At 72.4% G+C, this 228,294-nt stretch carries 199 protein-coding genes, 1 tRNA gene and 2 pseudogenes (1 of these 202 only partly in view); 91 read left to right on the top strand and 111 right to left on the bottom strand.

Going from position 1 to position 228,294, the window contains the following annotated elements:
* The 6 genes from ABTY62_RS09480 to ABTY62_RS09505 all read left to right on the top strand — a co-directional run.
* Positions 1-101, top strand: partial view of an ATP-binding cassette domain-containing protein gene (locus ABTY62_RS09480; RefSeq protein ID WP_352128828.1) — the final stretch only. 748 nt of this gene lie to the left of the window's left edge; 101 of the gene's 849 nt are visible here — the last part of the coding sequence; the start codon falls outside the window, past its left edge; its stop codon occupies positions 99-101.
* A 303-nt stretch (positions 102-404) separates the two neighbouring features.
* Positions 405-1,556, top strand: a complete 1,152-nt coding sequence (locus ABTY62_RS09485) for an ROK family glucokinase (RefSeq protein WP_352128829.1) — start codon at positions 405-407, stop codon at positions 1,554-1,556.
* A complete protein-coding gene (locus tag ABTY62_RS09490; protein WP_352128830.1) occupies positions 1,553-2,263 on the top strand; it encodes a hypothetical protein in 711 nt (236 codons plus the stop codon). The genes ABTY62_RS09485 and ABTY62_RS09490 overlap by 4 nt, the downstream gene beginning before the upstream one ends.
* A 95-nt stretch (positions 2,264-2,358) precedes the next feature.
* Positions 2,359-3,654: a bifunctional 3-oxoadipate enol-lactonase/4-carboxymuconolactone decarboxylase PcaDC gene (pcaDC, locus tag ABTY62_RS09495; RefSeq protein ID WP_352128831.1), complete on the top strand. Its 1,296-nt coding sequence runs from the start codon at positions 2,359-2,361 to the stop codon at positions 3,652-3,654.
* A gap of 58 nt (positions 3,655-3,712) precedes the next feature.
* The gene (locus tag ABTY62_RS09500) at positions 3,713-4,357 is read left to right on the top strand and encodes an MBL fold metallo-hydrolase (protein WP_352128832.1); all 645 of its coding nucleotides are present in this window, start codon (positions 3,713-3,715) and stop codon (positions 4,355-4,357) included.
* 79 nt (positions 4,358-4,436) lie between these two features.
* Positions 4,437-5,216 (top strand): exodeoxyribonuclease III, encoded by a 780-nt coding sequence (locus ABTY62_RS09505; protein WP_352128833.1) that lies wholly within the window; start codon positions 4,437-4,439, stop codon positions 5,214-5,216.
* A gap of 54 nt (positions 5,217-5,270) precedes the next feature.
* Here ABTY62_RS09505 and ABTY62_RS09510 read toward each other — a convergent pair whose 3' ends face one another.
* Positions 5,271-7,085, bottom strand: a complete 1,815-nt coding sequence (locus tag ABTY62_RS09510; protein ID WP_352128835.1) for an SGNH/GDSL hydrolase family protein — start codon at positions 7,083-7,085, stop codon at positions 5,271-5,273.
* Between the two features lie 153 nt (positions 7,086-7,238).
* On the opposite strand from ABTY62_RS09510, the gene ABTY62_RS09515 reads away from it, so the two are divergent.
* The 5 genes from ABTY62_RS09515 (at position 7,239) to ABTY62_RS09535 (ending at position 11,076) form a co-directional block, all read left to right on the top strand.
* Positions 7,239-7,679, top strand: a complete 441-nt coding sequence (locus ABTY62_RS09515; protein ID WP_311723425.1) for a DUF6278 family protein — start codon at positions 7,239-7,241, stop codon at positions 7,677-7,679.
* A 167-nt stretch (positions 7,680-7,846) separates the two neighbouring features.
* Positions 7,847-8,593: an amino acid ABC transporter ATP-binding protein gene (locus ABTY62_RS09520; protein WP_352128836.1), complete on the top strand. Its 747-nt coding sequence runs from the start codon at positions 7,847-7,849 to the stop codon at positions 8,591-8,593.
* A gap of 14 nt (positions 8,594-8,607) precedes the next feature.
* Positions 8,608-9,525, top strand: a complete 918-nt coding sequence (locus tag ABTY62_RS09525) for a glutamate ABC transporter substrate-binding protein (protein WP_352128837.1) — start codon at positions 8,608-8,610, stop codon at positions 9,523-9,525.
* A 46-nt stretch (positions 9,526-9,571) separates the two neighbouring features.
* Positions 9,572-10,216, top strand: a complete 645-nt coding sequence (locus ABTY62_RS09530; protein WP_352128838.1) for an amino acid ABC transporter permease — start codon at positions 9,572-9,574, stop codon at positions 10,214-10,216.
* Positions 10,213-11,076, top strand: coding sequence for an amino acid ABC transporter permease (locus ABTY62_RS09535; protein WP_352128839.1), 864 nt, complete (start codon positions 10,213-10,215; stop codon positions 11,074-11,076). The genes ABTY62_RS09530 and ABTY62_RS09535 overlap by 4 nt, the downstream gene beginning before the upstream one ends.
* A 34-nt stretch (positions 11,077-11,110) precedes the next feature.
* On the opposite strand, the gene ABTY62_RS09540 is transcribed toward ABTY62_RS09535, so the two are convergent.
* The 3 genes from ABTY62_RS09540 to ABTY62_RS09550 form a co-directional block, all read right to left on the bottom strand.
* Positions 11,111-12,715, bottom strand: a complete 1,605-nt coding sequence (locus ABTY62_RS09540; protein ID WP_352128840.1) for an alpha/beta fold hydrolase — start codon at positions 12,713-12,715, stop codon at positions 11,111-11,113.
* 112 nt (positions 12,716-12,827) lie between these two features.
* Positions 12,828-14,306 (bottom strand): sensor histidine kinase, encoded by a 1,479-nt coding sequence (locus tag ABTY62_RS09545; protein ID WP_352129027.1) that lies wholly within the window; start codon positions 14,304-14,306, stop codon positions 12,828-12,830.
* Between the two features lie 23 nt (positions 14,307-14,329).
* Positions 14,330-15,094, bottom strand: a complete 765-nt coding sequence (locus ABTY62_RS09550) for a response regulator transcription factor (protein ID WP_352128841.1) — start codon at positions 15,092-15,094, stop codon at positions 14,330-14,332.
* Between the two features lie 205 nt (positions 15,095-15,299).
* Between ABTY62_RS09550 and ABTY62_RS09555 the strand changes: the two genes are divergently transcribed.
* The 3 genes from ABTY62_RS09555 to ABTY62_RS09565 are packed head-to-tail and all read left to right on the top strand — an operon-like array spanning position 15,300 to position 17,993.
* Entirely contained in the window at positions 15,300-16,673 is a 1,374-nt protein-coding gene (locus ABTY62_RS09555; RefSeq protein WP_352128842.1) for a ferredoxin reductase family protein, read from the top strand.
* A gap of 59 nt (positions 16,674-16,732) precedes the next feature.
* Positions 16,733-17,242 (top strand): FMN-binding protein, encoded by a 510-nt coding sequence (locus ABTY62_RS09560; RefSeq protein ID WP_352128843.1) that lies wholly within the window; start codon positions 16,733-16,735, stop codon positions 17,240-17,242.
* Between the two features lie 34 nt (positions 17,243-17,276).
* Positions 17,277-17,993, top strand: a complete 717-nt coding sequence (locus ABTY62_RS09565; protein ID WP_502997438.1) for an FAD:protein FMN transferase — start codon at positions 17,277-17,279, stop codon at positions 17,991-17,993.
* 74 nt (positions 17,994-18,067) lie between these two features.
* On the opposite strand, the gene ABTY62_RS09570 is transcribed toward ABTY62_RS09565, so the two are convergent.
* Positions 18,068-18,811, bottom strand: a complete 744-nt coding sequence (locus ABTY62_RS09570) for a hypothetical protein (protein ID WP_352128845.1) — start codon at positions 18,809-18,811, stop codon at positions 18,068-18,070.
* A gap of 131 nt (positions 18,812-18,942) precedes the next feature.
* On the opposite strand from ABTY62_RS09570, the gene ggt reads away from it, so the two are divergent.
* The 7 genes from ggt (at position 18,943) to ABTY62_RS09605 (ending at position 29,563) form a co-directional block, all read left to right on the top strand.
* Positions 18,943-20,823 (top strand): gamma-glutamyltransferase, encoded by a 1,881-nt coding sequence (gene ggt / locus ABTY62_RS09575; RefSeq protein ID WP_352128846.1) that lies wholly within the window; start codon positions 18,943-18,945, stop codon positions 20,821-20,823.
* 214 nt (positions 20,824-21,037) lie between these two features.
* On the top strand, positions 21,038-23,158 hold the full coding sequence (locus ABTY62_RS09580; RefSeq protein WP_352128847.1) for a hypothetical protein: 2,121 nt from the start codon (positions 21,038-21,040) through the stop codon (positions 23,156-23,158).
* Between the two features lie 131 nt (positions 23,159-23,289).
* Complete coding sequence (locus tag ABTY62_RS09585) at positions 23,290-24,132, top strand: nitrilase-related carbon-nitrogen hydrolase (RefSeq protein ID WP_352128848.1); 843 nt, start codon at positions 23,290-23,292, stop codon at positions 24,130-24,132.
* The gene (locus ABTY62_RS09590; protein WP_352128849.1) at positions 24,129-25,472 is read left to right on the top strand and encodes an aspartate aminotransferase family protein; all 1,344 of its coding nucleotides are present in this window, start codon (positions 24,129-24,131) and stop codon (positions 25,470-25,472) included. Before ABTY62_RS09585 ends, ABTY62_RS09590 begins: the two co-directional genes overlap by 4 nt.
* Entirely contained in the window at positions 25,469-26,872 is a 1,404-nt protein-coding gene (gene hydA, locus ABTY62_RS09595) for a dihydropyrimidinase (RefSeq protein ID WP_352129028.1), read from the top strand. The genes ABTY62_RS09590 and hydA overlap by 4 nt, the downstream gene beginning before the upstream one ends.
* Positions 26,873-26,917: 45 nt before the next feature.
* On the top strand, positions 26,918-27,919 hold the full coding sequence (locus tag ABTY62_RS09600; RefSeq protein ID WP_352128850.1) for a TIGR03842 family LLM class F420-dependent oxidoreductase: 1,002 nt from the start codon (positions 26,918-26,920) through the stop codon (positions 27,917-27,919).
* Positions 27,920-28,045: 126 nt separating this feature from the next.
* Positions 28,046-29,563: an NCS1 family nucleobase:cation symporter-1 gene (locus ABTY62_RS09605; RefSeq protein ID WP_352128851.1), complete on the top strand. Its 1,518-nt coding sequence runs from the start codon at positions 28,046-28,048 to the stop codon at positions 29,561-29,563.
* A gap of 32 nt (positions 29,564-29,595) precedes the next feature.
* On the opposite strand, the gene lplAB is transcribed toward ABTY62_RS09605, so the two are convergent.
* On the bottom strand, positions 29,596-30,651 hold the full coding sequence (gene lplAB / locus ABTY62_RS09610; RefSeq protein WP_352128852.1) for a lipoate-protein ligase LplAB: 1,056 nt from the start codon (positions 30,649-30,651) through the stop codon (positions 29,596-29,598).
* An 81-nt stretch (positions 30,652-30,732) separates the two neighbouring features.
* Positions 30,733-31,680 (bottom strand): SDR family NAD(P)-dependent oxidoreductase, encoded by a 948-nt coding sequence (locus ABTY62_RS09615; RefSeq protein WP_352128853.1) that lies wholly within the window; start codon positions 31,678-31,680, stop codon positions 30,733-30,735.
* Positions 31,681-31,830: 150 nt separating this feature from the next.
* Between ABTY62_RS09615 and ABTY62_RS09620 the strand changes: the two genes are divergently transcribed.
* Both ABTY62_RS09620 and ABTY62_RS09625 read left to right on the top strand, forming a co-directional pair.
* Complete coding sequence (locus ABTY62_RS09620; protein ID WP_352128854.1) at positions 31,831-32,385, top strand: hypothetical protein; 555 nt, start codon at positions 31,831-31,833, stop codon at positions 32,383-32,385.
* A gap of 105 nt (positions 32,386-32,490) precedes the next feature.
* Entirely contained in the window at positions 32,491-33,786 is a 1,296-nt protein-coding gene (locus ABTY62_RS09625; protein WP_352129029.1) for a phosphatase PAP2 family protein, read from the top strand.
* Position 33,787: 1 nt separating this feature from the next.
* Here the strand turns inward: ABTY62_RS09625 and ABTY62_RS09630 are convergent, their stop codons facing one another.
* A complete protein-coding gene (locus ABTY62_RS09630; protein WP_352128855.1) occupies positions 33,788-34,645 on the bottom strand; it encodes a helix-turn-helix transcriptional regulator in 858 nt (285 codons plus the stop codon).
* A gap of 148 nt (positions 34,646-34,793) precedes the next feature.
* On the opposite strand from ABTY62_RS09630, the gene ABTY62_RS09635 reads away from it, so the two are divergent.
* On the top strand, positions 34,794-35,393 hold the full coding sequence (locus ABTY62_RS09635) for an NADPH-dependent FMN reductase (protein ID WP_352128856.1): 600 nt from the start codon (positions 34,794-34,796) through the stop codon (positions 35,391-35,393).
* Positions 35,394-35,438: 45 nt separating this feature from the next.
* Here the strand turns inward: ABTY62_RS09635 and ABTY62_RS09640 are convergent, their stop codons facing one another.
* Positions 35,439-36,635: an MFS transporter gene (locus ABTY62_RS09640; protein WP_352129030.1), complete on the bottom strand. Its 1,197-nt coding sequence runs from the start codon at positions 36,633-36,635 to the stop codon at positions 35,439-35,441.
* 106 nt (positions 36,636-36,741) lie between these two features.
* Here ABTY62_RS09640 and ABTY62_RS09645 point away from each other — a divergent pair, with 106 nt between their 5' ends.
* Positions 36,742-37,515: an AraC family transcriptional regulator gene (locus ABTY62_RS09645; RefSeq protein ID WP_352128857.1), complete on the top strand. Its 774-nt coding sequence runs from the start codon at positions 36,742-36,744 to the stop codon at positions 37,513-37,515.
* A 35-nt stretch (positions 37,516-37,550) separates the two neighbouring features.
* Here ABTY62_RS09645 and ABTY62_RS09650 read toward each other — a convergent pair whose 3' ends face one another.
* A complete protein-coding gene (locus tag ABTY62_RS09650) occupies positions 37,551-38,399 on the bottom strand; it encodes a polysaccharide lyase family protein (RefSeq protein ID WP_352128858.1) in 849 nt (282 codons plus the stop codon).
* A 244-nt stretch (positions 38,400-38,643) separates the two neighbouring features.
* Between ABTY62_RS09650 and ABTY62_RS09655 the strand changes: the two genes are divergently transcribed.
* The gene (locus ABTY62_RS09655) at positions 38,644-40,752 is read left to right on the top strand and encodes an alkaline phosphatase family protein (protein WP_352128859.1); all 2,109 of its coding nucleotides are present in this window, start codon (positions 38,644-38,646) and stop codon (positions 40,750-40,752) included.
* Between the two features lie 5 nt (positions 40,753-40,757).
* Here the strand turns inward: ABTY62_RS09655 and ABTY62_RS09660 are convergent, their stop codons facing one another.
* Complete coding sequence (locus ABTY62_RS09660; RefSeq protein WP_352128860.1) at positions 40,758-41,675, bottom strand: zinc-binding dehydrogenase; 918 nt, start codon at positions 41,673-41,675, stop codon at positions 40,758-40,760.
* 370 nt (positions 41,676-42,045) lie between these two features.
* Between ABTY62_RS09660 and ABTY62_RS09665 the strand changes: the two genes are divergently transcribed.
* The 4 genes from ABTY62_RS09665 (at position 42,046) to ABTY62_RS09680 (ending at position 48,257) form a co-directional block, all read left to right on the top strand.
* Positions 42,046-45,345: an amidohydrolase family protein gene (locus tag ABTY62_RS09665; protein WP_352128861.1), complete on the top strand. Its 3,300-nt coding sequence runs from the start codon at positions 42,046-42,048 to the stop codon at positions 45,343-45,345.
* A 75-nt stretch (positions 45,346-45,420) separates the two neighbouring features.
* A complete protein-coding gene (locus tag ABTY62_RS09670; RefSeq protein ID WP_352128862.1) occupies positions 45,421-46,263 on the top strand; it encodes an inositol monophosphatase family protein in 843 nt (280 codons plus the stop codon).
* Positions 46,264-46,312: 49 nt separating this feature from the next.
* A complete protein-coding gene (locus ABTY62_RS09675) occupies positions 46,313-47,722 on the top strand; it encodes a phytoene desaturase family protein (protein WP_352129031.1) in 1,410 nt (469 codons plus the stop codon).
* An 88-nt stretch (positions 47,723-47,810) separates the two neighbouring features.
* The gene (locus tag ABTY62_RS09680; protein WP_352129032.1) at positions 47,811-48,257 is read left to right on the top strand and encodes a nitroreductase family deazaflavin-dependent oxidoreductase; all 447 of its coding nucleotides are present in this window, start codon (positions 47,811-47,813) and stop codon (positions 48,255-48,257) included.
* Between the two features lie 7 nt (positions 48,258-48,264).
* Here ABTY62_RS09680 and ABTY62_RS09685 read toward each other — a convergent pair whose 3' ends face one another.
* On the bottom strand, positions 48,265-49,185 hold the full coding sequence (locus tag ABTY62_RS09685; protein WP_352128863.1) for a LysR family transcriptional regulator: 921 nt from the start codon (positions 49,183-49,185) through the stop codon (positions 48,265-48,267).
* A gap of 97 nt (positions 49,186-49,282) precedes the next feature.
* Between ABTY62_RS09685 and ABTY62_RS09690 the strand changes: the two genes are divergently transcribed.
* Entirely contained in the window at positions 49,283-50,209 is a 927-nt protein-coding gene (locus ABTY62_RS09690) for a PhzF family phenazine biosynthesis protein (RefSeq protein ID WP_352128864.1), read from the top strand.
* Between the two features lie 472 nt (positions 50,210-50,681).
* Here the strand turns inward: ABTY62_RS09690 and hemC are convergent, their stop codons facing one another.
* Positions 50,682-51,617, bottom strand: coding sequence for a hydroxymethylbilane synthase (gene hemC, locus ABTY62_RS09695; protein WP_352128865.1), 936 nt, complete (start codon positions 51,615-51,617; stop codon positions 50,682-50,684).
* A gap of 132 nt (positions 51,618-51,749) precedes the next feature.
* On the opposite strand from hemC, the gene ABTY62_RS09700 reads away from it, so the two are divergent.
* Complete coding sequence (locus ABTY62_RS09700) at positions 51,750-52,841, top strand: hypothetical protein (protein ID WP_352128867.1); 1,092 nt, start codon at positions 51,750-51,752, stop codon at positions 52,839-52,841.
* Here ABTY62_RS09700 and ABTY62_RS09705 read toward each other — a convergent pair.
* Genes ABTY62_RS09705 through ABTY62_RS09720 form a run of 4 tightly spaced genes read right to left on the bottom strand, consistent with a single transcriptional unit; the run spans position 52,810 to position 60,929 of the window.
* Positions 52,810-56,961, bottom strand: coding sequence for an SAV_2336 N-terminal domain-related protein (locus ABTY62_RS09705; protein ID WP_352128868.1), 4,152 nt, complete (start codon positions 56,959-56,961; stop codon positions 52,810-52,812). The two genes, ABTY62_RS09700 and ABTY62_RS09705, sit on opposite strands and share 32 nt — an antisense overlap.
* Positions 56,962-56,964: 3 nt before the next feature.
* The gene (locus ABTY62_RS09710; protein WP_352128869.1) at positions 56,965-57,933 is read right to left on the bottom strand and encodes an AAA family ATPase; all 969 of its coding nucleotides are present in this window, start codon (positions 57,931-57,933) and stop codon (positions 56,965-56,967) included.
* Positions 57,927-60,422 (bottom strand): VMAP-C domain-containing protein, encoded by a 2,496-nt coding sequence (locus tag ABTY62_RS09715; RefSeq protein WP_352128870.1) that lies wholly within the window; start codon positions 60,420-60,422, stop codon positions 57,927-57,929. The genes ABTY62_RS09710 and ABTY62_RS09715 overlap by 7 nt, the downstream gene beginning before the upstream one ends.
* 3 nt (positions 60,423-60,425) lie before the next feature.
* On the bottom strand, positions 60,426-60,929 hold the full coding sequence (locus tag ABTY62_RS09720) for a CU044_2847 family protein (protein WP_352128871.1): 504 nt from the start codon (positions 60,927-60,929) through the stop codon (positions 60,426-60,428).
* Positions 60,930-61,079: 150 nt separating this feature from the next.
* Here ABTY62_RS09720 and ABTY62_RS09725 point away from each other — a divergent pair, with 150 nt between their 5' ends.
* The 4 genes from ABTY62_RS09725 to ABTY62_RS09740 all read left to right on the top strand — a co-directional run bounded on the left by ABTY62_RS09725 (position 61,080) and on the right by ABTY62_RS09740 (position 64,936).
* The gene (locus ABTY62_RS09725; protein WP_352128872.1) at positions 61,080-62,552 is read left to right on the top strand and encodes an AlkA N-terminal domain-containing protein; all 1,473 of its coding nucleotides are present in this window, start codon (positions 61,080-61,082) and stop codon (positions 62,550-62,552) included.
* A gap of 61 nt (positions 62,553-62,613) precedes the next feature.
* Entirely contained in the window at positions 62,614-63,123 is a 510-nt protein-coding gene (locus tag ABTY62_RS09730; protein ID WP_352128873.1) for a methylated-DNA--[protein]-cysteine S-methyltransferase, read from the top strand.
* An 86-nt stretch (positions 63,124-63,209) separates the two neighbouring features.
* Positions 63,210-63,761: a SigE family RNA polymerase sigma factor gene (locus tag ABTY62_RS09735; RefSeq protein ID WP_352128875.1), complete on the top strand. Its 552-nt coding sequence runs from the start codon at positions 63,210-63,212 to the stop codon at positions 63,759-63,761.
* Positions 63,758-64,936, top strand: a complete 1,179-nt coding sequence (locus ABTY62_RS09740; protein WP_352128876.1) for a TolB family protein — start codon at positions 63,758-63,760, stop codon at positions 64,934-64,936. Before ABTY62_RS09735 ends, ABTY62_RS09740 begins: the two co-directional genes overlap by 4 nt.
* Before the next feature lie 49 nt (positions 64,937-64,985).
* Here ABTY62_RS09740 and ABTY62_RS09745 read toward each other — a convergent pair whose 3' ends face one another.
* Positions 64,986-65,732, bottom strand: coding sequence for an SIR2 family NAD-dependent protein deacylase (locus ABTY62_RS09745; RefSeq protein ID WP_352128877.1), 747 nt, complete (start codon positions 65,730-65,732; stop codon positions 64,986-64,988).
* Positions 65,733-65,846: 114 nt separating this feature from the next.
* Here ABTY62_RS09745 and ABTY62_RS09750 point away from each other — a divergent pair, with 114 nt between their 5' ends.
* Entirely contained in the window at positions 65,847-66,572 is a 726-nt protein-coding gene (locus ABTY62_RS09750) for a hypothetical protein (RefSeq protein WP_352128878.1), read from the top strand.
* Positions 66,573-66,593: 21 nt separating this feature from the next.
* On the opposite strand, the pseudogene ABTY62_RS47485 reads toward ABTY62_RS09750, so the two are convergent.
* The 3 genes and pseudogenes from ABTY62_RS47485 to ABTY62_RS09760 all read right to left on the bottom strand — a co-directional run.
* A pseudogene (locus ABTY62_RS47485) lies at positions 66,594-66,838 on the bottom strand (DEAD/DEAH box helicase); the annotation flags it as partial.
* Positions 66,839-66,843: 5 nt separating this feature from the next.
* Positions 66,844-67,164, bottom strand: a complete 321-nt coding sequence (locus ABTY62_RS09755; RefSeq protein ID WP_352128879.1) for a helix-turn-helix domain-containing protein — start codon at positions 67,162-67,164, stop codon at positions 66,844-66,846.
* Entirely contained in the window at positions 67,161-67,520 is a 360-nt protein-coding gene (locus ABTY62_RS09760; protein ID WP_352128880.1) for a type II toxin-antitoxin system RelE/ParE family toxin, read from the bottom strand. The genes ABTY62_RS09755 and ABTY62_RS09760 overlap by 4 nt, the downstream gene beginning before the upstream one ends.
* A gap of 267 nt (positions 67,521-67,787) precedes the next feature.
* On the opposite strand from ABTY62_RS09760, the gene ABTY62_RS09765 reads away from it, so the two are divergent.
* Positions 67,788-67,985 carry a DUF4926 domain-containing protein gene (locus tag ABTY62_RS09765; protein WP_352128881.1) on the top strand — a complete coding sequence of 66 codons (198 nt, stop codon included), beginning with the start codon at positions 67,788-67,790 and terminating at the stop codon, positions 67,983-67,985.
* A gap of 204 nt (positions 67,986-68,189) precedes the next feature.
* On the opposite strand, the gene ABTY62_RS09770 is transcribed toward ABTY62_RS09765, so the two are convergent.
* Together ABTY62_RS09770 and ABTY62_RS09775 are read right to left on the bottom strand one after the other, a co-directional pair.
* Positions 68,190-69,329 (bottom strand): Fic family protein, encoded by a 1,140-nt coding sequence (locus tag ABTY62_RS09770; RefSeq protein WP_352128882.1) that lies wholly within the window; start codon positions 69,327-69,329, stop codon positions 68,190-68,192.
* Positions 69,330-69,633: 304 nt separating this feature from the next.
* Positions 69,634-70,737: an ADP-ribosylglycohydrolase family protein gene (locus ABTY62_RS09775; protein WP_352128883.1), complete on the bottom strand. Its 1,104-nt coding sequence runs from the start codon at positions 70,735-70,737 to the stop codon at positions 69,634-69,636.
* Between the two features lie 193 nt (positions 70,738-70,930).
* Between ABTY62_RS09775 and ABTY62_RS09780 the strand changes: the two genes are divergently transcribed.
* Positions 70,931-72,064 (top strand): glycerate kinase, encoded by a 1,134-nt coding sequence (locus ABTY62_RS09780; RefSeq protein ID WP_352128884.1) that lies wholly within the window; start codon positions 70,931-70,933, stop codon positions 72,062-72,064.
* Positions 72,065-72,362: 298 nt separating this feature from the next.
* On the opposite strand, the gene pssA is transcribed toward ABTY62_RS09780, so the two are convergent.
* From pssA to ABTY62_RS09820, 8 genes are all read right to left on the bottom strand, one after another.
* On the bottom strand, positions 72,363-73,229 hold the full coding sequence (gene pssA, locus ABTY62_RS09785) for a CDP-diacylglycerol--serine O-phosphatidyltransferase (RefSeq protein WP_311730829.1): 867 nt from the start codon (positions 73,227-73,229) through the stop codon (positions 72,363-72,365).
* A complete protein-coding gene (locus tag ABTY62_RS09790; RefSeq protein ID WP_352128885.1) occupies positions 73,216-73,863 on the bottom strand; it encodes a phosphatidylserine decarboxylase in 648 nt (215 codons plus the stop codon). The genes pssA and ABTY62_RS09790 overlap by 14 nt, the downstream gene beginning before the upstream one ends.
* A gap of 182 nt (positions 73,864-74,045) precedes the next feature.
* Positions 74,046-75,266 carry an acyl-CoA dehydrogenase family protein gene (locus tag ABTY62_RS09795; protein ID WP_352128886.1) on the bottom strand — a complete coding sequence of 407 codons (1,221 nt, stop codon included), beginning with the start codon at positions 75,264-75,266 and terminating at the stop codon, positions 74,046-74,048.
* A 1-nt stretch (position 75,267) separates the two neighbouring features.
* Positions 75,268-75,783 (bottom strand): MaoC family dehydratase, encoded by a 516-nt coding sequence (locus ABTY62_RS09800; RefSeq protein ID WP_311730826.1) that lies wholly within the window; start codon positions 75,781-75,783, stop codon positions 75,268-75,270.
* Positions 75,784-75,787: 4 nt separating this feature from the next.
* Positions 75,788-76,762, bottom strand: a complete 975-nt coding sequence (locus ABTY62_RS09805; RefSeq protein WP_311730825.1) for an HpcH/HpaI aldolase/citrate lyase family protein — start codon at positions 76,760-76,762, stop codon at positions 75,788-75,790.
* Positions 76,759-78,798, bottom strand: coding sequence for an ethylmalonyl-CoA mutase (locus ABTY62_RS09810; protein ID WP_352128887.1), 2,040 nt, complete (start codon positions 78,796-78,798; stop codon positions 76,759-76,761). The genes ABTY62_RS09805 and ABTY62_RS09810 overlap by 4 nt, the downstream gene beginning before the upstream one ends.
* Complete coding sequence (gene ccrA / locus ABTY62_RS09815) at positions 78,795-80,159, bottom strand: crotonyl-CoA carboxylase/reductase (RefSeq protein ID WP_352128888.1); 1,365 nt, start codon at positions 80,157-80,159, stop codon at positions 78,795-78,797. Before ccrA ends, ABTY62_RS09810 begins: the two co-directional genes overlap by 4 nt.
* Before the next feature lie 357 nt (positions 80,160-80,516).
* Entirely contained in the window at positions 80,517-83,378 is a 2,862-nt protein-coding gene (locus tag ABTY62_RS09820; RefSeq protein WP_352128889.1) for a glycosyl hydrolase family 95 catalytic domain-containing protein, read from the bottom strand.
* Between the two features lie 151 nt (positions 83,379-83,529).
* Between ABTY62_RS09820 and ABTY62_RS09825 the strand changes: the two genes are divergently transcribed.
* Entirely contained in the window at positions 83,530-85,386 is a 1,857-nt protein-coding gene (locus ABTY62_RS09825) for a glycoside hydrolase family 97 protein (RefSeq protein WP_352128890.1), read from the top strand.
* A 447-nt stretch (positions 85,387-85,833) separates the two neighbouring features.
* Here ABTY62_RS09825 and ABTY62_RS09830 read toward each other — a convergent pair whose 3' ends face one another.
* On the bottom strand, positions 85,834-86,655 hold the full coding sequence (locus ABTY62_RS09830) for a TetR family transcriptional regulator (RefSeq protein ID WP_352128891.1): 822 nt from the start codon (positions 86,653-86,655) through the stop codon (positions 85,834-85,836).
* Positions 86,656-86,761: 106 nt separating this feature from the next.
* The gene (locus tag ABTY62_RS09835) at positions 86,762-88,642 is read right to left on the bottom strand and encodes a 3-hydroxyacyl-CoA dehydrogenase family protein (protein ID WP_352128892.1); all 1,881 of its coding nucleotides are present in this window, start codon (positions 88,640-88,642) and stop codon (positions 86,762-86,764) included.
* 361 nt (positions 88,643-89,003) lie between these two features.
* On the opposite strand from ABTY62_RS09835, the gene ABTY62_RS09840 reads away from it, so the two are divergent.
* Entirely contained in the window at positions 89,004-89,663 is a 660-nt protein-coding gene (locus ABTY62_RS09840; protein WP_311730818.1) for a HEAT repeat domain-containing protein, read from the top strand.
* 58 nt (positions 89,664-89,721) lie between these two features.
* Here ABTY62_RS09840 and ABTY62_RS09845 read toward each other — a convergent pair whose 3' ends face one another.
* Positions 89,722-90,258, bottom strand: coding sequence for a GNAT family N-acetyltransferase (locus ABTY62_RS09845; protein WP_352128893.1), 537 nt, complete (start codon positions 90,256-90,258; stop codon positions 89,722-89,724).
* 58 nt (positions 90,259-90,316) lie between these two features.
* On the opposite strand from ABTY62_RS09845, the gene ABTY62_RS09850 reads away from it, so the two are divergent.
* Entirely contained in the window at positions 90,317-91,087 is a 771-nt protein-coding gene (locus ABTY62_RS09850) for an SDR family NAD(P)-dependent oxidoreductase (protein ID WP_352128894.1), read from the top strand.
* Positions 91,088-91,134: 47 nt separating this feature from the next.
* The gene (locus tag ABTY62_RS09855) at positions 91,135-91,491 is read left to right on the top strand and encodes a MerR family transcriptional regulator (RefSeq protein ID WP_352128896.1); all 357 of its coding nucleotides are present in this window, start codon (positions 91,135-91,137) and stop codon (positions 91,489-91,491) included.
* Positions 91,492-91,922: 431 nt separating this feature from the next.
* On the opposite strand, the gene ABTY62_RS09860 is transcribed toward ABTY62_RS09855, so the two are convergent.
* Together ABTY62_RS09860 and ABTY62_RS09865 are read right to left on the bottom strand one after the other, a co-directional pair.
* Complete coding sequence (locus tag ABTY62_RS09860; RefSeq protein ID WP_352128897.1) at positions 91,923-92,957, bottom strand: Rv2578c family radical SAM protein; 1,035 nt, start codon at positions 92,955-92,957, stop codon at positions 91,923-91,925.
* Positions 92,958-93,062: 105 nt separating this feature from the next.
* On the bottom strand, positions 93,063-94,514 hold the full coding sequence (locus ABTY62_RS09865; protein ID WP_352128899.1) for an MFS transporter: 1,452 nt from the start codon (positions 94,512-94,514) through the stop codon (positions 93,063-93,065).
* A 214-nt stretch (positions 94,515-94,728) separates the two neighbouring features.
* Here ABTY62_RS09865 and ABTY62_RS09870 point away from each other — a divergent pair, with 214 nt between their 5' ends.
* From ABTY62_RS09870 to ABTY62_RS09905, 8 genes are all read left to right on the top strand, one after another.
* Positions 94,729-95,307 carry a TetR/AcrR family transcriptional regulator gene (locus ABTY62_RS09870; protein WP_311728311.1) on the top strand — a complete coding sequence of 193 codons (579 nt, stop codon included), beginning with the start codon at positions 94,729-94,731 and terminating at the stop codon, positions 95,305-95,307.
* 123 nt (positions 95,308-95,430) lie between these two features.
* Complete coding sequence (locus tag ABTY62_RS09875) at positions 95,431-95,874, top strand: SRPBCC family protein (protein ID WP_352128900.1); 444 nt, start codon at positions 95,431-95,433, stop codon at positions 95,872-95,874.
* Between the two features lie 198 nt (positions 95,875-96,072).
* Entirely contained in the window at positions 96,073-98,670 is a 2,598-nt protein-coding gene (locus ABTY62_RS09880; protein WP_502997433.1) for an MFS transporter, read from the top strand.
* Positions 98,671-98,767: 97 nt separating this feature from the next.
* Positions 98,768-99,721 carry a hypothetical protein gene (locus tag ABTY62_RS09885; protein ID WP_352128902.1) on the top strand — a complete coding sequence of 318 codons (954 nt, stop codon included), beginning with the start codon at positions 98,768-98,770 and terminating at the stop codon, positions 99,719-99,721.
* A 101-nt stretch (positions 99,722-99,822) separates the two neighbouring features.
* A complete protein-coding gene (locus ABTY62_RS09890) occupies positions 99,823-102,363 on the top strand; it encodes an ATP-binding SpoIIE family protein phosphatase (RefSeq protein WP_352128903.1) in 2,541 nt (846 codons plus the stop codon).
* Positions 102,364-102,450: 87 nt separating this feature from the next.
* Positions 102,451-103,170: a class I SAM-dependent methyltransferase gene (locus ABTY62_RS09895; protein WP_352129033.1), complete on the top strand. Its 720-nt coding sequence runs from the start codon at positions 102,451-102,453 to the stop codon at positions 103,168-103,170.
* A 166-nt stretch (positions 103,171-103,336) separates the two neighbouring features.
* Positions 103,337-103,537 carry a hypothetical protein gene (locus ABTY62_RS09900; RefSeq protein ID WP_352128904.1) on the top strand — a complete coding sequence of 67 codons (201 nt, stop codon included), beginning with the start codon at positions 103,337-103,339 and terminating at the stop codon, positions 103,535-103,537.
* Between the two features lie 229 nt (positions 103,538-103,766).
* Complete coding sequence (locus ABTY62_RS09905) at positions 103,767-104,834, top strand: sodium:calcium antiporter (RefSeq protein ID WP_352128905.1); 1,068 nt, start codon at positions 103,767-103,769, stop codon at positions 104,832-104,834.
* Between the two features lie 78 nt (positions 104,835-104,912).
* Here the strand turns inward: ABTY62_RS09905 and ABTY62_RS09910 are convergent, their stop codons facing one another.
* The gene (locus ABTY62_RS09910; protein WP_352128906.1) at positions 104,913-106,598 is read right to left on the bottom strand and encodes a glycosyltransferase family 39 protein; all 1,686 of its coding nucleotides are present in this window, start codon (positions 106,596-106,598) and stop codon (positions 104,913-104,915) included.
* 130 nt (positions 106,599-106,728) lie between these two features.
* Here ABTY62_RS09910 and ABTY62_RS09915 point away from each other — a divergent pair, with 130 nt between their 5' ends.
* On the top strand, positions 106,729-107,406 hold the full coding sequence (locus tag ABTY62_RS09915; protein ID WP_352128907.1) for a response regulator transcription factor: 678 nt from the start codon (positions 106,729-106,731) through the stop codon (positions 107,404-107,406).
* A complete protein-coding gene (locus ABTY62_RS09920; protein WP_352128909.1) occupies positions 107,396-108,688 on the top strand; it encodes a sensor histidine kinase in 1,293 nt (430 codons plus the stop codon). Before ABTY62_RS09915 ends, ABTY62_RS09920 begins: the two co-directional genes overlap by 11 nt.
* On the opposite strand, the gene ABTY62_RS09925 is transcribed toward ABTY62_RS09920, so the two are convergent.
* Together ABTY62_RS09925 and ABTY62_RS09930 are read right to left on the bottom strand one after the other, a co-directional pair.
* Positions 108,611-108,907, bottom strand: a complete 297-nt coding sequence (locus ABTY62_RS09925; RefSeq protein WP_352128910.1) for a DUF397 domain-containing protein — start codon at positions 108,905-108,907, stop codon at positions 108,611-108,613. The two genes, ABTY62_RS09920 and ABTY62_RS09925, sit on opposite strands and share 78 nt — an antisense overlap.
* On the bottom strand, positions 108,904-109,725 hold the full coding sequence (locus ABTY62_RS09930; RefSeq protein WP_352128911.1) for a helix-turn-helix domain-containing protein: 822 nt from the start codon (positions 109,723-109,725) through the stop codon (positions 108,904-108,906). Before ABTY62_RS09930 ends, ABTY62_RS09925 begins: the two co-directional genes overlap by 4 nt.
* A 240-nt stretch (positions 109,726-109,965) precedes the next feature.
* Here ABTY62_RS09930 and ABTY62_RS09935 point away from each other — a divergent pair, with 240 nt between their 5' ends.
* Positions 109,966-110,259: an ATP-binding protein gene (locus ABTY62_RS09935; protein ID WP_385350133.1), complete on the top strand. Its 294-nt coding sequence runs from the start codon at positions 109,966-109,968 to the stop codon at positions 110,257-110,259.
* Between the two features lie 11 nt (positions 110,260-110,270).
* On the opposite strand, the gene ABTY62_RS09940 is transcribed toward ABTY62_RS09935, so the two are convergent.
* From ABTY62_RS09940 to ABTY62_RS09950, 3 genes are all read right to left on the bottom strand, one after another.
* Positions 110,271-113,342, bottom strand: a complete 3,072-nt coding sequence (locus tag ABTY62_RS09940) for a helix-turn-helix transcriptional regulator (RefSeq protein ID WP_352128913.1) — start codon at positions 113,340-113,342, stop codon at positions 110,271-110,273.
* Complete coding sequence (locus tag ABTY62_RS09945) at positions 113,339-113,497, bottom strand: hypothetical protein (RefSeq protein WP_352128914.1); 159 nt, start codon at positions 113,495-113,497, stop codon at positions 113,339-113,341. The genes ABTY62_RS09940 and ABTY62_RS09945 overlap by 4 nt, the downstream gene beginning before the upstream one ends.
* 156 nt (positions 113,498-113,653) lie before the next feature.
* Complete coding sequence (locus ABTY62_RS09950; RefSeq protein WP_352129034.1) at positions 113,654-114,019, bottom strand: DUF4333 domain-containing protein; 366 nt, start codon at positions 114,017-114,019, stop codon at positions 113,654-113,656.
* A gap of 127 nt (positions 114,020-114,146) precedes the next feature.
* Here ABTY62_RS09950 and ABTY62_RS09955 point away from each other — a divergent pair, with 127 nt between their 5' ends.
* The 6 genes from ABTY62_RS09955 (at position 114,147) to ABTY62_RS09980 (ending at position 122,110) form a co-directional block, all read left to right on the top strand.
* Positions 114,147-114,980: a M55 family metallopeptidase gene (locus tag ABTY62_RS09955; protein WP_352128915.1), complete on the top strand. Its 834-nt coding sequence runs from the start codon at positions 114,147-114,149 to the stop codon at positions 114,978-114,980.
* On the top strand, positions 114,973-116,313 hold the full coding sequence (locus ABTY62_RS09960; protein WP_352128916.1) for a M20/M25/M40 family metallo-hydrolase: 1,341 nt from the start codon (positions 114,973-114,975) through the stop codon (positions 116,311-116,313). Before ABTY62_RS09955 ends, ABTY62_RS09960 begins: the two co-directional genes overlap by 8 nt.
* Before the next feature lie 2 nt (positions 116,314-116,315).
* Entirely contained in the window at positions 116,316-118,361 is a 2,046-nt protein-coding gene (locus ABTY62_RS09965) for a prolyl oligopeptidase family serine peptidase (protein WP_352128917.1), read from the top strand.
* A 57-nt stretch (positions 118,362-118,418) separates the two neighbouring features.
* Positions 118,419-119,180 (top strand): 4'-phosphopantetheinyl transferase family protein, encoded by a 762-nt coding sequence (locus tag ABTY62_RS09970; protein WP_352128918.1) that lies wholly within the window; start codon positions 118,419-118,421, stop codon positions 119,178-119,180.
* Positions 119,181-119,415: 235 nt separating this feature from the next.
* The gene (locus ABTY62_RS09975; protein ID WP_352128919.1) at positions 119,416-119,955 is read left to right on the top strand and encodes a GNAT family N-acetyltransferase; all 540 of its coding nucleotides are present in this window, start codon (positions 119,416-119,418) and stop codon (positions 119,953-119,955) included.
* Positions 119,956-120,085: 130 nt separating this feature from the next.
* Entirely contained in the window at positions 120,086-122,110 is a 2,025-nt protein-coding gene (locus tag ABTY62_RS09980) for a DUF5107 domain-containing protein (RefSeq protein ID WP_352128920.1), read from the top strand.
* A 195-nt stretch (positions 122,111-122,305) separates the two neighbouring features.
* Here ABTY62_RS09980 and ABTY62_RS09985 read toward each other — a convergent pair whose 3' ends face one another.
* The 3 genes from ABTY62_RS09985 to ABTY62_RS09995 form a co-directional block, all read right to left on the bottom strand.
* Complete coding sequence (locus ABTY62_RS09985) at positions 122,306-122,656, bottom strand: VOC family protein (protein ID WP_352128922.1); 351 nt, start codon at positions 122,654-122,656, stop codon at positions 122,306-122,308.
* 33 nt (positions 122,657-122,689) lie between these two features.
* Positions 122,690-123,505, bottom strand: coding sequence for a class I SAM-dependent methyltransferase (locus tag ABTY62_RS09990; protein ID WP_352128923.1), 816 nt, complete (start codon positions 123,503-123,505; stop codon positions 122,690-122,692).
* 107 nt (positions 123,506-123,612) lie between these two features.
* The gene (locus ABTY62_RS09995; protein ID WP_352128924.1) at positions 123,613-123,996 is read right to left on the bottom strand and encodes a DUF2795 domain-containing protein; all 384 of its coding nucleotides are present in this window, start codon (positions 123,994-123,996) and stop codon (positions 123,613-123,615) included.
* Positions 123,997-124,223: 227 nt separating this feature from the next.
* Between ABTY62_RS09995 and ABTY62_RS10000 the strand changes: the two genes are divergently transcribed.
* On the top strand, positions 124,224-124,814 hold the full coding sequence (locus ABTY62_RS10000; protein ID WP_352128925.1) for a TIGR03086 family metal-binding protein: 591 nt from the start codon (positions 124,224-124,226) through the stop codon (positions 124,812-124,814).
* A gap of 510 nt (positions 124,815-125,324) precedes the next feature.
* Here the strand turns inward: ABTY62_RS10000 and ABTY62_RS10005 are convergent.
* The 4 genes from ABTY62_RS10005 to ABTY62_RS10020 form a co-directional block, all read right to left on the bottom strand.
* The gene (locus tag ABTY62_RS10005) at positions 125,325-127,421 is read right to left on the bottom strand and encodes a catalase (protein WP_352128927.1); all 2,097 of its coding nucleotides are present in this window, start codon (positions 127,419-127,421) and stop codon (positions 125,325-125,327) included.
* Positions 127,418-129,235, bottom strand: coding sequence for a thiamine pyrophosphate-requiring protein (locus ABTY62_RS10010; RefSeq protein WP_352128928.1), 1,818 nt, complete (start codon positions 129,233-129,235; stop codon positions 127,418-127,420). The genes ABTY62_RS10005 and ABTY62_RS10010 overlap by 4 nt, the downstream gene beginning before the upstream one ends.
* 23 nt (positions 129,236-129,258) lie before the next feature.
* A complete protein-coding gene (locus ABTY62_RS10015; RefSeq protein ID WP_352128929.1) occupies positions 129,259-130,224 on the bottom strand; it encodes a TIGR03557 family F420-dependent LLM class oxidoreductase in 966 nt (321 codons plus the stop codon).
* Positions 130,225-130,351: 127 nt separating this feature from the next.
* The gene (locus ABTY62_RS10020; protein WP_352128930.1) at positions 130,352-131,506 is read right to left on the bottom strand and encodes a PAS domain-containing protein; all 1,155 of its coding nucleotides are present in this window, start codon (positions 131,504-131,506) and stop codon (positions 130,352-130,354) included.
* Positions 131,507-131,613: 107 nt separating this feature from the next.
* Here ABTY62_RS10020 and ABTY62_RS10025 point away from each other — a divergent pair, with 107 nt between their 5' ends.
* Positions 131,614-132,300, top strand: a complete 687-nt coding sequence (locus ABTY62_RS10025) for an ANTAR domain-containing response regulator (RefSeq protein WP_352128931.1) — start codon at positions 131,614-131,616, stop codon at positions 132,298-132,300.
* A 9-nt stretch (positions 132,301-132,309) separates the two neighbouring features.
* Here ABTY62_RS10025 and ABTY62_RS10030 read toward each other — a convergent pair whose 3' ends face one another.
* A complete protein-coding gene (locus ABTY62_RS10030; RefSeq protein WP_352128932.1) occupies positions 132,310-132,882 on the bottom strand; it encodes a hemerythrin domain-containing protein in 573 nt (190 codons plus the stop codon).
* 146 nt (positions 132,883-133,028) lie between these two features.
* Between ABTY62_RS10030 and ABTY62_RS10035 the strand changes: the two genes are divergently transcribed.
* From ABTY62_RS10035 to ABTY62_RS10050, 4 genes are all read left to right on the top strand, one after another.
* Positions 133,029-134,276, top strand: coding sequence for an aminotransferase class I/II-fold pyridoxal phosphate-dependent enzyme (locus ABTY62_RS10035; protein WP_352128933.1), 1,248 nt, complete (start codon positions 133,029-133,031; stop codon positions 134,274-134,276).
* Complete coding sequence (locus tag ABTY62_RS10040; RefSeq protein ID WP_352128934.1) at positions 134,273-135,361, top strand: MBL fold metallo-hydrolase; 1,089 nt, start codon at positions 134,273-134,275, stop codon at positions 135,359-135,361. Before ABTY62_RS10035 ends, ABTY62_RS10040 begins: the two co-directional genes overlap by 4 nt.
* A gap of 115 nt (positions 135,362-135,476) precedes the next feature.
* Complete coding sequence (locus tag ABTY62_RS10045) at positions 135,477-136,550, top strand: right-handed parallel beta-helix repeat-containing protein (RefSeq protein WP_352128935.1); 1,074 nt, start codon at positions 135,477-135,479, stop codon at positions 136,548-136,550.
* Positions 136,547-137,617 carry a methyltransferase gene (locus ABTY62_RS10050; protein ID WP_352128936.1) on the top strand — a complete coding sequence of 357 codons (1,071 nt, stop codon included), beginning with the start codon at positions 136,547-136,549 and terminating at the stop codon, positions 137,615-137,617. The genes ABTY62_RS10045 and ABTY62_RS10050 overlap by 4 nt, the downstream gene beginning before the upstream one ends.
* A gap of 82 nt (positions 137,618-137,699) precedes the next feature.
* On the opposite strand, the gene ABTY62_RS10055 is transcribed toward ABTY62_RS10050, so the two are convergent.
* The 12 genes from ABTY62_RS10055 to ABTY62_RS10110 form a co-directional block, all read right to left on the bottom strand.
* Positions 137,700-138,377 (bottom strand): class F sortase, encoded by a 678-nt coding sequence (locus tag ABTY62_RS10055; protein ID WP_352128937.1) that lies wholly within the window; start codon positions 138,375-138,377, stop codon positions 137,700-137,702.
* A gap of 105 nt (positions 138,378-138,482) precedes the next feature.
* A complete protein-coding gene (locus ABTY62_RS10060; RefSeq protein ID WP_352128938.1) occupies positions 138,483-139,061 on the bottom strand; it encodes a hypothetical protein in 579 nt (192 codons plus the stop codon).
* A gap of 69 nt (positions 139,062-139,130) precedes the next feature.
* Positions 139,131-140,609 (bottom strand): acetyl-CoA carboxylase biotin carboxylase subunit, encoded by a 1,479-nt coding sequence (gene accC / locus ABTY62_RS10065; RefSeq protein ID WP_352128939.1) that lies wholly within the window; start codon positions 140,607-140,609, stop codon positions 139,131-139,133.
* Between the two features lie 5 nt (positions 140,610-140,614).
* Entirely contained in the window at positions 140,615-141,232 is a 618-nt protein-coding gene (locus ABTY62_RS10070; RefSeq protein WP_352128940.1) for an acetyl-CoA carboxylase biotin carboxyl carrier protein, read from the bottom strand.
* Positions 141,229-143,010: an acetyl-CoA carboxylase, carboxyltransferase subunit beta gene (accD, locus tag ABTY62_RS10075; RefSeq protein ID WP_352128941.1), complete on the bottom strand. Its 1,782-nt coding sequence runs from the start codon at positions 143,008-143,010 to the stop codon at positions 141,229-141,231. The genes ABTY62_RS10070 and accD overlap by 4 nt, the downstream gene beginning before the upstream one ends.
* Positions 143,011-143,046: 36 nt before the next feature.
* A complete protein-coding gene (locus ABTY62_RS10080) occupies positions 143,047-143,376 on the bottom strand; it encodes a TcmI family type II polyketide cyclase (RefSeq protein WP_352128942.1) in 330 nt (109 codons plus the stop codon).
* Between the two features lie 2 nt (positions 143,377-143,378).
* Entirely contained in the window at positions 143,379-143,843 is a 465-nt protein-coding gene (locus tag ABTY62_RS10085) for an SRPBCC family protein (protein WP_311728355.1), read from the bottom strand.
* Between the two features lies 1 nt (position 143,844).
* On the bottom strand, positions 143,845-144,102 hold the full coding sequence (locus ABTY62_RS10090; RefSeq protein ID WP_311728356.1) for an acyl carrier protein: 258 nt from the start codon (positions 144,100-144,102) through the stop codon (positions 143,845-143,847).
* Entirely contained in the window at positions 144,102-145,409 is a 1,308-nt protein-coding gene (locus ABTY62_RS10095; protein WP_352128943.1) for a beta-ketoacyl synthase N-terminal-like domain-containing protein, read from the bottom strand. The genes ABTY62_RS10090 and ABTY62_RS10095 overlap by 1 nt, the downstream gene beginning before the upstream one ends.
* Positions 145,406-146,680 (bottom strand): beta-ketoacyl-[acyl-carrier-protein] synthase family protein, encoded by a 1,275-nt coding sequence (locus tag ABTY62_RS10100; RefSeq protein WP_352128944.1) that lies wholly within the window; start codon positions 146,678-146,680, stop codon positions 145,406-145,408. The genes ABTY62_RS10095 and ABTY62_RS10100 overlap by 4 nt, the downstream gene beginning before the upstream one ends.
* Entirely contained in the window at positions 146,677-147,084 is a 408-nt protein-coding gene (locus tag ABTY62_RS10105; RefSeq protein WP_352128945.1) for a cupin domain-containing protein, read from the bottom strand. Before ABTY62_RS10105 ends, ABTY62_RS10100 begins: the two co-directional genes overlap by 4 nt.
* 122 nt (positions 147,085-147,206) lie before the next feature.
* Positions 147,207-148,400: a SchA/CurD-like domain-containing protein gene (locus tag ABTY62_RS10110; protein WP_502997434.1), complete on the bottom strand. Its 1,194-nt coding sequence runs from the start codon at positions 148,398-148,400 to the stop codon at positions 147,207-147,209.
* A 158-nt stretch (positions 148,401-148,558) separates the two neighbouring features.
* Between ABTY62_RS10110 and ABTY62_RS10115 the strand changes: the two genes are divergently transcribed.
* On the top strand, positions 148,559-150,184 hold the full coding sequence (locus tag ABTY62_RS10115) for an FAD-dependent oxidoreductase (RefSeq protein ID WP_352128946.1): 1,626 nt from the start codon (positions 148,559-148,561) through the stop codon (positions 150,182-150,184).
* 130 nt (positions 150,185-150,314) lie between these two features.
* On the opposite strand, the gene ABTY62_RS10120 is transcribed toward ABTY62_RS10115, so the two are convergent.
* From ABTY62_RS10120 to ABTY62_RS10130, 3 genes are all read right to left on the bottom strand, one after another.
* Positions 150,315-150,977: a DedA family protein gene (locus ABTY62_RS10120; protein ID WP_352128947.1), complete on the bottom strand. Its 663-nt coding sequence runs from the start codon at positions 150,975-150,977 to the stop codon at positions 150,315-150,317.
* Entirely contained in the window at positions 150,974-151,756 is a 783-nt protein-coding gene (locus ABTY62_RS10125; protein ID WP_352128948.1) for an MBL fold metallo-hydrolase, read from the bottom strand. The genes ABTY62_RS10120 and ABTY62_RS10125 overlap by 4 nt, the downstream gene beginning before the upstream one ends.
* A gap of 122 nt (positions 151,757-151,878) precedes the next feature.
* Positions 151,879-152,049 carry a hypothetical protein gene (locus ABTY62_RS10130; RefSeq protein ID WP_352128949.1) on the bottom strand — a complete coding sequence of 57 codons (171 nt, stop codon included), beginning with the start codon at positions 152,047-152,049 and terminating at the stop codon, positions 151,879-151,881.
* A 154-nt stretch (positions 152,050-152,203) separates the two neighbouring features.
* On the opposite strand from ABTY62_RS10130, the gene ABTY62_RS10135 reads away from it, so the two are divergent.
* Complete coding sequence (locus ABTY62_RS10135) at positions 152,204-153,244, top strand: dipeptidase (RefSeq protein WP_352128950.1); 1,041 nt, start codon at positions 152,204-152,206, stop codon at positions 153,242-153,244.
* Positions 153,245-153,282: 38 nt separating this feature from the next.
* Here ABTY62_RS10135 and ABTY62_RS10140 read toward each other — a convergent pair whose 3' ends face one another.
* From ABTY62_RS10140 to ABTY62_RS10150, 3 genes are read right to left on the bottom strand one after another with little or no spacing between them, the layout of a single operon-like run.
* Entirely contained in the window at positions 153,283-154,050 is a 768-nt protein-coding gene (locus ABTY62_RS10140) for a fibronectin type III domain-containing protein (RefSeq protein ID WP_352128951.1), read from the bottom strand.
* On the bottom strand, positions 154,047-154,655 hold the full coding sequence (locus ABTY62_RS10145; RefSeq protein ID WP_352128952.1) for a hypothetical protein: 609 nt from the start codon (positions 154,653-154,655) through the stop codon (positions 154,047-154,049). Before ABTY62_RS10145 ends, ABTY62_RS10140 begins: the two co-directional genes overlap by 4 nt.
* Positions 154,656-154,666: 11 nt before the next feature.
* A complete protein-coding gene (locus ABTY62_RS10150) occupies positions 154,667-155,341 on the bottom strand; it encodes a polysaccharide lyase family protein (RefSeq protein WP_352128953.1) in 675 nt (224 codons plus the stop codon).
* Positions 155,342-155,558: 217 nt separating this feature from the next.
* Here ABTY62_RS10150 and ABTY62_RS10155 point away from each other — a divergent pair, with 217 nt between their 5' ends.
* Positions 155,559-157,679: a phage holin family protein gene (locus tag ABTY62_RS10155; protein ID WP_352128954.1), complete on the top strand. Its 2,121-nt coding sequence runs from the start codon at positions 155,559-155,561 to the stop codon at positions 157,677-157,679.
* A 36-nt stretch (positions 157,680-157,715) separates the two neighbouring features.
* Positions 157,716-159,116 (top strand): amino acid permease, encoded by a 1,401-nt coding sequence (locus ABTY62_RS10160; protein WP_352128955.1) that lies wholly within the window; start codon positions 157,716-157,718, stop codon positions 159,114-159,116.
* Here the strand turns inward: ABTY62_RS10160 and ABTY62_RS10165 are convergent.
* A pseudogene (locus ABTY62_RS10165) lies at positions 159,090-160,454 on the bottom strand (MFS transporter); the annotation flags it as partial. The gene ABTY62_RS10160 and the pseudogene ABTY62_RS10165 overlap by 27 nt on opposite strands.
* Positions 160,451-161,035 carry a TetR/AcrR family transcriptional regulator gene (locus ABTY62_RS10170; protein ID WP_352128957.1) on the bottom strand — a complete coding sequence of 195 codons (585 nt, stop codon included), beginning with the start codon at positions 161,033-161,035 and terminating at the stop codon, positions 160,451-160,453. The pseudogene ABTY62_RS10165 and the gene ABTY62_RS10170, both read right to left, overlap by 4 nt.
* Before the next feature lie 116 nt (positions 161,036-161,151).
* On the opposite strand from ABTY62_RS10170, the gene ABTY62_RS10175 reads away from it, so the two are divergent.
* Together ABTY62_RS10175 and ABTY62_RS10180 are read left to right on the top strand one after the other, a co-directional pair.
* Positions 161,152-161,934 (top strand): hypothetical protein, encoded by a 783-nt coding sequence (locus ABTY62_RS10175; RefSeq protein ID WP_352128958.1) that lies wholly within the window; start codon positions 161,152-161,154, stop codon positions 161,932-161,934.
* Between the two features lie 142 nt (positions 161,935-162,076).
* Positions 162,077-162,463: a nuclear transport factor 2 family protein gene (locus ABTY62_RS10180; RefSeq protein WP_352128959.1), complete on the top strand. Its 387-nt coding sequence runs from the start codon at positions 162,077-162,079 to the stop codon at positions 162,461-162,463.
* Here ABTY62_RS10180 and ABTY62_RS10185 read toward each other — a convergent pair.
* A complete protein-coding gene (locus ABTY62_RS10185) occupies positions 162,453-163,256 on the bottom strand; it encodes a helix-turn-helix transcriptional regulator (RefSeq protein ID WP_352128960.1) in 804 nt (267 codons plus the stop codon). The genes ABTY62_RS10180 and ABTY62_RS10185 overlap by 11 nt on opposite strands.
* Before the next feature lie 94 nt (positions 163,257-163,350).
* Between ABTY62_RS10185 and ABTY62_RS10190 the strand changes: the two genes are divergently transcribed.
* Positions 163,351-163,656 carry a 4a-hydroxytetrahydrobiopterin dehydratase gene (locus ABTY62_RS10190; protein WP_311728376.1) on the top strand — a complete coding sequence of 102 codons (306 nt, stop codon included), beginning with the start codon at positions 163,351-163,353 and terminating at the stop codon, positions 163,654-163,656.
* A 77-nt stretch (positions 163,657-163,733) separates the two neighbouring features.
* The gene (locus ABTY62_RS10195; protein ID WP_352128961.1) at positions 163,734-164,651 is read left to right on the top strand and encodes a class I SAM-dependent methyltransferase; all 918 of its coding nucleotides are present in this window, start codon (positions 163,734-163,736) and stop codon (positions 164,649-164,651) included.
* Between the two features lie 75 nt (positions 164,652-164,726).
* Here ABTY62_RS10195 and ABTY62_RS10200 read toward each other — a convergent pair whose 3' ends face one another.
* The 5 genes from ABTY62_RS10200 to ABTY62_RS10220 all read right to left on the bottom strand — a co-directional run bounded on the left by ABTY62_RS10200 (position 164,727) and on the right by ABTY62_RS10220 (position 170,886).
* A complete protein-coding gene (locus ABTY62_RS10200; RefSeq protein WP_352128962.1) occupies positions 164,727-165,896 on the bottom strand; it encodes a S1 family peptidase in 1,170 nt (389 codons plus the stop codon).
* A gap of 300 nt (positions 165,897-166,196) precedes the next feature.
* Entirely contained in the window at positions 166,197-167,030 is an 834-nt protein-coding gene (locus tag ABTY62_RS10205) for an aldo/keto reductase (protein WP_352128963.1), read from the bottom strand.
* 304 nt (positions 167,031-167,334) lie between these two features.
* The gene (locus tag ABTY62_RS10210; protein ID WP_352128964.1) at positions 167,335-168,048 is read right to left on the bottom strand and encodes a hypothetical protein; all 714 of its coding nucleotides are present in this window, start codon (positions 168,046-168,048) and stop codon (positions 167,335-167,337) included.
* A 20-nt stretch (positions 168,049-168,068) separates the two neighbouring features.
* On the bottom strand, positions 168,069-169,895 hold the full coding sequence (locus ABTY62_RS10215; RefSeq protein ID WP_352128965.1) for an AMP-dependent synthetase/ligase: 1,827 nt from the start codon (positions 169,893-169,895) through the stop codon (positions 168,069-168,071).
* 133 nt (positions 169,896-170,028) lie between these two features.
* Positions 170,029-170,886, bottom strand: coding sequence for a LysR substrate-binding domain-containing protein (locus tag ABTY62_RS10220; protein WP_352128966.1), 858 nt, complete (start codon positions 170,884-170,886; stop codon positions 170,029-170,031).
* Positions 170,887-171,004: 118 nt separating this feature from the next.
* Between ABTY62_RS10220 and ABTY62_RS10225 the strand changes: the two genes are divergently transcribed.
* The gene (locus ABTY62_RS10225) at positions 171,005-172,069 is read left to right on the top strand and encodes a bile acid:sodium symporter family protein (protein WP_352128967.1); all 1,065 of its coding nucleotides are present in this window, start codon (positions 171,005-171,007) and stop codon (positions 172,067-172,069) included.
* 58 nt (positions 172,070-172,127) lie between these two features.
* On the opposite strand, the gene ABTY62_RS10230 is transcribed toward ABTY62_RS10225, so the two are convergent.
* From ABTY62_RS10230 to ABTY62_RS10295, 14 genes are all read right to left on the bottom strand, one after another.
* The gene (locus ABTY62_RS10230; protein ID WP_352128968.1) at positions 172,128-172,769 is read right to left on the bottom strand and encodes a response regulator; all 642 of its coding nucleotides are present in this window, start codon (positions 172,767-172,769) and stop codon (positions 172,128-172,130) included.
* Entirely contained in the window at positions 172,762-174,102 is a 1,341-nt protein-coding gene (locus ABTY62_RS10235; RefSeq protein WP_352128969.1) for a sensor histidine kinase, read from the bottom strand. The genes ABTY62_RS10230 and ABTY62_RS10235 overlap by 8 nt, the downstream gene beginning before the upstream one ends.
* A gap of 10 nt (positions 174,103-174,112) precedes the next feature.
* Positions 174,113-174,889 (bottom strand): ABC transporter permease, encoded by a 777-nt coding sequence (locus ABTY62_RS10240; RefSeq protein ID WP_352128970.1) that lies wholly within the window; start codon positions 174,887-174,889, stop codon positions 174,113-174,115.
* Positions 174,886-175,788: an ABC transporter ATP-binding protein gene (locus ABTY62_RS10245; protein ID WP_352128971.1), complete on the bottom strand. Its 903-nt coding sequence runs from the start codon at positions 175,786-175,788 to the stop codon at positions 174,886-174,888. The genes ABTY62_RS10240 and ABTY62_RS10245 overlap by 4 nt, the downstream gene beginning before the upstream one ends.
* 158 nt (positions 175,789-175,946) lie before the next feature.
* Positions 175,947-177,890 carry an exo-alpha-sialidase gene (locus ABTY62_RS10250; RefSeq protein WP_352128972.1) on the bottom strand — a complete coding sequence of 648 codons (1,944 nt, stop codon included), beginning with the start codon at positions 177,888-177,890 and terminating at the stop codon, positions 175,947-175,949.
* A gap of 187 nt (positions 177,891-178,077) precedes the next feature.
* Positions 178,078-179,244 carry a serine hydrolase domain-containing protein gene (locus ABTY62_RS10255; protein WP_352128973.1) on the bottom strand — a complete coding sequence of 389 codons (1,167 nt, stop codon included), beginning with the start codon at positions 179,242-179,244 and terminating at the stop codon, positions 178,078-178,080.
* On the bottom strand, positions 179,241-180,494 hold the full coding sequence (locus tag ABTY62_RS10260) for a serine hydrolase domain-containing protein (RefSeq protein WP_502997435.1): 1,254 nt from the start codon (positions 180,492-180,494) through the stop codon (positions 179,241-179,243). The genes ABTY62_RS10255 and ABTY62_RS10260 overlap by 4 nt, the downstream gene beginning before the upstream one ends.
* A 143-nt stretch (positions 180,495-180,637) precedes the next feature.
* Complete coding sequence (locus ABTY62_RS10265) at positions 180,638-181,396, bottom strand: SDR family NAD(P)-dependent oxidoreductase (RefSeq protein WP_352128974.1); 759 nt, start codon at positions 181,394-181,396, stop codon at positions 180,638-180,640.
* A gap of 43 nt (positions 181,397-181,439) precedes the next feature.
* Entirely contained in the window at positions 181,440-182,801 is a 1,362-nt protein-coding gene (locus tag ABTY62_RS10270) for an MFS transporter (RefSeq protein WP_352128975.1), read from the bottom strand.
* Positions 182,802-182,921: 120 nt separating this feature from the next.
* Positions 182,922-183,506, bottom strand: a complete 585-nt coding sequence (locus ABTY62_RS10275; RefSeq protein ID WP_352128976.1) for a TetR/AcrR family transcriptional regulator — start codon at positions 183,504-183,506, stop codon at positions 182,922-182,924.
* A gap of 143 nt (positions 183,507-183,649) precedes the next feature.
* The gene (fdhD, locus tag ABTY62_RS10280) at positions 183,650-184,504 is read right to left on the bottom strand and encodes a formate dehydrogenase accessory sulfurtransferase FdhD (RefSeq protein WP_352128977.1); all 855 of its coding nucleotides are present in this window, start codon (positions 184,502-184,504) and stop codon (positions 183,650-183,652) included.
* Positions 184,505-184,518: 14 nt separating this feature from the next.
* Positions 184,519-185,379, bottom strand: a complete 861-nt coding sequence (locus ABTY62_RS10285; protein ID WP_352128978.1) for a 2Fe-2S iron-sulfur cluster-binding protein — start codon at positions 185,377-185,379, stop codon at positions 184,519-184,521.
* Positions 185,376-187,502, bottom strand: a complete 2,127-nt coding sequence (locus ABTY62_RS10290; RefSeq protein ID WP_352128979.1) for an NADH-ubiquinone oxidoreductase-F iron-sulfur binding region domain-containing protein — start codon at positions 187,500-187,502, stop codon at positions 185,376-185,378. The genes ABTY62_RS10285 and ABTY62_RS10290 overlap by 4 nt, the downstream gene beginning before the upstream one ends.
* A 2-nt stretch (positions 187,503-187,504) precedes the next feature.
* A complete protein-coding gene (locus ABTY62_RS10295) occupies positions 187,505-189,451 on the bottom strand; it encodes a molybdopterin oxidoreductase family protein (protein WP_352128980.1) in 1,947 nt (648 codons plus the stop codon).
* 258 nt (positions 189,452-189,709) lie between these two features.
* Here ABTY62_RS10295 and ABTY62_RS10300 point away from each other — a divergent pair, with 258 nt between their 5' ends.
* Positions 189,710-190,126, top strand: a complete 417-nt coding sequence (locus ABTY62_RS10300) for a hypothetical protein (protein ID WP_352128981.1) — start codon at positions 189,710-189,712, stop codon at positions 190,124-190,126.
* 81 nt (positions 190,127-190,207) lie between these two features.
* Here the strand turns inward: ABTY62_RS10300 and ABTY62_RS47490 are convergent, their stop codons facing one another.
* Positions 190,208-190,318 carry an MFS transporter small subunit gene (locus ABTY62_RS47490; protein WP_435861605.1) on the bottom strand — a complete coding sequence of 37 codons (111 nt, stop codon included), beginning with the start codon at positions 190,316-190,318 and terminating at the stop codon, positions 190,208-190,210.
* Positions 190,315-191,706, bottom strand: a complete 1,392-nt coding sequence (locus ABTY62_RS10305) for an L-lactate MFS transporter (RefSeq protein WP_352128982.1) — start codon at positions 191,704-191,706, stop codon at positions 190,315-190,317. The genes ABTY62_RS47490 and ABTY62_RS10305 overlap by 4 nt, the downstream gene beginning before the upstream one ends.
* A 164-nt stretch (positions 191,707-191,870) precedes the next feature.
* Between ABTY62_RS10305 and ABTY62_RS10310 the strand changes: the two genes are divergently transcribed.
* Positions 191,871-192,548, top strand: coding sequence for a GntR family transcriptional regulator (locus tag ABTY62_RS10310; RefSeq protein WP_352128983.1), 678 nt, complete (start codon positions 191,871-191,873; stop codon positions 192,546-192,548).
* A 33-nt stretch (positions 192,549-192,581) separates the two neighbouring features.
* Here the strand turns inward: ABTY62_RS10310 and ABTY62_RS10315 are convergent, their stop codons facing one another.
* Both ABTY62_RS10315 and ABTY62_RS10320 read right to left on the bottom strand, forming a co-directional pair.
* Positions 192,582-192,860 (bottom strand): ribosomal protein L7/L12, encoded by a 279-nt coding sequence (locus tag ABTY62_RS10315; protein WP_352128984.1) that lies wholly within the window; start codon positions 192,858-192,860, stop codon positions 192,582-192,584.
* Positions 192,861-192,871: 11 nt separating this feature from the next.
* Positions 192,872-193,723, bottom strand: coding sequence for a helix-turn-helix transcriptional regulator (locus ABTY62_RS10320; RefSeq protein ID WP_352128985.1), 852 nt, complete (start codon positions 193,721-193,723; stop codon positions 192,872-192,874).
* A gap of 140 nt (positions 193,724-193,863) precedes the next feature.
* Here ABTY62_RS10320 and ABTY62_RS10325 point away from each other — a divergent pair, with 140 nt between their 5' ends.
* Positions 193,864-194,610, top strand: coding sequence for an SDR family oxidoreductase (locus ABTY62_RS10325; RefSeq protein ID WP_352128986.1), 747 nt, complete (start codon positions 193,864-193,866; stop codon positions 194,608-194,610).
* Positions 194,611-194,706: 96 nt separating this feature from the next.
* Here the strand turns inward: ABTY62_RS10325 and ABTY62_RS10330 are convergent, their stop codons facing one another.
* From ABTY62_RS10330 to ABTY62_RS10345, 4 genes are all read right to left on the bottom strand, one after another.
* On the bottom strand, positions 194,707-196,098 hold the full coding sequence (locus ABTY62_RS10330) for an OFA family MFS transporter (RefSeq protein ID WP_352128987.1): 1,392 nt from the start codon (positions 196,096-196,098) through the stop codon (positions 194,707-194,709).
* Positions 196,099-196,174: 76 nt separating this feature from the next.
* Positions 196,175-198,334: an acetate--CoA ligase family protein gene (locus tag ABTY62_RS10335; RefSeq protein WP_352128988.1), complete on the bottom strand. Its 2,160-nt coding sequence runs from the start codon at positions 198,332-198,334 to the stop codon at positions 196,175-196,177.
* 2 nt (positions 198,335-198,336) lie between these two features.
* Complete coding sequence (gene frc, locus ABTY62_RS10340) at positions 198,337-199,566, bottom strand: formyl-CoA transferase (protein ID WP_352128989.1); 1,230 nt, start codon at positions 199,564-199,566, stop codon at positions 198,337-198,339.
* A gap of 12 nt (positions 199,567-199,578) precedes the next feature.
* Positions 199,579-201,261 carry a thiamine pyrophosphate-binding protein gene (locus ABTY62_RS10345; RefSeq protein WP_352128990.1) on the bottom strand — a complete coding sequence of 561 codons (1,683 nt, stop codon included), beginning with the start codon at positions 201,259-201,261 and terminating at the stop codon, positions 199,579-199,581.
* Positions 201,262-201,437: 176 nt separating this feature from the next.
* Between ABTY62_RS10345 and sucC the strand changes: the two genes are divergently transcribed.
* The 4 genes from sucC (at position 201,438) to ABTY62_RS10365 (ending at position 205,325) form a co-directional block, all read left to right on the top strand.
* Positions 201,438-202,568 (top strand): ADP-forming succinate--CoA ligase subunit beta, encoded by a 1,131-nt coding sequence (gene sucC / locus ABTY62_RS10350; RefSeq protein ID WP_352129037.1) that lies wholly within the window; start codon positions 201,438-201,440, stop codon positions 202,566-202,568.
* A gap of 14 nt (positions 202,569-202,582) precedes the next feature.
* Positions 202,583-203,500 carry a succinate--CoA ligase subunit alpha gene (gene sucD, locus ABTY62_RS10355; protein WP_352128991.1) on the top strand — a complete coding sequence of 306 codons (918 nt, stop codon included), beginning with the start codon at positions 202,583-202,585 and terminating at the stop codon, positions 203,498-203,500.
* A gap of 39 nt (positions 203,501-203,539) precedes the next feature.
* The gene (locus ABTY62_RS10360; protein ID WP_352128992.1) at positions 203,540-205,084 is read left to right on the top strand and encodes an aldehyde dehydrogenase family protein; all 1,545 of its coding nucleotides are present in this window, start codon (positions 203,540-203,542) and stop codon (positions 205,082-205,084) included.
* Positions 205,085-205,240: 156 nt separating this feature from the next.
* Positions 205,241-205,325: transfer RNA gene (locus ABTY62_RS10365), tRNA-Leu, on the top strand.
* Here ABTY62_RS10365 and ABTY62_RS10370 read toward each other — a convergent pair.
* Positions 205,307-205,813: a hypothetical protein gene (locus ABTY62_RS10370; protein ID WP_352128993.1), complete on the bottom strand. Its 507-nt coding sequence runs from the start codon at positions 205,811-205,813 to the stop codon at positions 205,307-205,309. The two genes, ABTY62_RS10365 and ABTY62_RS10370, sit on opposite strands and share 19 nt — an antisense overlap.
* 18 nt (positions 205,814-205,831) lie before the next feature.
* The gene (locus ABTY62_RS10375; RefSeq protein ID WP_352128994.1) at positions 205,832-206,275 is read right to left on the bottom strand and encodes a hypothetical protein; all 444 of its coding nucleotides are present in this window, start codon (positions 206,273-206,275) and stop codon (positions 205,832-205,834) included.
* Positions 206,276-206,602: 327 nt separating this feature from the next.
* On the opposite strand from ABTY62_RS10375, the gene ABTY62_RS10380 reads away from it, so the two are divergent.
* Positions 206,603-206,740 (top strand): hypothetical protein, encoded by a 138-nt coding sequence (locus ABTY62_RS10380; protein WP_352128995.1) that lies wholly within the window; start codon positions 206,603-206,605, stop codon positions 206,738-206,740.
* A 193-nt stretch (positions 206,741-206,933) separates the two neighbouring features.
* Here ABTY62_RS10380 and ABTY62_RS10385 read toward each other — a convergent pair whose 3' ends face one another.
* From ABTY62_RS10385 to ABTY62_RS10395, 3 genes are all read right to left on the bottom strand, one after another.
* A complete protein-coding gene (locus tag ABTY62_RS10385) occupies positions 206,934-207,425 on the bottom strand; it encodes a S26 family signal peptidase (protein ID WP_352128996.1) in 492 nt (163 codons plus the stop codon).
* A gap of 2 nt (positions 207,426-207,427) precedes the next feature.
* Positions 207,428-209,287, bottom strand: a complete 1,860-nt coding sequence (locus tag ABTY62_RS10390) for an ABC transporter ATP-binding protein (protein ID WP_352128997.1) — start codon at positions 209,285-209,287, stop codon at positions 207,428-207,430.
* 84 nt (positions 209,288-209,371) lie between these two features.
* Positions 209,372-209,533, bottom strand: a complete 162-nt coding sequence (locus ABTY62_RS10395) for a hypothetical protein (RefSeq protein ID WP_352128998.1) — start codon at positions 209,531-209,533, stop codon at positions 209,372-209,374.
* Positions 209,534-209,754: 221 nt separating this feature from the next.
* Here ABTY62_RS10395 and ABTY62_RS10400 point away from each other — a divergent pair, with 221 nt between their 5' ends.
* From ABTY62_RS10400 to ABTY62_RS10420, 5 genes are all read left to right on the top strand, one after another.
* Positions 209,755-210,402: a MauE/DoxX family redox-associated membrane protein gene (locus ABTY62_RS10400; protein ID WP_352129038.1), complete on the top strand. Its 648-nt coding sequence runs from the start codon at positions 209,755-209,757 to the stop codon at positions 210,400-210,402.
* Positions 210,299-210,835 carry a TlpA family protein disulfide reductase gene (locus tag ABTY62_RS10405; protein WP_352128999.1) on the top strand — a complete coding sequence of 179 codons (537 nt, stop codon included), beginning with the start codon at positions 210,299-210,301 and terminating at the stop codon, positions 210,833-210,835. The genes ABTY62_RS10400 and ABTY62_RS10405 overlap by 104 nt, the downstream gene beginning before the upstream one ends.
* A 1,573-nt stretch (positions 210,836-212,408) precedes the next feature.
* Positions 212,409-214,778 (top strand): glycoside hydrolase domain-containing protein, encoded by a 2,370-nt coding sequence (locus tag ABTY62_RS10410; RefSeq protein WP_352129000.1) that lies wholly within the window; start codon positions 212,409-212,411, stop codon positions 214,776-214,778.
* Positions 214,775-215,203 (top strand): hypothetical protein, encoded by a 429-nt coding sequence (locus tag ABTY62_RS10415; RefSeq protein WP_352129001.1) that lies wholly within the window; start codon positions 214,775-214,777, stop codon positions 215,201-215,203. Before ABTY62_RS10410 ends, ABTY62_RS10415 begins: the two co-directional genes overlap by 4 nt.
* The gene (locus ABTY62_RS10420) at positions 215,200-215,892 is read left to right on the top strand and encodes a hypothetical protein (protein WP_352129002.1); all 693 of its coding nucleotides are present in this window, start codon (positions 215,200-215,202) and stop codon (positions 215,890-215,892) included. The genes ABTY62_RS10415 and ABTY62_RS10420 overlap by 4 nt, the downstream gene beginning before the upstream one ends.
* 47 nt (positions 215,893-215,939) lie before the next feature.
* Here the strand turns inward: ABTY62_RS10420 and ABTY62_RS10425 are convergent, their stop codons facing one another.
* Positions 215,940-218,618, bottom strand: a complete 2,679-nt coding sequence (locus ABTY62_RS10425; protein ID WP_352129003.1) for an ABC transporter substrate-binding protein — start codon at positions 218,616-218,618, stop codon at positions 215,940-215,942.
* Positions 218,619-218,837: 219 nt separating this feature from the next.
* Between ABTY62_RS10425 and ABTY62_RS10430 the strand changes: the two genes are divergently transcribed.
* The gene (locus ABTY62_RS10430) at positions 218,838-219,467 is read left to right on the top strand and encodes a GntR family transcriptional regulator (RefSeq protein ID WP_311728411.1); all 630 of its coding nucleotides are present in this window, start codon (positions 218,838-218,840) and stop codon (positions 219,465-219,467) included.
* Here ABTY62_RS10430 and ABTY62_RS10435 read toward each other — a convergent pair.
* From ABTY62_RS10435 to ABTY62_RS10445, 3 genes are read right to left on the bottom strand one after another with little or no spacing between them, the layout of a single operon-like run.
* Positions 219,442-219,822: a cupin domain-containing protein gene (locus tag ABTY62_RS10435; RefSeq protein WP_352129004.1), complete on the bottom strand. Its 381-nt coding sequence runs from the start codon at positions 219,820-219,822 to the stop codon at positions 219,442-219,444. The two genes, ABTY62_RS10430 and ABTY62_RS10435, sit on opposite strands and share 26 nt — an antisense overlap.
* Positions 219,819-220,610, bottom strand: a complete 792-nt coding sequence (locus tag ABTY62_RS10440; protein ID WP_352129005.1) for a carbon-nitrogen hydrolase family protein — start codon at positions 220,608-220,610, stop codon at positions 219,819-219,821. The genes ABTY62_RS10435 and ABTY62_RS10440 overlap by 4 nt, the downstream gene beginning before the upstream one ends.
* Before the next feature lie 32 nt (positions 220,611-220,642).
* On the bottom strand, positions 220,643-221,998 hold the full coding sequence (locus ABTY62_RS10445) for an MFS transporter (RefSeq protein WP_352129007.1): 1,356 nt from the start codon (positions 221,996-221,998) through the stop codon (positions 220,643-220,645).
* A 139-nt stretch (positions 221,999-222,137) separates the two neighbouring features.
* Between ABTY62_RS10445 and ABTY62_RS10450 the strand changes: the two genes are divergently transcribed.
* On the top strand, positions 222,138-222,824 hold the full coding sequence (locus ABTY62_RS10450) for a DUF2848 domain-containing protein (protein WP_352129008.1): 687 nt from the start codon (positions 222,138-222,140) through the stop codon (positions 222,822-222,824).
* 68 nt (positions 222,825-222,892) lie between these two features.
* On the opposite strand, the gene ABTY62_RS10455 is transcribed toward ABTY62_RS10450, so the two are convergent.
* The 4 genes from ABTY62_RS10455 to ABTY62_RS10470 form a co-directional block, all read right to left on the bottom strand.
* A complete protein-coding gene (locus ABTY62_RS10455) occupies positions 222,893-224,068 on the bottom strand; it encodes a damage-control phosphatase ARMT1 family protein (protein WP_352129009.1) in 1,176 nt (391 codons plus the stop codon).
* 92 nt (positions 224,069-224,160) lie between these two features.
* Positions 224,161-224,853: a lasso peptide biosynthesis PqqD family chaperone gene (locus ABTY62_RS10460; protein ID WP_352129010.1), complete on the bottom strand. Its 693-nt coding sequence runs from the start codon at positions 224,851-224,853 to the stop codon at positions 224,161-224,163.
* Positions 224,850-226,688 carry an asparagine synthase-related protein gene (locus ABTY62_RS10465; protein ID WP_352129011.1) on the bottom strand — a complete coding sequence of 613 codons (1,839 nt, stop codon included), beginning with the start codon at positions 226,686-226,688 and terminating at the stop codon, positions 224,850-224,852. The genes ABTY62_RS10460 and ABTY62_RS10465 overlap by 4 nt, the downstream gene beginning before the upstream one ends.
* A 73-nt stretch (positions 226,689-226,761) precedes the next feature.
* Complete coding sequence (locus ABTY62_RS10470; protein ID WP_311728424.1) at positions 226,762-226,896, bottom strand: lasso RiPP family leader peptide-containing protein; 135 nt, start codon at positions 226,894-226,896, stop codon at positions 226,762-226,764.
* Between the two features lie 310 nt (positions 226,897-227,206).
* Between ABTY62_RS10470 and ABTY62_RS10475 the strand changes: the two genes are divergently transcribed.
* Complete coding sequence (locus ABTY62_RS10475) at positions 227,207-228,130, top strand: MBL fold metallo-hydrolase (protein ID WP_352129013.1); 924 nt, start codon at positions 227,207-227,209, stop codon at positions 228,128-228,130.
* Positions 228,131-228,294: the final 164 nt, after the last annotated feature.

Consider the following 228,294-nt stretch of genomic DNA (forward strand, 5'->3'; position numbering starts at 1 on the left):
TCGACGAGCTCACCCGCCAGATGGCGGGCGGCAGCGAGCTGGAACAGCTCAGCCACGAGCTCGCCCGCCCGACGGAGAAGGACACGGCGAGCGACGTCTGAGGCGGTCCGAGAACGCGCGGCGCACGCCGGGCACCGCATGGCGCGATCACCCGCCCCCGGGCGGGGCTCACCATGCGGCGCCCGGGGCGGGTGAGGCACAATCGCACGGCGGGCCCCACCCGCCACGACCACGCACGCCGAGGCCCCGGCCTCCCGAGACCCCCGCAGGGACGACGAACTCTTGCGAGCACGCACCCGCAGCGACCGCATCCCCCACGCCTGCGCAGCCGCCCTGGCGGGCCCGCCCGGTCCGGCCCGCGCGGCCCTCGGCCGCGGCCTCGGCCTGGGTGAAGGGGTGAGCCGATGAGCATCTACCGCGAAAGGGTGCACCGGGGGTCGGCCCGGGCGACCGTGCTGCGCACCGTCGGCACCCGCGAGCGCCGCTCGCACCTCACCGCGCCCCGGGTCCCCACGGTCGGCATCGACATCGGCGGCACCAAGGTGATGGCCGGGGTCGTCGACGCCGACGGCAACATCCTGGAGAAGCTGCGCACCGAGACGCCCGACAAGTCCAAGAGCCCCAAGGTCGTCGAGGACACCATCACCGAGCTGGTGCTGGACCTCTCCGACCGGCATGACGTGCACGCGGTCGGCATCGGCGCCGCGGGCTGGGTCGACGCCGACCGCAACCGCGTCCTGTTCGCCCCCCACCTGTCCTGGCGCAACGAGCCGCTGCGCGACCGCCTCGCCGAGCGGCTCGCGGTCCCGGTGATGGTCGACAACGACGCCAACGCCGCCGCGTGGGCCGAGTGGCGCTTCGGCGCCGGGCGCGGCGAGGACCACCTCGTCATGATCACCCTCGGCACCGGCATCGGCGGCGCGATCCTGGAGGACGGCCAGGTCAAGCGCGGCAAGTACGGGGTCGCGGGCGAGTTCGGCCATATGCAGGTGGTGCCCGGCGGCCACCGCTGCCCCTGCGGCAACCGCGGCTGCTGGGAGCAGTACAGCTCCGGCAACGCGCTGGTCAGGGAGGCGCGCGAGCTGGCCGCCGCCGAGTCCCCGGTGGCGTACGGGATCATCGACCGGGTCGGCGGCAACATCGCCGAGATCACCGGGCCCCTGATCACCGAGCTGGCCCGCGAGGGCGACGCCATGTGCATCGAGCTGCTTCAGGACATCGGCCAGTGGCTCGGCGTCGGCATCGCCAACCTGGCCGCGGCCCTGGACCCCTCCTGCTTCGTCATCGGCGGCGGCGTCAGCGCGGCCGACGACCTGCTGATCGGCCCGGCCCGGGACGCCTTCCGGCGCACCCTGACCGGCCGCGGATACCGGCCGGAGGCCCGTATCGTCAAGGCGCAGCTGGGCCCCGAGGCGGGCATGGTCGGCGCCGCCGACCTGGCCCGGCTGGTCGCCCGCCGCTTCCGCCGCGCCAACCGGCGCCGGGTGGAGCGCTACGAGCGCGCCGGGACCAGCCCCCTGCGGCTGGCGTCGCGCGGCCAGGCGGAGCGGCAGTGACCGCCGCCGAGCAGCGGTCCGCCGCGTCCGCCAACGGTGCTGCCCCCAACGGCCCCGCCGCCAACGGATCCTCCGCCCATGGGGTCTCCGCGAACGGCTCCTCCGCCCATGGCACCTCCGCCCATGGCACCTCCGCCAACGGGGCCTCGCCGCCGGGCCGGGGGACCGCCGGGGAGCGGTCCGGTGACGGTGGCCGCCGTCCGCGGCGCCGCTGGCTCAAGGCGGTGGTGGTCTTCCTGCTGATCACGATCCCCGCGGGCTATCTGGTCATCTCCGCCCTCCAGAGCCGCGACAGCGGCGAGGAGAAGCAGGAGAACGCCTCGGCGAACGGCCTCACCACGGGCTGGCCCAGCAAGGTGCAGCGGCGCATCTACGACGTGTGGATCCCGTCCTACTCCGCGGACGTGGCGTTCTACGAGACGAACTCCTGGAAGACGAGCGCGCTGTACGTGCAGTTCGTCACGTCCGTCCAGGGCCTGGACCGGTTCCTGGTCGGGCTCGGCACCGACCGCGCGGAGCTGAAGGGCGGCCGGATCACCATCGACGCCGACGACGCCAGGAAGGTCGGCTGGAAGCTCGGCGGCGACGAGGACTGGGCCGGCATGGTGGTCAAGCAGAAGGAACCCCAGCCGGAGTTGGAGATCACCGTCGACCTCGACAACCGGCGCCACCCCAAGGTGTACGTCGTCTCCACCGTCACGCCGTAGCCGTCCCGGAGGGCCGTCGCGGCGGCCCTCCCGGGCCCCGGAAGACCGGCCGGAAGGGCCTGATCGCCGACAGGGCCGTCGGATACCGTGACCCGGTGAGCGAGACGCAGACTCTTCAGTACCGGTTCGACGGTCCCGAGGACGGGCCCGTACTCATCCTCGGCCCGTCGCTGGGCACGACCTGGCACATGTGGGACCGCCAGATACCCGAGCTGTCCCGCCACTGGCGCGTGCTGCGCTTCGACCTGCCCGGCCACGGAGGCGCGCCCGCCCACCCCGCCGTCTCGGTCTCCGACCTCGCCGAGCGCCTGCTGGCCACGATCGACGGGCTCGGCATCGACCGCTTCGGCTACGCGGGTTGCTCGATCGGCGGGGCCATCGGCGCGGAGCTGGCGCTGCGACATCCGCTCAGAGTGGGCTCCCTCGCGCTCGTCTCCGCCTCACCGCGCTTCGGCACCGCCGACTCGTACCGCCAGCGCGGCGTGGTGGTCCGCACCAACGGCCTCGACCCGATCGCCCGCGCCACCCCCGAGCGCTGGTTCACCCCCGCCTTCGCGGCCGGCCAGCCCGCCATCGTCGAGTGGTCCGTGCAGATGGTCCGCACCACCGACCCCGGCTGCTACATCGCGGCCTGTGAGGCCCTGGCCGCCTTCGACATGAACGCCGAACTCGGCCGCATCGGCGTGCCCACCCTGGTCGTGGTGGGCGCCGACGACCACGTGACCCCGCCGGCCGACGCCCGGGTGCTCGTCGCCGGGATCCCCGACGCGCGGCTCGCGGTCGTCCCCGGCGCCTCCCACCTGGCGCCCGTCGAACAGCCCACCGCCGTCACCGACCTCCTGGTGCGCCACTTCTCCACCGCCTGGCAGTCCACGGACCAGCCGACCGGCATGACCATGATCCCCGCCCCCGCGCACCGGGCGATGCTGGCCACCGCGCCGCCCACCGGCATCCCGGTCGCCGAGATCGGCTACGCCGCCGACCCCGTCCCCGCCGTGCCCGACACCCGCTCGGACGCGTACGACAAGGGGATCAGGGTGCGCCGGGAAGTGCTCGGCGACGCCCATGTGGACCGCGCCCAGTCCAACGCCGACGAGTTCACCGGCGACTTCCAGGACTTCATCACCCGCTACGCCTGGGGCGAGGTGTGGACCCGGCCCGGCCTCGACCGGCGCACCCGCAGCGTGATCACCCTCACCGCGCTCGCCTCCCGCGGCCACCTCGACGAGCTCGCCTTCCACACCCGCGCCGCGCTGCGCAACGGGCTGACCCCCGCCGAGATCAAGGAAGTGCTGCTGCACACCGCCGTCTACTGCGGCGTGCCCACCGCGAACTCGGCCTTCTCCGTGGCCCAGCGCGTCATCCGCGAGGAGACCACGCCCGAGGGGTGAGGCCTCCCGGGAGGGGCACGGAGCGCCCGGCGCGTCCGCCGGGAGCACAATGATCCCCATGAAGCTCACCAAGAAGGGCCACGCCTGCGTCCGGCTGGAGAAGGACGGGCGGTCGCTCGTCATCGACCCCGGCGCGTTCAGCGAGGGGGACGCCGCGGTCGGCGCCGAGGCGATCCTGGTCACCCACGAGCACATGGACCACTTCGACGAGCAGCGGCTGCACGCGGCGCTCGACGCCAACCCCGCCGCGCGGATCTGGACGCTCGCCTCCGTCGCCGAGCAGATCGCGGACGCCTTCCCGGGGCGCGTGCACACCGTCGGGGACGGCGACACCTTCACCGCCGCGGGCTTCGACATCGAGGTCCACGGGCAGCTGCACGCCGTCATCCACCCGGACATCCCGCGGATCACCAATGTGGGATACGTGGTGGACGGCTCGGTCTTCCACCCCGGCGACGCGCTCACCGTGCCCGGGCGGCCGGTCGAGACCCTGCTGCTGCCGGTCCACGCGCCGTGGAACAAGCTCGCCGAGATCGTCGACTACGTCCGCGAGGTCGGGCCGAGCCGCTCGGTGGACGTCCACGACGCCCTGCTGTCCGACATCGCGCCGCTGGTCTACGGCCGGATGCTCGGCCCCGACGGCCCCGGGATCGGCGGCGCGGAGCATGTGCGCCTGGTGCCGGGGGAGAGCGTGACGGTCTGAGCCGGCGGCCTGAGCCGACGGTCCGAGCGGCACGGCCGCCCGGTGAGCGTTGTCGGACCCGCGAGGTAGGTTGTCCCCTATGCGCATCGCGACCTGGAACGTCAATTCGATCACCGCGCGGCTGCCCCGCCTGCTCGCCTGGCTGGAGAGCAGCGGCACGGACGTGCTGTGCATACAGGAGATCAAGAGCGCCGAGAGCGCCTTCCCGTACGAGCCGCTGCGCGAGCTGGGCTACGAGGCCGCGGTCAACGCCACGGGCCGGTGGAACGGGGTGGGCGTGATCTCCCGGGTCGGCCTGGCCGAGGTGACCTCGGGCCTGCCCGGCGGCCCGGCCTACGAGGGCGAGCAGGAGCCCCGCGCCATCGCCGCCACCTGCGGCGCCGTCCGCGTCCAGTCGGTGTATGTGCCCAACGGCCGGGAGATCGGGCATCCGCACTACGACTACAAGCTGCGCTGGTTCGAGGCGCTGCGGGACTCCGCCGCGGCCGACGCGGCGGGCGGCCGCCCCTTCGCCGTCCTCGGCGACTTCAATGTGGCGCCCACCGACGAGGACGTGTGGGACCGCGCCGTCTTCGAGGGCTCGACACACGTCACCACCAAGGAGCGCGAGGCGCTGGCCGCCCTGCGCGAGGTGGGCCTGTCCGACGTGATGCCGCGCCCCCTGAAGTACGACCACCCCTTCACCTACTGGGACTACCGGGAGCTGGGCTTCCCGAAGAACAAGGGCATGCGCATCGACCTGGTGTACGGGAACGAGGCCTTCGCCAAGGCCGTCGGCGACGCGTATGTGGACCGCGAGGAGCGCAAGGGCAAGGGCGCCTCGGACCACGCGCCGGTCGTCGTCGACCTCGACGTCTGACGCTCCCGGGCCGGTCGGCCGACCCGCGGTCAGGCCGCGGGCCGGCCGGAAGCCTCAGCCGGTCAGCTGCCGCAGATCGATCGCGTCGGCCATCGCCTGGAGCCCCGCGTCGCCGGGGTGCAGATGGTCGCCGCTGTCGTACGCGGGCGCGATCCGCTGTGGCCGCAGCGGATCGCGCACCGCCGCGTCGAAGTCCAGCACCGCGTCGAACGCCCCGCCGCTGTCACGGATGAAGGCGTTGACGGCGCTGCGCCGGGCGTCCACGTCCGCGGTGCACAGGGACTCGCCCTCGCAGGGCGCGATCGTCGCCACCGCCACCCGCAGCCCGCGCTCATGCGCCCGCTGCGCGAGGGCGCGCAGCCCGGCGGTCAGCTGCTCGGCCGAGGTGCCCCAGCGCAGATCGTTGATGCCCTCGAAGACCACGACCGTGCGGACGTTCGTCTGCGCGAACACATCGCGCTCCAGCCGGTGCAGAGCGCTGACCCCGCCGGTGTCCGTGCTCACCCCCTCGCCCGGGTAGCGGTCGGTCACCACGCGGTTGGCGGAGATGCCCTGGTTGAGCACCCCGTACGCGGGGACGTCGGACTGGCCGAGCAGCCGCCGGGCCAGCACGTCCGGCCAGCGCCGGTTGGCGCCGGTGGTCGACTTGGTGCCTTCGGTGATCGAGTCCCCGAGGGTCACCACCGACCCCGGCCCGCCCCCGACGTCCACACCGGTCAGGAACGGCCAGGTGGTCAGGGTCCCGGTGTACGCCCCGCCGTCCGCGTCGGCCGTGTGGTCGCCGCTGCCCGGCGGGCTCAGATAGGAGCGCTGGGTGGCCTGGCTGTGTACCGGCACCGCCTGGACCGTGTCCGGCAGATGGATGGACACCAGCAGATTGGCGTCCGGCGGGACGTCGAAGCCCACCGGGTCGCTGAACTCCTGCGCCCCCGCCGCGATCTCGATGCCCTCCCGGCCGCCGAAGGTGAGCGCCACCGGGTCGCCGTCCGCCGCCGCGCCCTCCGCTTGCAGGGAGACGCTGGCGCGGCCGATCCGCACCGGGGCGGCGGCGAAGGTGTTGGCCAGCCGGATCCGGGCCCGGGGCCCGCCCGCGCTGGTGTGCACCACGAGCCGCAGCGTCTGGTCGGTCCAGGGACCGACCGCCGTGTATCCGCTGCTGCTCGCCGACCAGCTGCCCGTCCAGCCCGCGGCGGCCCGGCGCACCGAGGCGGCGAACACATGCAGATCCGCCGAGCCCGGGTCGCGGGGCAGCACCACCGAGGCGATGTCCCGGCCGCGCTCCACCGGCACCGTCACCGCGTACAGCCGCGCGGTCTCCACCCGCTGCCCCGCGCCGCTGTTGATGTGGGGGACGGCGACGGCCCGGGTGCCCGTCGGGCCGGAGCCCCAGTCCGGCGCGGTGAGCGTGTACGTACTGCTCGACCCGTCCCGGTAGCGGACGACGCCGGTGCCGCTCGCCTCGCCGCCGGTGCTCGCGACCAGGAACGACAGCCCGTCGCCGCGCCCGTGCAGCCGCACTGTCTGACCGTCGGCGCGTACGTTGTCCGGGCGCGCGTGGCCGGCCGCCCGGGGCCAGGTGAGCCGGGCGGAGTCGATGGTGAGGGTGCGGCCCGGGGTCCAGCCGGCGGCCCGCAGATCCTGCGCGGACAGCGAGTTGCCCGCGCCGTCGAAGTCCGCGCCGCCGGGGCCGCCGTCGTCGCTGACCGCCGTGTTGTCGAAAAGCCGCTCCAAGGGGAGCGGCTTTCGGGGGTCTTGGCCGGGTGACCCGGGCGTGGCGGCGCCCGCGGGCGCCGCCGCCGTCCAGGCGAAGGAGAGGGCGACACCTCCCGTGACGAACGCGGTCGCTGTCCACCGTCTGCCCAGGAGCATGTGTGTCCCCTCTCGCAACCAACCCAACCGGCGATCCGACAGGTGCGGGACGAACGTAGGGAGACGGAAGGGTGTCGTCAAGACAATGATCGGATCACGGGCTTTCCGCGCGCCCTGTGGTGTGGCGGGCGTGGGGGTGCCACGCTGACTGGTATGAACATCCCGTTCTTGGGCAACTGGCGCAAGCGACACGACCAGGCGCGAGGTACGGCTGTCATGACCGCCCGGGAGGCGGATCAGCAGGGCGTGGCGCAGCTGTTGTCGGAGTGTGAGCTGCTGCGCGCCCGGGCCGCGTCCGCGGGGGTCGGGCTCGACGACTCCGCGGCCTCGCTCGAAGCGCTGGACCAGCTGCTGCCGCGCTGGCGCGACGACCCCGACGAGCTGCCGTGGCTCGGCAACGACGCCGGGCTGTATCTGGGCACCGTGATCATCCGTACCGTGCCGGGCGCCCTGTGGCAGGTGTGGCCGAACGGCCGGCCGATCGTCCGGCTCGCCTCAGGGCGGGAGATCGACGTGGTGGGGGCGGGCCATGAGTGGGCGGCCGACGGCGCGCCCGAGCTGTCGTATGTGTACGCCGAGGTCGCAGAGGTCTGAGCCGAGGTCTGTGAGCCGCGGTCCGTGGACCGCGGCCTGGGCCGCAATCCCCCACTCGGCCCCTTTCAGGGGTTAAATATCCATTGATGCGTGTCGCCGCTAAAGCGCCCCTTATGTGTGGATAGTTTGCGCTGAGCGCGACACAGCTGAAAGTGGGTGTGGCCGGTATGGCCTTCGGCGAAGCGTTGATCGAGTTGCGCGAGGTCAACAAGTACTTCGGCGCGCTGCACGTCCTGCGGGACATCGACCTCTCCGTCGGCCGCGGCGAGGTGGTGGTCGTCATCGGACCGTCCGGCTCCGGCAAGTCGACCCTCTGCCGGACGATCAACCGCCTCGAGACGATCGACTCCGGCACCATCACCATCGACAGCGTCCCCCTCCCCGAGGAGGGCAAGGAACTCGCCCGGCTGCGCGCCGACGTCGGGATGGTCTTCCAGTCGTTCAACCTCTTCGCGCACAAGACCGTGCTGGCCAATGTGATGCTCGCCCAGCTCAAGGTGCGCGGCCGGACCAAACAGGAAGCCGAGCGGCGCGCCCGCGAGCTGCTGGACCGGGTCGGGCTCGTCACGCAGGCGGAGAAGTACCCGGCCCAGATGTCGGGCGGTCAGCAGCAGCGCGTGGCGATCGCCCGCGCGCTGGCCATGGACCCCAAGGCGATGCTCTTCGACGAGCCGACCTCCGCGCTCGACCCGGAGATGATCAACGAGGTGCTGGAGGTCATGCGCCAGCTGGCCCGCGACGGCATGACGATGGTCGTGGTCACCCACGAGATGGGGTTCGCGCGCTACGCCGCCAACCGAGTGGTGTTCATGGACGGCGGGCGGATCGTCGAGGACCGCCCGCCGGACGAGTTCTTCGCCGCGCCCAGCACCGAGCGCGCCAAGGACTTCCTCTCCAAGATCCTCAAGCACTGAGCCCGGGGGACCACATGACGCGCACCCGCCGCGCGCTCGCCGCCCTGGCCCTCGCGCTGACGCTGCCGGCCGCGGTCTTCGGCTGCGGCAAGGAGGGCAGCCCGCCGGTCAAGGGGCCCAAGCCCGGGGCGCTGCCCACCTACAAGGTGAACACCGGCTTCCGGCTGCCCTCCTCTCCCACCTGGCGGAAGGCCAAGCGCCGCGGCTATCTGGTGGTCGGCGCCAAGGAGGACCAGCCGTACCTGGGCGAGCGGGACCCGGCCACCGGCCGCTACTCCGGCTTCGACATCGAGATCGCCAAGATGATGTCGGCTTCCCTCGGCTTCGACCCGAAGACGATCAGGTTCAAGACCATCGCCTCCGCCAACCGCGAGACCGCCCTCCAGAACGGCCAGATCGACTACTACGTCGGCACCTACACCATCAACCCCCTCCGCAAGCGCCTGGTCGGCTTCGCCGGCCCCTACTTCATCGCCGGCCAGTCGCTGCTGGTCCGCAAGGACGAGAAGGACATCCACGGCCCGCAGGACCTGGCCGGCAAGACCGTGTGCTCGGTGGCCGGCTCCACCCCGCTGATGCGCCTCCAGACCGACTACCCCAAGGCCCGCACCGTCGCGTACGACACCTACTCGGTCTGCGTCGACAACCTGATCAGCCTCCAGGTGGACGCGGTCTCCACCGACAACACCATCCTGCTGGGGTACGCGGCCAAGGCCCCGGGCGAGCTGAAGGTCGTCGGCAGGCCGTTCTCCAAGGAGCCGTACGGCATCGGCGTGCCGAAGAAGGACAACGCGCTGCGGTTTGCCCTCAACGACGCCATCGAGGCCCATGAGCGCAACGGCGACTGGCTGAAGGCGTACAACGCGACCCTCGGCCTGTCCGGGGTGCCCGCCCCCAAGCCACCGCCCGTCGACCGCTACCCGCCGCGCTGAGAAACCCGCTCCGCCTTTCCCGGACCGACCCCAGGACCGCCCTCCCATGTACGTTCTCACGCACAACTTCTCCCTCTACGGCGAGGGCTTCCTCGGCACCGTGCAGCTCACCGTCTACGCCTCGCTGCTCGCGCTCGCGCTCGGCGTGCTGATGGCCGGCTTCCGCGTGGCGCCCGTCGCCCCGCTGCGGGCCTTCGGCACCGCGTGGGTGACGGTGCTCCGCAACACGCCCCTGACCCTGCTCTTCTTCGCGGTGATGCTCGGCCTGCCCCGCTTCGGACTCGTCCTGCCGTTCTTCACCTTCGCGGTGCTCGCGCTCGGCTGCTACACCTCGGCGTTCATCTGCGAGGCGGTGCGCTCCGGCATCAACACCGTGCCGGTCGGGCAGGGCGAGGCGGCCCGGAGCCTCGGCATGAACTTCCCGCAGACCCTCGGCACGGTGGTGCTGCCGCAGGCGTTCCGCACGGTGATCCCGCCGATCGGCTCGACCCTGATCGCGCTCGCCAAGAACTCCGCCATCGCGGGTTCGTTCAGCGTGACCGAGCTGCTCGGCACGTACAAACCGCTCAACGAGCTCGGCTACAACATCATCTGGACCTTCGTCTGGATCGCCCTCGGCTATCTGATCATCACGCTCGCCATCAGCGCGCTCTTCCATGTGCTGGAGCGCCGCTGGGGGGTGCCCCGATGACCACCGCCAGCGCTCTCTACGACGTCCCCGGCCCGCACGCCCGGGCCCGTCACCGCGCCTACGGGCTGCTGGCCGCGGTCGTGCTGCTGCTCCTGCTCGCCTGGATCGTCTATCTGCTCATCCACACGGGCCAGTTCGCGGCCGAGAAGTGGCGGCCCTTTGAGTACAAGGGCATCCAGCTCCTGCTGCTGCGCGGGCTCGGCAACACGCTCAAGGCCTTCGCCCTCGCCGCGGTCTTCTCCCTCGTCCTCGGCGGGGTCCTGGCCGCCGGGCGGCTGTCCGAGCACCGCCAGGTGCGGTGGGTGGCCACGCTGGTCGTGGAGTTCTTCCGGGCCATGCCCGTGCTGGTGATGATCTTCTTCGTGTTCGTGGCGCTCAAGGTGCAGCCGCTGCCCGCGCTCGTCGCCGGACTGACCCTCTACAACGGCTCGGTGCTCGCCGAGGTGTTCCGTACGGGCGTCAATTCCGTCGAGCGCGGGCAGCGCGAGGCGGCGTACTCACTCGGCATGCGCAAGACGCAGGTCATGGCGCATGTGCTGGTGCCGCAGGGGGTGCGGGCGATGCTGCCGGCCATCATCAGCCAGCTGGTGGTGGCCCTGAAGGACACCTCGCTCGGCTTTCTCATCACGTACGAGGAGTTTCTGCACGCGGGCAAGCTCATCGCCGGCAACCTCGACTACGGCCTTCCGTTCATCCCCGTCGTCATGGTCATCTCCCCGGTCTACATCGGGATGTGCATGCTGCTGTCGTGGTTCGCCAACTGGGTCGCCAAGCGGGAGCGGCGCAGCGTGAAGACCGAGGCGGTGAAGGTGGCCCCGCCCGAGCCCGCCACGATGCTCCCGGGCGACACGATGCCGTGACGGGCGCGCGCGTTGTCCTGGCGCTCGCGCCTCCTCAGTCCCGGACCGGGAGCGACAGATACGACGGGTCGGTCTTCGGGGAGGAGAAGGTGAGGTGCGCGCCGTCGGGGTTGTGCTCGATGTACAGCGGGTCGACCGTGTCGACGACCAGCGCGAGGCGGTGTCCGGCCGGGACGTCGTACGCCGTCGAGAACAGGTCCAGGTCGACGGCGAAGGGCGTGCCGGGCGTGCGGTCGTGGAAGGTGACCGGCGCGTTGGTGATCAGCTTCCCGACGCCGAGCGCGTCCACGTCATAGAGGTAGGCCACCGCGGTGCCGCTGGACTTGTCGCTGGTCACGGTGGTGTGCAGCGACACCGTGCCGCGGATGCGCTGCGCCGCGTCGTAGCGCCCGGTCTGCCAGACCGCGGCGCGCTCGCGCGACAGCAGCGGGACCGAGACCAGCGGCGGGATCTTCAGGAACTGGTCCAGCGCCCCGGTCAGCAGCACGGTCCCGGCGTTGGCGCCGGAGTCGGCGTTCGCGGCGATCTGCCGGGTCTCGCCGAGGTCGATCCGGCGCTCGCCCGACGGCACGGCCGACCAGCTCGGATAGCCCTCGTAGCCGCCCCCCGTACGGGACTTGAGCTGCACCGGCCGCTCCTGGTCGATGCCGTTGCGCTCGCCCTTGACGTAGCGGTCGAGCCAGCACCTGGCGTCGTCCCAGGTGTCGTTGGGCAGGCCGAGCAGCCCGGTGAGCTCGCCGGTCGCGTGGTCGCCCGGCCGGAACTCCAGGCGCTTGGGGCCGGTCAGCTTCTCGTAGAAGTCGGCGTAGGTGTTGGGCGGGAAGATGGAGTCGCCCCAGGCGTTGGCGAGCATGACCGCCGTGCCGTTGGCGTTGATCCGGTCGAGGTAGGTGGCGGCGGAGCGTTTCCTGCCCCACTCGACGATCTCCTGCTCCTTGGTGAGGTCGGAGCCGAGGAAGTCCTGGAAGATCTGCCGGAGTTCGGCGCTGGGGCGGCCGAGCAGCTCCCCGGAGCCGCTGAGCAGGGCGGCGGCCTGGGCGTGCTGGGTGCGGCCGCTGTAGATGGAGCCGACCAGATCCGCCCAGCCGCTCAGCGCGGCCACGGCCTTGATCCGCTTGTCGAAGCCGGAGGCGAGCAGGCTGATCCCGGCGCCGTACGACACCCCGGCCATGCCGATCCGGCCGGGGTCGGCGGGGGTGTTGGCCAGCGCCCAGTCGATGACCTTGGAGGCGTCGGCGACATCGGGCGGTCCGGCGGTCTCGATCTCCCCGCCGGACTGCCAGAAGCCGCGGACGTTGTAGCTGAGCACGACATAGCCGGAGTCGGCCAGCTTCTGGGCCTGGGCGAGATATTCGGCCTGGGGCAGGGCCCAGCTGGTGGGCAGGACGACGAGCGGGAGGCGCTGCGAGCCGTCCGCGCCGCGGGGGGTGACGACGTTGGCGGCCAGGGTGACGCCGCCGTCGCCGGGGATGTCGACGAACCGTACGGACGAGGCCGCCGACTGGGCGGCGGCCCGCGGCGGGGGCGGGGGAGCCGCCGCCTGCGCGGCGGGGGCGAGGCCGAGGGCGGCACCGGCCAGCACGGTCGCCGAGACGGCGGCTGCGGCGGTGGCGCGCAGCGGTTTGCGGGCGTGGGTCACTGTCGCTCCTGGAGGGGGAGTGGACCGGCAGAAGGGCGTGTCCGGCGCCTGACAGCCCCTAAGTGACCCGACGGTAACCGCGCTGGCTTACCGGTGGTAATAGGCCGGTAAGTTACGCGTGGGTAACGATCGGCGGCTCCGCCCCCGCCGTCCGCCCGCCCGGCAGCGTGACCCGGAAGACCGTCTTCCCCGGCCTGCTCGTCACCTCGATCGCCCCGCCGTGCGCCGACACCACGGCGCGCACGATGGCCAGCCCCAGACCGGTGCCGCCCGCGGCCCGCGCGCGGCCGGGGTCGGCGCGCGCGAAGCGCTCGAACACCTCCGGCAGCAGCGCCTCGGGGATGCCAGGCCCGTCGTCCGTCACCGTCAGCTCCGCCGGTTCCGCTCCCCCCGCGCGCGCCGCCAGGCGGATCGCGACCTCGGTGCCCGGCGGTGTGTGCGTACGGGCGTTGGCCAGCAGATTGGCCACCACCTGCTGAAGCCGGTGCTCATCACCCACGACGGTCACCGGCTCCTCGGACAGCTCCAGCGTCCAGCGGTGTTCCGGCCCCGCCGCCCGCGCGTCGCCCGCCGCGTCCAGCACCAGCCGCGTCAGGTCGACGGGGTCGCGGGCCAGCGGCCGGCCCGCGTCGAGCCGCGCGAGCAGCAGCAGATCGTCGACGAGCGTGCTCATCCGCTCCGACTCCGACTGGATCCGCTCCAGCGCGTGGCGCACCTCGCCGGGCACCGGCCCGGGGTGGCGCAGCGCCAGCTCGGCGTGGCCGCGCACCGAGGCCACCGGGGTGCGCAGCTCATGGCTGGCGTCCGCGGCGAACTGGCGCAGCCGCTCCTCGCTGGCGTGGCGGCTGGCCAGCGCGTCGCCGACATGCCCGAGCATCCGGTTCAGCGCGGCGCCCACCTGGCCGACCTCGGTGCGCGGATCGGTGTCCGGCACCGGCGCCGGCATCGCCACCTCGCCGCTGGCCAGCGGCAGCCGCGCCACCCCGGCCGCGGTGGCGGTCACCCGCCGCAGCGGGCGCAGCGACAGCCGCACCCACAGCGCCCCCGCCACGCCCGTCACCGCGAGCGCTGACCCGAAGACCACTGTCTCCACCAGCTCCACCCGGTGCACGGTCTCGTCCACCGGGCGCAGCGGCAGGCCGGTGATCAGGACGTCGCCGTCGTCCCCGTGCACCGCCAGCACCCGGTACTCGCCGATCGCCGACAGCCGGATGCCATGCCCGCGGCCGTCGGCCGGCACCCCGGCCAGGGTGCGCCGATCGGCGCCGGTGAGCGGCACCGTGACATCCGTGTCGTCCCGCACCACCGCCGCCTGCGTGGCCTCGCCGCCCTTCAGCCGGGCGCCGAACGTGTACGCGGACTGGCCGCGCGTATCGGGGCGGTTGTCGGCGTCCGGCCGCCGCTCGCCGTGCTCCAGGCTCGCCGGGAAGCGCCCGCCCGCCGCGATGAGCTGCTGGTCCAGGCGGCGCACCAGAAAGCCCTCCAGGGCCAGCACCGTGGTCAGGCCCACGGCCACGGACGCGACCGCGAGCAGCACCACGAGGCCGGTGGTCAGCCGGGCCCGCAGGGTGCGGGGGAGCGCGGCGCGCAGCGCGCGCGGAAGCGACGGGCGGCTCAAGGCGTCTCCGATGCGCCGGGTTCGTTCGGCTTGAGCACATACCCGACCCCGCGCACGGTGTGGATCAGCGGGGTCCGCCCCGCGTCGATCTTCTTCCGCAGATAGCTGATGTAGAGCTCCACCACATGGGCCTGGCCGCCGAAGTCGTACGACCACACCCGGTCCAGGATCTGCGCCTTCGACAGCACCCGGCGCGGATTGCGCATCAGGAACCGCAGCAGCTCGAACTCGGTGCGGGACAGCTCGACCACCACCCCGCCGCGGGTGACCTCCCGAGCCTTCTCGTCCATCACCAGATCGCCCACCACCAGGCGGTCGGCCTGGTGGACGTCCCGCCCGCGCGCCATCCCGGCCCGGCGCAGCACCCCGCGCAGCCTGGCCAGGACCTCCTCCAGGCTGAACGGCTTGGTCACATAGTCGTCGCCGCCCGCCGTGATCCCCGCGATCCGGTCCTCCACGGAGTCGCGCGCGGTGAGAAACAGCACACACACGCCCTCCAGCTCGGCCCGCAGCCCGCGCAGCACGCTCAGCCCGTCGGTGTCCGGCAGCATCCAGTCGAGCACGACCGCGTCGGGGCGGAACGCGCGCGCCTCGGCCAGCGCGGACGCGCCGTCGGCCGCCGTACGGACCCGCCAGCCCTCGCCGCGCAGGGCGCCCGACAGCACCTCCGTCAGGTCGGGCTCGTCGTCGACGACGAGCACGCGGACGGGGGTGCCGTCCGGCCGAAGGAGGAGGAAGGGGTCCGTGGTGTGGTTTTCCATGACACATCCAGCATCCCCCGGCGCGCGACGCGGCGGGCCCCGGGGTCCCTCTGAGTTCGCTCTGAGTTTCCTCTGAATCGTGTCCGGAACCTCCCGTTCAAAGACTTTTCAGAGGGTCTTCAGAAGTTGGCCTGTGAGGCTGAGCGCCCTGACCGCACCGTAACCCGGCTGTGCCTCGCACGCCCCGCCGCGAAAGGACGACCCCGTGGCCACCACCGTCCACGACCGCCGCGCCACCGCGCCGCGCGCCCGGCCGCCCGCCCCGGGGGCGCCCCCGCACCTCCTCGTCCCGGCCCTCGCGCAGCTCGCGATCTGGGCGGGCGCCGCCGCCGTCCTGGCCCTGTGGTGGAGCGACACCACCTCCGTCGTCGGCACGGCGGGCTGGCTGACCGGCGGCGGGCGTATCACCGGGCTGCTCGCCGGATACGCGTGCGCCGTCCTGCTGCTGCTCATGGCCCGGGTGCCGGTGCTGGACCGCACCATCGGCAGCGACCGGCTGGCCCGCTGGCACGCGATGGGCGGCCGGTACGTCGTCTCCCTCGCCCTCGCGCACACCCTGCTGATCATCTGGGGCTATGCGCTGACCTCGCACACCGGCGTCGTGGACCAGACCACCACCCTGGTCTTCCACTACCCCGACCTCCTCAAGGGCACCATCGGCTTCCTGCTCTTCCTGGCCACCGCCGTCCTGTCCGCGCGCGCCGCCCGCCGCCGCCTCTCGTACGAGACCTGGCACCTGCTGCACTTCGCCACCTACCTGGCGGTCTTCCTGGTCTTCGGCCACCAGCTGTCCAACGGCGCCGACTTCGTCGGCAACCGCCCGGCCCAGCTGGCCTGGTACGCGCTGTACGGCGGGGTCGCAGCGCTGCTGCTGTGGTTCCGGTTCGCCGTGCCCGCGCGGCGGGCGCTGCGCCACCGGCTGTGGGTCTCGGAGATCCGGCCCGAGGCGCCCGGCGTCGTCTCGGTGTACGTGACCGGGGACCGGCTGGACGAGCTGCGCGCCGAGCCCGGCCAGTTCTTCCGCTGGCGCTTTCTGGCGCCGGGCCTGTGGTGGGCCGCCAACCCGTACTCCCTCTCGGCCGCCGCCCACCCCTCCTTCCTGCGGATCACGGTGAAGGCGGCCGGCGGGCACAGCGAGGCGCTGGCCCGGCTCAGGCCCGGCACCCGGGTGCTCGCCGAGGGGCCGTACGGGGCGCTCACCGCCCGCCGCCGGCGCGCGGAGAAGGTGCTGCTGCTGGGCGGCGGGGTCGGCATCACCCCGCTGCGGGCGCTGTTCGAGACCCTGCCCGGCGAGGTGACGCTCATCTACCGCGCCCGGCGGCCCGAGGACCTGGCGCTGCGCGCGGAGCTCGACCAGCTGGCGGCGGCGCGCGGGGCGATCGTCCACTACGTCGTCGACGAGCCGGTCGAGTACTCCTCCCCGCTGACCACGCGCGCCCTGCGCCGGCTGGTCCCGGACCTCGCCGAGCGCGATGTGTACCTGTGCGGCCCGCCGGGGATGGCGGAGGCCGCCCAGCGGGCCCTGCGGGGGGCGGGGGTGCCGCGCCGCCGCATCCACCACGAGTCGTTCGCCTTCTGACCCGAGCCCCGTCCCAGCCTCACCCCAGCCTGAACCGAGCCCGCAAAGGAGCCCCGGCCGTGCGCAAGGCCGTCCTCACCACCGCCTCGACCGTCGCGGGCGTGGTCCTGCTGCTGTCCCTCAAACCGCACCACACCCCCACGGTGGCGGTCGCGGCCCAGCCGCCGCCCCCGTCCCCCTCCTCGTCGTCCCCTTCTCCGTCTTCTTCGTCCTCCTCAAGTTCGTCCTCCTCAAGCGGCTCGGCGGCACCGTCGAAGTCGCCGTCCGCCTCGCACACCACCTCGGCCGGACCCACCGGCACCTACACCGGCTCCACGATCAACACCCGCTACGGCCCGGTGCAGCTCGCCGTCACCTTCTCCAAGGGGAAGATCACCGCCGTCAAGGCGGTCCAGACCCCGTCCGGCGACGGCCGCTCCCAGCAGATCGCCTCCTACGCCGTGCCGCAGCTCACCAGCGAGACGCTCAGCGCCCAGAGCGCGCAGATAGACGCGGTGTCCGGCGCCACCTACACCAGCGAGGGCTACGTCCAGTCCTTGCAGAGCGCCCTGGACAAGGCCGGTGTCTGAGCCGCGGCGCGGTGTGCGTCACGCCGAGCACGCCATGGGCACCGTCTTCTCCTTCGACATCCGCGACCCGGCCACGCCCGCCATCGGCCGGGCCCTGGAGGAGGCCGTGGCGTGGCTGCACCACGTGGACGAGGTCTTCTCCACCTACCGCCCGGCCAGCGCCATCAGCCGGCTCGGCCGCGGCGAGCTCGTCCCGGAGCGGTGCGGGCCCGAGGTGGCGGAGGTGCTGGGCCTGTGCGAGGCGGCGGCGCGCGCCACCGACGGCTGGTTCAGCCACACGCCGGGCGGCCGGCTCGACCCGTCCGGGATGGTCAAGGGCTGGGCGGTGGAACGGGCCTCGGAGATCCTTTACGCGGCGGGGGCGCACAACACCTGTGTGAACGGCGGCGGGGACATCCAACTGCGGGGCGAGGCGGCCCCGGGCGTCCCCTGGCGCATCGGCATCGCCCACCCGCTGCGCCCCGGGGCCCTGTGCGCCGTCGTCACCGGCCGCGACCACCTGGCCGTCGCCACCTCCGGCACGGCCGAGCGCGGGTCCCATGTCCTCGACCCGCACACCGGCGAACCCGCCACCGCCCTGGCCTCCCTCACCCTGACCGGCCACGGCCTCACCTGGACCGACGCCCTGGCCACGGCCGCCTTCGCCATGGGCGCGGGCGCCCGCGCCTGGACCGAGGCCCTCGACGGGCACGAGGCCCTGGCGGTCACCGCGGCCGGCGAGATCTGGCGGACCCCCGGCTTCCCCGTCTGAGTTTGTGGTGATTATGGGACAGCGACACGCCGAAGCCACGGTGTGTCGCTGTCCCATAATCACCGCAAACGCGGTCAGTCCGCCTTGTGCGCGGCGCGCGAGCGCGAGGGCGGCGAGGTGGCGGCCTTGGTGACGTCCGCGACGACCTCGACCACGTCCGGGCCGTACGCCTGCGAGTTGACGATCTTCAGCAGCAGGCAGAAGGAGCCCTGCGTGCCGTACTTGCGGGCCAGCCGGGTGCGGTTGCGTACGAGGTGGCGGATCGCGGCGCGATGGGTGACCGGGCGCTGGCCCGCGGCCAGGAAGACGGGGCGGCCGCCCTCGGCCGCCGTGAGCCGCGCCAGCAGTACGTACTCCACCTCGCCGGGCTCCGGCCGGTATTCGGTGCCGCCTATCGTGAACGAGCCCCGCTCCTGGGTCTCGTCTCCCTGGTGGACCGCGACCCCCGGCAGCAGATTCGTCATATGGGCGGCGAGGCGGCGGTGCGCGGTCGGGTCGCCGACGCAGAACTCGGTGCGCGCGCCGAAGCCCTGGAGCCCGGTGTCGTGCGGGGCCACCTCCGCGTGCGCCCCGCAGTTCTCCACGACGGCGGCGAGCCCGAGCAGCGCGAGCGCGTCATGGCGCGGGATGCTCCAGTGAGCGGAGGTGCTGTCCCGGTGCGTGACCAGGACGCACTCCGAGCCGTCGGGCAGCCCGAAGAAGAGTTGTTCGCGGGCGCGCTTGCGGCGCGTCTGGGCTGAGTGCACGGCCCATCCGAGGGCCAGGCCCACGACCAGGGCCGCGCCGGCGGCGATCAGGTCCTGCACTGTGTCATTCATGGCCGCGCATCGTAGCCCCGATGCGGGTGTTTGTTCGAGCTTGTGGGCGTGTTCGCCTTCTGTGCGCCCCCTGTCGTTTCCCGGACGCTCACCGGTAGGCTCCGGCCCCTGCCGCACGCTTGGAGGACCGGATGGCGCACCCCGCAAGACCAGCCGTAACGCCCGCAACGTCAGCCACGACACCAGCTCTTACCACCGCGCTGCGCCGACTCCCGGCCCTCGCCGCGACAGCCGGTCTCGTCTTGGCGCTCGGCGTCGCCCCGGCGGGGGCGCGAGGCGGCGCACCGGCCGGGGAGGCCCCGGCCGCGACGCCCGCCAAGACCCCTGTGGCCGAGGGCTACGGCGGCGCGGTCGCCAGCGTGGACGCCGACGCCTCGGCGGCCGGAATCGAGGTGCTGCGGCGCGGCGGCAACGCGGTGGACGCGGCCGTGGCCACCGCGGCCGCGCTCGGCGTCACCGAGCCGTACTCGGCGGGCGTCGGCGGTGGCGGATACTTCGTCTACTACAACGCCAAGCAGCACAAGGTGTTCACCCTCGACGGGCGCGAGACCGCGCCGCGCAGCGCGGACGAGAAGCTCTTCCTCGACAAGGACGGCAAGCCGATCCCCTTCGCCGACGCCGTCACCAGCGGCCTCAGCATCGGCACCCCCGGCACCCCCGGCACCTGGGACACCGCGCTCGACACCTGGGGCACCCGCTCGCTGGCCCAGGTGCTGAAGCCCGCCGAGCGCATCGCCCGCGACGGCTTCACCGTCGACGCGACGTTCCGTCAGCAGACCGCCGACAACCAGGCCCGCTTCAAGGACTTCCCGGCCACCGCCGAACTGTTCCTGCCCGGTGGCGAACTGCCGGTCGTCGGCTCCACCTTCACCAACCCCGACCTGGCCCGCACCTACGCCCTGCTGGCCAAGAAGGGCGTAGGCGCGGTCTACAAGGGCGAGCTGGGCCGCGACATCGTCCGTACGGTGCGCAAGCCGCCCGTGGACCCCGCCGCGCAGCGCACCGTACGGCCCGGCGATCTGACCGAGCAGGACCTGCGGGCGTACAAGGTCAGGCGCCAGGCCCCGACCAGGACCTCGTACCGCGGCCTCGACGTGTACGGCATGGCCCCGTCCTCCTCCGGCGGCACCTCGGTGGCCGAGGCGCTCAACATCCTGGAGAAGACCGACCTCAGCAAGCTCGGCGACCGCGACTATCTGCACCGCTACATCGAGGCGAGCCGGATAGCGTTCGCCGACCGCGGGCGCTGGGTCGGCGACCCGGCCTTCGAGGACGTGCCGACCAAGGGCCTCACCTCGCAGCGGTTCGCCGACTCGCGGGCCTGCCTGATCAAGGCCGACGCGGTGCTGAGCAGCCCGCTCGCGCCCGGTGACCCCAGCCGGCCCACCGGCTGCGACACCGGCGGAACCGCGGCCCCCACCACGTACGAGGGCGAGAACACCACCCACCTGACGGTCGCCGACAAGTGGGGCAACGTCGTCGCCTACACCCTGACGATCGAGCAGACCGGCGGCAGCGGCATCACCGTGCCCGGCCGTGGCTTCCTGCTCAACAACGAGCTGACCGACTTCTCCTTCGCGCCCGCCAACCCCGCCGTCCACGACCCGAACCTGCCCGGCCCCGGCAAGCGGCCGCGCTCGTCCATGTCGCCGACGATCGTGACGGACAAGGGCCGCCCGGTGCTCGCGCTCGGCTCGCCCGGCGGCGCCACCATCATCACCACCGTGCTCCAGACCCTGCTGAATCACCTGGACCGCGGCATGCCACTGGTCGACGCGATCGCCGCGCCCCGCGCAAGCCAGCGCAACGCCGCGCAGACCGAGCTGGAGCCGGGGCTGTGGAACAGCCCGCTGCGCGGACAGCTCACGGCGCTGGGCCACTCCTTCAAGCAGAACCCGGAGATCGGGGCGGCGACCGGCGTGCAGCGGCTGCCCGACGGGCGCTGGCTGGCCGCGGCGGAGACCGTACGGCGCGGCGGCGGCTCGGCGATGGTGGTGCGCCCGGCGAAGTGACGCCCCGCGGCGGCCGACTGTGATTCGGTCACGGTCGGCCGCCGTCGGCCGTGATCGGCCGTGATCGGCCGTGATCGGACGTGGTCGGGCGGTGTGTGCGGAGCCGGAAAAACTCCCGTAGCACGTTCGTAACCGTTCCCGTAACACAAAGGGTGTCGAATGCGTGCCCACTGGTGGGGGAATCGTCCACGGGTCCACGGGGAGAGGGATGACCATGTCCGGCGGTCAACTCCCGGCTGAGGTTGCGGAGTTCGCGCGCTATCTGCGTGCGCTGACGAGGCGTCTGGACGCGGAGAAGGGCTGGTACGGCGTCTTCGCGCAGCGCGACCCGGAGGGCATACGGGCCTGTCTGGACGGGCGGGAGGTGCCGCCCTGGGACGTGGTCCAGGCCCTGCTCCAGGACCTCTCCGCCCAGCGCGGCCCCGAGGTGGCCCAGGAGGCCGCCGCCCGCGCCGCGGGCCTCTACCGCGCGTCCGTCACCGCGTACGACACCACGGTCGGCGGCCGCCCCGCCCTCCGCGACCGGCTCGAGGCGATGCTCCGCGAGCAGCGGCAGGCGGCGCAGCGCGAACGCGAACTGCATGCCGCCGTACGCGACGCCACTGCCGAGGACAACGGTGATGCGGGCGCCCGGGAGCGGCTCTCGACGGACCTCGCGTGGGCCCGCGACGACTGGGAGCGGGCCACCGCCCGCTGCGAGGAGCTCCGCGCCCGCCTGGCCGCCCTGGACGCGCTGTCGCCGTCCATGGGTGAGCGGGGTGGTCTCGCCGTGCCCGAGGGGTGGTTCCGGGACGAGGCGGCGGCAACGGGCTCCGGGCTCGGTGGGGCGGAGGCCCCGTCGGCGCGGGACGGCGGACCGGCGGGCGGAGCCGCCGCACGGATGCGGCGGCCGCGCGGGTCGCGGTTCGCCGCGGCGTACGAGGAGACGGGCGGCGAGGCGGGCGGCGGGCAGGAGCCCGCCGAGCCCGGCGCCGGACCCGCCCCGTCGGCCGGGCACGGGCGGGTCCCGCGCGCGGACGGCGCCTGGGCGGCCGGCAGCGGTTCCGGGGTCACGGCGGCGGCCGGGCCCGTGGGCCCGGCTGACGCGCCGGGTAGTCCTGGGCGCGGGGGGCCCGGCCAGGTCGGGGCGGCGGGAGCCGGACGGGACGAGTGGGCCGCCGGGGCGGCGGAGCCGGGGCGGACCTCGCGCATGGGCGGCCGCTGGGCGACTGGCGGCGGCCCGGGAGGCGCGGCGGCTGAGGGATGGGGCGATGGCGGTGGCGCCGGAGGGCCGAGCAGCCCTGGCGGCAGGAGCGGCCCTGGCGCACCTGCGACCGGGGCGGGCACGGAGTCCGGTGGCATGAGGGCCGCCGCAGGACCCGGGGGCGGCCCGGCCGGACCGGCTGCGGCGGCGGCAGGTGGGGGGCCCGGCGGCGTGGACGCCTCCCGGCCCGGCGACGCCGGACCCGCCCCGGTGGCGGGCGTCAGCGGCGCGGGCGGTGGCGCCCCGGGCGGGCGGGCCCGGCCGCGCGGGGCGCGGTTCGCGGGACTGGAGGAGTCCGCGCCCGTGTCGCGGCCGCGCGGGGCCCGGTTCGCAGGGGCCGCGCCGGTCGAGGCCACCGCAGCCGAGGCCGCAGAAGTCGCTGAGGCCGGGGAGGCCGGGGAGGCCGCCGAGCCGGGAGACAGGGCCACGCCCCGGGGCGCCCGGTTCGCCGGGGCGTACGAGGGCGGGGACGGCGCGAAGCGCCGCAGGCGCCTCAAGGCGCAGGAGGAGGACGCGCGGCGCGCCGCGCAGGAGGCGGCGCGGACCGCCGAGGCGCGGCAGGCCGCCGCCGAGGCCGTGGCCCGGCTGGCGCGGCTGCGCGCGACGGGCCGGGGCGGGGAGGCGCATGTCCTGCTGTGCGAGGCCGCCGCCTGGCCCGCACCCTGGCTCCCTTTACTGGCCGCCGAGCTGGAGCGCGCCGGACTCGAGGCGGATGTGGCCACCCTGCTGTGGGAGGTGGCCTGTCTGCCGCCCACCGCCCTGGCCGCGGCCGCCGACGCGCTGGTCACCTCGGGGCGCGGCGCGGACGGCGCGCGGCTGCTGCGGCAGAGCGTCGCCCGCCCCGTCACCGAGGTGGCGCAGACGGTGCTCGCGCTGCTGGCCGCGGGCAGCAGCGCGGAGGCCGCGTTTCTGCTGGAGGCCCTGGTGAGGGCCCGTAAGCCCGACGAGGCCGCGCAGGCCGCGGTGAACGCTCCGGCCGAGCTGGTGCCGCTGCTGCTGGACGCCGCGAGCGGCGTGTCGTCCAGCAGCCACCACGACCTGGCGCACGCGCTGCGCGTCGCGGGGCTGCCGGGAGTGCCCGGCCTTGCCTGACATAACACGAAACGTGAACGTCTTCGTTGAGTAACGGCCGCGGTATTGCCAGAGTGGTCGGTGCGCTTTTACGTTCTTTCCACAGCCGGAATCTACGTGCGTAGACGCCTGTGAAGGCGAAGGAGCTGACCATGCCCAACGTCGTACGTGCCGCGCTCGTCCAGTGCACCTGGACCGGCGATACCGAATCGATGATCGCGAAGCATGAGGAGTACGCCCGGGAGGCGGCCGCCCAGGGCGCGAAGGTGATCGGCTTCCAGGAGGTGTTCAACGCGCCGTACTTCTGCCAGGTGCAGGAGGCCGAGCACTACCGCTGGGCGGAGCCGGTCCCGGACGGGCCGACGGTCCGGCGCATGCGGGAGCTGGCCCGGGAGACCGGCATGGTGATGGTGGTGCCGGTCTTCGAGGAGGAGCAGTCCGGCTTCTACTTCAACACCGCGGCGGTGATCGACGCGGACGGCAGCTTCCTCGGCAAGTACCGCAAGCACCACATCCCGCAGGTCAAGGGGTTCTGGGAGAAGTACTACTTCAAACCGGGGAACCTGGGCTGGCCGGTGTTCGACACGGCCGTCGGCAAGGTCGGCGTGTACATCTGCTACGACCGCCACTTCCCCGAGGGCTGGCGGGAGCTGGGCCTGGCCGGCGCCCAGCTGGTCTACAACCCCTCGGCCACCTCGCGCGGCCTCTCGGCGTATCTGTGGCAGCTGGAACAGCCCGCGGCCGCCGTCGCCAACGAGTACTTCATCGCCGCGATCAACCGCGTGGGCGTGGAGGAGTACGGCGACAACGACTTCTACGGCACCAGCTACTTCGTGGACCCGCGCGGCCAGTTGGTCGGCGAGGCGGCCAGCGACAAGGAAGAGGCGCTGGTCGTCCGGGACCTGGACTTCGGCCTGATCGACGAGGTGCGGCAGCAGTGGGCGTTCTACCGGGATCGGCGGCCTGACGCGTACGAGGGGCTGGTGAAGCCGTGAGTGACGATCTGTACGCCCGGCACAAGGCCGTGCTGCCCGACTGGCTCGCGCTCTACTACGAGCGGCCGATCGAGCTCACGCACGGCGAGGGCCGCCACGTCTGGGACGCCGAGGGCCACCGCTACCTCGACTTCTTCGGCGGCATCCTCACCACCATGACCGCCCACGCGCTCCCCGAGGTCACCAAGGCGGTGGGCGAGCAGGCGGCGCGGATCATCCACAGCTCCACGCTCTATCTCGACCGCCCCATGGTGGAGCTCGCCGAGCGCGTCGCCGAGCTGTCCGGCATCCCCGACCCGCGCGTCTTCTTCACCACCTCCGGCACCGAGGCCAATGACACGGCCCTGCTCCTGGCCACCACGCTCCGGCGCTCCAACCAGATCCTGGCGATGCGCAACAGCTACCACGGCCGGTCGTTCTCGACCGTCGGCATCACCGGCAACCGCTCGTGGTCGCCGACCAGCCTGTCCCCGCTTCAGACGCTGTACGTGCACGGCGGGGTGCGCGGCCGCGGCCCGTACGCCGGGCTGTCGGACGCCGAGTTCATCAAGGCGTGCGTCGCGGACCTGGAGGACGTGCTGGGCCAGGCGTACGGCCAGGTGGCGGCGCTGATCGCGGAGCCCGTGCAGGGCGTCGGCGGCTTCACCTCCCCACCGGACGGGCTGTTCGCCGCCTTCCGCGAGGTCCTGGACCGGCACGGCATCCTGTGGATCAGCGACGAGGTGCAGACCGGCTGGGGGCGCACCGGCGACCACTTCTGGGGCTGGCAGGCGCACGCCGCCTCCGGCCCGCCCGACATCCTCACCTTCGCCAAGGGCATCGGCAACGGCATGTCCATCGGCGGGGTCGTCGCCCGCGCCGAGGTCATGAACTGCCTGGACGCCAACTCCATCTCCACCTTCGGCGGCAGCCCGGTCACCATGGCCGCCGGCCTCGCCAACCTCACCTACCTCCTCGAACACGACCTCCAGGGCAACGCGCGCCGTGTCGGCGGGCTGCTCATGGACCGGCTGCGCGCCGCGGCCGCCGGGCTCGACGTCGTACGCGAGGTGCGCGGCCGGGGGCTGATGATCGGCATCGAGATGGTCGAGCCGGGCAGCGGCCGGCCGTCGCCCGAGGCGGCCTCGGCCGTCCTGGAGGTGGCCCGCGAGGAGGGGCTGCTGCTCGGCAAGGGCGGCGGCCACAACAGCAGCGTGCTGCGCGTCGCCCCGCCGCTGAGCCTGACCGCCGCCGAGGCGGAGGAGGGCGCGGAGATCCTCGCGACGGCGCTCCGCGCGGCACAGGCCATGGCGGACGGATCGGCGGAAGTGGCCGGCGATGTCGGAAGGAGCGCACGCTGATGTCCCGCACCGTGATCCGTGGGGGCCTGGTCGTCACCGCGGCCGAGGAGACCCGGGCCGACGTCCTCGTCGAGGACGGCCGCGTCGCCGCCCTCGCCGCGCCCGACAGCGCGTACGCCCAGGGCTGGACGGCCGACCGTACGATCGACGCGACCGACAAGTACGTCATCCCGGGCGGGGTCGACGCGCACACCCACATGGAGCTGCCGTTCGGCGGCACGTCCGCCTCCGACACCTTCGAGACGGGCACCCGCGCCGCCGCCTGGGGCGGCACGACGACCATCGTGGACTTCGCGGTCCAGTCCGTGGGTCACTCGCTGCGCGAGGGCCTCGACGCCTGGCACGCCAAGGCGGCCGACCGGTGCGCGATCGACTACGCCTTCCACATGATCCTCTCCGACGTCAACGAGGGCTCGCTGAAGGAGATGGACCTCCTCGTCGGGGAGGGCGTCACGTCCTTCAAGCTCTTCATGGCCTACCCGGGCGTCTTCTACAGCGACGACGGGCAGATCCTGCGGGCCATGCAGCGCTCCGCCGCCAACGGCGGGCTGATCATGATGCACGCCGAGAACGGCATCGCCATCGACGTCCTGGTCGAGCAGGCCCTCGCCGAGGGCAGGACCGACCCCCGCTACCACGGCGAGGTCCGCAAGGCGCTGCTGGAGGCGGAGGCCACCCACCGTGCGATCCAGCTGGCCCGGGTGGCCGGGGCCCCGCTGTATGTCGTCCACGTCTCGGCCGAGGAGGCCGTCGCGGAGCTGACCCAGGCCCGCGACAAGGGGCTTCCCGTCTTCGGCGAGACCTGTCCCCAGTACCTCTTCCTGTCCACGGACAACCTCGCCGAGCCGGACTTCGAGGGCGCCAAGTACGTCTGCTCCACCCCGCTGCGGCCCCGCGAGCACCAGGCCGCGTTGTGGCGGGGCCTGCGCACCAACGACCTTCAGGTCGTCTCCACCGACCACTGCCCCTTCTGCTTCGCGGGCCAGAAGGAGCTGGGCCGCGGCGACTTCTCCAAGATCCCCAACGGGCTGCCGGGCGTGGAGAACCGGATGGACCTCCTCCATCAGGCGGTCGTGGACGGTCATATCTCGCGCCGCCGCTGGATCGAGATCGCCTGTGCCGCCCCGGCCCGGATGTTCGGCCTCTACCCGAAGAAGGGCACCATCGCCCCCGGTGCGGACGCGGACATCGTCGTCTACGACCCGCGGGCCGAGCAGACGCTGTCCGCCGAGACCCACCACATGAACGTCGACTACTCGGCGTACGAGGGGAAGCGGATCACCGGACAGGTGGAGACCGTGCTCTCGCGCGGCGAAACCGTCATCGACCGGCGGCGGTTCACGGGGCGCGCGGGGCACGGCCAGTACATCGCGCGCGACACCTGCCAGTACCTGGACTGACCCGTATCCGGGCTGACTCTTACCTGGACTGACCTGGGAGCGAGTATGGACTTCGGACTCGTCCTTCAGACCGATCCGCCGGCGTCGGGGGTCGTCGATCTGATGAGGCGCGCGGAGGGCGCCGGCTTCACCTACGGCTGGACGTTCGACTCGGCCGTGCTGTGGCAGGAGCCGTTCGTCATCTACAGCCGCATCCTGGAACACACCGAGCGGCTGATCGTCGGCCCCATGGTGACCAACCCCGGGACCCGCACCTGGGAGGTCACCGCCTCCACCTTCGCCACCCTCAACGAGATGTACGGCAACCGCACCGTGTGCGGCATCGGCCGCGGCGACTCCGCCATGCGGGTGGCGGGCCGCAAGCCGAACACCCTCGCCCGCCTCGGCGAGGCCATCGACGCCATCCGCGACCTGGCCGAGGGGCGGGAGGCGGTCGTCGACGGCACCCCCGTGCAGCTCCCCTGGGTCGAGGACGGCAGGCTGCCCGTCTGGATGGCCGCCTACGGACCCAAGGCGCTCGCCCTCACCGGCCGCAAGGCCGACGGCTTCATCCTCCAGCTCGCCGACCCGTATCTGACGGGGTGGATGGTCAAGGCGGTGCGGGACGCCGCCGCGGACGCGGGGCGCGACCCGAACTCCCTCACCATCTGCGTCGCCGCCCCCGCGTACATCGGGGACGACCTGGACCACGCGCGTGAGCAGTGCCGCTGGTTCGGCGGCATGGTCGGCAACCACGTCGCCGACCTGGTGAGCCGCTACGGCGAACACTCCGACGCCGTCCCCGAGGCCCTGACCGCGTACATCAAGGGCCGCGCCGGCTACGACTACACCCACCACGGCCGCACCGGGCACCCCAGCACGGGCTTCGTCCCCGACGAGATCGTCGACCACTTCTGTCTGCTCGGCCCGGCCGAGGCCCATATCGACAAACTGCGCGTGCTGCGCGGGCTGGGGGTCGACCAGTTCGCGATCTACGCCATGCACGACGCGAAGGAGGCGACCATCGACGCGTACGGCGAACGCGTCATCCCGGCGCTGACCGGCTGACCGGCTGACCGGCTGACCGTCTGACCGGCCGACCGGCTGACCCTCCTCCTTCCCCCTCCCGACACCCGCACATGGTTCCCGTCCTCCCCACCGCCGTCGAAACCGCTGTCGAACGAAGAGGGGCCCATGACCGCTGCCCAGATGACCCACCCGGACGGCCGCGTCGAGCTGCCCGTGGGCGCCGCCGCGCCCACCGGGCCGTACGCCAACGCGGACCTGCTGCCCGTCCCCGTCGCCGGACGTACCTGGAACACCTACAACTTCACCGCCCTATGGGTCGGCATGGCCCACAACGCGGCCACCTGGACGCTCGCCTCCGGCCTCATCCAGCTCGGCATGGACTGGAAGCAGGCGGTACTGACCATCGCCGTGGCCAATGTGATCGTGCTGGTGCCGATGCTGCTCACCGGCCATGCCGGCCCGCGCTACGGCATCCCGTTCCCCGTCTTCGCCCGCGCCTCCTTCGGCGTGCGGGGCGCGAACTTCCCGGCGCTGATCCGCGCGGCCGTCGCGTGCGCGTGGTTCGGCATCCAGACGTGGATCGGCGGGGCGGCCATCTTCCTCCTCGCGGGGAAGCTGTTCGGCGACGGGTGGACCGGCGCCGCCTCCTTCGGCGGCTATCCATGGACCCATTGGCTGTCCTTCGCGCTCTTCTGGGCCCTCCAGATCGCGATCATCGTGCGCGGCATGGAGACCCTGCGGCGCTTCGAGAACTGGGCCGCGCCGTTCGTCATCGTCGGCGCGATCGCCCTGCTGATCTGGATAGCGAACAAGGCCGGGGGCCTGGGCCCGCTGCTGGACCAGCCGTCCCGGCTCGGCTGGGGCGGCGACTTCTGGTCGGTGTTCTTCCCCGCCTTGATGCCGATGATCGGTTTCTGGTCGACCCTGTCGCTCAACATCCCCGACTTCACGCGCTACGGGGCCAACCAGCGCTCCCAGTTCTGGGGCCAGTCGCTGGGCCTGCCCACCACCATGACGCTCTTCACCCTGCTCTCGGTCCTGGTGACCTCCGGCACACAGGCGGTCTACGGCGCCCCCATCTGGCAGCCGGAGCAGGTGGCCGCCAAGATCGACAACGGGGCGGGCGTCCTGTTTGCGCTGATCACGATCCTGATCGCCACCGTGTCCGTGAACATCGCGGCGAATGTCGTCTCGCCCGCCTTCGACCTGTCCAACATGGCCCCCGGAAAGATCACCTTCCGGGTGGGCGCGATCATCGCCGCGGTCGTCGGGGTCGTCATCTTCCCCTGGAAGCTGTACTCCAGCCCCGATGTGTACATCTTCACCTGGCTCGACACGGTCGGCGCGCTCCTCGGCACCGTCGCGGGCATCCTGATCGCCGACTACTGGATCATCCGCCGCACCTTCCTCCACCTCCCCGACCTCTACCGCGAGGGCGGCCGCTACTGGTACTCGGGCGGCTGGAACTGGCGGGCGCTCGCCGCCTTCACGGCGGGCGGGCTGCTCGCGATCGGCGGCGCGCACACCGACCCCGGCACGGCGGGCCCGTTCCCGGCGGACGGGCTGATCCCGCTTCTGAAGCCGCTGGGCGACTACGGCTGGGCGGTCGGGCTCGGGACCTCCCTCGTCCTCTACACGCTGCTGATGCTGGGGCGGCGGGAGAGGACGGCCTCCGAGGCGTAATCCTCGGGCCTCCCCTCCTCAGCCCGCCGCCGTCACGGCACCCGGGTGGTCCACTCGCGCGAGCCGAACTTGTCCTCCGCCAGCCGCCGCGCCCGCGCCGCCTCATCCTCCGTCACCGCGCCCTCCGCGAGCCCGTACCGCTCACGGAACGAGGCGATCATCCGGTCGATGACGGCGGCGCGCGGCAGCCCGGTCTGCCGGCGCAGCGGGTCCACGCGCTTCTTCGCGCTCCTGGTCCCCTTGTCGGACAGCTTCTCCCGGCCGATGCGCAGCACCTCCACCATCTTGTCCGCGTCGATGTCGTACGACATCGTCACGTGGTGCAGCACCGCCCCTGACCCGGTCACCACCCGCTTCTGCGCGGCGCCGCCGATCTTCCCGGCGTCGGTCGCGATGTCGTTGAGCGGCTGGTACCAGGCCGCGATGCCCATGTCGCCGAGCGCGCCCAGCACCCAGTCGTCGAGGTACGCGTACGAGTCGGCGAAGGACAGGCCGGACACCAGCGACTCGGGCACATACAGCGAGTACGTGATCGTGTTGCCGGGCTCCACGAACATCGCCCCGCCGCCGCTGATCCGCCGCACCACCTCGACGCCGTGGCGCTCCGCGCCCTCGGGGTCCACCTCGTTGCGCAGCGACTGGAAGCTGCCGATGATCACGGCGGGGGAGGCCCACTCCCACACCCGCAGCGTCGGCGGCCGCCGCCCCAGCGCGACCTCCTCGGTCAGCACCTCGTCCAGCGCCATGTGCAGGGCGGGCGACTGCGGGCCCTCGTGGATCAGCTGCCAGTCGTAGTCCGTCCAGTCGGTGGCATGCGCCAGCGCCCGCCGCACCGCGACGCCCACGGCGTCGGCGGTGAACCCGAACATGACCGTGCCCTCCGGCAGCGCCGCCTCGACCCGGGCCGCGAGCCCGCGCGCGTCGGTGTCCGCGGGCGCGCCCTCCAGCGCGCGGTTCATGGCGAGCAGCGCCTCGTCGGGCTCCAGGAAGAAGTCACCGGCGACCCGGACGTCCCGCAGCCTCCCGTCCTCGACCTCGAGGTCCACGACCACGAGCTTTCCGCCCGGCACCTTGTACTCACCGTGCATTCGCGCACCCTCGTTCCTGTTGCTGCCTCTGTGTCCCCAGCTCCGGCGGCACCGAGGATTATTCCGCCACGGTGGCCTCCCTTACGCGAGGCCGGAACTCGGGTCGACGCCGGTCAGCCCCCGGCTCGCGTCCCACAGGCGTGCCGCGACCGTGGTGTCGGCCAGGTGGTCCCAGAGGGGTTCGACCCGGGGCAGGCCACGCAGCCCGAACACGCGGGGAGCCCACAGCTGCCCGCCGGTCACGGACGGGTCGAGCACGGCGCGCACCGCGGGCCACGCGGCGGCCTCCTTGCCCTGGACGAGCAGGCCGGCGGGCAGGCCGCGCAGCCGGGCGGCGGTGGTGCGGAGGTGGACGGGTGGGCGCGAGGGGGTGAGGGAGTCCAGCGCGCCGCCGGGGTGGGTGACCACGCTCAGCGCCGTGCCGCCCGCCGCCCGCAGGCGGCGGTCGAGCTCCAGGCCGAAGAGCATCTGCGCCAGCTTGGACCGTCCGTAGGCGCGTTTGGGCCGGTAGTCCCGGGTGCTCTGGAGGTCGTCGAGGTCCAGCCGCTCGGACTTCGCCGCGAAGCTGCCGGTGGTGACGATACGGGCCGCGGGGGCGGCCGCGAGCAGCGGCGCGAGCCACCACGTCAGCGCGAAGTGCCCGAGGTGGTTGGTCGCGAACATCAGCTCATGGCCGTCCTGGCTCTCGCGGCGCGGCGGGTGGTCGAACATCCCCCCGGCGTTGTGGACGACCGCGTCGAGACGGTCCAGCGGCAGTGCGGCCACGGCGGCCTTGAGCGAGGAGAGATCGGCGAGGTCCAGCCGCAGGGAGCGCACCCGCGCGCCGGGGACCCGCGACCGGATCGAGGCCATCGCGGTCTCCGCCTTCGCCAGGTCCCGGCTGCCGAGCACGACGGTGGCCCCCGCGCCGGCGAGCTGTTCGGCCACGAAGTAGCCGATCCCCGCGTTGCCGCCGGTGACCAGGACATTCCGGTCCCGGGCTGACGGCAGTCGATGAACGTCCCACGGCTGGGTCTGGGCGGAGGGCATACGGGCTCCTTGCGCTCGGGATGATGCCGGACGTGTCCAGCGTCACGGCCGTCACCGATACGCCGCCGACAGATCGCCGATCGCCCTCTGCGTACACCCGAACAGTAGGGTCACCTCATCTGTCTGCTCTTCTTCTTCCGAGGCGGCCCGATGAGTGACACATACTCACCGATACCCGAGCTGAATCTGCTCAAGGAGTTCGACGATCAATGCGCGGACTTCTACTCACCAGGGTTCGAACTGCGGGAGTACAACAACGACTCATCCTGGCTGGAATCGGAGAATCCGGAGTTCGACGACCGTGTGATCCCCTTCGCCAAGGCCACCACATCCGGTTCCTTCTACGCGCTGTGGCGCTGCGACGACCGGGCGGACCTCGCCACCCTGCCCGTGCTCTTCTTCGGTGACGAGGGCGATCTCTACATCGCCGCGCACGATCTGCGGGATCTGTTCTGGGACCTCCTCGACGAGGAGTTCGACGGCCCGCCTCCCACGCGCCGGACGTACCTCGACGCGCGCCAGGCGTACCTCACCTGGCTGAAGCGGCACTTCGGTCCCGCATACCCCACCTACGACCGGAGCCCCATGGAGGAGCACGGCCGGCGGTTCGCCGACTGGCTGCTGAGCGTGGGAGAAGAGGACGCCGCCGACGTCGTGACCGAGAATCTTGAGCCGATCAGAGGTGCGGCTGAACGCCCTCTTTAACCAGAAGCTGGCAAATCGGTCAAGTAATTGATGCATATAGTATCTCGGGTGTTGTCGCGAATAAAATGCAGAATCAACTTCGCCGCGTGGCGCCATCCGCGGGCGATGCTGTGGGTCACGGCGGGTGTGGTGACCCTTGGATTCCTCATCGCGCTGGAGATCGTCGCGCGTCACTACGGCCTGCCGGGGCCGATGACCAGCCAGGCGCGAGAGGTGATATTTCCGCCCAAACCGGGGCCGCTGTATGCCGGGCTGGCGTTGATGATGGTGGTGCTCACCTGGCGGCAGCGGTTTATCGCGGCCGGCGCCGCGATCGGTATCGACGTCGTCTTCGTGCTGGTGCGGTGGGCGGCCGGCGTCGAGGTGCCTGCTGATCATTTCTTCGGCAATGGCGCGCTGTGGGTGATGCTGGGCTGTGCGGTGATCGCTGTCACACGCCGCACCGGCCGGGAGCGTGTCCTGCTGCTGAAGGGGGTCGGCCTTGGCCTGCTGCTGGTGGCCGGCCGCAAGACCGGCGACACCTGGCTGCTCATCACGTCGAAGGCCCGCCCGGAGGTGCTCGACCAGTACGTGGCAACCGCCGATCACGCGCTGGGCAACCCGTCGTGGGTGGCGGGCCGGATCCTCAGGGCCACCGACCCGATCGGCACCCATCTTCTCGACTGGGTCTACGGCGAGCTCGCGGTGGCCGCGGTCGTCGTCGCGCTGTACCAGCTGCGCAACGTGGCGGCAGAGCGCCGCTTCCCGACCCACCACCTGGTGCGCACCTTTCTGGTGATCGGCCTCCTCGGGCCGGCCTTCTACATGATCTTCCCGGTGGTCGGACCGATCTTCGCCTACGGCCCGGGCACCTCCGGAACCGGCGGCCTTCAGTGGGCGGTGGCCGACCTGTGGCCGCACACGCTGCCGACGATCAGTACCCCGCACCCGTTCACCTACGACGGGATCACCCCGCGCAACTGCATGCCCAGCCTGCACACGGCATGGGCCACCGCGATCTTCATCCATACCCGCAAGGGCCCCCGGATGCTGCGCTACGCGGGCACCTTCTGGCTGATCGCCACGCTCGGCGCGACGCTGGGCTTCGGCTACCACTACGGCGTGGATCTCCTCGCCGGCGTGGTGTTCGCGCTCACGATCGAGGCAGGGCTGCGCACGTTCGACCGCGGCTGGGACCGGTCGGGAATCCAGCTGGTCGCCTACGGCACCGTGGTCTTCGCCGCGCTCCTGGTGTCGTATCGCTATCTGCCGATGCGGATGGCCGCACATCCGTGGGTGTTCGGACCACTGCTCATGCTGGCGATGATCTCCGTGATCTACGGCTACGTACGGACCACCAGACTGTGGGAACCGAAGGCCGCACCGGCGCGGCAACCGGAACCGCAACCCGAACCGGCGTGAGTCACCCGGACAACACCGCCCGCAGCGCCCCCGGGCGGCGGCCCGTGAGGAGGTCGAGGGCGGCGGAGGTGGCGTCGTCGGCGGGGAGGTGGACGATGAGGCGCTGGTCGTCGTCTGCGGGCAGTTCGAGGGTCTCGTACGCCAGGCGCAGGTCGCCCACCTCGGGGTGGCGCAGCCGGGTGACCCCGCTGGACCTGGGGAGGCCGGGCAGGGTGGCCACCCGGCCGGTGAAGGCGTCTCCGGTCGTGACGGTCAACTCGTCGGCGAGCTGGGCGATATGGGGGTCGGCGCGGAACGGGCCCTGCTTGAGCGCGGCGACCTGTTCGTCGGCGACGGCGGCCCAGTCGGGGTAGGCGGTGCGGGCGCGCGGGTCGGTGAAGACGAAGCGGGCGACGTTCGGCGGGCTGCCGTCCAGCAGGCCGATGGGGCCCGCCAGCCGCTCGTAGCCCGCCGTGTGGGCGAGGATCTCGCTGAGGCGGTTGAGGAGTACGGCCGGAGCGGGCTCCAGGCGGTCGAGCAGGGCCCGTACGGTGGGGCGCACCGTACGGCCCGGGAGCGCGTCGCCCATGCAGCTGTAGCCGGGCTCGGCGCCCTTGGTCAGGCGGTGCAGATGGATGCGTTCGGCGGGGGTGAGGCGGAGCGTGTCGGCCAGCGCGGAGATCACCTGCGCGGAGGGGCGGCGGTCCCGGCCCTGCTCCAGCCGGGTCACATACTCGACGCTGACCCCGGCCAGCGTGGCCAGCTCGGCCCGGCGCAGCCCGGGCGTACGGCGCCGGGGGCCGGTGGGCAGCCCCACCTCGGCGGGGGAGACCGCTTCCCGGCGGAGGCGCAGGAACATGCCCAGCTCGTTGTCGCTCACGCTCCGAACGTAACAGCCGCGCCGAGCGGGATCGTGGCCCTGCCACTACCAGTCTCGGCCCGGCCTTCCTGGCACCGGCGCGGCCCGGCAGGTTGGACGTCGTGGCCCTCACGGCCACTTCGTCACTTCACAAGGAGCGATCCCAGCCATGTCCAGCCAGACCCTCAAGCTCGCGGTGATCCTCGGCAGCGTCCGGGAAGGGCGGTTCGGCCCGACGGTCGCCAAGTGGTTCGTAGAACAGGCCGAGGCGCACGGCCGGTTCGCCGTGGACCTCATCGACCTGGCCGACACGCCACTGCCGCTCGCCCTGCCGCCCATGCCGCCCGCGATCGACCCGAACCTGCCCCGCCCCGCCGAGATGGCGGACCTCACCGGACGGCTCGCGGCCGCCGACGCGTTCGTCGTCGTGACGCCGGACTACAACCGCTCCTACCCGGCCGCGCTGAAGGCCGCGATCGACTGGCACTACCTCGAGTGGCAGACCAAGCCGATCGGCTTCGTCGGCTACAGCGGGGCCAGCGGCGGCCTGCTGGCCATCGAGGGCCTGCGGCAGGTGTTCAACGAGCTTCAGGCCCACACGGTCCGCGACTACGTCTCCTTCCCCCGCTACTACGAGCTGTTCGGCCCCGACGGCACGCTCAAGGACCCCGAGCGCCCGAACGCCGACGCGAAGGCGATGCTGGACCAGCTCGACTGGTGGGGCTCGGTGCTCCACGACGCCCGTCGCGACCGGCCGTTTGCGGCGTAGGTGAGCCGGGGGGTCGGCTGTCGGCGGCCCGGCGCGCCCGAGAGATCAGTGGGTGCCGGGAGTTCCGGCCCCGGCCCCGGTCCCAGGGGCGGGCTCGTCGTTGGGCTCCGGCTCGGTCTCGGCCTCGGGCTCGGTCTCCGGCTCCGTGAGCGTGCCCGCGACGAGCCAGGCCAGGGCGCACAGGGCGATCAGCGGAGCCAGCGCGGTGCGCAGCCCCGCGACATCGGCGAGGGCGCCGATGCCCGGGCTGGCCACGCCCCCGACGCTGACAGCCAGCCCCAGCGTGACGCCGCTGGCCGTGCCGATCCGGTTCGGCAGATAGTCCTGGCCCAGGGTGACGTGCAGCGAGAACGGCACGTACAGCGCGGCGGCCGTCAGGGCGGCGAAGGCGTAGAGCGCCGGTCCGGGGACGAACACCAGCCCGGCGACGGCGGGTACGGCGGCCCCGTAGGCGATGCGCAGCGTGCGGACCCGCCCCCAGCGCGCGGCCAGCGGCCCGCCCAGTACGGTGCCGGCGGCGCCCCCGGCGAACAGCGTGAACAGCGCCGCGGACCCCGTCGCCGAGCCTCCGGGCACACGCTCCTGGGCGTACAGGGCGATGAACGCGCTCAGGCCCACGAAGACGATCGAACGGCAGACGATGATCGCCGAGAGCCGCATGAACAGTGGCCAGTCGTCGCGGCCCGCGCCCCGCGCGGCGGCCTGCTCGGCCGCCGCGCGCCGGGCGAGGGACCGGATCACGGAGGCCGTCAGCACCACCCCGGCCACCGCGGGCGCCACCAGCCACGGAGACGCGCCCAGCCCCCCGGTGGACAGGATGGGGGCCACGGCGACCGGGGCCAGGGCGAAGCCGATGTTGCCGCCGAGGGAGTACCAGCCCATCGCCACATGGCTGCCGCGGCTCGCCGTCCGGGCCAGCCGCGCCGACTCGGGGTGGTAGGCGGCCACCCCGATGCCCGAGAGGGCCACCGCCAGCCAGGTGAGCACATACGAGTCGCCGGGCCCGGACAGGGCGATGCCAAGCCCCGCGCCGAGCGAGCTCGCGGGGATCAGCCACGGCATCGTCCACCGGTCCGTCAGCGCCCCGAACAAGGGCTGCACGATCGAGGACAGCAGCGTGGCCGCCAGCACGATGCCGGACGCCGCCACATAGCCGTAGTGGCGCTCGGCCACCAGGAACGGCACCAGCGTGGGCACAGCGCCCTGGTAGAAGTCCACGGTCGCGTGGCCGATGGCCATCATCGTGATCGGTCGGGACACGGAGCGGTCGCGGGAGTGATTTTTCGGTGTCACGCCGACGATCCTCCGGGCGCCGCGGGCTGGCGGGCTTCCGATAAACTGCCAAGTGATGTCGGTATCCCGCCAAGCGTCCCGCCGGACCATCCCGGCCCGCGCGCACACGCCGACGACCACCCGCTTCCTGGACCCGGGCACCGGGCTGTCCGCACACCGCCATGACGTGCACCAGGTCGTCTACGCGGGGCGCGGCGTGCTCTCGGTCACCACCGAGGCCGGGAGCTGGGTTGCCCCGGCCACCCGGGCCATCTGGATCCCCGTCGGCACCCTGCACGAACACCGGGCCTTCGGGCGCACCGTGCTGCACGGCGTCGGCCTGCCGGTGGACGTCAACCCGCTGGGACTGGACCGGCCCGCCGTGCTGGCCGTCGGCCCGCTGCTGCGCGAGCTGATCGTCGCGTACAGCCGCCCGGACGCCGACCCGGATACCGCGGAGTCCCGCCGGCTGCTCGCGGTCCTGCTCGACCAGTTGCGGCAGGCTCCGCAGCAGCCCCTGCATCTGCCCACGGCCCGGGATCCGCGGCTGGCCGCCGTGTGCGCGCTCCTCCAGCACGACCCCGCGGATCCCCGGCCGCTCGCCGAGCTGGGCGCCCGGGCCGGGGCGAGCGCCCGCACGCTCACCCGTCTCTTCCGCACCGAGATGGGGATGACGTTTCCCCAATGGCGCACCCAGCTACGGCTGCACCACGCGCTGCTGCTGCTCTCCGACGGCCTCACCGTCACCGCGGTCGCCCACCGCTGCGGCTGGGCCTCGGCCAGCGCGTTCATCGATGTCTTCCGCCGCGCGTTCGGCTGCACCCCCGGCGACTACCGCGCGCGGACCTGACGCTCTGCGGGCCTGACGCTCGGCGGACCTGATGCTCAGCCGCAGCCGATCCGCGCGGTCCCGACGGCGACGTCGTCGTACCAGAGCGTGTCGTCGCCCTCGCCGTAGCTCTCCCAGCCCAGCCGCAGATCCGTGGGCGCCGGGCGCCAGCCGCCCCGGGCCAGCCACTGCTGGTCGACGTCCTGGGTCGGGGTGCCGTCCACGACCAGGCCGGTGACCAGGGAGCCGTTGACCCAGGTGTCGAGGCGGCCCGCGGAGCGGTCGAGCCGGAACTCCAGGCAGGTCCAGGTGTTGAGCGGCAGCGGCGTGGACAGCGCCACGCCCGCCGGGCTCTGGGCGGGCAGGGTCGCGTCGTCGGACTCGCGGTTCCACTGGAGGGCCTTGTTCTGCCCGCCCATCCGCAGGTCCTTCGCGTTGTCGTTGGTGTCGCGCAGGGCGGCGAACGTGACGTGCTGGGCGGGCAGCGCGGTGGTGTGGCGGACCCAGAAGCGCGCGTACAGCTCGGAGCCGGCCGGGACGTCGGACAGGGAGGTGCCGGCGAAGGCGTGGTTGCAGTACCCGGCCTTGCCGGTTACCCGGACGGACTTGGTGCCGCCGTGGGCGACGGTGGAGTCCACGGTCGCGGTGCCGGTGCCGGAGCAGTTGGCCACCGTCGTGTTCCAACGGCCCGCGGGGGCGGTGCCGGTCTGCGACTCGAAGTCCTCGCAGAAGCCGTTCGCCGAACACGCGGCGGCCGCGCGGGCGGGTGCGGACGAGGCGGTGGCGGTGGCGGAGGCGCTGGCGGCGGGGGTGATGGCCGCCGCCGCGGCCAGCGCGGCGGTCGCCGCCGCGAGGGCGCGGACGCGCTTGGACGTACGGGGGAGGGGGTGCGGGTCGGGTGCCATGGAGATGCTCCTTCGAGGCTGCGCGGGTTGGTGGTGCGGAGATGGGTATGGGAGCGCTCCCATCGTGAATGTAGCCGTGGGCATGACAGTCGGGAAGTCAACGGGAGGTCAACTCCTCGGTCCTGTGGAAGCGGATTTGAACTGAAGCCGCCGACCAGCCGTAAGGCATAACGGCGGCCCCGACCTCCCGAGCCTGGTCCGCCGTGCCACCATCAGGCTTTGCAAGCACGGAAGGATCTTCGGGGTGTCGCTCTTCACGCGCTCTCGTCAACTGCCGGACAGGGACAAGGCGGACGCCGAGGAGGGCCCGGCCCCGGACGTCCCCTCAGCGCGGCCCGCGCCCGACGAGGCGGCGAAGGGTGACGCCGACGGTGACGCCACCAAGGGTGCCCCGGACGGTGACGCCGCCAAGGGTGCCCCGGACGGTGACGTCGCGAAGGGTGACGCCGACGACGGCGCCGCCAAGAGCGGCACCGACGATGACGTCGCTGAGCGCGACGCGACCGGCGACACCCCGCCGGACGCCGCTCCGCCCGCCGATGCCATCCCCGCCCCCACCGCCGAACACCCCCCGGCCGAGGCCGACGCGCCCGACGGCCGTGGCTGGCGGGACAAGTACCCCGTCGCGGCACGGGCCTTGGCGTGGGGGACCACCGGCGTGTCCGTCGCGCTCGTGGTCATCGCGCTGCTGCTGCCGAACCAGATGCCCCTCATCACGCCCGGCGCGTTCATACGCATCCCCGTGGAGGCGGTCCTCGGCGCCGGTGCGGTGCTCCTTCTGACGCAGCTGCCGACGCCGGTGCCGAGGCGGGTGGCGGCGGTGTTCGCCGGGGTGTTCCTCGGGCTGCTGACGATCCTCAACCTCCTCGACATAGGCTTCAACGAATTCCTCGGGCGCGGGTTCAACCTGGTGCTCGACTGGATCCTGCTCGACGACGCCCAGTCGTACCTAGAGGACTCGCTCGGCTCGACGACCGCGACGTTCGCCGTGGTCGGGGTCGTGGTGCTCGCCGTCGCGCTGCTCGCCGTGATGACGCTGGCGTGTCTGCGCATCAGCAACGTCATGGCCCGGAACAACGCCGTCGCGACCCGCGCCACCTTGGTGCTCGGGACCGCCTGGATCGTCAGCGCGGCGTTCGGGCTCCAGCTGTCGCACCTCCCGCTGGCGTCCCGGAGCACGGTCGCGCTCGTCGAGAACCGGGTGGACCGGGTGAAGGCGACGATGAGGGACGAGCGGGAGTTCGCCAAGGTGGCCGCCGTCGACTCGTACGGGGACACCCCGGGCGATCAGCTGCTGACCGGGCTGCGCGGCAAGGACGTCATCTTCACCTTCATCGAGAGCTACGGCCGCAGCGCCATCGAGGACCCGGTGATCGCCCCCGGGGTCGACGCGGTGCTCGACGAGAAGACCGAGGAGCTGCGCGACGCCGGGTACGCCGCCAAGAGCGGCTGGCTCACCTCCGCGACGTACGGCGGCTCCAGCTGGCTCGGCCACTCCACCTTCCTGTCCGGCCTGTGGATCAACAACCAGAACCGCTACCGCACCGTGACCGCCAGCGACCATCTGTCCCTCACCCGCGCCTTCAAGCGCACCGGCGCCTGGCGGACGGTGGGCATCATGCCGGGGGTCACCAAGGAGTGGCCGGAGGGCAAGTTCTACGGCCTCGACCACGTCTACGACTCCCGGGACCTCGGCTACAAGGGCCCGAAGTTCAGCTGGTCGACCATGCCCGACCAGTACGCCCTGACGGCCTTCGAGCGGCTGGAGCACGGCAAGCGGCACGACAAGCCGCTGATGTCGGAGATCATCCTGACCTCCAGCCACCAGCCCTGGGCGCCCATCCCCAAGATGATCGGCTGGGACGAGGTCGGCGACGGCTCGGTCTACGGCGACATCAAGAAGGCGGGCAAGGACCCCAAGGACGTGTTCACGGACTCCACCGAGGTGCGCGAGGAGTACGGCAAGTCCGTCCAGTACTCGCTGAACAGCCTCATCGACTACGTGGTGAAGTACGGCAACAAGAACACCGTGCTCGTCTTCCTCGGTGACCACCAGCCTCTCGCGCGGGTGAGCGGAAACCACGCCAGCCGGGATGTGCCGGTCGCGATCGTCGCGCATGACCCGGATGTGCTGAAGCGGATCTCCGACTGGGGCTGGCAGGACGGCCTGAGGCCCGGTCAGGACACCCCGGTCTGGCGGATGGACACCTTCCGGGACCGCTTCCTGAAGGCCTACGGCCCGCAGCCGGGCTCCGAGGCGCCCAACTCGGGGTCACCCAACTCGGGTTCACCCGGCTCGGGTTCGTCCGGTTCCAAACCGTCCGGTTCCAAGGCCTCCGGTTCGTCCCGCTGACCGGGTCAGCCTCCGATGTCGAGCACGGCCTTCCCCCGCACGCGCCGCCCCAGCAGCGCCGCCACCGCCTCCGGCGCCCGCTCCCACGAGCCGCGCCAGCCGATCTGCGGGTCGAGCCGGCCCTTGGCCAGCAGGCTCACCAGATACGCGAGGTCCGGGCCGAAGGGCGACCGTACGACGAAGGGTTCGAGGCGCCTGTCGCCGCCCGTCAGCCGCTCGCGCTCGAAGTCGATGGTGGTCGGTTCGAGCGACGCCTTGCCGATGGACTGGGCCGAGCCTCCGGGCTCGACCAGGGCGAACGCCTCGGCCAGCAGCGGGCCGCCCACGTTGTCGAGGACGCCGAAGACCGGTGCGGCGATGTGCTCGAGGCCGACGACGACCTCGTCGGCGCCGAGCTCGCGCAGCCCCTCGCCGCGCTGCGGGCTGCCCACGGCCGCGATGACGTACGCGCCGGCGAGGGCGGCCAGTTGCACCGCGAAGCGTCCCAGGCCGCCCGAGGCGCCGGTGATCAGCACCCGGCGGCCGATCACGGGGCCCAGCCGGCGCACGGCCTGGAGCGCGGAGACCCCCGCGCCCGGCAGGGCGGACGCCGCGCCGAGGTCGACCGCGTCCGGGACCACGGCGAGCTCGGCGGTGTCGACCGCCCGCCGCTCGGCCCACGCTCCCGGTGGTCCGAAGGACACCACGCGGGTGCCGGCCGCCGGACCGGAGCCGTCGGCGGCGGCGCGGACGACGATCCCCGCCGAGTCCCAGCCGAGCAGCTGCCCGGGGCGCGCTCGCTCTTCCCGGTAGGCGAGTTCGCCGAAGTTGAGGGAGGCCGCGCGGACCTCGACGAGGGCCTGCGCGTCGTGTGGCACCGGCTCCGGGGCCTCGCCGAGCCGCAGGCCTTGCGGGGCCTCGGGGTCGTACAGCAGAGCGCGCATCGCGGTCGCGTCCTTTCTGCTCGCTTGGCTCTGGTCGCTTGGCCCGGCGCCGGAGTCGGCGCCGTCGCGATTCACGCTGCCTCAGGGGGCCGGCCGTCGTCCAAGACCTGTCGTTATAGCCATCGGCTATCAAGGTGGCGGGGCGCCCGCCGTCGGCCGTCCGGCATTCCGTCCATCCCCGGATTCATCACCAAGTATCGGACCGGCCGGGTGAGTCCGACTTGTCCGGCGACCCCGCAGGGGACCCCGCCGGCGATCCCGCCGGGGACGCGATTAAGTTCAGGTAACACCTATTTCCGCGGGCTGTTCCCCGGCTTGACCGTGCCTTTAGGTTCGGCGAGATCGTGATCTTCAAGCGGAGGGTACGGCTGTGGGCATATCACGCAGAAAGCTGATCCGGCGCGGCGGACAGGCGGCTGCCGGGGCCGGAGGTCTGTGGCTGAGCGGCGGGCTGACCGGGCTCGCGCCGGTGGCGAACGCGGCCGAGCACGGGGAGAAGGCCGACAGCACGGGCGGCGCCGCGGACGAAGCCACCCGGCGGATCACCGTCACCCAGGCGACCAACGCCTCGGCCGCGCTCTCCCCGGACGGCCGGACGGTCGTCCTCGATCTGCTCAATCTGCTCTGGACGGTCCCGGCCAAGGGCGGCGAGGCGGGCCGGCTCACCGGTATCGACCAGGAGGCGACCGAGCCCGACTTCTCGCCCGACGGCCGCCACCTGGTCTACCAGTCGTACACCGACGGCAACTTCCACCTCTGGCTCGCCCGCGCCGACGGCACCGGGGCCCGGCAGCTCACCAAGGGCGCCTCCGACCACCGCGAGCCGCGGTTCTCCCCGGACGGCAAGCGGATCGCCTACGCCGGGGAGGCGGACGGCCGGTACGCGGTCCACGTCCTCGACCTCGACAGCGGCGCCACCAAGGTGTGGGCGCCGGGCAAGGACGCCACCGCCCAGGAGGCGCAGCCCTTCTGGCACCCGGACGGCACCGCGATCGCCTTCACCAGCGGCAAGGGCGACGCCCCGCAGTCCATCGTCCGGGTCGACGCCGACGGCAAGCGCACCACGCTCGTCGCCGTCACCGAGGGGCGGGTGGCGGGCCCCTCCTTCTCGCCCGACGGCTCCCGCTTCGCCTATGTCCACCTCGCCTCGGCCGCCACCGCCCTCGTGGTCGACGGCCGGACCGTGTCCGACCCGGCGGAGGACGTCTTTCCGTTCGCCGCCCGCTGGCCGTCCAAGGACGAGGTGTTCTACACGGCCGACGGAAAGGTGCGCCGCCGTAAGGTCCCGGGCGGCAACGCGCAGGCCGGCAAGGCCGAGGACATCCCCTTCGCCGCGCACCTCACCGTCCCCCGCGTCCAGGAGCGGCCCGCAGCCCGCGATGCCGACGCAGCCCCGGCCTCCGCCGCGCCCCGCCCCGTCAAGGGCATCGTCAGCCCGTCCCTCTCGCCGGACGGCGAGCGGATCGCCTTCGCCGCGCTCGGCGACATCTGGATCGCACCTGTCAACCCGCCCCGAGGCAAGGGCTCGCCCAAGGCCGTCGTCTCCGACGGGAATCTGAACACCGACCCCGCCTGGTCCCCCGACGGCTCCACCCTCGTCTACGTCAGCGACCGAGGCGGCAGCGGCAACGGCGGCGCCGTCGACCTGTGGACGTACGACATCGCCGACGGCACGACCCGCCGGCTGACCGACCTCCAGGACGCGGCCTCGGGACCGACGTTCAGCCCCGACGGCGCGAGCGTCGCCTTCGGCCTCGGGTCGGGCACCCTGCACACCGTGGACGTGGCCACCGGCGCCGTACGCAAGGTCGCGGGCCCCCTCAACGCGCCCGGCAGGCCCACCTTCTCCGCCGACGGCCGCAAGCTCTCGCTCGCCGCCCTGGCGCCCGTCACCGCCCGCTACCGCGAGGGCTTCAACCGCGTCCTGACCGTCGACCTGGCCAGCGGCGAGGCGCACTACGACGACCCGGTCCCCGGCAAGTCCCTGGTCAACCGGATCGACGCCGGACCCGTCCACTCGCCCGACGGCAAGCACACCGCGTACGTCGTCGGCGGCACCCTGCACCTCAGCGCCCTGGACGCCGCCGGGCGGCCGACCGGGACCGCCCGCCGGCTGAACGGCGAGACCGCCGACTGCCCCAGCTGGAGCGCCGACTCCGGCTCGCTGCTCTACCTCTCCAACGGCAGGCTGCGCCTGGCCGACGCCCGCACGGGCCGCGCGCGCACCGTCCCGGTCAAGCTGACCTGGCGCCCCGCCAAGCCGTCCGGCCGCACGGTGGTGCAGGTGGGCGCGGTGTGGGACGGCACGAGCGAGTCGCTGCGCCACGACGTTGACATCGTCATCAAGGACGACCGCATCGAATCCGTGGTGGAGCGCGGATCGGTCCGCGCCGGAAGCGGCGGCCGCACCGTCGACGCCCGCCACCTGACCGCGCTGCCCGGCCTGATCGCCGTCCATGAACACGGGCCCTGGCAGCGGGCCGACACCATGAAGCTGTGGCTGTCCTTCGGCATCACGGCGGTGCGCTCGCCCGGCACCGCCCACTACGCGGCCGTCGAGGCCAAGGAGGCCACCGCCTCCGGGCGCCGCGTCGGCCCCCGGGTCTTCGCGGCCGGCGATCTGATCGACGGCTCGCGCATCTACTACTCCTCCGGCCGCCCCGTGACCGACACCGAGGAGCTGGAGCGCGAGCTCGACAAGGCCGAGGCGCTGGGCCACGACCTGGTCAAGACGTATGTGCGGCTGCCGTACGCGATGCAGCGCGCCGCCGTCCGGGGCGGCCACCGGCGCGGGATGCGCGCCACCTCGCACTATCTCTTCGGCCCGCTCGGCCTCGGCTCCGACGGCACCGAGCACCTCGGCGGCACCAGCCGCTACGGCCGCCGCCAGAAGGAGACCCACCTGGGCCACGCCTACGACGACATGACCGAGCCGCTCATCGCCTCCGGCATGTCCTTCACCCCGACCTTCGGCCTGTCCGGCGCCGGTCTGCCCGCCACTCGCGCGGCGCTCTACCGCTACGCGGAGTGGGCGGTCGGCGACCGGCGGCTCACCTCGCTGATGAGCGAGGCGGAGTACGAGGAGTTCCGTACGGGCGTGGCGGACGCGCGGCAGACGGTCCCCACCGACCTGCTGGCCTTCGTCGCCCGGCACGGGGCGACGGTCCGCAGGCTGCTGGAGGGCGGGGCGCACGTCGGGGTGGGCACCGACAGCCCGCTGGTGCCCCCGGCCATCTACTACCACCTGAACCTCCAGGCCATGGTGCGCTACGGCGCCACCCCCCACCAGGCGCTGCGCTCCGCGACCGTCGAGGGCGCGTGGACGCTGGGCATGAGCGCGCGGATGGGCACGGTGGAGCCGGGGAAGCTCGCCGACCTGGTGCTGGTCGAGGGCAACCCGCTGAGCGACATCCGGGCGGCCGCGGCGGTGCGGAGTGTGGTGCTGGGGGGTGTGGTGCACTCGGTGGACGACCTGGCCGGAGGCAAGTCCGCAAAGGCCGCATCCACGGGCACGGCGTCCGCACGTAGCGCCGCGGCCGTACGGACCGCCTCCGCCGCCACGTCCGCCTCCGCCTCCGCCTCCGCGGAGGTGGCCGACGTACCGCAGGGCCCCGCCCGGGAGCAGTACTGGTGGCACCGTGAGGAGCACGCTCACCACACCTGCTGCTGAGGTCGTTCACGCGGCGGCCATCCCATGGCCGCCGCGTGGACACCGGCTGTCGCCGGGGCATGGTTCGATAAGGGCATGATCGAGCAGTTTCTCGCCGGTGATCTGTCCGACGTCGAGGAGGCGGTGCGCAAAGCGGCCGCCGCCGAGATCATGCCGCGGTTCCGGCAGCTCGCCGACCACGAGATCGTGGAGAAGAACGGCCCGCACGACCTGGTGACGGTCGCCGACCGGCTGGCCGAGGAGCACCTGACCGCCTCGCTCACCGCGCTGCTGCCAGGCTCGGCCGTGGTGGGCGAGGAGGCCGTGCACGCCGACCCCGCCGTGCTCGGCGCGCTGGGCGGCGACGCGCCGGTGTGGATCGTCGACCCGGTCGACGGCACCCGGCAGTTCGTGCACGGCGACCCCGGCTTCGCGACCCTCGTCAGCCTCGCCCACCACGGCGAGGTGCTCGCCTCGTGGACCCTCGCCCCGGCCCTCGACCTGATGGCCGTCGCGCGCCGCGGCGGGGGAGCGGTGCTGAACGGCGAGCCGATACGCGCCGGGCACCCGGAGCCCGGCAGGGATCTCGAAGTCGCCATCTCCCACTACGACTTCACCACCGACGACGAGAAGCGCGCCCTGTCCGTACTGCGGACACCCGGGGTCGCGCCGCGCCCGTGCGGCTCGGCCGGGCTCGAGTATCTGAACGTGGCCCGGGGCCTGGCCGACGCGGTGGCCTTCACCTGGGAGAACGTCTGGGACCACGCCGCCGGGCTGCTGCTGGTCGCCGAGGCGGGCGGCGCGAGCGCGACCCTGACCGGCGATTCGTTCCGCATCACGGGCGGAAACGCGCTTCCTTTCACCGCGGCGCGGGACGCGGCGACCGTACGGCATATCCTGAGCCTGCTGGCTACCCCGGCCGACCGGGTCGCCGGCTGACCGATCCTCAGAAACCCTCGGGACGGGGAGGAGAGCCGACGTGCCGTCCATGCTCGACGCGGTCGTGGTGGGTGCCGGGCCGAACGGGCTGACCGCGGCCGTCGAACTGGCCCGCCGCGGCTTTGGGGTGGAGGTCTTCGAGGCCGCCGACACGATCGGCGGCGGCGCGCGCACCGAAGAGCTCACCCTCCCCGGCTACCGGCACGACCCCTGCTCCGCGGTGCACCCGCTGGGCATCGGCTCCCCGGCCTTCCGCGCCATGCCGCTCGCCCGGCACGGCCTGGAGTGGCTGCACCCCGAGCTGCCGCTGGCCCACCCCTTCCCGGACGGCACCGCCGCCGTCCTGGCCCGCTCGGTCGGTGAGACGGCCATGTCGCTGGGCCCGCGCGACGCCGGTACGTACCGCCGGCTGGTCGCCCCGTACGTCGGGAAGTGGGACACGCTCGCTCGCGACTTCCTGCGCGCCGCCTGGGACGGGGTGCCCGCCGACCCGGTGACCTGGGCGCGCTTCGGGCTGGACGCCATCCAGCCCGTCACCCTCCTGGGCCGCCGCTTCCGCGACGAGAAGGCGCGCGCGATACTCGCCGGGATGGCGGGCCACGCCATCTCCCCGACCAGTGGCATCGCCACGGCAGGCCTCGCGCTGTTCTTCGCGCTCGCGGGCCACGAGGTGGGCTGGCCGGTCCCGCGCGGCGGCTCGCAGGCCATCTCGGACGCGCTCGGGTCGTATCTGCGCGAGCAGGGCGGCGCGATCCATGTGGGGGTGGAGGTCAAGCGGCTCGACGAGCTGCCGCCCGCCCGCGCGTACATCTTCGACACCTCGCCGACCGCCCTGGCCCGGATCGCCGGGCTCGGCCACGCGTACCACCACTTCCGCTACGGGGCCAGCGTCTTCAAGGTCGACTACGCCCTGGACGGCCCGGTGCCCTGGACCGCGCCGGAGGCCCGGCGCGCCGGCACCGTCCACGTCGGCCCCACCGCCGGCGAGATCGGCACCGCGCTGCGGGCCGCCACCGGGGGGCGCGCCCCCGACACCCCCTTCCTGATCACCGCCCAGCCCGGCGTGGTCGACGACTCGCGCGCCCCGGCGGGCAAGCATGTCTTCTGGGCCTACGGCCATGTGCCCCGCGGCTGGGACGGGGACGCGACCGACGCCATAGAGCGGCAGATAGAGCGCTTCGCGCCCGGCTTCCGGGACCTGGTGCTCGCACGCGCGGTGGCCGGGCCGCCGCAGCTCGCCGCGCGCAACGCGAACTACGTCGAGGGCGACATCGCGTGCGGCGCCTTCGCGGGCCTCCAGACCGTGATCCGCCCCAAGCTGGCCCGCGTTCCGTACGCCACGGCGCACCCGTCGGTTTTCCTGTGCTCCTCGGCCACCCCGCCGGGGCCCGGGGTGCACGGGATGTCCGGGCACCACGCGGCGCGGGCGGTGTGGCGGCGGCTGAGCGACCGCGACTGACCCCGGTCCCGCGCGCCGGAATGCCGAAGCCGCGGCCCGGCGTTGCACCCTGAAAGTCGTGGCCGAACCGACGATGGGACAGGAAGCCATGCCTCTACAGGGTGAGTACGAGCCGAGCCCCGAGAAGTGGGTGCGCGATCAGGTCGAGCGGATCGAGAGCTCTGGTGGCACCAAGGGGATGTCGATCCGCGGGCTGCCGGTCATCCTCCTGACCACCCGGGGCGCGAAGTCAGGCAAGATCCGCAAGTCCCCGCTCATGCGGGTGGAGCACGAGGGCGCCTACGCCGCGGTCGCCTCGCTGGGCGGCTCGCCCAAGAACCCCGTCTGGTACTACAACGTCGTGGCCGACCCCCGGGTCGAGCTGCGGGACGGCACGGTGAGCCGGGACATGACGGCCCGCGAGGTCCACGGGGAGGAGAAGGCCCAGTGGTGGGCGCGCGCGGTCGAGGCGTATCCCGACTACGCCGACTACCAGACGAAGACGGACCGCGAGATCCCCGTCTTCGTGCTGGAGCCCGCGGCCGAGGAGCACTGACGGATCACTAGCCGTCTCCGTCTCCGTCTCCGTCTCCGAGGAGACGCGTCAGCTCGTCGGCGACCAGCTGGGCGGCGGGCGAGGTCCAGCGCCTGCGGTGCCGGGTGAGCTGCACCGGCACGGGCGGCACCGCGGGCCCGTCGACCCGGGCCAGCAGGCCGTCGCGCAGCTGCCGCTCCACGGTCGCCTCCGGCAGCAGCGTGAGCCCGAGCCCGGCGGCAACGCAGGCGCGGGCGGCCTCGATGCTCCCGAACCGGGTCAGCCGGGGCGGTGGGCCGGGCAGCGCGAGCAGGGAGCGCGCCAGCCGGTCGCTGTACGAGCAGCCCTCCTCGTGGACGAAGAAGCTCTCCCCGGCCAGCTCCGCCCACCCCGCCTCGCGCCCGGCCAGCCGGTGGCCGGGCGCGGCCACGTACACCAGCGGTTCGTGTGCGATGGGCCGCGTCACCAGGTCGGCCGCGTCGATCTCCGGCTCGAGGAGGAGCACCAGGTCGAGCCGGCCCGAGCGCAGCCCCTCCATGGCCGTGGCGGTGTCGGCCGTGTGCAGATGGACGTCCACACCCGGGTGGGTGCGCCGTAGCGAGGCGATCACCCGGGGCAGATGCGACGAACACAGCGACTCTCCCGCGCCGAGCGCCACCTGCCCCTCCACCGCGCCGTCCGCCCCCTCGCCGTTCCCGGCCGCCGCGGCGGCCCGCAGCCGGGCCTCGGCGTCCAGCACCCGCTCGGCCTCCTCGAGCAGCCGCCGCCCGGACGGGGTCGGCGTCGTGCCCGCGGGCAGCCGGTCGAACAGGCGCGTGCCGAGCTCCCGCTCCAGCGAGCGGATCTGGACGGTCACGGTGGACTGGGCGAGGTGCAGCTCGGTGGCCGCGGAGGTGAAGCTGCCGGTACGGGCCAGGGCCACGAAGGTGCGCAGAAGTCTGGTGTCCATCGGAACGGCATCCTACCCGGATGTATCGGGATTCTCGATGGGCCTGAGCGAAAACAATCGTTGGACGCGATGGGGGAGGCGATGACACGGTTACTCCATGACCACCGCACAGAGCACCGACAGCGCGCTCGACCACGTCCTCCGCTACTCCGCCTTCACCACCGACCCCTCCGGCGGCAACCCCGCCGGGGTGTTCCTCGACGCCGGGGCCCTCGACGACGCCGAGATGGTGGCCATCGCCGCCCACGTCGGCTACTCCGAGACCGCGTTCATCACCGCCGGGGACGAGGCCGCGCGCCGCTTCGGGCTGCGGTACTTCAGCCCCCGCGCCGAGGTGGCCTTCTGCGGCCACGCCACGATCGCCACCGCCGTCGCGCTCGCCGAGCGCATCGGCCCCGGCGAGCTGGTCTTCGACACGATGGTGGGCGAGATCCGCGTGGCGACGACCTTGGAGGGCGGGGGCGGCGGGGGCGGCGGGGACGGCGATGGCGGTACGGCATCGGCCCCGCAGGCCACCCTGACCAGCGCGCCCACGCACTCCCGCCCGGCCGACGAGGCCGTCACGGAGCAGGCGCTGAAGGCCCTGCGCTGGACCCGGGACGACCTGGACCCGGCCCTTCCGCCGCACATCGCCTTCGCGGGCAACGACCACCTCGTCCTCGCCGCCGCCACCCGCGAGCGGCTCGCCGACCTGGACTACGACTTCGACGCGCTGGAAGAGCTGATGCGGGTCCAGGGGTGGACCACCGTCCACCTGGTGTGGCGCGAGTCCGCGGACCGCTTCGACTTCCACGCCCGCGACCCGTTCCCACCCGGCGGCGTCGTCGAAGACCCGGCCACGGGCGCCGCGGCGGCCGCCTTCGGCGGCTATCTGCGGGCGCTCGGGCTGGTGTCGGAGCCGGTGCGGGTGCGGATCAGGCAGGGGGAGGACATGGGGCGCCCCAGCGATCTCGTCGTGGACATCCGGCCCGAGGAGGAGCGGGTGCGGGTGACGGGGCGCGCGGTGCGCATCCCTGAGGCGTAGCCCGGTCGACGGTGCCGCCTGCGGCGGGCTGTTCCCCTCCCCGCCCCTTCCCTCAACTGGGGCTCCGCCCCAGACCCCGAGGCCCGGGGGCGCACATCGAGGGCCTCCGCCCCGCCCCGCGGCGGCTCCGCCACCCCCGCGGGCTCTGCCCCAGACCCCGAGGCCCGGGGGCGGAGCGCCCCACGCGGTGGGGCCGCATGAGGCCCCACCGCGCAGGCCCTGGTCCCGGACTCCGGGGGTCCAAGGGCGGAGCCCCGCCGCCACCCGGGGTCTGGGGCGGAGCCCCTCACGCGGCGGAGCCGCATATCGACAGGGGCCGGGAAGGGGCGGGGAGGGGAAAAGCCGAAACGCGGTGCCGCGTGGCCCCGCCGCGCGGGGCGCTCCGGCGCCCCCGGAACTCGGGGGCTGGGGCGGAGCCCCAGTCGTGGGAAGGGGCGGGTAGGGGAAAGACCCGCCCGACACCCCTGGCCGCTCAGTGCGGGATGGTGTCGATCACCTCGCGCGCCCCCTGCCGCAGCAGCGCCACCGCCACCGACGTGCCGAGCGTCGCCGGATCCAGCGGCCCGGCCCACTCGTGCGCGTCCAGCACCGTCTTGCCGTCCGGGCTGAAGACCCGGGCGCGCAAGGAGAGCCGGCCGTCGCGCTCGGCCCTGGCGTAACCCGCGATGGGGGAGTTGCAGTGGCCCTGGAGCACATGCAGGAGCATGCGCTCCGCCGTGATCTCCTTCCAGGCGTCCGCGTCGCCGAGCCCGGAGACCGCGTCGATGGTCGCGGTGTCGTCCTCGCGGCACTGAAGCGCCAGCACCCCGGCGCCGATCGGCGGGCACATCGTCTCGACGGGCAGGATCTCGCTGATCCGGTCCGTGCGGCCGATGCGCTCGAGCCCGGACACGGCCAGCAGCAGCGCGTCGGCCTCGCCCGCGTCCAGCTTCTCCAGGCGGCGGTTGGCGTTGCCGCGCATCGGTACGCACTCCAGATGCGGGTGGGAGACGGCCAGTTGCGCGATGCGGCGCACCGACGAGGTGCCGATGCGCGCGCCCTCCGGCAGCTGATCGAGTGTCAGCCCGCCCGGGTGCACCACCGCGTCGCGGATGTCGTCCCGCTTGAGGTAGGCCGCGAAGACCGTGCCCGCGGGGAGCGGACGGTCGGCGGGCACGTCCTTGACGCAGTGCACCGCCAGATCGGCCTCGCCCGCCAGCAGCGCCGCGTCGACCTCCTTGGTGAACGCGCCCTTCCCGCCGAGCGCCGACAGGTCGCCCATCCACCGGTCGCCGGAGGTGGTGACCGGCACCACCTCGGTACGGATGCCGGGTCGCAGCTGGGCGAGTTCGGCGCGGACCCGCTCGACCTGTGCGAGGGCCATGGGGGAGGAGCGGGAGACAATGCGGATGAGGTCGGTGGACGACATGGCGTACACCATAGGCCCTCCGCAGCGCGCCCCCGGCACCGGCCGGTGGCACCCCCGTACGCTTCCCCCGTCCGGGCTGGTGAGAGCACCGGACCGGAAATCGGCGGGGGTGGGGCAAGGAACGGAGCTGCGGTGGCGGTGCGGGTACTGCTGGGCATCCTGGGCGCCGTCATCGTGCTCGGGATCTTCTCCTCGGTGCTGTGCACGCTGGTCATCCCCCGCCCCACCCGCTCCAGCTTCACCCAGATCGTCCAGCGCGTGGTGTGCCGGGCGGCCCAGCTGGTGGCCGACCGGCTGCCGAGCGCCGAGGCCCAGGACCGGGTGCTCGCGCCCGTGGCCGCGGTGGCCATCGTCGTCACGCTGATCGGCTGGCTGATCTCCTTCATGCTCGGGTACGCCCTGCTGGAGGCGGCGGTCAGCGGCTTCGGCCCCAGGACCGCGCTCACCGAGGCGGGCTCCTCCCTCTTCACGCTCGGCTTCGCCAGCAGCAGGCGCGCCACGCTGACCGCCATCGACTTCTGCGCGGCGGCCACCGGCCCGATCGTGGTCGGCCTCCAGGTCGGTTTCCTGCCCGCGCTGTACGGCGCCTACCAGCGCCGGGAGGCTGAGGTCACCCTGCTCGCGGTCCGCGCGGGAAGCCCGCCGTGGGGGCCGGAGGTCCTGGCCCGCTACGCCCAGGTCGAGCTGCTGGACAGCCTCACCGAGCTCTTCCGCAACTGGGAGCGGTGGAGCGCCGAGGTGAGCGAGAGCCACACCACCTACCCGGTCCTGATCCAGTTCCGGTCCCCCAGGCCTGACCGTAACTGGCTGATCGCACTGCTGTCCGTCATGGACGCCGCGGCCCTGCGGCTGGCCCTCAACCCGTCCCAGCCGCCCGCCGAGGCGCGGATGGCGCTGCGGGCGGGAATCGTCTGCCTGCGCGACCTCGCCGATACCCGCGGTATCGCGTACGACCACGACCCCCGCCCCGACGACCCGCTGCTGCTCGGCTACGAGGACTTCCTGTGGGGCGTGGCCCGGATGGCCGAACAGGGCTACCCGATGGAGCGCACACCCGAGGCGGCCTGGCCGCACTTCCGCGGCTGGCGCGTCAACTACGAGTCGCTGGCGTACCGCCTGGCGAAGGACATCGACGCCGTCCCGGCCCCCTGGTCCGGCCCGCGCCGCACGGCGGTGGCCATCCGCACCCCGCTCACGCCGGTGGACCGGCGTCCAGTGCAGTGAAGCCCTCGGCGAGGAGGGCGGCCAGGTCGCGGTAGCGGGCGAGGGTCCCCGAGCGCAGGGCGCCGAGGTCCAGCGGATGGCCGCTCGCCAGATGGGGGTCGAATGGGATCGCGATCATGGCGCGGCACTCGCCTTGGGGGACGAGCTCGGCGTGTTCAAGCGGGTTGAAATTGTCTGCCCCCGTGATCACGACGATGCTTCGGCGCAGCAATTCGGCGTGGCCCTGTGCGGTGATCCAGTCGAAGGTCGCCTCGACGTTGGCCGGCCTTCTGCGGCTCTCCGCCGACCAGATGATGACCAACTGATCGGCGAGGTCCAGGACTCCGGGCAACGTGATCTCCCCGGTGCCGGGGCTCGCCACCGCGTGAGTGAGCGCGAGCGGGTACCGCTCGCTGAGCGCGTTCATGATGCGCCGGTAGTCCTGGTCGCCGATGGGGCGGTCAGGCGGAGCGAGGTTGGCCAGGACTTCCAGCCCATCGGGGGTCCGCGAGGTGAACCGGCGCATGTCCGAGCGAGCGAGCGCGGCGGGCAGCAGAGTGGCCAGCTCGCGCGGCCCCGCGTCGGTCTCGCGGTGTGATCGGTGGATCAGCCAGCCCGTATCCGGACTGACATCGACGGCGATGACGGGATCCGGCCGTGCGGAGGCGAAGACCGCGCCAAGCGCCGCAACGGCCCTGGCCGCCTCGGTGCCTCGGCTGAGACCGAGCGCTGCGATGCGGTGGAACAGCAACAGGGGCGCGCGGATGAGCCGGTGCTTGAGCGCTTGTTCGCTGTCGTCCGGTCGGGCACCTTGGTCGGCCGTACGCACAACCACCTGGGAGAAGACCCCCGCGATCTCGCCCGCCGTCGGCCGGTCCCGGCGCGAGTTGAACAAGCAGGAGCTGACCATCGTCCGCAGGGGCTCCCAGGCCGCGCCCTCCCAGCGGGATCCGGCCCAGTCGACGCTCTTGCTCGCGTAGGTCCCGGACGGAGCGCCGATGTTCTGCGGGAGGGGGCTGATCCAACGCTCCTCGCGGGTGGTCGGCCGACCACCGCCCAGGGCCAGCAGGATCTCGCCGAGCGCGAAGACGTCGTCCGCGGGGGTGAGACGCCTGATGAGGCGCCGGTACGCCCGGTCGATGACGGCGGTCTGCCAACCGATCAGCCTCACCGTGCCGTCGGCGACGAGGACCTTGTCCGTCGTCAGATGGCCGTGCACCATTCCCTTGGCCGAGCAGAATGCTACCGCCTCGGCCAACTGCATACCGAGGATGGCCGCCCCCCGCGCATCCCAGCCGTCCGCCGTGCCGTCGGAGAGCAGGGCGGTCAGGGTGCGGGCCGGGGAGCCGTCGGAGGCGAGGATCTGCTCCTCGGCGATCCACGGGGGTTGGCCTTCGAGGTCCTGCCCCAGCAGCCTCGGCGCGTAGCGGCCCGCCATCCGGCGGAGCGCTTCCGCTTCCGTGCTCAGCCCGGAGAACGCGCCCCGCCGCCGGGACTCCTGGTCCACGGTGCGCAGCACGGCGGGCTCCCCGTTGGGCCCGCGCCCCAGATACGTGGTCGCTCCGTCCGAGGTGCGGATGTGGCACTCCAGGGTGCACGGGCCGAGCCGGCGCGGGTCGCGGTCCGTCAGGGGGGTCCAGCCGTGGGCCCGCTGTTCCCTGGTGAGCCCCGGGGCGGACCCCTCGAAGGCCTCCCCCACCTCCCGCGCCGTCGGCCGGTCGCGCGGATCGGGCGCCAGACCGGCCAGCACCACATGGCGCACCGACCGCCAGGGGCCGCGCCAGTGCGACAGGTCGTACATCACCTCCGAGCCGCCGAACCGGGCCCCGCCGCCGAGGTTCAGCAGGATCTGGGCGAGCTCGAGGACGTTGTCCTGGGGGGTCGGCACCAGGACCGGGTTGGCCGGTGACGGGACGCCGTCGATGCAGGCCGCGGCCCAGGCGGTCAGGAAGAGCCCGTCGTCGGAGACATAGACGGTGGCCTGCCGCAGGTCCCCGTGCGCCATGCCCTCCGCGGCGCACACCCGCACCGCGTCCGCGAGTTGCCGGGCGATCGCGAAGGCCCGGTCTCCGTCGCCGCGCAACGGGATCTCGCTCAGCCGCTCCGCGGTGAAGGGCTCTTCCGCGATCCATGGCGTCGCGCAGTCCAGGTCCTGCCGCAGCAGCCTCGCCGCGTACCGGCCGTCCATCCGGCGCAGCGCCTCCGCCTGCACGCGGAGCAGGTCGGCCGCCTGCGGCCCGTTCGCCGCGAGCGCGGTGTGGATGACGACCTGTTCGCCGTACGCGTCCTCGTCCCCGATGTAGGTGGTGACGCGGAACCCCGACGGGTCGGTCATCCGCAGCGTGTAAGGACCGATGGTGCGCGGGTCCTCCGGCCCCAGCGGACGCCAGCGGTGCGCCGGCAGTGACACTGCCCGCGCGACCGGCGACGCGCCCAGCCGGGCCGCCAGCCCCTGCCCCACCGTGCCGAACGGCCGGGCTTCCGCCCGGAGGCGGTCGGTGCCGGAGGGGTGGGCCAGCCAGGCCGGGAAGTCCGGTGAGTTGCCCGCGAGTTCCTTCAGGCGGGCCTCGATCAGCCCGCGCGTCTCGTCGAGTTCGGGCAGCGGCACCGCGCCCAGCAGCGCGCGCCGGACGGTGTCCGTGAAGGTGAAGGGGCGGTGCTGCGGCGGAAACGGGCCCGGGCCCGCCGAGGACGGGGGCTCGGCCGGGCGCATCAGCCCGCCGAGGAAGACCTCGGCCAGATGTCCGGTGTCCGCCCGCCACTCCACCGCCTCCTGCACCAGCCGCATCACGGGCACCGGCAGTGGAGCGACCGCGGCCAGGTGGGCCGCCAGGCGGTACGCCTCCGGCGAGGCCGCCTCCCGGTAGCGCAGGAGACGGCTCAGGTCGTCCCCGGGACTGGCAGGGCCGGACGGCGCGACGGCCGGGCGGCGCGGGCGCGGCGGGGCCAGCAGCGGGAGTACGGCCGTGCCGCTCGCGGAGGCGATCAGCCGGGCCCAGTCGGCCAGCGGCCCGGCGTCCGGCTCCAGGACGGGCACCGGGACGCTGTCGAAGCGCGCGAGCTCCGGGGGCAGGACGGGGTCGGTGACCGTCCAGTCCGCGCCCGGCGAGCCGGGCCTGCGGGTGCGCACCTGCCAGCGCTGCGCGCGGATCCCGGTCCCCTCCCACAGGCGCGGCGGCAGGGCGTGCATCACGGCCGTCGGCCCGTGGCCCGCCCAGCGCTCCAGTACGGCGGTCATCCGGCCGTCCCGCCATGCCGCGCCCACCCCGTCGCTCAGCACCAGCACCAGCGTGTGCCCCGACGGGTCGGACACCGCCGTGACGGGGAGGACGGGCGCCTCGGGGACGTACGGCTTGGCGCGCAGCACGGGCGCGTCCCCGCCCCGCGTGTGCAGGCCCAGGACCCGTACGACGCGGAAGGCGCCCGCGCGCTGGAGCAGGGTACGCAGCTCGACCGCCAGCCGCCGCCACAGCAGCATCGACATCCCGTCGTCGACGACGAGCGCCAGATCCAGCCAGCGCTCGCGGGCCGGGCGGGTGACCACGTCCGGCAGGCCGGTCTCGGCGAGCGCCGTCGCGGTGGCGACCTCGTCCACCTCCCGCTTCAGCGGGTTGGGCCGGTGCTGCTTGAGCGGGCGCAGCGCCCGCCCGATGGGCAGCTCGGCGCGCAGCGCCTTGGCCTCCGGCACGCGCAGCGGCAGCGCGCGGCGCGCGGTGGGCGGTGGGGGAGCGCCTGGGGCGGGGGACGCCTCGATCGCGCCGTACAGACCGCTCGTGCCGTCGGCCGGCCCGCTCTGCCGTGACGGCGTCTGCTGTGGCGGCGCCTGTTGTGACGGCGTCTGTTGTGGCGGCGTCTGCTGTGACGTCGGCGAGGGCACGGTGGGAGCGCTCTGCCGTGGCGGGGGCGGGGCGGCGGGGCCCGGCGGCGGGGTGGTGGGGACGGCCCCGGCGGCCGTACGGGCGCGCTCAAGCGGCGCCCCCGCTGCCCCGGCCGCCCCCGCGGGCAGCCGCGTGGCCAGCCAGAGCGCGTCGAGCAGCTGCTCCTGGGACAGTTCCGCCCCGCTGTCCGCGAGGATCGCGAGCGCGTCATCCAGCTGCCCGAGCGCCTCCGGCCGCCGCCCGGCCCGTCCCCTCCCCGCCACGGGTCACACCACCCCGCCCAGCCGGTGCAGCACCGCGTCCAGCAGCCCGTCCGCCGACAGGTCCACGCCGCTCGCGCGCAGGAACACGGCGTTCAGGAGCTGGTCGGTGGCCAGTTGGCGGGCGGAGCGGCGGCGCAGGAAGGCCTCCAGCAGGCGGTCCACGTCGTCCAGCGCGTCCTCGCCCAGATGCGCGGTGACGATCTCCCGCAGCCTGGCCTCGTCGGGGGTGGGCAGCTCCAGGCGTACGCAGCGGCGCAGGAAGGCGGGCGGGAAGTCCCGCTCGCCGTTGCTGGTGATCACGACGACGGGGAACTCCTGGCAGCGCAGCCGCCCCCGCCGTACCGTGGCCCGCTCCTCCGCGCGCTCGGTGAGCACATCGACCACCGACTGCTCCTCGGGCAGCCGGGCCAGCTCGGGGATCTCGAACTCGCCCTCCTCGAAGACCGTCAGCAGGTCGTTCGGCAGATCCACATCGCCCTTGTCGAGCTCGTCCACCAGCAGCACGCGGGGCCGCGGGCCGGGCACCAGAGCCGTGCCGAGCGGCCCGAGCCGCACGAAGCTGCCCAGGGGAGGCTCGGCGTCGCCGCGGTCGCGGCTGAGCGCGGTCTCCCGCAGCCGCCCGATCGCGTCGTAGCGGTAGAGGGCGTCCTGCACGGTGGAGCGGCTGTTGACCGGCCAGTGCAGGACCTCGCCCAGGTCGAGCTCGTGGGCGATGGCGCGCGCCAGCGAGGACTTGCCCGTACCCGGGTGGCCGGTGACGAGCAGCGGGCGGCGCAGATGCAGCGCGGCGTTCACCACGTCAGCGTGTTCCGGCGAGATGAGGTACGGCCGGGCGGGGGCGGGGCCCTCGGCCGGACCGCCGTCCGGCGCGACGGGGCCGAAGGTGCGCCAGGGCGGGGCGGGCGGCATCTCGACCGGGCGCTGTCGGCCGTCTCCGTGGAACAGCCGCCAGTCGTCGTACGTGGTCACCATGCGAAATCCTCCGGGTCGGAGTCGGTCGGGTCTGCCAGCTCCAGCACGGGCAGCGGCCGGCCGGCGTTCGGCGGGGGCCCGTCGGCGTCGGGCGGCGGTGGCTCGGGGTCCACGGACAGCCATGGGTCCACCACCAGTTCGTCGGCCGGGCCGTCCGACCACACATCGTGCGACGGTGGCCCAGCTGCTCCCGGTGGCGGCGGCTCGGCGGGACTCTCCGCTTCCGTCGGGAGATACGTCGACTCCGGTTCGAGACGCACCCACGTAGGCCGGGGGCGAGGACGTCCCGGCTTGACAACCTCCATGGCGCGCGTGTCGGTAGCCATGTGCGACAGGGTCCCGCCCACCTCCAGCCCCTCGGGCTCCTCCTCCGGCACCGGCCGCCCCGCGCCGTCCGGCGGCAGCAGGGCGGGGTCGGCCCACGCCAGCACCGGGCGGCCGGGGCAGGTCAAGGGGCGCTGAAGCGCCATGGCCCGGTAGATCCGCACCTGTTCCGGCAAGTGCCCGCGCGGGTCGGTGAAGTGGCCGAGGGCGGGGGAGCCGGGCTTGTCGCCGCGGTCCCACAGCACCACCGGCACACCCGCGGCCAGACACGTCTGCACGGCGGCGGAACGGCGCTGCCCGGACGCCACGATGTTCGCCCGCCCCGCGAACCGCCGCTCCATCAGCAGCCCGTACAGGGCCCGCGGGCTCTCGGCCGCCTCGTCGTCGATGTGCAGGGGCTCCTCGCTGTCCAGCCGCCGCCACCGCTCCCGCCAGTCGGACAGGATCCCGTCGCCGCCCCGCTCGCGCAGCTCGGGGCAGTTGACGACCACCGGGTACTCCGCGCCGAGCACCCGCGGCAGCGGCTGGTCCGGGTCCTCCCAGTCGTCGAGGGGCAGCTCCAGCGAGTCGCGGTCCACGACCAGTTCGACGACCGGGAGCACACTGTCGTCCGCCCGGCGCAGCGGTCCGACGACCGCCAGGATCTCCCGGGCCACTTCGCCCGAGGTACGCGGCCGCTGGTCCTGCTCCGAGACCGGCTGCGGGCCGGATCCGTCGTCGCACCACAGCCGCATGCGATAGCGCTCGGTGCCGTCTTCGCGGGCGCCGTCTTCGCGGGTGGGCAGCGCGCGCAGTTCGACCAGCACGCGCGGCGGGTTCAGCCGCCACCTCCTCGCCCAGTCCGCGGCGTCCCTGCGGCGGTCCAACAGAGCCGTCTCGGATACGCCGAGCCGCTCGGCGACCCGGTCGCACCACTGCTCCAGCGCCGTGCTCCCTCCACCGGCCCGGGAGCAGGCCGCCGCCACGTACTCGACGGCACGCAGCAGCCTCGGCACGGCCACACCGCCGTACGGGGCCGACGCGATGTCGCCGTGCAGTGTCTCCAGGTGTTCGACGAGCGCGGCGTGGCTCCCGCCGCCGCTGAACAGCGCTGCCGGCAAGGCGGCCAGCGGCAGCGCGGCCCGTACGGCGGCGGGGATGCGGGCCGCTGCGGGCGCGGGCAGCGTGTCAATGTGCTCGACCAGCCGTTTGTACTCATGGGGCGAGAGCAGCCGAGCCAGCCCGTGTCGGCCTGCCACGGCCAGCAGTTGGTCCGCCAGCTCATGGGCGGTGCGGCGCGCCGCCTCCACCAGGGCGGGCAGCGCCCGCTCATGGGTGAGCAGCAGTCGGGCGAACTCCTCGGCCGACGGCGCCCCGTCCGCGCGGTGGCCGAGGCCGCACTGGCGGGCGACGGCCCGCCCGCAGCGCGCCCAGCCATCGACCGCGGGCAGCGGTCCGTCCAGCAGGGTGACCAGCTCCCAGTAGGCGGGGTGATCGCGCACGCCGTCCTCGGGACCGGCGGCGAGATGGGCCAGCCCCCTGTCGTCCAGCTCCCGCCGGACGCGCTGCCAGGGGATGCCCCAGGCGCGGCGCACGGCACCCCCACGAATATCCAGCTTCGCGGTGACGAGCCCGACGACGGCGCTCTCGTCGTTCGTCCACAGCGGGCCGCCGCTGTAGGACTCCTCGATGTCGAGGGAGCGGTCGCCCCCGTCGAAGTAGCCGAATCGCCCGTCGCAGTTGGTCACCTCGGCGTCGGCGAAGACGCCCGGCTCTCCGCTGCCGTGCCAGGCGCGGACCCGCTGCTCCTTGACCATGGGGTGCCAGGACGGCGGCTGGAACGCGGGCGGCAGCGCCCCGGTCAGGCGCAGCACCGCGAGATCGCCGTTCCATTCGTAGCCGCCGAGCCCGCCGTCGTCCGTCCGCGGCGGGATCCAGGCCGTCAGCTCCGCCTCGCGCTCGACGGTGACCTCCCGGGCGATGATCCGCACCCGCACCGTGACCGGGCCCGGGTGGTCGGAGGCCAGCGGATCGGGCCTGCCCAGGGCGCTGTTGACGACATGCGCGCAGGTCAGCAGGTGCCGGCCGGGGAGCAGCACTCCGGAGCCGGCCGGTTCGCCGTCGGCCTCGGCCAGGACGGAGACCGCGGGCCGCGAGGAGGGCCCGCGGGTGTGGAACCACCCCATGGCTCAGGCGGCGGGGCCGGAGCCGTTGCCCGGCCCGGCGGCAGCGACCTGGCTCTGGCCGCTGGTCCCCTGGCCGCCGGTACCCTGGCCGTCCCCCTGACCGCCATCCGAACCGGACAGCTGCCAGGTGGCCGAAACGGTCAGGCTGGCCTGCCCGTTGGCGCCCACGATGCCCAGCTTGAGGTCCTGCCCCACCTGCACACCGAACTGCACATTGATCTCATGGGGCGGGTTCGGCGCGGCGGACACCGCGTCGTGCACCTCCTGGAGCAGGGGGCCCAGCGGCCGCAGCACCGTACGCAGCCCCTCGGCGGCCAGCGCCGCCGCGGCCCGCGACCCGCGCCCCACCGGGGTCACCCCGCCCACGCCGCCGATCCCGCCCGGTCTGCCGGGCCGCGAGCCCCCCGCTTCGCCGCCGGGTCCGCCGCTTGGGGCCGTGCCCACGGGGGCCAGCTCCAGGCGTACGGAGGTGTCATCGGCAAGCACTATCTCGGCGTAGTCCGTCACCCTCCCATGATGCCGATCACAGCGCCGCTGGTCTGCCCTTTCACCCCAATGCGCCGTAGCTCGGCAAGGCGGGCTAACCCGAAGGGCAGCTCCGACCTCGATGTCGGATTCTCGCGAGCCTCGCCCCTCCCGATGTCCGATGCTGGAGCCATGCATACCGACACCGACCGGTGCCTGCGCGCCGCGCAGGCCAAGGACGAGCGCTTCGACGGCTGGTTCTTCGTGGCGGTCGTCACCACCCGCATCTACTGCCGCCCCAGCTGCCCGGTCGTCGGCCCCAAGCCCGAGAACATGCGCTTCTACCCGAGCGCGGCGGCCGCCCAGCAAGCCGGTTTCCGGGCCTGCAAGCGCTGCCGCCCCGACGCCAGCCCCGGCTCGCCGCAGTGGAACGAGCGCGCCGACCTGGTCGCCCGCGCCATGCGGCTGGTCGCCGACGGGGTCGTCGACCGCGAGGGGGTGCCCGGCCTCGCCGCCCGCCTCGGCTACAGCACGCGCCAGGTCGAGCGGCAGCTGCGCGCCGAGCTCGGCGCGGGCCCGCTGGCCCTGGCCCGGGCGCAGCGCGCGCAGACCGCGCGGCTGCTGATCGAGACCAGCGGGCTGCCGATGGCGGACATCGCCTTCGCGGCCGGGTTCGCCAGCATCCGGGCCTTCAACGACACCGTCCGCGAGGTCTTCGCGCTCTCGCCCACCGAGCTGCGCCAGCGGGCCAAGCGCGGCGGGCGGCCCGCGGCGCCGGGCGCGCTGACCCTGCGGCTGCCCTTCCGGGCACCCCTGTGCCCGGACAACCTCTTCGGCCACCTGGTCGCCACCGCCGTGCCCGGGGTGGAGGAGTGGCGCGGCGGCGCGTACCGCCGCACGCTGCGCCTGCCGTACGGGCACGGGGTCGTGGCGCTGCGCCCGGAGCCGGACCACATCGCCTGCCAGCTGTCCCTCACCGACATGCGCGACCTGGCCGGGGCGATCAGCAGATGCCGGCGGCTGCTGGACCTGGACGCCGACCCCACCGCGGTCGACGAGCTGCTGCGCACCGACCCCGACCTCGCCCCGCTGGTCGACAAGGCACCGGGGCGGCGGGTGCCGCGCGCGGTGGACGCCGACGAGTTCGCGGTGCGCGCGGTGATCGGACAGCAGGTGTCCACGGCGGCAGCCCGTACGCACGCGGCCCGGCTGGTGACCGCGCACGGCGAGCGGATCGAGGACCCGTCGGGCGGGCTGACCCACCTCTTCCCGACCGCGCAGGCCCTGGCCGGCCTGGACCCCGAGGCGCTGGCCATGCCGCGCACCCGCCGCGCCACGCTGATCGGGCTGATCGACGCGCTCGCCTCGGGCCGGGTCGTCCTCGGCGTCGGCAGCGACTGGGACGAGGCGCGGGCGCGCCTCACCGAGCTGCCCGGGATCGGGCCGTGGACCGTCGAGGTCATCGCGATGCGCGCGCTCGGCGACCCGGACGCGTTTCTGCCGACCGACCTCGGGGTGCGGCGCGCCGCCGCCGGGCTGGGGCTGCCCGCCACGCCGGGGGCGCTGACCCGGTACGCGGCGCGGTGGCGGCCCTGGCGCGCGTACGCCGTGCAGTACCTGTGGGCCACCGACGACCACCCCATCAACTACATGCCCGAACCGTAGGAAACCCGGAACCCTAAGCAACTCGGAACCGTAAGCAACCAGGAATCGAAAGAAACCCACCATGTCCCGCACCCACACCGTCATCGACAGCCCGTACGGGCCGCTCACCCTGGTCGCCGACGAAGAGGCCCTGGCCGGGCTCTATATGACCGACCAGCGCCACCGCCCGGCCGAGGAGACCTTCGGCGCCCCCGGCGACCCCGACGAGCCCCCGTTCGCCGAGACCATCCGCCAACTGCGCGCCTACTTCGCGGGCGAGCTGACCGAGTTCGACCTGCCGCTGCGGCTGTCCGGCACCCCGTTCCAGCGCCGCGTCTGGTCCGAGCTGCGGCACATCCCGTACGGCGAGACCGTCTCGTACGGGCAGCTCGCCGACCGCCTCGGCTCGCCGACCGCCTCCCGGGCCGTGGGCCTGGCCAACGGCAAGAACCCGGTCGGCATCATCGTCCCCTGCCACCGCGTCGTCGGCGCCACCGGCAGCCTCACCGGCTACGGCGGCGGTCTCGACCGCAAGCGGCGACTGCTGGACTTCGAGGCGCGCGGGCGGCAGCCGGGTCTCCAACTTTTTTGACGGACCCGACATAGCGGAGCGGCCCCGCACACGTCCAAGGAGGTGACAGACGACCGCGAGGCGAAGACGACCGATCACGGGGAACCATGAATGACGAGGAAGAGCGCCGCTTCCGCGAATTCGTCGCGGCGCGCTCGCCCGCGCTGATGCGCACGGCGACCCTCCTGACCGGCGGCGACACCCATGCCGCCGAGGATCTGTTACAGACGGCGCTGGCGAAAGCGGCGGGGCGCTGGGGCAGGCTGGAGAACCCCGAGGCGTATCTGCGGCAGGTGCTCTACCGGCAGCAGGTGAGCCTGTGGCGGCTGCTGCGCACCCGCCGTGAGACCACGGTGGCCGAACTCCCCGACGCCGCAGGGCGCGAGGATGCCGCCGGCGCCGCCGAGCTGCGGATCCTGGTGCGCCGGGCGCTGGCCAGGCTGACGGCGCGTCAGCGCACCATGCCGGTGCTCCGTTACTTCGAGGACTGCCCCGAGGGGGAGGTGGCCGAGTTGCTCGGCTGCTCGGTGGGGACGGTTCGCAGCACCACGCACCGGGCGCTGGCCAAACTGCGCGTGCTGGTGCCTGAGCTGGACCCCGGCGCCGCGCCCGGCGGCGGCCTCGAATTCGGCAACTCACCTGCGGAGGTGTGGAAGTGAACGCTGAACAGCTGGTGCGGGACACCCTCCACGAGTGGGCCGACGAGACGACACCCCCGGTCGGGGCCGACCTGGCGGGGCGGGCCCTGCTGCGGCGTCGCCGGCGCCGGGCGACCGCGGTGACGGTGGCGGCCGCCGCCTTCGCGCTGCTGGCGGGCGGGGTGGTGGTGGTGCCGGAGCTGGCGGAGCGCGATCAGCCCGGCCATTCGGAGCCGGGGCGGATGACGACCGGTGACGTGTCCGCGTATCCGGGCGAGTCGCCGCCGCGCCACCTGATCGCCGCCGGGGACATCGCGGTGTCCGCGTACCGGGCGGACCGGAAGACCCGCAACCAGGACCGGATGAAGCGGACCACCTACACCTGGCACCTCTACAGCCCACGGACACAGCGCTACGAGAAGACGGACTGGGGCTGGCTGGACGTCGCCCCCGGCATGAAGCAGGCCGCCGTCCTGGAGAAGACGCTGCCCGCGTCCCGCGTCGGGATCCTCGATCTGGACACCGGGAAGGTGACGAAGTGGATCCCGCTGGAGCACAAGGCGGGCGGGGTGCAGTGGTCGCCGGACGGCAAGCGGCTGGTGGTCACCACGTACCGCGGATACCCGGACATCGATACCACCGCCCGCGATAGGTTTACGCCCCATGCGAGGACCGGCTATTACCTGGTCGACGTCGACTCGGGTCGGAAGGAATACCGTCCGATGGGCGTCGACATGGACGACGGGTTCGTCGGGGTCGGCCGTATCGACGTGCGGTGGAGCCGGGACGGCACGCTGCTGGTGGTTCCGGACCCGCCGGGCGGCGCCATGGAGACCTGGTACGACCTGGAGGGGCGGGCGAAGGAGAAGGCCCCCTCGTACGAGGGTCCGGACGCGCCCCCAGCCGGGCTGTCACCGGACGGCCGCTACTACACGGTGGGCGACGGCTGGACGGCGACCGTGAAGGAGACGCGGACGCACCGGACGGTCGGCGCGGCGAGAGTGGGCATGACGCTCGCCTGGGCCGACAGCGATCGCTTGGTGCGCTGGGACTGCCTGCCAACTGCGTTCTGCTCACGCGATATGGGCGAGCGGCTGGTGCTCACCGACCCCACGGGGCGTATCAAGACCCCGCTCACCGGCTCCCGCTACAGCGACGGCCCCCAGGACTGGGACCCACTGCTCACCCGCCGCTGACGGGTGGGCCGGCGCCCGTCCGCTCCGCGCTGACGGGCGCCGTACCGCCTCACCCCGCCGCCGCGATGCGCTCCAGCAGCGCGGGCAGGGCGGTGCCGATGGGCTCGCGGATCAGCTCGTCCGCGAGCTCGTCGTACGGCGTGGGCTCGGCGTTGACGATGATCAGCCGGGCGCCCGACTCGGCGGCCATCCCGGCGAGCGAGGCCGCGGGCTGGACCTGGAGGCTGGTGCCGACCGCGATGAAGATCTCGCACGCCTTCGCCACCGCGACCGCGCCCGTCAGCACCTCCGGGTCGAGGCTCTCCCCGAACATCACCGTGGCCGTCTTCAGGATTCCGCCGCAGGCCGGACACGCCGGGTCCGGGTCGCCGCCCGCCACCCGCTCCAGGGCCTCCGCCATCTCGGAGCGCGCCTTGCAGCGCGTGCACTGCACGGCCCGCGCCGTGCCGTGCAGCTCCAGCACCTTGCGCGCGGGCAGCCCGGCGAGCTGGTGCAGCCCGTCCACGTTCTGTGTGATCACCCGGACCGGGATGCCCGACCGCTCCAGCCGGGCCACGGCCTCGTGCGCCCGGTTGGGCTCGGCGTGCAGCGCCTCGCTGTCCCGCCGCATCAGCCAGGAGCGGCGCCGGATGTCGGGGTCGGACATGTAGTACTCGTACGTCACCAGCTTTTCGGCTTCCGGATCGCGCCGCCACAACCCTTGTGGGCCGCGGTAGTCGGGGATCCCGGAGTCCGTGGAGATGCCCGCCCCGCTCAGGATCGCCACAAGCGGCCGGCGCGTCGCTTCGGTGCTCATACGGCGAGCGTACGCACCGGGCCCGGACAGAGGCGAGCGTGTTTATGCGGAGAGGTAAAGTCCGGCTCCGTATGTGATCGATGTGATCGGCGCGGTGGAGGCGGAGAGTTCCGGATGACGCGGTCTGTGTGGCTGAGCGATACGAGTGTGACGACGTCGGCCAAGAAGGGGGATCCGCCGCCTCAGGACGGGCGTCTCACCCGGGAGATACGCGTCTCCGACGGCCCCGACCGCGCCGGTGGCCGGGCCATCCGGACCGTGGCCTTCCCCGAGCGGCGATTTCCGCCCGGCGGTGGCCTCGCCGAGTACCGTGCCGCCCGCAAGCAGGGCGCCCGCGCCTTCACCCTCTGGGCCGACGCGCACCGCACGCAGGTGTTCGCCCAGGTCGTGACCAAGTCGGCGGCCAAGGGCGGCCCCGCCACGTACGAGGTGCTGGGCGCCGAAGGCGAGCCCCTGGCCCTCTTCACCCGCGAACCGGCCATGAGGGATGGCAGGGTCCGCAGCCGCTGGACCGTCCAGCAGGCCGGGGCACAGCCCGTCGTCGGGCTCAAGGGGCGGCCCTTCTGGTGGGGCGTGTGGTGGCTGCTCTTCCCGGTCCAGCTCGTCATCGTGGCCGGCAGCCTCGTCGCGGGCAGCGGTGACATCGCGCGCACACCGCGCCGTACGAAGTGGCGCGCGGGCGGCCGGATCGTCCTCGACTTCCACAGCGGGGCGGGGGACAACTTCGAGCTCGACGTGGAGGAGGACGGGTGGGACGAGCGCGTCACCGCCTCGCTCCTCGCGGTGCTCGACAGCCACGAGGGCTGGCTGGGCAGCCCCTGGGACACGGTGGACCGGTGATCGCTGAGCGAGGCGGGCGGCGGCCCGCCCGCCTTCGCCCACCGGGGTAACGAAGCAGCGGCGGCGGCTGAAGTCGATGTGGGTGACCTGCCGGCTGCGTCCGGTGAGCAGGAGCCTGCGTGGGCCCTGGACGTAACGCTGTTCGGCCTGCGGGCCGATGAACAGAAGGCCCGAGTCCTGATCGAGGTAGCCCTGTTCGACCCGGTGGCGCGGACTACAGGTGCCGCCCCGGGACCGAAAGGGCCGATGCCGCCCCACCACTGCTGCAAAGTCAGGCGATCGCAGCGATGTCGCCATTGTCGAAGTAGATCGCCTGATGCAGCTGTCCGCCGAGGGCGGCGGCGTAGCGAGTCAAGACTTCCTGGCCGGAGATGTGTCCCTGTTCGATCTGGGATACGCGGCCCTTGGTGACGCCCATCTGTTCGGCCACCTGCTCCTGGGTCAGGTTTCGGGACTTGCGGATTTCGGCGAGTCGGTGGCCCAGTACCTCGGCGAGAAGTTCCCGCTTGCCCTCGGCCACGACCTCCTCGCCGCCGACGCGAGCGACATGTCCGGCGCGGATGTCCTGCCAGCGGGTGTATCCGGTCATCATGCGTCCTCCTCTTCGGCGCGGGACTTCAGGTATGCGGTGTAGCGCTGCTCGGCGAGCGGGATGGCTTCGTCGTACCACTCGTTCCAGCGGTCGCACTTATCTCCCGCCACCAGCAGGATGCTCGACCGCCATGGATCGAACGCGAACAGAATCCGCACGGTTCCCGGGCGCAGTTCCTTGAGGTTCTGGATGGCGGAGCCGCAGACGGTGTCGACCAGGGGGCGTCCCAAGCCCGGTCCGCCCTCGGCGAGGGCGTCGAGTGCCTGCACCACGCGGGTGTGCGCCGCGGGTCCGAGGCTGTCGATCCACTCGAGGACCTCGTCGGTGACGAAGATGTCCCACTCGTTCTGTGCCACGCTGACAGTATAGCGATAGCTATATGTCCTTGGGGTCGGGCTTGATCAGGCGCGCCCCGTGGACCCGGAGTGCTGGGAGAGTGGACCAAGTGCAGCGTGGTGGAGCCCAACCAGGGAAGGGCGACCAATACGGGCAGCGATGGATCCGGGGCGTCGAGTTGTCCGGCCCCAATGGGGCCATGGCGGTCCGGACCGCATGGATTGTCGACGCCGGGACCGGTGCGACCCGGTTTGTCGCACTTACTTTCCCCTGACCAGAGGCGGCAGATGACGAGACTGTTCGACGTCGTTCAAGTGGTGGTCGACATCCCTGAGGAAGGTCTGCGCTCAGGCATGACCGGCACCGTGGTCGACCTGTACGAAAACCCTCCGGCCTACGAGGTCGAGTTCAGTGACACGGAGGGGCATACGCTCGCACTTCTTGCCCTGCGGCCTGAGCAGATCCGCCGCGTCTCTCAGGGCTGACGGCTCCAGTAACTTGGCGGCGACGACGCGCCCGTCGCTCGCGAACAGGAAGTCGGTGGGGCAGGCCGGGCGGACCGCCCGGTCCGCTGCGTGCGGGTAGGTGCTCCCGCCCGCGACGTCAGTGCCGACCAGCAGTTCTTCGGCGGGCTCCCCGTGCTGCTACGCGGCCTGGGCGCGTGACGTGCGGGGTGGCGAGCGCTCTGGCTACACAGCGTACGGGTCGACGATGGTGTGCCGGCGCTGGGCGGTGGCCAGTACGTTCTGTGGGAACCGGGGGCCTGCGACGTAATGCCGGCCCTTCGTCTGCCCGACGGCGGTCAGCAGCTCGGCCTTCGTCAGGGCCTGCAAGTCCCGCGTCGCCTGCTGGGTGTTGAGCCCTTCGGCCTTCTCGTGGCGAGAACGCCGCACCCGACCCATCATGGCCACCTCGTGCAGAGCAGTCGCCTGCCGTTCCATGAGCCCGTACTCCTCGGCGGTTTCCATGAGTTGCGTCCAGCAGTCGTTGGACCGGTCGACGCGGCGCTGCACCCGCTGGGCCTGCTGGTGGTAGGCGAGGAGGTTGAACTTGATCCACGGCAGGGTCTCCCGCTGCGGTGACCAGACGGGACCCCCGACCGCGCGCAGCACCTTGTAGTACTCCCACGTGTTGCCCGGCATGCCCAGCCACTCCTCGATGGAGGAGAACTCGGGGGCGAGGACCCCGCCACGGGCGATCAGGAGAGTCTGCAACGACCGCGACATCCGGCCGTTGCCACCCGACCATGGGTGGGCCTTCGCGAGGTTCAGGTGCGCCATCGCGGCGCGGATGAGGGCATGCTGGTCGAGGTCGCCCTCGTTGAGCCAGTCGACCAGTTCGCTCATCAGGCCCGGGACGTGCTCCTGGTCCGGGCCTTCGTAGTCCGTGGCAAGTTCATCGCCGGGAGCGGTGATGCGGATGGCGGATTTGCGCCACTGGCCCGCGATCTTCCGCGGGTGATGGTGGCCCTGGAGCATCCAGTGGAGGCTGTTGAGCAGTTCCTTGCTGTACCGGAAGTCGGTGACGTCGTGCAGGGACTGGATGTACGTCATGGCCTGCTGGTAGGCCAGCGTCTCCGCCTTGTCCTCGTCGCTGACATCGACCTCGCGCTCGCCGTCCATGAGGTCGGCGACGTCCCGGGCGTCGACCCGGTGGCCCTCGATGGTGTTCGACGCCGCGATCGCGCTGGCCGTGAGTGCTTTGCGCAGATCGAGCGTCCATTTCGTTGGTACCTGCTGCACGGCGTGCCGCAGTTGGTCGCGCATGGTGTCGACCTCGTCCAGGACTTTGTGGTCCATGGGGTCGAGGCGGGGCGTCTGATACAGCATGGGTTCATGATACCTAGTACCTATCATTCACTCGTCAGAGTGATGTTCCGGGCTTGCTGCCCCCTTGTGGCTGGTGCGTCCTACGCTGACCGAAATTCGATCCAGCACGCTGGGTGACTGCCCGGGTGCGTATCGCGAGGGGCGGGCTGACGGTGGCGGACCCGACGGACGAGGACGCGGGCGATGGCGCGGTGGATCTGTTCCGCGCGCTGGCAAGGACGTGTCGCGGCCCCACCTCGCCGTCGGGCGCGCCGACTGGACGCGGTTCGTGCGGTACGTGGCGCGCGGCTGAACCCGGCCCGGTTCAGCCCGCGGGCGGCCGGGCGGTGGGCCGCTCGGCCCCCGCCATCGCCAGCCGGTGCGTACGCGCCGCCAGGTCGCTGATCCGCGACCCGTCGAAGCCGAACACGGCGCTGCGCACCCGGTCCCGCAGCGGCTCGGTCCACTGCGGCGGGATGGCCGCCGCGCCGCACAGGACACCGGCGGCCGACCCGGCCGTCGCGCCGTTGGAGTCGGTGTCCAGGCCGCCGCGCACGGTGAGGGCGATGGTCGTGGTGAAGTCGCCCTCTCCGTAGAGCAGTCCGGCCGTGATGACGGCGGCGTTGGGCACGATGTGGATCCAGTGCAGCCCGCTGGTCTCCCGCTCCAGCTGGTCCAGCGTGTCCGCCCAGGCCACCCCCGCCTCGTACAGGGCGGCCACCTTGCGGACCGTACGGGCCAGGCGGCAGCGCGGCGGGATCCGCACCAGCGCGGCCTCGATCGCGTCGCGCGGGCCGTCGGCCGTGAACGCGGCGGCGATCAGCGCGGCCGCCCACATCGCCCCGTACACCCCGTTTCCGGTGTGCGACAGCACGGCGTCGCGCCGGGCCATCGCGGCGGCGGCGCGCGGGTCGCCGGGGTTGACCCAGCCGTGGATGTCGGCGCGGATGAGGGCGCCGATCCATTCCTGGTAGGGGTTGTCGAGGGTGGCGGTGAGCGGTGGCTTCACCCCGGCGGTGAGATTGCGGTAGGCGACCCGCTCGGCGGTGAAGGTCTGGAGGTAGGGCAGGCGCAGCAGCCACAGGTCGCCGACCTGCTCGGTGGTGAAGGCGAAGCCGTGGGTCTCCAGGAGGTGCAGGCCCAGCAGGGTGTAGTCCACGTCGTCGTCCCGGCAGCTGCCGTGGATCCGGCCCCGGACGCACTCCTGCCACTCCGGGCGCAGCTCGAACTCCACGGGGTCGGGCGGCGGCTCCAGCGTGGGGACGTAGTCGGTCAGCGGCAGGGCGTCCGCGCGGCGCAGATAGCGGTCGATGCGCTCACGGGTCCAGTGGTCGCCGCGCTCGACCGGCTTGCCGAGCATGTTCCCGGCGATGCGGCCGAGCCAGCCGCCGAGGATCCGGTCCGCGAGTGCGCTCCCGCCAAGGGCCATGTTGTCAGGTGTACCCGAGCCGGGGCCCCGCCGCAGGCCGACACCGCGTCGCTGGGCAGGAGGAACGCCGTCCGGATAGGGTCACCGCGGGGTGGCTGGGCAGGCTGGGGGACGAGAGCGAGGGGTGACGACGGTGGCGGATGCTGCGAAGGCAGAGGCGCGCGACGGGATACGGCCGGGAGCGCCGAGACGGGTGTTGATCGCCGCGGACAAGTTCAAGGGCTCGCTGACGGCCGTGCAGGTCGCCGCGCATGTGACGGCCGGGCTGTGGCGCGGGGCGCCGGGCGGGGCCGGGGCGGTGAGCGTCGAGGCGCTGCCCGTCGCGGACGGCGGCGACGGGACGGTCGACGCGGCTGTCGCGGCCGGGTTCGAGCGGCGCGAGGCGCGGGTGACCGGGCCGCTGGGCGACCCGGTGACCGCGGCGTACGCGCTGCGCGGCGAGGTGGCGGTGGTCGAGATGGCCGAGGCGTCAGGGCTGCGCCACCTTCCGGAGGGGCTGTTTGCGCCGCTGGCCGCGACCACGTACGGCAGCGGGGAGCTGCTGCGCGCGGTGCTGGACGCGGGCGCCCGGACCGTCGTCTTCGGGGTCGGCGGCAGCGCGACCACCGACGGCGGCGCGGGCATGCTGGCCGCGCTGGGCGCCCGGCTGCTCGACGCCGCGGGCGAGCCGGTCGGGCCCGGGGGCGGTGCGCTGCGGGATCTCGCCACGGCTGACCTGAGCGGCCTGGACCCGCGCCTGGCGGACACCGAGATCGTCCTGGCCAGCGATGTCGACAATCCGCTGACCGGGCCGAAGGGCGCGGCGGCGGTGTACGGCCCGCAGAAGGGCGCGACCATGGCCGATGTCGTGCTCCTGGACGGCGCGCTCGCCCACTTCGCGGAGGTCCTGGAGCGGTCCGTGGGGCCGCGGGCCGCGGAGTACGCGCTGGCGCCCGGCGCGGGCGCGGCGGGCGGCATCGGCTATGGCGCGCTGATCGGCCTCGGCGCGGCCTTCCGCCCCGGTATCGAGGTGATGCTGGACGTGCTCGGCTTCGCCCCGGCGCTCGAACGCGCCGATCTGGTGATCACCGGCGAGGGCTCGCTCGACGAGCAGACCCTGCACGGCAAGGCCCCGGCGGGGGTGGCGGCCGCGGCGCGGGCGCGCGGGGTGGAGGTGGTCGCGGTCTGCGGCCGTCTCGCGCTGCCGGAGGCGGCGCTCGCCGGCGCGGGGATCAGCCGCGCCTACCCGCTGACCGCCCTGGAGCCGGATCCGGCCCGCTGTATCGCCGAGGCGGGCCCGCTGCTGGAGCGTGCGGCGGAGCAGCTCGCGGCGGACTTCCTGTCCTGAGCGCGTCCCGTCTCGTCGCGGATTTTTCCCCCACCCCGCCCCTTCCCGTCCCCTGTCGATATGCGGCTCCGCCGCGTGGCAGGGGCTTCGCCCCTGGACCCCGGGGTCTGGGGCGGAGCCCCAGTTGAGGGAAGGGGCGGGGTGGGGAGTGAGCCCGCAGCCCGTCCCGCCTCGCCGACGCGGACAGGCGGACACGCGGCCACGTGGACACGTGGACACGTGGACACGCGGCACGGAAACGGGGTGGGCCCGAGCTAAACGCTCGGGCCCACCCCGTTGTGTCTGCCTGATCGCCGCGCTACGGCAGCTGCGCCGCCCGGGACTCGCGGCGGTTGTCGCGGAAGGCGTTGACCCGGCGGGCCGTGGCGAAGAGGGGGATCACCGCGCCGAGGACCACCTGGAGCGCGCAGGCCGTCTGGAGCAGCAGTTCGCCGCCGGGGGCCTCGAAGGCCCAGGCCGCCAGGAGCCCCATGCTGGTGACGATCCAGCTCAGCATGGCGACCGCGAGCCGCCCGCGGGGCTTGGGGTACTCCACCCGGCTCACCATCAGCCAGGCGACGCCGATGATGGCGAGCAGCGTGGGGACGAAGGGCAGGCCGAGCAGCACGACCGACACCACGGTCAGCGCGCCGAACGGACTCGGCATGCCCTGGAAGACGCCGTTGGGCATGGTCACGCAGGAGAATCGCGCAAGCCGCAGCACCACCGCCAGCAACACCACGATCGCGGCGACCGCCGACACCCGCTGGTACGCGTCGTCGGCGACCATGCCCCACACCACCACGAAGTACGCGGGGGCCAGCCCGAAGCTGATCAGGTCGGAGAGGTTGTCCAGCTCCGCGCCCATCGCCGAGCTGCGCAGCTTGCGCGCGACGAGCCCGTCGAAGAGGTCGAAGACGGAGGCGAGCAGCATCAGCATCACCGCGGAGGCGGCGCTGTGCCGGGTCATGCCGCCGTCCTCGCTGCCGGTCAGGTGCGGGATGAGGACGCCGGTGGTGGTGAAGTACACCGCCAGGAAGCCGCAGGTCGCGTTTCCGAGGGTGAGGGTGTCCGCTATCGACAGGCGCGTCGAGAGCGGCATGTCGTCCGTCTCGTCGACGTCCTCTTCCACCTCGGCCCCGGGGGACCAGGTGGCGGCCTGTGTTTCGGGATCAGTGACGGTCAAGGCGAGTCACCCCCGCTGTGGTGGTCTGGCCGACCTCGACCGCGACATCGATGCCCTCGGGCAGATAGATGTCGACACGCGAGCCGAAACGGATCAGACCGATCCGCTCGCCCTGCTCCACCTTGGTGCCCTGGGGCACATACGGCACGATGCGCCGGGCCACGGCCCCGGCGATCTGCACCATCTCGATGTCGCCGAGCTCGGTGTCGAAGTGCCAGACGACCCGCTCGTTGTTCTCGCTCTCCTTGTTGAACGCGGGCACGAAGCCGCCGGGGATGTGCTCGACGGACGTCACGGTGCCGGCCAGGGGGGCGCGGTTGACGTGGACGTTCAGCGGGCTCATGAAGATGGCGACGCGGGTGCGCCCGTCCTTCCACGGCATGATGCTCTGCACCACGCCGTCGGCCGGGGAGATGACCCGACCCTGAGCGATCTCTCGCTCGGGGTCGCGGAAGAACCACAGCATGCCCGCCGCGAGAGCGGTGGCGGGCACGGCGACCGCCGCCCAGCGTCCGGAGCGGCGGGCGCGAGTGAGGCTGACCGCCGCGGTGGCAACGGTCGGGAGGAGCCACGGCGACGCTCCGCGCGCGAGGCGGACGCGGCCGCGTTGTGCAGAGGAATGGCTGTGGGGCATGGATGACCTTCGTAGCGGAGGGTGCCGCGACATAACACTTGGGGACGGCGGCTTTCCGGGATGGTATCGGTTGCGAGCGGTAACTGGGCAAGCGCCAGGGCCTGTCGATGGCCGAAGTCTCCCTGGCGTGGTGTGATCTTCTTCTCGCGGCTACCACCGCGATACTGCACCAAAAGGGATATTCAGCCCTGGATGCGGTACTCCTCCAGGAGCCTTCGTCCGATAATCATTTTCTGGATCTCGGCGGTCCCTTCGCCGATGAGCAGCATCGGGGCCTCGCGATACAGGCGCTCGATCTCATACTCCTTGGAGAAGCCGTAGCCGCCATGGATGCGGAAGGCGTCCTCCACGACCTCCTTGCAGTACTCCGAGGCCAGATATTTGGCCATCCCGGCCTCCAGGTCATTGCGCCGGCCCGAGTCCTTCTTGCGGGCCGCGTTGACCATCATCGCATGGGCCGCTTCGACCTTTGTGGCCATTTCTGCCAGTTTGAACTGGATGGCCTGGTGTTGCGCGATGGGTTTGCCGAAGGTGTGCCGTTGCTGTGCGTAGGCGACGCCGAGCTCGAAGGCGCGACGTGCCACGCCACAGCCGCGGGCGGCCACGTTGACCCGGCCGACCTCCACTCCGTCCATCATTTGGTAAAAACCCCGGCCGGTCGCGCCACCGAGGACGCGATCCGCCGGAATGCGCAGTCCGTCCAGAATGAGCTCGGTGGTGTCGACGCCCTTGTAGCCCATCTTCTCGATCTTGCCGGGGATGGTGAGCCCGGGCCGGACCTCGCCGAAGCCCGGCTCCTTCTCCACCAGGAAGGTGGTCATGGACCGGTGCGGGGCGACCTCGCCGTCCGCCCTGTCCCCCTCACCCGGCTCGTCCGTCCGGCACAGCACCGCCACCACCGTGGAGGTGCCGCCGTTGGTCAGCCACATCTTCTGGCCGGTGAGCAGATAGTCGTCGCCGTCCCGGACACCCTTGGTGGTGATCGCGGACACGTCCGAGCCGAGGCCGGGCTCCGACATCGAGAAGGCGCCGCGGATCTCGCCCAGCGCCATCTTGGGCAGGAAGTACTCCTTCTGCTCCTCGGTGCCGTGCTGCTTGAGCATGTACGCGACGATGAAGTGGGTGTTGATGATCCCCGACACGCTCATCCAGCCGCGGGCGATCTCCTCCACACACAGCGCGTAGGTCAGCAGCGACTCGCCGAGCCCCCCGTACTCCTCGGGGATCATCAGCCCGAAGACACCGAGCTCCTTGAGGCCCTCGACGATCCGGGCCGGGTACTCGTCGCGGTGTTCCAGCTCGGTCGCGACCGGGAGGATCTCTTTGTCGACGAAGTCCCTGATGGTGGCCAGGATCTCCTGCTGGACGTCCGTCAGGCCGTCGGTCTGCGCGAGGCGGCTCATCTCAGTCCTCTCCCAGCTCGGAGACGGGCGGGCGGCCGGGCTGCTCGCCGCCCCGCTCCTTGATATAGGTCGCCGTCGGCACCATCACCTTGCGCCGGAAGACGCAGACGAGCGTGCCGTCCTGCTTGTAGCCCTTGGTCTCCACATGGACCACGCCCCGGTCGGGCTTGGACTTCGACGGGGTCTTGCCGAGCACCGTGGTCTCGCCGTAGATCGTGTCGCCGTGGAAGGTGGGCGCCACGTGGCGCAGCGACTCGACCTCCAGATTGGCGATGGCCTTGCCGGAGACATCCGGCACGGACATGCCGAGCAGCAGCGAGTAGATGTAGTTCCCGACCACCACGTTCTTCCCGAAGTCGGTGGTCTTCTCGGCGTAGTTGGCGTCCAGGTGGAGGGGGTGGTGGTTCATGGTGAGCAGACAGAAGAGGTGGTCGTCGTACTCGGTGACGGTCTTCCCCGGCCAGTGCCGGTAGACATCGCCCACCGAGAACTCCTCATACGTGCGTCCGAACTGCATGGGCTCACCCCTCCGGGGCTTCGAAGCGGGACGTCCGGGTCATGCCGGCGGCCCGGCCCTTGCCGGCGATCACCAGCGCCATCTTGCGGCTGGCCTCGTCGATCATCTCGTCGCCGAGCATCGCCGAGCCCTTCTTGCCGCCCGCCTCGGACGTGTAGTACTCGTACGCGTCCAGGATCAGCTCGGCGTGGTCGTAGTCCTCCTGCGCGGGCGAGAAGACCTCATTGGCGGCCTCGACCTGGCCCGGGTGCAGCACCCACTTGCCGTCGAAGCCCAGCGCGGCGGCGCGGCCGGCGACCTCGCGGAAGCCGTCCACGTTCTTGATCTGGAGATACGGCCCGTCGATCGCCTGGAGGTCGTTGGCGCGCGCGGCCATCAGGATCTTCATGAGGATGTAGTGGTAGGCGTCGGCCGGGTAGCCGGGCGGCTGCTCGCCCACGACCAGCGACTTCATATTGATCGACGCCATGAAGTCGGCCGGGCCGAAGATGATCGTCTCGATGCGCGGGGAGGCCTGCGCGATCTCGTTGACGTTGTTCAGGCCCTGGGCGTTCTCGATCTGCGCCTCGATGCCGATCCGGCCGACCTCGAACCCCATCGTCTTCTCGATCTGCGTCAGCAGCAGGTCGAGCGCGACGACCTGCTGGGCGTTCTGCACCTTCGGCAGCATGATGCAGTCGAGGTTCGGGCCCGCCCCCTCCACCACCGTCACCACGTCGCGGTACGTCCACTCGGTCGTCCAGTCGTTGACGCGCACGACCCGCGTCTTGCCCGTCCAGTCGCCCTCGTTGAGGTACTTGACGATGGTGTGCCGCGCCCCGGGCTTGGCCAGCGGCGCGCACGCGTCCTCCAGGTCCAGGAAGACCTGGTCGGCGGCCAGGCCCTGGGCCTTCTCCAGGAAGCGCGGGTTGCTGCCGGGCACGGCGAGGCAGGAGCGGCGCGGACGCAGACGGTTCACGGGCGACTGGTGCGCGGTCATACGGGGACCTCCAGGGGGTCGAGCTGGTTCGCGGTGCGGATCTCGTCGACGATACGGCCGATGATCTCTGTGATACCGAAGTCCTTCGGGGTGAAGACGGCAGCCACTCCGGCCTCGCGCAGCGTGAGGGCGTCCGCGGCCGGGATGATCCCGCCGACGATCACCGGGATGTCCGGCGCCCCGGCCGTGCGCAGCCGGGCCAGCACCTCCGGCACCAGCTCGGCGTGCGAGCCGGAGAGTATGGAAAGCCCGACGCAGTGCACGTCCTCGGCGACGGCCGCCGAGACGATCTGCTCGGGGGTGAGCCTGATCCCCTGGTAGATCACCTCGAAGCCGGCGTCCCGCGCCCGTACGGCGATCTGCTCGGCGCCGTTGCTGTGCCCGTCCAGGCCGGGCTTGCCGACCAGCAGCCGCAGCTTGCCGACGCCGAGGTCGGCGGCGGTCGCCGCGGCCCTCGCGCGGACGGCGGCGAGCGGGGTGCCCGCCTCGGCGGCGACCGCCACGGGCGCCCCGCCGACCCCGGTCGGGGCGCGGTACTCGCCGAACACCTCCCGCAGCGCCCAGGCCCACTCGCCCGTGGTGACGCCCGCGCGGGCGCACTCCAGGGTCGCGGCCATGAGGTTGTCGCTGCCCGCCGCGGCCTTCCTGAGCGCGGCCAGGGCGTCCTGGGCCCGGCCCTCCTCGCGCCGGTCGCTCCAGGCGACCAGCGCACGGACCACCCGCGCCTCGTTGGCCGGGTCCACCGTCATGATCGCGGTGTCCAAGTCGGCGGTGAGCGGATTGGGCTCAGTGGACTCGTAGCAGTTGACGCCGACGATCTTGTCCTCGCCCGCCTCGATACGCGCCCTGCGCTCGGCGTGCGAGGCGACCAGCTGGGCCTTCAGGTAGCCGGACTCGACGGCGGCCATGGCCCCGCCCATCTCCTGGATCCGCTCGATCTCGGCCAGCGCGGCCTCGACGAGGGCGTCCACCTCGGCCTCGATCACATGCGACCCGGCGAAGATGTCGTCGTACTCCAGCAGGTCGCTCTCGTGGGCGAGGACCTGCTGGATGCGCAGCGACCACTGCTGGTCCCAGGGGCGCGGCAGCCCGAGCGCCTCGTTCCAGGCCGGGAGCTGTACGGCGCGGGCGCGGGCGTCCTTGGAGAGGGTGACCGCCAGCATCTCCAGCACGATGCGCTGGACGTTGTTCTCCGGCTGGGCCTCGGTCAGCCCGAGCGAGTTGACCTGGACGCCGTAGCGGAAGCGGCGGTGCTTGGGGTCCTGGACGCCGTAGCGCTCCAGGGTGATCCGGTCCCAGATGCGGCCGAAGGCGCGCATCTTGCACATCTCCTCGATGAACCGGACGCCCGCGTTCACGAAGAAGGAGATCCGGGCCACCACATCGCCGAAGCGCTCCTGGGGCACCTGCCCGGAGGCCCGGACGGCGTCCAGCACCGCGATCGCGGTGGACATCGCGTAGGCGATCTCCTGCACGGGGGTCGCCCCGGCCTCCTGGAGGTGGTAGCTACAGATGTTGATCGGGTTCCACTTGGGGATGGCGCCGACCGTGTACGCGATCATGTCGGTGGTCAGCCGCAGGCTCGGCCCCGGCGGGAAGACATGCGTCCCGCGCGACAGGTACTCCTTGACGATGTCGTTCTGCGTGGTGCCCTGGAGCGCGGCCACGTCCGCGCCCTGCTCCTCCGCGACCACCTGGTAGAGCGCCAGCAGCCACATGGCGGTGGCGTTGATGGTCATGGAGGTGTTCATCCGGTCCAGCGGGATGTCCTGGAACAGCCGCCGCATGTCACCGAGGTGGCAGACGGGGACGCCGACCCGGCCCACCTCGCCGCGCGCCAGGACGTGGTCCGGGTCGTAGCCGGTCTGGGTGGGCAGGTCGAAGGCGACGGACAGGCCGGTCTGGCCCTTGGCGAGGTTGCTCCGGTAGAGCGCGTTGGAGGCCTCGGCGGAGGAGTGCCCGGCGTAGGTCCGCATCAGCCAGGGCCGGTCCTTTTTCCTCCGCTCATCGCTGCCCCGCTCCTCGTGGGCCGTCACGCGGCGTCCCGGAAGATGTTGATGGCGTCGAGGTGGCGTTCGCGCAGTTCGAGGTCGCGCACGCCCAGGCCCTCCTGGGGGGCGAGGCACAGGACGCCGACCTTGCCCTGGTGGACGTTGCGGTGGACGTCGTGGGCGGCCTGGCCGGTCTCCTCCAGGGGGTACACCTTCGACAGCGTCGGGTGGATCTTGCCCTTGGCGATCAGGCGGTTGGCCTCCCAGGCCTCGCGGTAGTTGGCGAAGTGCGAGCCGACGATGCGCTTGAGCGACATCCACAGATAGCGGTTGTCGTACTCGTGGGTGTAGCCGGAGGTGGACGCGCAGGTGACGATGGTGCCGCCCTTGCGGGTGACGTACACCGAGGCGCCGAAGGTCTCCCGGCCCGGGTGCTCGAAGACGATGTCCACGTCGTCGCCGCCGGTCAGCTCGCGGATGCGCTTGCCGAGCCGCTTCCACTCCTTCGGGTCCTGGGTGTGCTCGTCCTTCCAGAAGCGGTAGTCCTCGGCGCTGCGGTCGATGATCGCCTCGGCGCCCATGGCCCGGCAGATCTCGGCCTTGCGGGGCGAGGAGACCACACAGACCGGGGTGGCGCCGCCGGCCAGGGCGAACTGGGTGGCGTAGCTGCCGAGCCCGCCGCTGGCGCCCCAGATCAGGACGTTGTCGCCCTGCTTCATCCCGGCGCCGTTGCGGGAGACCAGCTGCCGGTACGCGGTCGAGTTGACCAGGCCGGGGGCGGCCGCCTCCTCCCAGCTCAGATGTCCGGGCTTGGGCATCAGCTGGTTGGACTTGACCAGGGCGAGCTCGGCGAGGCCGCCGAAGTTGGTCTCGAAGCCCCAGATGCGCTGCTCGGGGTCGAGCATGGTGTCGTTGTGGCCGTCGGCCGACTCCAGCTCGACGGACAGGCAGTGCGCGACGACCTCGTCGCCCGGCCGCCAGATGTTGACGCCCGGGCCGGTGCGCAGCACGACGCCCGCGAGGTCGGAGCCGATGATGTGGTACGGCAGGTCGTGCCGCTTGGCGAGCGGGGAGAGCCTGCCGTACCGCTCCAGGAAGCCGAAGGTCGGCAGCGGCTCGAAGATCGAGGTCCAGACGGAGTTGTAGTTCACCGAGCTGGCCATGACGGCCACGAGCGCCTCGCCGGGGCCGAGCTCGGGCACCGGCACCTCGTCCACGTGCAGGGACTTGCGGGGGTCCTTCTCCTTGGTGGTCTGGCCGGCGAACATCTCGGCCTCGTCCTTGTGCACGGTCACCGCGCGATACGACTCGGGGACGGGCAGGGCCGCGAAGTCCTCGGGCCCCAGGGCGGGGGAGCCGTGCTCGGACGCTGTCGACGCCAGGATCGCGTCCAGGATTTCGTTCATCGGTGCCTCCGGCGAAGCGTCGGGGGACGCTTGAGGGAACGCTGGGCTCATGACGGTTGCTGCTGGTGCCGTCGGTCCGGCGGAGGTGCTGCTGAGCGGTGCTGCTGTTGAGCGGTGCTTCTGAGCGGCGCGCGGTTGGCGCGGAGGGTGCCTGGTGACGCAGGCGGTCCGGGCGCGCAAGGCGGCTTGCGGGGACAGCCCGGACAACATCACCGTATGGCACCCCGTGTCAGGTCGCAAGACACTGCGTGCCAACAAATTCACTCAGTTGTCACCCCGGTGGCACACATGAGCGGCGGCGGCCGCCCCGGATGGGACGGCCGTCGCGTCGTCGGAGGCTTACTGCCGGTCGCTCTGTCAGCCGCTCTTCTCCAGCGAGAGCGCGAAAATGTGCGCCCTCGCGGTGCCCGAGGGGGCGCCCAGGGTGACGGAGGACAGCTCCTTGGCCGGGTCGAGCGCCACCTTCTGGTGGAAGATCGCCGCCTTGGTGCCGAGCGGGCCGGTGCGGGTGTGGATCTGGCTGGTGCGCACCGCCTCCGTCTCGCCGTACTTCGGGCCCGACAGCCAGGCCGTGAGCTGCACGTTCACCTTTGTGGTCGAGCCGTCCGCGTAGCCGAGCTCGGCGGGGACCGTGACGTCCGCCGTGTCGCCGGAGCCCAGTACGTGCAGCTTCGCGTACGAGCCGGCCGGGACGGAGACCTTCTGGCCGGCCGCGACGACGTTGTTGTCGGAGCCCTCGCTGCCGTTGGTGAACGAGAAGGTGACCCCGTCGTCCTCCGTCTGCCCGGTCTGCGGCAGCTGCGCCATCGGGTACGTCCGCCCGGTGCCGTCGAAGTCGCCGTCCCCGTAGTACATCTCGGTGGTGATGGCGTCGTTGTCGAAGTGCCCGACCAGATCCACCTGGGTCACCGCGCCCGTCTCCGGCACCGTCGGCAGCCCCCAGCGCTCGGCCGGGCTGGTGACCTTCACGGGCGCGATCTCGAAGTCCGGCCGCGACCCCGCCGGGTACACCACCGCCTCCTCGTCCCGGTCCAGCTCCAGCTCGATCACGCCGTCGGCCACCTCGCGCCACTTCGGCGCGGGCCCGCCGACCCCGGCCACGGTGACCCGCCCGGCGATCGAGTGGCGGACCCGGCACGGCTCCCCGGCCAGGCTGCGCACCCGCACCCAGCGCGTCCTGCCGCCCTTGCGCACCCCGCTGACCAGGAACGCGCCCTGGGTGCGGAAGTCGTGCAGGGTGACATCCCGCCACTCGCCCGGCACGCCGGGGAAGAAACGGATGGTGTCGCCCCAGCTCTGGCAGAGCATGTCGTGGATGGACTGGGCGCCCGACAGCGGGGTCTCGATCACCGGGCCCGCCTCGTAGTAGTGCGTGTTCGGCTGGATGAACCGCGCCACCAGCTCACGCAGATACTTCAGCGCGTCGTCGCCCCGCCCCATCTGGGTGGAGATCGAGGCCGCGCCCGAGAAGCTGTAGCCGCGCAGCGCGCCCTCGAAGCTGATCCAGTGCTCCAGCGAGCGCGCGATCAGGTCGCGGTTCTCCTTCTGGTCCCAGTTGACCAGGTAGAGGGGGTAGACGGAGAGCATGTGGGAGTAGTGGCGGTGCGACTTCGCGAACGGCACCCCGGTGCCGATCATGAAGCCGTTCCCGTCCACCGGGTAGTCCACCAGCTTGTCCAGCACCTCGCGCCACTTCGGGGCCAGCTCGTCGTCCTTGCCCAGCAGCTCGACGGTCTCCAGCAGCGTCGTACAGCTCCAGCGCAGCAGCGCCAGGTCGTAGTTGCAGTCCGGGGCCGACCCGTACTCGGGCGAGAAGGTCTTCGGCAGATGCAGCTTCCCGTCCGACTGCTCCTGGAGAAAGTGCAGGTAGTAGTTGGTGGAGCGGCGGAGCAGCGGGTAGAGCACATCCTCCAGCAGGCCCCGGTCCATCGAGTGCCGGTAGGTCAGCCAGACGTTGTGCAGCGCCCAGGGCAGATTGCCCACCTCCGGGTCGCCGACGCCCGGGACCGGGACCGAGCCGTTGTCCTCGCACTGTGCGTCCGTGGAGCGGCGCAGCCCGGCCGAGTCGGCGCGGTACTCGGGCTTGAGCGCGCTGATCAGCACATCGGTGTTCTCGGTGAGGGTGCGCGGGATCGCGTCGAGCTCCAGGTGGTTGGAGCCGTGGACCGGCCAGTACTCCAGCTGGACGTTGAGGTTCCACCACACCCCGGGCCAGGGGGTGGGCTCCACCCAGGGGCCGGTGGTGGCCATGACCGGGGCGTGCTCACGGGCCGCGCAGGCCAGCTTGTAGAGCTGGATCCAGTAGAAGCTCTGGAGCATGCCGTCGGGGACCGAGATGAAGCTCTTGCGGTAGAAGCGGTGCCACCAGTCGCGGTGCGAGCGCAGCAGGCTGGAGACGGGCAGCGCCGACGCCTTGCGGACGGTGGTCCGCACCCGGCCCTCCGCGTCCGTGCCGGGGAAGGAGTGGGCGACCGCCAGGTAGTACGTGCGCTCCCGGCCCGTGCCGCGCTCCTTGTACGCGCTGGCCGTCTGCCCGCCCGGGACCAGCGACTGCACGGTGATGCCCAGACCGTCCTCGGTGCGGCTGACCGGGGCCGGGTTCGGCTCGAAGCCCGCCGGCGGGTTCTCGCGGACAATGCGCGGGCTGATCGCGGGGGAGGGCCGGTACTCCCAGCGGAAGCCCGCCTCGCCCTCGCTCGCCTCCACGGTGGCCAGCAGCATCGTCCGGTCGTTGTGCACCAGGGCGCGCAGCTCCAGCGTGCCCTTGTCGGTCGTGATCGTGCCGCGCACCTCGGCGTTCCACAGGTCCAGGCGCAGATCGACGCCGGTGATGGCGCCAACCGGGCGCAGCAGCAGATTGCCGACCGGCAGCCGCGCCACGCCCCAGTCGCTGCCGCCCTGGTCGGGGCGGTGATCCTGCGACTCGCTGTGGTGGACCGTGAAGCGCAGGGCGTTCTCGCCCGGCTCCTGGTAGACGATCGAGCCGAACAGCCCGTTGCCGAGGAAGGGCCCCTCGTACCAGGTGCGCGGCATCCGCTTCCAGACCAGGTCCTGTGCCGCCAGGAACCGTTCCCACTCCTTGTCCGTCCCCATGCCCCGCAGGGTCACGGCCTGCTGCGCCGCCGCCTCGGCGGGCTCCGTGAGGGTGACCCCCGCCGTCGTCCCGGCGGCCGCGCCCGCTGCCACCCGGCCCAGGAATCCGCGTCTGCTGACTGCCATCTTTCGATCAGCTCCATCCAACACAGCAAACAGATTGATCCGATGATTTGGCTAGACGGGAGCGTAGGAACGGGCTAATGATGCGTCAAGACACCGGATAGGTCAGATGTATCGGGCCGCGCTCCAAGAGCCGACTCCCCGGGAGGGAACGATGCGCGTCATACGATCCAGGGTCACCAGAGCCGCGGCGGCGGTCGCCTGCGCCGCGGCCGTCCTCGTACCGCTACGAGCCGAGGCCTCCGCCGCAGACGGCCGCAACTGGCGCCTGACCGGCCAGGGCCAGGTCAGCGGGCAGCTCACGCTCACCCGCGAGGGCCGGTTGACCCTGTCCGCCCAGGACGGCCGCACCACCGTGCTGCGCCCCTCCGCGCTCGGCATCCGCACCGCCGACGCCGACCTCAGCACCGGGCTGCGCTACGAAGGGCGCAGCGACAAGCGGATCCACGAGACGTACACGACCACCACCGGGCGCCGCACCCGCCACACCTCCGATGCCTCCGAGTCCACCTTCACCTTCCGCAAGCAGGGGCGGACGCTGAAGGTCGTCTTCCGGGTCTCCGCCGACGGGCTGGCCTACCGCTACGTACTGCCCGGCGAGGGCGGCACGGACACCGTCACCGTGCTCGGCGAGACCACCGAGTTCGCCGTCCCGCCCACCGCCGAATCCTTCCTGCTGCCCTACGACAACGGCCGCCAGGACTACGAGTCCGCCCACGACCACACCACCGTCGCCGACGCCGAGGCGGGCGACTACGGCTACCCGTCGCTCTTCCGCGTCGGCGACAGCTGGCTGCTCGTCGAGGAAGCCGACCTCAACAGCTCCTACGGCGGCTCCCGCCTCACCCTCGACGCCGACACCGACCGCTTCAAGCTGACCCTCCCCGACCCCGCCGAGGTCAGCTCCCCCGGCCTCACCACCCCCTGGCGCACCCTGGTCATCGGCGACCTGGCCACCGTCACCGAGAGCGACCTGCCCACCGACCTCGCCGCGCCCTCCAAAGTCGCCGACACCTCCTGGATCAAGCCGGGCAAGGCCGCGTGGTCCTGGTGGTCCGACGGACAGAGCCCCACCAGCCTCGCCGCCCAGAAGAAGTTCGTCGACTTCGCGGCCCGCGAGGGCTGGGAGTACGTGCTCGTCGACTCCGGCTGGAGCAACGACTGGATGCCCGAACTGACCGCCTACGCCAAGGAGAAGGGCGTCGGCGTCTGGCTCTGGGCGCGCTGGCAGACCATCGACGCGCAGAGCGAGCGTGACCGGCTGATGCCGCTGTGGAAGTCCTGGGGCGTGGTCGGACTGAAGATCGACTTCCTGGAGTCGGACGGACAGGACCGGATGCGGTGGTACGACGCGGTCTTCAAGGACAGCGCGAAGTACCACTTCATGCTGAACTTCCACGGCGCGACCATCCCGCGCGGCCAGGAGCGCACCTGGCCCCAGCTGATGAGCACCGAGGCCGTCAAGGGCGCCGAGGGCACCCGCCCCAAGCCCGGCCGCGAGCCCTTCCCCGCCGCGCACTACACCACGCTGCCCTTCACCCGGAACCTCATCGGGTCCATGGACTTCACGCCCGTCACCTTCACCGGGGTGCGGCCCACGAGTGACGCGGCGGAGCTGGCGCTGTCCGTGGTGTACGAGTCGGGGGTGCAGCACTTCGCCGACAGCGTCGAGTCGTACGACAGCCGGCCGCTCGCCCGGAAGTTCCTGCGGACCGTACCCACGGTGTGGGATGACACCAAACTCGTCGACGGCGCCCCCGGCGACCGCGCGGTCCTGGCCCGCCGCTCCGGCGACGACTGGTACCTGGGCGCGATCACCTCGGGCGACTCCCGCACCCTGGACGAGCCCCTGACCTTCCTGGGCGCGGGTAAGTGGCGCGCGGAGCTGTACACGGACGGCGCGGACGGCCAGCTCGCGACCGAGACCCGCGAGGTCACGGCCGCGTCCCGGCTGTCGGTCGCCGTCCCGAAAAACGGCGGCTTCGCGGCCCGCCTCACGCCGGCGGACTAGCGCGTCTCCTTCCCCCACCCCGCCCCTCCCCGAACCCGGGGCTGCGCCCCGGACCCCGGCGTGGCTGCGCCCCCGGGTGGAGCCCCGGGTCCCGGTGGGGCTTCGCCCCCGGTCCCTGGCGTGGCTGCGCCCCGGACCGCGGCGCGGGTGCGCCCCGGTCCCCGGCGTGGCTGCGCCTCGGGCCCGGGCGGAGTTCCGCCCCGGCTCTCGTGGGGGCGCTCGCGCGTCTCGGGGGCCTGGGACGTTGCGCTGGGTCCTGGCGGGGCTTCGCCCCCCCCGGGGCCTGCGCGTTGCGTTTCGACGCTGGTGGGGCTGGGCTCGGCCGTTGCCTCGCGGGCCGGCGGGGTGGGGGCGTCCCCCCTCAGAAGCGGAGCCCCGCCGGGGTCCGGGGCGGAGCCACGGTTTCGGGAAGGGGCGGGGAGGGGAAAACCACCCGCCGTGGGAGCGCTAGCGCTTCAGCGCTCGCTCGATCGTCCGCATCACCTCGCCCAGCGGGGCATCCGTACGGGCCACCATCACCACCACGTCCTCCTCCCCGCCCTTGGCGGACACCGTGGCCGCCGGGCGGCCGGGGAGGGGGCGCCCGGCGCCGATGCCCGTGCCGAAGGCCTGGCGGACGATGTCGAAGGCGTGGTCCAGCTGGGCCTCCACATCGCCCACGCCGCCCGCGCGCAGCCACCGCCGCAGAACGTGGTTGTGCGCCGTGACCACGGCGGACGCGGCGACCTCCGCGAGCAGCGGGTCGTCGTCGCCGTCGTGGTGCGCGCCCTCGTCGAAGTGGCCCAGCAGATAGCGGGTGAACAGCCGCTCGTAGCGGGCCACCGAGGCGATCTCGCGCTCGCGCAGGGCGGGCACCTCGCGGGTCAGGTGGTAGCGCTCCACGGAGACCGCGGGGGAGGCGGCGTACATCCGCATGACCTCCTTGATCCCCCGGCACACCGTGTCCAGCGGGTGCTCGTGCGGCGGCGCCGCGTCCAGTACGTCCGCGGCCCGCACCAGCGTGTCGTCGTGATCCGGGAAGATCGCCTCTTCCTTGGAGCGGAAATGGCGGAAGAAGGTGCGGCGGGCGACCCCCGCTCTCGCCGCGATCTCATCGACCGTCGTCGCCTCGTAGCCCTGCGTGGCGAACAACTCCATCGCCGCGGCCGCCAGTTTGCGGCGCATGGCCAGGCGCTGGGCGGTGGCCCGGCGGGTGCCGTTGCCTCCCGCGCCGGACGAGTTCGTTCGGTTCGTACGTGGCGTACGAGCGGCCTTCAGAGGCTGGGACATGTGGGGAACGTACTGCATTTTCCGGGGCGATGCCCCCCGGACCCCTGGTGCAGCGGGCTCGGAGGGCGCGGACGGAAGCCGGGCACCGTCCGCGCCGCCCGGCTCCTCAGGCCTTCGCATATTCGCGGAAGCCGCGCCCCGTCTTCCGCCCCAGGCACCCCGCCGCGACCAGGTGTTCCAGCAGCGGCGCGGGTGCCAGACCGGGCTCGCGGAACTCGCGGTGCAGCATCTTCTCGATGGCCAGGGACACATCAAGGCCCACGACGTCCAGCAGCTCGAAGGGGCCCATGGGATAGCCGCCGCCGAGCTTCATCGCGGCGTCGATGGCGTCCGGCGAGGCGTAGTGCTCCTGCACCATTTTCACCGCGTTGTTGAGGTACGGGAACAGCAGCGCGTTGACGATGAAGCCGGCCCGGTCGCCGCAGTCCACCGGGTGCTTGCGCACGGCCTGGCAGACCGCGTGCGCCGTGGCCCGCGCCTCGTCCGCCGTCAGGACCGTGCGCACCACCTCGACCAGCTTCATCGCGGGCGCCGGGTTGAAGAAGTGCAGGCCGATCACGTCCTGCGGGCGCGAGGTCGCGCGGGCGCAGGCGATGACCGGGAGGGAGGAGGTGGTCGTGGCCAGCACCGCGCCCGGCTTGCAGACCTTGTCGAGCGCCGCGAAGAGCTGCTGCTTGACGGCCAGGTCCTCGACGACCGCCTCGACGGCGAAGTCCACGTCCGCGAAGGCGTCCAGCGACCCGGCCGGGGAGATCCGGGCCAGCGTCTCGCCGCGGGCCTGCTCGGTCAGCCGGCCCTTGGTCACCGACCGCCCCAGCGACCGGGCGATCCTGGCCTTGGCCGCCTCCGCCTTCTCCGGGGTGCGGGCGGCCAGCACGACCTCGTGGCCCGCCTTGGCGAAGACCTCGGCGATCCCGCTCGCCATGGTGCCCGACCCCGCGACCCCCACCACGCGCACCGGGCGCGCGGCGACCGGGGCCCGGTCGGCGGGGTCCGGGGTCAGCGCGTCCGGGACCACGGTGCCGCTGCCCGGCGCCTCGTACGTATAGAAGCCGCGGCCCGCCTTGCGGCCGGTCAGCCCGGCCTCGGTGAGCTGGCCCAGGATGGGCGCGGGCGCGTGCAGCCGGTCGCCGGAGGCCGCGTACATCGCCTCCAGGACGGTACGGGCCGTGTCGACGCCGACCAGGTCGAGCAGCGCCAGCGGGCCCATCGGCAGCCCGCAGCCCAGCCGCATCGCGGCGTCGATGTCCTCGCGCGCCGCGTACTTCGCCTCGTACATCGCGGCGGCCTGGTTGAGATAGCCGAACAGCAGCCCGTCGGCGACGAACCCCGGCCGGTCACCGAGCGCGACCGGCTCCTTGCCCAGGTCGCGGGCCAGCGCCGTGACCGCGGCGACGGCCGCGGGCGAGGTCAGCACGCTGGAGACGATCTCGACCAGCCTCATGGCGGGCGCCGGATGGAAGAAGTGCAGGCCCAGGACGCGCTCGGGGCGGGCGGAGTCGGCGGCCAGCCGGGTCACGGACAGCGCGTTGGTGCCGGTGGCGAGGATGGTCTCGGGCCGGACGACGGCGTCCAGGGCGGTGAAGACCTCCAGCTTGATGTCGTAGCTCTCGGGCACGACCTCGATCACCAGATCCGCGTCGGCCGCGGCCCGCAGATCGGTGGAGACGCGGAAGCGGGCCAGCGCCTCCTCCCGCTCCCGCTCGGTCATCCGCTCGCGGCGCACGGCGCGGGCGGTGGCGGTCTCCAGCGCGGCGACGGCCCGGCGCGCGGCGCTCTCGCTGATGTCGACGCCGATGACCTCGCGCACCCCGCGGCCCGCCCTGGCCAGCAGTTCGGCGATGCCGGTGCCCATGGTGCCGAGCCCGATGACGGCGACAGTAGTGAGCGGGCCCCGGGAGGGGGAGATATCAGGGGTGGGCGTTTCAGGGCGCGGCGCGGGGTCGGACGACGTGGGACTGGCGTCGGTGGTCGGAAGACGGTCCATCGCGGACTCCAGAGGGTGTTCCCCGGATATGGGGATGAAGTGACGACTGAGAGGAGCTTTCGGTCATGCGCGGAGGGCTGACACGAAACTCCTGCGGAAGGGCTTGCACGCTCCCTTACGGACGGCGCCGCACGGAGGAGACTGCCCGTGGGGGAGACACACGGCCGGCCCTGTCCCGGGGCCACGCCGTACCAAACTGCCGAACCGACTTCACGACTTCACACGGCGGCTGCGTCACCAGGCCGCCAGAGCAGGGGTGCTGCTCGTGTCGCCAGTTTAACTGGCGGGTAACCAAGACGCCAGAGCACATTTTGTGACCCGCGCGCCGGGGCGCCGGTCACCGGGGAGGGGAGACCACCACATGGACGAAGAATTCCGCGTACTGACCGACCGGGTGCGGGCCTCGCTCTCGTCCCCGGAGGAGGCAAGGGCCCACGCCTCGCTGCTCGCGCTCGTACGGCAGGGCACCCCCGCCGCGCGCGAGCAGCTCGCCCGCATCCTCGTCGCGCCCGAGCAGCCGCTGTGGGCGCGGGAGACCGCCGCGTTCGTGCTCGGCAGCGCGGGGGACCGGCGGGCCTTCGAGACCCTCGTCCTCCTTCTCAACTACCGAGAACAGGCCCGCTGCGCGACCGCCGCCCGCGTGCTGGCCCGCCTGGCCGACCCGCGCACCGCCCGCGCGGCGGCCGCCCTGGCCACGAACCCGCTGCGCACCGCCTACTCGCTCCACCCCATCCGGCTGCTCGTCGAGCTGCGCGCCCCCGAGTCCGTCCCGGCCCTCGTCGCCGCCCTGGAACGCCAACTGGCGGCCCGGGACCGGCATTGGCCGATCGCGCGCGCCTGCGTCGAGGGCCTCGGGGCGATCGGGGACGAACGCGCCGTCCCGGCCCTGACGTCCGCGGCCCGCCACCCCCGCCTCAGCGCGGCCGCGGCGGCGGCGCTGGCCCGCATCAGCGGCGGAGGCGCCCCTCTCGGGCCCCGCCGCCCGGCCCCGGACAAGCCGGGCCGCGCACGGGTGCGTTGACCCGCCCCCGCGCCGCCCCCGCCCCGCGCGCGCCCGTGCGCGCGCGGGGCGAATGGGGTCAGGCCGCTATGGGGGCGAGGGGGCGGGCGTAGCGGACTTCGGGGACGGGGACGCCGTCCACCTCGTAGTCCTCCTGACCGCCGTCGGGCGCGAAGCCGGCGCGCTCGTAGAAGTGCCGGGCGCGGGCGTTGCCCTCCAGCACCCACAGCCGCAGCCGCGGGAAGCCCCGCTCGGCGGCGCGGCTGACGGACTCCGTCAGCAGGGCGCGCCCGATGCCGCCGCCGAACAGGTCGGGGCGCACATAGATCGCGTACAACTCCGCGTCCCCCGAGGGCAGATCGCGGTCCCGGTACGGGCCGAAGCACGCCCAGCCGACCACCTCGCCGACCGGGCCGTCGGCCACGAGGTTGACCACGTCCCCCACCCCTCTGGAGAAGAACTCCCGCCGCCGCCGCGCGTCCTTCTCCACGCTCATGTCGTCCAGGTGCGCCTGCGGTATTAGCCCCCGGTACGCGGCCTGCCAGCCGCGCACCCGCACCGCCGCCACGGCGTCGATGTCCGCTTCCGTCATCTCCCTCACATGTACGCCGTCCATGCGCCCACCGTAGGCCGCTTGACCCTGCCATTGGCGGCAGGCTCGCAGGATCCCGTCCATGGACCACAGCAACGACATAAACACCTTCGACGGCAGGGTCGCCGTCGTCACCGGCGCGGGCACCGGGATCGGCCGGGCGACCGCCCGGGCGCTGGCCGGGCTGGGGGCGCGGGTGGTGGCGGTCGGGCGGCGGCCCGGGCCGCTGGACGAGACGGCGGCGGGGCACCCGCGGATCGAGCCCTTCCCGGCGGACATCACGGCGGAGGGCGCCGCCGAGGACATCGTGCGGCACGCCGTCGAGGCGCACGGCCGGCTGGACGTGCTGGTCAACAACGCGGCGATTGTGCGCGCCGCGCCGCTGGGCGACAGCACCCGCGAGCTGTCCGCCCCGCTCCTGGCCACCAACCTCCTCGCGCCCGTGCTGCTGACGCGGGCGGCCCTGGGCCCGCTGGAGGAGAGCGGCGGTGGCGTGGTGGTGAACGTCAGCACGTCCATCGGCCAGCGCGGCTGGGCGGGCAACTCCGTCTACGCGGCGACGAAGGCGGCCCTGGACACGCTGACCCGCAGCTGGGCGGTGGAGCTGGCGCCGCGCGGGGTGCGGGTGGTGGCCGTCGCGCCCGGCGCGATCGAGACCCCGATCGGGAAGCACCAGGGGCTGACGCCCGAGCAGCGCGCGAAGGTACGGGCCTGGCAGCTGGCCCACACCCCGCTGGGGCGGATCGGGCGTCCGGAGGAGGTGGCGTGGGCGATCACCCAACTGGCCTCGCCCGAGGCGGCTTTCGTGACGGGCGTGGTCCTGCCGGTGGACGGCGGGGCCGTGGTCGGCTGAGCGCGGGTGGTGGACGGCTGGTAGAACGGGCACCGGAGGTGGGACCGGTGCGGATCGGGGAGCTGGCGGAGGCCACGGGCGCGACGCCGCGCGCGCTGCGCCACTACGAGCAGGCGGGGCTGATCACGTCCGCGCGCGAGCCCAACGGCTACCGCGACTACGACGAGCGGGCGGTCGTCCGCGTGCGCAACATCCGCGAATTGCTCGCGGTGGGCCTCACGCTGGACGACGTCCGCTGCTTTCTGCCGTGCCTGGACGGCGATGTGACGAGCGTGCGGCCCGCCGCCGAGGGGCTGAGGATCGCCCGCGACCGGCTCGCCGTCCTCGACGCCCGCATCGCCGCCCAGACCGAGGCCCGCGACCGGCTGGCGGCCGCGGTGAGCCGGGCGGCCGCGAGCGCATGACGACGGCGGGGACGGCGGCGGGCCGTCCGCCGGAACCGGCCCCGTCCCGGGGGCGGCTGGTTCGCCCGGCGTCGCGCCGAGCACCGCGCGCCGGGCCTGCGGCGGCGCGTGGCCGCGCCGGCCGGGGCGCGGGCCCCGTCCGCCGGAGGGCCCCGCGCGGATCGCCGGGCTTCTTCCCCTCCCCGCCCCTTCCCGAAACTGGGGGCTCCGCCCCCAGACCCCCCAGGGTCTGGGGGCGGAGTCCCTGCGCGGCGGAGTCCCTGCGCGGCGGAGTCCCTGCGCGGCGGAGTCCCTGCGCGGCGGAGTCCCTGCGCGGCGGAGTCCCTGCGCGGCGGAGTCCCTGCGCGGCGGAGTCCCTGCGCGGCGGGGGCCCTGCGCGGCGGGGGCCGGGAAGGAGCCCGCCGCAGGCGTCACGGTGCGGCGGACGCCCCCTAGAGCAGCGTCAGCTGGTCGGGCGCCTCGCTGGCGGGGGCGGTATCCGTGGCCGACGGCGCGGTGCCGCGGTGTGCGCCCGCGCGGTACGGGCCGATGCCGTACTCGTCGGCGAACTCGTGGACCATCCCGGTGATCCGCCGCTGATACCACCGCGGCGCATACGCCCCGCCGCCGTACAGCGCGTCGTAGCGGGGCAGCAGCCGCGGATGGTGGCGGGACAGCCAGGCCGTGAACCACTCGCGGGCGCCGGGCCGCAGATGCAGCACGAGCGGCGTGACGGACGTGGCCCCGGCCGCCGCGATGGCCCGTACGGTCGCGCGCAGCTGCTCGGGGGAGTCGCCCAGGTAGGGGATCACCGGGGCCATCAGCACCCCGCACGGGATGCCGTGGTCGGTCAGGGTGCGCACCGCCTCCAGGCGCCGCTCGGGTGAGGGCGTGCCCGGCTCGACGGTGCGCCACAGCCCGGGGTCGGTGAAGCCGACCGAGACGGAGACGCCGACATCGGTGACGCGGGACGCCCGCCGCAGCAGCTCCAGGTCGCGCAGGATCAGGGTGCCCTTGGTGAGGATGGAGAAGGGGTTGGCGCGCTCGGTCAGGGCGGTGAGGATGCCGGGCATCAGCCGGTAGCGGCCCTCGGCCCGCTGGTAGCAGTCGACGTTGGTGCCCATGGCGATGTGCTCGCCGCGCCAGCGGCGGGAGGCCAGCTCGCGGCGGAGCAGCTCGGCGGCGTTGATCTTCACCACGATCTGGGTGTCGAAATCGAGGCCGGTGTCGAGGTCGAGATAGCTGTGCGTCTTGCGCGCGAAGCAGTAGACGCAGGCGTGGGAGCAGCCGCGGTACGGGTTGACCGTCCATTCGAACGGCATCCGGGAGGCACCGGGCACCCGGTTGACGATCGAGCGGGCGCGGATCTCGTGGAAGGTGATCCCGCGGAATTCGGGGGTGTCGAAGGTGCGGGTCGTCACCGCGTCCGCCGCGAAGAGGGCGGGCGCGGCCGCCCCGTCGCCGTCGGTCAGGTTGTCCCAGCGCATGGCTCGCACCTCCGGGGGTCTCGCTCGTCCCAGAATTAGAACACATGTTTCATTCATGGGTCAGCCCCCGGAGGCGCTCCGGTCAGGTCCCTGCCTGTGTCCCGGTCAGCCTCGGGCGCTCGGCGCCGTGGCCCGGGGCTCGGCGACCGCCGGGCCGCCGGCGGCGCGGAGCGAGCCGGCCGTGCGGCGGGCGCGGCCCGCCGGGACGAGCAGCGCCGCGAGGGCGGCGGCGAGGCAGAGCAGGGTCAGCAGGGCGAAGCCGTGGGTGTAGCCGGATTCGTACGGCAGCCCGGAGGGCTGGAGGCGGCTGGTGACCAGCACGCTGGTGACGGAGGCGCCGATGGAGCCGCCGATGGTGCGGATGTTGGCGTTCATGCCGGTCGCGGCGCCGGTCTGCTCGGCGGGGACGCTGCCCACGATGAGGTTGGCCATCGAGGCGAAGGCCAGGCCGATGCCGAGGCCGAAGATCCCGGCGACGAACGCCACCTGCCACTGCCGGTCGTGCCACAGCGTGAGGAAGCCGCAGGCGACGGCGCCGAGCGCGGCGCCCGCCACCAGCAGCCGCTTCGCGCCGAGGCGCGGCTCGAGGCGGCCGCTGAGCACGCCCGCGCCGAACATGGCGATCAGCATGGGGAGCATCAGCAGCCCGGCCCCGGTGACGGAGGCGCCGAAGCCGTAGCCCGCGGCGGACGGGGTCTGCGCGAAGCCGGGGAGGAAGGACCAGATCGCGTACATGCCCGCGCCGAACAGGAGCGCCGCGGCGTTGGTGGTCCATACGGCGGGCAGCCGCATGACGCGCAGGTCGATCAGCGGGTTGGCGGAGCGGGCCTCGGCGAGCAGCCACAGGGCGAACAGCAGCGCGGCGGCCACGAAGAGCGTGATCACCCGGGCCGAGCCCCAGCCCCAGACGGCCGCCTGGCTGAGCGGCAGCAGCAGCGCGACCAGCCAGCCCGAGAGCAGCACGGCGCCGAGCCAGTTGACGCGTCCGGAGGCGCGGGTGGGGGATTCGGGGATGAAGCGCAGGGCGATCAGCGCGGTGGCGGCGACGATGCCGACGGGCAGCCAGAACAGCCAGCGGTAGTCGAGCGCGGAGACAATGGGCCCGGCGGCGACCATGCCGACGCCGCCGCCCGCGGCGATGACCGCCGAGAGGTTGCTGATGCTGGGGCTCACCTCCTCGGCGGCGAACTCGTCGCGGATGATGCCGAAGGAGAGCGGGAAGAGCGCGCCGCCGATGCCCTGGATGACTCGGGCGACGATGAGGACGCCGATCGTGGGCGCGAGCGCCGCGAGCAGACAGCCGACGGTCAGCGTGACGAGCACCGCGACCAGGGTGCGCTTCTTGCCGATCAGATCGCCGACGCGGCCGAGGATCGGGGTGAAGATCGAGGCGGAGAGCAGATACGCGGTCATCACCCAGGTCGCGGTCGACTGCGAGGTGTGCAGGGCGTGCTGCACGGTCGGCAGGGCCGGGGCGATCAGTGACTGGAGCATGGAGAACACGCCGGCGCCTGTCGCGAGGACCGCGAAGGTGAGGCGGGCGGAGTTGCGGGGCATGGGTGGCCTCTCCAAATGGGACAAGGGGACGGGGCGGCCCGCGCCGGGGCAGGGCCGACCAGGGGCACGGCACTGTGGAACGGTGGGCGCACGAGGGTGCGCGACCGGCAGTGCACGGCCCCTACTGATAAAGTGGAGGTGTACCTCCACTCTAGCGGAGGTCAACCTCCACTTTCAAACGACTACCTCGATCCGTTTCCACCCGGAGGCCCCCGTGACCGTCCCGCAGCTCCCCGTCGACGAGATCGTCGCGGCCCAGCGCCCGCACCGCCGGGACGCCGCCCGCAACTACGACGCGCTGCTCTCCGCCGCGCGCGAGGTCTTCGCCGAGAGCGGCGCGGAGGCGCCGCTGGAGGACGTCGCCCGCCGCGCGGGGGTCGGCATCGCCACGCTCTACCGGAACTTCCCGACCCGCCGCCATCTCTTCGAGAGCGTCTACGCCGACGAGGTCGCCGCGCTCTGCCGGGTGGCCGAGGAGGCCGCCGCGCTGGAGCCCTGGGAGGCGCTGGCCTCGTGGCTGCGCCGCTTCGTCGACTACAGCGTCACCAAGCGGGCGATCCGCGAGGCCATGGACGGTGAGTCGGACATCTTCGCCGCCTGCCGCGAGTCGATGTACCGGGCGGGCGGCCCGCTCTTCGAACGGGCGCTCCAGGCCGGTCAGGTCCGCACCGATATCGGCTTCGACGACCTGCTGCGCATGGTGGCCGGTATCACCGCGACGAATTTCCTCGACGACGCCCAGCGCGACCGCGTCCTCGGCGTGGCCCTCGACGGGGTCCGCGCGGTGCGCTGATCCGGCCGCCGAGGCCTTACCGGTGGCGGCCTCCAATTAGGCAAAGTCCCAGCAAAAATGGTTGGCTTGCCGCAGTCGAGAGCGCCGCATGACGGGGCGCCGTTCCACGAGTGGAGGAGAGCAATGGGCCAAGTCGAGGCCACCACCGAACGGATCGTCACGGGCAGCCCCGAGGACGTGTTCGACGCGCTCGCCGACTACAGCGGCGTGCGCGGCCGGCTGCTGCCGGAGCAGTTCAGCGAGTACGAGGTACGCGAGGGCGGCGACGGTGAGGGCACGCTGGTCCACTGGAAGCTCCAGGCCACCAGCAAGCGCGTGCGCGACTGTCTGCTGGAGGTGACCGAGCCGACCGACGGCGAGCTGATCGAGAAGGACCGCAACTCCTCGATGGTCACCACCTGGGTCGTGACCCCGGCGGGCGAGGGCAGGGCGCGCGTGGTCGTCACCTCGACCTGGCAGGGCGCGGGCGGTATCGGCGGCTTCTTCGAGCGGATGTTCGCGCCCAAGGGGCTGGCCCGGATCTACGACGCGGTGCTCGCCAACCTCGCGGCCGAGGTCGAGAAGTAGCCGGTCGCGAGGCAACCGGAGGATTCACCGGATCGGGTGGTTTTCCTTGCGGCGTGCCTCGCCGCCGTACACCCTCCCACCGGGGCGAAAGCCTCTGAACGTCCCTCTCCCCACCCGTCATCGGCGATTCGTCGCGCTTGCTCACAGTTGTCGCGTAATGCGAGAAAAGGGCGGCGGTGCAGGCGCGACGAAGGGGAGATGGACGTGGGCGGGATCACCTGGACCCCCCTGGCCAAGGGGGACGAGCCGGGACGCGCCACCGCTCCCGTGCCCGCATGGGCCCGGACGGCGCACGAGGCCGCGCAACAAGCGCAGCAGCAACAAGCACAGCAGCAACAAGCAGAGCGGACGGCAACACAGAGCGCGCCTCCCGCGGAGCCGGAGACGGCGCCGGAGGCCGCCTGGGAGGCGCAGGCGCAGGCGCACGCGCCGGACCCCGGGCCGCCGGGCGGCGCCCCCACCCCGCTCAGCCCGGCCCGAGTGCGGATGATCTTCTTCGGGCTGGTGCTCACCCTCCTGCTGGCCGCCCTCGACCAGACCATCGTGGCCACCGCCCTGCCGAAGGTGGTCGGTGAACTGCACGGCCTGGACAAGATGTCCTGGACCGTCACCGCCTACCTCCTCACCTCGACCATCGTGCTCCCGGTCTACGGCAAGCTGGGCGACCTGATGGGGCGCAAGAGCGTCTTCCTCTTCGCCATCGCCGTCTTCGTGGCCGGCTCCGCCCTGGCGGGCTGGTCGCGCACCATGGACGAGCTGATCGCCTTCCGGGCGGTCCAGGGCGTGGGCGCCGGGGGCCTGATGATCGGCATTCAGGCGATCATGGCGGACATCGTTCCGCCCCGCGAACGCGGCCGCTACATGGGGCTCATCGGCGCCTCGTTCGGCCTCGCGTCGGTCGCCGGGCCGCTGCTCGGCGGCTATCTCACCGACCATCTGTCCTGGCGCTGGTGCTTCTACATCAACGTGCCCTTCGGCCTGGCCACCATGGCCGTCGTGACCGTCGCGCTCAAGCTCCCCAGGGTCGCCCGGCGGGGCCGCTTCGACTATCTGGGCGCGCTGCTCCTGGGCGTGTCCTCGACCTGCCTGGTGCTGCTGACGAGTTGGGGCGGCACCGAGTACCCGTGGAAGTCCCGCGTCATCGTCGGGCTCGCGCTCGGGGCGCTGGGCAGCGCGATCCTCTTCGCCGTCGTCGAGGCCGTGGCGCCCGAACCGATCATGCCGCTGCGGCTGTTCCGCGACTCGGTCTTCTGCGTCACCGGGCTCATCGGCGCGGTCATCGGCCTGGGCCTCTTCGGGGCCGCCAGCTATCTGCCCACCTTTCTCCAGATGGTCGACGGCGTCAGCGCCACCGAGTCGGGGCTGCTGATGCTCCCCATGATGGCCGGGACGGTCGTGGCCTCCATCGCCTCCGGCCAGCTCATCAGCATGACCGGCCGGTACCGGATCTACCCCATCTTCGGCAGCGCGCTGGCCGCCATCGGCATGTGGCTGCTCTCCCGGATGGAGGTGGGCACCTCCCGCCTGGACTACAGCCTGTGGATGGGGGTCTTCGGGCTCGGCCTCGGGCTGGTCCTGCCGGTGCTGGTGCTCGCCGTCCAGAACTCCGTACGCCCCGCCGACATCGGCTCCGCCACCAGCGCCAACAACTACTTCCGGCAGATGGGCGGCAGCGTCGGCGCGGCCGTCTTCGGCACCCTGTTCGCCCATCGCCTCGCCGACCGGCTCGCGGTCGAACTCCCCGCCGCCGGCTCCGATCCGGGGGCCTCCGGCACCGGGATCTCCGACCCCCAGTCGGTCACCCCGGAGCTGGTGCACTCGCTGCCCGGCGCGCTGCGCGACGGCTACATCGCGGCGTACGCCGACGCCATGCCGCGGATCTTCCTCTATCTCGTGCCGGTGCTCGTCCTGGGCTTCCTGCTCGCCTTCCTCCTGAAAGAGAAACCTCTGGTGTCCACCACCGACTTCGCCGTCCAGCAAGACCCCGTCGTCCCGGCCGCGCGCACCGTGCCCCGGACCGCCCCGGCCCCCACCATCGCGGGCATTCCGGTGTGCGGCACCGTCCAGCACCACGACGGCACCACGGTTCCGCGCGCGGCGCTCACCCTTATCGACATCGCGGGGCGCCAGATCGGACGCGGGGCCACCGGCGAGGACGGTCGGTACGCGCTGAGCACGCCGGGCGCGGGCTCGTACGTCCTGATCGCCTCGGCCGGCGGCCATCAGCCGCGGGCGGTCAGCGTCACGGTCGGCGAGCGCCCGGTCGACCTGGACGTGGTGCTTGGCGGGGCCGGGCGGCTGGCCGGGATGGTGTGCACGGCGGACGGCGCTCCCGTGCGGGATGCCACCGTCACCCTCACCGATGTGCGCGGCGAGGTCGTCGCCACCACTCGCAGCGGGCTCGACGGGGGCTATGTGATCACGGAGTTGGTGGCGGGCGAGTACACCCTCGCCTCCAGCGCCCCCGCCTTCCGCCCGGCCGCGCTGCCGGTCACCGTCCAGGCCGCCCGGGAGACCCGGCAGGACATCGAGCTGGCGGGCGGCGCGGTGCTGCGCGGCGTGGTGCGGGCGGGCGGCGGACGGCTCGTCGAGGACGCGCGCGTCACGCTGCTCGACGCGGCCGGAAACGTCGTTGACACGGCGACGACCACGGTGGACGGCGCCTTCCGCTTCGTCGATCTCTCGGCGGGCGAGTACACGGTGATCGCGGCCGGCTATCCGCCGGTCGCGACGGTCCTCCAGGTCGCGGGCGGCGGCCGCACCGAGCGCGACCTGCAACTCGGCCACGAGGACTGAGCCCTCCGGGGCACCTGGCAAGTTTGCCTCCGTGCCCTAGACTTCCCGGCCACCGGCGAGTACGCGACGTCGAAGGCGTGGGCGAGGAGGAGCCAGCATGGCAACGGGGGGATGGGGTCCGCCGAACGGCCCCGGGCAGGGAAACAACCGCTGGGGACCGCAGCCCCCGGCACCCGATCCGTACGCGCCGCCGCCGCCGACGCCCGATCCGTACGGACCCCCGCCGCCGAACCCCTACGGGCCGCCGCCGCCCCCGCCGCCCGGGCCCTACCGGCCGGCGCCCACGGGCCGGCGCTGGTACCGGCGAGTGCCCTTCCTCTCCTTCCTCGTCCCGCTGTTCCGCCTCTCGCAACGGCCCGCGCGGCGACTGTTCGACCAGGACGGCGGCGGGCGCGTGCACGACCCCGTGGTGGACCGCGTCCAGATCGCCCGCACGCTGCTCGGCGTCCTCGCGACGGTCGCGCTCTACTACCTGTACGGGGAGGACGGCGACCTGGAGGACCAGGCCAGCGAAAGCGCCGGCCAGCTCATCCTGACCCCCGTCCTGCTCATCATCGTCGTACCGGTGGTGATCGCCCTCTTCATCCGCTACGCGCCCGCGGAGCGGCGGCGGTTGCTGCGCTCGCGGCTCGGCGTCCCGCTCAAGACCGTCGGCTTGTACGTCCTGACCGTGGCCGTCATCGCGGGCCTGTCGTACGCGATCTTGAAAACCCCGGTGCTGCACGACCTGCACGGGGTATGGCTGTTCGTGGCCGCCGTCCCGGCGCTCTGGTTCCTGCTGTGGCTGCTGCCGTTCGCCGTCCTGGCCTCGGCCTACATCGCCCGCTCCGCCTTCAACACCGCCTATGTGCACGCCGCGCTGCCCGCCGTGATCACCGTGGTGATGGTGTGGATCATCGCCATCCTGAACGCGACCGGGGGCGGTATGCCGGGCGGGCCGCTGTGGGCCCAGTTCTGTGCCCTGTTCGGCGGCCCCTTGTCGGTGACCGCGATCTCCCTGTGGGAGCTGCGCCGACTGCGCACGCGCCACGGCGTGACCATACGCGGCTGAGACAACCCCCTATTCGGGTATTGGGGCGCGCGGCGGCCCGCGGCGGTCGTACCGTGGGTAGCGGTGGCGCAGATCTTGCCTGGTTAAGGAGTCTTCCGGCGATGGACCGTGGCACGTCGCACGGCGACGATGAGCTGGGCGGGGTGCCCCGGGTGCCGGCGCAGCGGGGCGGCAGCGGCGGGCCCGGGCGGATGCCGCTCGCGGTGGTGGTCATCGACGTCGACGGGCTGGTGACGCACTGGAGTTCGGGTGCGCGCAGGCTCTTCGGGCGCAGCCGTGAGGAGGCCGTGGGCTGCCGGGCCGTCGATCTGATGCCGGTCTCGGGCGCGCTGGGCGGCGCGGAATGGCGATACGAAGAGCAGGAGTCCGAGCCCGACTTGGACGCCGCGCCGGCCGGGGCGCCGCCGTATCCCACGGCCGGGCGGGCCCGGATGGCCGATCAGGCGCACGGCCAGGTCGATGTGTTGTGGTGGGCGTATCCGCTGGTCGGGTCGGGGCCGGAGCGGCTGCTGGTGCTCGCGGCGGACGCCTCGGGGCTGGCCGAGGCGGAGCGCGCGGGCGGCGGGGAGCGGGAGCGGTTCTCGCCCGGCTTCGCGCTGCACACCGAGTTCCCCGGCGCGGACCGGCTCGCCGGGCGGCTGCCGGACATCCTGCCCAACATGGGCCCGGCCAGGGCCGGCCGGATCGTCGCGCAGATCCTCGAACTCGGCTATCCGGTGCTGGAGATCAGCAGGAACGAGCGGGTGCCGGTGACCCCGGACTGGGGCATGCCCCGCTACCGGGAGCGCCAGGCCCGCCAGGAGGCCGCACGGCGCGCCGCATCCGCCGGGGGCGGGGCTGGGGCCGGGGTCGGGTCCGGGGGCGCGCAGGGAGCGCCGAGCGCCCCCGGAGTGCCGTACGCAACTGAGGACATCGACCTCGAATACGCCGCCGTCCGCGAGCGCCTGGAATTCCTCAACGAGGTCAGCGGGCGCATCGGCAGCTCGCTCGACCTCGCCCGCACCATCCGCGAGGTCACCAGCGCCGCCGTGCCCCGCTTCGCCGACTTCGCCGGCACCCATCTGCGCGCCCAGGTGCTGGCCGGCGAGGGATTCCCCGACGGCCCGCCCGACGTCACCACCATCTGGCACCGGGTGTGGGTCGAGCACAACGACGAACCCGGCCGCTGGGACGACACCGTGCCGGTCGGCGAGGCCATCGCGTTTCCCGAACACACGCCGTTCTTCCAGTGCATGGTCACCGGCGAGCCCGTGCTGATCCCGTACATCGACGACGCGCTGGGCGACCGGATCTCAGGGGAGTTCGAAAAGCGGGACCTGCGGCCGCTGATCAACGGGCGGTCGCTGCTGATCGTGCCGCTCAAGGCGCGCGATGTGGTGCTGGGCTTCATGGTGCTGATGCGCCGCGCGGGGCGGGAGCGGTTCCATGACATGGACCGCACGACCGGCGCCGAACTCGCCGCCCGCGCGGGCCTGGTGCTCGACAACTCCCGCATGTACACGTACCAGGAGAACGTCGCCGAGACGCTCCAGGACAGCATGCTGCCCCAGGTCACCCCGCGCATGGCCGGATGCGACACCGCCACCCGCTATCTGCCCGGCACCCGGCTCGGCCGGGTCGGCGGCGACTGGTTCGACTGCGTCAAGCTGTCCGGCTCGCGCACCGCCCTCGTCGTCGGCGACGTCATGGGACACGGCCTGAACTCGGCCGCGATGATGGGCCAGTTACGGATCGCCGTACAGACCATGGCGGCCCTCGACCTGCCGCCCGCGCAGCTCATGCGCGGCCTCGACGACCTGGCGCAGCGGCTCGGCGAGCACTACCTGGCCACCTGCCTCTACGCGGTCTACGACCCCATCCGCTCCGAGCTGCTGATCTCCAACGCGGGCCATATCCCGCCCGTGCTGGTGCGTGCCGAGGACGGCCGCAGCGAGCTGCTCGACCTGCCGACCGGGGCGCCCATCGGGGTCGGCGGGGTGCCCTTCGAGACCGCCCGGATACGGGTGTCGCCCGGCGACCGCCTGGTGCTGTGCACGGACGGCCTGGTGGAGGTGCGCGGCCAGGACATAGGCGACGGGCTCGCCGCGCTGTGCGCGTCCGCCGCACACCCGGCGGCGTCGATGGACGACGCCTGCGACACCATCATCCGCGCCCTCAACACCCGCGGCGGCCGCAAGGACGACGTGGCGCTGCTGATGGCCCGGCTCAACGGCATCCCGGCCGCCGACGTGGCCCAGTGGCGGCTCGCGCTGGAGCCGCGCGAAGTGGGCCGGGCGCGGCGGCTGGTGGGGGAGCGTCTGCTCCAATGGGGGCTCCCGGAGGCCGTGGAGACCGCGCAGCTGCTGGTCAGCGAGGTCGTCACCAACGCGATCCGGCACGCCCACACCCACCACGTCGTGCTGCGCCTGGTGCGTACGGACGCGCTGCTGTGGGAGGTGTTCGACGACGACCACGAGCTGCCGGTGCTGCTGAGCGCGGGCCGGAACGACGAGACGGGGCGCGGGCTGCGGGTGGTCGACGCGCTGGCCCGGGAGTGGGGCGGCAGCCGGTCGGCGGACGGCAAGACGGTCTGGTTCGAACAGACACTTCCCCGCCCGGAGCGCCCTGAGCGCGCGGCGCGCGCGGGCGCGAATTTCGCGTGAAGGAACGCGCCCGGCTCTTGTCCATGGCTGGTGAGTGGCGATAGTCACCTTGATCGTATGGGTGGCCTCTACTCCGGGGAGCGGCGGATGAGCGTGTCGGAGCGCTACAGGCAGGCGTGGGAGAGCTACTGGCAGAACACCTCGGACGGGCCGGGGGAGGCCATCTGGGACGCCGACCCCTCACTGTCCGCGGTCCCGCACCTCGAACTGCTCGCCCCGCACGCGGACACCGGGCTGCCGATCGCCGACCTCGGCTGCGGCAACGGCACCCAGACCCGCTATCTGGCCGCCCACTTCCCCCGCGCCATCGGCGTCGACCTCTCCCATGCGGCCATCGAACACGCGCGGCGCGCCGACACGGAGAAGGTGGCCGAGTACGAGCAGCTCAACCTGACCGACGCGGCGCGCGTAGGCGAACTCCACGAGCGGCTCGGCGACACCAACGTCTATATGCGCGCCGTCATCCACCAGAGCGACCCGCCCGACCGGCGGCCCGTCGCCGAGGCGGTGGCCACCCTGCTGGGGCGGCGCGGGCGGGCCTTCGTCGCCGAGCTGACCGAGGAGTCCAAGACCGTACTGCGCGAGGCCGCACAGGACCCCGGCGGCCCGCCGCCCAAACTCCGCCGGGTGTTCGACCACGGCCTGCGCCCCGCCGATGCGCGCACCGTGGAGGTGCCGGAGCTGCTGCGCGAGGCGGGGCTGACGGTGCTGGACCACGGGCTCACCACCCTGCCGCAGACCGAGTACCGGGCCGACGGGACGCGGATCGATCTCCCGGCCCAGTGGTTCGTGGTGGCGCCCGCGTAGGCCGAGCGGGCCGGGGACCCAAACCCAAGCTGGTCGACCAGATCCGCAGCGACAGCGCCCGTCGGCGCCGCGAGGACACCTTCGCCCTGGCCACTCCGCGTCCGGCACCCCCCGGTCTTGCCCGAGGGCGCCGACCTCACTGAGCGGGCCGGCCGAGGTGCGGCACGTGCTCTCCCTCGTCTTCAACGAGGGGCACAGCACCCCCGGCGGTACCGACGGCACCGGCCTGACCGCGCCGGAACCGTCCGACGAAGCGATCCGGCTCGCCCGGATGCCGCACCGCCTGGTGCCCGACGACACCGAGACCGCGGGCGCGGGCCGTCTCGCCGGACCGACCCTCCGGAAGGCCGCCGCCGGGTGTCTGTAGGATGGGCGGCTGCGAAGGGGAGTAGCCCCGCGAACCGGTCGTCGACACACTGGAGCCCTCGGGTTCCCGGTGGCCGGGCCTGTTGTCAGTGATGACGCGGGCGGGCGAGACCTTCGGCCCTTTGTCGACGACATCTGTGTGCGCGTCGGCGGGGTCGAAGCCGTGCCGCCGCCTCCCGCGCCGCTCGTCCTTTGAGCCCCCGCCGGTGCGGGAAGGCTGGACGAGTCCCGTGATCCATTTCGTACTGCTCATCGTCTGCGCGGTGGCGATCTACCTCTCCTGTGAGTGGTTCGTCAACGCCGTGGAGTGGCTGGGCGAACGCCTCAACGTCGGGAAGATGGCGGTCGGCACGATCCTGGCCGCCTTCGGCACCGCCCTCCCGGAGTCCGTGGTGACCCTGGTCGCGGTGACCACCGGCGCCACCGAGGAGGCCAAGAACATCGGCGTCGGCGCCGCCATGGGCGGCCCCCTCGCCCTGGCCACCGTCGCCTACGGCGTCACCGGCGCCATGCTCATGCTCAAGCGCCGCAAGGAGCGTGCTGCTGCCGCCCTCACCGGGGTAGGGGCTGCGCGCAGTGTCGACGTTTCCCTGCCCGGCGGTGAGGCCCTGGGGGACGCTAAGGACATGAAGCGGCTGGCCAAGGACCAGAAGTGGTTCCTGCCGATCTTCCTCGTCAAGGTCTCTCTCGGCCTGGTCGCGTTCGCCTTCAAGCCCACGCTGGGCCTCCTGTTCTTCGCCGCCTACGCGGTGTACTTCTGGCGCGAGATCCGGAGCAGCCGGACCGCCCAGGACGACGGCGAGGACGAGGAGCTGGAGCCGCTGAAGTTCCAGCCGAAGAAGGCGTCCCCGGCCACCTGGGCCGTCGTGGCGCAGACCCTCGCCACCCTCGTGGTGATCTTCTTCGCAGCGCACTACTTCGTCGCCCAGCTCGACGTCATCGGCCCCATGCTGGGCCTGTCCGCCACCGTCACGGCGTTGCTGCTGTCCCCGATCGCCACCGAACTCCCCGAGATCATGAACGCGGTGATCTGGGTGCGGCAGGGCAAGACGAAGCTGGCGCTGGCGAACATTTCCGGCGCGATGATGATCCAGGCCACCGTGCCCAGCGGTATCGGCCTGCTGTTCACGAAGTGGCACTTTGACGACGCCCTTCTGTGGTCCGGGATCATCACCATGGCAGCGATCGTCTACCTTCTGCTGACCATGCGCGCCCACAAGCTCACCGCGGCCCGCCTCGCTGTCGCCGCCGGCTTCTACGGGATCTTCGCGATCGGGCTGGTCCCCATCCTGGCCTGAGTCAGACTCTGCCGTGGGAGCCGCCGGCGGGCGGCCCCCACGGCACCGAGGGCGAGCCGGAGCGCCACGGGTCAGCTGTCAGCTTCTCGCGCGCAGCGTGATGACCGTGGCCGTGCCGAGGGAGCCTTCGGTGGGGATCGTCCGGGTCGTGGTGGCACGCCCGTCGATGAGACGGCGCAGGGACGCGGGGCCGGGCTGCAACCGCCCCCGTTCGAAGAGGACCAGACTCACCTCGACCCCGGCGGGCGGCGCCATCCGCCGGTACTGGCCGTAGGTGACCGCGTCGCAGCCGGAGTACCAGCCGAGGTCGGGCTCGTAGCCGGTGACCAGCAGGCATGGCCGGTCACCGGCTGCGAACTGCCGGGCCACGGCGAGAGTCGACACGCGCTGGGCGGTCGGGCCCGGCATCGCGTCGTGCGCCACGTACTGCGCGGTGGCGGGCACGGTGACGGCGGCCAGCGCGGCGACGGCGGTGAGCACGGTCGCGGACCAGCGCCCGGCCGACTCGGCGAGGGTCTGCACACCGAGCACGGTCAGCAGGACGACGGGCAGATAGACGAAGCGGGGCTCGCCGTCCGTGGCCACGCCCAGCACGATGAAGGTGAGGACCGCGGTCATGCCGAGAAACACGTGGCGGCGGTCGCTGCGACGCCGGTCGCCACGGCGGCGCCTGATCGCGGCGCCCAGGCCCCACAGCCCCGCGGCCATGACGACGCCGCCGAGGTCACCGGCCAGCCGGTACGGGAAAATGGACAGGTAGTACACGAGACCGTCGCCCACATACGCCCGGCCCGCGTGCTCCGTCGCGGAGAAGATCAGGCCGAGGGGGTCGCCGGTGACCTCGGTGGCGTAGACGAAGTGCGGTATCAGCCCGGCGAGGAAGAAGCCCGCGCACAGCGCCAGTCGGCGCCCCTGCGCCAGCCAGGCCCGGGGCCCGTAGGCCAGGACGGCGGCGGCCACGACGGCCGCGAGGGTGCCCACCACGCCGTACCGCAGATAGAAGGCCGCGAGGGCCGGGATGGGCAGGACGAGGAGTGCCCGTGAACCGGGCTTCTCCTGCGCGCGGACCAGCAGGTACACCACGATCAGGAGCAGGCCGCTGGCGCCGATGTCATTGAGGAACAGCGGCACGCGGCGCAGGAAGCCCAGCCCGCTGAGCAGCAGAAGTGTCACCACCACGGCCCGGCGTGGAGTGGTCAGCCGGGCGGCGACCAGATAGGTCGTGGTGAGCGTGAACAGGGTCAGCAGCAGGGCCACCACGCGCAGCGCCCCGACGTCGTCGTGCACGGCCAGGGCGATCCGGCCGAGCGCGGGAAGCCCCACCGGGCGGTAGGTGCCCCAGCCCGCGTCCGGGGTGCCGTCGTCAAGCCAGGAGCGGGCCTTGTTGCCGTACACCGCCTCCTCGTGGCCGATCAGCGGCTCGTGGTCCTGAAGCGCGGCCCACGCGGCGGCGGCCATGGCCAGCACCCCGGCGACCCACGCCCACACGGGTATTCGCCCCAGCCGCTCCACGGCCCGGACGACCACGGGCGGCGGGTCGGGCACCGCCCGCGAGCCCCTCACGGCGAGCAGCCACGCCGGGGCGGCGACCAGCAGGAAGGGCCACGGCTGCCCCCCGACGACCCCCACCGCGTGCAGCACCTGCTGTACGACGGCGGCGAGCGTCGCCACGACGGCCACCACCAGAGCCACCCGTATCCCCCGCGGCGCCCTTTCCGGGGCGCGGTGGACGGGGTCGTGGGTGAGGACGGGGGCGGCGGTCACTGGTCACCTCAAGGGCCGGAGGGCAGGCGGGGAACGGGCCCCGATGCTCACCCGGAGCTGCTGAGACGACGCTGAAGGATCCTGAAGGCCTCTTCAGGGACCACGGAAACGGCTGTGGATACTTACGGTCGTGCGGCTACTGGTGGTGGAAGACGAGGAAGGGCTCGCGGTCGCCCTGAAAAGAGGCCTGGAAGCGGCCGGATACGCGGTGGACGTGGCCCATGACGGCCTGGTCGGCCTGCACATGGCGCGCCAGAACCCGTATCAGGCGATCGTGCTCGACATCATGCTCCCCGGCCTGAACGGCTACCGGGTCTGCGCCCGGCTCCGGGCGGCGGACATCGAGACGCCGATCCTGATGCTGACCGCCAAGAACGGCGAGTACGACGAGGCCGAGGCGCTGGACACCGGCGCCGACGACTTCCTCGCCAAGCCCTTCTCGTATGTGGTGCTCGAAGCCCGGCTGCGGGCCCTGCTCCGCCGCGGCGGTGCCCGGACCCGCACCGTGCTGCGCATCGGCGACCTGTGGGTCGACCCCGCCAACCGGACCAGCGGCCGCGGCGACGTCCAGATCCGACTGACCGCCAAGGAGTTCGCGGTGCTCGAATGCCTTGCCATGCGGGCCGGTGAAGTCGTCCCCAAGATCGACATCGTCGACCAGGTCTGGTCGGCGGACTTCGAAGGCGACCTGAACATCGTCGAGGTGTACGTGAGCGCCCTGCGTCGAAAGATCGACACGCCCTTCGGCCGCGCGTCGATCGAGACGGTCCGGGGCATCGGCTACCGGATGACCGGCCATGCCGCCTGAAACGCGCAAGTCGAGCACCATCCGGGTCGGCCTCACCGTGGCCTGGCTGCTCATCGCGGGCGCCGTGTTCCTCCCGTACGCGGCTGTCGCGGAGCCGCTACGGCAACCCGAGGTCGCGGCCCCGGCCATCATGCTGCTCACCGGCGCCACGGTGTGGGCGTTCTCTCGCTCCGTCCGACGGGCGCTGTCCCTGCGTCTGCGCTTCGCGTTCGTGGTCGGCGCCGGTACGGCCCTGCTCTTCGTCGGCGAACTCTGGTGGTCGTACCAGACCGGCGGATCCGCGTTCGGCTACCTGCCCAGCCTCGGCTGGCGCCTGGCGTACTGGGCACCCCTCGTCGTCGTGATCCTCGCCGCCACCGCGTGGATCGCGGCAAACCGGGTGTTGCGCCCTGTCGAGGCCATCCGCCGCGAACTGGAGGACATCACGGCCCGGTCGCTGGGCCGTCGAGTGCCGGTGTCGTCCTCGGCCCCGGCCGACGAGATCGCCCGGCTCGCACGCACCATCAACACGACCCTGGACCGGCTGGAGCGGTCGGCCGAACTCCAGCAGCGATTCATCGCCGACGCCTCCCACGAGCTGCGCAGCCCCCTCGCCGGGCTGCGGGCCTCACTCGAGTCGTCACTGACGCACCCGGAAGGCGTCGACTGGGAGAGCCGTGTACGCGAGGCCCTGCGGGACATCGTGCGGCTCCAGAACCTCAGCCACGACCTGCTGCTCCTGGCCCAACTGGACGGCGGCGCGCCCGTCGCCGACACGAGGGTGAACCTCACCGACCTCGCCCACGACCTGGCCGTGGAACACCGCCATCTGCCCCACGCCCGCCCCCTCGACATCCGCTGCACCGCCGACGACCCACCCGCCTGGGTCCGCGGCAGCGACGTCCAGCTCGAACGGCTGCTCCGCAACCTGCTCGGCAACGCCTGCCGTTACGCCCACACCACGGTCGAGGTCACGGTGCGCAGCGAGCGCCACGGGGAGGGGGCCACCGTCGTGTTCGAGGTCCGCGACGACGGCCCCGGCATCCTTGTGGCGGACCGGGAACGGGTCTTCAAGCGCTTCAGCCGCCTGGAGGACGCCCGCACGCGGAAGTCCGGCGGTGCGGGGCTGGGCTTGGCCATCGCCCGCGAGATCGCCGCCCGCCACGGCGGCACGCTCCACTTCGCGGACACGGTGTCCGGGACGCGTGCGGTGGGGCGACTGCCGCTATCGCGTGGCGAAGACGAGGAAGTCCGACCAGGCGTCGGCGGGTATGTGGAGGTTCGGGCCGTCCGGGATCTTTGAGTCGCGGACGTGGACGGTGGCGGGGGTGGTGGCGACCTCGACGCAGTCGCCCCCGCTGGAGTCGCTGTGGCTGGACTTGTGCCAGTCGGTGGCGACTTCGACGCAGTCGCCGCCCGTGTTGTCGCTGTGGCTGGACTTGTGCCAGTCCAGGGCCACCTCGACGCAGTCGCCTCCGCCAGAGTCGCTGTAGCTGCTCTTGAACCATACGAGTTCGCTCATAGCTCACCCATCAACTGCTCGACGAAGCTTACGGATTCCTCCGGCCTGAGGGCCTGCGCCCGGATCATCGCATAGCGTCGGACAAGTGTGCCCACCTTGGCGGGCTTGGAGACCAGCATGCTCTCCCCGTGGCTCTCCATGTAAGCCAGGGAAGTCTCGTCGGGCATCACGATCAGCTTCATGGGCCCGCGCAGTCCCGCGTGTTCGGCGCAACTCGCTGGCATGACCTGGAGCGTTACGTTGGGGCGAGCCGCCTTGGTGAGGAGGTGCGCGTACTGGCGGCCCATGGCCTCCGGGCCGCCGATCTGTCGCCGCAGTGTGGCTTCTTCGATCACGGTGTGAATCAGTGCCATCGGCTTGCGGTCGAACAGTGCCTTGCGATCCATGCGGGCCGTGACGAGCTGTTCCAATTCGTCCTCTTCGAACGGCGGGTAGTTGCTGCGAAGCAGTGCGCGGGCGTACTCCTCCGTCTGCAAGAGTCCGTCGATCACTTGCGTGCAGTACGACGACACACTCAGCGCCTCTTGCTCCATTTGCACGAAACCCTGGAAGTACTCCGGATACCGCTCCAACCGCAAGAACGCGATCGCCGAGCGCAGCAACCCACTGGCGTCCAGTGCTTTCTCGGCCGCTTCGACGAACTCATCCGTCGGCGGCTTCGCACACGTCTCCACCGCGCTCACCGCCGAGCCCGTGTAGTTCATCAGCTCGCCCAGCTGCTCCTGCGTCAACCCCGCGGCCTCGCGAAGAATCCGCAGCACAGCTGCGAAGTACCTCATGGTCGGCGGCGCGGAGTCCTTCTTCTTGGGCATCGCCATCCCATCCACCCCCTCAACGCGGCTAAACGCTGATCAACATCCGTTCGAGCGGAGTTGGCGCCAGCCGCGGTCGACGTTCTGTTACTGGTCACGCTAGTCACGTGCACTGACAGTGGGGGCATGAACGCACAAAGTCACGGCGTCATTCCGCTTCATGGCTGGAAGCAGAGGTTTACGCCCGTCCCCCTCTCTGTCCATCGCGCTCGCCAGACGGCCGCGGCCGTTCTCTGCGCGTGGAGGGTGGAGCCGGGCTCCGCGCAGGTCGCGTTGCTCGTGCTGTCGGAGCTGGCGGCCAACGCGGTGCGGCATGGGCGCGTACCGGGGAGGTACTACGAGGTGCGGATCGCCTACGACGCCGAGAAGCTGATCGGCATCGAGGTGACCGACCCCGGAGATGGGCTGCCGGTCATCACCGACGCGACGCCGGAGGCCGAGTCCGGGCGCGGGCTGGCGATCGTGGCCGCGTTCGCCGAGGCGTGGGGCGTGCGGGAGCGGGTGGTCGGGAAGACCGTCTGGGCCCGGGTTCGTCTCTAAGGGAGGCGTGGCTACTCGAAGGCTCCCAGCCGGTGCGCGATGGCCGCGGCCTCCCCTCGGCCTGAAGCGCCCAGCTTCGCCAGGATGTTGGAGACATGCACGCTCGCTGTCTTCCGCGAGATGAACAGCTCCTCCGCGATCTGCCGGTTGCTCCGCCCGGCGGCGACCAGGCGCAGCACGTCCCGCTCCCGGGCGGTCAGGCCCAGCGCCGCCGCCGGTGTCGGGGGCGGGGCCGTCTCCCCGTCGGCCTGCCGCAGCGGGATCCGGGCGCGGCCGGCCAGCGTGGCGATCTCCGCCTCGAGTGGCGCCGCGCCCAGCTCGCGCGCCACCGCCTCGGCCTGCCGCAGCAGCTCACCGGCCGTTTGGCGGGACCCGTCGCCGCCCTGGGAGATCAGGGCGTGCGCGAGCCGCAACCGGGCGGTGGCGAGCAGTGGCGGGGACTCCAACTGCTCGGCGGCGGCCACGGCCCGCGTCCAGTGGGCGGTGGCGTCCCGGCCCTCGGCAGTGAGCAGTTCGGCCTGGATCATCAGGGCCTGCGCGACCCACAGCGGTGCGAATTCGGGCTGGCCCCGCATCGCCTTGCGGATCCGCTCCACCGCCGCCGCACGCCCCGGCTCGGCCACCGCGAGTGCACGGGCCCGCGCCTCCGCCGCCGCGGCCTCGTACAACAGCGGCCAGCCGTAGCGTTGATGGCCGGGCGGGATGGCCTCGCCGACCGCCGTATCCAGCAGGGAGCGGACATCGAGGATCCGGCCGTCGGCGGCCGCCAGCGCGATCGCCACGCGGCTCACGGCCAGGGTGTGCTGCGGCTCCGGGTAGGGGCCGGTGGTGCTGCTCTCGGACTCCTCCAGTCGACGCCGGGTCTCGTCGTACGCGCCCCGGACCAGGGCGAGTTCGGCCCTCCGCTCAGCGATCAGCGCCCGGATGCGGACGCTCACCCCGCGGCGGCCGAGGCCCCGCTCGAGCGCTTCGCCGGCGTCGGCCCAGCGGCCGAGCTGGATGAGGGATTCGGCGAGGTTGGCGTCGATGTACGAGGCGGTGTCCGGCAGCCCGTGCCGATCGGCGAGCCCGCTGCCACGCTCGGCGGTCTCGACCGCCTCGGCGTAGCGGCCGATGCCGTGCAGGGCCGTGGACAGGTTGCCGTGGCCGCGCAGCAGGACGATGGCGTTGCCCGGCTCCAGATCGCGGGCGCACACGGCGCGGGCCTGCTCGAGCCCGGTCTCGACGTCGCCCGAGTGGATGGTGAGCCAGGCCAGGGTGAGCTGCGCGGTAAGGCCGGTGATCTCCGCGCCCGTCGCCCGGCAGAGCTCCACCGCCTGCTGCGCGGTCTCGATCACCGTTGTCGTCGGCTGGTGCACGGCGTACCAGTGCGCCGCCAGCGTCAGCGCTTTGGCGTGGACGAAGGACGGCGGCTGGTCCTGCATGAGTTTCCGGGCGTGGGTGATCTCGTCCCAGCCGTCGGAACGGGCGAGGTCGCGCACCAACTGGTAGCGCTCGAGCCAGAACCAGGCCGCTCGCAGAGGCTCACCCTCCAGCTTGCGCAGCGCCCGCTTGCAGAGGGCGAGCGCTCGCTCCTGCTCTCCCGCGAGGCGCGCGGCGACGGTGATCGCGGCGAGCAGGTCCAGGAAGTCCCCGGGTGCGTCTGGGGAGATGGCCATGTACAGGCCGTCCTCGACGCCTTGCCGCATCGCCTGACGGCGCAGCTCCTCGGGGGTGTCGTCCCACAGTTCCAGCGCCCGCTCCAGCAGATGGTGCTGCTCGGCGAACGCGTGCCGGCCGCGGGCAGCGGCCGCCGCGGCGATCACGGCGGGCAGCGCCCTGGCGGGGTCGCGGGCGTCGAACCAGTAGCCGGCCAGCCGCCCGGCCCGCTCCTCGGGCCGTACGAGCGTGGGGTCGGCCTCCAGCGCCTCGGCGTAGCGGCGGCTGAGCCGGGAGCGCTCGCTGGGCAGCAGGTCGCCGGCCACGGCCTCGCGCATCAGGGCGTGCCGGAAGCGGAAGGACTCGCCCTCCTCGGAGGGCTGGAGGACGGCGGCGCCCACGGCGGTACGCAGGGTCTCGATCAGCTCGTCCTCGGCGAGGCGCGTGACGGTGGCCAGCAGCCGGAATTCCACCTCGGAGCCGCCCTCGGCGGCGATCCGCACCACGCGCTGCACCTCGTCAGGCAGCGCCTCGACCCGGACCAGCAGGAGGTCGCGAAGGGAGTCGCTGATGCCGCCCGGTGAGCCTTCGAGGATGCTACAGGCCAGCTCCTCGACGAAGAACGCGTTGCCCTCGGAGCGTTCGAAGACCCGGTCGAGCACCTGCTCGGGCGGGGCCTCGCCGCGGATGGCGGCGAGCTGGCGGCGGACCTCGGCGCGCTCGAAGCGGGGAAGTTCGAGGCGGGTGACGGTGCGCAGCCGCTCGTACTCGGCGAGGGCGGGGCGCAGCGGGTGGCGGCGGTGCAGGTCGTCGGCGCGGTAGGTGGCGACGATGAGCAGGCGGCTGCGGGTGAGGGCGCGCAGCAGATAGCTGAGCAGCTCGCGGGTGGAGCGGTCGGCCCAGTGCAGGTCCTCCAGGGCCAGCACGAGGGTCCGGTCCGCGGCGAGGCGCTCGAGGAGGCGGACGGTCAGCTCGAAGAGCCGGGCACGGCCCTCGGCTTCGGGGCGTCCCCGGTCCATCTCGCCCAGCTCGGGCAGCAGCCGGGCCAGCTCGCCTTCCTGGCCGGCGATGGCGGCGTCGAGCTCCGCGCCGAGCCGGCGGCGCAGGGAGCGCAGGGCGGTCGAGACGGGGTGGTAGGGCAGGGCGTCGGCGCCGGTTTCCACACAGCCGCCCAGGGCGACGACGGCCCCGTCCGCGACGGCCCGGCCGAGGAACTCCTGCATCAGCCGGGTCTTGCCGACGCCGGCCTCGCCGCCCACGAAGAGGGCGCTGGGCTCCCCGGCGTCCGCCCGGGACAGGGCCTCGTCGAGAGCGGCGAGTTCGGCGCTGCGGCCTACGAAAACAGGGCTTATGTGACTGCTGTGCACGGTGCCGAGCATCGCATGGCGTATGAGGTGAGGGACAGGGGTCTCGTCGTCGGCGAGGGCCGGCGGCGGGCGTTTCACGCGTGTCGTGAGCGTAGGAAGTGGCGCTTGCGGCTGTCGGCGGTGGTACGGACCGCCGCCTTCGCGCTCCGCTCGGCTTCGCGGACCAGACGGCGCTGCTCGGCGCGGGCCAGGATGGCGGCCTGGCGGGCGGCCTGGAACTCGTGGTGCAACATGACGGTCTCCTTGGACGAGCTGGTCTCTTGCTGTGCTTCCAGCGTCGTGTCCAAGGTGGGGGCGCCACATGGGGAGGCTTGCGCATCTTGCCGCCCCGGGGGTGCCTTAGGTCTGGGGTAAGGAGACCTCAGGAGTTCCAGGCCCTGGCGCGGCGGTCAGCTCGGGGCCGGAGTGGGCGTGTTGTCGGCCTTGACGTCGAAGTTGATTTTGTTGCCGTCGACGCCGGTCACCGTGACCGTGACGCCCAGGGTGCTGCCGTCGGCCGCGGTGAGCTTGCACCGGGTGGTTGTGTCGACCTTGCCCTCAAGGGCGTCGGGGCAGGTGATGTCCGGCTTGGCCTGGCCGGTCGTGGCGGCGAGCTTTTCGGCGACCGTGGTGGCGAGCTTGTCCGCGGACAGTTTCGGCGTGGCCTTATCGACGCTGACCGACGCCGAGCAGCCGACGAGCAGCGCGCCGGCGGCTGCGGCCGTGAGGAGCGACGTTGTTGTCGACGTTATTGCGGACAACCGGATGAGGGGCATGGGGGAAACTCCGGTCTGGGTGGTCATGACAAGAAGACACAGGAAGCATAGTTGGCGGCGTGCTCCGGGCATGTTGGGGGGCAGGTGAGAAGGTGTCCACAGTGACCTGGGAGGAGCGGGGACAGTCGTGAAGATCCTCATCAGTGCCGATATGGAAGGTGCCACGGGCGTGACCTGGCCCGCGGATGTGCTGCCCGGCACGCCACAGTGGGAGCGGTGCCGCCATCTGTTCACCTCCGACGTGAGCGCGGCGGTCACCGGGTTCTTCGACGGGGGCGCGGACGAGGTGCTGATCAACGAGGCGCACTGGTCGATGCGCAATCTGCTGCTGGAGGAGCTGGACGAGCGGGCCGCCATGCTCACGGGCAAGCACAAGAGCCTGAGCATGGTGGAGGGCGTGCAGCACGGGGACGTGGACGGGATCGCGTTCGTCGGCTATCACACCGGCGCCGGGACCGAGGGCGTCCTCGCGCACACCTATCTCGCCAACTCCATCACCGGCGTGTGGGTGGACGGGGTGCCCGCGAGCGAGGGGCGGCTGAACTCACTGGTCGTCGCCGAGTACGGGGTGCCCGTGGTGCTGGTCACCGGGGACGACCGGACCTGCGAGGACGCCAAGGGGTACGCGCCCGAGGCGCGGTCGGTCGCGGTGAAGGACTACGTGTCGCGGTACGCGGCGGTGTGCCGCACCCCGGCCCGTACGGCGGCGGACATCCGGGCGGCGGCCCGGGAAGCGGCGGCGCTGGCGGTGCGGCATGAGCCCGTCCAGGCCGGGCCGTTCACCGTGGAGCTGGAGTTCGACGCGGAGCACCTGGTGGGTGCGGCCACCGCCGTGCCGGGGGTGGAGCACAGCGGGGTGCGGCGGGTGGCGTACACCTCGCCGGACATGTACGAGGGCATCCGCTGCTTCAAGGCGGTCACCACCCTCGTCTCGGCCGCGGTGGAGGAGCAGTATGGCTGAGCCTGAGCCCGCCGAGGCGATCGACGCGCTGGCGCTGGAGGAGGTGGTGCGGTTCACCTCCGAGCTGATCCGCATCGACACCACCAACCGCGGCGGCGGCGACTGCACCGAGCGCCCCGCCGCCGAGTACGTCGCGGAGCGGCTGGGCGAGGTGGACATCGACGCCACGCTGCTGGAGCGCGACCCGGGGCGGACGAACGTCGTCGCGCGGATCGAGGGCACCGACCCGTCCGCCCCCGCGCTGCTGGTCCACGGCCATCTGGACGTGGTGCCCGCCGAGCCCGCCGACTGGAGCGTGCACCCGTTCTCGGGGGAGGTGCGCGACGGCGTGGTGTGGGGCCGGGGCGCCATCGACATGAAGAACATGGACGCCATGGTGCTCGCGGCCGTCCGCGCCTGGGCCCGCGCGGGCGTGCGGCCGCGCCGAGACATCGTGCTGGCCTTCACCGCCGACGAGGAGGACAGCGCGGAGCCGGGCTCCGGCTTCCTCGCCGACGAGCACCCCGAGTTCTTCGAGGGCTGCACGGAGGGCATCAGCGAATCCGGCGCCTTCACCTTCCACGCGGGGAACGGGACGCGGCTGTACCCCATCGCGGCGGGGGAGCGTGGCACGGCCTGGCTCAAGCTCACAGCCCGGGGCCGGGCGGGGCACGGGTCGAGGGTCAACCGCGACAACGCGGTCAGCCGGCTGGCCGCCGCCGTGGCGCGGATCGGCGAACACCGCTGGCCGGTGCGGCTGACGCCGACCGTGAAGGCCGCACTGACCGAGATCGCGCCGCTGCGCGGGCTCAAGGCCGACGTGGACGCGCCCGACTTCGACGTCGACGCGCTGCTCGCCGAGCTGGGGCCCGCCGCGGCCCTGCTCGAGCCGACCGTTCGCAACACCGCCAACCCGACCGTCCTGGAGGCCGGTTACAAGGTCAACGTCATCCCCGGCAGCGCCACGGCGTACGTGGACGGCCGGATCCTGCCGGGCGGCGAGGAGGAGTTCCGCGCGACCCTCGACCGGCTCACCGGGCCGGACGTCGACTGGGAGTTCCACCACCGCTCGCCGGCCCTCCAGGCCCCGGTCGACGGCCCGGCCTTCGCGGCCATGCGGGCGGCGCTCGAACACTTCGATCCGGACGGACACGCGGTGCCGTACTGCATGTCCGGCGGCACGGACGCCAAGCAGTTCTCCCGGCTCGGCATCGTCGGATACGGCTTCTCGCCGCTGCGGCTGCCCGAGGGCTTCGACTACCAGGCGCTCTTCCACGGCGTGGACGAGCGGGTGCCGGTGGACGCCCTGCACTTCGGCGTCCGGGTGCTCGACCACTTCCTGCGGAGGGCTTGAGGATGAGCGACAGCACGGTGACCACGACCACCCCGTACGGCGCCTGGCGGTCCCCGATCGACGCCGCGCTCGCCGCCTCGCACGACGGCCACCCGGAGTACGTGGGCACGGTCGGCGACGAGGTGTGGTGGACCGCGCCGCGCCCTGCCGAGGGCGGCCGTCGCACGCTGATGCGGCGCCGGCCCGGCGCCGCCGAGGTCAGCGCGCTGCCCGCGCCGTGGAACGTACGCAGCAGGGTCATCGAGTACGGCGGCCTGCCGTGGGCCGCCGTGCCCCGCCCGGCGGGCGGCCCGCTCGTCGTCTTCGCGCACCACGCCGACCAGCGGCTGTACGCGTACGAGCCGGACGACCCGACCGGCGCCCCGCCGCGCCCGCTGACCCCGGTGTCGGACCTCGGCGGCGGGCTGCGCTGGGCGGATCTGCGACTGCACGCCGGCCGCGGCGAAGTGGGCGAAGTGTGGGGCGTGCTGGAGGAGTTCACCGGCGCGGGGCCGACCGACGTACGCCGCGTGATCGCGGCGGTGCCGCTGGACGGCTCGGCCGCCGAGGACCGTACGGCGGTGCGCGAGCTGTCCGACGACCGCCACCGCTTCGTCACCGGGCCCCAGCTCTCCCCGGACGGGCGGCGGGTGGCCTGGATCGCCTGGAACCACCCGCAGATGCCGTGGGACGGCACGGTCGTGATGGTGGCGGACGTGACGGAGGACGGCCGCTTCCAGGGCACGCGCCCGGTGGTGGGGGAGACCGACGAGTCGGTGGTGCAGGTCGAGTGGGACACCGACGGCACCCTGCTGTTCGTCTCCGACCTCAGCGGCTGGTGGAAGTTGCAGCGCATCGACCCCGACACGACAGGCAATGGCGTCATCGCGAGCACCGGGCTCTGCCCCGGCCAGGAGGAGTTCGGCGGACCGCTGTGGAAGCTCGGCCTGCGCTGGTTCGCACCGCTGCCCGGCGGGCTGATCGCCGTCGTGCACGGCCGGGGCGCCGCCCGGCTCGGCATCCTCGACCCGCGCACCCGCGAGCTGGCCGACGCGCCGGGACCGTGGACCGAGTGGGACGCGACGCTCGCCGTGGACGGCAGCCGGGTCGTCGGCGTCGCCGCGAGCCCGCACAGTTCGTACGAGGTGGTCGAGCTGGACACCCGCACCGGCTACGCCCGGGTCATCGGGGCCGCGCACACCGACCCCGTCGACCCGGCGTACTACCCGCGCCCGGAGGCCCGCACCTTCACCGGGCCGGACGGCCGGGACATCCACGCCCACATCTACCCGCCGCACAACCCCGGCCACACCGCGCCCGAGGGCGAGGCGCCGCCGTATGTGGTCTGGGCCCACGGCGGGCCGACCGACCGCGCCCCGCTCGTGCTCGACCTGGAGATCGCGTACTTCACCTCGCGCGGGATAGGCGTCGCCGAGGTCAACTACGGCGGATCGACGGGCTACGGCCGCGCCTACCGGGACCGGCTGTGCGAGCAGTGGGGCGTGGTGGACGTCGAGGACTGCGCGGCCGTCGCCGAGGCGCTGGCGGAGGAGGGCAGCGCCGACCGGGCCCGGCTCGCCATCCGGGGCGGCAGCGCGGGCGGCTGGACCGCGGCCGCCTCGCTGACCTCCAAGACCACCGCCGGGCTGTACGCGTGCGGGACGGTCAAATACCCCGTCCTCGACCCCATGGACTGGGCCGGCGAGGGGACGCACGACTTCGAGTCCCGCTACCTGGAGTCCCTGATCGGGCCGCTCGCCGAGGTCCCCGACCGCTACCGCGACCGCTCGCTGACCGGCCGCGCCGACCGGGTCAGCGTCCCCTTCCTGCTGCTCCAGGGCCTGGCCGACCCGGTGTGCCCGCCCGCGCAGTGCGAGCGCTTCCTGGCGGCGGTCGCCGGGCGCGGCGTCCCGCACGCGTATCTCGCCTTCGAGGGCGAGGGCCACGGCTTCCGCCGTGCGGACACCATGATCCGCGCCGTTGAGGCCGAACTCGGCCTGTACGCACGGGTCTTCGGGCTCACCCCGCCGGGGGTTCCGGCCCTGGAGCTGGCTGACCGAACGGCGTAGCGTGATCCGCGTAGTCGTGATCCGAGCCCGCCTCACCGACCCACCTGGAGGAGCGAGTTGACACCCCCGAGGGCATCGCACGTCGTCGGCCGTGATCCGCTGCCCGCCGCCGTGGCCGGCGCGTGGCCGCCCGGCGCGCCCGAGACCTGGCTGCTCAGCGTCTCCCGGTACATGGCCGCCATGGACCAGGGCGCGCCCGGCAAGATCCTCGACGCCGAGGAGCGGGAGCGCGCCGCGAAGTTCGTGCGGACCGAGGACCAGCACCGGTACACCGCGGCGCACCTGGGGTTGCGGGAGCTGCTGGGCGCCTATCTGGACATCGAGCCCGCGGCCGTGCCGTTCACCCGGGAGGACTGCCCCGGCTGCGGCGGGCCCCACGGCCGCCCCGCGGTCGTCGGCACGCCGCTGCACTTCAACATGTCGCACGCCGGTGACCTGGTGCTGTTCGCCTTCGCGGGCTCGCCGATCGGCGCCGACGTGGAGAAGACACAGCCGGTGTCGGTCGTGGACCAGGTCGCGCAGAGCCTGCACCCGACCGAGCGCGCCGAGCTGGCTGCGCTCTCCGCGGCCGACCGCCCCGCCGCGTTCGCGCGGTGCTGGACGCGCAAGGAGGCGTATCTCAAGGGCATCGGCACGGGGCTGTCCCAGGACCCGGCGATCAGTTACGTCGGCACGGGCGAGCGGCCGGTGCCGGTCGGCCCCTGGACGCTGACCGACCTGCCCGCCGACCAGCTCGCGGCGGCCGCGGCCGACTCCGGCGACTCCGCCGGAGGCCCTGGGTACGCGGCGGCGTACGCGCTGCTGGAGAAGGCTCCCTAAGGGGTGTCCGGCGGCCGCACGGCGGAGCCGCACATCGGTGCTTTTCCCCACCCCGCCCCTTCCCGAACCAGGGGCTTCGCCCCTGGACCCCGGGGTTTGGGGCAGCGCCCCCCGCGCGGCGGAGCCGCATATCGGCAGCGTCAAGATCCGCCGGACACGGCCCAGAGTTCGCCGGGCGGGGCCGCCGGACGGGTTCGCCGGACGGGCGGCGGTACGACCGGCTTACGATGTGCGGATGCCCGACACGCCATACGCAGCCATGGGACCCCGCGTGGCCATCCGCCACATCGAGCGGAACGACCGCGCGGAGTTCACCCGGCTCTCCCGCACCAGCGCCGCCCTCCACCACCCGTGGCTGACCGCGCCCTCCACCGACGAGGCCTTCGACATCTTCATGACGAAGCTGGAGCGGGACGACCACGAGGGATTCCTGGTCTGCCTGCCCGAGACCGGCGCGATCGCCGGTTTCATCAACGTCAACAGCATCATCCGCGGCGCCTACCAGGGCGGCACCATCGGCTACGGGGCGTTCGCGCCCCAGGCCGGGCACGGCTATGTCTCCGAAGGGCTCGGGCTCGTGCTGGCCTACGCCTTCGGGCCGCTCGCGCTGCACCGCATCGAGGTCAACATCCAGCCCGGCAACCAGGCGTCGCTGGCGCTGGTGAAGCGGTACGGCTTCCGGCTGGAGGGCTTCTCGCCCGACTACCTCTATATCGAGGGCGCGTGGCGCGACCACGAGCGCTACGCCATCACCAGCGACATGTTTGAGGCCTAGGGCTGATGTCATGGGTGGCTGACGCCCCGTTGGGCTGACGCTCTGGTCAGCGGGGCCGCGCCGTTGTTCCATGGTCATCGGACGGTCGCCGCAGCCGGGGCGACCCTAGGCAGTCGGAGTGAGGCAGCCCGTGGCCACGACCGTGCGACGTACCACCCTGACCCTTCCCACCGCCCCGCTCGGGCCCGAGAACCCCCTGCCCGCGCTGCGGCTCCCGCGCGAGGTGCACCGCATCGACGAGCACACGCGGGCCACGCTGCCCGCGGAGATGGCCCGCCAGACCGCGTACGAGCCGCTGAGTTCCGTGCTGCCGGTGCGGCTGCGCGACGGGTACGGGCGCGGGCGGGCGCCCGCCGGGCTGGACGCCCTCGTCATCGAGAACGACCGCCTGCGCGCCACCGTGCTGCCCGGCCTCGGCGGCCGGGTGTACTCCCTCCACCACAAGCCGACCGGACGCGAACTCCTCTACCGCAACCCCGTGATGCAGCCCGCCGACTTCGCGCTCAACGGCGCGTGGTTCTCCGGCGGCATCGAGTGGAACGTCGGCGCCACCGGCCACACCACCCTGGCCTGCGCCCCGCTGCACGCCGCCCGCGTCCCGGCGCCCGACGGGGGCGAGATGGTGCGGCTGTGGGAGTGGGAGCGGCTGCGCGACCTGCCCTTCCAGGTCGACCTGTGGCTGCCGGACGACTCCGACTTCCTCTACGTGGGGGTGCGGATCCGCAACCCGCACCACCGGACCGCGCCCGTCTACTGGTGGTCCAACATCGCCGTCCCGGAGGGCGAGGACACCCGCGTGCTCGCGCCCGCCGACGCCGCCTGGCACTTCGGCTACAGCCGCACCCTGCGCCACGTCCCGGTCCCCGAGTGGGACGGCACCGACCGTACGTACCCGCTGCACGGCGCCTACCCCGCCGACTACTTCTACGACCTGCCCAGGGACGCGCGCCCCTGGATCGCCTCGCTCGACGGGACGGGCCACGGCCTCGTCCAGACCTCCACCGACGGGCTGCGCGGCCGCAAGCTCTTCCTGTGGGGCGCGGGGCCCGGCGGGCGGCGCTGGCAGCGGTGGCTGACCGAGCCCGGCACCGCGGGCTACGCCGAGATCCAGGCCGGGCTCGCCCGCACCCAACTGGAGCATGTGCCGCTGGAGGCGGGCGAGGAGTTCGCCTGGCTGGAGGCGTACGGACCGCTGTCCGCCGACCCGGCGGCGGTGCACGGCGAGGACTGGGCGGCGGCCCGGCGGGAGGTCGAGACCCGGCTGGAGTCGGCCGCGCCGCGCGCCGCCGTGGCGGCGGCCTACGCCGCGTGGCGCCCGTACGCCGACGCCGAGCCCGGGGAGCGGCTGGCCACCGGCTCCGGCTGGGGCGCGCTGGAGGCGGAGCGCGGCGGCTACCGGCTGCCCGGCACCCCCTTCGACCCGGACACGCTGGGCGAGCCCCAGGAGCCCTGGCGCGGGCTGCTGCGCACGGGCGCGTTCCCGGCCTGGGAGGCGGGCAAGTCCCCGGCCGACCCCGGCTGTTCCCTGGTCTCCCCGGCCTGGCGCGACCTCCTGGAGGCGGCGCCCTCCACGGCCGCCGCCGAGTACCACCTGGGCGTGGCCCAGTGGCACGCGGGCGACCGGGCGCAGGCCACCCGCAGCTGGGAGCGGTCGCTGCGGTGTATGGAGACGCCGTGGGCGCTGCGCTGCCTGGCCGTGGCGGACACCGACGCCGGTCACCGGGCGCGCGCGGCGGACCGGCTGCTGCGGGCGATGGATCTGGCCCTGGGCGCGGACGGGGTCGAGGCGGCGGTCGAGGTCGCGCTCGGGCGCGAGACGGTGGTCGCGCTGCTCGCGGCGGGGCGCGCCGAGGAGGCGCATACGCTGCTCGGGGCTCTGCGCCCGTCCCTGCGCGAGCTGGGCCGGTTCCGGCTGCTCATGGCGCAGGTGCTGCTGGCCCGGGGCGACACCGGGGCCGCCCGCGCGGTCTTCGACGAGGGCTTCGAGGTGGCGGATCTGCGCGAGGGCGACGAGACGCTGAGCGACACGTGGTACGCGATCGCCGAGCGGCTGGTCGCGGGCGACGGCGCGCCGGTGACCGACGACGTACGGGAGCGGGCGCGCGCCGAGCACCCGCTCCCGGAGCGGTACGAGTTCCGGATGCGGCCCGCGTAACCGCCGCCGTCAGGCGGCTGGGCCCTGTCCGGCGGATCTTGACGCCTGCGGCGGCCACGCTGCGGAGCAGCAAATCGACGCAGCCCCCACCCCGCCCCTTCCCGAGACTGGGGGCTCCGCCCCAGACCCCGGGGTCCAGGGGCGAAGCTCCTGGTTACGGGAAGGGGCGGGGTGGGGCGGGCCCGCCGGACACCTCTAGCCCGGGTTCCGGTCGACGTACTCGAAGACCGAGCCGTCGGGGTGACGGGCCACCAGGTTGCGGCCGATCGGGGTGGGCAGCGGACCGGCGATGATCTCCGCGCCCACCGCCTTCAGATCGGCCACCGCCTCGTCCACGTCGTTCACCGCGAGCGTCGCCGTGACCTTGCTGAGGATGGACAGCTCCGCCTCGGGGCCGCTCATCAGGAAGAAGCAGCCGACGGCCGCGACCGAGACGGCTCCGCGCTGGAAGCGGAGCGCCTCGGCGCCCGTCAGCCGTTCGTACACGGCGATCGCCGCGTCCAGATCATTGACGCACACCCGTAGCGAGGTCCCGAGAATGTCCATGCGGGCGAGCCTAGTTGACCGCCCGCGCGGGCGTCATACGCGGCAGACGAGCTCGCCGTGCAGCACGGTGAACCAGCCGTCCTGCTGCTCGCCCCACTCCCGCCACGCGTCCGCGATCCGCCGCAGCTCGTCCTCCGTGGCGTGGCCGCCCTCCACCGCCCGCCCGGCGTACGACGAGGCGACCGTGCGGTCCGCCCACAGGCCGCTCCACCACGCGCGCTCGTCGGCCGTGGCGTAACACCAGGTCCCGGCGGTCGCGGTGATGTCGGTGAAGCCCGCCCGGCGGGCCCAGGACAGCAGCCTGCGGCCGGCGTCCGGCTCGCCGCCGTTGGCCCGCGCCACCCGCTGGTACAGCCCGGCCCAGTCGTCCAGGCCGGGGACGGCCGGGTACCAGGTCATGGCGGAGTAGTCGGAGTCGCGCACCGCCACCATGCCGCCCGGCTTGCACACCCGGCGCATCTCGCGCAGCGCGGCCACCGGGTCGCCCAGGTGCTGGAGCACCTGGTGGGCGTGGACGACGCAGAACGAGTCGTCGGGGTAGTCCAGCTGGTAGACGTCGCCGACCGCGAAGTGGACATTGGACACGCCGCGCTCCGCGGCCGTCGACCGGGCCTGCTCCAGGACCCCGGCGTCCGCGTCCACGCCGATGACCTCGCCCTGGGGGACCAGCTCGGCCAGGTCGGCGGTGATGGTGCCGGGGCCGCAGCCGATGTCCAGGATCCGCATGTGCGGCTTGAGGCGGCCGGTCAGATACGCGGCGGAGTTGGCCGCGGTGCGCCAGGTGTGCGAGCGCAGCACGGACTCGTGGTGTCCGTGCGTGTAGACGGCGGTGGCGGAGTTCTCGGGCATGGCTCGGCTCCCCTTCGAGACGACCGGATGGGCTCGTCGCCACCGTACGCCGCCATCTCGCATCGCGAGAGTGGCGTCTCAATATGTGGTTGGGCGTGTTTGTGTCTCTACGTCGTGGGGTGCAGGCCCAGCCCGGCGACGACCTCCTGCACCGTGCGGAACACCCGGTCCTCGGGCAGCTCCGCCGCCAGCTCGATCAGCCGGTCCGGAGCGTGCACCTGGTGCAGGGCGTGCAGCAGCGCCCCGCGCCTGGCCGGGAACGGGGTGCGCCCCAGATGTCGGGCCAGCTCGAACCGCAGCGCCTCTGCCTCGCCGACCGCGCCCAGCGGTGCCACCGGCCCGGTGGTGACCGCGGGGTCGTCGTCGGCGCCGGGCTCCGGGTCGTACCACTCCTCGGCCCGGGTGGGGCGGCCCGAACGCATCAGCTCCTGGAGCTCATGCTTCATCTCGTCGTCCTTGTGGACACTCAGCCGGTTGCTGCCTCGTTGCATGGCATCGTCCTCACCTTCGCTTCTGGTCCTCCCCGCGTACCCGCCGCGCGGCCATCGACACGATGGTTTGACGGCGCGGGGGGAGGGGACCCGGGTGTCGGCCGAGCGGCCATTGGGAGTGAGGAACGGCACCGGGTGTGGGAGTTCAGGGGCCCGCGCCCGGTGCCGTGTCCGTGTGCCGCTGTGTCCCTGTGTTAGGTCATCCGGGGCTGGGGTACCTGTCGCATATGACCGATAAGAGCAATCCGGGCAATCCGCTGCTCGCCAGGCACGCCGAGGCGCTGAACCTCTTCACCGAGCGGGTGCACGCCATCCGGCCGGACCAGTGGGACGACCCGACACCATGCACCGAATGGACCGTGCGCGACCTGGTCAACCACCTCGCGGCCGAGCAGATGTGGGTGCCGCCGCTGGTGCGGGACGGGGGCACGGCGGCCGAGCAGGGCGACGTGTTCGAGGGCGATCTGCTGGGCGATGACCCCGTCGCCACCTGGGACGAGGCCGCCGCGGCGGCCCGCGCGGCGTTTGCCGCGCCCGGCGCGCTGGAGCGCAGCGTCGACCTCTCGTTCGGCGAGACGCCCGCCACGGACTACTGCACGCAGATGACGGCCGACGCGACGGTCCACGCGTGGGATCTGTCCCGGGCCATCGGGGCGGATGAGCGGCTTCCGAAGCCGCTGGTGGACTTCTCGGTGCGGGAGGTTGCGCCGTATGCGGCGGAGCTGGAGAAGAGCGGGATGTTCGCCGCGGCGGTTGAGGCTCCGCCGGGTGCGGATGCCCAGACGAAGCTTCTGGCTCTCCTCGGCCGCGAGGCGTAACGCCTGCGGCGCGCCGGCTTAATGTGGGGCCCCGCCACGCGGGGAGCTCCGCCCCCGGACGCCTGCGGCGGGCTCTTTCCCCCACCCCGCCCCTTCCCGAAACTGGGGCGGTGCCCCAGCCCCCTGGAGCCTCGCCCCCCCGGGGGGACGGGCTTCGCTCCAGCCCCCGGAGCGGGGCTGGAGCTGCGACCCAGCGCCCCGCCGGTCGGAGCACCTGGGCCCCGGGCACCAGGGCCCAGGTGGCCTCCGAACTCCGGGGGCGGAGCCGAGGGCGCAGCCCCCTCCGCCCCCGGCTCCGGGGTCTGGGGCGGAGCCCCAGTTTCGGGAAGGGGCGGGGTGGGGGAGGGCCCGCCGCAGGCGCCACCGCGCGCGAAGCGCGAGGGGGCGGGGTGGGGGTACGGCCCCGCCGCAGGCGCCATCGCGCGGCGGAGCCGCAAGTATCGGGCTCCGCCCCCGGAACCCTCGGGGTCCAGGGGCGGAGTCCATGGTGCGGGGGCCGCCGCGGCGGCGTCAGACGCGGAGGTGGGGGCGGGACCAGTGGCGGTGCGCGGCGACCGCGTCCGTGAAGGCCCGCGTGAACTCCTCACTCGCCGTCCCCGTCGTCGCATCCGTCACCACGCCCCGGTCCGCGCACACATGCCCGTGGCCGGACGCGATGTGCAGCCCTTCCGGCTCGAGCGCGGACACGATGCCCACGCCCGACCCCAGCGCCCCGATCGCCTTGCCGTGCCGGTACGCGTCGCGCACGAACCGCATCGCCGTCTCGTCCGACCTCAGCTCCGGGGTGCCGGTGGGGCCGCCGGGCAGGAGTACCGCGTCGTAGAGGACCGAGGCGACCGTGGGCAGCGCGCGGTCCACCGCGTAGCCGTTTCCGTCGGCGCCGCGCACCTTCCCGTCGTGTGACGCCAGTGCCTCGACGACCGCGCCCTGTGAGCTCAGCGCCTCCTGGGCCTGGGCGAGCTGGCCGGTGTCCACGCCGTCGGTGACCAGCACCGCGATCCGGCGGGTGCGGATGGAGCCGTCGCCGTGGAGGTTGGTGAGGCTCAGCGCGGGGGAGGCGAGCGGCTTGTGTTCGGTGTTCGCCACGGCGGGTGTCGCCACGCCGATGCCCTCGGCCACCGCCGTGGCCAGGCCCTGGTCGATGTGCGTCAGCTGCTCGACCGTACGCTCGCGCACCTGCACCGCGCCGACCTTGCCGAGCTCGAAGCGGAACGCGTCGACGATGTGCTGCCGCTCCCAGTCGCTCATGCTGTTCCAGAACATCGCGGCCTGGCTGTAGAAGTCCTTGAAGCTCTCGGCGCGCTTGCGGAGCTTGGCGCCGTCGACCCGCTCGGGGTAGTGGGAGAACGCGTACCCGTCCGCGCCGGCGATGGCCGGGCAGCCGCCGCCCAGCGAGTTGGGGGAGTAGCTGGTGCCGGTGTGGATCGCCGACTGGTGGTAGCCGTCGCGCTGGTTGGTGCGGACCGGGGCCACCGGCTGGTTCACGGGGAGCTGCGCGAAGTTGGGCCCGCCCAGCCGGATCAGCTGGGTGTCGAGATACGAGAAGTTGCGGGCCTGGAGCAGCGGATCGTCGGTGAAGTCGATGCCGGGCACCACATTGGCCGTGTGGAAGGCCACCTGCTCGGTCTCGGCGAAGAAATTCTCCGGGTTGCGGTCGAGCACCATCCGGCCGAGGGGGCGGACCGGCACCTGCTCCTCCGGCACGATCTTCGTGGCGTCGAGCAGATCGAAGTCGAAGCCGAACTCGTCCTCCTCGGGGATCAGCTGCGCCCCCAGCTCGTACTCGGGGAACTCACCCGCCTCGATCGACTGCCACAGGTCGCGCCGGTTGAAGTCGGGGTCCCGGCCCTGGCACTCCTGTGCCTCGTCCCACACCAGCGAGTGCACCCCGAGCTTGGGCTTCCAGTGGAACTTCACCAGGGTTCCCTGGCCGCGCGCGTCCACGAAGCGGAAGGTGTGCACGCCGAACCCCTGCATCATGCGGTAGCTGCGCGGAATGGCCCGGTCGGACATCAGCCACATCATCATGTGCAGGGTCTCGGGCTGGAGGGACACGAAGTCCCACAGCGTGTCGTGCGCGGACGAGCCGGTGGGGATCTCGTTCTGCGGCTCGGGTTTGACCGCGTGCACGAAGTCCGGGAACTTGATGCCGTCCTGGATGAAGAACACCGGCATGTTGTTGCCGACCAGGTCGTAGTTGCCCTCGGAGGTGTAGAACTTCGTGGCGAAGCCGCGCACATCGCGCACGGTGTCCGCCGAGCCGCGCGGCCCCGCCACCGTCGAGAACCGCACGAACACCGGGGTGCGCACGGACGGGTCCTGGAGGAAGGCGGCCCGGGTGAACTCCGCGCAGGACTCGTACGGTTCGAAGTAGCCGTACGCGCCCGCGCCGCGCGCGTGGACCACCCGCTCCGGGATCCGCTCATGGTCGAAGTGCATCAGCTTCTCGCGGAAGTGGAAGTCCTCCAGCAGTGTCGGGCCGCGCTCCCCGACGGTGAGCGAGTCGTCGGTGTGGTCGACCGCCACCCCCTGGTCCGTGGTCAGCGGGCCCTCGGCGGGGTCGGCGGCGCGGTATCCCTCGCGCTGCCGTTCCTTGCGATCGGTCATCGGGACGCTCCCTTCTTCTCGCTCTTCCTGCCGCGGTGCGGCAGGAGCTCATGCACCCACCCCCTCAGGCCGTAGCGCGCCGGGCCCGTCCGGTGCCCGTCGCCCTTGGCGAGCACATCGCCGGTGGCCTCGAGCTGCTCCCAGGCGGCGTGCGGCGGGACGGGCGCCACGTCCGGGTCGGTGAGGAACTCGACGACCGCCGGGCCGTCCGCGTTGAGCGCTTCGCGCCACCCCTGCTCGACGTACTCGGGCTTCTCCACCCGGATGCCGGTCAGCCCCAGCGACTCGGCGAACCGCGCGTACTGCACATCGGGGAGCTGCCGCGCGGGCGGGAGGTGCGGGGCGCCGCCCGGCGCCGGCGTCTCCCAGGTCACCTGGTTCGGGTCGTGGCTGTTCCACACCCCGATCACCAGCCGCGGATCGTCCCACGCGTGCCGGTACCCGGCCGCCGTGATCAGCTCGGACATGCCGTTCCGCTGCATCGCGCCGTCCCCGACCAGCGCCACCACCGGCCGGTCGGGCCGGGCGAACTTGGCGCCGATCGCGTACGGCACCCCGCAGCCCATGGCGGCCAGCGTCCCCGACAGCGAGCCGCGCATCTGGCCGCGCATCCGCAACTGACGGCCGTACCAGTGGGCCACGGAGCCCGAGTCGCAGGTGAGGACGGCGTCGCCGGGCAGCAGCGGGTCGAGGCAGTGGGCGACGTACTCGGGGTTGATCGGGTCGGCGGTCAGCTCGGCGCGGTGCCGCATCACCTCGCGCCACCGACGTACCTCCGCGACGATCCGCTCCTGCCAGTCGCGGTCCTCCCTGGACCGCAGCAGCGGTATCAGTCGCAGCAGGGTCTCGCGGGCGTCGCCGACCAGATTGACCTCGTACGGGTAGCGCATGCCGATCATGTGCGGATCGAGGTCGATCTGCACCGCCCGGACGGTGCCGAACTCCGGCAGGAACTCGGTGTACGGGAAGTTGGAGCCGATGGTCAGCAGCGTGTCGCAGTCCCGCATCAGCTCGTACGAGGGCCGGGTGCCCAGCCCCCCGATGGCCCCGGTGACATACGGCAGTTCATCGCCGAGCACATCGAGACCCAGCAGCGCCTTGGCCACCCCCGCGCCCAGCAGCTCGGCGATCGCCTCGACCTCCGCGCGCGCGCCCGCGGCGCCCTGGCCGACCAGGATCGCCACCCTGTCGCCCGCGTTCAGCACATCCGCGGCCCGCTCCAGCGCGCTCGCGGCGGGCACCGCGGACCAGCCGCTGCGGTCCAGGCTGGAGGGCACCATGGTGAACGCCTGGACGGGCGGGGAGTAGTGCAGCTCCTGGACGTCCGCCGGGATGATCACGGCGGTGGGGGAGCGGCGGGCGTACGCGGTGCGGATCGCCCGGTCGAGCACGTTCGGAAGTTGCTCGGGGACCGTCACCGTCTCCAGGTAGTCGGACGCCACGTCCTTGAACAGGCTGTGCAGGTCCACCTCCTGCTCGTAGGAGCCGCCCATCGCGCTGCGGTGCGTCTGGCCGACCAGCGCCACCACGGGGGCGTGGTCGAGCTTCGCGTCGTACAGGCCGTTGAGCAGATGGATCGCGCCGGGGCCCGAGCCCGCCGCACAGACCCCGAGCCGCCCGCTGAACTTGGCGTATCCGACGGCCTCGAACGCGGACATCTCCTCGTGCCGGGACCGTACGAACCGTGGCTCGTCCCCGGCCCGGGCCCACGCGGCGAGCAGCCCGCCGATGCCGTCGCCGGGGCAGCCGAAGACATGCCGGACACCCCACTCGCGCAGCCGGGCGAGGACGTAGTCGGCGACTTTCTCGGTCATGGTGGTCACTCCTGTCGACCGGCTCAGCCGGTCAGCCGCGGCAGCACCTTGGTGCGGTAGAAGTCGAAGAAGCCGCGCTGTTCGGGGCCGATCTGGTTGACGTAGACGGTGTCGAATCCGGCGTCGGCGTACGCGCTGAGCGCGGCCACATGCGCGTCCGGGTCGTCGCCGCAGGTCACCTGCTGGGCCAGCCGTTCGGGGGTGACCAGCTCGCCGGCCTGCTCGAACTGGGCGGGGGTGGCCAGCTGGGTCAGCAGCGCGCCCGGCAGCGCCACGGCCGGCCACAGCCGGTGAGCGGTGCGCAGCGCGTCGTCGGCGTCCGGGCCGAAGCACACCTGGAGGCCCCCGCTGGCCGGCTTGGCGTTGCCGCCCGCGCCGCTGCCGCGCCGGAAGCGCGCGACCAGCTCGGCGTCGGGGACCATCGTGATGAAGCCGTCGCCGACCCGCCCGGCCAGCGCGGCGGCGGCCGAACCGAAGGCCGCGATGTCGATGGGCACCGGCTCCTCGGGCACCGTGTACAGGCGCGCGTTCTCCACCGTGTAGTGCTTGCCGTGGTGGCTGACCTGGCGCCCCTCGAAGAGCTGGCGCATCACCGCCACGGCCTCCTCCAGCATCTCCAGCCGGATGGCCGCCTGGGGCCAGCGGTCGCCCAGCACATGCTCGTTCAGCGCCTCCCCGGAGCCCACCCCCAGCCGGAAGCGGCCCCCCAGCAGCACCGCGCTGGTGGCGGCGGCCTGGGCGACGATCGCCGGATGGACGCGGATGATGGGGCAGGTCACCGCGGTCTGCACGGGCAGCGAGGTCGCCTGGGCGAGCGCGCCGATCACCGACCAGACGAACGAGGCCTGGCCCAGTTCCCGGTTCCAGGGGTGGTAGTGGTCGGAGATCCACAGGCGCGAGAAGCCCGCCTGCTCCGCCATCCGCGCCTGCTCGACGAGGTCGGCGGGCCCGTGTTCCTCCGCGGCCAGGAAATAGCCGTACTCGGTCATGGCGGGGCCCTCCTCGAACGCTCGTGCCCGTCATGGCGCGCCACCACTCACGGCGCTGCCGCCACTCACGGCGCTGGTGCCACGGGGTGACGGGTAACCGGGGTGCGGGGAAGGAAACACCGCGGAGCTACGGGGGCGGGACTCGGCCCAGCGCCAGGGCGATATGGCGGGACACCCGCTCCACCACGCCCGCCTCCGCCATCGCGAACGCCCCGCGCCCGCCCGTACGGAAGAGCGTGAGCGCGCCCAGCACCGGCGCCGCGGGCGCGGCGCGCAGCGGGACGCACAGCAGCGAGGTGACCTCCTCGCGGACCAGGACGGGCGCGCCCGAGGCGTCGTGGCCGAAGGCGTCCGCGTCCTGGGGCCGCACCCGCAGCGCGGCGGCCCCGTCGCGTATCGCCTCGGCCACCAGCGGACAGCCGGCCGGGTCCTGCCCGGCCACCGAGCCCGCGCGGGAGCCCGCGGCCTCCGGCGGGCCCAGCGTCACCACCCGGCGGACGGCTTCCGGCCGCGCCGGGTCCGGACACACATCGGCGATCACCCAGTCCGCGAAGCGGCCGTGCAGCACGGCGGCCGCCCGGCCGAGGACGGTCTCAGGGCCGTCGCCGTCGGGCGCCGGTGTGGCGAGCAGCGCGGTGGCCATGTCGTCGACCAGGTCGAGCAGCTCGGCGTGGCGCGTCACCTCGTCAAGGTCGGGCCGGGGTGTCCGTGGCTGGACGTCGGCCTCGTCCGGGCCGGTGGGCTGGAACACCGCCAGCACGGCGGGGTGCGGCTCGTCCGGCGGGTGCAGCGCCGTCAGGGTCGCCCGCAGCGCCCCGCCGTCGGGCCCCGGCAGCCGCACCACCAGGCCGCGCCCGCCCTCGCCGCGCGCGACGGCGGCGGCCTGGGAGCGCAGCACCGCCCGCCCGTCGGGCCGCAGCGAGTCGGTCAGCGGGCGCCCGGCGGCGTCGCCGGCGCGGGTCCGGAAGAGCTGCGCGGCCGAGGCGTTCATCCGCCGCACCACGCAGTCGCGGTCCAGCAGGGCGACGGCGGTCGGCAGCCGCTGGAACAGGGCGCGCAGCAGCCGCTGTTCCTGCGGATCGGTGCGGCCGGGGCCCGGGTCGGCGGCGGCCAGCCGCTCATACCACGGCCACAGCACCTCCGCCACATGCTGGAGTTCGATGAGGGCGGCGTCCAGTACGGAGTCCCGCTCGTGCGAGGGCAGCGCTCGCGCGGTCCGCAGTTCGGCGACGCGGGCGCGGAAATCCGCCAACTCCGCGCCGTACTCCTGTGCCCCGGACATGCGTTCACCGTAGCCCGCCCGGGGGAGGCGGATCCGCGCATCGCTCGTTTCCCCGGCCGGGCGGTGGGCAGCCGAAGAGACGGGATGAGGAAGGACTGGACCCGACCATGCCGGAGTGTCTCCCCTCGCTGGACCGCGGCCTCGCCGTGCTGGCGGAACAGGCCGCGTCGTGCACCCCCGCCGGCTGCGGGGCCACCGCCACCGCCCTCCTCGACCCCGGCCCTGTTCTACGTGATCAGCCGAGCGCGGCCACCCATCCCGATCTGTCCGCGCTGGTCGCGGTGCAGCTGGCCTCGGGCGAGGGCCCGATCCCGGCCGCCCGGGCCACCGGCCGCCCGGCCGCCGCGGACGACCTCCTGCACGACCGGAGGTGGCCGGACTACCGGGCCACGGCGCTGGACGCGGGCGTGCGCTCCAGCGCCGCCCTGCCCTTCGTCCGCGAGGGCCTGACCGTCACGATCTCCGTCTACGGGCTGCGCCCCGGCCCCCTGGCGGAGGCGGCTCGGGGCGCCATCCGGCTGCTCGGCGACCTCGCCACCGAGAGCCTGGCGCGCGATGTGCGCTACCGCGCCGCGCTGACCGAGCTGGAGAGGCTGGACGCGGCGCTGCGCTCACGCCCGGTGGTCGACCAGGCGTGCGGCATGGTGATGCATGCGCTGGACTGTGACGCGGACGCCGCCTTCGACCTGCTGCGGCGCGCCTCCCAGCGGACCAACCGCAAGCTGGCCCAGCTCGCCGAGACCGTCGTACGCACCCGTGGCCGCGACATCGAGCGGGCTCTGATCAGGCTCTGATCAGGCTCGTCAGGCCCGGCCCGGGCCGGAGAGCCACTCCCGCACCCGCTCGGCGAGCGGACGCCCCGTGCTGACCGACCCGCCGCCGGCCTGCCCGCCGCCGGCCTGCCCGCCGCCGATCTGCCCGGCCGGCGGGTCCGGGGTGGCGGCCTTGGCCTCGCCGACCCGCAGCCCGAGCGCCATCCGCTCCTCCTCGGTGAGCCGCTCGCGCAACTCGGGGAAGATCACGTCCTCCTCGCCGCGGATGTGCATGGACACCACGTCGTACAGGTCGCGGACCAGCGAGTCGAACCGCCGGTCGGCGGGGTCCAGATCCTCCAGGTCGCCCAGGATCCGCTCGGCCTCGGACAGCTCCTCGATCTCCCGCTCCGCGACCTCGTCCCCGTCGGGCAGCGCCCTGCGGACCGTCGGATACAGATACTGCTCCTCGGCGACCGAGTGCCGGACGATCTCGACGGTGATCCGCTCCACCAGCAGCCGCCGCTGCCCCGGGTCGGCGTTCGCCCGGTATCCCTCGAAGAGAACCTGGACCTCGCGGTGGTCCGCGGTGAGCAGGTCCACCACGTCGCGTTGCTGAGGCATCCCTGTCATACGGGCCGGGTGCCCGCCGCCGCCCCGGGCAAACGGCACCGGCCCACGTGTCGGCTCCGCCGCTGGATCCTTTGATCTGCGAAGGTGGACGGGGCGGGACGGAAACTCGATTCCGTCGATCCGGAGGTGTGTTTCGAATGCAGCGGGAGCTGACCGCCCCGGCTCCGGCGGACCCGGAGAGCGGCGGCCTGCCGGTCCTCCCGGAGCTGGCCGCGCGCTTCGCCGGCGCGGCCGGCCGCACCGCGCCCGAGCCGGTCGGCGGCGGCCCGGCGCTGCGCGCCGCCGCCTGCGGCTACTGGGAGCGGCGCGGCCTGTGGACGGACCCCGGGCATGTCACGGCCGCCCCCGGCGGGCAGCCGCTGCTGCTCGCGCTGCTCGCCGCGGTCGGCGGCGACGTACTGCTGACCCGGCCGAGCGCCGCCTGGTACGCACCGCTGGCCCGGCTGGTCGGCCGCCCCGCGTACCACGCGCCGGTGCCCGCCGAGTGCGGCGGCGTCCCCGACCCGTTCGCGCTGCTGGAGACCGTCCGCCGGGTCCGCGCCGAGGAGGGCGAGCCGCGCGTGCTGCTGCTGTCCGTCGCCGACGACCCGACCGGCACCACCGCGCCGCCCGAGCTGCTGCACGAGGTGTGCGAGGCGGCCGTGGCCGAGGGGCTGCTGATCGTGAGCGACGAGACCTGGCGGGACACCGTGCACCACCCGCACGGCACGGTGCTGCTCAGCCCCGCCGAGATGTGCCCCGAGGACGTGGTGGTGGTCACCGACCTGGCCGGCGCCTTCACCCCGCCCGGCTGGCCCGCCGCGGTCGCCCGGTTCCCCGCCACCGAGCGCGGCGCGGAGCTGCGCGCCCGGGTGCTGTCCACCCTGGACGCGGTGCGGGGCGCGCCGCTGCCGCCCGTGGCCGCGGCCGCCGCCCACGCCCTCGACGAGCCCGAGCCGGTCCGCGAGCGTACGGCGGCCGCGGCCCGCGCCCATGGGGCGGTGGCCGCGGCGGCCTACCGCGCGCTCACCGCCGTCGGCGCGCTGTGCCGCCCCCCGCAGGCCGGCCGTCAGCTGTACGCCGACCTCGACGAGCTGCGCGGCGACCTGGCCGCCCGCGGCATCACCGACTCGGTGGAGCTGGAGCGCGAGCTGACCCGGCGGCTGGGCCGGCCCGTACCGGGCGGGCACCGCTTCGGCGACGCCCCGCACACCCTGCGGGTGCGCCTTTCGACCCTGCCGCTGCTCGGCACCGGGGACCAGGCGCGGCTGGCCGCCCTCGCCGCCGCGGACCCGCTGCGGGTGCCGCATGTGGCCGCGGCGCTGTCCGCCTTCGAGACGGCCTTCCGCGAGCTGGCCCAGGCCGGACCGAGGCCGACCGGCACAGAAGGGAGCCCACTGCCATGACCGATCAGGCAGATCAGGCCCAGCCGGCAGATCAGGCGCAGCCGGCCGGGCGACGCCCCGCCGCGCGGACGCGCCCCGGCCAGTCGGCGGCGGCCCCGCCGCTCGCCGCCCCGCGCCCCCGCGGTGAGCTCCGCACCTGGCCGCGGTCGTTCACCCACCGCCTCACCTCCCCGCTGCCCGGTGTCCGGGCGATCGCCCGGCTGGCCCGCGAGGGCCGGCTGCGCCCGCCCGTCGAGACCCTCCGGCAGATCCCCGAACTCCCCTTCGAGCCGGGCCCGCTGCCGGTCGCCGGGCCCGGCGACACCGCGGTCACCTGGGCGGGGCACGCCAGCTGTGTGCTGCGGACCGGCGGGCTGACCGTGCTCACCGACCCCGTCTGGTCCCGCCGGATCCTCGGCACCCCGCCCCGGGTCACCCCGGTCGGGGTGCGCTGGGAGGACCTGCCGCCCGTCGACGCGGTGGTCATCAGCCACAACCACTACGACCACCTCGACGCGCCCACCCTCAAGCGGCTGCCGCGCGCCACCCCGCTGTTCGTCCCCGCCGGGCTCGCCGCCTGGTGCCGGGCGCGCCGCTTCACCGACGTCACCGAGCTGGACTGGTGGGAGGCGGCCGAACTGCCGGGCGCGGACGGGCCGGTGCGGTTCGACTTCGTGCCCGCCCACCACTGGAGCAAGCGCACCCTGACCGACACCTGCCGCTCCCTGTGGGGCGGCTGGGTCATCACCGCCCCGGGCGGGCGGCGGAGCTACTTCGCGGGCGACACCGGCTATGGGCACTGGTTCCGGGAGATCGGCCGCCGCTACCCGGGGATCGACCTGGCGCTGCTGCCCATCGGCGCGTACGAGCCGCGCTGGATGCTCCGTACGGTGCACACGGACCCGGAGGAGGCCGTACGGGCGTTCGGGGATGTGGGGGCGCGGGTGATGATGCCCATGCACTGGTCCACCTTTCTGCTCTCCGCCGAGCCCCCGTTGCAGCCGCTGCTGCGGGTCCGCGCGGCGTGGGAGGCGGCGCGGCTGCCGCGCGAGGCGCTGTGGGACCTCCCGGTCGGCTCCTCCCGCGTGCTCGCCCGCGACGCGTAACGCGCGGCGCCGCAGGCGATGCGGCAGACACCCCTTGGGCCCGGCGAGTCGGGGCGGTTAGTGCATAAGGGGGCATAAGTGGCAGGTGGCGCGCACCCTACCTAGCTTTCTGTTCATGCGCACTCGTCAGTTTCGCTATCTCGCGGTCCTCACGGCCGCCCTCGTCATCGAACTCGGTCCGCTGCCGACCGCCCACGCCAACACCCAGCACACCGTCCACCCGGGCGAGTCCATCCAGGCCGCGGTGGACGCCGCCAAGCCCGGTGACACCATCCTCGTCGAGGCCGGCACCTACCGGGAGAACGTGCTGATCACCACCTCCGGCCTGACCCTGCGCGGGGCGGGCGAGACGACCGTCATCCAGCCCCCGGAGCAGGCGGGCACCAACGCCTGCGCCATGGCCCAGACCGGCATCTGTGTCACCGGTACGGCCGAACAGCCCGTCACCGGTGTGCGGATCCGCTCGCTGAAGGTCACCGGCTTCGCCAAGGACGGCATCTGGGGGAAGCACACCGACCAGATGGACGTACGCACGGTGACCGCCGAGCAGAACGGCCGGCAGGGCATCGGCCAGGAGAAGTCCACCCGCGGTGTCTTCCGCTCCAACACCTCCAAGGACAACGGCCAGTCGGGCATCTTCATCGCCAACACCGTCGACGAGGAGGGCGCGGCCATCGACACCAAGGGCGCGGTCATCCGGGGCAACCGGCTGACCGGCAACCGGGTCGGGGTCGGCATCCGGCGCGTCAGGGTGCTCACCGTCGAGTCCAACACCCTCACCGGCAACTGCGGCGGCGTGTTCGTCGTGGGCGACGAGGGGACACCCCGCGCCGGGGACCTGTCCATCGTCGGCAACCAGGTCTACGAGAACAACAAGTACTGCCCGCCCAACCCCCGCCTCGACTTCATCCAGGGCACCGGAATCCTGCTCACCGGCGTGGAGGAGGTCCGGATCACCGGTAACACGGTGCGGGACAACGCGGGCACCTCACCGATGTCCGGCGGAATCGTGCTGTTCCCCAGCGCCGTGGGCGCCAAGAACAGCGGCAACGCCATCAAGGACAACCTGATGGCGAACAACCAGCCCGCGGACATCGCCGACCGGGACGCCGGTCCCGGCAACACCTTCGAGGGCAACACCTGCACGGTCTCCGAGCCTGTCGGACACTGCGCCAAGGAGGCGTCATGACGTCCATACGCACCACCCCCACCACAACGGCGACCGCCCCCGCCGACGGCGTTCCGCCCAAGGCCGCCGCCCCGCAGCTGCGCGAACTCGTCTTCGGCGCGGCGCGGGCGGCCGCCGTTCGCGCGGCCGCCTCCCTGGGCGTCGCCGACGCCCTGGGGGAGCGGCCCGCCACCGTCGCGGAGCTGGCCACCGCCGTGGGCGCCGAGCCCGAGCGGCTGGGCCGGCTGCTGCGCTCCCTGGCCTGCTGCGGCGTCTTCGCGGAGACCGAGGACGGCCGGATCGCGCACACCGAGATGTCCCGGCTGCTGCGCGAGGACGCCCCGGACAGCCTGAAGTACATATGCCTGTGGTGCACCGAGCCGTGGACCTGGCAGACCTGGCCGCGGCTCGACGAGGCCGTGCGCTCGGACACCTGCGTGTTCGACGAGATCCACGGCAAGGGCTTCTTCGCCTATCTGCACGAGGACGCGCCGGACTCGGCCCGCGTGTTCGACAAGGCGATGACCACCTCCAGCAGGCAGTCCGCCGCGGAGCTCGCCGCCTTCCTCGACCTCGGCGGGGCCGCGGAGGTGGCGGACATCGGCGGCGGCCAGGGACACGTCCTGGCGTCCCTGCTGGAGAAGCACCCGGCGCTGCGCGGCTCCCTGCTCGACCTCCCGCAGGTGGTGGCGAACGCGGATCCGCGGCTGCGCGACGGCGGGCCGCTGGCCTCGCGCGCCCGGCTGGTGCCCGGCGACTGCCGGCAGGAGATCCCCGTGCGGGCCGACCTGTACATCATCAAGAACATCCTGGAGTGGGACGACGAGTCCACCCGCCGGACCCTGGCCAACGTGGTGGCGGCGGCCCCGCCCGGCGCCCGGGTCCTGGTGATCGAGAACCTGATCGACAACAGCCCCTCGATGAGGTTCACCACCGCCATGGACCTGTTCCTGCTCCTCAACGTGGGGGGCCGGAAACACTCCTCGGACAGCCTGGTGACGCGCATGACCGAGGCCGGGCTGAGCGTCACCGGCATCGCCCCCGTCAACCCCTATCTGCACGCGTTCGACAGCCGGGTGCCCGGGTAAACAACGACAGCCCAGCCGGGTGCCCGCGTGGCGGTGTTCACGCGGGCACCCGGCTGATCGGGGGGCATTCCCGGACGGTGGCTCAGGCCCACCGGAAGGACTCGAGATGGGCGAACACCACGACATTGTCGGTGTAGTCGCGGACGGTGCGGTCGTATGAACCCCCGCAGGTGATCAGGCGCAGCTGCGCGTCGGGGGTCTGCCCGTACACCCGGTCGTCGGGGAAGTTCGCCTTGCTGAACGTCTCCACCGAGTCGACGACGAAGGTCGCGACGATTCCATCGGCGCGGGTGATGGTCACCCGGCCCCCTCGCTTCAGCGTGCTGAGCGGATAGAACACCGCCGGGCCCGTCTTGGTGTCCACATGCCCCGCCACGATGGCGTTGCCCCGCTCTCCGGGGGACGGGCCGCCGTTGAACCAGCCGGCCAGGTTGTTGTTGTCGGAGGGCGGCGGGATCAGCACCCCCGACCGGTCGAGCGTCAGCTCGGTGAACGGCGCGCTCACCCCGATGGAGGGGATGTCCAGATGTCTGGCGGGCGAGCGCGGCAGCGCCGGCCCGAGCCGGACCTCCTGGGGGGCGGCCGTCTCCGGGCGGGGGGTGAGCACCGGCCCGCTGGCCGCCGGTTTCTTCGGCGATGGCGATGGCTGGGTGGAGGCCGCGTCGACCGAGTTGTAGATCAGGAAGACGCCGATGAGGGCCGACGCGGCGGCCCAGCGGAGAGCGCGGGTGTTGCCGTCGGCCCCGCCCTGCTTGCCCATGGGGAAACTGCCTTTCTTCGCCGGCGGAGAGCGGCGCTGCCGTGGCCGACCGCGACAAGCGGTGCCGGCCACGGCAGCGGGGCTATGAAAAGAGTTCGTTCACCCTCAGATCGCGGTGCCGGTGGGCTTGCGGCGACGCAGGGCGTAGGCTCCGGCGCCGAGGCCGCCGAGGAGCAGGAGCGAGCCGGCGGCCATGCCGCCACCGGTCGTGGCCATGCCACCGCCACCGGTGTGGACGCCACCGTGGGGCTTGCCGTGCTCGCCCTCCTTCTCCTTCTCCTTCTCCTTCCAGGAGCTGCTGCCGCCCCAGCCCCCCTCCTCCTTCTTCTCCTCTTCCTTGCCCTTGCCGCCGCCCCAGCTGTCTTCCTTCTCCTTGCCGAACTCTTCCTTGCGGAAGTCCTCTTCCTTCTCCTTGCCGAACTCTTCCTTGCCCTTGCCGAACTCTTCCTTGCCGAAGTCCTCTTCCTTGCTCTTGCCGCTCCAGTCCCCCTCCTCCTTGCCCTCCTTGTTCTCCTTCTCCTTCCAGGAGCTGCCGGAGCCGTATTCGTCGGACTCCTGACCGCTGGAGTAGCCGCCTTGGCCGCCCGGGTCGGAGACGTCAGCGGCGAACGCGGCGGCAGGTGCGCCCAGGGACACGGATGCGGCGAGCGCCGCCCCGGCGATGAGTGCGCGAGTAGATCGCATGAGTCATTCCTTCCGGCACCTGCGCGATTACTGACATTTGCCAGATAAAGGGATCGTGTAGGTGTCTTATCAACCGTCAGCGACGGGGGGCCCCGCTGCCACTTGACGCGGCCTGTCGTCGGGCCGGTTGTAAGCCCTCCGGGTGGAGATATCCGTCGACTTCACTCGTTCGCCGCGCGAATGGGCTGACGCCGAATCATCTTTTCGGCCCATCGTTCCGATCAGCCCCGTGGTGTGCGTCGCCGACCGGAACTCCGGGCGCGCCAGAACCCGCCGCAGAAAGCCCAGCGTGGTCCGTACGCCACCGCCGCCGACCCGGAACTCGCCCAGGGCCCGGTCCATGCGGGCGAGCGCCTGCTCGCGGTCGGGCGCCCAGACCACGGCCTTCGCCAGCAGCGAGTCGTAGTCCGGGCCCACCCGCCACCCCGGGAAGGCATGGGTGTCCACCCGCACGAAAGGCCCCCCGGGCGGTGTGAACTCCGTCAGCGTGCCGGGTGTGGGCGCGAAGCCGCGGTCCGGGTCCTCGGCGTTGACCCGGCACTCGATCGCCGTTCCGCGCCGCACCACATCGCTCTGACCGAACGTCAGGGGCTGCCCGGCGGCGACGAGGATCTGCTCCCGGACGATGTCGATCCCGGTCACCATCTCGGTGACCGGGTGCTCGACCTGAAGCCGGCAGTTGATCTCCATCAGATAGAACTCGTGGTCGGGCGTGAGCACGAACTCGAAGGTGCCCGCCCCGACATAGCCCACCGCCGCCGCGCCGCGCACCGCCGCCGCGCACATCGCGGTGCGCCGCTCCTGGGGCAGATTCGGCGCGGGCGCCTCCTCCACCATCTTCTGGTGGCGCCGCTGTACGGAGCAGTCGCGCTCGCCGAGGTGGACCACCTTGCCGTGCCGGTCCGCGAGGACCTGCACCTCCACATGGCGCGCGTCCTCCACGAACCGCTCCATGTAGAGGCGCTCGTCGCCGAACACCGCGCGGGCGTGGGCGCGCGTCTCGTTGAACGCGGGCACCAGCGCGTCCGGTTCGCGGACCACCGCCATGCCGCGCCCGCCGCCGCCCGCCACCGCCTTGAGGATCAGCGGATAGCCGATCCGCCCGGCGATGTCCCTGGCCTCCGCGGGCGTGGCCACCGCTCCGGTACTGCCCGGCAGCACCGGCAGGCCCGCCTCCGCCATCAGCGCGCGGGCCGCCGCCTTGTCGCCGAGGCGCTGCATCACCTCGGCCGGCGGGCCGATGAAGGTGATCCCGGAGTCCTCGCACACCTCCGCGAAGTCCGGGTCCTCGGACAGGAATCCGTATCCGGGGTGGATGGCCTGCGCCCCGGTGCGGCGCGCCGCCTCGATGATCGCCGGGACGCTGAGATAGCTGGCCTTCGACTGCGGCGGGCCGATGTGCACGGCCTCGTCCGCGAGCCTGACCTGGGCCGAGTCGCGGTCGGCGGTGGAGTACACCGCGACGGTGCGCATGCCGAGCTCCCGGCAGGCGCGCAGCACACGCACCGCGATCTCGCCGCGGTTCGCCACGAGTACGGTGGAGAACACGCGGATCACACCGGCCCGGCGGCGGGCCCGGGCTCCACCGCGATGAGGGGCTGCTGGTACTCCACGGGCTGCCCGTTGGGCACCAGGATCTCCACCACCCGCCCGGCCACGTCCGACTCGACGGTGCTCATCATCTTCATGACCTCGAGCACACCGATCGGCTGCCCCGGCTTGACCGTGTCCCCGACCGAGATGAACGGCGGGGATCCCGGCTCGGACGCGTGGTAGAACGTGCCGACCGTCGACGCGCACACGAACCGGAGCCCGGCCCCCGTCTGCCGGGTCCCGGGCTCCGGCCGCGCCCCGTCGGTCACCGCGGGGTCCGGTCCGGCTGTGTGTGTCTCCGGATGCGGTGGCGGGGCGGGGGCCGGCGGGGCGGCGGGGGCCGATGGCATGGGGACACCGGAGGACGCGTGGTCAGGACCGGCCGGATCGGGCCACTCCATTTCCACCGTCGTCTGTCCGTGCCGCAGGGTGATGCGCCGCGGCTGTTTCGCCGCGGCCTTCGCCAGCTCCGTCACGCTGCGGCACAGCGAATCCAGCGTGGTGTGCGGGGGCAGCACGACCGCGCCCGGCCGGTGCCCGTTCTCGCGATGGTCCGTGGTGTGGCTGTCCGGTGTCACGATGTACCTCTATCGGTGTGTAGCCGGCCGCCGGCGTACCCGGCGGTCACCCCCGTGTCCAGCCCGAAGTGGCCGAAGCGCTCCGCCCGCGCCCGCAGCAGCCGGCCGGGGTCCCACGGCACCAGCTCGCCGAGGGTCTCGGCGAGCGCGTCGCCGAGCAGGGCGGCGGCCTTGGCGGGGTCGCGGTGGGCGCCGTCCGGCGGCTCCGGTACGACCCCGTCGACCACCCCGAGCCGCAGCAGCTCCCTGGGGTCGAGATGCAGGGCCGCCGCGGCGGCCCTGGCCGCCTCGGGGTTCTTCCACAAGATGGCGGCGCAGCCCTCGGGGCTGATGACCGAGTAGATGCCGCCCGCGCTGATCAGCACCCGGTCGGCGACGGCCAGCGCGAGCGCGCCACCGCTGCCCCCCTCGCCGACCACCGCCGCCACCACGGGCACCGGCAGCCGCGACATCAGCCGCAGATTGTCCGCGATGGCCAGCGCCTGGCCGCCGCGCTCGGCGTCCGGGCCCGGGTGGGCGCCCGGTGTGTCGATCAGGGTGACCACCGGCAGCCCCAGCTTGGCCGCCATCCGCATCAGCCGCGCGGACTTGCGGTAGCCGCTGGGCGCGGGCATCCCGAACCGGTGCGCCTGCCGCTCCGCCAGGCTCGCCCCGCCCTTGTGCTGCCCGATCACCATCACCGGCCGCCCGCCCAGCCTTCCCGGGCCGCCGACCACGGCGGGGCAGTCCTCCAGGAGCCGGTCGCCGTGCAGCTCGTGGAAGTCGTCGAGGATCTGGCCGAAGTAGTCCATCACGGTGGGGCGTTCGGACTGCCGGGCCGTCCGCACCGCCTCCCAGGCGTCCCGCTCCGCCACCTCCTCGAGCCGCCGTACGACCGTGCCCCGCGCCGCCCGGCCCTCGGCGGCGGCCGGGCGCTGCCCCGCGGGGACGGTGTGCGGCACCTCGGCCGGCTCGGCCCCGGCCTCGATTCCGGCCCCTGCTCCGGCCTCGGACGGGGCCGGGCGGCCCAGCGCCAGCAGCCGGGCCAGGGTGGGACGGAGCGCGGAGCGCGGCACGATGTTGTCGATCATGCCGTGCTCCATCAGGAACTCCGCCGTCTGGAACCCCTCCGGCAGCCGCTCCCCGGTCGTCTGCTCGATGACCCGGGGCCCGGCGAAGCCCAGCCGCGCGCCCGGCTCGGCGACGAGCACATCGGCGAGGGTGGCGTAGGACGCCGCCACGCCCCCGTACGTCGGATCGGTGATCAGCGTGACCGTCAGAATCCCGGCCTCGTCCAGCTCGGCCATCGCCTGCGCGGTCTTGGCCATCTGCATCAGGGCCAGCGCGCCCTCCTGCATCCGGGCCCCGCCGGAGGCGGTGACCAGCAGCAGCGGGACGCGCCGCGCGAGGGCGGTCCGTGCCGCCTCGCAGATCAGCGCGCCCACCCCGCAGCCCAGGCTGCCGCCGAGAAACCGGAAGTCCATCGCCGCCACGACCACCGGCTGTTCCTCGATCCGGCCCAGGGCACAGATCACCGCCTCCCGCAGCCCCGTCTTCGCCCGCGCGTCCGCCAGCCGCTCCGCGTACGGCCGGGTGTCCGTGAACTCCAGCGGATCGTGCAGCGGCTGGACCTCACCGACCGGCGCCGCGGAGCCGGCGTCGAGCAGTTGGTCCAGCCGCTGCCGCGCGGTCAGCGGGCTGTGCCAGCCGCAGTCCGGACATACGCGCAGGGTGCGCGCGAACCTCTTGCCGTAGATCAGGTCGGCGCAGCGCTCGCAGCGCACCCATTCCGCGACCACAGTGGTGCTCCCTTCCCGCCTCCTTTCCGGCCCTGGTCAGGCGCGGTCGCGCTCCCAGCGGTAGAACTCGTGGGCCATGGCGTCCTTCGGCTCCCGCCAGGTCTCCGGGTCGTACGCCTGGACGAACGGCTGGAGCCGCTCGCTGACGTCACGGAACTCCGGGTGCTTGACGTACCGGGCGACCTGCTCCGCCGGCGGCCGCTCGGCCTCGATCAGATGCAGATACACATCGCCGAACTGGAACAGGCTGCGGCCGGTGACCCCGATCAGCTGCGGCAGTTCGCCCTGGTCGGAGTGGGCGAAGACCTTGGCGATGTCGGGCCCCGCGTCCCGGTTCATCTTGGCGACGATCATGGTGCGATACATCGTCAGGCCTCCACCGTCGCGCGGGCGCGCTGCTCGATCTTGTCCCGGATGAGCTCCATCTGGACCTTGGAGTTGCGGTTGATGAGGTCCGTCATCCCGGCGTCGTCGACCGGCGCGTCGGGCCTCATCTCGAAGTCCTGGGTCCAGCGCATCCGGGTGCCCTTGGGCGTCTCTTCGTACTCCCACCGGATGTTCATGAAGGCGAACGGGCCGGTCTCGACCCGGCGCGCCCACACGGTGTGCACATCGCGGGCGGTCTCCCGCTCGGACACCCAGCTCCAGACCTTGCCGTTCTCGTCGGGGTGCATGGTCAGCCGGAAGGTGGTGGTGTCCCCCTCCCGCCGCAGCACCTCGACCGAGGCGTACTCGCTGAACAGGTCGGGCCAGCGCTCGATGTCGTTGGTCATGTCCCAGACGAGGTCCATCGGTGCCGCGATCGTGATCTCGTTGTCGGTGTGCCCGGGCATCTCATGCTCCTGCGGTGATTGAGACGTTGATGACGTCGATGAAGTCATTGGGGGTCTTGCAGCTCTCGGCGCCCGGCTCGATGGGCATGCCGTAGTGGTTCTCCAGCTCGCCGACGATGGCGAGCAGGCCGAGCGAGTCGAGGCCGAACTCGGTGAAGGTCATCTCGGGCGACCCGGCGAGAGCGGCCGGGTCGACGGTCAGGCCGGCGCACTTCTTCATGAGCGCGGCCAACTCGGGGTGGCTGAATTGACGGGACATCAGATATCTCCTTCCGGGCCGCGGAGCACGAGCGCCGCGTTGTAGCCCATGAGCCCCCGGCTGAGCACCAGCGCCGTCCGCAGCTCGGCGGGGCGGGGACTGCGGGTGACCAGGTCGAGGTCATGGCAGACATCGGTGACATACGGCGTGGGCGGCACCATGCGGTGTTCCATCGCGAGCACCGCGGCCGCCACATCCAGCACGGGAGCCGCGCAGTGCGCCCGGCCGAAGCCGGTCTTCGGCGCGGTGACCGGGACCCGGGAGCCGTGCTCGCCGAGGGCGTCCGCGATGGCCAGCGCCTCGGCCCGGTCCGCCTCCGGCACACCGAGCGCGTCCGCGAACACCACGTCGATCTCCTCGGGCGCGCAGTCCGCGTCCTCCAGCGCCACCCGGATCGCGCGGGCGAGCCCCTCCCGGGACCGCTCCCACCGGGACGCCCCGGTGAAGGTCGCCCCGTGGCCGCTGATGAACCCGCGGATCGGCACCCCGCGGCGGCGGGCCGCCCCCTCCTCCTCCACGACGAACATCGCCCCGCCCTCGCCGGGCGCGAAGCCGCACGCGTCGGCGGTGAACGGCAGATAGGCCCGGCCCGCCTCACGGGCCCGGCTGAGCTCCCGCCACCCCAGCTGGCACACCATCGAGTACGGGGCGAGCCCCGCCTCGGTGGCGCCCACGACGATCGCGTCCGCCCCGTGCCGGATCGACCGCCGTGCGTGAGCCAGCGCGTCCAGACCGCCGGCCTCGTCGTTGGCGAGCACCCCGCAGGGGCCCTTGAAGCCGCCGCGAATGGAGACCTGGCCGGTGCTGGCCGCGTAGAACCAGGCGATGGACTGGAACGGGCCCACATGGCGCGGCCCCTGGCTGTACAGCTGCTGGAGCTCGCGCTGGCCGAACTCGCCGCCCCCGGAACCGGCCGCGGTCACCACGCCGATGGCGAATGGCGAGAGGTCGTCCACCGGCAGCCGCGAGTCCTCGAGCGCGAGGTCGGCGGCGGCCAGCGCGACATGGGTGAAGCGGTCGGTCTGGACCAGCAGCCGCTCCTCGATCATGGTGGCCGGGTCGAAGCCGCGGATCTGGCCGGCGACCCGCACCGGGAAGTGTTCGCTGCCGGGGCGGGTGAGCCGGTCCAGGAAGCTGATCCCCTCCCGGGTCGCCTTCCAGAAGGCGTCGGTGCCGACGCCGTTCGGCGCGATGACACCGAGCCCGGTCACCACCGCCCCGCGGGCGCGGGTGAAGGCCCGCTCGCGGGGCCGGGTTCCCTGGGGCGGGGTTCCGTGGGTCCGGTTTCCGTGGGTCCGGGTTCTCATGCGGCACCTCCCGCCCGGCCCAGCACCACCGCGGACTGGAAGCCGCCGAACCCGCTGCCGACCGACAGCACATTGCGCAGCGGCAGGGCGCGCGCGGTGCGCGGGACGTAGTCCAGGTCGCACTCGGGGTCCGGGGTCTCGTAGTTCGCGGTGGGCGGGACCACGCCGTGGGCCAGCGCCAGGGCGCAGGCGGCGAGCTCGATCGCCCCGATCGCCCCGAGCGAATGCCCCACCATCGACTTGATCGAGCTCATCGGCGTCTTGTACGCGTGGTCGCCCAGCGACCGCTTCACCGCCGCCGTTTCGTGCCGGTCGTTCTGCTTGGTGCCGGAGCCGTGCGCGTTGACGTAGTCGATCTCGGTGCTGTCGATGCGGGCGTGGCCGAGCGCATGGTTGATCGCCTCGGACATCTCCAGGCCCTCCTGGGTCAGACCGGTCATGTGGTAGGCGTTGCCGTAGGTGGCGAACCCCTTGAACTCGCAGTACGCGTCGGCCCCCCGGGCCCGCGCGTGCTCCAGCTCCTCCAGGACCAGCACGGCCGCGCCCTCGCCGAGGACGAAGCCGTCGCGGTGGGCGTCGAACGGCCGGGACGCGTGGGCCGGGTCGTCGTTGTTCGTCGAGGTCGCCTTGATGGAGTCGAAGCAGGCCACCGTGAGCGGGGTGACCGGGGTGTCCGCCGCCCCCGCCACGCACACATCGGCCCGGTCCTCCTCGATCGTCTGGAAGGCGTACCCGATCGCGTCGAGCCCCGACGTACAGCCCGTCGACACGGTCTGCACCGGCCCCTGTGCTCCCGCCAGCTCCGCCACACCGGAGGCGAGCGCGCTCGGTGAGAACGCGTGGTGCAGATAAGGACCGGCCCGCCGGTGGTCCACGTCCCAGCGCGCGCCGGACTCGCTGACCTTGACGTAGTCCTGCTCCAGCCGGGTGGAGGCGGCCACCGCCGAGCCCATCGACACGCCTATCCGCCATGGGTCCTTGGCATCGGGCCCCCCGGGCGCGAGCCCGGCGTCGCTCATCGCCTCGTTGGCGGCCACCAGCCCGAACTGCACATACCGGTCCGAGCGTTCGATCTGCTCCTCCGACAGCCCGCAGGCCACGGGGTCGAAGTCGCACTCGGCGGCGATCCGCGAACGGAACCGCGCGGCGTCGAACAGGGTGATGCCGCGGGTCGCCGTGCGGCCCGCGGTGAGCATGTCCCAGAAGGCCGGGACACCCACGCCCCCGGGGGCGACGACACCGAGCCCGGTGACCACCACCCGTCGGGTCACGACGCGGCCTCGGCGGGCTCGGCGGTCTCGGTGTCCACATGGCCCAGCTCCGGCCGCGGGGCCAGCGGGCCGAGGTGGAACACCATCCGGGCCTCGGTCTCCCCCACGTTGCGGAACCGGTGGCGCATATGGGTGGGGATCAGCAGGCCCTGGTCGGCGTGGAGCGGGTGCGCGGTCCCGTCCAGGTCCACTTCCAGCTCACCGCACACCACGTACACGAACTCCTCGGAGTACGGGTGGTAGTGCTCGGTGACGCGCTCGCCGGGCTGTACGACGGCCATGCCCATGAAGCCGCTCGTGGCGCCCACCGTGGTGGGGGTGAGCATGGCGCGCACATCGCCGCCACGGCGGCGGTTGGGGGCGACCGCGGAATGGTCGACGATGAGGTGGGACTGCGTGGTCATTCTGGCCTCCAAAGAAGGCGGCGCGGCCGCCGCGCACGACGTGTCGGGGGGTACGGGAAGGGCCGGGGGTAGCGGGGCTATGGGCAGGGGGCCCGGGGGGAGGGGGAGCGGGAGCGGGAGCGTCAGTAGTCCGCCGCGCGGCGGTCGGTGACCTGGGCCATGTCGCAGTCGTCGAGGAAGCGCCGCAGCCCGGCCTCGCCGACCAGGTCGATCTTCTTCTTCCCAGGGCCGCCCGCGTCGAGGAGCCGGGTCAGCACCGCGGCCGCGCGCGGCCCGCTGACCCCGGCCGCCACCGCGGGCTCGCTGTCGAGCGGCACGCCCATGTCCACCATGCGTACGACGATGTCCTCGCGCTGGAAGACCGTGCTGCTGACGATCGTGTGCCGCCCCTTGCCCGAGGCCATCGACGACTTCGCCTTGCTCACCGCGAGGTCGTCCTGACGGGCCAGCAGGCTGGCCACCGCCGGCCCGCAGCCGGTCTTCACCGGGTACAGCAGCATGTGGCGGTGCAGATTCGGCGGACGGCCGGGGTCAGCGGTCAGATGGTGCACCACGGGCAGCGCGGCCCGCATGAAGAACGCCCGGGCGGCCTCCGGGTTGTCCAGGTCGCGGTCCTCCTCCAGATGCGGGTTGATGGCCTCCTCGACCGCCCGGACCTCCGGCTGCCTGGCCACATGGCGCAACGCCGCCACCAGGTCGCCCTTGACCTCGACCGCCCGTACGACACGGTTGCCGCTCATGAACAGCGAGGTGCGGCACAGCCGCGTGTGCTCGTCCACCCGGGCCTCGGGCGCGGCGTAGTCGGCCAGGATCTTGGCCACGCTCCCCTCGCTGCCCGGCTTGACGGTGAAGGTCAGCGCGTGCCGCACCAGGCCGTCGCCGACCCTCGGTGCCAGCTGCACGGGGGGCGCGGCGCGGCGGCCGGAGGCGCCCTTGCCCGAGAACGTCTCCCGCAACACGCTGAACCGCAGCGACCGGGTGTCCTCGACACACCCGTGGAGGGGCTTGACCATCTCCCGGTGCGCGGGGCTCTCCACCCAGCTCAGAAACGGCGGGGCGCTCTCCCACTCGCTGGTGATCAGCCACTGCGAGGGGTTCTCGATCGACTGGCACAGCTGGTCGCTGATGTGCCCCGGGACCGCGGCCACCTGTTGGGACAACTGCTCGTAGGCATGCAGAAAACGCTCTTCGGCGCCCGCGTGGACCGACACCAGCAGCACCACGCGCAGCCGGGCGTCGGTGAGCATGGATTGCCGGGGCGGGGGCTCGGCCGTCGTGGACTTCGCGGGCCGCGAAGTCTTGGGCAGGGTGCTCATAGGTTCCACTCCTCCTCCGGGGGCGTCCTTCGCCGGACGCGGCGCCCGTTAGTCGATCGTGGAGCGCTCCCACGGATGCCGCGAGATATGTGAGCCATCCGGGCGAAGGGGCCCTCCAGACGCCTGACCAGGCATGAAACCCCGGGAATAGCAGCGAGATGAATCCCCATGTCGATGAGCGTGTGCCAGTACTCGTCGTGGGCGGCTCCCTGGTGGGACTGTCCGCCTCACTTTTCCTGGGCCGTCTGGGCGTCGGACACCTGCTCGTGGAGAAACACGCGAGCACCTCCACACACCCCCGAGGGCGCGGCAACAACCTCCGCACCATGGAGCTGTTCCGCACCGCGGGGGTGGAACAGGCGATCCGCGAGGCCGCGTCCGTCCTGGACGGCAACCATGGCATCCTCCAGGCCGAATCCCTCACCGGAATGGACCACAACTGGCTGTTCCGGGAGATCGACCCGGGCGGCACCATGCGCGGGCTCAGCCCCTCCGGCTGGTGTCTGTGCAGCCAGAACGACCTCGAACCCGTCCTGCTGCGCACCGCCCAGGAGCTGGGCGGCGAGCTGCGGTTCTCCACCGAACTGATCTCCTTCGAGCAGGACGCCGAAGGGGTGACCGCGGTCGTCCAGCACCGCGAGTCGGGCCGTACCTCCGTGGTGCGCGCCGACTACCTCATCGCCGCCGACGGCCCCCGCAGCTCCGTACGGCGGCGGCTGGGCATCGGCCAGACCGGCCACGGCGAGCTGTTCCACAACGTCAGCATCACCTTCCGCGCCAAGCGCCTCGCCGACGTGGTGGGCGACCGCCGCTTCATCGCCTGCTACCTCACCAACCCGGAGGCCGACGGGGCGCTGCTCCCGGTGGACAACGTCGAACAGTGGGTCTTCCACGCCCCCTGGCACCCCGAGACCGGGGAGACCCTGGAGGACTTCACCGACGAGCGGTGCGCCGAACACATCCGCACGGCCACCGGCGTCCGCGACATGGAGGTCGAGATCACCGGCAAGGCCCCCTGGCACGCGGCCCAACGGGTGGCCGAGCGCTACCGCGAAGGCCGGATCTTCCTCGCCGGGGACTCCGCCCACGAGATGTCCCCCACCGGCGCCTTCGGCTCCAACACCGGCATCCAGGACGCGCACAACCTCGCCTGGAAACTCGCCGCCGTCCTCGGCGGCTGGGCCGGCCCCGGCCTGCTGGACACCTACGGCGCCGAACGCCAGCCGGTCGCCGTGGCCACCAGCGCCCGCGCCGCCGCGCGCTCCGCCGAACACAGCCACCCCGGCTACACCGCGCCACCGTCCACCGGCCGGCAGAGCGATGTGCTCGCGGTGGCCATGGGCTACCGCTACGCCTCCGACGCGATCCTCGGCGCCGACCCCGCCGTCCCTGTCGTCCCCGAGCGCTTCAGCGCCGTCGGCGAACCCGGCGGCCGCGCCCCGCACCTGTGGATCGACCGCGACGGCACCCGGCTGTCCACCCTCGACCTCTACGAGCGCACCTGCGTCCTGCTCACCGGCCCCGAAGGCGCCGCCTGGCACGGCGCCGCCCTGCGCGTCGCCGACCGCCTCGACATGCCGCTGGCCGCCTACCGCATCGGCCCCGACCCCACCCACGACCTGACCCCGGACCCCGGCGTCGACTGGACCGAACTCCACGGCACCACCCCCCGGGGCGCGGTCCTCATCCGCCCCGACGGCTTCATCGCCTGGCGCGCACCGGACGCCGCGCGCGAACCGGAGCGCACCCTGGCCGAAGCCCTCCGATCCGTCCTCTGCCGCTGACACTGCCGCCCCGCACCGCCCCGCCCCGCCCGGGCCCGGCCGCCCCTCGTCGGCCGGGCCCCGCACGGCCACTTACCCGGCGTCGGGGCCGGAGGTGTCCGGGAACGAATGATGCTCGTGCGCCACGAACTCAGCCCGTCGCCTCGCTGTGTGCCTCGCGGCGGGCCCGGGTGCGGCGGCGGAGGGCGGGGGCGGCGCCGACGAGGACGGTGAGGGCGATCGCGGCGGCCACGCCCTCCCAGGGCCTGGCGAAGAGCGTGCCGCCGAGGATGCCGATGAGCGCGTAGGTCGCGGCCCAGGCCAGCGCCGCCGGGATGTCCCCGCGGGCGAAGCGCCGCATGGGCATGTGGGAGAGCAGGCAGGCCAGCATCACCGGGATGCGTCCGGCCGGGAGCAGCCGGGACAGGACCAGCACCGCCACCCCGTGCTCGTCGAGCCGGGTCCGGGCCTGGGCCAGGCGTTCGGGGGCGGCGCGGGCCTGGAGTTGGGCGAGCCAGCGGGAGCCGTTCTTCGAGCGGAGGCCGCGGCCGCCGAGCCAGTACAGGGCGATGTCGCCGAGGAAAGCGGCGAAGGACGCCACGGCGAAGACGACCAGCAGCGACAGGGGCGGCACGCTCTGATGGACCGCCACCACGGCCGCCGAACTCACCACCGCGCCCGTCGGCACCACCGGCACCAGCGAGCCCAGCACCACCAGCAGGAACAGCGAGGGATAGCCCACCGCCTGCTGGGTCGACTCGGGCGGCACGCCTCGCGCGAGGTCGCCGATGCCTTCCAGTATGCGGCCGGTCATCTGGCGGTCTCCAGGCGTACGCACTCGCCGTGCCGCAGCGGGTGCACGACCGCGTCGGGGGCCAGCCGGCCGGCGTGCCGGACGAAGTCGTCGCCGGGCGCGTGGAATTCGTGCGGGCGGACCCAGTCCATGCCGATCGGCCAGAACGTGCCGTAGTGCACCGGGATCGCGGTGCGCGCGCCCAGCCGGGCCAGGGCCTCGGCGGCCCGGTGGGCGTCGAGGTGGCCGTGGCCGAGGTAGGGGCCCCAGCCGCCGACCGGCAGCAGCGCCACATCGCAGTCGCCCACCGCCCGCGGCATGCCGTCGAACAGCCCGGTGTCGCCCGCGAAGTACGTCGTGGCCTCGCCCCGCAGGACATAGCCGAGCGCGGGCACCCCGCTCGGCCCGTACGGCAGCCGTCTGCCGTCGTGCGCGGCCGGCACGGCCCGGATCCGGACCTCGCCCACCGCGATCTCCTCGCCCGGCCGCACCTCCGTGACCCGCAGCTCCCGCATCCGCGCCACCCGCCGCAGCCCCGGCACGGCCCGCCCCGCGCCGCGCGGCACCACCAGCCGGGTGCCGGGGCGCAGCCGCATCAGCGAGCCGAGGTGGAGGTGGTCGGCGTGCAGATGGGAGACCAGCGCGACATCGGCGACCACGGCGGCGGGCGGCGGCACGGGCCCGCGGCGCCGCCGCAGATGCGCCAGCCGCTGTACGAACAGCGGGTCGGTCAGCACACGCACACCGGAGTCCCGCACGGTGGTGGTGGCATGCCCCCACCACGTGATCTCCACCGACACTCGGCCCCTCCCTCGTGGCTCCGCCCGGACCAGTGGACGGCGGCGCGGACGGTTACCTGCCCCTCGATCCTCTCACCGCGCCCGGCGGCGGCCGACAGCCCCCGTCCGTTCGCCCCGACCGCTCAGCCGCCGAGCGCGATCGCCAGCACGACCGCCCCGGCCACCACCAGCAGCGCCCCCCACCACAGCAGGCTCCGCCGCCCCCGGCCGCCGGCGGCCGGGGGCGGCGGAGGAGGGGGGTTGCCGGAGCCGGACGGCCCCAGTGCCACCACGTTGAACTTCTCCACGCTCATATCCCCCAGGCGACGACGGCCATGCCCGTGGGACGGTATCGCCGGAACGGTCGATACCGGCTCATGGATGCGACGTTTCCCCCGAAAGGGTGTTGACAGCGCCGCCGCTGCCCGTCAGATATTCCGTGGCCCGGCGCCCGGCCCGTACGGCACGATGGCGAATGTGTCACCGCACCTGGAACTCCACCGCCGCGCCGTGGTCGCCGACGCCCACAACGACCTGCTGGTCGCCGTCACCGCCCGCCCACCGCGCCGCTGGGCCTCCTTCTTCCGCGACCAGTGGCTGCCCCAGCTGCGCGAGGGCGGGGTGGACCTCCAGGTGCTGCCGGTCTTCATCGAGGACTGGTTCCGCCCCGAGGGCGCGCTGCGCGAGACGCTGCGGATGATCGAGTGCGCGCACACCCTCGCCGAGGGCAACGCGGACGAGGTACGGCTGTGCCTGGACGGGGACGACATCGACCGCGCCCTGGACGACGGCAGGATCGCGCTGGTCCTGGCGCTGGAGAGCGCCCCGGGCCTGGACGCGAACGTGGAGCTGATCCCGACCCTGTACCGGCTCGGGGTGCGCATGGCGTCCATCGCCCACTGGGGACGTACCGCCCTGGCCGACGGCAGCGGCGAGGACGCCACCGGCAGCCGGCTCACCGAGGCGGGGGTGGCGGCGCTGGCCGAGATGGAGCGCCTGGGGATGCTCTTCGACGTCTCCCATCTGGGCGCCTCGGGCGTCGCCCATGTGCTGGAGCTGGCCACCCGGCCCGTGCTGGCCACGCACTCCTCCGCCCGTGCCCTGCTGGACCACCACCGCAACCTCACCGACGAACAGATCCGCGGCATCACCGCGACCGGCGGCATGGTGTGCGTGAACTTCCTCGGCGAGTTCCTGGCCACCGACCCCGCCGAGCGCACGGTGGACCGGCTGGCCGATCACGTCCTGCATGTCGTCGAGGTCGCGGGCGTGGACCGGGTGGGCCTGGGGCCCGACTTCATCAAGGAGGTCAGCGGGGACGTCAGCCCGCCGTGCTGCGAGGACCTCGAGTACGCCGAACTGGTGGTGCCCGGTCTCGAGGGCCCCCGGGGGCTGCCCCTGGTCACCGAGGCGCTGGTCCGCAGGGGCCTGCCCGAGGGCGACATCCTCAAGATCCTCGGCGGGAACGTCCTGGAGCTGTTCCGCAAGGAGCTCGGCCGCCCCGCGTGAGCCACCGCCCCGCGTGAGCCACCGCCCCGCGTGAGCCGTCACCGCTGTGGCGAGGCCCCCGTCCTGAGGTGCACGACGTTGGACCGCTCGCCGTAGCGGAAGGCCCGCACCCGGTACGTCGCCCGCTTCTCGTTCGGCAGGGTGATCAGACCGAAGGAGTTGATGTCCGGGTCCAGGACGGCGACCGGCCGGAAGCGGTCGCCGCCCCGCGGCCGGTCCTCCAGCAGATAGCCCTGCTCGTCGGAGGCGTGGTCGGTCCAGGTGAACCTGATGCCGTTGGCGTGCATGACGGTCGCCCGCAGCCCCGTGGGGGCCGCCGCCCCGGCGGCCCCGGCCGCTCCGGGTGTGACGGAGCCGGTGCGGACGGCGGTCTGGCGCAGCGTCCGGGGCGGCGCCCACTCGTGGTCGTCCTTCTGGTCCTGCTCCGTGAACTCCCCCTTCGGCAGCCGTACGTCGACCGTCCGCGAGGCGGGTCCGTAGTAGGGGCGCACGCGGTAGTAGAAGGGTGTCTCGGGCATCAGGTCGGGGTGCCGGTACGAGGTCCGGCCGAGCGGGAGGTAGTCCAGGATCGTGTACGGCCCCCCGGGCTCGGTCGCGAACTCGACGATCCGGCCGGCGGCCCCCGGCTCCGTGCCCGTCCACCTCAGGGTGATGTCCACCGGCGAGGTCAGGGTGGCCGTCAGCCTGGTGCCTGAGCCGGTGGCCGATTCGGTGGGGCGGGTGGCGGACGGCCGGGGCGAGGAGCAGCCGGCCAGGCCGGCGGCGACGAGGACCGCCGCCGCCAGGGCTCGGAGCGCGCCGCTCACTTGCGCCAGAACTTGACGTTGCTCCACACCACCGTGGCCGGGCCGTTGCCACTGCTGGTGCGGTAGGCGCCGAACTTGTCGTAGAAGCTGCCGCCGGGGCTGTCGACGGTGTGCTTCAGCGATCCGTTGATGTACGTGCGGTGTTCCTTGCCCACCTGGTGCACGGTGTTCACCCGCACCGTGGCGCCGACGGTCCCGGCGTTCGAGAGGGTGTCCCCGCCGTGCACGGCGTACAGCCGCCCGCCGCGCTCGACGGCCAGCATGAAGTACGGGCCCGCGGCGCCGTCCGTGTCGTTGAACGTCTGCTTGAGGCTGATCCGCGTGCCGCCCATGCTGGTGACCTTGAAGTACCCCTCGAACTGGCGGGTGCCGCCGGTGTACGTGTCGTACCGCCGCTCGGCGCGCTGGTCGCCGCTGGCCGTGGAACAGGTGAGGGTGAAGGTCAGGCCGTCGACCTGGCCGCAGCCCCGCTCCTGCACCTTGAACGAGGGCGACTCGGAGGTCCAGCCGCCGGGCTCGACCTCGGCGTGGGCGGCGGTCGGTACCGCCAGGAGCAGTCCGCAGGCGGCCGACGCGGCGGCGATCACACGATGCTTTCCCGACATCTCGCGCTCCTCTACTGAACCCAATAGTGGATGTTGCGGAACCGGGCCTCGGCCCGGCCACTGCCGTGGTGGTACACGCCGTTCTTGAAGTGGCGCGTCGCCGGTCCGCGGTCGTCGACGGTCAGGACCAGCTGGTCATCGGCGTAGACGCGGATCCGCCCGGCGTCGGCGTCGTGCGCGACCTTCAGGTTCCACCACTTGTTGTAGACCCCGGTCTTGACGACCTGGTCCGTGTAGCGCTTGACGGTGCCGCCGTTCTCACCGGACACCCGCAGCATGATGTCGGTCGCGGGGGTGCCGGACGGGTGCTTGACCCGCAGGATCTGCATGAAGTCCGCGCCGTTGGTGCCGGACGGGATGTACACGTCGGCGTCCCACATGCGCTTGCCCGAGGTGTACTCCTGGTTCCACCGCATCTCGGTGCGCGGATCGGTCGAGCTGCCCTCTTCCAGGGGCTCGTCGGTGGAGTACACCCACATGGTGTGTGTCTTGGAGCCGGAGTCGTATGTGTAGCGCTCGCTCAGGTCCAGGTTCCACGGCTTGTGCATGGCGTAGGTGAAGGACTTCTGCTGCCAGCCGTCCGTCGGCGACTGTACGGCGGGCGCGGGTGTCCCCGGAGCCACGCCCGTCAGCGCCGCCGCGAGCGCGGCGACGGCGAGGAGCGTCCTGATGCGTAACGCGGGCATGTGATCATCACCTCCAGTCAAGGGATCATGGTCTAGACCAAGAGTCACGGTAGGCCCGCCCGCATGGCGTGTCCATATCAATGAACGAAATTCTTATAGAGAGACGGCGACGGGCGGGAAAACGGCACCGGCCGGGCCCGAAATCCGCTGTGACAGGCTGGGGGACGGCCCGCGCGTGTCGAGCGGGCCAGGAACACGAGGTTGGTGCGGCGTGCAGATGCCCCGATGGAAAACCGTGGGCGCGGCCCTGCTGCGAGTGATCGCGGTATGGGCGGTGTCCACGCTCACCATGCTGGCGCTCGCGGCGATCCTGCCCGACTTCCGGCTCCAGTCCGCCGACGGTGACAGCGCGACCCGTGTCGCGATCACCGCCGCGAGCGGAGCGGGGGCCTTCGGCCTGCTCAGCGCGCTGGTGTGGCCGCTGCTCGTGCGGGCCCTGCTGCTGGTGCCCGCCTTCGTGCTCGGCCTGCTGGTGTTCGTGCTCAACGGCTCACTGCTGCTGATCGCGCTGAGCCTGATCCCGGACGGGCGCGGCGCGGCCGAGCCCGAGACCGCCGTGGTGGTCGCGGCCGTGATGTCCGCCGCGTCCTCGGCGACCAGCACCTTCCTGGCCGTACGGGACGACGGCGCCTACCGCCGCCGGCTCGCGCGGCTCGCGGACCGCCGACGCCGCCGGCTGGGTGGTCCTGGCGGCGGGCCGCAGCCGCCCGGGACGGTGTTCCTCCAGATAGACGGCGTGGGACACGATGTGCTGCGGGACGCGGTGTGCGACCGCGGAAACCGGCCGCCGCTCATGCCGACCCTCGCGAGCTGGGTGGACACCACCCATACGCTCACCCCCTGGCGCACCGACTGGTCCAGCCAGACCGGCGCCAGCCAGCTCGGCATTCTGCACGGCTCCAACGAGGACGTGCCCGCCTTCCGCTGGTACGAGAAGCAGACCCGCCAGGTGATGGTCAGCAACCGGCCGACCAGCGCGGCCGAGTTGCAGCGCCGGGCCGCGGCCCGCACCGGCGACGGGGGGCTGCTCACCGTCGACGGGGCCAGCCGCGGCAACCTGTTCACCGGCGGCGCCGAGGAGCTGGCGCTGGTGCTCTCGGTGGCGGCCCGCCGCGGCAGGCACAACCGCTCCCGGAGCGGCTACTTCGCGTACTTCAGGGACCCCGCGAACGCGACCCGCACCGCCGGCTCCTTCCTCGCCGAGGTCTTCCGCGAGCTCGGCCAGGCGGCGCGCGCCAGGCTGAGACGCTCGGCGCCGCGCGTGGGACGCGGCGGGCTGTACCCCTTGATCCGCGCCTTCGCCACCGTCGTGGAGCGGGATGTGGTGGTCGCCGCGGTGATGGGCGACATCCTGTCCGGGCGCACCGCCATCTACGCCGACCTGGTGGCCTACGACGAGGTGGCCCACCACTCCGGGCCGCGCAGCCGCGACACCCACCAGGTGCTGCGCCGCCTCGACCGCTGTGTCGCGCTGATCGCCAAGGTCGTCGAGCACGCGCCGCGCGACTACCGCATCGTGCTGCTCTCCGACCACGGGCAGAGCCCCGGCGCGACCTTCGCCGGCGCCTACGGCCTCACCCTGGAGGACCTGGTGCGGGCCGGCTGCGGACTGACCGTGCCCCGGCAGGCCGGGCGTACGCCCACCGGTGCGGAGGCGCGCGAGGCGGCGCGCGCCGCGCTGCGCCGGCCCGAGCCGGACGGCGACGCGTGCGGTCCCTCCGACCCGGTGGTGCTGGCCTCCGGCAACCTGGGTCTTGTGTCCTTCCCCGACGTACCGGGCCGGATGAGCCGCGAGGAGATGGACCGCCGCCACCCCGCGCTGCTGGGCACCCTCGCCGACCACCCCGGGGTGGGCTTTCTGCTCGTACGGTCCGAGCGGCACGGCGCGGTGGTGCTGGGCGCCGACGGCGCCGAGCACCATCTCGACACCGGCCGCATCGTGGGACGCAGCCCGCTCGCGGCCTTCGGGGACGGCGCCGCGGCCGCCGTGCGGCGCACCGCGCGCTTCCCGAACGCCCCCGACATCATGGTCAACTCCGCGTACGACCCGGCCACCGGCGAGGTGCACGCCTTCGAGGGACAGATCGGCTCGCACGGCGGGCTCGGCGGGGCGCAGAGCCACCCCTTTCTGCTGTGGCCCATCGAGCTCAGCCCGCCCACCCGGCCGGGGGAGGAGCTGGTGGGCGCCGAGCGGGTGCACACCGTGCTGCGGCGCTGGCTGCGGGAGGCGGACGGGCCGCAGATCCCGCGCCAGGCGGGCGAGGAATCACGGCGGTCCGGGGGCGTCACCGCAGCATCTCCGGCGGCCCCGCCGCCCATGCCGGACAAAACCCGGTGATTTTGCGCATCGTGCGCATTCCCCGACCATGGCGGAATGCATGACCCGCACCCCGCCCGCCGCTTCGGCCTGCCCACGGCGACCGCGCTCGTCATGGGCAACATCATCGGTGGCGGCATCTTTCTGCTGCCCGCCTCCGTCGCCCCGTACGGCACCGTCAGCCTGCTCGCCTTCGTCGTCCTGACCGTCGGCGCGGTCGCGCTCGCGCTCGTCTTCGGCCGGCTGGCGGAGCGCGATCCGCGCACCGGCGGGCCGTATGTCTACGCGCGCGCGGCGTTCGGTGACTTCGCGGGGTTTCTGTCCGCCTGGTCGTACTGGACCATGACCTGGGTGAGCAACGCGGCGCTCGCGGTGGCGGCCGTCGGCTACGTCCATGTGCTGGCCCCCGGGCACCAGTCCAAGGGCGTGGACCTGGCCGTGGCGCTGCTCGCGCTGTGGCTCCCGGCGCTCGCGAACCTGGCGGGCACCCGCTGGGTCGGCGCGGTGCAGATCGTCTCGACGGTGCTGAAGTTCGTGCCGCTGCTCTTCGTCGCCGTCGCCGGGCTGTTCTTCTTCGACCCGCACAACCTCGGCCCGTTCAACGCGGGCGGCGGCAGCGCGGTCGGCGGGCTCTCGGCGGCGGCCGCGATCCTGCTCTACAGCTATGTGGGCGTCGAGTCGGCGTCGATGAGCGCGGGCGAGGTGCACGACCCGGAGCGCAACGTCGGGCGGGCCAGCGTGCTGGGCACCGTGGGCGCCGCCGTGGTCTACCTCGTCGGCACGCTGTCGGTCTTCGGCACCGTGGCCCACCGGGACCTGGTGAACTCGACCGCCCCCTTCTCCGACGCCGTCGACGCCATGTTCGGCGGCACCTGGGGCGGCACCCTGATCGCGCTGGCCGCCGTGGTGTCCATCGTCGGCGCGCTCAACGGCTGGATCCTGATGAGCGCCCAGGCCCCGTACGCCGCCGCCCGCGACGGGCTCTTCCCCGCCGCGTTCGCCGCCAAGCGGCGCGGGGTGCCGACCTTCGGGGTGCTCGTCGGCACCGCCCTCGCCTCGCTGCTCACCGTGGTCAACTACACCTCGGGCTCGGACGGGGTCTTCGAGACCCTCGTCCTGATCACCACCTTCTCGGCCACCGTCCCGTATCTGCTGGCCGCCGGCGCCCAGGTCCACTTCCTGCTGACCGGGCGCCGGGACGAGGTGCGCCCCGGCCGCTTCGCCCGGGACCTGCTACTCGCGCTGCTCGGCTTCGGCTTCTCCTTCTGGCTGGTCGCGGGCGCCGGATACGCCGCCGTCTACCAGGGCACGCTCTTCCTCTTCGCCGGTGTGCTGGTCTACGTGCTGATGGCCGCCCGCCGCGCCGCCGGCCGGACCGGCTCCCAGGCCCCCGCGGAGACCGCCCGCGCGGACGGCGGGCCCCCGGCCGGCGGGAGCGCCGCCGGCTCGGCCGCCTGACCGGGGCAGCCCGGCGGCGAGCAGCGCCCCGGCCGCGGCGACGGCCGCCAGGACCGACAGCGCGGCGCCCATCGTCGTGAGCGCCATGAGCATGGTGGCCGCGGCGACGCCCAGCGCCGGGCCGATGTTCATCGCGGTCTGCTGAAGCCCGCCCGCCACCCCGGCGTGCTCCGCCGGAGCCTGGCGGACGACCACGGCCGTCGCGGTGACCATCACCGCGGCGAATCCGGCGCCGATCGCGAGAAAGCAGCCGCCGATCGCCAGGGCCGTGGGCTCCGGGCCGAGCCGGGAGAACAGCAGCACGCCGAGGGCGAGCAGCGCCATCCCCGCCACGGCCGTCGGGCGGGGCCCGTACCGGCGCAGCAGCAGGGCACAGACCGGCGCGCCCAGCACCATCATGGCGGGCAGCGGCAGCGCCCTGACCCCGCTGGCCAGCGGGTCGAGCGCGAGCACGTCCTGGAGGAAGTACGTGGCGACGAACAGGGTCCCGAACACCGCGGCCGACGCCGCCACCAGGATCCCGAGCGCCGGGGCGACGGCCGCCGCCCGCAGCACGCCCGGCGGCAGCAGGGGGTGCGCGGCGCGCCGCCCGTGCCGGACGAACGCGGCTCCCGCCGCCGCCGTGGCGAGGGCCCCGAGCGCGGTGGCCGCCGTCCAGCCGGCCTCCGGCAGCGCGACGAGCGTATGCACCAGGGATGCCAGGGCCACCGCGAGGAGGAGGGCGCCGGGCAGATCGAGCGGCAGCCGGGACGTTTTCTCCCCGGCGGCCCGCTTCGGCTCCGGGATCCGGACGACGAGCGCCAGGACGCCGATCAGCAGCGCCGGCGCCACGGTCAGGAAGAAGACGGAGCGCCAGCCCAATTGATCCGTCAGCGCCCCGCCGACCAGCGGGCCGGCGGCGGCCGCCACCCCGATGGCGCTGGTGCGCAGGGCGATGGGCATGCCGATCCGGTCCGGCGGATACGCGGCCCGCAGCATCCCGAGCGTGGCCGGTTGCAGCAGCGCCCCGAACACCCCCTGGGCGACCCGCAGGCCGATCACCCAGCCGACCCCGGGCGCCAGGCCGATGCCCGCCGACGTGGCGGCGAAGCCCAGCGTGCCGACCGCGAACAGCCGCTGGTGGCCGTAGCGGTCGCCCAGGCGCCCGGCGAAGACGAGCAGGCCGGCCACCGCGATGAGATAGCCGGTGCTGGTCCACTGCACCGCGGTGAACGAGGCGTGCAGATCCCGCCGCATGGCGGGCTGCGCGATGGTCAGCACGGTGCCGTCCAGGGCCACGATCGCGGCCCCGGCGACACTGCCGACGAGCGTGAAGAGGCGGTGCCGTGAGGCGTTCACGACCGCTCAGGCCCCAGGTGTGCGTCCAGCGCGGCGCGCAGCAGCGGCTCGACGTCGTCGGCGCCCGTGGCGAGTTGGAGGCTGCCCCAGCCCCACAGCTGGACGATGCCGTGCAGATTGGCCCACAGCGCGCCCGCGACGACCTGGGGCGCCGCGTCGGCCGCCGGCCGCGCCCGGGCGACCAGGTCGACCAGCACCTCGAAGAGCGGCAGGCTGGTGTCCCGGAGGCCGAGGTGGTCGCTCTCCAGCAGGTCATGGCGGAACATCAGCTCGAACATGCCGCGGTTGGTGAGCGCGAAGTCGAGGTAGACCCGGCTCAGCGCCATCAGTTGGGCGCGCGGCGCGGCCTTGCCGTCCCCGACCGCCTCGGCGACCTGCGCGGCCAGCGCGCCGAAGCCCTGCCGGGCGATCGCGGACAACAGCGCCAGGTGGGTGGGGAAGTAGCGGCGCGGGGCGCCGTGGGACACCCCGGCTCTGCGGGCGATCTCCCGCAGCGACAGGGACGCCATCCCCTCCCTGGTCACCAGATCGACGCCGACCTCGATCAGACGGGATCGCAGCCCCGTGTCGTGTTCGCTCATAGACACTGTCTACCAGGAAGAGTAGACAGTGTCTACCAGGCTCAAGATCCGGTCGGCTGGGCCAGAATGATGGACCGACACATAGGTGACGACTCGTGAGAAACCTTGAGGCCGACATGACTGAGCACCAGCCGCCGACGCCCCCTCAGCCCCAGGGACTTCCCCCGCAGCCCGCGGGCTTCCCGCCGCAGCCGATACCGCACCCGGCCCTCGCCCCCGCCGCGGCCCCCGCCGCGGCCCCGGCCCCGGTTCCGGTCCCGCGACAGGGACGGTTCTCGCTGCGCAATCCGCTGGTCACCGCGGCCATCGGCCTCGTGGTCGGGCTCGCCGCGGCCGGCATACCCGCGCTGCTCTCGGACGACGACGGCGGGGGCTTCGGCGGCGGGGGCGGCGGGGGCGAGCTCAGCGCCCCCGCGAAGCTCGACGGGCTCAGACCCCTCGTGGACGCCCAGCGCGAGTCCAACGGCGCCAAGGGCGAGAAGACGGCCGAACAGCTCGCCGAGGAGGCGCGCCTGAGCGGTGAGCGGGTGTCCAAGGCGTACGGCGGTGCCGCCGCCGTGGTGAAGCAGTATGTCGACAAGGACTTCCAGACGACCGCGACGCTGATCGCGGTCCGCAGCCGCGCCCCCGAGCCGTACGTCCTCTACGCGGACCCGAAGCGGCTCGGTCTGGCCAAGGCGCCCGACGAGCTCAAGACCATCGGCGATGTCTCGTGCGTGCTCTACAACCAGCCCACCATGGAGGGATCCGAACCCACCGCGGACTCCGTGCACGTCACCTACTGCCAGCGCACCGGCGCCGGGCTGACCGTCCAGGTCCGTACGGCCGGCAGCGGCGTGTCCAACCAGCCGAACAAGGTCGCGGACCTGGTCGAGGAGGCATGGTCGGCGCTGTCCTGAGCCGGGCCGTCGTCATTACCTGGCGGGTAATCGACCGGGCGAGCCGTCGGCGGCAGGGTGGAGGCATCGGGTTCCGGGCCGGCGCACTCCGGCTCGGGACCCGGCCCACCAGTGGAATTCACACAATGAGGAGCGCCCTGCCATGACCGCCCAGTCGCAGTACGAGACCGCCGTCGCCCGCTACTTCGAGGCGTGGAACGCGACCGGCGCCGAGGCCCGCGCCAAGGCCGTCGCCGCCGCCTGGACCGAGGACGGCGGCTACACCGACCCGCTCGCCGCCGTCAGCGGCCACGACCAGCTCGCGGCGGTCATCGCCGGGGCCCAGGAGCAGTTCCCCGGCTTTGTCTTCCAGCACACCGGGACCGTCGACGGCCACCACGACACCGCCCGCTTCACCTGGGAGCTGGTGTCCACGGCCGACGGCTCCGCGCCGGTCGCCGGGTCCGATGTGATCACCCTGGCCGAGGACGGCCGGATCCGCTCCGTCCTCGGCTTCCTGGACCGGGTCCCGGCGGCCCCTACGGCATGAGCCGCCGCAGGGCCTGCGCCGTCTCCGGGTCGGCCGGGAGCAGGGTCTCGATGGCCAGCTCGGAGACGGTGACGTCCATGGGGGTGTTGAAGGTCGTGATCGTGGACACGAACGACAGCACCTCTCCCGCGTGCTCGATCACCATCGGCAGCGCGAACGGCGCCTGGTCCCCGCCCACGGCCGCCTCCTCCCGGCCCCCCGCGCCCACCGGATAGGCGCTGACCTCCTCGTACAGCTCCCGCAGCGGCGAGGAGCGCATCAGCGCCAGCTGCCGCTCCATCTGCTCCAGCAGATGGCCGCGCCACTCGCGCAGATTGCGGATCCGCGGGGCCAGCCCGTCCGGGTGCAGGGTGATGCGCATCGCGTTCATCGGCGGCTGGAGAAGGTGCTCCGCGACCCCCTCGAGCACCGCGGCCATGGCCCGGTTCGCCGCCACCACGTGATACGTGCCGTCCACGACGATCGCGGGGTACGGGTCGTAGGCCGTCAGCAGCCGCTCCATCCCCTCGCGCAGCGGGCCCATCAAGGGGTCGTCCAACGAGGTCTCCGAGTAGTGCGGTGCGTAACCCGCCGCGATCAGCAGGGCGTTGCGCTCGCGTACGGGCACGTCCAGGTGTTCGGCGAGGCGCAGCACCATCTCCTGGCTGGGCCTGGCCCGCCCGGTCTCGATGAAGCTGATGTGGCGGGCGGAGGAGTCGGCGCGCAGCGCGAGTTCGAGCTGGCTGATGCGCCGCCGGTCCCGCCATTCGCGCAGCAGCGAGCCCACCCCCGGGGCAGTCACGGCAGTCGTCATACCCCGACCGTAACCGAACACGTGCCGCCGGCCTCGCGGGTGGTCGGAGGGGCGCGTGGGAGGGTGGGACCAGTCGCGACGAAAGGGAGGCGCCATGGCCGTCGAGCCGCTGTCGAACGAGGAGATCGAGCGGGGCCTCGCGGACCTCCCCGGCTGGTCGCTGCGGGACGACCTGCTGGTGCGCGGCTACTCCTTCCCGGGCCACCCGGCCGCGGCCCGCCTGGTGGCCGAGGTCGCCGAGGCGCAGGAGGAGCTGGGACACCACTCCGATCTGACCCTCGGCTACAACAAGGTCGGCGTCTCGGTGAACACCCACAGCGTCGGCGGCAAGGTGACCGAACTCGACCTCCGGCTCGCCCACCGCATCGAGGACATCGCCCGCGCACAGGGCGTCGCCTAGCCGGTGCGCGGCGGGCCTGATTGCCGAACCGGCAAGTATGTTTGCCGGTGGCTCGGGGGCGGGGGCAGGCTCCTCGTATGACCCGACACCCGCACACCCACGACGACCACGCCCACCACCAGCCCGGCGGCCACGCCCACGGCGACGCCTCGCACGCCGTCGACTGGGCCGTCTTCGGAACGCTCCTCGAAAAGAACGCGGACCTCAACACCCCCGCCCTCGAGGAGACCGCCGAGTGGCTGCGCGGGCTCCTCGCCGTGCCCGTGCGCCGCGCGCTCGACGTGGGCAGCGGGCCCGGCGGCGCCACCTGCCTGTTCGCCCGCGCCTTCCCCGACGCCGAGGTCGTGGCCGTCGACGGCACCCCGGAGCTGCTGGAGCGCGCCCATGCCCGCGCCGAGCGGCTCGGGGTCGCCGACCGCGTACGGACCCACCTGGCCGAGCTGCCCGACGGGCTGGCCGACATGGGCGAGGCGGATCTGATCTGGTCCAGCAAGGCGGTGCACCACCTGGGGGACCAGCAGGGAGCCCTCGACGGGCTCGCCGCCGCGCTGCGCCCCGGCGGGGTGCTGGCCGTGTCCGAGGGCGGGCTGCCGCTGCGCGCGCTGCCCCGCGACATCGGCATCGGCCGCCCCGGCCTGCTGGCCCGGATCGACGCCGTGCAGGACGAGGGGTTCACCGAGATGCGGGCGGAGCTGCCCGGCGCCAAGGAGATCGTCGAGGACTGGCCCGCCATGCTCGGGGCGGCCGGGCTGACCGGGGCCCGCAGCCGTACCTTCCTGGTCGACCACCCCGCACCGCTGGACGCCCCGGCCCGCGAGATGCTGCACATCGAGCTGGCCCGCCTGCACGAGCGGCTGGCCGACCGCCTCGACGCGACCGACCGCGCCACGCTCGGGCGGCTCATCGACCCCGACGACGAGGCGGGCGTGCTGCGCCGGCCGGATGTGTTCTGGCTGAGCGCGTTCACCGTCCACGCGGCCGTCAAGCCCCGGTGACCGGGCACCGCCCGGGTCCGTCGCCGCATACGAGCGGACACGGACCCGGGCGGACCGCCGGACGGGGGCGGGGCCTCAACCCGTGGTGAGGGCGAGGCCGTACGCCGAGAGGATCGGGTTCACCGGCTGGAAGTACGTGGTGCCGCCGGCCGTGCAGTCGCCGGAGCCGCCGGAGGTGACGCCCTGGGCCTGGCTGCCGGAGATGTACGAGCCGCCGGAGTCGCCGGGCTCGGCGCACACCGTGGTCCGGGACAACCCGCTGACCAGCCCCTCGGCGTAGCGCACGCTGGTGTCGAGCTGCTCGATCGTGCCGCAGTGCCAGCCGGTCGTCGAGCCGGAGCGGCAGACGGAGGAGCCCGCCGGCGCCTGCTGGGAGCCGGCGACCGTGACGATCGCGCCGCCGGGGCCGAGCACCGCGGGGGTGGGCTTCCAGTCGGTGTTGACCGACACCCAGGCGTAGTCGTTGCCGGGGAAGCGGGAGGCCTGGAAGGTGCCCTGGGCGGTGCGGTTGACGCCGGTGGTGGTGGCGCCCGCCTCGCCGCAGTGGCCCGCGGTGACAAAGCCGCCCTGGGAGCCCTTCGTCACCGAGAACCCGATCGAGCAGCGCGCGGTGCCGTTGATGTAGTACGCCTCGCCGCCGCGCACATCGTCCAGCGGCTGCGGCTGCTCGTCGGACTCCACGATCCGTACGACGCCGGGGGCCACGCCGCTGGCGGCGACGAAGTCGGAGGCCCTGGCGAGGTCGGTCGACTGGACCACGACGCTGTTGGTCTTCACATCGACGTACCAGACGGAGGCGGCCGTCGAGGCGCGCTGCTCGGCCGTGCGGTCCAGGGCGTCCTTCGCGGCGGTCAGGTCGTCCAGGCTGTGGCTGACCGTCACGGCCTTGGCGCCGGCGGCGGTGATGACGCCGTGCCGGCCCTGATCGGTGGTGGCGACCGTGAGCTCGGCGGTCTTGCCGGTCACCCACGCGCCGCCGAAGGCGGTCCCGAGGCTCTGGCGGAGGGCCGGGGTGGCCGTGCCCGCCCGGTACTCGTTGGTGATCCGGGCCCTCGCCTCGTCGGCCGTGAGGCCGAGGTCGCGCCGCATCGAGTCGAGCATTTCGGCGGGGACTTCGGCGGGGACTCCGGCGGTGGTCTCGGCGGTGGGGCCGGGGGCCGCGGCGGCGGGTATGGCGGTCAGGGAGAGAGCGGCGATGGCGATGGCACAACCAGCGGTCAGGGCAGGTCTGTGACTGCGGAGCATCGGGGTGTCTCCTCGTGTCGTGGGGGCTTGCGTCAACGTAAGCCGGTACGACACGGGCCGCGCGCCCGTCCGGTCTCCCCGGTTGCGCCGCGCGGAAACACCCGGCACGACCACCCCCGGGCCCGCCCCCGGGCCCGCCGCCGGAGGGGCCCGGCGCCCGGCCCCGCAGGCCGCGGCGGCGGGCGGCGGGCGCGGATCCCACCCGAACAGCCGCCGCCAACGGGAGGTTGCGCGAACGCCCCCGTCCGCACTCGGAGAGGACGGGGGCGGGGGCGCTCGGGGCGGCGCGGGGGCGGGGCGTCACACCAGGTTGAAGGTCTCCGGGTCGGGGCCGAGGCGGTTGCCGGAGTCCATCGCGTCGATCGCGGCGAGGTCCTGGGCGTCCAGCTCGAAGTCGAACACGTCGATGTTCTCCTGTATGCGGGACGGCGTGACCGACTTGGGGATCACCACATTGCCCAGGTCCAGATGCCAGCGGAGCACCACCTGCGCCGGGGACTTGCCGTGCTTCTCGGCGATGGCCGCGAGCCGGGCGTCCTCCAGCAGGCCCTTGCCCTGGCCGAGCGGGGACCACGCCTCGGTGGCGATGTTGTGCCGGGCGTTGAAGGCGCGCAGCTCCGACTGCTGGAGCTGCGGGTGCAGCTCGACCTGGTCGATCACCGGGGCGACCTCGGTCTCCGAGAGCAGCCGCTGGATGTGGGACGGGTGGAAGTTGGAGAGCCCGATGGCCCTGGCGCGGCCCTCGGCGTGGATCTTCTCGATCGCCTTCCAGCTGTCCACGTACTTGTCGACCGCCGGCCGCGGCCAGTGGATCAGATACAGGTCGACCTGGTCGAGGCCGAGCTTGGACAGCGAGGCGTCGAAGGCGCGCAGGGTGGAGTCGTAGCCCTGGTCGGCGTTCCAGAGCTTGGTGGTCACGAACAGCTCGTCGCGCGCGATGCCCGACTCCGCGATGGCCCTTCCCGTGCCCTCCTCGTTGCCGTAGATCGCGGCGGTGTCGATGCTGCGATACCCGGCCTCGAGGGCCGTGCTGACGGCAACGGCCGCCTCGTCGTCCGGGACCTGCCAGACGCCGAAGCCGAGCTGGGGCATCCGGACGCCGTTGCTGAGGGTGATGAAGGGGACCTGGCTCACGAGCGGTCGATCCTTACGTCGAATACGGGTGGGTACGTCTTCAGAGTGAACGAGCGACGGCCGAGTCGCATTCCCGTTCGGCCGCTACGACCGTTGCTTCCCGGCGCGCCCCCGCGCCACACTCCCAGCCGCCTCCGGTGTTCCCGTGTTCCCGCTCAGGCTCGGCCGCGAAGGCCACCGCCGAGGCCGGACACCGGTCCACCGTGCAGCGCGCCGCGCGCGGCGCGCTGCACGGCGCGTAAGCCGCGGCCGGCACCCGCAGCGGGCCGTCCCCGGCCCGCGCGTCACATCGGGCCCGGCCCCGTCACACCGCGCTCAGCAGCAGCGGCTCCGGGAGCTCCGCCCGGAACCGCCGCAGCACATGCCCTTCGCGGACGGTCGCGCCCACCTCGACCGCCGCCCGGCTGACCGTGGCGCGCGGCGCCCGCACCACCATGGCCAGCCGGTAGGTGCCGCCGATTCCGGCCGTGGGGGTGCGGCGGATCTCCCAGCCCGGGTCGGACCGCAGCTCGCGCCGCGCCTCCAGCCAGACCCGGGCGCCCGGCGCGGTCCGGTCCTGTCGCACGAACCCCAGCCGCGGCCCGAGGTGGGCCGGTCCGCCGGCCCGGACCGCCGCGCTGAGCTGGAGCGGTGTCATGGACCAGGCCACCGGCTGAAAGGCGGCCCGGCGGTTTCCGGCCGGATCGGCCGAGAGTGTCAGATCGAGATTGACCGTATGAAGTTGAGGATTGGCTGTTTCTTGTGCGCAGCTGACCGAAAAATGCACTAAGTGGTAGGCCGCGCTGCCTGCCTTGTCGGTCTTGTTGGCCTCCGATTCCACATAGGCTTTCAGCTCCGGCACCCGGCCGACGAGTTCCGTCGTCACCGGTACGGACAGTGGCCCGCCCAGCGCGACCCGCCCCGTCAGGGCGGGGGCCGCGGCGGCCCGGGGCGGGACATGGCCCGAAGGCCGGGAGAATTCCTCGGATACCAGTGCCAGCTCGCGCTCGGGAAGTTCGGGGAGAATGATGTCGATCATTTCCGTGCCCCCTTTGCGGCTCAGGAATGGTAGAGCGCCTCGATTTCTACGGCATACGCCTGCTCGATCGCCTTCCGCTTCAATTTCAGTGAAGGCGTCAGGAGACCATGCTCCTCCGAGAACTGAGCGGCAAGTATCCGGAACGTACGAATCGACTCGGCCTGCGAAACCAGCGTGTTGGCGGCGATCACGGCCCGCCGGATCTCCAACTCCAGATCCGGCTCGCGGACCAGCTCCTTCGCGGGCAGCTCCGGCCGTCCCCGCATCGCCAGCCAGTGCGCGACCGCCTCGGCGTCCAGCGTCACCAGCGCCGCCACATACGGCCGGTCATTGCCCACGACGATGCACTGCGCGACCAGCGGATGCGCTCTGACCCGCTCCTCCAGCACCACCGGCGAGACGGTCTTGCCACTGGAGGTCACCAGGACCTCCTTCTTCCGCCCGGTGATGGTCAGATAGCCGTCGTCGTCCAGGGTGCCCAGGTCACCGGTGGCGAGCCAGCCGTCCCGCAGCACGGCGTCGGTCGCCTTGCGGTCGGTGAGATAGCCCTCGAAGACCTGGTCGCCGGAGAGCAGCACCTCGCCGTCGTCCGCGATATGCACGGTGGTGCCCGGCAGCGGCACGCCCACCGTGCCGAAGCGTGGCCGGTCCGGCGGATTGGCCACGGCCGCCGCGGTGGTCTCGGTCAGCCCGTACCCCTCGAAGATCATGACGCCCGCGCCCGCGAAGAACAGTCCGAGCCGCCGCTCCATCGCCGAGCCGCCCGAGAAGGCGTGCCGGACCCGGCCGCCCATCGCCGCTCGCACCTTGCTGTAGACCACCTTGTCGAAGAACTGGTGCTGCATGCGCAGCGAGGCGCTCGGCCCCGGACCGATGCCGAACGCCCGGGCCTCCTGCGCCTCCGCGTACCGCACCGCGACGTCCACGGCCTTGTCGAAGGGGCCGAGCCTCCCCTCCAGCTCGGCCTTTCTGCGCGCCGCCGCGAAGACCTTCTCGAAGATGTACGGCACGGCCAGGAAGAACGTCGGCCGGAACGACTGGAGATCGGGCAGCAGCGCGGCCGCGGTGAGGCTCGGCTGGTGGGCCAGTTTCACCCGGCCGCGGATCGCGGCGACCCCGACCATCCGGCCGAAGACATGCGCGAGCGGCAGAAACAGCAGCGTCGCGGCCTCGTCGCCCCGCTTGGAGTGGAAGACCTCCTCGTAGCGGGCGACCACGTTGTCGCACTCGGCCATCAGATTGGCGTGGCTGATGACACAGCCCTTGGGACGGCCCGTGGTGCCCGAGGTGTAGACGATGGTCGCCGGGTTCTCGGGCTGGAGCGCCTTGCGGTGGCGGTGCACCACCTCGTCGTCCATCGACGCCCCGGCCGCGGTCAGCTGGTCCACCGCGCCCGCGTCCAGCTGCCACAGCCGGGTCAGCATCGGCAGCCGCCCGATCACCGAGCCGACCGTCATCGCGTGGTCCTCGTGCTCCACGACACAGGCGGAGACCTCCGCGTCGTACAGCATCCAGAAGACCTGCTCGGCGGAGGAGGTGGGGTACATCGGCACGCTCTGCGCCCCCAGGGACCACAGCGCGAAGTCGAACAGCGTCCACTCGTAGCGGGTGCGGGACATGATGGCGACGCGGTCGCCGAAGCGCACGCCCTGGGCCAGCAGCCCCTTGGCGAGCCCCAGCACCTGGTCACGGAACTCGCCCGCGGACACATCGAGCCACTGGCCGTCGGCGGTTCTGCGCCCCAGAGCCACCCGGTCCGGATCCGTCTCGGCATGCTCGAAGACAGCATCCGCCAGTCCTCCGGCCTGCGGAGGGCTCGTCAACGGGGGGACGGTGAACTCGCGCAATGACTGGCTCCTTGAAGCTCTCCGCACAGCGCCGCGACCGTATCTGATCTGGGGCTATCAGCCCGTTGTGCGGCTCATGTGTGACGGCTATCTCCACCGAATCTCTCCCATCGGGGCACAGATGGGAGGGTCGTCAGGGCACCGGCCCCGCCAGGATCGCGGCGGCCAGCCGGTCGGCCGCGGCATGGGCCGCGGAGTCCCGCTGCCGCTCCCCGTCCAGCAGCACGAACTCCACCGGCCCCAGATCGGGCAGCCCGGCCCGGTCCGGGATCCGCGCCAGCCCCGGCGGGATCAGACCGCGGGTGTGCGCCATGACCCCCAGGCCCGCGCGCGCCGCGGCGACCAGCCCGTTGAGACTGCCGCTCGTGCATACGATCCGCCAGGGCCTGCCGTGCCGCTCCAGCACCTCCAGCGCACGGGCGCGGGTGAGGCCCGGCGGCGGAAAGACGATCAGCGGCAGCGGGCGGTCGGGGTCGAGCCGCAGCCGCTCCGCGCCGATCCACACCAGCTTGTCCCGCCACACCAGCCGGCCGCCCGGCCGCTCCTCGGACCGCTTGGCCAGCACCAGATCCAGCTTCCCCGCCGCCAGCCGCTGGTGCAGCGTGCCCGACAGCTCGACGGTCAGCTCCAGGTCCACCTCGGGGTGGTCGCGGCGGAAGCCTTCCAGGATCTGGGGCAGCCGGGTCAGGACGAAGTCCTCCGACGCGCCGAAGCGCAGCCGCCCGCGCAGCCGGGTGCCCCGGAACCAGTCCGCCGCCCGCTCGTTCGCCTCCAGGATCGTCCGGGCGAAGCCCAGCATCGCCTCGCCGTCCTCGGTCAGCTCCACCCCATGGGTGTCCCGCGCGAACAGCGGCCGGCCGACCGCGTCCTCGAGCTTGCGCACATGCTGGCTCACGGTGGACTGGCGCAGGCCGAGGCGGTGGCCGGCCTGGGTGAAGCTCAGCGTCTGGGCCACCGTGAGGAAGGTGCGCAGCTGGGACGGGTCGTACACACCGCAAGTGTAAGCCGCGGTCATCACGGAATGCGATGACAGTCAGAGCGGTCAGTGGGATTCCCGATAGTCGTGATCAAGAGGATGCTGGGGAGGGCACCGTCCGGAAAGAGAGCACATGCGCCGCCGTAAGATCACGCTTCCGTCCTGGCTCCCTCTGGACTGGTTCATCCTCACCCTGATCGGCACCGTCGGCCTCGCCGCGCTGCTGCCCGCGAGCGGGCGGGCCGCGACCGTCGCGGACGGGGCGACCACCGTCGCCATCGCCTTTCTCTTCTTCCTGTACGGCGCGCGGCTCTCCACCCGCGAGGCGCTGGACGGAATGCGCCACTGGCGCCTCCATCTGACCGTGCTGGCCTGCACCTTCGTCATCTTCCCGGTGCTCGGTATCGCCGCCCGCGGACTGGTGCCGTATGTGCTGACGCATCCGCTCTACACCGGGCTGCTCTTCCTGTGCCTGGTGCCCTCCACAGTCCAGTCCTCGATCGCCTTCACCTCGATCGCCCGCGGCAATGTCCCGGCCGCCATCTGCGCCGGCTCCTTCTCCAGCCTGGTCGGCATCGTCGTCACCCCGCTGCTGGCCGCGCTGCTGCTGGGCAGCGCGGGCGGCGGAATCTCGGCGGACTCGATCTTGAAGATCGCCCTCCAGCTGCTGGCGCCCTTCCTCGCCGGGCAACTGCTCCGCCCCTGGGTCGGCGGCTTCATCGCCCGCCACCGCAAGGTCCTCGGCTACTTCGACCGCACCTCGGTCCTGCTGGTCGTCTACGCCGCCTTCAGCGAGGGCATGGTCCGGGGCATCTGGCACACGGTGACCCCGGCGCGGCTGGGCGCGCTGCTGGCCGTCGAGGCGGTGCTGCTCGCGGCGATGCTCACGCTCACCTGGCACGGCTCCCGGCGGCTCGGCTTCAACCGCGAGGACCGGATCGCGATCGTCTTCGCCGGGTCGAAGAAGAGCCTGGCGTCCGGGCTGCCGATGGCGAGCGTGCTGTTCGGGGCGCAGGCGAGCCTGGCGGTGCTGCCGCTGATGGTCTTCCACCAGATGCAGCTGATGGTCTGCGCGGTGCTGGCCCGGCGCTTCGCCGCGACGGCACCCGAGGCGGCACCCGAGGCGGCGCCTGAATCCCCCGCGACGGCGGCCGCCCCCGTGGGGCAGCGTGAGGCGAAGGCGCCCATCGGCGCCTGAGAGGGGCCCGCGACGCCCCGGCTCCCAGGCGAGTCGGCGACGGCGCATGCGCGCGGGCTCACCCCAGAATGCCGCGGTCGTACGCCACCGCCACCGCGGCCGCCCGGTCCCTCACCCCCAACTTGCCGTACAGATGGGTCAGATGGGTCTTGACCGTCGCCTCGCTGATGAAGAGCTCCCGGGCGATCTCACGGTTCGACGTGCCCTTGGCGACCAGCGCGAGTACCTCGCGCTCGCGGGCGGAGAGCACCTCGCCCGCGGGCACGGCGGGCTTCCTGACGGCGGAGACGAGGCGGGACGCGACGGCGGGCGACAGGACGGTACGCCCCTCGGCGGCCGCGCGGACCGCCGCGAACAGCTCCTCGCGCGGCGCGTCCTTGAGCAGATATCCGGTGGCGCCCGCCTCGATCGCGGGGATCGTGTCGGAGTCCGTGTCGTACGTCGTGAGGACGAGGACCTGGGCGCGGGCGCCGCGCCGGGTGAGTTCGGCGATCGCCTCGACCCCGCTGCCGGCGGGCATGCGCAGGTCCATGAGGACGACGTCCGGATCGAGGGACAGGGCGAGGTCGACTCCCTCGACGCCGCCCGCGGCCTCGCCGAGGACGTCGAAGCCTGGATCGGAGGCGAACATGCCGTGCAGACCGTCCCGTACGACGGGGTGGTCGTCGACGATCAGCAGGGTGATTCTCTGGTCAGCCATGGCGAACCAACGGTACGCGAGCACTGATCGCGGTGCCCTGGCCGGGCTCCGACTCGATGGCGACGGTGCCCGCGATGCGTTCGGCCCGGGCGCGCATCCCGCCGAGGCCGAAGCCGCCGGTGCTCGTGCCGGTGCGCGGCGCGACGGCCAGGGGGTCGAAGCCGTGTCCGTCGTCCCGTACGTCCAGGGTGACTTCGTCATCCATGTAGGAGAGGGTGACGCCCGCGCGAGTGGCCCGGGCGTGCTTGGCCGTGTTGGCGAGGGCTTCCTGCGCGATCCGCAGGAGGGTGGCGGCGACCTCGCCGTGCAGCGGCTCGGTGGTGCCGGTCACGGTGAACCGGGCGGTGACACCGGTGCGTTCGGACCACTCGGCGACGGTCTTCTTCAGTGCCTCCTGAAGCGTGTCGTGTTCCAGAGCGGCCGGAGAGAGGTTCTGCACGGAGCGCCGGGCCTCGCTCAAGGAGTGGCGGGCCAGTGCTTGGGCACGGCCCAGGTGTTTGCGGGCCACGTCCGGGTCGGCGGTGAAGTCGACCACCTGGAGCTGGGCGATGATGCCGGTCAGGCCCTGGGCGATGGTGTCGTGGATCTCGGCGGCGAGGCGGCGGCGCTCGTCGGCGATGCCCGCCTCCCTTGCCTGGACGACGAGTTGGGCGTGCAGGGCGGCGTTCTCGGCGAGGGCCTTCTCCAGGGCGGCGATGGTCTCGGCGCGCTCCTGGGCCCTCTCGCCCTCCTTGGAGCCGAGATGACTGAAGACGATGGCGAGCGCCGCGTTCAGGATGAACAGCACGCCGAAGGCGACCCAGTTCAGCGGCGAGGGGGGCGGCAGGCCGCCGGACTGGGAGCCCCCCATGATGACGGCGGTGACCACCAACCCGGCCCGGGCGGCGCGTGGCGGCAGCAGCCGCACGGCATCGAAGTAGCTGAGGCAGGCGTAGATCGCGAAGAAGGGGTTGAGCCAGGTGAGGACGAAGGCGAGGGCGGTCCGCAGCGCGAAGTAGACCCGCCCCGCGGTCGTCCCCTCAGGCAGCCCCCGGGCGCCGAAGCTCTCACCGGCGCCGGTTACGCCGACGGCGTTCTCGGCCGGGGCGCGGCCGTCGGCGGAGTCCGCCGCGGTGAGCGCCGTGGTGTTCGCCGCGGACAGCCGCCGCTCGGTCCGGGTCCACCACACCTGGAGGGCCAGCGCGGCCAGGAGCAGAGCTCCTCCGGCGTACATCTCCCGCCGGGTCATCATCAGGTCGGCCGCCGCGGCCCCGATGAGTGTGGCGAGGCCCAGCAGGGCGTAGGGGCCGTACCGGAAGAACTGCGTCCAGCGCTCCTCGACCGTCGTCGTCATGTGGTGCGCACTACTCCCATCTGAACCAGCGCCGGGCCGCGGCGATCAGCAGCACCGTCCACAGCGCCGTGACCCCGAGGTGTGTCCAACTCGGCCAGTGTCCCGCGGCCGCCTCGTCGAGGGCCTGCGCCGCGGCGCCCAAGGGGGTCAGGCTCACGATGCGCTGAAGAGCGTCGGGCATGGCCGCCACCGGCAGCCAGACACCGGCGGTGAACATCGAAGGGAAGAACACTACTGTGCCCACCGTTTGAGTGATCTTGACTGTACGGCTGACGGCGGAGACGGTGGCGCCGAGCGCCAGGATGGCGAGTGTGGCGAGCACGAAGGCCACGAGGTATCCGAGGAGCTGGCGGGGCAGGGCCACATGGAAGACGATCCGGCCCACGGCGAGGGAGAGCGACGCGGAGACCGCCACGGCGGCACCGTGCAGCACGATCTGCGCGCCGATGACGGAGCCCGCCCGCACGGGGGTGGTGGACATGCGCCGCAGGATGCCCCGCTCGCGGTAGCCGGTGAGGACGGGCGGCATGGTCTGGATACCGGACGTGATCATGGCGAGCAGGACGGCGATGGGGACGTACAGGTCCACGACACGCAGGCCGTCGATATCGGTCGAGGGCTCCCGGAAGGAGGGGATGGCTCCCAGGATGCACAGCAGGATCGTGGGAAAGCCGAGCATCCAGAAGAAGGAGACGGGTTCACGCAGGAAGAGACGTGCCTCGGCCCGCAGGACGGCTGTGGCGCTGCCCTTGACGGCGGACGGGCGGGTGCGGGTGATGGTGCTCATGCGTCCGCTCCGGTCAGGTTGAGGTAGGCGTCGTCCAGGCTCGCTTCGACGACGCGGAGCTGGTGGGCGGTGATGCCCTGTCCGGCGAGCAGCGAAAGCACGGCGCTGACGGTCTCGTCGGTGCCCTTGACGACGACCCGCCCGTCCTTCTCCGTCACCGACGCGGCCGCGGGCAGCGCCGTCAACCGCCGCAGATCCAGCGCCGTGGAGGGCCTGAAGGAGATCTCCGTGCCGCTCGCCGTGCGCCCGATCAGCCCGGAGGGGGTGTCCAGTGCGGTGATCCGCCCCTTGTCGATCAAGGCGATCCGGTCACAGAGACGCTGGGCCTCCTCCATGAAGTGCGTGACCAGCAGCACGGTGACGCCGCTGTCCCGGATGTCCTCGATGAGCTGCCAGGTGTCGCGGCGGGCGCGCGGGTCGAGCCCGGTGGTCAGTTCGTCCAGGACGACGACAGTGGGGTTGCCGATCAGGGCGAGCGCGATGAACAGACGCTGCTTCTGGCCGCCGGAGAGCTTCGCGAACCGCGTGCGGAGCTTGTCGGTGATTCCGAGGCGCTCGGCCAGGACGCGCCAGTCGGCGGGGTCCGGGTAGCAGGCGGCGTACAGCTCGAGTGTCTCCTGCACGGTGATCTTCGGTTGCAGTTCGTTCTCCTGGAGCTGCGCGCCCAGAACGCGTGTGACGGAGCCGCGGTCGGCGATGGGGTCGTACCCGGCGACGAGGACACTGCCGCGGTCGGGGCGGCGCAGACCCTCCACGCACTCGACGGTGGTGGTCTTGCCTGCGCCGTTGGGGCCGAGGATCCCGAAGATCTCCCCCTTCTCGACGGCGAAGGAAACGTCGTCGACCGCCTTCTTGTCCCCGTATGCCTTGTGCAGGCCGCTCACTTCGATGATTGCCATGTGCATGAGCGTGCCGTGGCGGGGCTGGGGAGAACATCGGCCATCGCGCTCGAAGGAGCATCAGCCGATCGGTGGATGGCGGGGTACGACCTGGCCCGGCCTGGTTCTCCTCCCGCTGTTCTACGGACCCCGGCAGGAGAACCAGGCGATGAAGGGGGCTAGCGGACGCGGTCCAGGGGGAGTCGTACGAGCGCGGCGGGGTCCTTGCCGTGCCCGTCGGCCGTGGTGGCGTTGAACTCACGGACCTGCCGCAGCTCGGTGTCCGAGAGCGCGCGGCTCCAGATCCGGATCTCGTCCAGGTCGCCGGTCAGACGCGAGCGACTGTCGACCGCCTCGCCCACATGGATGCCGAACGGCGAGGTGCGGGTGACCGGCCCGGGCGCATCGGCGGTGGAGACGGGCGTGCCCCCGTCCACGGTCAGGGTCAGCCGGCCGCCGGTGCGGGTGAGCGCGGCGTGGTGCCACTGCCCGTCGTTGTACGCGGAGTCGGTGCTCACCGAGGCGCTGGTGAAGGTGGCGGTGCCGTTGACCGTGGTCATCAGCGCCCGGACCCGGCCGCTGGAGGGCTCACCGCGCAGCCACACCTGCGGCTGCTTGTTGCCGATGCCGCCCATCCACAGGAACGGCTGCTGGCCCGAGGCCGCGGTGTAGCGGAACCACAGGCTCACCGTGAAGTCGCGGGTGCCCAGGGGCAGCGAGGGCCGGAAGGGGACGTGCACGGCGTCGTCCGTGCCGTCGAACGACAGCCCCCGTCCGAACCGCCCCTCGGTCCGGGCCGGGCCGCCGAGGACGGTGGCCGGGCGGGCGCCGGGGGCCTGGTCCGAGGTGGTCGGGTCGGGGCCGCGGCGCGGGCCGAGCCAGTCCTCGGTGAAGCGGGCGAAGCGGATCTCGTCGCGGGCGTCGACCGCGCCGCCCTCGTACATCAGCCCGACCTCGTCGCGCGAGATGGCGACCATGTCCGAGTAGCCGGACCAGTCGGTGGTGACCACCTTGCCGCGGTCGACGGGGTCCCAGCCGCGCCCCTCGTTCCACGAGGAGCGGATCATCATGGTGCGGCGCCGGTCGGGGTCGGCGGGCGCGGCGAACAGCAGGCGGCTGTAGCCGTCCCGGTCCTCGCCCCGCAGCCGGAGGATGGAGCCCTGCACCTGGGGCGTGTACAGATCGGGGATGGTGCGGAACGGCCCGGTGAAGCTCTCGCCGCCGTCGCGACTGATGGCGAAGTCGCGGTGGCCGAGGTCCGTGCCGTCCTGCTCGCGCCCGTTGACGTAGACCGACCCGTCCTCGCGCTCCACCAGCGTCATCTCGGAGGGCTTCTGGCGGAATGTGCCGTCCGCGGCGACCGGCCAGCTGTCCACGGCGCCGATGCGCCAGGTGCCGCCGCCGTCGTCGCTGTACGCCAGCGCCGCGTGGTTGGCGGTGATCCGGGTGCCGTCGTGGCTCTCGGTGTTGATGGTGAACAGCAGCCGTCCCCGGTGGCGGCCGTGCGTCAGCTGGATGCCGTGCACGGGCCCGGTGGCGTACCAGGAGTTCCACGAGGCGGGCAGGAGCGAGTCGCTCAGATCGCGCGGGGCGGACCAGGTGACGCCGTCGTCGTCGCTGTACTGGAGGTGCGGGGTCCGGTCACAGGGCACACTGCAGCCCTGGGAGTCGTCGCGCCCGGTGTTGTACGTGCTGGCGAGCACGATGCGGCCGGTGCGCTGGTCCACGATGGGCGCCGGGTTGCCGTGGGTGTCCCCGGCGCCCTCGTTGATCACCTGGAGCGGGCCCCAGGTGCGGCCGCCGTCCGTGGAGCGCTTGAGGACCAGATCGATGTCGCCGGCGTCGCCGCAGTTGTTCACCCGCCCCTCGGCGAAGGCCAGCAGCGTGCCGTCCTTGGACTTGACGACGGCCGGGATCCGGAAGCACGAGTACCCGCTGTCCTGGGAAGACTTGAAGAGGACTTGCTGATCGAAGTCGGTAGGGGCCGCGGAAGCGGGGGATTCCGCCTCCGCGGCCCGTACCGGAATCGGGATCAGGGCCAGCGCCGCGGCGGCGAGGAGCACCGCCGCGCGGCGCCGCCATGGTCTGGACCGCTTGCGAGTAGCGCGAAGTTCTGACGCCATCGTCACCGACCTGCCCTTCAGTGGCATCTGGACATCACGACATCAAGACATCCCACGTCTGATCGAGTGCTGCCGGAGAAGTGTCCCGTCTCGCCCCCGCCTCCCACAAGGATTGTGCGTCAGATCGTGTGTGCGCCAGGCGGGTTGGGCCGATCGCCGCGCCGTAGCGGCGCGGCCGGATGCCGGCTCACCGGCACAGGGCGCGGTCGATGAGCGCCTTCACCGCCTTGTCGGCCCGCTCCTGCCGCGCCGTGTCGGCCTCGTCGAAGCTGTTGGTCGACACGGTCACCGCACGCCGCCCGTCCGCGGTGACCCCGTTCTCACTCGAGTAGCCCAGGGCGTTGCCCCCGTGGTGCCAGGAGAAGCCGCCGCAGCTCAGCGGGGTCGTCTCCAGGCCGAGGCCGGCGCCGCGGCCCGGCTCGTCGGGTATCGGGACGGTCCGCCGCATCTCGGCGAACTCGGCCGGGCGCAGCAGCCGGCCGGTGAGGAGGGTGGTGAAGAAGCGATTGATGTCGTGCGGGGTGGTGACCAGATCGCCGGATGCATCGGCCGCCGTGGAGTTGAAAATCGTGGTGTCGACGCGGCGCCCGTCCTCCGCGTAGGTGTGGTACCCGTGTGCGTACGGGGCGGGGAGATACGGGCGGTCGCCCGGCAGCGTCGTCCCGGTCAGTTTCAGCGGGCGGATGATCCGGTCGCGGACCTCCGCGCGCCAGGGATGTCCGGTGACCCGCTCGACGATCATGCCGACTACGACGTAGTTGGTGTTGGAATAGCGATACGCCGCCCCGGGCGTGGAGTTCGGGGGATAGCGCGTCGCGCCGGCGACCAGCTCCTCGGCGGTGTAGTGGCGGAAGCGGTTCTCGTAATAGCCGCGCGCGGAGTAGCCCGCGGGGAAGACCTCGCGGACGCTCGTATAGCCGCGCAGCCCGCTGGTGTGCTGGAGCAGCTGCCGGACGGTGATGCGGCGGCCGTCGTTGCCATGGCCGCTGACCACGCCGGGCAGCCATCTGTCCACCGTGTCGTCCAGGGACAGCCGCCCCTCGCCGACCAGCTGAAGCGCGACGGTGGCCACGAAGGTCTTCACCGTGCTGCCCGCGCGGTAGTGGGCGTCGGCGCGCATGGGCGCGCCGGTGCGCAGGTCGGCCTGTCCCGCATGGGCCGTGACCGTGCCGGACGGTGTGTCCAGCACCGCCGCGGCGCCCACCGCCCCGGCCGCGTGGACCGCCTCCGTGTCGCGCCGTAACGCCTCCGCACCGCCCCTCCCCGGGGCCGGGCCGGGTGCCGCCGCCGTCAGCGCGGCGACGGCCGCCAGGGCGGCCAGGGCCGCGGTCGCCCGGCGCCTCGCCGCTCTCATGGGCGCGGCTCCTGACCGCACATCACGCGGTCCAGCAGCGCCTGGACGGCCTTCTCGGCCCTGAGCATCCGCTCGTCGTCCGATGTCGTCCCACTGGCGCTGATCACCACCGAGCGCCGGCCGTCCGCGTCGAACGCCGTTCTGACCGTGCCGCCTTCCAGGTCACCGCCGTGGCCCCAGCGGTACCCTCCGCAGGTCAGCGGCTGCCGCATCAGCCCGAGCCCGTACCGCAGCCCGGGGAACGCCATCTCGAAGTCGGCGCTCACGGGGACCGTGCGGCGCATCTCGGCGAGCTGTTCGGTGGGCAGCAGACGACCGCCGAACAGGGCCGTGAAGAACCGGTCCAGGTCCCGCTGGCTGGTCACCAGCGATCCGGCGGCATCGGCCCACGAGATATTGCGAACGGTGGTGTCGGTCCATCGGCCGGAGCCGGTGAAGCGGTGGTAGTTATGGGCGTACGGCCGCTTCAGATACGGGTCGTCGCCGGGCTCGTAGGTGTCCTTCAGCCCCAGCGGCCGGATGATGCGGTCGCGTACCTCGTCGGCCCAGGGCCGCCCGGTGGCCTTCTTGATGATCAGGCCGGCGACCATGTAGTTGGGGTTCGAGTAGTTCCACTTCGGCTCCGGGTCGTCCGGGTCGGCGGGCGGGAAGTCGGGGCTGTGCCGCATCGCTCCGGCGATGCTCTGCTCCGGGCCGAAGTGGTAGAGCTTCGTCCGCTCGAAGTCCTCGGCCGTGCCCCCCAGGTCTTCCTCCAGGCCGTAGTTGTAGATGCCGCTGGTGTGCTGGAGCAGATTCCGGATGGTGATGCGGCGGCCGTCGTTGCCGTTGCCCGAGACCAGGCCCGGCAGCCAGGTGTCCACGGTGTCGTCCAGCGACAGCCGCCCCTCGGCGGCGAGCTGAAGCACGACCGTGGCCACAAAGGCCTTGGTGACGCTGGCGGCCCGGAAGTTCGCGCCGTACGGCACCGGGCGGCCGGAGTGCAACTCGGCCTCGCCCGCACGGGCGTGGATCCGGCGGCGGCCGTCGCGGACCTCCACGGTCATGCCGACGTACCCGGCCTCCCGGAGGGTCCTGGCCACCTCTTTCTGCAACTCGTCCTGGCCGAGGGAGGTGTCGGGGGAGGCGGCGGCCGGGACCGCCGCGACGCCGCCGACCGCGGCCGTGGCGAGCGCCACGGCCGCGGCCAGTCCTCTGAAACGGAGTTTCCTGGCAGATGTCGGGACGAAGGCCGTCATGGCGGGTGCTTTCATGCTCACCACGATCCCGGAGCCGGCGGTACCGACACCATCACGCCAGCCCTAGTCCCGGGGTCACGCCAGCCCCACCTCCCGGGTATGGCCAGCTCTACCCGGCCTGCCTGCTCAGCCCCGCCCGGCCTCGGGCCGACGGGCCGTCAGGCCGAGGCCCCGCTGTCGATGACCAGGTCCGTGCCGACCACCGCGCCCGCCGCGGACGAGGCGAGGTAGAGCACCGCGGCCGCGACCTCCTCGGCCTCCGCGACCCGGCCCAGCGGGGTGTCCCGCTTCATCCGCTCGGCCCGCTCCGCCTCCGTCTCGCCGGGCCGCAGCGACATCGAGGTGGCGGCGGGGCCCGGACTGACCGCGTTGATGCGGATGCCCTGGTGGATGTGGTCGAGGGCGGCGGCGCGGGTGAGCGCGGACACCGCCGCCTTCGAGGTGATGTACGCGGCGAGGTTGGGGATCCGGAGGTGTGCGCCCAGGTTGGAGGAGATGTTGACGATGGCGCCGCCGCCGTGGTCCTTCATGTGCGCGATCTCGTGCTTCATGGCCAGCCAGACGCCGGTGACATTGGTCCGCTGCACCGCGTCCCAGTCCTCCTCGCTCACCTCGCCGACGGGCCCCACGCCGCGCAGGATCCCGGCGTTGTTCACCGCGATGTCCAGCCCGCCGAACCGGGTCACGGCCTCCTGGACGAGCGCGCGGACCTGCTCGGAGTCGGTGACATCGGCCACGGCCGCGGCCGCCGTGCCGCCCGCGGCCTCGATGAGCCCGACGGTCTCGTTCAGCGTGGCCGCGGTGCGCCCCGCGGCGACCACGGAGGCGCCTTCGGCGGCGAAGGCGAGCGCGATCGCGCGGCCGAGGCCGGAACCCGCGCCGGTGACGAGCGCGGTCTTGCCGGGGAAGCGGTTCATGAGTGGCTCCTTGAGCGATGGATGGGTGATGCGGATGGGTCGTTCAGAAGGGGCGCCGGCTCAGCGCGGTGAGGGCCGCGAGCGCGGCCAGCGCGGCCCCCGCCGCGGCCAGGGACGAGGCGTCTCCGCCGAGCGTGAGGAGGATGGCGAACAGGACGGTCGGGCCGAACTCCATGGCGGTGTTCATCACGCCGCCCGCGAGCCCGGACTGCCCCCGCGGCACACCGTCGGTGGCGAGCACGGCGGCGCCCGCGAAGGAGGCCGCTGTACCGAGCGCCAGCAGTACAAGACCCGGCAGCAGCCCGGACGCGTACGGCGTGCCCGCGTCGAGCCCGCCGAGCGCGAGGAGGGCCAGCCCCGCCCCGCCCGTGCCGAGCCCGGCGGCGGTGACGGCCCGGGCCCCGTAGCGCCCGATGAGCGGTCCCGCCGCCCGCCCCGAGACGAGCAGCGCGATGGCGAACGGCACGAAGGCGGCCGAGGTGCGCAGCGCCGACCAGTCGCGCTCCTGCTGGAGGTGGAGCGAGAGGACCACAAAGGTCAGCGCCGTCCCACAGGCGGTCAGCGCGATCGCCGCGAGCGCCAGGGCCCGCCGCCGGTCGAGCAGGAAGCGGGGCGGCAGCAGCGGGTCGCGGGCGCGGCGCTCGGCGTACCCGAACGCGGCGAGCAGCGCGGCCCCGGCGAGCAGCGGCACCAGCACCCGGGCCGACGACCAGGGGTGGGCGTCGGTCACCACCAGTCCGTAACTGGCCAGCGTGATGCCGAAGGTGGCGAGCAGGGCGCCCGGGAGGTCGAGCGCCCGGCGCCCGCTCGGCGCGGTGTCCGGCAGCAGCCGGGGCGCGAGGACGAGGGCCGCCCCGGCGGTCAGGAGCGGTACGGCGAAGTTCCAACGCCACGACAGCAGGGTCGAGATGACGCCGGAGAGCAGATTGCCCGCCGTCGCGCCGAGGACCGAAAGACCGCCCCAGGTCGCCATCGCCCTGCCGTACGCGGCGGGGGAGGGGAAGACGGCGCGCAGTACGGCCATGGCGGCGGGCGCGGTGAGCGCCGCCCCCGCGCCCTGCGCGAAGCGCGCCGCGAGCAGGGCCTCGATCCCGGGGGCGAGCGGGGCGGCGGCCGAGGCGGCGGCGAAGATCGCGAGCCCTGTGGTGAGCACCGGCCGCCCGCCGTACCGGTCGGTGAGGCGCCCGCCGAAGAGCAGCAGCCCGGCGAAGGTCAGCCCGTAGGCGGCGCTCAGCAGGATCACATCCGAGCGCTGAAGGCCGAATTCGCGCGCGATGCGGGGGAGCGGCACGGAGATCGCGGCGAGCGTGAAGATCAGCGTGGCCTGGACGCAGCCGAGCAGGGCGAAGGCGCCGCGCTGCCGGTCGGCCGTGGCGTTCGTCTCGTCGCCGTCTACGGCGGTCATGATTCCCCTGTTTTTTGACCGAACGGTTCGTTATGAGGGCATGAGTGGGGGCGTTCGACCGGTTTCGGCCGACTCCGGCGTGGCGGGTGTGGCGGGTGTGGTGGGTGTGACAGGTACGGCTCAGTCCAGCAGGGCCAGCGCCTGCTCGGCCGCGTCCCGCACCCTGGCCGGGTCCTGGGACGCCTTGCCGACCACCCGCAGCCCCTGCATCAGCACGAACAGCATGCGGGCCAGCGCGCGCGGGTCGCGGTCCCCGGGCAGCTCGCCCTGGGCCCTGGCCCGGACCAGCGCGGCGTACAGCGGGGTCTCGACGTGCTCCCAGCTGATCTCCACCCGGCGGGCCACCGCCGGGTCGTGCGGGGCCAGCTCCGCCGCGCTGTTGGTGACGAAGCAGCCCTGGCTCCGCTCCTCCGGGGCGGCGGCCTCCGCCGCGAAGCGGCGCACCAGCGCCCGCACCGCGGGCAGCGCGGGGCCCGGCTGGGACAGCTCGTCCAGCAGGCGCGGGTCGCGTGTCTCGGCGTACCGGTCCAGCGCCTTCAGATACAGGTCGTGCTTGTTGCCGAAGGTCGCGTAGATGCTGGCGCGGCCGATGCCGAGGTGTTCGACGAGGTCGGCCATCGACGTGGCCTCGTAGCCGCGCCGCCAGAACAGCTCAAGGGCCGACTGGAGCGCCGCGTCGGGGTCGAATTCCTTGGTCCTGGCCATGGCGGAGACTCTAACTTCAATAAGAACGATCAGTCAATAAAGCCTGAGCGGCGAGAAGCAGACAGAGGCCGGGAAAGGACCGGCCGGCGCAGGGGGCGCTCCTCACCGGCCGGTCCGTCATCCGTGCGGCGGGCAGACCGGTGTCAGGTCCGGCCGGCCGCTGTCCGCAGGGCGAGCCGGTGCTCGCCCGCGTACACGTTCATGGAGGCGCCGCGCAGAAAGCCGACCAGTGTCAGCCCGGTCTCGGCCGCCAGGTCCACGGCCAGCGACGAGGGCGCCGAGACCGCCGCGAGGACCGGGATCCCCGCCATGACCGCCTTCTGCGCGAGTTCGAAGGACGCCCGGCCCGAGACCAGCAGCACCGCCCCGGACAGCGGCAGCAGCCCCTGCTGGAGCGCCCGCCCCACCAGCTTGTCCACCGCGTTGTGCCGGCCCACGTCCTCCCGTACGTCCAGCAGCTCGCCCTCCGGCGTGAACAGCGCCGCCGCGTGCAGCCCGCCCGTCCGGTCGAAGACCCGCTGCGCCGCCCGGAGCCGGTCGGGGAGGGACGCGAGCGTCTCCAGGTCGATCCGCACCGGGTGGTTCTCGTCGTCGCCCACCGGCCAGCGCGCCGTGGTGCGCACCGCGTCCAGGCTGGCCTTGCCGCACAGCCCGCACGACGACGTGGTGTAGACGTTGCGCTCCAGGGTGATGTCGGGAACGGGGACGCCGGGCGCGAGCTTCACGTCCACCACGTTGTACGTGTTCGAGCCGTCCGCCGTCGCGCCCGCGCAGTAGACGATGTTCGCCAGCTCGTCCGCCCGCCCCAGGACCCCCTCGCTCACCAGGAAACCGGCGGCGAGCGCGAAGTCGTCGCCCGGTGTGCGCATGGTGATCGCCAGCGGCTTTCCGTTAAGCCGTATCTCCAGGGGCTCCTCGGCGACGAGGGTGTCCGGACGCGTGCTGACCGCGCCGTCCCGGATGCGGATGACGCGGCGGCGCTCGGTGACCCGTCCCATAGTGATCAGTCCCGTCAGTCCCGGTTCTGTACGTGCTGGTAGCCGAAGCGACCCTTGATGCAGAGATTGCCGTGGGTCACCGGGTTGTCGTGCGGTGAGGTGACCTTCACGATCTCATTGTCCTGCACATGGAGTGTGAGGTTGCAGCCGACGCCGCAGTAGGCGCACACGGTCGTGGTCTCGGCCTGCGCCGACTCGTCCCACGTCCCGGCCGCCCGCATGTCGAACTCCGACTTGAAGCTGAGCGCGCCGGTCGGGCACACCTCGATGCAGTTGCCGCAGTAGACACAGGCCGAGTCGGTCAGCGGGGCGTCGTGCTCGGTGGAGATCCGGGCGTCGAAGCCGCGGCCCGCGACCGCGATGGCGAAGGTGTTCTGCCACTGCTCGCCACACGCGTCCACGCACTTGTAGCACAGGATGCACTTGTCGTAGTCGCGGACATAGAGGTCGTTGTCGACCTTCGGCTCCTCGTCGACCCGGGCGGCATCCGCCCCGAAGCGGCCCGGCTCGGCCCCGTACTCCTCGATCCACTCGGCGGCGCGCGGCGTCGTCGACAGATCGGTGGAGGAGGCCAGCAGCTCCAGGACCACCTTTCGGCTGTGCCGGGCCCGGTCGGTGTCCGTACGCACCTCCATGCCCGGCTCCACGCGGCGCGAGCAGGCCGGGGCGAGGGTCCGCGCGCCCTCGACCTCCACCACGCACACCCGGCAGGCGTTCTTCGGCGTGAGCGTGTCGCCCTGGCACAGCGTCGGCACGTCCTTGCCCGAGGCGCGGCACGCGTCCAGGAGCGTGGACCCCTCGGGGGCGCGCACCGGCTCCCCGTCGAGTGTGAAGTCGACCAGGCGGCGCGGTGGCTGGAGCGGGACGGTGGTCATACGGAGGTTCCCTTCCCGGCGGACGGTCGAGGGGGCTCGAAGACGCCGAGCCGGTCGATGGCGGATTCGACGGCGTTCCAGGCGGTCTGACCGAGACCGCAGATCGAGGCGTCCCGCATCGCCTGCCCGACCTCGCGCAGCAGCGCGATGTCCCCGGCCGCGGCCGCCCCCGTACGGTCCTTGATCCGGTGCAGCGCCTCCTCCTGCCGCACCGTGCCCACCCGGCAGGGCACGCACTGCCCGCAGGACTCGTCCCGGAAGAACTCGGCGATGCGCAGCAGCAGCCGCGGCAGCTCCACGCTCTCGTCCAGGACCAGCACCACCCCCGAGCCCAGCGTGGTGCCCGCCGCCCGGGTGCCCTCGAAGGTGAGCGGCACATCCAGCTCGTCGGGGCGTACGAAGCCGCCCGCCGCGCCGCCCAGCAGCACCGCGCGCAGCGCGGGCGGCGGCCCGGCGAGGTCCAGCAGCTCGCGGAGCGTGGCGCCGAACGGCAGCTCGTAGACGCCGGGGCGGTGCACGGCGCCGGAGACGCAGAAGAGTTTGGTGCCGGTGGAGGTTTCGGTGCCGACGCGCGCATAAGCCGCGGCGCCCTCGGTCAGGATCGGCAGGACGTTGACCAGCGTCTCGACGTTGTTGACCGCGGTCGGCTTGCCGAACAGGCCCTTCTCGACCGGGAACGGCGGCTTGCTGCGCGGCTCGCCGCGCCGCCCCTCGATCGAGTTGAAGATCGCGGTCTCCTCGCCGCAGATGTACGCGCCCGCGCCGCGCCGGATCTCGATGTCGAACGCGATCCCCTGGCCCAGCACATCCGGACCGAGCAGCCCGCGGGCGCGGGCCTGGCCGATGGCGTGCTCGAGGCGGGCGAGGGCGCGCGGGTACTCGCCGCGGAGGTACAGATAGCCGTGGTGGGCGCCGATCGCGTACCCGGCGATGGTCATGGCCTCGACGAGCGCGTACGGGTCGCCCTCCATCAGCACCCGGTCCTTGAACGTCCCGGGCTCGCTTTCGTCCGCGTTGCACACCAGATAGTGCGGGTGGTCGGGCTGCCGGGCGGTGGCGTCCCACTTCCGCCCGGTCGGGAACGCGGCCCCGCCCCGCCCCACCAGCCCCGCGTCGCTCACCTCGCGGATCACTCCGGCGGGCCCGAGCGCGAACGCCCGGCGCAGGGCGGCGTAGCCGCCTTGGGCGCGGTACTCGTCGAGGCTCGCCGGGTCCACGACCCCGACCCGCCGCAGCAGCCGCAGCCCGGCCGGCCCGCGCGACCCGGCCCCGGCCTGCGGCACGGCGGCCGCGGCGGGCGGCTCGGCGGGTGCGTCCGCCACGGCCTGGGCGGCCTCGGCTACGGCGGCGGGGGTGGCGGGGGCGACGACGGCGGTGGCGTGGCGGGGCTCGCGGCGGGGGTGCTCTTCCCCCACCCCGCCCCTTCCCGTAACTGGGGGCTCCGCCCCCGGACCCCGGTCCGACAGGGCTGTGCCCGACGACGACGCGGCGGGGGGTTCACCCGCGCGGATCGCCAGCGCCGCCGGAGCGCGCTCGCACAGCCCGAGACACGGGCTGCGCTGCCACACCACGCCACCTCCGTCCGAGCCCGCCGAGCCCGCCGAGCCCGCCGAGCCCGCCGAGCCCACCGGGCCCGCTGGGCTCGCCGGGTCGGCTAGGGGCACCGGTGCTGCGGGGCTCGCCGCGCCCTCCGGGCCCGCCAGGCCCACCGCGCCCGCCGGGCCCAGGGCGCGCTCCAGACCTGCGCACACCTCCGCCGAGCCGCGGGCCGCGCACGCCAGGTCCGTGCAGACGTGTACGACGGTGGCCGGGCGGGGGCGGACCGAGAACATCGCGTAGAAGGTCGCCACGCCATAGCCCTCGGCGGGCGGCACCGTCAGCCGGCGGCACAGGTAGTCCAGCGCGCCCTCGCTGATCCAGCCCACCCGGTCGTTGATCGCGTGCAGCCCCGGCAGCAGCAGATCGCGCCGCTCGCGCGCCGCCCGCCCGCCGCGCGCCCAGCGCAGATCGCCGTCCGTACGGTCGTCGGCGCCCTCCCAGGCGGACTCGGGCGGGCCGAGCAGCGCGTCGACGGCGGTCCGCTCCTCGTCCGTCGGCTTGCTGTCACCGAAGCGCAGATCCACGCTCAGCTCCTCACATCGGCGGGCACGGGAAGCTTCTCGATCCGGATCGCCGACGCCTTGAACTCGGCCGTCCCGGCGATCGGGCAGTTCGCCTCGATGGTCAGCGAGTTGGTGTCCACCTCGTCGGGGAAGTGCATGGTCATGAACGCGAGACCGGGCCGCAGCCCCGGGTCGATCCACACCGGCGCCACCACCGCGCCGCGCCGCGACGCCACGCGCACCTCATCCCCGGCCGCCACCCCGTAGCGGTTGGCGTCCTCCGGGCACAGCTCGATGTACTCGCCGCGCCGCAGCGGGGAGGCGAAACCGCCGCTCTGTACACCGGTGTTGTACGAGTCGAGGCGCCGCCCCGTGGTGAGCCGGATGGGGTAGCGGTCGTCGGTCAGATCGACCGGCGGGTCGTGCTTGACCGGCCCGAAGGCGGCGCGCGGGCCGCGCCGCGCCGGGTCGGCCTCCCACAGCCGCCCGTGCAGATAGCTGGGCTCGAGCCGCTCCGTGCTGGGGCAGGGCCACTGGATGCCGTGGTGTTCCTCGAGCCGCTCGTACGTCATCCCGAAGTGGTCGGGGGAGACGGCGCGCAGCTCGTTCCACACCTCCTCGGCGTCCGTGAACTTCCAGTCGTGGCCGAGCCGCCGCGCCAGCTCGCAGATGATGTCGATGTCCTCGCGGGCCTCGCCCGGCGGCCGGACCGCCTTGCGCACCCGCTGCACCCGCCGCTCGCTGTTGGTGGTCGTGCCGTCCGTCTCGCACCAGGCGGCGGTGGCGGGCAGCACGACATCGGCCAGCTCGGCGGTCTTCGTCAGGAAGATGTCCTGGACCACCAGGTGGTCCAGGGCCCGCAGCCGCCGTACGGCCTGCTCGCTGTCGGCCTCGGACTGGGCCGGGTTCTCGCCGACGCAGTAGACGGCGCGCAGCCGGCCGTCCTCCATCGCCTCGAACATCTCGGTGAGGTTGAGCCCGTGGCGCGGCTGGATGACCACGTCCCACGCGGCCTCGAACTTCCCCCGGCTCGCCGGGTCCAGGATGTCCTGGAAGCCGGGCAGCCGGTTGGGGATGGCGCCCATGTCGCCACCGCCCTGCACGTTGTTCTGCCCGCGCAGCGGCTGAAGCCCGGAGCCGTGGCGGCCGACGTGGCCGGTGAGCAGGGAGAGGTTGATCAGCGCCCGCACGTTGTCCGTGCCGTTGTGGTGCTCGGTGATGCCCAGTGTCCAGCACAGCTGGGCGCGTTCGGCGGTGGCGTAGGCGTGGGCGAGGTCGCGGATCGCGGCCGCCGGCACCCCGGTGACCTTCTCGGCCGCGGTGAGTGTCCACGGCTCGACCTCGGCCGCGTACTCCTCGAAACCGCTGGTCGCGCGGTCGATGAAGGCGCGGTTGGCGAGCCCGGAGTGGATGATCTCGCGGCCGACGGCGTGCGCGAGCGGGATGTCGGTGCCGACGTTGAGCCCCAGCCAGCTCTCCGCCCACTCGGCGGTGGAGGTACGGCGCGGGTCGACGGCGTACATCCGGGCGCCGTTGTGGATGCCCTTGAGCACGTGGTGGAAGAAGATGGGGTGCGCGAAGCGGGCGTTGGAGCCCCACATCACGATCAGGTCGGTGTCCTCGACCTCCGCGTACGAGGACGTGCCGCCCCCGGAGCCGAACACCGCCGACAGGCCCGCGACGCTGGGCGCGTGGCAGGTGCGGTTGCACGAGTCGACGTTGTTGGTCCCGATGACCACGCGCGTGAACTTCTGGGCCACGTAGTTCATCTCGTTGGTCGCGCGGGCGCAGGAGAACATTCCGAACGCGTCGGGCCCGTGCTCCCGGGTGGCGGCCACGAACCCGGCGGCGGCCCGCTCCAGCGCCTCCTCCCAGGTGGCGCGGCGCAGTTCGCCGCTCGCGGGGTCCCGCACGAGCGGGTGGATCAGGCGGGGGTAGCGCCTGGGCTGTCGGTTGCGGTTACGGGCCACGACGGGCTCCTTATGGCGGCTGATACATCGTCGGCAACGCCGGCATCGTCGACAGGATATTGAATACAGTATGCCTGCTGGGGCTGTGAGGGAAGGGCGCGTGACCCGCGCTCCGCGCGCATTACCCCTGACGTAATCGACCGTCCGAAATCCGCCGGGCAGAGTGGCTCTCACCAGGCCACGGGGCGGCGCACCCCGGCCCGAGGCCCTGGCAGACCATTCCCACGGGACCCCGACACCCACGGAGGCCGATCCGTCATGTCCGCTCTTCAGCTCTCCGCCCTGGCCCGCACCTCCGAGCCGCAGACCATGCTGCGCCGCTTCCTCGCCCTCGACGCCGTCGTCACCACCGGCAACGGACTCGCCTACCTCGCCGCCTCGGGCCCGCTCGGCCGGTTCCTCGGCATGGGCCAGGGGCTGCTGCTGGGCCTCGGCGCTTTCCTCACGCTCTTCGGCGCGGGCGTCGGAATCCTGGCCTCGCGCAAGAGCCCACCGGTGCTGCCGGTCCGTGCCGTCATCGAGGCGAACGTGGTCTGGGCCGTGGTCAGCCTGATCGCGCTCGCCGCCTGGCTGGCGCCGACGACGGCGGGCGCGGTGTGGATCCCGCTCCAGGCCGTCACGGTCGGCGGCTTCGCGGCCCTCCAGTACGCGGCGCTGCGCGCGACGCGGGCCTGACTCGGGCCCGGCGACGCGACGAAGAGGCCCCGGCCCGCCCTGATCGGACGGCCGGGGCCGCTGCCCATGGGTCCGCCCGGCTCAGCCGGTGAAGAGCTGGGTGGCCTTGCGGACGAGTTCGTAGACCCCGTAGCCGAACGGCAGGACCACCCAGGCCCAGACGGCGACGGTCAGAGCCGTGCGGTTCCTCATCGGTCCGTTCCCTTCTCGGCGGGGGTGGTTTCCCGGGTGTCCGCCGGCTCTCCGGCGGGCTCGTGGAAGCGCGGATCGACCGGCCGGATCAGCTCGTTGGCCACGAAGCCGACGACGAGCAGGCCGATCATGATGGACATGGAGAGCGAGTAGAGGCCGGGGCCGGTGTGTCCGGATTCCTTCTGGTGGTCGGCGACCTTGTTGACGATGAACGGGCCGAGGACCCCGGCCAGCGACCAGGCCGTCAGCAGCCGCCCGTGGATCGCGCCCACCTGGTAGGTGCCGAACAGGTCCTTCAGATACGCCGGTACGGTCGCGAACCCGCCGCCGTAGAAGGACAGGATCACCAGCGCGCAGATCACGAACACCGGCTTGGAGGAGTCCCCGAGCTGTGCGAGCGCCAGATACATCAGCGCGCCCACGCCCAGATAGATCCGGTACATGTTCTTGCGGCCGATCAGGTCGGAGGTCGACGACCACAGCAGCCGCCCCGTCATGTTCGCCGCCGACAGCAGCGCCACGAAGCCCGCGGCGGCGGAGGTGGTGACGGAGGCCGAGGTGTCCGCGAAGTAGTCCGTGATCATCGGCGCGGCCTTCTCCAGGATGCCGATGCCGGCCGTGACGTTCATGCACAGCACGACCCACAGGCACCAGAACTGCGGGGTGCGGATGGCGTTGCGGGCCGAGACGTGGGCCGTGCTGACCAGGCGGCCCGGCGCGCTCGGCGGCTGCCAGCCGGCCGGCCGCCAGCCGTCCGGCGGCACCCGCACCAGCAGCACGCCGAGCGTCATGAAGGCCCCGTAGGTGAGCCCGTGCACCAGGAAGGTGGACGCGATGCCTGAGCTGTCCGTGCCGAACTCCTCCAGCAGCCGGGTCGACCAGGGCGAGGCGATGAGCGCGCCGCCGCCGAAGCCCATGATGGCGATGCCGGTGGCCATCCCTGGTCGGTCGGGGAACCACTTCATCAGCGTCGAGACCGGAGAGATGTATCCGATGCCCAGGCCGATGCCGCCGATGAAGCCGTAGCCGAGCACCACCAGCCAGTACTGGCGGGTGGCGGCGCCCAGCGCGGCGACGAGGAAGCCGGAGGAGAAGCAGACCAGCGACACGAACATCGCCCAGCGCGGGCCGTTGCGCTCGACCAGCGTGCCGCCGAAGGCCGCCGAGAGACCCAGCATCACGATGCCCAGCTGGAAGGGGAGCGCGCTCGCGGTCCCCGACAGGTCGAGCGAGGACTCCAGCGGTGGCTTGAACACGCTCCAGGCGTATGCCTGGCCGATGGCGAGGTGGACGGAGAGCGCGGCGGGCGGAACCAGCCAGCGGCTCCAGCCCGGTGGTGCGAGGGTGCGGGAGCGGTCGAGGAAGGCGAGCCGGGGAGTGGAGGGCATGGACCGGACTTTAAGTAATTCGGCCACTGCCTGACCAGATGTCAGGCCGTCCTTGCGTGGACAGTATGGGTAAACTGTAGACAATAACCAATCGGGGAGCCTGTCTGCCGAGGGAGCCCGAGAAGCCCGGGACGACGAATCCGGACGAATCCGAAGGGGGCCCGATGCTGTCCAGAGGACTGCCGCAGGGCGCGGTGCCGAAGCTGGAGCGGCCGGGGCCGCTCCGCGAGCGCGTCTACGAGGCGCTGCTCGAGCTGATCACCACGCGCGCCCTGCGCCCCGGCCAGCACCTGGTCGAGAGTGAACTCGCCGGCCACCTCGGGGTCTCCCGCCAGCCGGTGCGCGAAGCGCTTCAGCGGCTGAACACGGAGGGCTGGGTGGATCTGCGCCCCGCCCAGGGCGCGTTCGTCCACGAGCCCACCGAGGACGAGGCCGACCAACTCCTCACCGTCCGCACCCTCCTGGAGGCCGAGGCCGCCCGGCTGGCCGCCGCGAGCGCCGGCCCGTCCGGGGTCGAGGCCCTGGAGGAGCTGTGCGCCAAGGGCGAGCGCGCGGTGCTCGCGGACGACGTGGACGGCGCGGTCGCGGCGAACGCGGAGTTCCACGCCAAGGTGATGGAGCTCGCGGGAAACGCGGTCCTGGCCGAACTGGCCGCCCAGGTGGACCGCCGGGTCCGCTGGTACTACACCCCGGTGGCCCGCCAGCGCGGCAAGCAGTCCTGGATCGAGCACCGTGAGCTGATCGCGGCCATCTCCGCCCAGGACGAGCGCCGCGCCACGGACGTCATGCGCGCCCACACCGAACACACCCGGCGCACGTACCACGAGCGCGAACGGGGCTGACGGGGCGTCGCGGAGGCGTGTCACGGAGGCGTGTCACCCCATGCGGTCGACCGCCTCCTTGGCCTCCTTGAGGTCCGCCCCGGTGAGCTCCCGGTAGGCCTTGACGGCGTGGATCTTCTTCCCCTCCGTGAGGAGGGCCCGCACCGGCGCCAGCTCCGGTTGGGGCTCCTGGATGCCCAGGTGTTCGAGGATCAGATCGACCTTGCGGGTCAACTGCGCGGTCCTGCGGTTCAGCTTGTCGACCTTGCGCTCGACGGCCGACCCCAACACCGCGATGACCATCACGACCAGGGCTATTGCTGTCAGTGTCATGCTCCGCAACCCTAACGACCATGGTGGCGGGGGGAATCCGCCCGGTGCCGGGTGGCGTGGACGGAGCCGAGGAGGCCCAGGGCCTGGGCGCTGGGGCTGCCCGGTTCGGCGTGGTAGATGATGAGTTGCTGGCCGGGGGCGTCACGTACGTCGAAGGCCTGGTAGGTGAGGGTGAGCGGGCCGACGTCCGGGTGCAGGAAGCGCTTGGGTTCCCGTGTCTTGCCGCGCACGCTGTGCGTGTTCCAGAGGCGGGTGAACTCCGGGCTGTGCTCGGTGAGGGTGGCCACGAGCTCGCGCAGCCGTGGGTCGTCCGCGTCAAAGCCAGTCGCCTCGCGCAGATTGGCCACGGTGGCCTGGGCCGTCCAGTCCCAGTCGGGGTAGAAGCCACGGGCCACGGGGTCCAGGAAGGCCATGCGGACCAGGTTGTCCGCCGCTGCGAACGGGGCGTAAAGGGCGTCGGTCAGGGCGTTGGCCGCGAGGATGTCCATCGTGCGGTTGATCACGAACGCCGGGGTGTTCGGATAGCCGTCCATCAGCTGGCGCAGCGCCGGGGACACGGTGGCGGCGGTGGCGGCAGGCCGTATGCCCGGCGCCACCCCGGCCACTCGGTGCAGATGGGCCCGGGCGTCCGGGTCGAGGCGCAGGACGCGGCCGAGGGCGTCGAGCACCTGGGGCGAGGGGTGGCGCTCGCGGCCCTGCTCCAGCCGGGTGTAGTAGTCGACGTTCATCCCGGCCAGGACCGCGACCTCCTCACGGCGCAGCCCGGCGACCCTGCGCACCCCGTGGCTCGGCATACCGACGTCCTCCGGCCGCAGGGCCGCGCGCCGCGTACGCAGAAATTCTCCCAGGTGGTTGTCAGCCATGCGTCCAGGCTAGGCGGCGGCTCCGTGGGCCGCCTGGGTGTGCCGCACCCAGGGAGTGTCCGTCCTGGTTGATGGCCGCTGACCTGCCCAGACTCGGCGTGACGGAAGTGTTCCACCGAGCAATTTACGGAGATGAAGACATGACGGACACCGCCGAGAACACCGCCAAGGTCGTCCTGATCACCGGGGCGAGCAGCGGCATCGGGGAGGCCACCGCCCGCCGCCTGGCCGCCGACGGCCATCACGTCCTGCTGGGCGCGCGGCGCGTGGACCGCCTGGAGGCGCTGGTCCAGGAGATCACCGCCGGGGGCGGCAGCGCGGCCTGCCGCTCGCTGGACGTCACGGACGCCGCCGATATGCGCGGCTTCGTCGCCGCCGCCGGCGAGCGCTGGGGACGCGTGGACGTGATGGTCAACAACGCCGGGGTGATGCCGCTCTCGCCGCTCGAGGCGCTGAAGGTCGACGAGTGGGACCGCATGATCGACGTGAACATCCGCGGTGTGCTGTACGGCATCGCGGCCGCCCTGCCGGTGATGCGGCGGCAGGGCGGCGGGCAGTTCGTGAACGTCGCCTCGGTCGGCGCGTTCGAGATGTCGCCCACCGCCGCCGTGTACTGCGCGACCAAGTTCGCCGTACGCGCGCTCTCCGAGGGGCTGCGCCAGGAATCGGGCGGCGACATCCGGGTCAGTGTCGTGTCCCCGGGTGTCACCGAGTCCGAACTCGCCGACTCGATCTCCGACGCGGATGCCCGTGATGCCATGAAGGTCTATCGCGCGGTGGCCATCCCCGCCTCGGCGGTCGCGGATGCCATCGCCTTCGCCATCAGCCGGCCCGCCGAGGTCGACGTGAACGAGATCGTGGTGCGCCCCGCCGCGAGCGCCCAGTAGCCCCGGTAGCCCTCGTAGCTCCCGGGGAAACGCGGGACGGCGGCACGCCCCTGGTGCGGGGCGTGCCGCCGTCCCGAATCCGTCACCGTACGAGGCTCAGACCGCCTCCCGGCTGATCGGCTGCGGGTTGGGTGCGATGTCGCGGACCCGTGGCCGGCCCGGCTGGCGGAGCAGCAGGGCGACCGCGGCCGCCACCATGGAGATGCCTCCGGCCAGCGCGTACGCCCCGTCGTACCCCCAGTCGTCGACGACCATGGAGCCGAGACCGCCGCCGAACAGCCCGCTGACCAGCTTTCCGCTGTACACCAGGCCGTAGTTGGTGGCGTTGTAGTTCTCGCCGAAGTAGTCCGGGGTCAGGGCGGCGAACATCGGGTAGAAGGCGCCACCGCCGAAGCCGGAGAGGAAGGCGAAGACGAGGAACAGCGCCTCGTTGTGCAGGTTTCCGGCCCAGATCACCCCGAACTGCGCGAGCCCCAGGACCACGATCACGAACACCAGGGTGGGCTTGCGCCCCCAGATGTCCGACAGCCAGCCCACGACCCCGCGCCCCACGCCGTTGATGACGGACATGACGCCCATCGACGAGGCCGCGACCAGCGGGCCGAAGCCCACGTCCTTCGCGTAGTCGACCTGGAAGGAGATGCCGAAGATGGACACCCCGGCCGTCATCACCAGCGCCAGCCACATCAGGGGCAGCATGCCCGTCCTGATGGCCTCCTTGGGCGTGTACTGCCGCACCGCGGGCGGGTTCTTCGCCAGGCTCGCCGCGGTCTTGGCGTTGCCGCTGAAGCGGATCGGGTCGATGTGCGCGGGCCACCAGTTCTTGGGCGGGTCCTTGAAGAACCAGGCGCAGACCGCCACCACGAGCAGCACATAGACACCGATGAGGTCGAGCACCTCGTTGAAGTTTCCGGTGTCGAACCAGTAGTTGAAGATGAAGATGAACGGCAGCGCGCCGTACGCGAAGCCGCCGTTGACGAACCCGGTCCTCGCGCCGCGCCGCTCCGGGAACCACTTGCCCACCATGTTGATGCAGGTGGCGTAGACGAGCCCGGAGCCAAGCCCCCCGATGACGCCGAAGCCGCAGATCGCGGCGAAGACGTGGTCGAGGTGGGAGAGGGCGAGAAAGCCCACGAGACACAGCGCCGACCCCGTGAACATCGCCCTGCGGGCGGTCAGTATCCCCCTCTCCCGCAGCCAGCCGGCGGGGAAGGCGATCCCCGCCTGGAAGAACACCCACACGCTCAGGATCCAGAAGGTGTTGCTCTGGCTCCAGCCGTGTGCGTCGGAGAGCGTGTCCTCGGCCGAGCCGTACGCGTACTCGGACACGCTGATGGCCATCATCGCGATCCATGGCAGATAGACCATTAACTTCCGGCTGTGGCCGAGAATGTCGCGGTCCGTCTCGCCGACGCGGTAGACGCGCCCCTTGCCGTCTTGCACTTCCCGGAATGGCACGGTTCCACTCCGCTGTCCCTCTGTGCTCATGACGTCCCCTTGGCTTCGAAGGAACTGGCCAGCGCCCCCTGTCCAAACTCTTCGTGCTCGGGAGAACGGTGCGCTTTTACGTGGGCGACCCCGTGAGCAACCCCGCCGACCGGGCCCAGCGGTACTTCGCGCCCAGGACGGCCACCGGCTTCTCGGTGGTGTACGGGTAGGCCACCACGCCGTGTTCGAAGAGGTACTGGCTCGCCTCCTCGACCTCGGTGTCGCCCGCGAGGGAGGCCACCACGGGCTTGTGGATGCCGCGCGCCCGGAACTCCTCGACGACCCGCGCGGTCAGCTCGGCGAACACCATCGGCGGGGTGACGATGGTGTGCCAGTAGCCGAGGACGAGCGCGTGGATGCGCGGGTCCTCCAGCCCCAGCCGGATGGTGGCCTCGTAGGTGGCCGGGGGCTCGCCGCCGGTGATGTCGACCGGGTTGCCGGCCGCGCCGAAGGGCGGGATGAAGCGGCGGAAGGCCGCGTCCAGATCCGCCGGGATCTCCATCAGCGACAGCCCGTTGTCGACGATGGCGTCGGACAGCAGCACCCCGGAGCCCCCGGCGCCGGTGATGATGACTACGTTGTCACCTTGTGGCGTGGGCAGCACGGGCAGCGCCCGCGCGTACTCCAGCATCTCGTTCAGGCCCGGGGCGCGGATCACCCCGGCCTGCCGCAGGATGTCGTCGTAGACCGCGTCGTCCCCGGCCAGCGCGCCGGTGTGGGAGCCCGCGGCCTTGGCGCCCGCCGCCGTACGGCCCGCCTTGAGCACCACGACCGGCTTCTTCGGCACGGTGGCGCGCGCGGCCTCGACGAAGGCGCGGCCGTCCTTGAGGTCCTCCAGGTGCATGGCGATGCACCGGGTGTTGGGGTCCTCGCCGAAGTAGGTGAGCAGGTCGTCCTCGTCCACGTCCGACTTGTTGCCGAGGCCGACGATCGCCGACACGCCGGTGCGGGTGGTGCGGGCGAAGCCGAGGATCGCCATCCCGATGCCGCCGGACTGCGAGGTGAGCGCCACCGGGCCCTTGACGTCGTACGGGGTGCAGAACGTGGCGCACAGGTCCTGCCAGGTGGAGTAGTAGCCGTAGATGTTCGGCCCCAGCAGCCGGGTCCCGTGCTCCTCGGCGATCGCCACGATCCGGTCCTGGAGCTCGTGTTCGCCGGTCTCGGCGAAGCCGGACGGGATGAGGACGGCGTTGGGGATGCCCTTGCGGCCGACCTCCTCCAGCGCCGCGGGGACGAACTTCGCGGGGATCGCGAAGACCGCCACATCCACCTCGCCCGGCACATCCGTCACCGACTTGTACGCCTTGCGGCCCAGGATGTCGTCGGACTTGGGGTTCACCGGGTGGATCTCGCCCGGGAAGCCGCCGTCGATGAGGTTGCGCATCACCGAGTTGCCGATCTTGCCCTGCTCGTTGGAGGCGCCGATCACGGCGACCGAGCGCGGCTGCATCAGCCGCCCCATCGCGGCCAGGATCTCCTCGCGCGAGTAGCGCCGCCGCTCGGCGGGCGGTTCGTCGCTGAGCAGGATCCGTACGTCGGCGGCCAGCACCCCGCTCGCGGAGGCGAACACCGGATTCAGATCCACCTCGGCCACCTCGGGGAAGTCGGCGGCCAGCCGGGAGACCCGGACCACCAGGTCGGCCAGCGCCTCCCGGTCCACCGCCGCCCCGCCGCGTACGCCGCGCAGCACCTCGGCGGCGCGGATGGAGTCCAGCATCGACAGCGCGTCGTCCTCGGTCGCCGGGGCCAGCCGGAAGGTGATGTCCTTGAGCACCTCCACCAGCACCCCGCCCAGGCCGAACGCGACGACCTTCCCGAAGGTCGGGTCGGTGACCGCGCCGACGATGACCTCCTGGCCGCCGGCCGGCACCATCTGCTGCACCTGCACGCCCTTGATCCGGGCGCCCGGGTCGTACCCGCGGGCGTTGGTCACGATCGCGGTGAACGCGCCGCGCACCTCGGCCGCCGAGTTCAGCCCCACCTGGACCCCGCCCGCGTCGGTCTTGTGCAGGATGTCCGGGGAGACGATCTTGAGGGCGACCGGGAAGCCGATCCGGTCGGCGAGCGCCACCGCGTCGTCCGCGGACTCCGCCAGCCCCTCGGCCGGGGTCGGAATCCCGTACGCGTCGGTGATCAGCTTGCCCTCGGGGGCCGTCAGCGCCGAGCGCCCCTCGGCGCGCGCGGCGTCGAGCACGGCCCGTACGGCCGCCGTGTCGTAAGTCGTGTCGTCGGCCACCGTCAGATCACTCCGTTCGCTTTGAGCAGCCGCAGTTCCTCGTCGCCGAGGCCCAGCTCCCCGACGTACACCTCTTCGTTGTGCTCGCCCAGCAGCGGCGAGCGCTCGACCTCGACCGGGGAGTCGGACAGCTTCAGTGGCGAGCCGACGGTGGTGAAGGTGCCGCGCTCGGGGTGGTCGACCTTCACCACCATCTCGTTGGCCACGAGCGACGCGTCCTCGACGATCTCCCTGGTGGACAGGATCGGCCCGCAGGGGATGTTGTGGGCGTTCAGCGCCTCCAGCACCTCCCACTTGGGCAGGGTGCTCGACCACTCCTCGATCAGCTGGAACATCTTGGCCAGCTTGGGCAGCCGCGCCTCGGGCGTCGCCCACTCCGGGTCCTCGGCCAGCTCCGGCCGGCCGATCAGCTCGGTGATCGGCTGCCAGCCGACGGGCTGCACGATGACGTACACATAGTCGTTGGGCCCGCCGGGCGCGCACCTGACCGCCCAGCCGGGCTGTCCGCCGCCGCTCGCGTTGCCCGAGCGCGGCACCTCGTCCCCGAAGCTGTCGTTCGGGTACTCCGCGAGCGCGCCGTGCGCCAGCCGCTGCTGGTCGCGCAGCTTGACCCGGCACAGATTCAGCACCGCGTGCTGCATGGCCACATTGACGCGCTGGCCGCGCCCGGTGCGGGTGCGCTGGTAGAGCGCGGCCAGGATGCCCGCCACACAGTGCACCCCGGTGCCCGAGTCGCCGATCTGCGCGCCGGTCGCCAGCGGCGGCCCGTCGTCGAAGCCGGTCGTGGACATCGACCCGCCCATGGCCTGCGCGACCACCTCGTACGCCTTGAAGTTGGTGTACGGGCCGTCGCCGAAGCCCTTGATCGAGGCGTAGACGATCCGCGGGTTGATCTCCTGGATGCGCTCCCAGGTGAACCCCATGCGATCCACGGCGCCGGGGCCGAAGTTCTCCACCATGACGTCGCTGCGCCGGATGAGCTCGGTGAGGAGCTCCTTGCCGCGCTCGGTCTTGGTGTTGAGGGTGATGCTCCGCTTGTTGCAGTTGAGCATCGTGAAGTAGAGGGAGTCGACGTCCGGGAGGTCGCGCAGCTGCTTGCGCGTGATGTCCCCGGTGACGGACTCCAGTTTGATGACGTCCGCGCCGAGCCAGGCCAGCAGCTGGGTGGCGGAGGGACCGGACTGTACGTGCGTCATGTCGAGGACGCGCACGCCCTCAAGAGCCTGGGTCATCTCATGGCCCCTTTACTTGTACATCGTCTGGTTCATCGTTCCGGGGGCGTACGCGTCCGGGTCGACCCATACGTTGATCAGCGACGGCTTGCCGGACTCGCGGGCGCGCCGCAGGGCCGGGGCGATGTCCGCCGGGTCGCGGACCTCCTCGCCGTAGCCGCCGAGCATCCGCGCGAACTGGTCGTACGGCACATCGCCGAGGGTGTTGCCGATCCGTTGGCGCTCCTCGCCGTACTTGGCCTTCTGGCCGTAACGGATCTGGTTCATGGAGGAGTTGTTGCCGACGATGCCGACGAAGGGCAGGTTGAAGCGGACCAGCGTCTCGAAGTCCCAGCCGGTGAGGGAGAACGCGCCGTCCCCGAAGAGGGTGACGACCTCCTTGTCGGGGCGGGCCTGCTTGGCGGCCATCACGAACGGCACACCGACCCCGAGGGTGCCCAGCGGCCCCGGGTCCATCCAGTGGCCGGGGGACTTGGGCTGCACCACCTGGCCGGAGAAGGTGACGATGTCGCCGCCGTCGCCGATGTAGATCGAGTCCTCGGTGAGGAAGTCGTTGATCTCGCTGACCAGCCGGTACGGGTGGATGGGGGAGGCGTTCGAGCGCAGCTGCGGCAGCCGCTTCTCGATCGCGGTCTGCTCGGCGGCGCGCAGCTCGTCCAGCCACTCCTTGCGCTTGCCCGCGCCCCCGTTGAGCCGGCCCGAGGCGGCCTGGGTGACGGCGGACAGGACGAGGCCGGCGTCGCCGACGATGCCCAGGTCGATGTCGCGGTTCTTGCCGACGGTGCGGTAGTCGAGGTCGATCTGGACGACCGTCGCGTCGGGGGAGAGCCGCTTGCCGTAGCCCATGCGGAAGTCGAACGGGGTGCCGACGATCACGATCAGGTCGGCGCCTGCGAAGGCGTAGCGGCGGGAGAGCTGGAAGTGGTGCGGGTCGCCGGGCGGCAGGGTGCCGCGCCCCGCGCCGTTCATGTACGCGGGCACGTTCAGCGTCCGCACCAGCTCGATGGCCGCGTCCGTGGCGCGGCAGGTCCACACCTGGCTGCCGAGCAGGATCGCCGGCTTCTCGGCCCGTACCAGCAGGTCGGCCAGTTTCTCGACGGCCTCGGGGTCCCCGGCGCTGCGGGTGGAGGCCCGGTACTTCCCGGCCTCGGGGATCCGGGCCTTCGCCACCGGGACCTTGGCGTCCAGCACATCGCGCGGGATCTCCAGAAAGGACGGGCCGGGCGCGCCGTGGTAGCACTCACGGAAGGCCATGGAGACCATGTCGGCGGCGCGGGCGGTGTCCGGGACGGTGGCGGCGAACTTGGTGATCGGCGCCATCATGTCGACGTGCGGGAGGTCCTGGAGGGACCCCATCTTGTGCTGGTTGTGGGCGCCCTGGCCGCCGATGAGCAGCATGGGGGACTCGGCGCGGAAGGCGTTGGCGACGCCGGTGACCGCGTCGGTGGTGCCGGGGCCGGCCGTGACGACGGCGCAGCCGGGCTTGCCGGTGATCCGGGCGTAGCCGTCGGCGGCGTGGGCGGCCACCTGTTCATGGCGTACGTCGATGACGTCGATGCCCTCGTCGACGCAGCCGTCGTAGATGTCGATGATGTGGCCGCCGCAGAGGGTGTAGATGACGTCGACGCCCTCGGCTTTGAGCGCCTTGGCGACCAGGTGCCCGCCGGAGATGAGTTCCTGGCTGTCGTCGGGCATGGCGATTCGCGTCCCTTCGTCGGGGGTGGGGGTGCGGTCTCGCGGTCGGTTGTGCAGATTGCATACAGTCGACGTTATGCGGTATGAACATTGTTATCCCGCATCGACTGATCGATGTCCAGGGGGCGTTCGGCAAGGGTTTGACCAAGCGCTGCGACTGGGACCAAGGAGCGGGCATGGACCTGTTCGAACATCAGGCACGGGAACTCTTCGAGCACTACGGCGTGTCGGTGCCACGGGCGGAGGTCGCCGACACGGCGCCCGCGGCCCGCGCCGCGGCCGAGCGGCTGGGCGGCCGAGTCGTCGTCAAAGCCCAGGTGAAGACCGGGGGACGGGGGAAGGCGGGCGGGGTGAAGCTCGCCGCCGACCCGGCGGCGGCGGAACTGACGGCACGTCAGATCCTCGGCATGGACATCAAGGGGCACACCGTCCACCGCGTGATGGTTGCCGAACCCGTCGACGTGGAAAGCGAGTTCTACGTCGGCTACGCCCTGGACCGGGCCAGTGGCCGCTTCCTGGCGATCGCCTCCGCCGAGGGCGGCATGGAGATCGAGGAAGTGGCGGCCCGCCACCCCGAGGCGGTGGCCCGGATCGCGGTGGACCCGGCGGAGGGCGTGACCGAGGCGAAGGCCGCCGAGATCGCCGCGGCGGGCGGGCTGCCGGGCGAGGCGGCGGGGATCCTGTGCCGCCTGTGGACCGTGCTGACCGAGCAGGACGCGCTGCTGGTCGAGGTCAACCCGCTCGTGGTGACGCGTGGCGGGGCGATCGTGGCCCTGGACGGCAAGGTGACGCTCGACGACAACGCGAGCTTCCGTAGGACGTACGCGTACGAGGCGGACCCCGGCGGTGTCGACCTGGAGGCGCAGGCGGCGGCCAAGGGCCTGAACTACGTCAAGCTCGACGGCCGGGTCGGCGTCATCGGCAACGGCGCGGGCCTGGTCATGTCCACCCTCGACGTGGTCGCGGGCTGCGGCGCCCGCCCCGCCGACTTCCTGGACATCGGCGGCGGCGCCTCGGCCGAGGTGATGGCGGGCGGCCTCGCGATCGTCCTCGGCGACCCCGACGTACGGTCCGTCCTCGTCAACGTCTTCGGCGGCATCACCGCCTGCGACGCGGTGGCCGAGGGCATCGTCCGCGCCCTGGACACCGTCACCCTCACCAAACCGCTGGTCGTCCGGCTCGACGGCAACAGCGCGGCGCGCGGCCGGGCGATCCTCGCCGAGCGCGCCCACCCGCTCGTACACCAGGCGGACACCATGGACGGCGCCGCGGCGCGGGCCGCCGAACTCGCGGCCGCCGCGGCCTAAGGAGGCTTCGCGTCATGGCAATCTTCCTCACCGAGAACAGCAAGGTCATCGTCCAGGGCATGACCGGCGCGGAGGGCGTGAAGCACACCCGCCGGATGCTCGCGGCCGGCACCGACATCGTCGGCGGGGTCAACCCGCGCAAGGCCGGGACACGGGTCGACGTCGACGGCCGTACGGTGCCGGTCTTCGGCTCCGTACGCGAGGCGATGGACGCCACCGGCGCGGATGTCACGGTCCTCTTCGTCCCGCCGCCGTTCGCCAGGGCCGCGGTCACCGAGGCCGCCGACGCCGGGATCCCGCTCGCCGTCGTGATCACCGAGGGCATCCCGGTGCACGACGCGGTCGTCTTCCAGGCCCACGCCCGGGCCCGCGCCACCCGCGTCATCGGCCCGAACTGCCCGGGGCTGATCTCCCCGGGCCGGTCGAACGCGGGCATCATCCCGTCCGACATCACCAAGCCGGGGCGGATCGGGCTGGTGTCCAAGTCCGGCACGCTGACCTACCAGCTGATGTACGAGCTGCGCGACATCGGTTTCTCGACGTGCGTGGGCATCGGCGGCGACCCGGTGATCGGCACCACCCACATCGACGCCCTGGCCGCCTTCGAGGCCGACCCCGACACCGACCTGATCGTGATGATCGGCGAGATAGGCGGCGACGCGGAGGAGCGCGCCGCGCGTTTCATCGCCGAGCGGGTGACCAAGCCGGTGATCGCCTACATAGCGGGCTTCACGGCCCCCGAGGGCAGGACCATGGGCCACGCCGGAGCCATCGTGTCCGGCTCCTCGGGAACCGCCCGAGCCAAGAAGGAGGCGCTGGAGGCGGCCGGCGTACGGGTGGGGGCCACCCCGACGGAGACCGCCGAGCTGGTGTTCGCCCTTCTGGCCGACGCGGGCGAGGCGAGCCGCGCCCGACGGGGGAAGGTGGTGTGAACGGTGACCGCGCCCGTGCCCCGAGAGCGGAGTCCACAGATGGCAGCCACCCTCACCCCGAAACCCGGCACCACCTGGGCCGACGCCTGGCAGCGCTGCCAGGACGCCGCGCCCGAGGCGTTCTGGGACGACCGCGTCCGCAACCTCTGGGACGGCCGCTGGCACACCGACGGCCACCCCCTCCCCGCCGCCACCCCGGTCGACGGCACCCCCATCGCCGGCCCGCCACGCCTGGACGCGGCCACCGCCCGCCAGGCCGTACGCGCCGCCCTCGACCAGCACCGCGCCTGGCGCCACGTACCCCTCCCGGAGCGCCGCGCCCGTGTCACCGCCGCCCTCGACGCGCTCGCCGCCCACCGCGAGCTGCTCGCCCTCCTCCTGGTCTGGGAGATCGGCAAGCCCTGGCGGCTCGCCCAGGCCGATGTGGACCGGGCCATCGACGGCGTCCGCTGGTACGCCGGCGAGATCGACCGCATGCTGGACGGCCGCTCCCCGCTCCCGGGCCCGGTCTCAAACATCGCCAGCTGGAACTACCCGATGAGCGTCCTGGCCCACGCCATGCTGGTCCAGGCCCTCGCGGGCAACGCTGTGATCGCCAAGACCCCCACCGACGGCGGCCTCGCCTGTCTCACCCTCGCCTCCGCCCTCGCCGCGCGCGAGGGCCTCCCCCTCACCCTGCTCAGCGGCAGCGGCGGCGAGCTCTCCGAGGCCCTGGTCCGCTCGCCCGAGATCGGCTGCGTCTCCTTCGTCGGCGGCCGCGACACCGGCGCCCGCGTCGCCACCGCCGTCGCCGACCTCGGCAAACGCCACATCCTGGAGCAGGAGGGGCTGAACACCTGGGGCATCTGGAACTTCACCGGCTGGGACGAGCTCGGCCCCCACCTCCGCAAGACCTTCGACTACGCCAAGCAGCGCTGCACCGCCTACCCCCGCTTCGTCGTCCAGCGCTCCTCCTTCGACGCCTTCCTCGCCGTCTACCTCCCGGCCGTGCGCGCCATCCGCCTCGGCCACCCGCTCGCCGTCGAGCACCCGGAGGACCCCCTCCCCGAGCTGGACTTCGGCCCCCTGATCAACGCCGCCAAGGCCAAGGAGCTCGGCGACCAGGTGGCCGAGGCCATCGACCGCGGCGCCGTCCCCCTCCACCGCGGCGACCTCGACGACGGCCACTTCCTCCCCGGCCAGGACCGCTCCGCCTACCTGGCCCCGGTCACCCTCCTCAACCCGCCCCCGTCCTCCCCCCTCCACCACGCCGAGCCCTTCGGCCCCGTCGACACCCTCGTCCTGGTGGACACCGAGGCCGAGCTGCTGGCCGCCATGAACGCCAGCAACGGCGCCCTCGTCGCCACCCTCTCCTGCGACGACCCCGACACCTACCAGCGCCTGGCCCCCCAGATCCGCGCCTTCAAGACCGGCCACGGCAAGCCCCGCTCCCGCGGCGACCGCGACGAGCTCTTCGGCGGCTTCGGCGCCTCCTGGCGCGGCGCCTTCGTCGGCGGCGACCTCCTCGTCCACGCCGTCACCGAAGGCCCCGACCCCGACCGCGCCCCCGGAAACTTCCCCGACTACCACCTGATGCCCGCCTGACACCGCCCGACCACCCACCGTGACTCCCAACCCGGCCCCGGGCCGCGTCACCGCAGGTCGGCGCGGCCCGGGGCCGGGTCCTTACGCAGGTGAAAGGCACTCCAAAACCTTGGTATCGTTGTCCCTGTCGCCGCGGGAAGCCGCGGAGCACACCTGGTCCGGGTGGCGGAATGGCAGACGCGCTAGCTTGAGGTGCTAGTGCCCTTTATCGGGCGTGGGGGTTCAAGTCCCCCCTCGGACACGTACTGATAGCCCACGGGCTTCGCGGGAGTGCTGGTCGAGTCTCATCTCGGCCAGCACTTTGTGTTTCCCGGAGTCGTACGTGAGTCGCACTCCGAGCTGCCGGTAGATCTCAGCCTTGTCCTGGCACTCGGCCTGCCGTACCACAGCGGCCAGATCCTTGATCGAGCGGACGAGGCGCGCGATCTCATCGCGGGACAGCCGCGTCTCCGCCCCCGTCGATGACGCGCGGAGCTCGGCTTCTGCTCTGGCCCGCCGGGCCTGGGTCTCGGTGATCCACTGGGTGACGACGGCAGGGTCGGCGCCTGCTTCGAGGGCCGCGCGGTGGGTGGCGAGCTTGGTGTCGCAGTCGGCGATCACCTTGCGGGCGGCCGCGACGGCAGCGGTCTCTTGTGCGGGGGCTGCTGCGGTCGCCATGAGGTCGATGGTGTCGTCCAGCCGGTGCGGGGAGGTGGGTGCGGTGTTCCACACCGATTCACTGGCGGACATGGCATATCCCCTTTTTTGTTATGCGCTGGTGATCGCGGACAGGACGATCAGGTCGGAGTGGATGAGGCCGGGCGGGGCGCCCTCGGGCGGTGTGGGCGTGATCCGGTCGCCGGCGAGGTGGCCGTGGACGATGACGATGTGCTGCAGGTAGCGGAAGCCGGCGGTGCGTGCTGTGGCGATCAGGGAGCCGCGGGAGTCGGTGAGGCATCCGGCGTCGCGGCGTTGCCGGGTGGCGAGCAGGAGGAGGCCGTCGCCGGGCAGGAGTCGGTGGGCGCGGTGGAAGAAGCCGGGCCAGCCGTTCTCCATCGCCGCGGGCATGGTGTCATCGGTGGCGCGTAGTTCGTCGCTGCCTGCGGGGAGGGTGTCCGGGTGCAGTTCGGCGAGCAGGACCGGGGCCCTGCTGGCCGCGTTCTCGCTGCCCGAAGTGTCGGGGTAGGTGACGCAGCGAGTGCGGGCGTCCATACCCGGTTCGGTGATGCAGCGGGCGTAGACACGCGCCTTGCAAGCGGATAGTCGTGTTCCTCCGCGTTCAAGACCTGCCCGGCGCGCGGTCCGCCAGGCCCGTCGGATGGCCGAGCCTGCGAGCATGCCACCCTTCTCCCCTTAGAAGAGCAGATCTTTGATGACCGGGGCCACGTCCTCATGGTGGAGCCGACCTACAAGGACTACGGGGAGATTCCTGAGGCTACGTCGAAACCGGCGAGTCCCCACGTCAAGCATGCGTGCGGGAGGTCCAGCGCGTCGCAGGCCCGGTAGAGCAGGAGCCGCCCGCTCTCCAGCCGCAGCTTCATGTCGACGACGCGGTTGCTCGCCGCCTGGAACACGGCCAGCCGCCTGCCCGGACTGCCGACGCTGTCGTACGTGCTCCACACGCCGGTCGAGCAGCCGCTGCTCCACTCCCAGGTACACCGCGAACCGTACCGCTGATGCTCTGGGAGACCGTCGCGGCCACGGTGTCCTGTCATTCGCGGGGGTGGTCCGCTAGTCATGCCAGAGGGTGGCTAGAGCCCATGGTGCTGTGAACTTCTGTGAGCTTCCACGGGAAGGTTGCCCAGAATCCACTGGATTTCCCCCTCCGGGCCCGAACGAGCGAAATGCCCCCGGAGCGCCTGGGACGCTCTTAATTCACCGCAATGGCGCCTTCCGCGGGTGCGGGAAATGTACGGTGAGTGCGGCGGGGCACCACCACACCCAGCACGGTCCCGGTCGGTACGTATCCGAAGTGGCGGGAGTCCAGGGTGCTTTCGGCGTCGCCCCGCACGACCATCCGGCCCTCGGGCACCGCCTCGCCGGGGCGTGCTCCGACCCGCTCAAGGACGTCCCTGGGAACCGGCTCGCCTGGCAGCGCGGTCACCCGCTTGACCAGCCAGCGCAGTTGCTCCGGATCCCGCTCGCCCCTCGGGTGCCGGAAGACGACCACGTCACCGCGCTGGATCCGGATGCCGGTACGGACCAGCAGACGGGCGCCGTCTTCGTACGTCGGCGCCATGCTGCTGCCGGTTACCCGGATCAGCAGCAGCTTCCGGCGGACCAGCGCCCCGGCCCCCGCCAGCGCCGCTGCCCCCGCCGCCAGCAGGGCAGCGCAGCGCACCGTCCTTCTTCTCTGACGCATCGTCACTTCACCCGCGCATCCTGGTAGCCGACCGCCTGCACCGTGAACAGGTGCGCGTACTGGCCGTGCTGCCCCATCAGTTCGTCGTGCGTGCCCGTCTCGGCGACCCTGCCGTTCGCCAGGACGACGATCACGTCCGCGTCCCGGAGGGCGCTGAGGCGGTGCGAGATCAGCAGGCTGGCCCTGCCCGCCCGGTGCCTGCGCAGGGTCCTGCTGATGTCGTACTCCGCCTGCGCGTCGAGCGCCGAGCTGGGCTCGTCCAGGATCAGCAGATCGGCCTCGCGCCGCATCAGGGAGCGGGCCAGGGCGACCCGCTGCCACTGCCCGCCGGACAGGGTGACGCCGGGTGGGGCGCCGTACTCGTCCACCTGGACCCGGCTCAGCAGGGTGTCGTAGCCCTGTCGGAGGCCGTCCAGCGTCCCGTCGATCTCCGCCTCGCGCGCCGCGGCCCGTACGCCCTCCCGGTCCGTCAGGCGAGGGAGGTCACCGACGCCGATGTTCTCCTGGGCCGTCAGGTCATACGCCATATGGTCCTGGAACGTGGCGCCGATGCGGCGGCGGAGGTCCTCGATGTCCATGGTGCGGATATCTGTCCCGTCCCAGAGGATCTGGCCGCGCACCGGGTCGTAGAACCGGCAGAGCAGCTTCACCAGCGTGCTCTTGCCCGCCCCGTTCCGGCCCACCAGGCCGACAGCGCCGCCCGCCGGGATGGTGAGGTTCACCCCGCGCAGGACCCAGGGTCCTGTGGTGTCGTAGCGGAACCAGACGTCCCGCAGCTCGATCGCGTCCTTGAGCGCCGACGCCGCGGCGTCGACCGGGACCGGGGCACTGCCGGGGCCGAGGTCGTCCGGGGTCTGCATGAGGTCGATGTAGTGGCCGAACAGCCGGATCCCCTCGACGGCCATCCCGGCCTGCATGACGATCCCGCCGAGGGCCGACTGGATTCCGGCAGCGGCCGCGATGAACAGGGTCACGTCGCCCACCGTGAACTTCCCGTGCGCCGCGCCCACCGCGACGATCACGGTGCCAAGACCGGTGACCGCCGCGTTCAGCAGCGCGAAACCGGACTGGACGAGTATCCCGCGCCGGGCGACACGGAGTTCGGCGTCGGTCGCCTCACCGAGCGCGCCGACCAGCCGGGTGTGCATAAAGCCGCCGAGCCCGAAGAGGCGTATCTCCTTGGCGGCGCGCGGGTCGGTCAGCAGGCCCCGGTAGAACATCCTGCGGCGGTACTTGCCGGAGACGATCTCGGAGACCTCCGCCTGTCTGCGGGCCTGGAAGAGCCGCGCTGTGAGCGCTGCGGCGCCGACCAGGAAGAGCAGGCCGACCATGGGCGGCCAGACCACGAGGAGTACGCCCGTGAACCCGGAGACGGTGGAGACGGCCTGCATGGCGGTCTGACTGAACAGGGTGATGTTGTGGGGCGCGTCCTGGGACGCCTCCTGGGCCAGCCGCAGCCGGTCGTGGAAAGCGGGCGTCTCGAAGAGCCGCAGCCCCCGGAATCCGCTGACTCGGGCGAAGAGCCGGTCCTCGATGGTGACCACGAGTCGCTGCCGGACCACTTCGTCCAGATAGCCGCTGAGCTGCAACAACACCGCGGTGACCGCTCCGGCACCCGCGAGGGAGAGGGCGAGCGCGGTGGCGCGGCCGACATCCGCGTCGCCGCCCCGGCCGATCTCGTCGAAGAGGAGCTTGCCGAGCCAGGCCGAGAACGCGGGCAGCAGTCCGGACAGCACGGCCGTCACCAGCATCGCGGGGGTGCCCACCCTGCTGGCCTGGAACAGCAGCGCCACGCAGGTCGTGAGGGCGCGCAGCCGCAGTCGGGAGCGCGGCGCCTCCGGCGCTTCGGGAGTCTCGGTCACGGTGCTGGTCTTCCTCGCGCTCGGACAGCGGGGACAGGCCCCGGGGGATCCGCGGTTCGCCCGGGGCCGTCAGGGGTCAGCGCGTCAGCACTTCAGGCTGGTCTTCACGCACGAGCCCAGGCAGTTGAACCTGTACAGCACGCCGCCCGAGCACTTGCACTTCGTACCGTTCTCCGGGACGCAGGCGCCGGCGCGCTCCTCGCGCAGCACGAGTCCGAGAAGGCGGTCGCTCAACTTGCCCACCATGAGGTGTCCTTCCGTTGATGATCGGGACGGCGGAACAGTACGGCGCTCGAACTCGCGTGCGCTAGGGGAATCATGGATTCCGATTAACGGGTTTTTCTGGTCGCGGAATGCGGACTTCCATGGGGAATCTGACATTCCCTTTCTGGTCTCCGTTCAGCGTTGCCTCGAACGCCTCTTCGGGGTTAGCTTGCCCCGATGCCGCCTCACCACCAGGGAAGTTCATGGCTTACGTCCTGCTGACCTGCCGACTTCTGCTCGGTGGAGTCTTTGTGGTCTCCGCGGCGAGCAAACTGCGCGGGCGGGCCGCGTTCCGGGAATTCGAGGGGGCCGCCCGGGACATGGGTGCGCCCGCCCGATTTCTGCGACTGGTCGCGCTTACCGTCATCGGCGCCGAATGCCTGATTCCGCCGCTCCTTGTCGCCCCGCCGGGCGGACTGGCCGGACTCGCCCTGGCCAGTGCCCTGCTCGTGGTGCTGACCGGGGCGATCGTGAACGTCCTGCGGCAGAACAAGAAGACGTCGTGCGCCTGCTTCGGCCCGTCCACGGCGCCGATCGGACGCCGTCACCTGGTCCGCAACGGGGCGCTGATCGCGGTGGCCGGGCTGGGGATCGCCGCCGCTCTCGGCGGTGCCCCCGCGATACCCGGACACCCCGGCGGGATCGCCACGGCCGCGTTCGCCGCGCTGGTCGGCATCCTGCTGGTCGTCGCCACCGATGACATAGCCGCTCTGTTCACGGAGCCCGTACCGCCCACAGGGAGAACCGATGCCGTTTCTGATCGCCGCCGTCGTGGTACTGGCGGTGCTGTTGCTGCTGAACCTGCTGCTCACCTTCGGCATCATCCGCAAGCTCCGGGCCGGGCAGGCTGATCCCTATGCGGCGGACGATCTGATGCTGCCGACGGGGTCGCGGATGCCGGAGTTCGAGGCGGAGACGCTCGACGGCGAGCGGATCTCCGCGGAGACCCTGCGGAACGCGCTGATCGGGTTCGTGTCCACGACTTGCTCCGCGTGCAAGGATCAGCTCCCGCACTTCGTGGAAGTGGCCCGGACGCACCAGGAGCTGGGCCGGACGGTCGTCACCTTCGTCCATGGCGACGAGGAGAACGCCCGGGAACTGGCCGAACCGCTCCGCGGGCTGGGCCATGTGGTGATTGAGGACGCCGACGAGGGGCCGACGGAGAAGGCGTTCCGGGTGGAGGGCTACCCGGTCTTCGGCATCGTCGACGCGACCGGGACGCTCACCGCCAGCAGCATCAGCGCGAAGCGACTGCCGGCTCCCGCTCCGGTTCCGGTCGGCTGAGGGAACTGCTGAGGGAGCGGCGGCGAGCGGCGGCTACCCCACATCGGTGAGGGCGAGCGCGAGCGTCGCCCGTACGGCGTCGTCCAGATGGTCCGAGCTCGGCGCGTCACCCGACATGCGTCTTCAGTAGATGTGCCGACATTGTGACGACCAGCGCGTCTCCGCCGGTCACAGGGTCCCGGTACGACCAGCCCTTGAGCGCGGCTCCTGCCAAGGACTCGAACCTGTGGCTGCGGCGGAAGCAGCGGAGCCGACCCGCGCGTACATCCTGCTGCCACAGCAACGCGGGGTCGTCATCGCCCGTTGCCCGGCATCGGATATGTCCTTCGCCGGTGCTGGCAGTGCGGAGGTCCTCGGTACGCGGCATGGCGACGGCCCAGGTACGAGCTGAAGAACACGTCATCGTCGATAGGACCCGACTCCCGCCAAGAGCTTGAGCCTGCGGCTACGCCAGCGTCAGCACCGTCGTGAGGGGCGTGATCCGTGGGGCATCTGCCCGAATCCCCCCTCGGACACGATCTTACGTACACGGATGACGCGGGTTGTGACTCAACAGTCACAGTCCGCGTCTTGCGTTGCAGCTGAGCATCAGGTGCGGTGCCGACGGCGATCAGTTGCTGCTGAGCGGCGGGCCTTGTCGGCCTCGGCCTGGCTGATCCAGCCGGCGACGGTCGCGGGATTGGCTCCAGACTGGGCAGGGGGCGACTGCCGCCCGCCAGGATTGCTGCATGGCTTGCAGCGTGGTTTTCAGCTGTCCGGGGGCGAAGACCCTTGCGAGGAGGATGACGGCTTCTCGGATATAGACGGTGAGCAGGGGCAGAGAGCGCGGCTCTCGGCGTGTATTTTGTGACGGAAGCCACACTGCAACTCTCGGTAATCCCTGTCACGCAGTTCACTGAGGTGGTGCTAGGCGACGGTGGCCCAGCTAATCGAGCGCTATAACTCTAAGTAACAAAGAGGTGGGCCGCTTGGATAGGCGCACGTCGGCTCTCTTTTCGGGATCACAGCCGGGTACGTATGCTCAGGCCCGTCTGTAGGGTGCTGCGGCTCGCGTAAACCGGGGGGTTAAGCGGGCTTCTTTTTCGCGGCCCCCAGATTCCGTATGGCTTCATGGGAGGGGACACGTATGACCAGCAGCCGGAGACCTGCTTTACGCGCCGCAGTAGCAGTGGTTTCGATCGGCGCTCTGGGCCTGATTGCCCCGCAAGCGGTCGCCGCCGATGTGTCAAAGACCGGCGCGCAGGTCATTATCGACGCGGTACGCGGTCCACTCTGTGACTGAGTAAACAAAGGTCTCACGTACGCCGGAATCATGCGCCGACCGCACGACAAAAAGGTTCGATCAAGCCGCGACAGTGCGTGCTCCGGCACTGCGATATGAGGCATGGACACGTGTGGCGGTCGGCCTATCGCGGCGTCAAAACTCAGCACGAGTTCAGGTCTCCATATAAGTCACCTATAAGTCACCAGCGTTGAAGCTAGCGAACAGCTCCATAGTGCGTTCTCTCGATTCCGTGCCGCGTCCGCGGCGTGGAATTCCTCCCGAAATTCTTTGATCTGAGGAGACACGGAGTTGGACGACAAGGTTCTCGCAGCCCAGAAGTGGGTCAACAAGACGTACGCGGGCGTCAGCGGGTACACCCGATGCCCGGAGGACGGGCGCACCGGCTGGGCGACGATGTACTCCCTCACCATGGGTTTGCAGAAGGAGCTCGGTATCAGCCCGGTGGTGGCGAACTTCGGCGCCGGCACTCTCGCGAAGCTCACCGCCCACGGCAGCATCGGCCCGGACGAGCCGAACGTCAACATCAGGAAGATCGTCCAGAACGCCATGTTCTGCAAGGGCTACTGGGGTGGCGACGGCGAAGGGACCTTCGACCTCCTTATGGCCGAGTCCATCGCCGCCTTCAAGATCGACGCCGGTCTCGGCGAAACCAGCGGCATGGTGCAGCCGAAGATCTTCAAGGCGCTGCTGACCATGGACGCGTACGTCTTGCTGGCCGGTGGCTCCGAGAAAGTGCAGAGCATCCAGCGTTGGCTCAACGGCCGGTACGTCAATAAGTCGACCTTCTTCATAGGTCCGTGCGACGGACACTTCTCGCGCGATGTGCAGCAGGCGCTGATGAAGGCGATCCAGTACGAGGTCGGCATCCCCGAGGATCAGGCCACGGGTGTGTTCGGGCCCGGAACGCAGGCCGGTCTGAAGAGCCACCCGGTGTCCCAGGGGGACTCGGGAATCTTCGTGCAGCTGTTCTCCGCGGCCTGTGTGTTCAACGAGCCGGTCAGCGACGGCGAAGGCACGTACGTCACCTCGTTCAAGAGCACCTTCGACTCCTCGCTCAAGGAATTCGTCCAGCAGTTTCAGCGGTTCTCCGTGCTGGATGTGAGCGGGCGTGGTGACTACCAGACCTGGGCGCAATTGCTGATCTCGACTGGCGACCCCGAGAGACCCGTCGACGCCTCCGACACCCGTTACACCATCACCGCCTCCCGGGGGAAGGCGCTCTACGACGCGGGATACCGAGCCGTCGGCCGCTACCTCTACCAGCCGCCGGACAGCATCGACAAATACATCAAGCCCGGGGAACTGCAGGACATGTTCTCCGCCGGGCTTCGAGTGGTCCCGATCTTCCAGGACAACGGCAGACTCCTCTCGGACTTCACCTACACCAAGGGCTTCCAGCACGGCCTGCTCGCCCATGAGCGGGCCACGTTCTATGGCTTCAACCGCAGCACCGTGATCTATTTCGCGGTCGACTACGACGCGACCAACGATCAGATCGCATCCAACATCATCCCCTACTTCAACGGGGTGTCCGCTGGGCTCGCCAACAAGGGGAAGCGGTTCGTCCATGGTGTCTATGGGTCGCGGAATGTCTGCGCGCAGGTCACCAAGGAGACCTACGCCCGCTATTCTTACGTCTCCGGCATGTCGACCGGATTCTCCGGAAATCTCGGTTTTCCACTGCCCGCGAACTGGTCCTTCAATCAGATCAAGGAGTTCGAGTTCGCCCCCGACTTCGACCTCGACAAGGTCGCCCACCGGGCGGGAACCGACTTCGGGCAGGGTTCGGTCAACAAGCAGACCTCTCCCGCCGATGATTTCATCGCCTACATCGAGAGGCTCTATGGCCTGGCTCTCGACTACGGAAAGGGCGACCCGAGCCGCCTCGTCATGGAGTACGTCCGCCACGTGACGTACGCGAACTTCGCCTGGTGGGCGCTCATCGGAGACCCGGACAAGGACTTCATCAAATACGCCAATGACCGCGACGCCTTCGTCTGGGACGAGTTCAAGGACCCCTTCACCGGCTATCACATCGGCGCCGAGCACATGCTCGCGTCCTGTAACGCGCACTACGTCAAGCCGCAGCCCTCGAACCCCCTCCGGGTGAACGCGGGAGACGTGGGCGGCTGGGGCGGCGACATCATCACCCTCTATGGGGAGTGGCGACGGGACAGCGACAGCTACTCTTCCGGCTACACCTACTGCGAGGACAAGTTCGCCAAGATCGGGGTGGATTCGACCTTCGGCTTCAACGACCTCCTCGAAGACGCGGACGGCTATCTGATCTCGGAGCGGGTGCGCGGTGGCCAGGACATCGTCACGGCGGTCCGGAACCACTACCGCGGCAGCGGCGGCCTCACCCGGATCGGCGACTTTCTCACCAAACGGTTCAGCGGCCTCGCCAGCACCGCCACTGACATGGCCCGGAACATGCTGACGATGAGCGACGACCCCACCATCGTGCTGGGGCGGGCGAAGCTGATCTATGGAATCGCGGGGTACGACACACTGCTGCCCGAGATGCTCCCCGCCGACAAGCTCACTGAGTTCTGCCGGGGATTCGCCGACTCGCTGCTGGCCAGGGCCGGGCAAGAGGGCGTGAAGAAGGCTACCTACCTCGCCAACCAGAAGAAGAACCTGAGAGATTCGCGATGATTTTCGCCGGGGCTGCCCTGCTGCTGCTCGTCTTCGTCCTCGTGAAGTCCGTGCGCCTGCTGAGGGTGCGGGCCTTCCCCTGGCGTGATCCACGGGCGTGGTCGGCGGCCGCCGCGGTGTGCCTCGGCATCACGTTTCTCGTATACGCGTTCGGAGCGCTGTCCGGCTTCACGCAGACGAGCGAGGTCTGCGCCGTGAAGTCCGGGCACGGCTCTGGAAATCGGCCCGACTCGGTTACGGAGACCGCGTTCCCACTGAGTTATGAGTGCCGGTGGAACGACGGCACCACGATCGATCTCGTTCCGGCCTGGGTGAACCCGGTGGTCTTTGTCTTCGCCGCAGGTTTCGTTCTGTGTTCCGCCAAGGCCGTGCACGCGGCCGTCACGTCGAGAACCACCACCTCGAGAACAGGAGCCCGTTCATGAGCGATGTCCCACTCACCCACTCGCGGTTCGGCCGCCGAGATTTTCTGACCGCCGGGCTCGGCGTAGCGGGCGGCGTCGCCCTTTGGGCGGGCGGGTTGGCCGGCCCGGCCTCAGCGGCCGGAGCCGAGAGAGCGTTATGGCGGGAAGGGAGATCGGCGAATGGCTGGCCGGTGACCGACAAGGTCCATGACCACCGAGTGGAGGGGGCGGAGCAGGTGACCGTCCCCCTCCTGGCGGGTGATGTGGCCACGGTGCTGCTGTTCGTGGCCCGTCGCGTCAACTACGAGATCGCCACCCTGGACGCGGGCGAGGTCACCGGCCACACCACGGACCGCACCGTTTCGACGCGGTACGAGAGCAACTACCTCTCCGGCACGGCGATCGCGGTCCGCCCCGTGCTGTACCCCGTCGGCTCCAAGGACGGGCTCTTCCCGCACGAGACGGTCGTCGTCCGGGACATCCTCGCCGACTGCGAGGGAGTGGTGCGGTGGGGCGGGGACGAGGAGGTGCCGAAGGAGAGTCACTTCCAGATCGATGTGCGCCCCGGCGACGAGCGGCTCGCCACCATCGCCCGGAAGTTCGAACAGTGGGACCGCACCCCGGGCGCCGGCCCCGGAACGATCAACCCGTTCGCCCCTGAGCGGCAGCGCGCCGCGAAAGCCCTGGAACGCCGCCAGCGCGCGGCCTGAACCCCGCCCCGGGGGCCGGGCCACCGGCCGGGCCTCCGGGACAGACCCTAGTCACCTGGGCAGGCGAACTCATTATCCGGCCCCCATGTCTTCCTTTCGTCGCCGTTGTCGCGCGCTCCGCACTCCAATGCCACCTCCGGCCCGCGCTTTGTGTCGTGCAGGATGAGGAGCCGCTTGGCCGCGGGGACTTTGCCGTCCCGTCCGAACGCCAGCGTCCCCGACGCGCCCCGTACCCCGGCCGCGCCGCCGGCTCCGTTCACCAGGGCGGCCTGCACCGTGCCGCGGCCGAATGCCGCCGTCCCCGCGTCCTGACGCGCCTCGTTGAGTGCCGTGGCCAGCACTCGCAGGGCGTCGGAGGCCAGTGGCGTGCGGCCGTCGTTGCTCCAGGGGTCGCGACTGCCGTACGTGGCGACGTACTGCCGGCGGAAGTTCTCGCCCATGACGTTGGGCGGGTACGACTTGGGCAGGGCGTGCGCCGCGTAGTAGAGCCGCAGCCGGGGGTAGCGCTCGCTGGGGCGCTGTTCGTCGACGACGGCATTGGTGAGGTCGTTTCCGCCGAGCGCGGTCAGCTGCCCATTGCACTCCGTGCCACTGTTGAATTCATCGAGGAACGCGCCGAATTCATTCGCCCGAGCGGTCCAGTACACCACCGTGCGCGGTTCGTCCTTGAGCCGACGGCAGACCTTCTCGGCCATTTCGGAGAACTTCTGAACCCATTCGACGCCGTCTTCCTGCGCGGGGTGGTGGCTCATGCGGTCGCCGCCCGCGGTGTACCAGATGCGGTGGGTGTCCCTGAACTCTTCGGTGAACCGCTCGCTGAGATTGGCGCTGTAGTTGTCGGTCGGGTCCGCGATCACTACGGCCCGCTCGGCGGGTGCGCACCTTCCCGGGGCGGTCTGCACGATGTTGCCTCGGCGGGCGAAGTCGGCGGCGATGCGCGCCTCTCGGCGGTTGTCCGGTGCGACCTGCCGGTACATCGGGTGCCGCTGCATGACCTCGGCTGTCGCGACGGTTCCGATGACCGGCAGCCCGCCCTCGCCCAGGATGTCCCGGGCCCGCAGGGTGTCCTCGCGGCTCTGGCCGAGGCCGACCACTCCCATGATCTGCTCGTCGCCCGGCTCCTGTTCCACTTCTCTCACGATCCCGGCGGCGACGGCGGGCGCCTTGGTGAACCGCTCGCCCGCGTCCTCGACCCGGACGCGCAGCCATACCTTGTTGCCCTCGTCCCGGGATGCCTCGCGGTTGAGTTCTTCCTGGGCCAGGGCGATCCCTCGCAGTTCGGGAATGGCTCCGCTGTACATCGCCTCCTTCCATGAGTTGACGGTGACAGGCACGCCCAGATAGACGACGGTCCTCACCATCGCGCCGGGCCGCGCGGCGGCCGCGTCGGCTTCCTCGTTCTGCCGCTCGATCATGGCGCGGACCGCTCTGTAGAGCTCCTTCGGGGACTTTCCGGAGGGGATACGGCCGGTGCCGGACGGCGCGGCGGACTCAGTCGCGGCACTGCGGGTCAGGCAGTCGGTTTTGTCTCCCTCCGGCAGCAGCCAGGTCAGGCCGTACGTGGCGAGGAGTGCCAGCGTGGCGGCCCCCGCCACCGACGCGAGGGCGGCCTCGAGCCGCGGGGCGAGATCGGAGTGGGTCTTCTCGAGGTAGATCTCCGGGAAGCGGCTGAGCCAGCGCGCGGCGTCCGCGTCGTCGGCGGACGGCTCCACTCCCACCCGTACGACACGGGCCCTGCCCACCCCTGCGGCCACCCGCCAGGAGTTGAGCGTGACGGCGGCCTCGGCGTAGCCCTCCGTCGGCCCCTCGCCCGGCGGCACCGCGGCCACCAGGAGCACTCCGGTGCAGCCGGTCTGCTCGACCGCGTCGGGGAATTGCGCCAGCAGCCGGCCCACTTGCGGCTCGGCGGGTTCGACCTGTGGGAAGACGAGGACGAAACGGTGCTTGCGGCGACGACCCCACGGGGACAGCAGCGGGTGGCGGCAGGCTGCGTGCAGATCGGCGAGCAGTGCCCGCAGCAGCACGGCCACGGTCTGGTCGAGTCCGGAGGAGCCGTCGGCGCCGGCGAGGCGCCGGGCGTCGGTGAAAAAGTCCGCACCCCTCTCGGGGAGTTCCGCCCACAGGCGGTACCAGCTGCCCTTACGCGTCATCCGACGCCCGTTCCGCCATCCGTACCACCAGCGTGGCAGCAGGCCCAGGAGCGGGCGGCGCAGCCAGTACCAGGCGGTGGCGGGGATGCTCGGCGGGGGCTCTTCGCCGCCGCTGACGGCCTCCAGGGCTCGGAGGATCCTGGAGTCCTTGCAGCGCGCCTCGTAACACTTGTTCCGTAACTCCTCGGCCTGCACCAGGGGCTGGCCCTCGGTGAGTTGCGCCTCGACGATGCTGCACATGAGGCGGTACTGCGGCAGCCGCAGCCTGCCGAAGCCGCTGGGCCGGTTGCGGAGGAGTTCCTCCTCGATCTTCTGGAAGGTGTCGCCCACACCCTCGCGCCGCGGGCCGGAGGGCGCCCCCGCCACCTGCGCGTACGGGATCCTGGCCCGCCCCCCGGCGCTGAAGCGCCCGCACAGCCCGTCCGCGATGCGCTCCGCCTCCGTGCCGTCCTCGCTCAGCTGCGTGAGCAGAACCTGGGGGGCCGGCCCGCGTCTCTTGGGCGGCTGCTTGATGAGCTGTTCGAGCGCCTCGACCAACGAGTTGATCTTGGGAAGCGGCGGTACGGAAGAGAACATGGCATGACCCCCCGGATGGCCCGTCACGCGGCGCGAACCATCGAAACCATGTGCACTGTCTGTGCACCCCAGGAAAGATCGGGCATTTGTGCCCAGAGCCATCATCCTCGCCCACTGCGGAGCGCGCTACCACGATTGCGGAATGTGACCATCGTCGGTCGCCTGGCGGTGCGTGATAGCTTCTGTATACGCTATGTATGCGAGCTTCTGGGGGTTGTGGTGGCGTCCGGTCGGGAGACGGCGTACGCGTATCTGAAGGACACGGTTCTGACCGATCCCAGGATGCAGGGGGCGTTCCTGTCCGAGCAGGAGATCGCCGACCGGATCGGAGTCTCCCGCACCCCCATCCGGGAAGCGCTGCTCCTGCTCGCCGCCGAGGACCTGGTCGAACTCGTGCCCAAGCGGGGCGCCCGGGTGTCGCCGCTGACGGGGCGCGAGATCAGGGAGCTGATGGAGCTGCGGGGCATCGTGGAGCGATATGCCGCGCAGCAGCTCGTCGCCACCGGACAGGCGCCGGTGCAGGAGATGCGGTCGCTGCTGGAGCGGCAGGATGAACTCACCGGCCCCGACCAGACCCGGGAGTTCATCGCGGTGGACCACCAGTTCCACGCGGCGCTGGTGTCGGCCGTGGGGAACACGTTGCTGGACCGGCACTACGAAGGCTTGCGCAGTCGCCAGGTCCGGGCCGGGGTGGTGGCCGTGTTCAACCGGCAAGGGCGACAGGAGGCGGTGCTCAACGAGCACCGGGCCATCGTGGACGCCCTTGCCGCCGGTGACGCCGGGCAGGCGTGCGCCGCGATCGACCATCACCTCCAGTCGACACTCAAGGTGCTGCTCGAGGGCTCCTAGCCGGTGGTGACGGTGGTTCGGGGTACGTGACCACGAGCATCGTGACGCCGTTCTCCGAGGTCCACGGGCCGTGCGGCATACCGGGCGGGCGGCAGGCGTACATGCCCGCGGTGAAGGTCTCGCCGAGCGTCAGGTCGTGCATCGCCCCGTCGACGAGATAGACCTCCTCCCAGAAGTCATGGCGTGTCACACCCTGCGCCGAGCTGTCGGTGCCGGGCGCCCAGTGGACCAGAACGGTCCGGCCGCCGCCGTCGGGGTCGTCGGCGAGCACGCGTTCCCGTACGCCAGGACCGGCCCCCGCGGGAGTGGTCCACGGCCCGGCGGGCAGGTGGAATTCCAGCTCCGGCTTGCTCACTGCCACACCTCCGGTCGCCTGTTGACGAGCACCGAGGTCGTCTTCCGTACCGCCGTGACCTCGTCGATGTCGAGGTCGGCGACCAGCAGACCCGGTTCGGCGTCCAGGGCGTGCCGCACGGTTCCGTCGGGGCCGACGATCCGGCTGTGCCCGATGCCGGTCGGCGCGCCTCCCGGGGCGGTGCCGGGGTCGGCCTGGTCGACAGCGGCCAGCCAGAGGGTGGCGTCCAGGGCCCGGGCCCGCACCAGCAGCTCCCACTGGTCGAGCTTGCCGGGCCCGGCTCCCCAGGACGCGGCCAGCAGGGTCGCGGCCGCCCCGGCGTCGGCGTGTGCCCGGAACAGCTCCGGGAAGCGGACGTCGTAGCAGGTGGCCAGGCCCAGCCGTACGCCGTCCACATCCATGACGGTGGTCCGCGAGCCCGCGGCGACGCTTTCGGACTCACGGTAGCCGAAGGCGTCGTAGAGGTGGATCTTGTCGTAGGACGTCTCGACGCCGGGGCCGGTGGCCAGCAGGGTGTTGGTCACCTTGCCGCCGTCCGCCGGGGTGAACATGCCGGCCACGATGACGGTGCCGGTGGCCCTGGCGATCTCCCGTACTCCGTCGGCCCACGGTCCGTTCAGGGGTTCGGCGAGCGGTGCCAGTGGGGTGCCGAAGCAGGCCATTGAAGCCTCGGGGAAGACGACGACACGGGCTCCGGCGTCCGCGGCGCGCTGTGCCCATTCCTCGATGAGCCGCAGGTTCTTCCCGGGATCCGGGCCCGTGGTGAGCTGGCTCAGGGCGATCCGCATACTTCCTCCTCAGTGGGTCAGACGGTAGTGGGTCAGACGGCGTCGGCCGTGGCCTGCGCTGCCGGTGTGGCGAGCCGGGCGTCCTCGTCGACGGCGGCTTCGGGATCGCGGCCCAGGAACACCCCCGCGAGCGAGACGGCCGCGGCGACGGCGATGTAGAGGGCCAGCGGCAGCCAACTGCCGTAGGCACTCAGCAGGGTGGTGAACAGCAGCGGGGCGATGGCGCCGCCGATGATGCCGGCCAGGGTGTACGCCAGCGATGAGCCGGTGTAGCGCAGCCGGGGCGAGAACTGCTCGGCGATGAAGGCGGCCTGCGGCCCGTACAGGAAGGAGTGGATCACCAGGCCCACCACGACGCCGAGCGCCAGCGGGATCCAGCTGCCGCCGCCGACCATCGGGAAGAACAGGAACGGCCACACACCGGCGGCCGCCGCGGCACAGCCGTACAGCACACGACGGTTGATCCGGTCGGAGACGGCACCGGCCAGTGGCATCAGGAAGACCTGGAGCGAGGAGCCGATGAGGACGGCCGCGAGGGCGGAACCGCGCGACATGCCCAGTTCCCCGGTGGCGTACGTCAGCACGAAGACGGTGAACATGGCGTACAGCACGTCGGGGCCGACGCGGCAGAGGATCGCGGCGAGCAGGGCGCGGGGCTGGGTGGTGAAGACCTCGCGGACCGGCGCCTCGGGCCGGGACTGCTCGGCCTCCATCGCCTTGAAGACGGGGGTCTCCTCCAGCTTCGCCCTGATCCACAGGCCGAAGGCGACGAGGGCGCCGGAGAGCAGGAAGGCCACCCGCCAGCCCCACGCCTCGAACTGCGCCTCGGTCAGCAGCGCGCCGAGGGCGGCCAGGACGCCGTTGGCCAGGAGATTGCCCGCCGGCGGGCCCACCTGCGCGGCGGAGGCGTAGAAGCCGCGGCGGCGCGGGTCTCCGAACTCGCTGGACAGCAGCACCGCGCCGCCCCACTCGCCGCCGACGCCCACGCCCTGCGCGAACCGCAGCACGACCAGGGCGATCGGGGCGGCGACCCCGATCGTGGAGTACGTGGGCAGGACGCCGATCAGGAAGGTGGCCACGCCGATCAGGACCAGTGTGGCGATCAGCACCTTCTTGCGGCCGATCACATCGCCGAGGCGACCGAAGACGATCCCGCCCAGCGGGCGCGAGACGTAGCCCACCGCGTACGTGGAAAAGGCCAGCAGCGTGCCGGTGAGCGGGTCCTCCGAGGGGAAGAAGAGATCGCCGAAGACCAGGGCCGCCGCGGCGGAGTAGACGGCGAAGTCGTACCACTCCAGGGCTGTGCCGGTCAGGCTCGCGACGAAGGCCCGGCGGACGCCGGAGCGCCTCTCGGACGCCCTCGGATCGTCCTTGGTGGTGTCGTGCATGGTTCCCATCCTTGCTCGGAGACATCGACCTTCCGGCATACTTCTTGTATACAGGTCGTATGCGCAAGCCCTGCGCAAGAAGTTAACCGCGGAGAAATCCCCAACCGCGGACCGTCACCCGAACTCCGGGAGCCCCCTCATGGCCCAGCTGACCTTCGAACTGCCGGACGGATCGACACGCGAGGTCGACATCGTCCACGTCCTCAACGCCGGGTACGCCGGGCGCAGCCAGGACGACGTCGCCGCGCACATCGCCGAACTCGCCGAGCTCGGCGTGCCCACCCCCACCGTGACGCCGACCCTCTACCCCGTCGCCCCCTACCTCGCCCAGCAGATCGACCGCGTCGCGGTCCAGCACCGGCGCACGTCCGGCGAGGCCGAGTGGGCGCTCGTCGTGGCCGGCGACGGCGAGCTGCTGCTCACGGCCGCCTGCGACCACACGGACCGCGACCTCGAGGTGCACGGCGTGGCCTGGAGCAAGAACGCCGGCCCCGACGTCCTCGCCCGCCGCGCCTGGCGGCTCGCCGACATCGAAGGCCGCCTGGACGAGCTGACCCTGCGCGCCTGGGTCACCCACGACGGCACCGAGACCCAGATCCAGCACGGCACCCTCGCCGAACTCCTCACCCCCGCCTACTGGGTCGACGTCCTGCGCTCCCGCGACGCCCTCAACCCGGGCACCGTCCTCATCTCCGGCACCATCCCCATGGCCCCGGGTGTCGACCAGTTCGCCGACGCCTGGCGCGTGGAACTGGGCGACCCCGCCACCGGCGACACCATCCGCCTCGCCTACGCCGTGCACCCCATGCCGGAACCCATCGGCTGACGAGCCGCCGGCGGCGCCAGAAGGAAGGCGCGGGTCGTGACTCGACGGTCACGGCCCGCGGTTTCATGTCATCGCCGCACCTGGATGAGTGCGTGGGTGCCGCTGGTGCGCCAGCGCTGGTCGTGTGCGGCGACGAGCGATGCCTCTGTTCGCTCGTCGAGCCCGACGATCACGTCGGACTTCAGGGTGCGCAGGGCTGCCACGGGGCCGGGGAAGTACGCGGTGCGCTCGGCGAAGGGCGTGGTCGGGGGCCACAGCTGATCGCCGACGAGGCGCCGGTAGTTCAGGTCGCCCTTCATGATGGTCACGGTGGCGTCTGCGAACTCCTGGCGCAGGTCTTCGGGCATATCCGCGTACGGCAGCGGTGCGCAGAAGAACGCGTGGGTTCGAACGGTGAGCCGGCCGCGCCTGATCCACTCCCACAGCCGCTTGCCGACCACGCCGGCGACGCCGTCGGCCTGCCTGAGGTGGCGCAGGCCGTCGATCACGTCGGCGGTCATGGCATCGGAGACGTAGTACGGGTACGGCTTGACGTGAAGGGTGACGAGTTCGGCGTGGTGGTGTCGCAGCAGGTGGTCGATGAGGAGCAGGTCGGGGACGAGCTCGCGGCCCGCGTTGTCCGCGACCAGGCAGACCGTGTTCGGGCCTCCGGCGGGCAGCAGCGACCACAGCGATGCTGAGTCGTCCGCGATGAGCGGGCTTTCGGCGCCGGCCGCGGCCCGGCCACCGGGGGTCATGCTGAAGCCGAGGTCCGCGCGGTTGCCCCACAGCGATCCGTACAGGAGCGCCTGCGCCTGCTCGTCCACGGGCCGCAGCGCGAGGCGGTCCAGCGCCGTCAGCTCGGCCGCCGCCTCTTCGGTGTGCAGTTCGGCCTGCTTGAAGGGCCGGAACGGGTCGATGCCCTGCCATGGGCCCGCCGCGAAGTAGCCCACCGCTTCGAGGAGTTTCCGGTAGAAGTAGCTCTCCGCCCACAGGAACGGTACGTCGAACCAGGAGCGGCCGAAGTAGCCCCGCCCCCATTCCGCCCACTGGTCGCGGTCCGGCGCACCGGGGCCGAGGGGGCCGATCACGCCCTCGGTGGACTCGGTGAGCAGGGCGTCGAGCGCCCGGTGCTGCCCGGGGCCGTACGGAAAGGCGCCGCGCACCCTCTCGATGAGCGCCGGGTGGCGCTCGGCCAGCACGCTCCGGGCGAAGCTCCCGGGCTCATTGCTCAGGATGACGGGCGCGTCCACGGTCTTGGACATGGCTTGGTGACCCCTCCGGGAATGGCGCTGCTCGGTCGCTGTCCACTGTCAGTGTGACGACGCCGGGCGCGCTGTCGGCGGGGACACGGCCTTTACCGCCGTCTCGACCTCCGCTCCGGTGGGACGGTGATGATGGGGGTGTAGCCGCGCTCGTGGGCGGGTTCGCCGATCGGCTCGCCGTCCACGGCCACCCAGGCGTGTGCGCCGAACGGGTCCGTACGCACCCCCGTGCACCAAGTCGGCCATACCCCGCGGGCCCGGCACAGCAGGGTGGTGGCCAGGGAGCGGCGCAGACAGCTTCGGGTGGCGGCGCAGCGCGCGCTGACCGTGACCACGGCGTGCCGGGCGGCGGCCGTCTCTTCGGGAGTGGCGGGGGACGCGCCGCGGCGCAGCAGGCGGAGCACGGCGCGGATATGGCGCGGCCGGGCGCGGGCCAGTGGGCCGGCGGCCGCGGCGCACAGCGCGGCCAGTACGCGGTGCGCCGGGGTGATCCTTCCCGGCGCGGGCGTCGGGTCGGGGACCGGGGCATCGGTCAGCAGGCCGCGTTCGCGCAGGGTGGCCAGGAGCTGCTCGACGTCCCCGGCGGCGCGGTCGGCGGCCGCGGGGTATCTGCCGGCCAACGCTGCGGCCGCCTGTCGCGGTGTCTCGCCGTCGAGGAGGTGGCGCAGGATGAGCGCGCCAGTGGTGTTCAGCTGCCAGTAGCGCCCGGACCGCTCATCGAGCAGCACCATGCCGTCCCTGGTGGTCGCGCACGTCACCTGCGGCCGCAACACGATGGGTGTCAACGAGCACCTCCGTCTGGTTGAACGGGCCATGGGCGCGGTCGCTCGGCCACCGAGCGCAGCCAGATCTCACCGGCCACGGTGTGCGTCACCAGGGCCAGCTCGGGTACCGAAGCATGCGAATGCAGCGCGCGGCGCAGCCGCTCCGGGTCGATCAGACCGGCCTTGGCCAGCAGCGAACCGTCCAGGAGGGCCAGGATCTCGCCGCGCCGGCGGCGCAGCGCGCGGTAGAAGTCGGTGCCGTAGCGGCCCTTCGAGGTGCGGCGCAGGATCTCGCGCGGCACGATGCCGCCCATCGCCTCGGTCAGCAGCGGCTTGAAGCGGCCCGGGACACTCGCCTCCAGCGGGCGGACGGACAGCGCGGCGGCCACGACCGCGTCGTCGGTGTAGGGGATGGCGTAACCGGGGCCGGGAAGAGCCTTGTTCATCTGGCGGATCGCGTTGCCGCCCTCACGCACCTGCGAGAGCACGGTGTGCAGGGACCGCTGCGGGGCCAGTGGCCCGGGGCAGCGACCGGCGGCGTCTTCGAGTGCCGCCGCGGCGGCGCGTACCGCCCCGGGGGTGGCCCACCCGGGCATACGGGGCGGCGGCTGCCAGCCCAGTCGGCTCGCCGGTGGGGCCGGTTGCGGCGCGGTCAGATCGCGGGCCGCCCGGTGCAGCCACCGCTGGTAGCCGCCCCGGTCGCAGACCGCACGCAGCGCCTCCGTACGGCCCACCCGCCAGTCGAAGCGCAGACGCCGCAGACGCCGCGACACCAGCAGCGGATGCGACCACACCAGGTCGGTCAGGAGCGCGGGCGACGGGGTGAACAACTCGTCTCCGCCACCTCCGCACAGATGCAGCCGGGAACCGTGCGCCCCCACGCGATCCAGGACATCGCTCTGCTTCGCCACATCCCGCGCCCACGCCACCGGCTCCTCGGTGGCCAGGCGCATCCCGTCCACCCCGGCGAACCAGTCCGGCGTCTCGCGCTCCGCCACCACCAGATGGGTGGCCCCCGGCAGCGCCGCGACCGCCCGCCGAGCCCAGACGGCGTCGTCGTTCTGCGCGTCCACGCCCTCCCAGCGCAGCGTCACCAACTCGGCCTCGCCCCGGGCGGCCGCGAGAAAGCACAGGCTGGTCGAGTCAAGGCCGCCCGACAGATCCGAACTGACGGTTCCGCCACCGGCCGTACAGGTGGCCACCGCCTCGGCCAGCGCGGCGCGCACCCCCTCGGCCGCCGTGCGCAACCCGAGCTCGGGCGCGGGCGGACGCCACCACCGCACGGTGCGCTGAGCCCCGGCCCGCTCCCACACCAGCGCCTCGTCGGGCCGCACCGCCCGCACGTGGCGCCACATGGTGCGCCCGCCCAGCGCCGTCCACGAGACGGGAGGGTCCATCAGGCGCGCGGCCAGCATCTCCTGGTCCGGGGCCGCGTCGAGCAGTCCGGCCGGCACATCGGCCCCCGGCGCCGCCACCGGCACACCCGCCACGCGGGCGGTGAACAGCCGGCACGCCGCCGAGGCGGTGCCGCGCGCCCACACCCGGCCGCCGACCGTGGCCAACACGTGGTAGCTGCCCGCCACCCGGCCGACCGCGCCCTCCACCTCCCGTACGTCCCGAAGCCGCGCCACCCGCGCCCGCAGCGCCTCCGGGGTGAGCGGGCACCGGCCCAGCACCGCCACCCGCGCGTCCCCCGCCTCGGCCGTCACCGCCTCCGCGCCGCGCCACCGGCCCAGCAGCCACGGCCGCCCCGACGCATGGCGCAGACAATCCAGGTCCCGCGCCCCGAGCCGATCCGCCAGGGCGGCCGCCGCCTCCGTGTCCGGCAGGATCAGCCACCACGTGTCCCTGAGCACCCGCACCGCCTCGACTCGCCACCATCCATCCAGCCGGCGGGGACGGGCCCGGCCCGCCCCCGCCGGCCACCTGTCAGCCCGGGTACCAGTTGTACGGGTAGAAGCCGCCGTCGTACTGGAAACCGAAGATGCCGCCCGCCGTGACCTCGGTGAAGTCACCGGCTTCCGTGACCTCCGGTGACTCGTAGACCTCAGTTGTTTCTTCCACAGGACTCACCCCCTCCCCGGCCGAAGCTCCTCGCCGAGAGCGGGCCACCCGGCCGCCCGCGGCCCCGCTCGCCCGCGTTCTGCTCCGGTCCCATGGCGAATAAGCGGTATGAGCCGCCAAACAACCCGTACGGATGGGGCGGAGGCACCGGGCGGCAATCGGGCGGCGCGCCGCCATGCCACCAACACCCCGCGCCATCCCGTTACTTGAGCTGCCGCCGACCGCCCTTCGAGCCGGTCCTCGGCGCACCGTGGGACAATGGCCGAAGCGAGTGACCGCCAGGAGAGCTATGAGGATGTGCCGCGCACCGATGACCACTGACACCGGCACCCTTCAGCCCGTGGCCGACGGCGTCTACGCCTGGATCCAGCCGGACGGCTCGTGGTGGGTCAACAACGCGGGCGTCGTGGCCACGGACGACGGGGTCGTGCTCGTCGACACCTGCGCCACCGAACGCCGCGTCCGGAACCTCCTCCGCGCGGTCGACGAGGCCACCGGCGGCGCGCCGGTGCGGTTTGCGCTCAACACCCACCTGCACGGCGACCACACCCACGGCAACAGCCTCCTCCCCGAGTCGACGGTGATCGTCGCGCATGAGGCGACCCGCGCGGGGATTCTGGCCGACACCGTGATCGACGGCTGTCCGCCCGCCTGGGATCCGCTGCCGGACTGGGGCGGGGTGACCCGGCGGCCGCCCGGGGTGACCTTTCGTACGGCGCTGACGCTGCACGTGGGGGAGCGGCGCGTCGAGCTGCATCACCCCGGATATGCCGCGCACACCCCGGGGGACGCCGTCGCGTGGCTTCCCGAAGAGCGTGTTCTGTTCGCCGGGGATCTGCTCTTCCACCAGGTCAATCCGCTGGTGTTCATGGGATCCGTGGAGGGCGCCCTGCGCTCGCTCGACTGGATCGCCGCGTTCGAGCCCGCGCATGTCGTACCCGGGCACGGCCCGCTGATCGACGCGAACACCCTGCCCGAGGTGCTGGACACCCACCGGCGCTACTACCGGTTGGTGCTGGAGGCGGCCGAGGCGGGCCTGCGGGACGGGCTGACGCCGCTGGAGGCGGCGCGCGCCTGCTCGCTCGGCGAGTTCGCCGAGCTGCCCGACGCCGAGCGCATCGTCCTCAATCTGCACCGTGCCTACGCGGACCGCACCGGCGAGGACCCCTCCCCTTTCGGATGGTTCGCCGACGCGATCGCCTACAACGGAGGGCCGCTGCCGACCCGCGTCTGAGCCGCCCGGGGCAGTCATGAGTTTGTGGTGAGTATGAGACAGCGACACGCCGTAGTGTCGGCGTGTCGCTGTCTCATAAAAACCAACCCAGGCGGCTACAACTTGGGGGCCGTGAGCATGTACCAGCGCTTGGGGGCCGGGGGGGCGGCCGCCGGGTCCCCCGG

This window comes from Streptomyces sp. NPDC097640, assembly GCF_040302705.1.
Classification (GTDB): Bacteria; Actinomycetota; Actinomycetes; order Streptomycetales; family Streptomycetaceae; genus Streptomyces.

Coding starts and splice junctions, on each gene's coding strand:
- ABTY62_RS10155 (WP_352128954.1), top strand. CDS start 155,559: ATGCCCCGATGGAAAACCGTGGGCGCGGCCCTGCTGCGAGTGATCGCG.
- ABTY62_RS10020 (WP_352128930.1), bottom strand. CDS start 131,506: ATGTCCGGGGCACAGGAGTACGGCGCGGAGTTGGCGGATTTCCGCGCC.
- ABTY62_RS09840 (WP_311730818.1), top strand. CDS start 89,004: ATGGACGAAGAATTCCGCGTACTGACCGACCGGGTGCGGGCCTCGCTC.
- ABTY62_RS10040 (WP_352128934.1), top strand. CDS start 134,273: ATGACCGATCAGGCAGATCAGGCCCAGCCGGCAGATCAGGCGCAGCCG.
- ABTY62_RS09515 (WP_311723425.1), top strand. CDS start 7,239: ATGAACATCCCGTTCTTGGGCAACTGGCGCAAGCGACACGACCAGGCG.
- ABTY62_RS09605 (WP_352128851.1), top strand. CDS start 28,046: ATGACCGCTGCCCAGATGACCCACCCGGACGGCCGCGTCGAGCTGCCC.
- ABTY62_RS10180 (WP_352128959.1), top strand. CDS start 162,077: ATGACCGCCCAGTCGCAGTACGAGACCGCCGTCGCCCGCTACTTCGAG.
- ABTY62_RS10455 (WP_352129009.1), bottom strand. CDS start 224,068: ATGTCCAAGACCGTGGACGCGCCCGTCATCCTGAGCAATGAGCCCGGG.
- ABTY62_RS09835 (WP_352128892.1), bottom strand. CDS start 88,642: ATGGACCGTCTTCCGACCACCGACGCCAGTCCCACGTCGTCCGACCCC.
- frc (WP_352128989.1), bottom strand. CDS start 199,566: ATGACCCAGGCTCTTGAGGGCGTGCGCGTCCTCGACATGACGCACGTA.
- ABTY62_RS09860 (WP_352128897.1), bottom strand. CDS start 92,957: ATGCGCTGGGACAACCTGACCGACGGCGACGGGGCGGCCGCGCCCGCC.
- ABTY62_RS10405 (WP_352128999.1), top strand. CDS start 210,299: ATGCCGTTTCTGATCGCCGCCGTCGTGGTACTGGCGGTGCTGTTGCTG.
- ABTY62_RS10210 (WP_352128964.1), bottom strand. CDS start 168,048: ATGATCGACATCATTCTCCCCGAACTTCCCGAGCGCGAGCTGGCACTG.
- ccrA (WP_352128888.1), bottom strand. CDS start 80,159: ATGAACGAAATCCTGGACGCGATCCTGGCGTCGACAGCGTCCGAGCAC.
- ABTY62_RS09660 (WP_352128860.1), bottom strand. CDS start 41,675: ATGCGCGCTCTGCTGTACGACCCCGAGGCCCCGCAAGGCCTGCGGCTC.
- ABTY62_RS10265 (WP_352128974.1), bottom strand. CDS start 181,396: ATGAACCGCTTCCCCGGCAAGACCGCGCTCGTCACCGGCGCGGGTTCC.
- ABTY62_RS10415 (WP_352129001.1), top strand. CDS start 214,775: ATGATTTTCGCCGGGGCTGCCCTGCTGCTGCTCGTCTTCGTCCTCGTG.
- ABTY62_RS10255 (WP_352128973.1), bottom strand. CDS start 179,244: ATGAGAGCGGCGAGGCGCCGGGCGACCGCGGCCCTGGCCGCCCTGGCG.
- ABTY62_RS10015 (WP_352128929.1), bottom strand. CDS start 130,224: ATGACCGAGTACGGCTATTTCCTGGCCGCGGAGGAACACGGGCCCGCC.
- ABTY62_RS10235 (WP_352128969.1), bottom strand. CDS start 174,102: ATGACGACGACGGTCGAGGAGCGCTGGACGCAGTTCTTCCGGTACGGC.
- ABTY62_RS09510 (WP_352128835.1), bottom strand. CDS start 7,085: ATGCTCCTGGGCAGACGGTGGACAGCGACCGCGTTCGTCACGGGAGGT.
- ABTY62_RS10200 (WP_352128962.1), bottom strand. CDS start 165,896: ATGCTCCGCAGTCACAGACCTGCCCTGACCGCTGGTTGTGCCATCGCC.
- ABTY62_RS09580 (WP_352128847.1), top strand. CDS start 21,038: ATGTCCGGCGGTCAACTCCCGGCTGAGGTTGCGGAGTTCGCGCGCTAT.
- ABTY62_RS10320 (WP_352128985.1), bottom strand. CDS start 193,723: ATGGCTGACAACCACCTGGGAGAATTTCTGCGTACGCGGCGCGCGGCC.
- ABTY62_RS09845 (WP_352128893.1), bottom strand. CDS start 90,258: ATGGACGGCGTACATGTGAGGGAGATGACGGAAGCGGACATCGACGCC.
- sucC (WP_352129037.1), top strand. CDS start 201,438: ATGGACCTGTTCGAACATCAGGCACGGGAACTCTTCGAGCACTACGGC.
- ABTY62_RS09550 (WP_352128841.1), bottom strand. CDS start 15,094: ATGGAAAACCACACCACGGACCCCTTCCTCCTCCTTCGGCCGGACGGC.
- ABTY62_RS09950 (WP_352129034.1), bottom strand. CDS start 114,019: ATGCCCCTCATCCGGTTGTCCGCAATAACGTCGACAACAACGTCGCTC.
- ABTY62_RS10080 (WP_352128942.1), bottom strand. CDS start 143,376: ATGTATCGCACCATGATCGTCGCCAAGATGAACCGGGACGCGGGGCCC.
- ABTY62_RS09750 (WP_352128878.1), top strand. CDS start 65,847: ATGACGCGGTCTGTGTGGCTGAGCGATACGAGTGTGACGACGTCGGCC.
- ABTY62_RS09535 (WP_352128839.1), top strand. CDS start 10,213: ATGACCACCGCCAGCGCTCTCTACGACGTCCCCGGCCCGCACGCCCGG.
- ABTY62_RS10275 (WP_352128976.1), bottom strand. CDS start 183,506: ATGGCCAGGACCAAGGAATTCGACCCCGACGCGGCGCTCCAGTCGGCC.
- ABTY62_RS10370 (WP_352128993.1), bottom strand. CDS start 205,813: ATGTCCGCCAGTGAATCGGTGTGGAACACCGCACCCACCTCCCCGCAC.
- ABTY62_RS10150 (WP_352128953.1), bottom strand. CDS start 155,341: ATGCCCGCGTTACGCATCAGGACGCTCCTCGCCGTCGCCGCGCTCGCG.
- ABTY62_RS10380 (WP_352128995.1), top strand. CDS start 206,603: ATGTCGACGACGCGGTTGCTCGCCGCCTGGAACACGGCCAGCCGCCTG.
- ABTY62_RS09640 (WP_352129030.1), bottom strand. CDS start 36,635: ATGATGGCCATCGGCCACGCGACCGTGGACTTCTACCAGGGCGCTGTG.
- ABTY62_RS09600 (WP_352128850.1), top strand. CDS start 26,918: ATGGACTTCGGACTCGTCCTTCAGACCGATCCGCCGGCGTCGGGGGTC.
- ABTY62_RS09865 (WP_352128899.1), bottom strand. CDS start 94,514: ATGCCCCGCAACTCCGCCCGCCTCACCTTCGCGGTCCTCGCGACAGGC.
- ABTY62_RS09650 (WP_352128858.1), bottom strand. CDS start 38,399: ATGGCACCCGACCCGCACCCCCTCCCCCGTACGTCCAAGCGCGTCCGC.
- ABTY62_RS09570 (WP_352128845.1), bottom strand. CDS start 18,811: ATGAATGACACAGTGCAGGACCTGATCGCCGCCGGCGCGGCCCTGGTC.
- ABTY62_RS09710 (WP_352128869.1), bottom strand. CDS start 57,933: ATGGTGACCACGTACGACGACTGGCGGCTGTTCCACGGAGACGGCCGA.
- ABTY62_RS10250 (WP_352128972.1), bottom strand. CDS start 177,890: ATGGCGTCAGAACTTCGCGCTACTCGCAAGCGGTCCAGACCATGGCGG.
- ABTY62_RS10270 (WP_352128975.1), bottom strand. CDS start 182,801: ATGACCGCCGTAGACGGCGACGAGACGAACGCCACGGCCGACCGGCAG.
- ABTY62_RS09675 (WP_352129031.1), top strand. CDS start 46,313: ATGCTCGACGCGGTCGTGGTGGGTGCCGGGCCGAACGGGCTGACCGCG.
- ABTY62_RS10145 (WP_352128952.1), bottom strand. CDS start 154,655: ATGTCGGGAAAGCATCGTGTGATCGCCGCCGCGTCGGCCGCCTGCGGA.
- ABTY62_RS10450 (WP_352129008.1), top strand. CDS start 222,138: ATGGCCCAGCTGACCTTCGAACTGCCGGACGGATCGACACGCGAGGTC.
- ABTY62_RS09505 (WP_352128833.1), top strand. CDS start 4,437: ATGCGCATCGCGACCTGGAACGTCAATTCGATCACCGCGCGGCTGCCC.
- ABTY62_RS09960 (WP_352128916.1), top strand. CDS start 114,973: ATGGCTGAGCCTGAGCCCGCCGAGGCGATCGACGCGCTGGCGCTGGAG.
- ABTY62_RS10190 (WP_311728376.1), top strand. CDS start 163,351: ATGGCCGTCGAGCCGCTGTCGAACGAGGAGATCGAGCGGGGCCTCGCG.
- ABTY62_RS47490 (WP_435861605.1), bottom strand. CDS start 190,318: ATGAGGAACCGCACGGCTCTGACCGTCGCCGTCTGGGCCTGGGTGGTC.
- ABTY62_RS09615 (WP_352128853.1), bottom strand. CDS start 31,680: ATGCCCTCCGCCCAGACCCAGCCGTGGGACGTTCATCGACTGCCGTCA.
- ABTY62_RS10330 (WP_352128987.1), bottom strand. CDS start 196,098: ATGAGCACAGAGGGACAGCGGAGTGGAACCGTGCCATTCCGGGAAGTG.
- ABTY62_RS09925 (WP_352128910.1), bottom strand. CDS start 108,907: ATGAGCGAACTCGTATGGTTCAAGAGCAGCTACAGCGACTCTGGCGGA.
- ABTY62_RS09525 (WP_352128837.1), top strand. CDS start 8,608: ATGACGCGCACCCGCCGCGCGCTCGCCGCCCTGGCCCTCGCGCTGACG.
- ABTY62_RS10360 (WP_352128992.1), top strand. CDS start 203,540: ATGGCAGCCACCCTCACCCCGAAACCCGGCACCACCTGGGCCGACGCC.
- ABTY62_RS10175 (WP_352128958.1), top strand. CDS start 161,152: ATGACTGAGCACCAGCCGCCGACGCCCCCTCAGCCCCAGGGACTTCCC.
- ABTY62_RS09795 (WP_352128886.1), bottom strand. CDS start 75,266: ATGAGCCGCCTCGCGCAGACCGACGGCCTGACGGACGTCCAGCAGGAG.
- fdhD (WP_352128977.1), bottom strand. CDS start 184,504: ATGGGACGGGTCACCGAGCGCCGCCGCGTCATCCGCATCCGGGACGGC.
- ABTY62_RS09585 (WP_352128848.1), top strand. CDS start 23,290: ATGCCCAACGTCGTACGTGCCGCGCTCGTCCAGTGCACCTGGACCGGC.
- ABTY62_RS10445 (WP_352129007.1), bottom strand. CDS start 221,998: ATGCACGACACCACCAAGGACGATCCGAGGGCGTCCGAGAGGCGCTCC.
- ABTY62_RS10115 (WP_352128946.1), top strand. CDS start 148,559: ATGAATCCCCATGTCGATGAGCGTGTGCCAGTACTCGTCGTGGGCGGC.
- ABTY62_RS09890 (WP_352128903.1), top strand. CDS start 99,823: ATGGACCGTGGCACGTCGCACGGCGACGATGAGCTGGGCGGGGTGCCC.
- ABTY62_RS10130 (WP_352128949.1), bottom strand. CDS start 152,049: ATGAGCGTGGAGAAGTTCAACGTGGTGGCACTGGGGCCGTCCGGCTCC.
- ABTY62_RS10345 (WP_352128990.1), bottom strand. CDS start 201,261: ATGCCCGACGACAGCCAGGAACTCATCTCCGGCGGGCACCTGGTCGCC.
- ABTY62_RS09990 (WP_352128923.1), bottom strand. CDS start 123,505: ATGCCCGAGAACTCCGCCACCGCCGTCTACACGCACGGACACCACGAG.
- ABTY62_RS10035 (WP_352128933.1), top strand. CDS start 133,029: ATGCAGCGGGAGCTGACCGCCCCGGCTCCGGCGGACCCGGAGAGCGGC.
- ABTY62_RS09500 (WP_352128832.1), top strand. CDS start 3,713: ATGAAGCTCACCAAGAAGGGCCACGCCTGCGTCCGGCTGGAGAAGGAC.
- ABTY62_RS10060 (WP_352128938.1), bottom strand. CDS start 139,061: ATGCGATCTACTCGCGCACTCATCGCCGGGGCGGCGCTCGCCGCATCC.
- ABTY62_RS10105 (WP_352128945.1), bottom strand. CDS start 147,084: ATGACCACGCAGTCCCACCTCATCGTCGACCATTCCGCGGTCGCCCCC.
- hemC (WP_352128865.1), bottom strand. CDS start 51,617: ATGTCGTCCACCGACCTCATCCGCATTGTCTCCCGCTCCTCCCCCATG.
- ABTY62_RS10170 (WP_352128957.1), bottom strand. CDS start 161,035: ATGAGCGAACACGACACGGGGCTGCGATCCCGTCTGATCGAGGTCGGC.
- ABTY62_RS09930 (WP_352128911.1), bottom strand. CDS start 109,725: ATGGCGATGCCCAAGAAGAAGGACTCCGCGCCGCCGACCATGAGGTAC.
- ABTY62_RS10260 (WP_502997435.1), bottom strand. CDS start 180,494: ATGAAAGCACCCGCCATGACGGCCTTCGTCCCGACATCTGCCAGGAAA.
- ABTY62_RS09765 (WP_352128881.1), top strand. CDS start 67,788: ATGACGAGACTGTTCGACGTCGTTCAAGTGGTGGTCGACATCCCTGAG.
- ABTY62_RS10400 (WP_352129038.1), top strand. CDS start 209,755: ATGGCTTACGTCCTGCTGACCTGCCGACTTCTGCTCGGTGGAGTCTTT.
- ABTY62_RS10245 (WP_352128971.1), bottom strand. CDS start 175,788: ATGGCAATCATCGAAGTGAGCGGCCTGCACAAGGCATACGGGGACAAG.
- ABTY62_RS09565 (WP_502997438.1), top strand. CDS start 17,277: ATGGGCACCGTCTTCTCCTTCGACATCCGCGACCCGGCCACGCCCGCC.
- ABTY62_RS10110 (WP_502997434.1), bottom strand. CDS start 148,400: ATGAGCACCCTGCCCAAGACTTCGCGGCCCGCGAAGTCCACGACGGCC.
- ggt (WP_352128846.1), top strand. CDS start 18,943: ATGGCGCACCCCGCAAGACCAGCCGTAACGCCCGCAACGTCAGCCACG.
- ABTY62_RS10375 (WP_352128994.1), bottom strand. CDS start 206,275: ATGGACGCCCGCACTCGCTGCGTCACCTACCCCGACACTTCGGGCAGC.
- ABTY62_RS10475 (WP_352129013.1), top strand. CDS start 227,207: ATGACCACTGACACCGGCACCCTTCAGCCCGTGGCCGACGGCGTCTAC.
- ABTY62_RS09745 (WP_352128877.1), bottom strand. CDS start 65,732: ATGAGCACCGAAGCGACGCGCCGGCCGCTTGTGGCGATCCTGAGCGGG.
- ABTY62_RS09770 (WP_352128882.1), bottom strand. CDS start 69,329: ATGCTGTATCAGACGCCCCGCCTCGACCCCATGGACCACAAAGTCCTG.
- ABTY62_RS10090 (WP_311728356.1), bottom strand. CDS start 144,102: ATGTCCCGTCAATTCAGCCACCCCGAGTTGGCCGCGCTCATGAAGAAG.
- ABTY62_RS09755 (WP_352128879.1), bottom strand. CDS start 67,164: ATGATGACCGGATACACCCGCTGGCAGGACATCCGCGCCGGACATGTC.
- ABTY62_RS10310 (WP_352128983.1), top strand. CDS start 191,871: ATGCTGTCCAGAGGACTGCCGCAGGGCGCGGTGCCGAAGCTGGAGCGG.
- ABTY62_RS10010 (WP_352128928.1), bottom strand. CDS start 129,235: ATGACCGAGAAAGTCGCCGACTACGTCCTCGCCCGGCTGCGCGAGTGG.
- ABTY62_RS10240 (WP_352128970.1), bottom strand. CDS start 174,889: ATGAGCACCATCACCCGCACCCGCCCGTCCGCCGTCAAGGGCAGCGCC.
- ABTY62_RS09885 (WP_352128902.1), top strand. CDS start 98,768: ATGGCAACGGGGGGATGGGGTCCGCCGAACGGCCCCGGGCAGGGAAAC.
- ABTY62_RS10185 (WP_352128960.1), bottom strand. CDS start 163,256: ATGACGACTGCCGTGACTGCCCCGGGGGTGGGCTCGCTGCTGCGCGAA.
- ABTY62_RS09715 (WP_352128870.1), bottom strand. CDS start 60,422: ATGGGGTGGTTCCACACCCGCGGGCCCTCCTCGCGGCCCGCGGTCTCC.
- ABTY62_RS10005 (WP_352128927.1), bottom strand. CDS start 127,421: ATGACCGATCGCAAGGAACGGCAGCGCGAGGGATACCGCGCCGCCGAC.
- ABTY62_RS09825 (WP_352128890.1), top strand. CDS start 83,530: ATGCGCGTCATACGATCCAGGGTCACCAGAGCCGCGGCGGCGGTCGCC.
- ABTY62_RS09920 (WP_352128909.1), top strand. CDS start 107,396: ATGCCGCCTGAAACGCGCAAGTCGAGCACCATCCGGGTCGGCCTCACC.
- ABTY62_RS10230 (WP_352128968.1), bottom strand. CDS start 172,769: ATGGCTGACCAGAGAATCACCCTGCTGATCGTCGACGACCACCCCGTC.
- ABTY62_RS10425 (WP_352129003.1), bottom strand. CDS start 218,618: ATGTTCTCTTCCGTACCGCCGCTTCCCAAGATCAACTCGTTGGTCGAG.
- ABTY62_RS10195 (WP_352128961.1), top strand. CDS start 163,734: ATGACCCGACACCCGCACACCCACGACGACCACGCCCACCACCAGCCC.
- ABTY62_RS09725 (WP_352128872.1), top strand. CDS start 61,080: ATGCATACCGACACCGACCGGTGCCTGCGCGCCGCGCAGGCCAAGGAC.
- ABTY62_RS10000 (WP_352128925.1), top strand. CDS start 124,224: ATGACCGATAAGAGCAATCCGGGCAATCCGCTGCTCGCCAGGCACGCC.
- ABTY62_RS10120 (WP_352128947.1), bottom strand. CDS start 150,977: ATGACCGGCCGCATACTGGAAGGCATCGGCGACCTCGCGCGAGGCGTG.
- ABTY62_RS10030 (WP_352128932.1), bottom strand. CDS start 132,882: ATGCCTCAGCAACGCGACGTGGTGGACCTGCTCACCGCGGACCACCGC.
- ABTY62_RS10285 (WP_352128978.1), bottom strand. CDS start 185,379: ATGACCACCGTCCCGCTCCAGCCACCGCGCCGCCTGGTCGACTTCACA.
- sucD (WP_352128991.1), top strand. CDS start 202,583: ATGGCAATCTTCCTCACCGAGAACAGCAAGGTCATCGTCCAGGGCATG.
- ABTY62_RS09520 (WP_352128836.1), top strand. CDS start 7,847: ATGGCCTTCGGCGAAGCGTTGATCGAGTTGCGCGAGGTCAACAAGTAC.
- ABTY62_RS09680 (WP_352129032.1), top strand. CDS start 47,811: ATGCCTCTACAGGGTGAGTACGAGCCGAGCCCCGAGAAGTGGGTGCGC.
- ABTY62_RS10420 (WP_352129002.1), top strand. CDS start 215,200: ATGAGCGATGTCCCACTCACCCACTCGCGGTTCGGCCGCCGAGATTTT.
- ABTY62_RS10395 (WP_352128998.1), bottom strand. CDS start 209,533: ATGGTGGGCAAGTTGAGCGACCGCCTTCTCGGACTCGTGCTGCGCGAG.
- ABTY62_RS10300 (WP_352128981.1), top strand. CDS start 189,710: ATGTCCGCTCTTCAGCTCTCCGCCCTGGCCCGCACCTCCGAGCCGCAG.
- ABTY62_RS09985 (WP_352128922.1), bottom strand. CDS start 122,656: ATGGACATTCTCGGGACCTCGCTACGGGTGTGCGTCAATGATCTGGAC.
- ABTY62_RS10055 (WP_352128937.1), bottom strand. CDS start 138,377: ATGGGCAAGCAGGGCGGGGCCGACGGCAACACCCGCGCTCTCCGCTGG.
- ABTY62_RS10385 (WP_352128996.1), bottom strand. CDS start 207,425: ATGCGTCAGAGAAGAAGGACGGTGCGCTGCGCTGCCCTGCTGGCGGCG.
- ABTY62_RS09730 (WP_352128873.1), top strand. CDS start 62,614: ATGTCCCGCACCCACACCGTCATCGACAGCCCGTACGGGCCGCTCACC.
- ABTY62_RS10095 (WP_352128943.1), bottom strand. CDS start 145,409: ATGAGAACCCGGACCCACGGAAACCGGACCCACGGAACCCCGCCCCAG.
- ABTY62_RS09620 (WP_352128854.1), top strand. CDS start 31,831: ATGAGTGACACATACTCACCGATACCCGAGCTGAATCTGCTCAAGGAG.
- ABTY62_RS10160 (WP_352128955.1), top strand. CDS start 157,716: ATGCATGACCCGCACCCCGCCCGCCGCTTCGGCCTGCCCACGGCGACC.
- ABTY62_RS09635 (WP_352128856.1), top strand. CDS start 34,794: ATGTCCAGCCAGACCCTCAAGCTCGCGGTGATCCTCGGCAGCGTCCGG.
- ABTY62_RS09995 (WP_352128924.1), bottom strand. CDS start 123,996: ATGCAACGAGGCAGCAACCGGCTGAGTGTCCACAAGGACGACGAGATG.
- ABTY62_RS10315 (WP_352128984.1), bottom strand. CDS start 192,860: ATGACACTGACAGCAATAGCCCTGGTCGTGATGGTCATCGCGGTGTTG.
- ABTY62_RS09945 (WP_352128914.1), bottom strand. CDS start 113,497: ATGTTGCACCACGAGTTCCAGGCCGCCCGCCAGGCCGCCATCCTGGCC.
- ABTY62_RS10325 (WP_352128986.1), top strand. CDS start 193,864: ATGACGGACACCGCCGAGAACACCGCCAAGGTCGTCCTGATCACCGGG.
- ABTY62_RS09645 (WP_352128857.1), top strand. CDS start 36,742: ATGTCGGTATCCCGCCAAGCGTCCCGCCGGACCATCCCGGCCCGCGCG.
- ABTY62_RS09830 (WP_352128891.1), bottom strand. CDS start 86,655: ATGTCCCAGCCTCTGAAGGCCGCTCGTACGCCACGTACGAACCGAACG.
- ABTY62_RS10305 (WP_352128982.1), bottom strand. CDS start 191,706: ATGCCCTCCACTCCCCGGCTCGCCTTCCTCGACCGCTCCCGCACCCTC.
- ABTY62_RS09685 (WP_352128863.1), bottom strand. CDS start 49,185: ATGGACACCAGACTTCTGCGCACCTTCGTGGCCCTGGCCCGTACCGGC.
- ABTY62_RS09790 (WP_352128885.1), bottom strand. CDS start 73,863: ATGCCCCACAGCCATTCCTCTGCACAACGCGGCCGCGTCCGCCTCGCG.
- ABTY62_RS10440 (WP_352129005.1), bottom strand. CDS start 220,610: ATGCGGATCGCCCTGAGCCAGCTCACCACGGGCCCGGATCCCGGGAAG.
- ABTY62_RS09735 (WP_352128875.1), top strand. CDS start 63,210: ATGAATGACGAGGAAGAGCGCCGCTTCCGCGAATTCGTCGCGGCGCGC.
- ABTY62_RS10225 (WP_352128967.1), top strand. CDS start 171,005: ATGCGCCGCCGTAAGATCACGCTTCCGTCCTGGCTCCCTCTGGACTGG.
- ABTY62_RS09895 (WP_352129033.1), top strand. CDS start 102,451: ATGAGCGTGTCGGAGCGCTACAGGCAGGCGTGGGAGAGCTACTGGCAG.
- ABTY62_RS09775 (WP_352128883.1), bottom strand. CDS start 70,737: ATGGCCCTTGGCGGGAGCGCACTCGCGGACCGGATCCTCGGCGGCTGG.
- ABTY62_RS09800 (WP_311730826.1), bottom strand. CDS start 75,783: ATGCAGTTCGGACGCACGTATGAGGAGTTCTCGGTGGGCGATGTCTAC.
- ABTY62_RS09875 (WP_352128900.1), top strand. CDS start 95,431: ATGGGCCAAGTCGAGGCCACCACCGAACGGATCGTCACGGGCAGCCCC.
- ABTY62_RS09530 (WP_352128838.1), top strand. CDS start 9,572: ATGTACGTTCTCACGCACAACTTCTCCCTCTACGGCGAGGGCTTCCTC.
- ABTY62_RS10085 (WP_311728355.1), bottom strand. CDS start 143,843: ATGCCCGGGCACACCGACAACGAGATCACGATCGCGGCACCGATGGAC.
- ABTY62_RS09485 (WP_352128829.1), top strand. CDS start 405: ATGAGCATCTACCGCGAAAGGGTGCACCGGGGGTCGGCCCGGGCGACC.
- ABTY62_RS09670 (WP_352128862.1), top strand. CDS start 45,421: ATGATCGAGCAGTTTCTCGCCGGTGATCTGTCCGACGTCGAGGAGGCG.
- ABTY62_RS10045 (WP_352128935.1), top strand. CDS start 135,477: ATGCGCACTCGTCAGTTTCGCTATCTCGCGGTCCTCACGGCCGCCCTC.
- ABTY62_RS09805 (WP_311730825.1), bottom strand. CDS start 76,762: ATGACCGCGCACCAGTCGCCCGTGAACCGTCTGCGTCCGCGCCGCTCC.
- ABTY62_RS09820 (WP_352128889.1), bottom strand. CDS start 83,378: ATGGCAGTCAGCAGACGCGGATTCCTGGGCCGGGTGGCAGCGGGCGCG.
- lplAB (WP_352128852.1), bottom strand. CDS start 30,651: ATGCACGGTGAGTACAAGGTGCCGGGCGGAAAGCTCGTGGTCGTGGAC.
- ABTY62_RS09690 (WP_352128864.1), top strand. CDS start 49,283: ATGACCACCGCACAGAGCACCGACAGCGCGCTCGACCACGTCCTCCGC.
- ABTY62_RS09965 (WP_352128917.1), top strand. CDS start 116,316: ATGAGCGACAGCACGGTGACCACGACCACCCCGTACGGCGCCTGGCGG.
- ABTY62_RS09880 (WP_502997433.1), top strand. CDS start 96,073: ATGGACGTGGGCGGGATCACCTGGACCCCCCTGGCCAAGGGGGACGAG.
- ABTY62_RS10025 (WP_352128931.1), top strand. CDS start 131,614: ATGCCGGAGTGTCTCCCCTCGCTGGACCGCGGCCTCGCCGTGCTGGCG.
- ABTY62_RS09975 (WP_352128919.1), top strand. CDS start 119,416: ATGCCCGACACGCCATACGCAGCCATGGGACCCCGCGTGGCCATCCGC.
- ABTY62_RS10135 (WP_352128950.1), top strand. CDS start 152,204: ATGGCGAATGTGTCACCGCACCTGGAACTCCACCGCCGCGCCGTGGTC.
- ABTY62_RS10050 (WP_352128936.1), top strand. CDS start 136,547: ATGACGTCCATACGCACCACCCCCACCACAACGGCGACCGCCCCCGCC.
- ABTY62_RS09850 (WP_352128894.1), top strand. CDS start 90,317: ATGGACCACAGCAACGACATAAACACCTTCGACGGCAGGGTCGCCGTC.
- ABTY62_RS09625 (WP_352129029.1), top strand. CDS start 32,491: ATGCTGTGGGTCACGGCGGGTGTGGTGACCCTTGGATTCCTCATCGCG.